General features: G+C 34.6%; 204 protein-coding genes, 1 rRNA gene and 1 riboswitch. Of the genes, 109 read left to right on the top strand and 96 right to left on the bottom strand.

Features of this window, described 5'->3' with window-relative positions:
• Positions 1-92 (top strand): 5S ribosomal RNA (gene rrf / locus BMY39_RS10040); the annotation flags it as partial.
• Positions 93-584: 492 nt separating this feature from the next.
• On the opposite strand, the gene BMY39_RS10035 is transcribed toward rrf, so the two are convergent.
• Entirely contained in the window at positions 585-1,112 is a 528-nt protein-coding gene (locus BMY39_RS10035; RefSeq protein WP_245738236.1) for a hypothetical protein, read from the bottom strand.
• A complete protein-coding gene (locus BMY39_RS10030) occupies positions 1,109-1,618 on the bottom strand; it encodes a hypothetical protein (RefSeq protein WP_092579125.1) in 510 nt (169 codons plus the stop codon). The genes BMY39_RS10035 and BMY39_RS10030 overlap by 4 nt, the downstream gene beginning before the upstream one ends.
• A gap of 191 nt (positions 1,619-1,809) precedes the next feature.
• Between BMY39_RS10030 and BMY39_RS10025 the strand changes: the two genes are divergently transcribed.
• Positions 1,810-3,147: an exonuclease domain-containing protein gene (locus BMY39_RS10025; protein ID WP_092579123.1), complete on the top strand. Its 1,338-nt coding sequence runs from the start codon at positions 1,810-1,812 to the stop codon at positions 3,145-3,147.
• A 237-nt stretch (positions 3,148-3,384) separates the two neighbouring features.
• Here BMY39_RS10025 and BMY39_RS10020 read toward each other — a convergent pair whose 3' ends face one another.
• The 3 genes from BMY39_RS10020 to BMY39_RS10010 form a co-directional block, all read right to left on the bottom strand.
• Positions 3,385-4,476 (bottom strand): Fic family protein, encoded by a 1,092-nt coding sequence (locus tag BMY39_RS10020; RefSeq protein WP_092579120.1) that lies wholly within the window; start codon positions 4,474-4,476, stop codon positions 3,385-3,387.
• A 218-nt stretch (positions 4,477-4,694) separates the two neighbouring features.
• Positions 4,695-5,075: a (deoxy)nucleoside triphosphate pyrophosphohydrolase gene (locus BMY39_RS10015; RefSeq protein WP_092579118.1), complete on the bottom strand. Its 381-nt coding sequence runs from the start codon at positions 5,073-5,075 to the stop codon at positions 4,695-4,697.
• Positions 5,062-5,955: an SRA domain-containing endonuclease gene (locus BMY39_RS10010; RefSeq protein WP_092579116.1), complete on the bottom strand. Its 894-nt coding sequence runs from the start codon at positions 5,953-5,955 to the stop codon at positions 5,062-5,064. Before BMY39_RS10010 ends, BMY39_RS10015 begins: the two co-directional genes overlap by 14 nt.
• 313 nt (positions 5,956-6,268) lie before the next feature.
• On the opposite strand from BMY39_RS10010, the gene BMY39_RS10005 reads away from it, so the two are divergent.
• The 3 genes from BMY39_RS10005 to BMY39_RS09995 all read left to right on the top strand — a co-directional run bounded on the left by BMY39_RS10005 (position 6,269) and on the right by BMY39_RS09995 (position 10,345).
• On the top strand, positions 6,269-8,707 hold the full coding sequence (locus tag BMY39_RS10005) for a helix-turn-helix domain-containing protein (protein ID WP_092579114.1): 2,439 nt from the start codon (positions 6,269-6,271) through the stop codon (positions 8,705-8,707).
• A 59-nt stretch (positions 8,708-8,766) separates the two neighbouring features.
• A complete protein-coding gene (locus tag BMY39_RS10000) occupies positions 8,767-9,741 on the top strand; it encodes a carboxylesterase family protein (RefSeq protein WP_177176582.1) in 975 nt (324 codons plus the stop codon).
• A 103-nt stretch (positions 9,742-9,844) separates the two neighbouring features.
• Positions 9,845-10,345, top strand: coding sequence for a DinB family protein (locus BMY39_RS09995; RefSeq protein ID WP_092579110.1), 501 nt, complete (start codon positions 9,845-9,847; stop codon positions 10,343-10,345).
• Between the two features lie 82 nt (positions 10,346-10,427).
• Here the strand turns inward: BMY39_RS09995 and BMY39_RS09990 are convergent, their stop codons facing one another.
• The 3 genes from BMY39_RS09990 to rplS form a co-directional block, all read right to left on the bottom strand.
• Positions 10,428-10,664: a DUF6095 family protein gene (locus BMY39_RS09990; RefSeq protein ID WP_092579107.1), complete on the bottom strand. Its 237-nt coding sequence runs from the start codon at positions 10,662-10,664 to the stop codon at positions 10,428-10,430.
• Positions 10,648-11,469 carry an N-acetylmuramic acid 6-phosphate etherase gene (gene murQ, locus BMY39_RS09985; protein ID WP_092579105.1) on the bottom strand — a complete coding sequence of 274 codons (822 nt, stop codon included), beginning with the start codon at positions 11,467-11,469 and terminating at the stop codon, positions 10,648-10,650. Before murQ ends, BMY39_RS09990 begins: the two co-directional genes overlap by 17 nt.
• Before the next feature lie 153 nt (positions 11,470-11,622).
• A complete protein-coding gene (gene rplS / locus BMY39_RS09980) occupies positions 11,623-11,973 on the bottom strand; it encodes a 50S ribosomal protein L19 (RefSeq protein WP_092579238.1) in 351 nt (116 codons plus the stop codon).
• Between the two features lie 262 nt (positions 11,974-12,235).
• On the opposite strand from rplS, the gene BMY39_RS09975 reads away from it, so the two are divergent.
• Both BMY39_RS09975 and BMY39_RS09970 read left to right on the top strand, forming a co-directional pair.
• Positions 12,236-14,536, top strand: coding sequence for a type IA DNA topoisomerase (locus tag BMY39_RS09975; protein WP_092579103.1), 2,301 nt, complete (start codon positions 12,236-12,238; stop codon positions 14,534-14,536).
• Entirely contained in the window at positions 14,526-15,101 is a 576-nt protein-coding gene (locus BMY39_RS09970) for a pseudouridine synthase (RefSeq protein ID WP_092579101.1), read from the top strand. The genes BMY39_RS09975 and BMY39_RS09970 overlap by 11 nt, the downstream gene beginning before the upstream one ends.
• Before the next feature lie 85 nt (positions 15,102-15,186).
• Here BMY39_RS09970 and BMY39_RS09965 read toward each other — a convergent pair whose 3' ends face one another.
• Positions 15,187-15,822, bottom strand: coding sequence for a hypothetical protein (locus tag BMY39_RS09965; protein WP_092579099.1), 636 nt, complete (start codon positions 15,820-15,822; stop codon positions 15,187-15,189).
• A 3-nt stretch (positions 15,823-15,825) separates the two neighbouring features.
• Positions 15,826-16,320, bottom strand: a complete 495-nt coding sequence (locus tag BMY39_RS09960; protein ID WP_092579097.1) for an RNA polymerase sigma factor — start codon at positions 16,318-16,320, stop codon at positions 15,826-15,828.
• A gap of 556 nt (positions 16,321-16,876) precedes the next feature.
• Between BMY39_RS09960 and BMY39_RS09955 the strand changes: the two genes are divergently transcribed.
• A complete protein-coding gene (locus tag BMY39_RS09955) occupies positions 16,877-19,030 on the top strand; it encodes a TonB-dependent receptor (RefSeq protein WP_092579095.1) in 2,154 nt (717 codons plus the stop codon).
• Positions 19,031-19,148: 118 nt separating this feature from the next.
• Here BMY39_RS09955 and BMY39_RS09950 read toward each other — a convergent pair whose 3' ends face one another.
• Both BMY39_RS09950 and BMY39_RS09945 read right to left on the bottom strand, forming a co-directional pair.
• Entirely contained in the window at positions 19,149-21,848 is a 2,700-nt protein-coding gene (locus tag BMY39_RS09950) for a phosphoenolpyruvate carboxylase (protein WP_092579093.1), read from the bottom strand.
• 351 nt (positions 21,849-22,199) lie between these two features.
• Entirely contained in the window at positions 22,200-22,973 is a 774-nt protein-coding gene (locus BMY39_RS09945; RefSeq protein ID WP_092579091.1) for an NYN domain-containing protein, read from the bottom strand.
• A gap of 277 nt (positions 22,974-23,250) precedes the next feature.
• Here BMY39_RS09945 and BMY39_RS09940 point away from each other — a divergent pair, with 277 nt between their 5' ends.
• From BMY39_RS09940 to BMY39_RS09905, 8 genes are all read left to right on the top strand, one after another.
• Positions 23,251-23,976 carry an energy transducer TonB gene (locus BMY39_RS09940; RefSeq protein ID WP_092579090.1) on the top strand — a complete coding sequence of 242 codons (726 nt, stop codon included), beginning with the start codon at positions 23,251-23,253 and terminating at the stop codon, positions 23,974-23,976.
• A gap of 235 nt (positions 23,977-24,211) precedes the next feature.
• Complete coding sequence (locus BMY39_RS09935; RefSeq protein WP_092579088.1) at positions 24,212-24,637, top strand: DUF2141 domain-containing protein; 426 nt, start codon at positions 24,212-24,214, stop codon at positions 24,635-24,637.
• Positions 24,638-24,648: 11 nt separating this feature from the next.
• Positions 24,649-25,272, top strand: coding sequence for a hypothetical protein (locus tag BMY39_RS09930; protein WP_092579086.1), 624 nt, complete (start codon positions 24,649-24,651; stop codon positions 25,270-25,272).
• A 22-nt stretch (positions 25,273-25,294) separates the two neighbouring features.
• Positions 25,295-26,635 carry a 2TM domain-containing protein gene (locus BMY39_RS09925; RefSeq protein WP_092579084.1) on the top strand — a complete coding sequence of 447 codons (1,341 nt, stop codon included), beginning with the start codon at positions 25,295-25,297 and terminating at the stop codon, positions 26,633-26,635.
• A 4-nt stretch (positions 26,636-26,639) separates the two neighbouring features.
• Positions 26,640-26,945, top strand: coding sequence for a 2TM domain-containing protein (locus BMY39_RS09920; protein ID WP_092579082.1), 306 nt, complete (start codon positions 26,640-26,642; stop codon positions 26,943-26,945).
• An 11-nt stretch (positions 26,946-26,956) separates the two neighbouring features.
• Positions 26,957-27,295, top strand: coding sequence for a 2TM domain-containing protein (locus tag BMY39_RS09915; protein WP_092579236.1), 339 nt, complete (start codon positions 26,957-26,959; stop codon positions 27,293-27,295).
• A gap of 196 nt (positions 27,296-27,491) precedes the next feature.
• Positions 27,492-27,614 carry a 2TM domain-containing protein gene (locus BMY39_RS15370; RefSeq protein ID WP_092579234.1) on the top strand — a complete coding sequence of 41 codons (123 nt, stop codon included), beginning with the start codon at positions 27,492-27,494 and terminating at the stop codon, positions 27,612-27,614.
• Between the two features lie 229 nt (positions 27,615-27,843).
• A complete protein-coding gene (locus tag BMY39_RS09905; RefSeq protein WP_092579080.1) occupies positions 27,844-28,599 on the top strand; it encodes a LytR/AlgR family response regulator transcription factor in 756 nt (251 codons plus the stop codon).
• Here the strand turns inward: BMY39_RS09905 and purL are convergent.
• Positions 28,591-32,250 (bottom strand): phosphoribosylformylglycinamidine synthase, encoded by a 3,660-nt coding sequence (purL, locus tag BMY39_RS09900; protein WP_092579078.1) that lies wholly within the window; start codon positions 32,248-32,250, stop codon positions 28,591-28,593. The two genes, BMY39_RS09905 and purL, sit on opposite strands and share 9 nt — an antisense overlap.
• Before the next feature lie 76 nt (positions 32,251-32,326).
• Here purL and BMY39_RS15175 point away from each other — a divergent pair, with 76 nt between their 5' ends.
• Positions 32,327-32,494, top strand: a complete 168-nt coding sequence (locus BMY39_RS15175) for a hypothetical protein (RefSeq protein WP_218141000.1) — start codon at positions 32,327-32,329, stop codon at positions 32,492-32,494.
• A 12-nt stretch (positions 32,495-32,506) separates the two neighbouring features.
• Here BMY39_RS15175 and BMY39_RS09895 read toward each other — a convergent pair whose 3' ends face one another.
• Entirely contained in the window at positions 32,507-33,691 is a 1,185-nt protein-coding gene (locus tag BMY39_RS09895; protein WP_177176581.1) for a hypothetical protein, read from the bottom strand.
• 382 nt (positions 33,692-34,073) lie between these two features.
• On the opposite strand from BMY39_RS09895, the gene BMY39_RS09890 reads away from it, so the two are divergent.
• From BMY39_RS09890 to BMY39_RS09850, 9 genes are all read left to right on the top strand, one after another.
• On the top strand, positions 34,074-34,685 hold the full coding sequence (locus BMY39_RS09890; protein ID WP_092579076.1) for a fumarylacetoacetate hydrolase family protein: 612 nt from the start codon (positions 34,074-34,076) through the stop codon (positions 34,683-34,685).
• Position 34,686: 1 nt separating this feature from the next.
• Entirely contained in the window at positions 34,687-35,028 is a 342-nt protein-coding gene (locus BMY39_RS09885; RefSeq protein ID WP_092579074.1) for an Hpt domain-containing protein, read from the top strand.
• 2 nt (positions 35,029-35,030) lie between these two features.
• Positions 35,031-36,281, top strand: a complete 1,251-nt coding sequence (locus BMY39_RS09880) for a competence/damage-inducible protein A (protein ID WP_092579072.1) — start codon at positions 35,031-35,033, stop codon at positions 36,279-36,281.
• A gap of 82 nt (positions 36,282-36,363) precedes the next feature.
• A complete protein-coding gene (gene rpmB, locus BMY39_RS09875; protein WP_092579070.1) occupies positions 36,364-36,600 on the top strand; it encodes a 50S ribosomal protein L28 in 237 nt (78 codons plus the stop codon).
• 25 nt (positions 36,601-36,625) lie between these two features.
• Positions 36,626-36,808, top strand: coding sequence for a 50S ribosomal protein L33 (gene rpmG / locus BMY39_RS09870; RefSeq protein WP_092579068.1), 183 nt, complete (start codon positions 36,626-36,628; stop codon positions 36,806-36,808).
• 35 nt (positions 36,809-36,843) lie between these two features.
• Entirely contained in the window at positions 36,844-36,996 is a 153-nt protein-coding gene (locus BMY39_RS09865; protein WP_092579066.1) for a DUF4295 domain-containing protein, read from the top strand.
• A 175-nt stretch (positions 36,997-37,171) separates the two neighbouring features.
• Positions 37,172-37,351, top strand: coding sequence for a hypothetical protein (locus BMY39_RS09860; protein WP_092579064.1), 180 nt, complete (start codon positions 37,172-37,174; stop codon positions 37,349-37,351).
• Between the two features lie 145 nt (positions 37,352-37,496).
• Positions 37,497-38,450 carry a signal recognition particle-docking protein FtsY gene (ftsY, locus tag BMY39_RS09855; RefSeq protein WP_092579062.1) on the top strand — a complete coding sequence of 318 codons (954 nt, stop codon included), beginning with the start codon at positions 37,497-37,499 and terminating at the stop codon, positions 38,448-38,450.
• Positions 38,451-38,474: 24 nt separating this feature from the next.
• Positions 38,475-39,953 carry a DUF6770 family protein gene (locus BMY39_RS09850; protein ID WP_092579060.1) on the top strand — a complete coding sequence of 493 codons (1,479 nt, stop codon included), beginning with the start codon at positions 38,475-38,477 and terminating at the stop codon, positions 39,951-39,953.
• Here the strand turns inward: BMY39_RS09850 and BMY39_RS09845 are convergent.
• The gene (locus tag BMY39_RS09845; protein ID WP_092579058.1) at positions 39,950-41,266 is read right to left on the bottom strand and encodes a M48 family metalloprotease; all 1,317 of its coding nucleotides are present in this window, start codon (positions 41,264-41,266) and stop codon (positions 39,950-39,952) included. The two genes, BMY39_RS09850 and BMY39_RS09845, sit on opposite strands and share 4 nt — an antisense overlap.
• A 57-nt stretch (positions 41,267-41,323) precedes the next feature.
• Here BMY39_RS09845 and BMY39_RS09840 point away from each other — a divergent pair, with 57 nt between their 5' ends.
• Positions 41,324-41,752 carry an SRPBCC family protein gene (locus tag BMY39_RS09840; protein WP_092579056.1) on the top strand — a complete coding sequence of 143 codons (429 nt, stop codon included), beginning with the start codon at positions 41,324-41,326 and terminating at the stop codon, positions 41,750-41,752.
• Positions 41,753-41,912: 160 nt separating this feature from the next.
• Positions 41,913-43,547 carry an amidase family protein gene (locus tag BMY39_RS09835; RefSeq protein ID WP_092579054.1) on the top strand — a complete coding sequence of 545 codons (1,635 nt, stop codon included), beginning with the start codon at positions 41,913-41,915 and terminating at the stop codon, positions 43,545-43,547.
• Here the strand turns inward: BMY39_RS09835 and BMY39_RS09830 are convergent.
• Positions 43,544-44,617 carry a serine hydrolase domain-containing protein gene (locus tag BMY39_RS09830; RefSeq protein ID WP_092579052.1) on the bottom strand — a complete coding sequence of 358 codons (1,074 nt, stop codon included), beginning with the start codon at positions 44,615-44,617 and terminating at the stop codon, positions 43,544-43,546. The genes BMY39_RS09835 and BMY39_RS09830 overlap by 4 nt on opposite strands.
• Before the next feature lie 83 nt (positions 44,618-44,700).
• Here BMY39_RS09830 and rimO point away from each other — a divergent pair, with 83 nt between their 5' ends.
• On the top strand, positions 44,701-46,005 hold the full coding sequence (gene rimO, locus BMY39_RS09825) for a 30S ribosomal protein S12 methylthiotransferase RimO (RefSeq protein WP_092579050.1): 1,305 nt from the start codon (positions 44,701-44,703) through the stop codon (positions 46,003-46,005).
• A gap of 54 nt (positions 46,006-46,059) precedes the next feature.
• Here rimO and BMY39_RS09820 read toward each other — a convergent pair whose 3' ends face one another.
• On the bottom strand, positions 46,060-47,340 hold the full coding sequence (locus BMY39_RS09820) for a carboxypeptidase-like regulatory domain-containing protein (protein ID WP_092579048.1): 1,281 nt from the start codon (positions 47,338-47,340) through the stop codon (positions 46,060-46,062).
• 427 nt (positions 47,341-47,767) lie between these two features.
• Here BMY39_RS09820 and BMY39_RS09815 point away from each other — a divergent pair, with 427 nt between their 5' ends.
• From BMY39_RS09815 to bshC, 6 genes are all read left to right on the top strand, one after another.
• Positions 47,768-48,412: a hypothetical protein gene (locus tag BMY39_RS09815; RefSeq protein ID WP_143064765.1), complete on the top strand. Its 645-nt coding sequence runs from the start codon at positions 47,768-47,770 to the stop codon at positions 48,410-48,412.
• Positions 48,413-48,480: 68 nt separating this feature from the next.
• Positions 48,481-49,038 (top strand): T9SS type A sorting domain-containing protein, encoded by a 558-nt coding sequence (locus tag BMY39_RS09810; RefSeq protein WP_092579044.1) that lies wholly within the window; start codon positions 48,481-48,483, stop codon positions 49,036-49,038.
• A gap of 23 nt (positions 49,039-49,061) precedes the next feature.
• Complete coding sequence (locus BMY39_RS09805; protein WP_092579042.1) at positions 49,062-51,284, top strand: peptidase G2 autoproteolytic cleavage domain-containing protein; 2,223 nt, start codon at positions 49,062-49,064, stop codon at positions 51,282-51,284.
• A 23-nt stretch (positions 51,285-51,307) separates the two neighbouring features.
• On the top strand, positions 51,308-56,722 hold the full coding sequence (locus tag BMY39_RS09800; RefSeq protein WP_092579041.1) for a T9SS type A sorting domain-containing protein: 5,415 nt from the start codon (positions 51,308-51,310) through the stop codon (positions 56,720-56,722).
• Positions 56,719-57,426, top strand: coding sequence for a hypothetical protein (locus tag BMY39_RS09795; RefSeq protein ID WP_092579039.1), 708 nt, complete (start codon positions 56,719-56,721; stop codon positions 57,424-57,426). Before BMY39_RS09800 ends, BMY39_RS09795 begins: the two co-directional genes overlap by 4 nt.
• Before the next feature lie 71 nt (positions 57,427-57,497).
• Positions 57,498-59,099 carry a bacillithiol biosynthesis cysteine-adding enzyme BshC gene (gene bshC, locus BMY39_RS09790; RefSeq protein ID WP_092579037.1) on the top strand — a complete coding sequence of 534 codons (1,602 nt, stop codon included), beginning with the start codon at positions 57,498-57,500 and terminating at the stop codon, positions 59,097-59,099.
• A gap of 74 nt (positions 59,100-59,173) precedes the next feature.
• Here bshC and BMY39_RS09785 read toward each other — a convergent pair whose 3' ends face one another.
• A complete protein-coding gene (locus BMY39_RS09785; RefSeq protein ID WP_092579035.1) occupies positions 59,174-61,042 on the bottom strand; it encodes a tetratricopeptide repeat protein in 1,869 nt (622 codons plus the stop codon).
• Positions 61,043-61,173: 131 nt separating this feature from the next.
• On the opposite strand from BMY39_RS09785, the gene BMY39_RS09780 reads away from it, so the two are divergent.
• From BMY39_RS09780 to BMY39_RS09760, 5 genes are all read left to right on the top strand, one after another.
• Positions 61,174-62,547: a pyridoxal phosphate-dependent decarboxylase family protein gene (locus BMY39_RS09780; protein ID WP_092579033.1), complete on the top strand. Its 1,374-nt coding sequence runs from the start codon at positions 61,174-61,176 to the stop codon at positions 62,545-62,547.
• Between the two features lie 99 nt (positions 62,548-62,646).
• Positions 62,647-64,182, top strand: coding sequence for a glutamine-hydrolyzing GMP synthase (guaA, locus tag BMY39_RS09775; RefSeq protein ID WP_092579031.1), 1,536 nt, complete (start codon positions 62,647-62,649; stop codon positions 64,180-64,182).
• 332 nt (positions 64,183-64,514) lie between these two features.
• The gene (locus BMY39_RS09770; RefSeq protein ID WP_092579029.1) at positions 64,515-66,452 is read left to right on the top strand and encodes a PBP1 and LysM peptidoglycan-binding domain-containing protein; all 1,938 of its coding nucleotides are present in this window, start codon (positions 64,515-64,517) and stop codon (positions 66,450-66,452) included.
• A 40-nt stretch (positions 66,453-66,492) separates the two neighbouring features.
• Complete coding sequence (locus BMY39_RS09765) at positions 66,493-67,035, top strand: DUF922 domain-containing protein (RefSeq protein WP_245738233.1); 543 nt, start codon at positions 66,493-66,495, stop codon at positions 67,033-67,035.
• The gene (locus tag BMY39_RS09760) at positions 67,035-67,262 is read left to right on the top strand and encodes a DUF3820 family protein (RefSeq protein WP_092579027.1); all 228 of its coding nucleotides are present in this window, start codon (positions 67,035-67,037) and stop codon (positions 67,260-67,262) included. Before BMY39_RS09765 ends, BMY39_RS09760 begins: the two co-directional genes overlap by 1 nt.
• 101 nt (positions 67,263-67,363) lie before the next feature.
• Here the strand turns inward: BMY39_RS09760 and BMY39_RS09755 are convergent, their stop codons facing one another.
• Positions 67,364-67,930 (bottom strand): superoxide dismutase family protein, encoded by a 567-nt coding sequence (locus BMY39_RS09755; RefSeq protein WP_092579025.1) that lies wholly within the window; start codon positions 67,928-67,930, stop codon positions 67,364-67,366.
• 125 nt (positions 67,931-68,055) lie between these two features.
• On the opposite strand from BMY39_RS09755, the gene hemN reads away from it, so the two are divergent.
• Both hemN and BMY39_RS09745 read left to right on the top strand, forming a co-directional pair.
• Positions 68,056-69,420, top strand: a complete 1,365-nt coding sequence (gene hemN / locus BMY39_RS09750; protein WP_092579023.1) for an oxygen-independent coproporphyrinogen III oxidase — start codon at positions 68,056-68,058, stop codon at positions 69,418-69,420.
• A 101-nt stretch (positions 69,421-69,521) separates the two neighbouring features.
• The gene (locus BMY39_RS09745; RefSeq protein WP_092579228.1) at positions 69,522-70,355 is read left to right on the top strand and encodes a universal stress protein; all 834 of its coding nucleotides are present in this window, start codon (positions 69,522-69,524) and stop codon (positions 70,353-70,355) included.
• Positions 70,356-70,364: 9 nt separating this feature from the next.
• On the opposite strand, the gene BMY39_RS09740 is transcribed toward BMY39_RS09745, so the two are convergent.
• From BMY39_RS09740 to ccoS, 11 genes are all read right to left on the bottom strand, one after another.
• Positions 70,365-71,759 carry a TolC family protein gene (locus BMY39_RS09740; protein ID WP_092579021.1) on the bottom strand — a complete coding sequence of 465 codons (1,395 nt, stop codon included), beginning with the start codon at positions 71,757-71,759 and terminating at the stop codon, positions 70,365-70,367.
• Positions 71,756-73,114: an HlyD family secretion protein gene (locus tag BMY39_RS09735; RefSeq protein WP_092579019.1), complete on the bottom strand. Its 1,359-nt coding sequence runs from the start codon at positions 73,112-73,114 to the stop codon at positions 71,756-71,758. The genes BMY39_RS09740 and BMY39_RS09735 overlap by 4 nt, the downstream gene beginning before the upstream one ends.
• Positions 73,115-73,124: 10 nt before the next feature.
• On the bottom strand, positions 73,125-74,783 hold the full coding sequence (locus BMY39_RS09730) for a peptidase domain-containing ABC transporter (RefSeq protein WP_092579017.1): 1,659 nt from the start codon (positions 74,781-74,783) through the stop codon (positions 73,125-73,127).
• Between the two features lie 2 nt (positions 74,784-74,785).
• Entirely contained in the window at positions 74,786-75,457 is a 672-nt protein-coding gene (locus tag BMY39_RS09725; protein WP_092579015.1) for a TetR/AcrR family transcriptional regulator, read from the bottom strand.
• A 346-nt stretch (positions 75,458-75,803) separates the two neighbouring features.
• The gene (locus tag BMY39_RS09720; protein WP_092579013.1) at positions 75,804-76,505 is read right to left on the bottom strand and encodes a sulfite exporter TauE/SafE family protein; all 702 of its coding nucleotides are present in this window, start codon (positions 76,503-76,505) and stop codon (positions 75,804-75,806) included.
• 1 nt (position 76,506) lies between these two features.
• On the bottom strand, positions 76,507-76,953 hold the full coding sequence (locus BMY39_RS09715; protein ID WP_092579011.1) for a FixH family protein: 447 nt from the start codon (positions 76,951-76,953) through the stop codon (positions 76,507-76,509).
• 98 nt (positions 76,954-77,051) lie between these two features.
• Positions 77,052-78,476, bottom strand: a complete 1,425-nt coding sequence (gene ccoG / locus BMY39_RS09710; RefSeq protein ID WP_092579009.1) for a cytochrome c oxidase accessory protein CcoG — start codon at positions 78,474-78,476, stop codon at positions 77,052-77,054.
• A gap of 129 nt (positions 78,477-78,605) precedes the next feature.
• Positions 78,606-79,553, bottom strand: a complete 948-nt coding sequence (locus BMY39_RS09705; protein WP_092579007.1) for a cbb3-type cytochrome c oxidase N-terminal domain-containing protein — start codon at positions 79,551-79,553, stop codon at positions 78,606-78,608.
• Positions 79,550-79,735, bottom strand: coding sequence for a CcoQ/FixQ family Cbb3-type cytochrome c oxidase assembly chaperone (locus tag BMY39_RS15250; protein WP_092579005.1), 186 nt, complete (start codon positions 79,733-79,735; stop codon positions 79,550-79,552). The genes BMY39_RS09705 and BMY39_RS15250 overlap by 4 nt, the downstream gene beginning before the upstream one ends.
• 18 nt (positions 79,736-79,753) lie before the next feature.
• Positions 79,754-81,937, bottom strand: coding sequence for a cytochrome-c oxidase, cbb3-type subunit I (gene ccoN / locus BMY39_RS09695; RefSeq protein WP_092579003.1), 2,184 nt, complete (start codon positions 81,935-81,937; stop codon positions 79,754-79,756).
• A gap of 11 nt (positions 81,938-81,948) precedes the next feature.
• Positions 81,949-82,134 (bottom strand): cbb3-type cytochrome oxidase assembly protein CcoS, encoded by a 186-nt coding sequence (gene ccoS / locus BMY39_RS09690; protein ID WP_092579001.1) that lies wholly within the window; start codon positions 82,132-82,134, stop codon positions 81,949-81,951.
• Between the two features lie 357 nt (positions 82,135-82,491).
• On the opposite strand from ccoS, the gene lpdA reads away from it, so the two are divergent.
• The 6 genes from lpdA (at position 82,492) to BMY39_RS09665 (ending at position 89,049) form a co-directional block, all read left to right on the top strand.
• Positions 82,492-83,892, top strand: a complete 1,401-nt coding sequence (lpdA, locus tag BMY39_RS09685; protein ID WP_092579226.1) for a dihydrolipoyl dehydrogenase — start codon at positions 82,492-82,494, stop codon at positions 83,890-83,892.
• A 125-nt stretch (positions 83,893-84,017) separates the two neighbouring features.
• Positions 84,018-86,396, top strand: coding sequence for a TonB-dependent receptor (locus tag BMY39_RS09680; protein WP_092578999.1), 2,379 nt, complete (start codon positions 84,018-84,020; stop codon positions 86,394-86,396).
• A 3-nt stretch (positions 86,397-86,399) separates the two neighbouring features.
• Complete coding sequence (locus BMY39_RS09675) at positions 86,400-87,245, top strand: DUF4249 domain-containing protein (RefSeq protein ID WP_092578997.1); 846 nt, start codon at positions 86,400-86,402, stop codon at positions 87,243-87,245.
• Positions 87,246-87,459: 214 nt separating this feature from the next.
• On the top strand, positions 87,460-88,029 hold the full coding sequence (locus BMY39_RS09670; RefSeq protein WP_092578995.1) for an RNA polymerase sigma factor: 570 nt from the start codon (positions 87,460-87,462) through the stop codon (positions 88,027-88,029).
• 6 nt (positions 88,030-88,035) lie between these two features.
• Positions 88,036-88,212: a hypothetical protein gene (locus BMY39_RS15090; RefSeq protein WP_177176580.1), complete on the top strand. Its 177-nt coding sequence runs from the start codon at positions 88,036-88,038 to the stop codon at positions 88,210-88,212.
• Between the two features lie 21 nt (positions 88,213-88,233).
• The gene (locus BMY39_RS09665; RefSeq protein WP_092578993.1) at positions 88,234-89,049 is read left to right on the top strand and encodes a mechanosensitive ion channel family protein; all 816 of its coding nucleotides are present in this window, start codon (positions 88,234-88,236) and stop codon (positions 89,047-89,049) included.
• A 286-nt stretch (positions 89,050-89,335) separates the two neighbouring features.
• Here BMY39_RS09665 and BMY39_RS09660 read toward each other — a convergent pair whose 3' ends face one another.
• Together BMY39_RS09660 and BMY39_RS09655 are read right to left on the bottom strand one after the other, a co-directional pair.
• Positions 89,336-90,688, bottom strand: coding sequence for a DEAD/DEAH box helicase (locus BMY39_RS09660; protein WP_092578991.1), 1,353 nt, complete (start codon positions 90,686-90,688; stop codon positions 89,336-89,338).
• A gap of 42 nt (positions 90,689-90,730) precedes the next feature.
• Positions 90,731-91,618 carry an aldose 1-epimerase family protein gene (locus BMY39_RS09655; protein WP_092578989.1) on the bottom strand — a complete coding sequence of 296 codons (888 nt, stop codon included), beginning with the start codon at positions 91,616-91,618 and terminating at the stop codon, positions 90,731-90,733.
• A gap of 77 nt (positions 91,619-91,695) precedes the next feature.
• On the opposite strand from BMY39_RS09655, the gene BMY39_RS09650 reads away from it, so the two are divergent.
• Positions 91,696-92,988 carry an anthranilate synthase component I family protein gene (locus BMY39_RS09650; protein ID WP_092578987.1) on the top strand — a complete coding sequence of 431 codons (1,293 nt, stop codon included), beginning with the start codon at positions 91,696-91,698 and terminating at the stop codon, positions 92,986-92,988.
• Here the strand turns inward: BMY39_RS09650 and BMY39_RS09645 are convergent.
• Positions 92,985-93,677: a hypothetical protein gene (locus BMY39_RS09645; RefSeq protein ID WP_092578985.1), complete on the bottom strand. Its 693-nt coding sequence runs from the start codon at positions 93,675-93,677 to the stop codon at positions 92,985-92,987. The two genes, BMY39_RS09650 and BMY39_RS09645, sit on opposite strands and share 4 nt — an antisense overlap.
• A gap of 394 nt (positions 93,678-94,071) precedes the next feature.
• Between BMY39_RS09645 and BMY39_RS09640 the strand changes: the two genes are divergently transcribed.
• The 5 genes from BMY39_RS09640 to BMY39_RS09620 all read left to right on the top strand — a co-directional run bounded on the left by BMY39_RS09640 (position 94,072) and on the right by BMY39_RS09620 (position 99,430).
• Positions 94,072-94,683 carry a hypothetical protein gene (locus BMY39_RS09640; RefSeq protein ID WP_143064764.1) on the top strand — a complete coding sequence of 204 codons (612 nt, stop codon included), beginning with the start codon at positions 94,072-94,074 and terminating at the stop codon, positions 94,681-94,683.
• A 64-nt stretch (positions 94,684-94,747) separates the two neighbouring features.
• Positions 94,748-96,061 (top strand): tRNA lysidine(34) synthetase TilS, encoded by a 1,314-nt coding sequence (tilS, locus tag BMY39_RS09635; RefSeq protein ID WP_092578981.1) that lies wholly within the window; start codon positions 94,748-94,750, stop codon positions 96,059-96,061.
• 49 nt (positions 96,062-96,110) lie between these two features.
• Positions 96,111-97,730 carry an adenine deaminase gene (ade, locus tag BMY39_RS09630; RefSeq protein WP_092578979.1) on the top strand — a complete coding sequence of 540 codons (1,620 nt, stop codon included), beginning with the start codon at positions 96,111-96,113 and terminating at the stop codon, positions 97,728-97,730.
• 62 nt (positions 97,731-97,792) lie between these two features.
• Complete coding sequence (locus BMY39_RS09625; RefSeq protein ID WP_092578977.1) at positions 97,793-98,440, top strand: TonB-dependent receptor plug domain-containing protein; 648 nt, start codon at positions 97,793-97,795, stop codon at positions 98,438-98,440.
• Positions 98,441-98,470: 30 nt separating this feature from the next.
• Positions 98,471-99,430 (top strand): YheT family hydrolase, encoded by a 960-nt coding sequence (locus tag BMY39_RS09620; protein WP_092578975.1) that lies wholly within the window; start codon positions 98,471-98,473, stop codon positions 99,428-99,430.
• Positions 99,431-99,591: 161 nt separating this feature from the next.
• On the opposite strand, the gene BMY39_RS09615 is transcribed toward BMY39_RS09620, so the two are convergent.
• The gene (locus BMY39_RS09615) at positions 99,592-99,804 is read right to left on the bottom strand and encodes a hypothetical protein (RefSeq protein ID WP_143064763.1); all 213 of its coding nucleotides are present in this window, start codon (positions 99,802-99,804) and stop codon (positions 99,592-99,594) included.
• Positions 99,805-100,002: 198 nt separating this feature from the next.
• Between BMY39_RS09615 and BMY39_RS09610 the strand changes: the two genes are divergently transcribed.
• The 4 genes from BMY39_RS09610 to BMY39_RS09595 are packed head-to-tail and all read left to right on the top strand — an operon-like array spanning position 100,003 to position 104,322.
• Positions 100,003-100,464 carry a (2Fe-2S)-binding protein gene (locus BMY39_RS09610; protein WP_092578971.1) on the top strand — a complete coding sequence of 154 codons (462 nt, stop codon included), beginning with the start codon at positions 100,003-100,005 and terminating at the stop codon, positions 100,462-100,464.
• 19 nt (positions 100,465-100,483) lie between these two features.
• Positions 100,484-102,691 (top strand): xanthine dehydrogenase family protein molybdopterin-binding subunit, encoded by a 2,208-nt coding sequence (locus BMY39_RS09605; protein WP_092578969.1) that lies wholly within the window; start codon positions 100,484-100,486, stop codon positions 102,689-102,691.
• 8 nt (positions 102,692-102,699) lie between these two features.
• Positions 102,700-103,716 carry an XdhC family protein gene (locus BMY39_RS09600; protein ID WP_092578967.1) on the top strand — a complete coding sequence of 339 codons (1,017 nt, stop codon included), beginning with the start codon at positions 102,700-102,702 and terminating at the stop codon, positions 103,714-103,716.
• 3 nt (positions 103,717-103,719) lie between these two features.
• Positions 103,720-104,322 carry a nucleotidyltransferase family protein gene (locus tag BMY39_RS09595; RefSeq protein WP_092578966.1) on the top strand — a complete coding sequence of 201 codons (603 nt, stop codon included), beginning with the start codon at positions 103,720-103,722 and terminating at the stop codon, positions 104,320-104,322.
• A 33-nt stretch (positions 104,323-104,355) separates the two neighbouring features.
• Here the strand turns inward: BMY39_RS09595 and BMY39_RS09590 are convergent, their stop codons facing one another.
• The gene (locus tag BMY39_RS09590) at positions 104,356-105,315 is read right to left on the bottom strand and encodes a hypothetical protein (RefSeq protein WP_218140999.1); all 960 of its coding nucleotides are present in this window, start codon (positions 105,313-105,315) and stop codon (positions 104,356-104,358) included.
• Positions 105,316-105,497: 182 nt separating this feature from the next.
• Between BMY39_RS09590 and BMY39_RS09585 the strand changes: the two genes are divergently transcribed.
• From BMY39_RS09585 to BMY39_RS09540, 10 genes are all read left to right on the top strand, one after another.
• The gene (locus BMY39_RS09585) at positions 105,498-107,792 is read left to right on the top strand and encodes an FdhF/YdeP family oxidoreductase (RefSeq protein ID WP_092578964.1); all 2,295 of its coding nucleotides are present in this window, start codon (positions 105,498-105,500) and stop codon (positions 107,790-107,792) included.
• Positions 107,793-107,949: 157 nt separating this feature from the next.
• Positions 107,950-110,466 carry a nitrite reductase large subunit NirB gene (gene nirB, locus BMY39_RS09580; protein WP_092578962.1) on the top strand — a complete coding sequence of 839 codons (2,517 nt, stop codon included), beginning with the start codon at positions 107,950-107,952 and terminating at the stop codon, positions 110,464-110,466.
• Positions 110,467-110,492: 26 nt separating this feature from the next.
• The gene (gene nirD, locus BMY39_RS09575) at positions 110,493-110,870 is read left to right on the top strand and encodes a nitrite reductase small subunit NirD (RefSeq protein WP_092578960.1); all 378 of its coding nucleotides are present in this window, start codon (positions 110,493-110,495) and stop codon (positions 110,868-110,870) included.
• Between the two features lie 231 nt (positions 110,871-111,101).
• The gene (locus tag BMY39_RS09570; RefSeq protein WP_092579222.1) at positions 111,102-111,686 is read left to right on the top strand and encodes a DUF4202 domain-containing protein; all 585 of its coding nucleotides are present in this window, start codon (positions 111,102-111,104) and stop codon (positions 111,684-111,686) included.
• Positions 111,687-111,698: 12 nt separating this feature from the next.
• On the top strand, positions 111,699-113,513 hold the full coding sequence (locus BMY39_RS09565; RefSeq protein ID WP_092578958.1) for a sensor histidine kinase: 1,815 nt from the start codon (positions 111,699-111,701) through the stop codon (positions 113,511-113,513).
• A gap of 97 nt (positions 113,514-113,610) precedes the next feature.
• Positions 113,611-114,648, top strand: coding sequence for a zinc-binding metallopeptidase family protein (locus BMY39_RS09560; protein ID WP_092578956.1), 1,038 nt, complete (start codon positions 113,611-113,613; stop codon positions 114,646-114,648).
• Positions 114,649-114,680: 32 nt separating this feature from the next.
• Positions 114,681-115,061: a RidA family protein gene (locus BMY39_RS09555; protein ID WP_092578954.1), complete on the top strand. Its 381-nt coding sequence runs from the start codon at positions 114,681-114,683 to the stop codon at positions 115,059-115,061.
• Between the two features lie 51 nt (positions 115,062-115,112).
• A complete protein-coding gene (locus BMY39_RS09550; RefSeq protein ID WP_092578952.1) occupies positions 115,113-115,778 on the top strand; it encodes a response regulator transcription factor in 666 nt (221 codons plus the stop codon).
• A 198-nt stretch (positions 115,779-115,976) separates the two neighbouring features.
• The gene (locus BMY39_RS09545) at positions 115,977-119,498 is read left to right on the top strand and encodes a nitrate reductase (protein WP_092578950.1); all 3,522 of its coding nucleotides are present in this window, start codon (positions 115,977-115,979) and stop codon (positions 119,496-119,498) included.
• Positions 119,498-120,934 (top strand): rubredoxin, encoded by a 1,437-nt coding sequence (locus tag BMY39_RS09540; protein WP_092578948.1) that lies wholly within the window; start codon positions 119,498-119,500, stop codon positions 120,932-120,934. The genes BMY39_RS09545 and BMY39_RS09540 overlap by 1 nt, the downstream gene beginning before the upstream one ends.
• Positions 120,935-120,947: 13 nt before the next feature.
• On the opposite strand, the gene moaA is transcribed toward BMY39_RS09540, so the two are convergent.
• The 11 genes from moaA to BMY39_RS09485 form a co-directional block, all read right to left on the bottom strand.
• Positions 120,948-121,955: a GTP 3',8-cyclase MoaA gene (gene moaA / locus BMY39_RS09535; protein ID WP_092578946.1), complete on the bottom strand. Its 1,008-nt coding sequence runs from the start codon at positions 121,953-121,955 to the stop codon at positions 120,948-120,950.
• 78 nt (positions 121,956-122,033) lie between these two features.
• Positions 122,034-122,945 carry a bifunctional molybdenum cofactor biosynthesis protein MoaC/MoaB gene (gene moaCB, locus BMY39_RS09530; protein WP_092578944.1) on the bottom strand — a complete coding sequence of 304 codons (912 nt, stop codon included), beginning with the start codon at positions 122,943-122,945 and terminating at the stop codon, positions 122,034-122,036.
• 32 nt (positions 122,946-122,977) lie between these two features.
• Positions 122,978-123,325, bottom strand: coding sequence for a four helix bundle protein (locus BMY39_RS09525; protein WP_092578942.1), 348 nt, complete (start codon positions 123,323-123,325; stop codon positions 122,978-122,980).
• Positions 123,326-123,379: 54 nt separating this feature from the next.
• Positions 123,380-123,826 carry a molybdenum cofactor biosynthesis protein MoaE gene (locus BMY39_RS09520; protein WP_245738231.1) on the bottom strand — a complete coding sequence of 149 codons (447 nt, stop codon included), beginning with the start codon at positions 123,824-123,826 and terminating at the stop codon, positions 123,380-123,382.
• Positions 123,816-124,913: a HesA/MoeB/ThiF family protein gene (gene moeB, locus BMY39_RS09515; RefSeq protein WP_092578940.1), complete on the bottom strand. Its 1,098-nt coding sequence runs from the start codon at positions 124,911-124,913 to the stop codon at positions 123,816-123,818. Before moeB ends, BMY39_RS09520 begins: the two co-directional genes overlap by 11 nt.
• A 71-nt stretch (positions 124,914-124,984) precedes the next feature.
• A complete protein-coding gene (locus tag BMY39_RS09510; RefSeq protein WP_092578938.1) occupies positions 124,985-125,218 on the bottom strand; it encodes a MoaD/ThiS family protein in 234 nt (77 codons plus the stop codon).
• Positions 125,202-125,786 (bottom strand): molybdenum cofactor guanylyltransferase, encoded by a 585-nt coding sequence (gene mobA, locus BMY39_RS09505; protein ID WP_092578936.1) that lies wholly within the window; start codon positions 125,784-125,786, stop codon positions 125,202-125,204. Before mobA ends, BMY39_RS09510 begins: the two co-directional genes overlap by 17 nt.
• Entirely contained in the window at positions 125,787-126,527 is a 741-nt protein-coding gene (locus tag BMY39_RS09500; protein ID WP_092578934.1) for a sulfite exporter TauE/SafE family protein, read from the bottom strand.
• A 75-nt stretch (positions 126,528-126,602) separates the two neighbouring features.
• Complete coding sequence (locus BMY39_RS09495) at positions 126,603-126,956, bottom strand: four helix bundle protein (RefSeq protein ID WP_092578932.1); 354 nt, start codon at positions 126,954-126,956, stop codon at positions 126,603-126,605.
• Between the two features lie 77 nt (positions 126,957-127,033).
• Entirely contained in the window at positions 127,034-127,372 is a 339-nt protein-coding gene (locus BMY39_RS09490; protein ID WP_092578930.1) for a winged helix-turn-helix domain-containing protein, read from the bottom strand.
• Positions 127,373-127,381: 9 nt separating this feature from the next.
• Positions 127,382-128,560 carry a molybdopterin molybdotransferase MoeA gene (locus BMY39_RS09485; RefSeq protein WP_092578928.1) on the bottom strand — a complete coding sequence of 393 codons (1,179 nt, stop codon included), beginning with the start codon at positions 128,558-128,560 and terminating at the stop codon, positions 127,382-127,384.
• A gap of 238 nt (positions 128,561-128,798) precedes the next feature.
• Between BMY39_RS09485 and BMY39_RS09480 the strand changes: the two genes are divergently transcribed.
• Positions 128,799-129,533 (top strand): Crp/Fnr family transcriptional regulator, encoded by a 735-nt coding sequence (locus BMY39_RS09480; RefSeq protein ID WP_092578926.1) that lies wholly within the window; start codon positions 128,799-128,801, stop codon positions 129,531-129,533.
• Positions 129,534-129,995: 462 nt separating this feature from the next.
• On the opposite strand, the gene BMY39_RS09475 is transcribed toward BMY39_RS09480, so the two are convergent.
• The gene (locus BMY39_RS09475; RefSeq protein ID WP_143064762.1) at positions 129,996-132,593 is read right to left on the bottom strand and encodes a GmrSD restriction endonuclease domain-containing protein; all 2,598 of its coding nucleotides are present in this window, start codon (positions 132,591-132,593) and stop codon (positions 129,996-129,998) included.
• Between the two features lie 642 nt (positions 132,594-133,235).
• On the opposite strand from BMY39_RS09475, the gene BMY39_RS09470 reads away from it, so the two are divergent.
• The 6 genes from BMY39_RS09470 (at position 133,236) to BMY39_RS15170 (ending at position 139,757) form a co-directional block, all read left to right on the top strand.
• Positions 133,236-134,627, top strand: a complete 1,392-nt coding sequence (locus BMY39_RS09470) for a CmpA/NrtA family ABC transporter substrate-binding protein (RefSeq protein WP_092578922.1) — start codon at positions 133,236-133,238, stop codon at positions 134,625-134,627.
• Positions 134,628-134,802: 175 nt separating this feature from the next.
• On the top strand, positions 134,803-135,909 hold the full coding sequence (locus BMY39_RS09465; RefSeq protein ID WP_092578920.1) for an ABC transporter permease: 1,107 nt from the start codon (positions 134,803-134,805) through the stop codon (positions 135,907-135,909).
• A 327-nt stretch (positions 135,910-136,236) separates the two neighbouring features.
• Positions 136,237-137,085: an ABC transporter ATP-binding protein gene (locus tag BMY39_RS09460; protein WP_092578918.1), complete on the top strand. Its 849-nt coding sequence runs from the start codon at positions 136,237-136,239 to the stop codon at positions 137,083-137,085.
• Between the two features lie 10 nt (positions 137,086-137,095).
• Positions 137,096-137,923, top strand: coding sequence for an ABC transporter ATP-binding protein (locus tag BMY39_RS09455; RefSeq protein WP_092579218.1), 828 nt, complete (start codon positions 137,096-137,098; stop codon positions 137,921-137,923).
• Between the two features lie 147 nt (positions 137,924-138,070).
• A complete protein-coding gene (locus BMY39_RS09450) occupies positions 138,071-139,312 on the top strand; it encodes a hypothetical protein (RefSeq protein WP_092578916.1) in 1,242 nt (413 codons plus the stop codon).
• 232 nt (positions 139,313-139,544) lie between these two features.
• A complete protein-coding gene (locus BMY39_RS15170; protein ID WP_092578914.1) occupies positions 139,545-139,757 on the top strand; it encodes a hypothetical protein in 213 nt (70 codons plus the stop codon).
• A 491-nt stretch (positions 139,758-140,248) separates the two neighbouring features.
• On the opposite strand, the gene BMY39_RS09440 is transcribed toward BMY39_RS15170, so the two are convergent.
• From BMY39_RS09440 to BMY39_RS09390, 11 genes are all read right to left on the bottom strand, one after another.
• Positions 140,249-140,908: a Crp/Fnr family transcriptional regulator gene (locus tag BMY39_RS09440; RefSeq protein WP_092578911.1), complete on the bottom strand. Its 660-nt coding sequence runs from the start codon at positions 140,906-140,908 to the stop codon at positions 140,249-140,251.
• A 121-nt stretch (positions 140,909-141,029) separates the two neighbouring features.
• Positions 141,030-142,082 carry a porin gene (locus tag BMY39_RS09435; protein WP_092578909.1) on the bottom strand — a complete coding sequence of 351 codons (1,053 nt, stop codon included), beginning with the start codon at positions 142,080-142,082 and terminating at the stop codon, positions 141,030-141,032.
• A 20-nt stretch (positions 142,083-142,102) separates the two neighbouring features.
• The gene (locus tag BMY39_RS09430) at positions 142,103-143,119 is read right to left on the bottom strand and encodes a rhodanese-like domain-containing protein (protein WP_092578907.1); all 1,017 of its coding nucleotides are present in this window, start codon (positions 143,117-143,119) and stop codon (positions 142,103-142,105) included.
• 27 nt (positions 143,120-143,146) lie between these two features.
• Positions 143,147-144,133, bottom strand: coding sequence for a rhodanese-like domain-containing protein (locus BMY39_RS09425; RefSeq protein WP_092578905.1), 987 nt, complete (start codon positions 144,131-144,133; stop codon positions 143,147-143,149).
• Positions 144,134-144,443: 310 nt separating this feature from the next.
• A complete protein-coding gene (locus BMY39_RS09420) occupies positions 144,444-145,058 on the bottom strand; it encodes a rhodanese-like domain-containing protein (RefSeq protein ID WP_092578903.1) in 615 nt (204 codons plus the stop codon).
• A gap of 29 nt (positions 145,059-145,087) precedes the next feature.
• Positions 145,088-145,762: a rhodanese-like domain-containing protein gene (locus BMY39_RS09415; protein WP_092578901.1), complete on the bottom strand. Its 675-nt coding sequence runs from the start codon at positions 145,760-145,762 to the stop codon at positions 145,088-145,090.
• Positions 145,763-145,781: 19 nt separating this feature from the next.
• Positions 145,782-146,372 (bottom strand): YeeE/YedE thiosulfate transporter family protein, encoded by a 591-nt coding sequence (locus tag BMY39_RS09410; RefSeq protein WP_092578899.1) that lies wholly within the window; start codon positions 146,370-146,372, stop codon positions 145,782-145,784.
• Positions 146,373-146,390: 18 nt separating this feature from the next.
• A complete protein-coding gene (locus tag BMY39_RS09405; RefSeq protein ID WP_177176579.1) occupies positions 146,391-146,918 on the bottom strand; it encodes a YeeE/YedE thiosulfate transporter family protein in 528 nt (175 codons plus the stop codon).
• 9 nt (positions 146,919-146,927) lie between these two features.
• Complete coding sequence (gene nrfD / locus BMY39_RS09400) at positions 146,928-147,869, bottom strand: NrfD/PsrC family molybdoenzyme membrane anchor subunit (RefSeq protein ID WP_092578895.1); 942 nt, start codon at positions 147,867-147,869, stop codon at positions 146,928-146,930.
• A gap of 10 nt (positions 147,870-147,879) precedes the next feature.
• Entirely contained in the window at positions 147,880-148,413 is a 534-nt protein-coding gene (locus BMY39_RS09395; RefSeq protein ID WP_092578893.1) for a 4Fe-4S dicluster domain-containing protein, read from the bottom strand.
• Entirely contained in the window at positions 148,410-150,653 is a 2,244-nt protein-coding gene (locus tag BMY39_RS09390) for a molybdopterin-containing oxidoreductase family protein (RefSeq protein ID WP_092578891.1), read from the bottom strand. The genes BMY39_RS09395 and BMY39_RS09390 overlap by 4 nt, the downstream gene beginning before the upstream one ends.
• 164 nt (positions 150,654-150,817) lie before the next feature.
• Between BMY39_RS09390 and BMY39_RS09385 the strand changes: the two genes are divergently transcribed.
• The 4 genes from BMY39_RS09385 to BMY39_RS09370 all read left to right on the top strand — a co-directional run bounded on the left by BMY39_RS09385 (position 150,818) and on the right by BMY39_RS09370 (position 156,216).
• Positions 150,818-152,719: a hypothetical protein gene (locus tag BMY39_RS09385; RefSeq protein ID WP_092578889.1), complete on the top strand. Its 1,902-nt coding sequence runs from the start codon at positions 150,818-150,820 to the stop codon at positions 152,717-152,719.
• 213 nt (positions 152,720-152,932) lie between these two features.
• Positions 152,933-153,574: a carboxypeptidase-like regulatory domain-containing protein gene (locus BMY39_RS09380; RefSeq protein ID WP_092578887.1), complete on the top strand. Its 642-nt coding sequence runs from the start codon at positions 152,933-152,935 to the stop codon at positions 153,572-153,574.
• A 16-nt stretch (positions 153,575-153,590) separates the two neighbouring features.
• The gene (locus BMY39_RS09375; protein ID WP_143064761.1) at positions 153,591-154,628 is read left to right on the top strand and encodes a transglutaminase domain-containing protein; all 1,038 of its coding nucleotides are present in this window, start codon (positions 153,591-153,593) and stop codon (positions 154,626-154,628) included.
• Between the two features lie 52 nt (positions 154,629-154,680).
• Positions 154,681-156,216 carry a YifB family Mg chelatase-like AAA ATPase gene (locus BMY39_RS09370; RefSeq protein WP_092578883.1) on the top strand — a complete coding sequence of 512 codons (1,536 nt, stop codon included), beginning with the start codon at positions 154,681-154,683 and terminating at the stop codon, positions 156,214-156,216.
• 68 nt (positions 156,217-156,284) lie between these two features.
• On the opposite strand, the gene deoC (BMY39_RS09365) is transcribed toward BMY39_RS09370, so the two are convergent.
• Positions 156,285-156,950, bottom strand: coding sequence for a deoxyribose-phosphate aldolase (deoC, locus tag BMY39_RS09365; protein ID WP_092578881.1), 666 nt, complete (start codon positions 156,948-156,950; stop codon positions 156,285-156,287).
• A gap of 174 nt (positions 156,951-157,124) precedes the next feature.
• Between deoC (BMY39_RS09365) and BMY39_RS09360 the strand changes: the two genes are divergently transcribed.
• The 6 genes from BMY39_RS09360 to BMY39_RS09335 all read left to right on the top strand — a co-directional run bounded on the left by BMY39_RS09360 (position 157,125) and on the right by BMY39_RS09335 (position 165,148).
• Positions 157,125-158,255, top strand: a complete 1,131-nt coding sequence (locus BMY39_RS09360; protein WP_092579216.1) for a DUF2891 domain-containing protein — start codon at positions 157,125-157,127, stop codon at positions 158,253-158,255.
• An 87-nt stretch (positions 158,256-158,342) separates the two neighbouring features.
• Positions 158,343-161,573 (top strand): S41 family peptidase, encoded by a 3,231-nt coding sequence (locus BMY39_RS09355; RefSeq protein ID WP_092578879.1) that lies wholly within the window; start codon positions 158,343-158,345, stop codon positions 161,571-161,573.
• A gap of 23 nt (positions 161,574-161,596) precedes the next feature.
• Complete coding sequence (locus tag BMY39_RS09350; protein ID WP_092578877.1) at positions 161,597-162,826, top strand: Nramp family divalent metal transporter; 1,230 nt, start codon at positions 161,597-161,599, stop codon at positions 162,824-162,826.
• Positions 162,826-163,566: a 5-oxoprolinase subunit PxpA gene (gene pxpA, locus BMY39_RS09345; RefSeq protein WP_092578875.1), complete on the top strand. Its 741-nt coding sequence runs from the start codon at positions 162,826-162,828 to the stop codon at positions 163,564-163,566. The genes BMY39_RS09350 and pxpA overlap by 1 nt, the downstream gene beginning before the upstream one ends.
• 3 nt (positions 163,567-163,569) lie before the next feature.
• Positions 163,570-164,301 carry a 5-oxoprolinase subunit PxpB gene (gene pxpB / locus BMY39_RS09340; RefSeq protein WP_092578873.1) on the top strand — a complete coding sequence of 244 codons (732 nt, stop codon included), beginning with the start codon at positions 163,570-163,572 and terminating at the stop codon, positions 164,299-164,301.
• Positions 164,294-165,148 (top strand): 5-oxoprolinase subunit C family protein, encoded by an 855-nt coding sequence (locus BMY39_RS09335; protein WP_092578871.1) that lies wholly within the window; start codon positions 164,294-164,296, stop codon positions 165,146-165,148. Before pxpB ends, BMY39_RS09335 begins: the two co-directional genes overlap by 8 nt.
• Here BMY39_RS09335 and deoC (BMY39_RS09330) read toward each other — a convergent pair.
• A complete protein-coding gene (gene deoC / locus BMY39_RS09330) occupies positions 165,132-165,875 on the bottom strand; it encodes a deoxyribose-phosphate aldolase (protein ID WP_092578869.1) in 744 nt (247 codons plus the stop codon). The genes BMY39_RS09335 and deoC (BMY39_RS09330) overlap by 17 nt on opposite strands.
• Before the next feature lie 327 nt (positions 165,876-166,202).
• Entirely contained in the window at positions 166,203-168,806 is a 2,604-nt protein-coding gene (gene clpB, locus BMY39_RS09325) for an ATP-dependent chaperone ClpB (protein ID WP_092578867.1), read from the bottom strand.
• A gap of 363 nt (positions 168,807-169,169) precedes the next feature.
• On the opposite strand from clpB, the gene ytxJ reads away from it, so the two are divergent.
• The 3 genes from ytxJ to BMY39_RS09310 are packed head-to-tail and all read left to right on the top strand — an operon-like array spanning position 169,170 to position 171,656.
• On the top strand, positions 169,170-169,559 hold the full coding sequence (gene ytxJ / locus BMY39_RS09320; RefSeq protein WP_092578865.1) for a bacillithiol system redox-active protein YtxJ: 390 nt from the start codon (positions 169,170-169,172) through the stop codon (positions 169,557-169,559).
• Between the two features lie 17 nt (positions 169,560-169,576).
• Positions 169,577-169,981 (top strand): gamma-glutamylcyclotransferase family protein, encoded by a 405-nt coding sequence (locus BMY39_RS09315; RefSeq protein ID WP_092578863.1) that lies wholly within the window; start codon positions 169,577-169,579, stop codon positions 169,979-169,981.
• Positions 169,968-171,656 (top strand): RluA family pseudouridine synthase, encoded by a 1,689-nt coding sequence (locus tag BMY39_RS09310; protein ID WP_092578861.1) that lies wholly within the window; start codon positions 169,968-169,970, stop codon positions 171,654-171,656. The genes BMY39_RS09315 and BMY39_RS09310 overlap by 14 nt, the downstream gene beginning before the upstream one ends.
• A gap of 49 nt (positions 171,657-171,705) precedes the next feature.
• On the opposite strand, the gene BMY39_RS09305 is transcribed toward BMY39_RS09310, so the two are convergent.
• The 3 genes from BMY39_RS09305 to BMY39_RS09295 are packed head-to-tail and all read right to left on the bottom strand — an operon-like array spanning position 171,706 to position 174,367.
• Positions 171,706-172,566 (bottom strand): fructosamine kinase family protein, encoded by an 861-nt coding sequence (locus BMY39_RS09305; RefSeq protein ID WP_092579214.1) that lies wholly within the window; start codon positions 172,564-172,566, stop codon positions 171,706-171,708.
• The gene (locus BMY39_RS09300; RefSeq protein ID WP_092578859.1) at positions 172,563-173,096 is read right to left on the bottom strand and encodes a dihydrofolate reductase family protein; all 534 of its coding nucleotides are present in this window, start codon (positions 173,094-173,096) and stop codon (positions 172,563-172,565) included. The genes BMY39_RS09305 and BMY39_RS09300 overlap by 4 nt, the downstream gene beginning before the upstream one ends.
• Positions 173,097-173,149: 53 nt before the next feature.
• Positions 173,150-174,367 carry an RsmB/NOP family class I SAM-dependent RNA methyltransferase gene (locus tag BMY39_RS09295; RefSeq protein WP_092578857.1) on the bottom strand — a complete coding sequence of 406 codons (1,218 nt, stop codon included), beginning with the start codon at positions 174,365-174,367 and terminating at the stop codon, positions 173,150-173,152.
• A 161-nt stretch (positions 174,368-174,528) separates the two neighbouring features.
• Here BMY39_RS09295 and BMY39_RS09290 point away from each other — a divergent pair, with 161 nt between their 5' ends.
• Positions 174,529-175,590, top strand: a complete 1,062-nt coding sequence (locus tag BMY39_RS09290) for a WD40/YVTN/BNR-like repeat-containing protein (RefSeq protein ID WP_092578855.1) — start codon at positions 174,529-174,531, stop codon at positions 175,588-175,590.
• 7 nt (positions 175,591-175,597) lie between these two features.
• On the opposite strand, the gene BMY39_RS09285 is transcribed toward BMY39_RS09290, so the two are convergent.
• The 7 genes from BMY39_RS09285 to BMY39_RS09255 form a co-directional block, all read right to left on the bottom strand.
• Positions 175,598-176,041, bottom strand: a complete 444-nt coding sequence (locus BMY39_RS09285) for a sensor of ECF-type sigma factor (RefSeq protein WP_143064760.1) — start codon at positions 176,039-176,041, stop codon at positions 175,598-175,600.
• A 14-nt stretch (positions 176,042-176,055) separates the two neighbouring features.
• Positions 176,056-176,562 (bottom strand): hypothetical protein, encoded by a 507-nt coding sequence (locus BMY39_RS09280; protein ID WP_092578851.1) that lies wholly within the window; start codon positions 176,560-176,562, stop codon positions 176,056-176,058.
• A 42-nt stretch (positions 176,563-176,604) separates the two neighbouring features.
• Entirely contained in the window at positions 176,605-177,147 is a 543-nt protein-coding gene (locus BMY39_RS09275; protein ID WP_092578849.1) for an RNA polymerase sigma factor, read from the bottom strand.
• A gap of 303 nt (positions 177,148-177,450) precedes the next feature.
• Positions 177,451-179,286, bottom strand: a complete 1,836-nt coding sequence (locus BMY39_RS09270; RefSeq protein ID WP_092578847.1) for an ABC transporter ATP-binding protein — start codon at positions 179,284-179,286, stop codon at positions 177,451-177,453.
• Entirely contained in the window at positions 179,286-181,016 is a 1,731-nt protein-coding gene (locus BMY39_RS09265) for a phospho-sugar mutase (protein ID WP_177176578.1), read from the bottom strand. The genes BMY39_RS09270 and BMY39_RS09265 overlap by 1 nt, the downstream gene beginning before the upstream one ends.
• A 106-nt stretch (positions 181,017-181,122) precedes the next feature.
• Positions 181,123-182,070, bottom strand: coding sequence for a glycosyltransferase family 2 protein (locus tag BMY39_RS09260; protein ID WP_092578845.1), 948 nt, complete (start codon positions 182,068-182,070; stop codon positions 181,123-181,125).
• A 39-nt stretch (positions 182,071-182,109) separates the two neighbouring features.
• Positions 182,110-182,643, bottom strand: coding sequence for a DUF4199 domain-containing protein (locus BMY39_RS09255; protein ID WP_092578842.1), 534 nt, complete (start codon positions 182,641-182,643; stop codon positions 182,110-182,112).
• A 155-nt stretch (positions 182,644-182,798) separates the two neighbouring features.
• On the opposite strand from BMY39_RS09255, the gene BMY39_RS09250 reads away from it, so the two are divergent.
• From BMY39_RS09250 to BMY39_RS09240, 3 genes are all read left to right on the top strand, one after another.
• The gene (locus tag BMY39_RS09250) at positions 182,799-183,050 is read left to right on the top strand and encodes a type B 50S ribosomal protein L31 (RefSeq protein WP_092578840.1); all 252 of its coding nucleotides are present in this window, start codon (positions 182,799-182,801) and stop codon (positions 183,048-183,050) included.
• A 145-nt stretch (positions 183,051-183,195) separates the two neighbouring features.
• Positions 183,196-184,371: a GlmU family protein gene (locus tag BMY39_RS09245; protein WP_092578838.1), complete on the top strand. Its 1,176-nt coding sequence runs from the start codon at positions 183,196-183,198 to the stop codon at positions 184,369-184,371.
• 102 nt (positions 184,372-184,473) lie between these two features.
• On the top strand, positions 184,474-185,352 hold the full coding sequence (locus BMY39_RS09240) for a TolB family protein (protein WP_092578836.1): 879 nt from the start codon (positions 184,474-184,476) through the stop codon (positions 185,350-185,352).
• Between the two features lie 2 nt (positions 185,353-185,354).
• Here BMY39_RS09240 and BMY39_RS09235 read toward each other — a convergent pair whose 3' ends face one another.
• The gene (locus BMY39_RS09235; RefSeq protein WP_092578834.1) at positions 185,355-186,980 is read right to left on the bottom strand and encodes an ABC transporter substrate-binding protein; all 1,626 of its coding nucleotides are present in this window, start codon (positions 186,978-186,980) and stop codon (positions 185,355-185,357) included.
• Positions 186,981-187,064: 84 nt separating this feature from the next.
• On the opposite strand from BMY39_RS09235, the gene mtaB reads away from it, so the two are divergent.
• Positions 187,065-188,414, top strand: a complete 1,350-nt coding sequence (gene mtaB, locus BMY39_RS09230; protein WP_092578831.1) for a tRNA (N(6)-L-threonylcarbamoyladenosine(37)-C(2))-methylthiotransferase MtaB — start codon at positions 187,065-187,067, stop codon at positions 188,412-188,414.
• Positions 188,415-188,494: 80 nt separating this feature from the next.
• Here mtaB and BMY39_RS09225 read toward each other — a convergent pair whose 3' ends face one another.
• Positions 188,495-188,794: an N-acetyltransferase gene (locus BMY39_RS09225; protein WP_092578829.1), complete on the bottom strand. Its 300-nt coding sequence runs from the start codon at positions 188,792-188,794 to the stop codon at positions 188,495-188,497.
• Positions 188,795-188,914: 120 nt separating this feature from the next.
• Between BMY39_RS09225 and BMY39_RS09220 the strand changes: the two genes are divergently transcribed.
• Genes BMY39_RS09220 through cls form a run of 3 tightly spaced genes read left to right on the top strand, consistent with a single transcriptional unit; the run spans position 188,915 to position 191,996 of the window.
• A complete protein-coding gene (locus tag BMY39_RS09220) occupies positions 188,915-189,580 on the top strand; it encodes an alpha/beta hydrolase family protein (protein ID WP_092578827.1) in 666 nt (221 codons plus the stop codon).
• Positions 189,581-189,614: 34 nt separating this feature from the next.
• On the top strand, positions 189,615-190,535 hold the full coding sequence (locus BMY39_RS09215; protein WP_092578825.1) for a lytic transglycosylase domain-containing protein: 921 nt from the start codon (positions 189,615-189,617) through the stop codon (positions 190,533-190,535).
• Positions 190,536-190,541: 6 nt separating this feature from the next.
• Positions 190,542-191,996 (top strand): cardiolipin synthase, encoded by a 1,455-nt coding sequence (gene cls / locus BMY39_RS09210; protein WP_092578823.1) that lies wholly within the window; start codon positions 190,542-190,544, stop codon positions 191,994-191,996.
• A gap of 2 nt (positions 191,997-191,998) precedes the next feature.
• Here the strand turns inward: cls and BMY39_RS09205 are convergent, their stop codons facing one another.
• Positions 191,999-192,577, bottom strand: a complete 579-nt coding sequence (locus BMY39_RS09205) for a tetratricopeptide repeat protein (protein WP_092578821.1) — start codon at positions 192,575-192,577, stop codon at positions 191,999-192,001.
• A gap of 214 nt (positions 192,578-192,791) precedes the next feature.
• Between BMY39_RS09205 and rpmH the strand changes: the two genes are divergently transcribed.
• Together rpmH and carB are read left to right on the top strand one after the other, a co-directional pair.
• Positions 192,792-192,953, top strand: coding sequence for a 50S ribosomal protein L34 (rpmH, locus tag BMY39_RS09200; RefSeq protein ID WP_027878648.1), 162 nt, complete (start codon positions 192,792-192,794; stop codon positions 192,951-192,953).
• Positions 192,954-193,070: 117 nt separating this feature from the next.
• Entirely contained in the window at positions 193,071-195,923 is a 2,853-nt protein-coding gene (gene carB / locus BMY39_RS09195) for a carbamoyl-phosphate synthase large subunit (RefSeq protein WP_092578819.1), read from the top strand.
• Between the two features lie 44 nt (positions 195,924-195,967).
• Here carB and BMY39_RS09190 read toward each other — a convergent pair whose 3' ends face one another.
• The 8 genes from BMY39_RS09190 to BMY39_RS09155 all read right to left on the bottom strand — a co-directional run bounded on the left by BMY39_RS09190 (position 195,968) and on the right by BMY39_RS09155 (position 203,128).
• Positions 195,968-196,321: a 6-phosphogluconate dehydrogenase gene (locus BMY39_RS09190; RefSeq protein WP_092578817.1), complete on the bottom strand. Its 354-nt coding sequence runs from the start codon at positions 196,319-196,321 to the stop codon at positions 195,968-195,970.
• A 289-nt stretch (positions 196,322-196,610) separates the two neighbouring features.
• On the bottom strand, positions 196,611-197,147 hold the full coding sequence (locus BMY39_RS09185; RefSeq protein WP_092578815.1) for an acyl-CoA thioesterase: 537 nt from the start codon (positions 197,145-197,147) through the stop codon (positions 196,611-196,613).
• A 3-nt stretch (positions 197,148-197,150) separates the two neighbouring features.
• Positions 197,151-197,852 (bottom strand): DUF3307 domain-containing protein, encoded by a 702-nt coding sequence (locus BMY39_RS09180; protein WP_092578813.1) that lies wholly within the window; start codon positions 197,850-197,852, stop codon positions 197,151-197,153.
• On the bottom strand, positions 197,849-198,463 hold the full coding sequence (locus BMY39_RS09175) for a transcriptional regulator (RefSeq protein ID WP_092578811.1): 615 nt from the start codon (positions 198,461-198,463) through the stop codon (positions 197,849-197,851). The genes BMY39_RS09180 and BMY39_RS09175 overlap by 4 nt, the downstream gene beginning before the upstream one ends.
• Before the next feature lie 127 nt (positions 198,464-198,590).
• Positions 198,591-199,910, bottom strand: a complete 1,320-nt coding sequence (gene rmuC / locus BMY39_RS09170) for a DNA recombination protein RmuC (RefSeq protein ID WP_092578809.1) — start codon at positions 199,908-199,910, stop codon at positions 198,591-198,593.
• Positions 199,911-200,041: 131 nt separating this feature from the next.
• Positions 200,042-200,836 carry an ABC transporter ATP-binding protein gene (locus BMY39_RS09165; protein WP_092578807.1) on the bottom strand — a complete coding sequence of 265 codons (795 nt, stop codon included), beginning with the start codon at positions 200,834-200,836 and terminating at the stop codon, positions 200,042-200,044.
• Positions 200,837-200,950: 114 nt separating this feature from the next.
• Entirely contained in the window at positions 200,951-201,982 is a 1,032-nt protein-coding gene (locus BMY39_RS09160; protein ID WP_092578805.1) for a FecCD family ABC transporter permease, read from the bottom strand.
• Positions 201,983-203,128, bottom strand: coding sequence for an ABC transporter substrate-binding protein (locus BMY39_RS09155; protein WP_092578803.1), 1,146 nt, complete (start codon positions 203,126-203,128; stop codon positions 201,983-201,985).
• Between the two features lie 218 nt (positions 203,129-203,346).
• A riboswitch (cobalamin riboswitch) is annotated at positions 203,347-203,602 on the top strand.
• 67 nt (positions 203,603-203,669) lie between these two features.
• Between BMY39_RS09155 and BMY39_RS09150 the strand changes: the two genes are divergently transcribed.
• Entirely contained in the window at positions 203,670-205,541 is a 1,872-nt protein-coding gene (locus tag BMY39_RS09150; protein WP_092578801.1) for a TonB-dependent receptor plug domain-containing protein, read from the top strand.
• Between the two features lie 55 nt (positions 205,542-205,596).
• On the opposite strand, the gene BMY39_RS09145 is transcribed toward BMY39_RS09150, so the two are convergent.
• Together BMY39_RS09145 and BMY39_RS09140 are read right to left on the bottom strand one after the other, a co-directional pair.
• The gene (locus BMY39_RS09145; protein WP_092579210.1) at positions 205,597-206,313 is read right to left on the bottom strand and encodes a Dph6-related ATP pyrophosphatase; all 717 of its coding nucleotides are present in this window, start codon (positions 206,311-206,313) and stop codon (positions 205,597-205,599) included.
• 7 nt (positions 206,314-206,320) lie between these two features.
• A complete protein-coding gene (locus tag BMY39_RS09140; RefSeq protein ID WP_177176577.1) occupies positions 206,321-207,751 on the bottom strand; it encodes a S41 family peptidase in 1,431 nt (476 codons plus the stop codon).
• A gap of 600 nt (positions 207,752-208,351) precedes the next feature.
• Here BMY39_RS09140 and BMY39_RS09135 point away from each other — a divergent pair.
• The 4 genes from BMY39_RS09135 to BMY39_RS09120 all read left to right on the top strand — a co-directional run bounded on the left by BMY39_RS09135 (position 208,352) and on the right by BMY39_RS09120 (position 210,616).
• Positions 208,352-208,861 (top strand): RNA polymerase sigma factor, encoded by a 510-nt coding sequence (locus tag BMY39_RS09135; RefSeq protein ID WP_092578797.1) that lies wholly within the window; start codon positions 208,352-208,354, stop codon positions 208,859-208,861.
• On the top strand, positions 208,848-209,318 hold the full coding sequence (locus tag BMY39_RS09130) for a hypothetical protein (protein WP_092578795.1): 471 nt from the start codon (positions 208,848-208,850) through the stop codon (positions 209,316-209,318). Before BMY39_RS09135 ends, BMY39_RS09130 begins: the two co-directional genes overlap by 14 nt.
• A gap of 44 nt (positions 209,319-209,362) precedes the next feature.
• Positions 209,363-209,920 (top strand): DUF4252 domain-containing protein, encoded by a 558-nt coding sequence (locus tag BMY39_RS09125; protein WP_092579208.1) that lies wholly within the window; start codon positions 209,363-209,365, stop codon positions 209,918-209,920.
• A 153-nt stretch (positions 209,921-210,073) separates the two neighbouring features.
• Complete coding sequence (locus BMY39_RS09120; protein ID WP_092578793.1) at positions 210,074-210,616, top strand: DUF4252 domain-containing protein; 543 nt, start codon at positions 210,074-210,076, stop codon at positions 210,614-210,616.
• A 65-nt stretch (positions 210,617-210,681) separates the two neighbouring features.
• Here the strand turns inward: BMY39_RS09120 and BMY39_RS09115 are convergent, their stop codons facing one another.
• The 3 genes from BMY39_RS09115 to BMY39_RS09105 form a co-directional block, all read right to left on the bottom strand.
• The gene (locus BMY39_RS09115; protein WP_143064758.1) at positions 210,682-210,867 is read right to left on the bottom strand and encodes a hypothetical protein; all 186 of its coding nucleotides are present in this window, start codon (positions 210,865-210,867) and stop codon (positions 210,682-210,684) included.
• Positions 210,868-210,878: 11 nt separating this feature from the next.
• Positions 210,879-212,222: an adenylosuccinate lyase gene (gene purB, locus BMY39_RS09110; RefSeq protein WP_092578789.1), complete on the bottom strand. Its 1,344-nt coding sequence runs from the start codon at positions 212,220-212,222 to the stop codon at positions 210,879-210,881.
• Positions 212,223-212,322: 100 nt separating this feature from the next.
• The gene (locus BMY39_RS09105; RefSeq protein WP_092578787.1) at positions 212,323-212,898 is read right to left on the bottom strand and encodes an adenylosuccinate lyase; all 576 of its coding nucleotides are present in this window, start codon (positions 212,896-212,898) and stop codon (positions 212,323-212,325) included.
• A 36-nt stretch (positions 212,899-212,934) separates the two neighbouring features.
• On the opposite strand from BMY39_RS09105, the gene BMY39_RS09100 reads away from it, so the two are divergent.
• From BMY39_RS09100 to BMY39_RS09090, 3 genes are all read left to right on the top strand, one after another.
• The gene (locus BMY39_RS09100) at positions 212,935-213,408 is read left to right on the top strand and encodes a heme-binding domain-containing protein (protein ID WP_092578785.1); all 474 of its coding nucleotides are present in this window, start codon (positions 212,935-212,937) and stop codon (positions 213,406-213,408) included.
• Positions 213,409-213,496: 88 nt separating this feature from the next.
• A complete protein-coding gene (locus BMY39_RS09095) occupies positions 213,497-214,741 on the top strand; it encodes a glycosyltransferase (protein WP_092578783.1) in 1,245 nt (414 codons plus the stop codon).
• A 120-nt stretch (positions 214,742-214,861) separates the two neighbouring features.
• On the top strand, positions 214,862-218,152 hold the full coding sequence (locus BMY39_RS09090; protein WP_143064757.1) for an Ig-like domain-containing protein: 3,291 nt from the start codon (positions 214,862-214,864) through the stop codon (positions 218,150-218,152).
• Between the two features lie 2 nt (positions 218,153-218,154).
• Here BMY39_RS09090 and BMY39_RS09085 read toward each other — a convergent pair whose 3' ends face one another.
• Positions 218,155-218,832 carry an SIR2 family NAD-dependent protein deacylase gene (locus BMY39_RS09085; RefSeq protein ID WP_092578779.1) on the bottom strand — a complete coding sequence of 226 codons (678 nt, stop codon included), beginning with the start codon at positions 218,830-218,832 and terminating at the stop codon, positions 218,155-218,157.
• Positions 218,833-218,839: 7 nt separating this feature from the next.
• Positions 218,840-220,066: a tetratricopeptide repeat protein gene (locus BMY39_RS09080; protein ID WP_092578777.1), complete on the bottom strand. Its 1,227-nt coding sequence runs from the start codon at positions 220,064-220,066 to the stop codon at positions 218,840-218,842.
• A 44-nt stretch (positions 220,067-220,110) separates the two neighbouring features.
• Between BMY39_RS09080 and BMY39_RS09075 the strand changes: the two genes are divergently transcribed.
• Entirely contained in the window at positions 220,111-220,770 is a 660-nt protein-coding gene (locus tag BMY39_RS09075; RefSeq protein ID WP_092578775.1) for a TrmH family RNA methyltransferase, read from the top strand.
• Positions 220,771-220,801: 31 nt separating this feature from the next.
• The gene (locus BMY39_RS09070; protein ID WP_092578773.1) at positions 220,802-221,176 is read left to right on the top strand and encodes a VOC family protein; all 375 of its coding nucleotides are present in this window, start codon (positions 220,802-220,804) and stop codon (positions 221,174-221,176) included.
• A gap of 4 nt (positions 221,177-221,180) precedes the next feature.
• Here BMY39_RS09070 and BMY39_RS09065 read toward each other — a convergent pair whose 3' ends face one another.
• The 6 genes from BMY39_RS09065 to BMY39_RS09035 form a co-directional block, all read right to left on the bottom strand.
• Positions 221,181-221,957 carry a carboxypeptidase-like regulatory domain-containing protein gene (locus tag BMY39_RS09065; protein WP_092579206.1) on the bottom strand — a complete coding sequence of 259 codons (777 nt, stop codon included), beginning with the start codon at positions 221,955-221,957 and terminating at the stop codon, positions 221,181-221,183.
• A gap of 209 nt (positions 221,958-222,166) precedes the next feature.
• Complete coding sequence (locus BMY39_RS09060) at positions 222,167-223,936, bottom strand: DEAD/DEAH box helicase (RefSeq protein ID WP_092578771.1); 1,770 nt, start codon at positions 223,934-223,936, stop codon at positions 222,167-222,169.
• 558 nt (positions 223,937-224,494) lie between these two features.
• Positions 224,495-225,250, bottom strand: coding sequence for a DUF6090 family protein (locus BMY39_RS09050; protein WP_092578767.1), 756 nt, complete (start codon positions 225,248-225,250; stop codon positions 224,495-224,497).
• A 142-nt stretch (positions 225,251-225,392) separates the two neighbouring features.
• A complete protein-coding gene (locus BMY39_RS09045) occupies positions 225,393-226,625 on the bottom strand; it encodes a M48 family metallopeptidase (RefSeq protein WP_092578765.1) in 1,233 nt (410 codons plus the stop codon).
• Positions 226,626-226,693: 68 nt separating this feature from the next.
• A complete protein-coding gene (locus BMY39_RS09040) occupies positions 226,694-227,008 on the bottom strand; it encodes a GIY-YIG nuclease family protein (RefSeq protein ID WP_092578763.1) in 315 nt (104 codons plus the stop codon).
• Positions 227,009-227,115: 107 nt separating this feature from the next.
• Complete coding sequence (locus tag BMY39_RS09035; protein WP_092578761.1) at positions 227,116-227,910, bottom strand: TrmH family RNA methyltransferase; 795 nt, start codon at positions 227,908-227,910, stop codon at positions 227,116-227,118.
• An 83-nt stretch (positions 227,911-227,993) separates the two neighbouring features.
• Here BMY39_RS09035 and BMY39_RS09030 point away from each other — a divergent pair, with 83 nt between their 5' ends.
• Positions 227,994-228,782: a DUF6503 family protein gene (locus BMY39_RS09030; protein WP_092578759.1), complete on the top strand. Its 789-nt coding sequence runs from the start codon at positions 227,994-227,996 to the stop codon at positions 228,780-228,782.
• 111 nt (positions 228,783-228,893) lie between these two features.
• On the opposite strand, the gene BMY39_RS09025 is transcribed toward BMY39_RS09030, so the two are convergent.
• Complete coding sequence (locus BMY39_RS09025; RefSeq protein ID WP_092578757.1) at positions 228,894-229,961, bottom strand: DUF3810 domain-containing protein; 1,068 nt, start codon at positions 229,959-229,961, stop codon at positions 228,894-228,896.
• Positions 229,962-230,084: the final 123 nt, after the last annotated feature.

The raw sequence follows: 230,084 nt of genomic DNA, 5'->3' as shown, positions 1-230,084 counted from the left end.
ACGGGGCTCACCTCTTACCATTCCGAACAGAGAAGTTAAGCCCGTTAGCGCCGATGGTACTGCACTTGTGGAAGAGTAGGTCGCCGCCTTTTTTGGAAGAGTCCGATTACATATGTAGTTGGACTCTTTTTTTTGTTCAAAATATAGGGGAGTGCCACGCCTAGGGCGTGATTAATTCCTGCATCTGTTTATACTGCGCCGCTCGTATGCACAGCCAGTCATTGAATAGGTCGCCGCCTTTTTTGAATCCCGATACATATCTTGTATCGGGATTTTTTTTTATCTATACTGAAATATTTGCTGTTGAACGAGGGTAATTTTTACGACTTTTTACGCTCTTAACTATAATTTGAGTAACTATATTGGGTAGAATTAGATAAAAGTTAGTTTTAAAATGAAGATTTCTAATAAATAAGCTGGTTAAATTGCAAAAGCGATTTCTTTTAATTGAGTCATGATATTTTCAAAACGTATGTCTTGTTCCTCATAATATATTTGTGCTAATATGGCTTCTTGCAACAATGAGTCATCTAATATTTTTAAAAAAGCATCTTTTAAATAGGCTTGTACTTCCTTATCCGCGTTTAGAATTTGTTCTTTAAATTGGAGGTGTAATTAAGAATATAGGTAATATCTTCAAAGTCGGTACTAAACCGAGGGTCTTTTCCTCCGCGATCATCAAAGGCTGAAAATTTTGTAGCTAAAAAATATGGTAAGGATAATATTTTTATTAAAGCCCCATCTACGTTTATGGGAATTGCCAATTTAAACCCTGATTCAAACCATGGGTTTGCAGGGGCCCAACCAACAGCCTTTGTAGCCATAACATCTACTTTAATGTCAGCAAATCTAAATCGACAAATCACATCATCTTCATGTGATTGCTTAAACCCTTTTTTTGATAAATCTTCACGCAAGTTTTCGAGCTCAGTTATTGAAGCTATTTCTAAACTAATATCAATATCTTTAGTGGGTCGAATATCTTCGGCTGCTTTATCATCTATGTACAAACTAACAACTGCACCACCTACATAAACTACTTTGTCATTAAGTTCACCAAGGCCGTGGGATATGGTATGTATAACTTTTCTATTAATTTGAGTATTAATCATAAACGCTGTTTAAGAATTTCGATAGCTAGGTTTTTTTCTCTTGCTCTACCAACACGCAGAGCATCACAAAGTGCCATAAATTCGTAGAAAACAGAATCTTTTAGGCAAGCTTCTGCTACATTAGGATATAGAGGTTCTATGGCTTGTCCACGAACGGTACCTCTGGCATATGGCCATACATAAGGTTCGTTACTTTCAATTTTGGAATTAAGTGGTGGTGCAGCATGTGCTGTGGGTAATCCCCTCACTAAAGATCCAGGACGTTGCGGATATACATAACGCAAACCATATTCTAGAAAATCGAGTAGTGCTAACTTCATTAAACGTTTTTTATTACTGGCTATTAGGCCAGCAATAACAGATCTATTAATGCTTTCGCTAATTTCACTTGCACTAATGCCCAATTCAAAAGACAAGTCCTTCATATACCATTTCTGTTCTCCTTTAGCAGCTATTTTCAATAAAACAGCGATGTCTTGAGGGCGCATTCCGCTATGCTTTTTCATAATTAGTTACTTTGTATAAGTACAAATATACTAAAATTAGTTAATTGATTTGCGATTCGCGAATTGCAAATATGTTTTGATGAGCAATTTAGTGCATGATAACAATTTACCTTTTTTGTCGGTGTTATGCCTTATAATTAATATCTTTAATTCTCTAGAATGAGAGAAAAGACTCCAGATTATTTTTTACAATGATATACACCATTATAGATGTTGAAACTACTGGTAAAAGCAATAAGCTTACCGAAATATCTATTTTTAAATATGATGGGACGCAGGTTATTGATGAGTTTACGTCTTTGATTAATCCGCAGATGCTTATTCCAGATTATATTACGGCACTTACGGGTATCGATAATGGCATGGTAGCTAATGCACCAATATTTTCAGAGATTGCACAGGATATTTTTGACTTTACAGATAACTGTATTTTTGTAGCGCATAATGTGAATTTTGATTATAATGCGATTCGGAATGAGTTTAAAGCTGTTGGGATTGATTTTAACAGAAAAAAATTGTGCACCATCCGTCTAGCGCGAAAATTAATTCCTGGGCATAAATCGTATAGTTTAGGGAAATTGTGCAATGCCTTGCATATTCATATTGCAGATCGTCATCGGGCAAGGGGTGATGCCGAAGCTACGGTTATTTTATTTGAACTTTTACTGGCTCAAGAGCACGCAGAAACGGTGTTTCAAGAGTTCTTAAAAAAATCGTCAAAGGAAGCGACATTGCCTTCGCATTTACCAACTACAGTATTTAATAATTTACCCAATACGCCTGGTGTGTATTATTTTAAAAATAAAAAGGGTAAAATTATTTATGTGGGGAAAGCGAAAGATATTAAGAAACGAGTTTTAAGTCATTTTTATAGTAAAACGAAGAAATCTTTGGCGATGTGTAGGGAGACTGCTGATATAGATTTTGCACTCTCTGGTAGCGAATTGATTGCCTTACTTATGGAAGATGCTGCCATAAAACAACATTACCCAGAATATAACCAAGTGGCCAAACGTGCGCCCAAAATGCATGCTATTTTTAGTTATACCGATAGAAAAGGGATTTTACATTTGGCGTATAACACCCTTAAGGCCACACCAAACCCGATATTAGTTTTACATTCTATAACGGAATGCCGCCAAGAGATAGAACAGTTGTGTAGCCAATTTGAACTCTGCCCAAAGTATTGCCATTTACAAGAAAACGTTGGCACTTGTAACCATTTTAAAATACATACTTGTAAAGGGGTTTGTAAAGACCAAGAAGCTGTTGATACGTATAACCAACGGGTGTTACAAGCTATAGACAGCCTTAAAACCAACAAAAAAGATGTTGTTTTAAAACAAAAAGGACGCTATGACTACGAAGATGCTTTTATTATGATTGAAAAAGGCACCTATTTGGGTTATGGTTTTATTGATAAAACCGAACAGATTAACACTACCGAAGATTTGGAAACCTTTTTAATATGGCAACAAGATAATAGTGATATTCAAAAGATTATTAGGAAGGTGTTGGTTGCGTTGTAAATACTTTATTCCGATTCTCCGTTTATGGTTTCCATTATTTCTCTATAGCTATTCAGTCTAGATTCTATGTTTTCAATTAGATAACTCAATAAACTCTTTTAAATGTTGTTGCCGTATCTGACTTTTATTTGGTGTATGATGGACATTTGTTCTAAATAATCTCTATAGCCAACACCATCATCACGTAGTACGTTGGCAAGGTTTCATGTTTTTGATAGTATTGATGAATCAGTCATATTATTGGTTTACAATTTTTAGTAGTCTTCTAAAGGCATATATAGTTGGCCTGCGACCAGAACCCTTTTGAGCAAGTTCTATGATGTTATTTTCAACCATAGTATTTAATAATCTGGCTACGCTAGATCTAGGAATTCCTGAATGTTTTTCAAAATTCTTAGAAGAGAAAATGGGTTGTACAAATAATGAATCTAGGCAATGGATAGAAAATTGAGAATGTGTACTATTTGCTATTTCCAGTTTTACGGCTTCGTATAAGTTGATAATTTCACGCGTTTTTGCAATATTCTTTTCAGCCTGTACAACAATTGCATTAAGAAAAAATCGAATCCAATTAGTCCAATTTCCAGTATCTGTAATTTCTTTTAGAGCATCATAGTATTGTGAGCGGTGACTTTCTAAATAGTCACTTAAATAAAAAACAGGTTCTTGAATAATTTCCTTATGATATAAAAACAAAGGAATTAAAATACGTCCCATTCTGCCATTACCATCTAAAAACGGGTGAATAATTTCAAATTGCGCATGTATTACAGCCAATTGCACCAGTACATCCTTATCATCGTGGTGGATATATTTTTCCCAATTACTTAAAGCCTCTAGCATTATTGGAACTGCTGGCGGAATAAATCTAGCGTTTTCAATATCTGAACCAGGAGAACCAATATAATTTTGAATGCGCCTAAAATTTCCGGGGTCTTTACCATCACCTCTTACACCACGCATTAAAATGGCGTGCATTTCCTTTATTGTATTTAGTGATAACGGACGCGCTTTCATGGTATCACGCCCTTCTTTCAGTGCGATACGATAGTTTAATACTTCCCATATATCGCCTTTTAAGTGGTCGTCTCCAATTTCATTCGCTTCAAAACCTAGTACTTCCTCTAAGGTTGCTTGCGTGCCTTCTATTTTAGAAGAGAGTACAGCTTCTTGAGTTCTTAAAGGTGCTAATAAAACATCAGGGTTAATAACCGATTGCAACAAACCATCATAACGTGCTACATATCTATTTGCTTTACCCAAAAGGTCTATTAGTTTTTCCCATTCAATAGATTTAAGGGGTAATTTTTGGGGTTGGTACGGATTCATGGTTGTGTCTTATGTATACGTTACAAATTATTTTATGTCTCAAATATAGTAAAATATGAGACACAAAATAGTTTTTGTTTCATCTGTGAGACATAAAATTAGATAAAGTACTAACTTGATTTCTCTTTTTTAATACGACAACAAGATAATAGTGATGTGCAGAAGATTATTAGGAAGGTGTTGGTTGAATCTTAAATTAACACACTTTTTAGGATAATTTAAAATAATAGGCTTACAAAAGCAATATCTGCTTCAGTCAAATCATACTCTTTTAGTCTATTAGGAAGCACCCATTCAAATCTATCATGATCAGTAAGTTCATATGTCGCTGATATAAAACGACAGCTATACGCAACAAGATTTATGGTGAAATTATTGTATTCATGAATATTATAACCTAGCTTTTTCTTAATAATAACATTCATACCAAGTTCTTCCTTTAGTTCTCTTAATAAAGCATTTGACTCAGATTCATGTTCTTCAATTTTTCCTCCGGGAAATTCCCATTTGTTGGACAGCACTTTTCCTTTTTTACGACGTGCAATAAAAATTTTATCTAGATCATATATAATGCCGCAAACAACTTTAAGTTCTTTCATAGAAGTGATTCCGGTGTTTATCTAGATATGGCAAATTATATTGATTCAAGCCATTAATTTTTTCATTTCCAGTAACTCCTATTTTTTCATAAGCTTTAAATTCAATGGAATCAGATAAAATAATTTTTCCATTACCTTCAAAACTAATTAAATGTTTATCAAACAAGGCGTCATAGGCGGGTGATAATAATAATCCATTATTAACATCTAATCTTTCATTATCAGTTGAGTCTGCCCAAGGGACAATATGAGAAGCTATTAAAACTTTTAATTTATCAAATCCAGTGACAGCACATTTGTATTCCCAACGATGGATAATTCTTTTTCGGTATGCGCCTTGACCTACTCTAGAAGTTACTAAACCTTTCCTTTCAGTTTCGTTAGGAGGTTTAAGTGCATAATCTCTAAAAGAAGGCTCATCCAAACTTAATTCTTTTATTTTAGAGTGTTGATATTTTAAATTAATCCCAACTCTATTAAAGAAAAATTTGATACCAATTCGTTTGGCTCCTAAAGTATCTGGTGTTTCAAAATAATCGACATCGAAACACTCAACTTCACTTATAAAACGCACAATTCCTTTCGTGTCACTTTCAAATAAGAACACTCGTTTTCCATTATCAATATGATCTCTTAGAGCAAGATTTCCGCGAGTGAATTGCATGTCACCAGATTGACCTTCTCCTGTATAGGTAAAGACGTTAGGGTTATCCCATCCGTCCTCATAACCATGCTGTTTACCAGATTTACCAGAAAAAATAAAGATATATGGATAATTGGCGGAAGGACAGATACCACTTTGCCAATTTCCACCATAAATAGCATGAATATCTTTTCTTCTATTATAAAGTTGGTTTGGTATGAATGGCAATTTTTGCATAAATGTCTTCCTTCTTATAAAAATAAGGCAAACATTTGAAAAATATAATTTTTGTCTTTTTATTTTATAAAATATGTTTAAATATTTAGAAGCGGTTACGCTTTTTCAATGACTTCAGCAAATAGGGAAATACTTTGGTTGGAAAAAGACCTCGGCAGACACGTGCGGGAGCGATAGTAGTGGTTAGCTTTTGGCGAGGCGCGCATCGAGCCAAAACTAGTAACGGATAGCGCGGTTTTTATTTTTTTATAAAAACCCGCCCAAAAAAATAGTCAATATTAGTATCTTCATTTTTTAAATTTTTAGCGTATTAATGGCAGAGAATAGGGAGTTGGAATTGGCGTGGCAATTTGTGAACCACACACACCGATCGATTTTTTTGACGGGTAAGGCGGGGACTGGTAAAACCACGTTTTTGCACCGTTTGAAGATGCATAGTTTAAAGCGTTTGGTGGTGGTGGCGCCTACGGGTGTGGCGGCGATTAATGCGAAGGGTGTGACGATACATTCGTTTTTTCAGATGCCTTTTGGCCCCATTTTACCGGATACGGATTTGAATGCCAGCAAGGGGTTTAACCGTAAGTTTAGCAAGACGAAGATTAATATTATTAAGAGTATGGACCTCTTGGTGATTGACGAGATTAGTATGGTGCGCGCCGATTTGTTGGATGGGATTGATCGTACCTTGCGCCGTTTTAGAAACCGCAACAAGGTGTTTGGAGGTGTGCAGGTGTTGATGATTGGCGATTTGCAACAACTAAGCCCCGTGATTAAGGAACAAGAGTGGGATTTGTTGAAGCATGTGTATGCTAACGGCTTCTTTTTTAGTAGTAAGGCGTTTAGAGATTGTAATGCGATTACTATTGAGTTGCAGCATATTTACCGGCAGGAGAACCCGAAATTTATTGAAATACTTAATGAGATACGCAACAATGCCTTGAGCCAAAGGGCTGCGGATGAGTTGAATAAGCGCTTTGTACCTGATTTTACGCCAGAGCCTGATGCGGGCTACATAAGTTTAACCACACATAACAATAAAGCGGAGGCGACCAATAGGAGTGAGCTGGCGAAATTAACAACGAAACCGTTTACGTATAGGGCGGAAGTGGATGGGAAATTCCCAGAATATGCTTACCCGAATGCGGTGGATTTGGAGTTGAAAGTTGGTGCGCAGGTGATGTTTGTTAAGAATGATAGCGACCCTGCAAAACGGTATTTTAACGGTAGGATTGGGAAAGTGATTTTGTTGGACCGCGATGAAGTGGTGGTGCATTGCCCTGAGGATGATTTTAATATTAACGTGACGCCTGAAACGTGGGAGAATATTAACTATTCGGTAGATACTGAAACAAAGGCGATTACTGAGGAAAAAATAGGATCGTACACCCAAATGCCCTTACGTTTGGCGTGGAGTATTACGATACATAAAAGCCAGGGGTTAACCTTTGAAAAGGCTATTATTGATGCGGCTGGTGCTTTTGCGCATGGGCAAACTTATGTGGCTTTGAGTAGATGTAAATCTTTAGAGGGGTTGGTGTTGAAGAGCAAGATACATGCTAGCCAGATTATTAGCGATGGTAATGTAACGCGTTTTAATGAGGCTGCTGAGGAGAATGCGCCTGATGAAACGGTTTTAGCGGATTCACAGAAACAGTTTCAGTTGGATTTGATTGCTGAGATTTTTGAGTTTTATGGTTTTTTGTATCCGTTGAACAGGATTTTGGATGTGTATTATAAAAATAGAACGGTGGTGGAAGGGCCTGTTGAAGCCACCTTTGTGCCTATAAAAGAGTGTATTACTAACTTTTTGAAAGTTGCTAATGGGTTTAATGTTCAGTTGAAGCAACTTTCGCTTGTTGGTGGTTTGCCTGAAGACAGTGCCTTGATACAAGAGCGTTTTAAAAAGGGGATTGGGTATTTTAAAACAGAGACAGACACCAAGATTTTGGCACCTTTAAAAACCTTTGCGTTTACTACGGATAACCAAGCGGTAGGTGGCGAGATTACCAAACATTTGGATGGGTTTGAGGATTTATTGACCGTAAAAGTATTGTATTTTAAAGGTTTAGAAGCTGGGTTTGAAGCACGTAAATTTTTGGAGTTGCGAGCTAAAGCGGTATTTTCTGGAAAGGAAGCGCCTAAAAAAGCACGAAAGTCTGTTATTGAAGGGACGAGTAATGTGGAACTTTTTGAAAAGTTACGTATGCTTAGAAATGATATTGCGGAGGAGAAGGATTTAATTCATTATCAGATTTTTACCCAAAAGGCGCTTTATGAAATGTGTGAAACGTTGCCTACTAATAAAGTGGAGTTGCTGAATGTAAATGGTATGGGGAAAAGGCGTGTTGAGAAGTATGGCGCTGCTATTTTGAAGGTGATTAAGGCGTATTGTGAGGAAAATGATATTGAAACGGCTGCTGAAGTTGAGATTTTTGATGCACCCAAAAAACCTAAACGGCAAAAGGGTGATACTAAAAAGGAATCGTTAGCCTTGTTTCAATCTGGGAAATCGGTGCAGGAGATTGCAGATTTTAGGGAATTGAATACCAATACGATTATTGGGCATTTGGCGAGTTTTATGGCTACTGGGGAGGTGAAGATTACCGATTTGATGTCTGCCGACCATTATGAGGAGTTGAAGGTTTTAATTCCGAAGACGACTTTTGAGAATTTATCGGATTTGAAACATCAGGTGGATGACAAGTATAGTTATGGGGAGTTACGATTGGTGGTGGATGAGTTGAGTAGTTAACCAGATAATTATTGAATTTTTTAGCTATTTTTAAGTGAAATATAATGTATTTAAAAATTATGAAAGTATTTAAATTATTAATTACCCTAAGTGTATTTATTTCTGTTAGTCCTGTATTTACCCAAGTATGTGCGGATGATAATAGGTTTGAAAGTGTAGACTTTTTTTCAAGTTCTGAAATAGATTCTAAAAAGAATTTGATTTACGGTAGCGCAATTAATGGAAAAGGGACAACCCAAGATTTAGCAATGGATTTGTATTTTCCTAATACATCTGTTGATAAAATGTATCAAAGGCCATTAGTATTATTAATTCATGGTGGAGGATTTCAAAAGGGTAAGCGGCAAGCACTATGGACTCAATGTCAAACTTTTGCTAAAAGAGGTTATGTGGTTGCAACAATAAGTTATCGTTTGGGTTTTGATCCTACTATTCAAGGAGATGTTGTTAAAGCTGTTTATCGCGCTCAACAAGATGCTAATACCGCGTTAAGGTTTTTGGTAGCTCATGCTAAGGATTATAAGATTGATACGTCTTGGATTTTTATTGGAGGTTATAGTGCGGGTTCTATTACAGCATTTCATACGGTTTATGCTAGTCAAGCTGAATGGAACGCATTGTTTCCTAGTTTGGAAACTGAATTGGGGGCTTTGAATTCTTCTGGTAATAATTTGACAGAGACATTTTCAATACGGGGTATATTCAATAACTGGGGTAGTGTAAATGAAGGGTTAATGAAACTTGATGAAATGATACCAACCATTTCATTTCATGGTGAATTAGATAATACAGTAAATATAGATTTGAGTCCAAATGGACAAATGGGGTCTAGAGCTATACATAAGGTATTGGAAAAGAATAATATTTGCAATGATTTTACAATGGCTGCTTCGGGTAAGCATGTTGTTTTTAATACCGATCCAGAAAAGGTTTTTACTGTCAATCGCGCGAGTTGTTTCTTTAAAAGTTTGTTTTGTGATAATTGCACTAATTTCTACTCAAAAGAAATGGTTCCTGCTAGTTGTTCTAATTAATTCCTTTATTGATATAACTAAATATTAGCAAACACATGAAAGTATTTTCGTCTTTTGAGACTAATTGATTAATAATATAGAATAATTATTTATTTTAGTGTCCATGAACTTAATCATCCAATCTACACTTAAAACACTTCAGAAATCTCAGGTATTATTAAATAATTTATCCAATGCGCAGCTATGTGATGCTTCGGTATCGCCTTATTATTCGAGTATTGGCTGTCATATTAGACATATACTAGATTTTTACGATTGTATGTTTAATGTTGATGAGAATGGTAAAGTGGATTTGACTGCAAGAAGTAGAAATAAGGCAGTAGAATGTGATTGTGGATGTGCCCAAGATTATCTTTCTGCTATCGTTGCAAAGTTGAATTCCGTAACTTTCAATATGGAAGATACTGTTTTAGTTACTGATGATTTAGGAATGGGTAAAACGGAGATTCCATATACTTATGGATCGTTGTTAGCGCAGGCCAATAGTCATACCATTCACCATTACGCGATTATCAATTATATTTTTGATAGTCTGGGTATCGTGATTAATGATAGTGAATTTGGATACAATCCTACTACGCCAAAGGAGATTTCTGCGGAGTGATAATTTTGAAAGTTAAAGGTTCTCGATACAATTTTTCGTACCTCAAAATCACTCGAACTGATATTTTGCTAAAGTGTTTTAATTATTTCTTCTTAAACATACTTCCCATAATAGTTCTGATGCCTTTAAACAGCATGATTACTGCCATTGCTGAAATAGCGCAACCAATTACAAGAAGCGGGATGTACAGTTTATCATCAGGTTTACTAAATGCAAAACTTAGCAATATTGGCCCCATAAACAGACTTAATAGCGCAAAAGCCAGCGTTTTTATGCCTTTTAATAATACTTGTTTGTCGGTTCTATTTTCTTCCATCATTATAATGTTTTACAGCGTTACGAACGCTTTTGTGTTGGTTTAATAATTCTAATGCTACTTCTTCTGAAACATTTAGTTCTTTCATTATCATTCTAGTGCCTCGTTCCACAAGCTTGTTATTACTCAATTGCATATCTACCATTTTATTGCCTTTTACATGCCCTAATTGGATCATGGTTGCCGTGGTAATCATATTCAATACTAATTTTTGGGCGGTGCCAGCTTTCATTCTAGAGCTACCAGTGACAAATTCTGGTCCTACCACCACTTCAATAGGATATTTTGAAGCTTGCGATAATGGGCTATTATGATTACAGGTAATACAACCCGTAGTAATGTTATTTTCGTTACATTTCTCCAAAGCTGAAATCACATAAGGCGTAGTACCTGATGCCGCGATACCCACTACAACATCTTTTGAATTGATATCGTATTTTTGTAGATCTTTCCAGCCTTGTGTTGTGGAGTCTTCAGCAAATTCAACAGCTTTTCTAATCGCGGAATCTCCGCCAGCAATCAATCCAATCACCAAATCGTGCGATACACCAAACGTTGGAGGGCATTCAGAAGCATCAAGAATACCAAGTCTGCCACTTGTGCCAGCACCCATATAAAATAAGCGTCCGCCTTCCTTAAGTTTCGCCACAATTTGCTCTACTAAGGCTTCAATTTGCGGTAAGGCTTTTTCAACAGCAAAGGGTACCGTTTTATCCTCGTTATTCATGTTTTTGAGAAGTTCAGAAACACGCATCTTTTCCAGATGATTGTGGTTAGAATCCTGCTCGGTAGTTCTTGTAAAGCTCATGTTTCAAAAATATGAATTAATCCACACTTTCAGTTCTAAAGAATATCTTGAATCTTTATTTTTTAGGATATCAATACTAGTGTTGTCAAATACTAAATAAAAAAGCCTTGAAGGATATCCAAGGCTTTTATAATTTCTTTGCTAAGGTATAAATTAGCGTCTTTCTTCTTTAATTCTAGCTTTCTTACCAGTAAGTCCTCTAAAGTAGTATATACGTGCGCGACGTACTTTACCACGTTTGTTAACTTCAATTTTTTGTAAAGCAGGTAAGTTTACTGGAAAAATACGTTCAACACCAATTGAACCAGACATTTTTCTAATTGTAAACGTCTCAGAAGCTCCAGAGCCTCTACGTTGAATTACTACACCTCTAAAAAACTGGGTACGTGTTTTGTTACCCTCTTTAATTTCGTAGTACACTGTAATTGTATCACCAGCACTAAATTTTGGCAAGTCTTTTTTTGCTACAAATTCGTCTTGAACAAATTTTACTAAAGATTCCATTTCTTTATAATTAAAAATAGTTGATTCGAAACAACATTCACGATTTTCGCCAGAGGTTAACCCGAAATTGGGTGCAAATATAGCCAATAATTCATAATGCACAATTAATAATAATATTTTATTTAGTCTTCTATATGCTGTGGATAGCATCGACATATTGTTGTAGTTTTCGATTTCACTAAAACCGTTAATAACTCCTAACAATTCCCTTTTTAAATAGTTGCTTAAATTTCTATTTTGCGCCTTTAATAGAAGGTGTAAAATGAAAGTATGTATAGCCGAAAAACCTAGTGTTGCACGTGAAATTGCTGCCGTTTTGGGAGCAAACACAAAGCGTGATGGTTATTTTGAAGGTAATGGCTATGCGGTAACCTACACTTTTGGGCATTTATGCACACTTAAAGAACCTGCGGATTATAAAGCGTATTGGAAAAGTTGGGATTTGAATAATTTGCCAATGCTTCCAGAAAAGTTTGAAACCAAAGTGTCTTCGAATTCTGGTATAAAAAAACAGTTCAATATTGTAAAAAGTTTGTTCCAAGACGCCGAGGTGATTATTAACTGCGGTGATGCAGGGCAGGAGGGGGAGCTTATTCAGCGTTGGGTGATGAATGAAGCCAATTATAAAGGTGAGGTTAAACGCCTTTGGATTTCATCTTTAACCACTGAAGCTATAAAAGAAGGTTTCAACAATTTAAAACCAGCTTCAGATTACGATAATTTGTATTATGCGGGTTTTTCCAGAGCCATTGGCGATTGGTTATTAGGTATTAACGCTACACGATTATATACCGTAAAACATGGTGGCTACAAACAAGTGTTGTCTGTGGGCCGTGTGCAAACGCCCACATTGGCCATGGTAGTAAACCGCTTTAAAGAAATTGAAAACTTTAAACCGCAACCGTATTGGGAACTGCAAACCTTATATCGTGATACCTTATTTAGTTATGAAGAAGGTCGGTTTTTGAAAAAAGAGGACGGTGAGGCTTTGGCGCATAAGGTTAAAGCGAGTGATTTTGAAATTAAATCCATCACCAAAAAGAAAGGAAAAGAATATGCACCGAAACTATTCGATTTAACAGGCTTGCAGGTATATTGTAATACCAAATTTGGATTTTCAGCAGACGAAACACTAAAAATTGTTCAGGCATTATATGAACGAAAAGTGGTGACTTATCCAAGGGTGGATACCACGTTTTTACCAACTGATATTTATCCGAAAGTACCGGGTATTCTTAAAAAGTTAACCAATTATTCAAATTTAACGCAGCCGCTTTTAGCAAAAAAAATAAAGAAATCTTCTAAGGTTTTTAACGATAAAAAAGTTACCGACCATCATGCTATTATTCCAACGGGCATGCAAACCACTTTACAATACAATCAGCAACAAGTGTATGATATTATTGTAAAACGATTTATTGCAGTGTTTTATGATGATTGTATTGTGGCAAATACCACGGTGTTGGGGAGCGCTGCGAAAGTGGTTTTTAAAACTACAGGTAAGGAAATATTAGAAAAAGGCTGGCGTGTAGTTTTTGAAAACCCAAATAAAAAAGAAAAGGAATCGGGTATTTTGCCAACGTTTGAAAAAGGCGAAAAGGGGCCGCATGAACCCTCTTTTTTAGAAAAACAGACCAAACCACCAAATCAGTTTACGGAAGCTTCCTTGCTGCGTGCTATGGAAACTGCAGGAAAACAGGTTGATGATGATGAGTTGCGGGACTTAATGAAAGAAAACGGCATTGGTAGGCCGTCAACGCGCGCCAATATTATTGAAACGCTTTTTAAACGAAAATATATAAGGCGTAATAAAAAGCAAGTACTGCCAACAGAAACAGGTATACAGTTAATTGATACCATTCAAAACGATTTATTGAAATCTGCAGAACTTACTGGAAAGTGGGAAAAACAATTAAAAGATATTGAAAAGGGTGAGTATAGTGCTGCGGCATTTATAAAGAATATGAAGCGTATGGTAGATGCGTTAGTTTATGAAGTGCGAAGTGAGACCAAGCGCGCTAACATTTCACACGCAGCTACGGTACAGAAAAAAGCATCGAAAGTAAGGTCTAAAGCTGCTGCCGGAATCACTGCAGCACAATGTCCGAAATGTAAAAACGGACTAATTATCAAAGGGAAATCGGCTTATGGATGTAGTGCTTATAAGTCAGGCTGCGATTTTGTATTGCCTTTTAAGTTTATGGGCAAAAAGATTTCCGAAAAGCAGTTTATGCGATTACTTCAAAAAGGCGCTACAGTTAATCTAAAAGGGTTTAAAGAAGGTTCGCAAACCACTGAAGGGTTGTTGCGTTTTGATGATAATTTTCAACTTAAATTAGAGCCTAAGATCTCTATTGAAAATTCAAAATCCGATATTCTATTATGTCCAAAATGTAATACGGGTAAAGTTGTTAAAGGTAATACAGCTTATGGGTGTTCAAATTATAAATCTGGTTGTGATTTTAAGGTGTCATTTGACGTAGTAAAAGCAAAAATAAACGGACAACAACCAACAAGGGCTTTAGTTTCTGAAATTTTGAAAACATCTTGGAGTGAAGCATAGTCATTTTATCATCTATAAACCCTACGGCTATTTAAGTCAGTTTACAAGCAATGACTCTAAGCAACAATCCAAACGGTTTTTGGGAACGCTTCATGATTTTCCTGAGGGTATGATGGCTATTGGCAGGCTTGATGAAAAGAGTGAGGGTTTATTATTGCTTACTACCGATGGCAAGATGAGCGATTTTATTAATAGTCAAAAAGTAGATAAGGAATACTACGCGTTGGTAGATGGCGCTATAACTGAAGAAGCCATAAATAAACTTAAAAACGGTGTGGAAATTGGTTTTGAAGGTAAGAAATACAAGACCAAACCTTGTAAAGTGGTTAAGTTAAATATTCAACCTGATTTACCAAAACGTTCAAAAAAAATAAGGGATGCACGCCACGGGCCAGTATCTTGGTTGTCTATTACATTAAATGAAGGTAAGTTTAGGCAAGTGCGTAAAATGACTTCAGCTGTTGGTTTTCCTACATTACGATTGGTTAGGGTTCGGGTAGGCGCTATTCAATTGAAAGCAATGACTCCGGGTAGTGTTCTAGAGGTTGAAATGTTTGATGTGTAATTATGTATCTAAAAAACCATAAGCAAGCTGGTGACACGAGTGTTCAGCTTTTAGCGAATTGCCTTTCTGAATAACGCACTCGAAATTAATCTTCATCAAGTTTTTTTAATTCTTTATAGTTTTTGTTAAGGCGCTTTAAAAGTAGTCCATAAATAAGTTTGTAAAACAGCCAAATCATTAATATGAAGACTGCTGTGAACACAATTATTACAGCCAAGGCAACAAGCATTTGTTTGTCGTTTAGGTGCGATAGGTTTTCAGCCATTTCAGAATCGTTGTGAAACGCATAATAAAAGCCTATTACCATTGAAACACCGGCCATAACTAAGTTGTAAAGCACGTAGTACTTAACTACCTTTCGCGTTTTTAGGATGCTTTCCATTAACTTTTTTGCACTGTCGGTAACTGAAATTGATTTGTAAGACTTGTAAAGCAGGAAAATAAAAACCACGATGACTCCATAGCTCAATATTGTTAATATTGTAAACACTTGGTCGTTAGTATAAATAGCTTCAAGCCTTTCCTTGTAACTTTGTGAACAAAAATAAGGAACAGCGTTAATAATAATCCAAAATACAAGCTCTGCAATACTTATATAAAATAAGGTCTTTACAATTGAAGACGATTTTTTATGCAGCATCGTATAAATATCCTTTACTGAAAACTTTTTGTCTTCAGGTTGCTTGTTCCAATCTTTCTTTAGTAAATCTAATCCGTCCATGGGCTAAGGATTTAGTATGTTTCTTAGTTTAGTTTTCGTTCTGTTCATTTTCACTCGTGCATTTACCTCGCTAATACCAAGTGTTTCACTTATTTCTCTATAGTCTTTGTCTTCTAAATACAGAAATACAAGTGCTTTTTCAATATCATTTAGTTGATGTATCGCTTTGTACAATAATTTTAACTGCTCTTCTTCGGTATCATCATATTCTTCGGCTTTCATTTTAAAAGCGACTCCCTCAAAATCCTGAGTATTTACTCTGCGTTTTGATTTTCGGTATAATGTAATCGCTGTATTTAATCCTACCCGATACATCCAAGTACTAAACTTAGCATCGCCACGAAATTTCGGATAAGCCTTCCAAAGTTGAATGGTAATCTCCTGAAATAAATCATTATGCGCATCATAATTATTAGTGTACAGCCTACATACTTTATGTATGATGTTTTGATGTTTTTCTAATAATTCAACAAAGCTATGTTCTAGTTCTGTATTCAAATATTTTGATGGTTTAGTTAATGTATAAGTAGCTTTTAGTTTTGATTTGTTACATCAAAATTCAAATTTTTTTCAATGCCTTTTTAGATGGTTTTCATGAGTTTTTATAGAAGTGTATAGTATTTTGACTTAGAATCTATAATTTGAACGAGTTGTTTATGTGAGTTAATTAAAGTCTTTGGTTAACAATGGTTTAATTGTATGGTATAGATAAAATCTATTATTGTTTTTTAGGTGATTTGGACTAGGTTTAGCTGAAGATCTTACGCTAATATAGCAAAAAAATAATAGTTGATATTTTATAAGAAACTGATGTTGTTTGCACTTCTTTTCTGTTGCCCTCAATTGATAAACTTTAGTGTTTTAAAAAATTTATAATCTTAAAAAACTATCATTTTATAATATGGGATATTTATGAAAAATTTAAGATCCTCCCATTGTGTTTTTCGCGGAATACAATTCGTCTTTAAAAAATTACAGTTCGGTAATTGTAAATTTTAAAATGTAATCTTCTGTCGCAATTTTGTGTCAACAAAAAACACATAAATTAATTCTCATGAAGACTTTGCTAACCATTTTTATCACGTTATTAGTCATCCAAATACAGGGGCAAACTACAATAAGAGGTACTGTGATTAATGCAAAAAAAGAACCGATTATTGGCGCTAATGTTTATTTAGAAGGTACTTATGATGGAGGAACAACTAATGAAAATGGTACGTTTTCGTTTTCAACTTCTGAAACAGGAACGCAAACCTTAATAGTTTCATTTCTGTCTTATGAAACATTTACCATGGTAGGCGATGTGTCTTACATGAGTGATTTAATGATAAAACTAAAGGACGACGTAAATACTTTAGATGCCGTTGTATTATCTGCTGGTACATTTTCAGCTGGCGATAATAGTAAAGTGAATGTATTAAAACCTTTGGATGTGGTAACAACAGCAAGCGCTTTAGGTGATTTTGTAGGTGCGCTACAGACTTTACCTGGAACAACGACGGTTGCAGAAGATGGGCGTTTATTTGTACGCGGTGGCGATGCTAACGAAACCCAAATTTTTATTGACGGTATTCGTGTATTTACACCGTATACACCCACAACTAATAATGCCCCAACGCGCGGACGCTATTCTCCGTTTTTATTTGATGGTATTACCTTTTCAACCGGTGGTTATTCTGCAGAATACGGGCAGGCCCTGTCTAGCGTATTATTGTTAAATACAATTGATGAGCCAGACCAAGAAAAAACAGACATTGGTATTATGAGTGTTGGTGTTACTTTGGGAAATACTCAAAAATGGGAGAAAAGTTCGGTTAGTGTCAATGCGTCTTACGTCAATTTAGCACCATACAACGCCATTTTTCCAAATAGAAACGACTTTATTAAGCCTTTTCAGACGGCTTCAGGAGAAGCGGTATTTAGAAGAAAAACCAATTCAGGACTATTCAAGCTCTACGGTGCTTTTGATACCAGTAGTTTTGAATTGACTCAAGAGGATATTAATCTTCCCGAAGGACAATACATCAAATTAAATAATAACAATTTTTATTTAAATGGATCTTACAGTGGTGTTTTAAGTGATACTTGGAGCATGCAAACAGGGTTTAGTCTCACCAATGCAAAGAATAAAATTAACCTAGGAGATAGAGATATTAAAGATTCTGAAAAATCAATACACTCAAAACTGAAGCTTAAGAACCGTATTAGTAATCGCTTTAAATTATACTTTGGTGCTGAGTATTTTAAAACTGATTTTGAAGAGCGGTATTTTGATGAGTTTGTTGATAATGCTAGATATGGTTTTAACAATAACATTGCAGCTGCATTTGCTGAAGCTGATATATTTATCTCAAAAAACTTAGCTTTTAAAACAGGGTTGAGAGGTGAATATAGTGCGCTATTTGACAGTTTTTCTCTAGCGCCTAGAGCAACAATGGCCTATAAAATTTCTGATAAAAGCCAGTTGTCCATGGCTTATGGTGATTTTTATCAAAATCCAACTAGTAATGTGCTGAAATTTCATCAGGATTTTGAACCTGCAAATGCAAAACATTATATTTTGAACTATCAATATAACGCAGATAGAAAAATTTTTAGAGCTGAAGCATATTACAAAAGCTATAATAATTTGGTGAAGTATGATGGGGATTTTCCAAGTTTTGATAGTAATTTTAGTAACGATGGGTCTGGTTTTGCAAGAGGTATTGACTTTTTTTGGAGAGATAGCAAGAGCATTAAAAATTTAGATTATTGGTTAAGCTATTCGTTTTTGGATACCAAACGAAATGACAGAAACTTTCCCGAGCGTGTGCAACCTAATTTTGCCAATACCCATAACTTCTCAGCAGTTACTAAATATTGGATAGACGATTGGAAAAGTCAGGTAGGGTTTAGTTATGCCTATGCTTCAGGCAGAACATATACCAACCCGAATAAACCTGGTTTCTTAAACGAAAAAACCAAAGCGTTTCAAAGTTTAAGCTTAAACTGGGCGTATTTAATTAGTCCACAAAAAATACTATATGCTTCGGTTAATAATGCATTAGGGTTTAAAAATATCAATGGCTATCAATATGCCAATACGCCAGATATGAATGGTAACTTTAACCGTCGCGCTTTGCGTCCTGCCTTAGATCAGTTCTTTTTTGTTGGGTTCTTTTGGACAATTAGTGAGGATAAAACTAGTAACCAATTGGACAATTTGTAGACCTACAATAGTTGATGGTATAAATGGAAACTATTCATTTCTACTAAGTTGCTTCTCATTTACTTTGTGATGTTTTGTCTCAATGTGCTCGTAAAATCCTTAGATCAAGCTAGTCGTTTTATCCCGTATTTTTCAATCCGCTAGATATAGAGTTGATTATGCTTAGTAATTTGGATAGGATTTTCTCTTTTTCATTGCTATTGTCGTCATTCATTGCCCTCCATTGTTTTAAGTACTTAATGTGTAAATGGTGTAGCACATTTAGTTTTTCGTTTCGCCATTTTATAATGTCGTATTGTCCAAGTCTTCTATCAACGGCAGGCTCCTCAAAAAGCTCTTCAATTAATTGGAAGCTGTTATCATAATCTGTTAAGATTTTAGACATGAACGCCTTCCTTTCATCTGCATCATCATCTAAATTAGCATAGGCGTGCATCATTTCTTTGTTAGAGAGTATAAGATTGGTTTCTGTTTGTATCACTAAAAATCTAAGGAACGGCCATTCTTTTATGCTTTTTTGTAATGTTTTAAACGCCGTTGGTTGCTCTGATTTCAAGGTTTTTAAGGCATGCCCAAGTCCGTACCAACCAGTCAGGGATATGCGTGAAAGATTCCAGCTAAACACCCAAGGAATGGCTCTTAAATCGTTAAGCGTTCTAGTGCCTGTTCTTCTTGCAGGTCTTGAGCCAATTTTACTGCGTTCTAGTACGTCAATGCATGTTGCTTTGCCATAGAAGTTTATAAAACCTTCACTTTCAATTAAATCCCTGTAGTGTTCAAAAGATTTTTGCGATAAGTAATCCATAATTTCAAATGGATACTCATTAGTATCTAAATTATACTTGGCTAAGATAGTCTGTTTTGCTACACCCGACGCTAGTGCGTTAAGGTTGTAAGTGGCTGTAAGTGGGTTTCCAAACAACTGTGCAATTGTTTCGCCTTGAACCGTAATTTTTATTGTGCCGTTCACCGTATTTAGTGGCATACTTTCTAAAAAACGATGGTATTTGCCCCCACCTCGGCTAATAGTACCGCCCGCACCGTGAAAAAAATAGGCTTTAAAATTATTTTTTAGAGCTGTTTCTGAGAGTTTTTCCTCCGCTTTATGCAAATTCCACTTGCTAGCAATTGTGCCCCCGTCTTTATTACTGTCGCTATAACCAAGCATTATTTCTTGTTTATAGGCCGTTTTTTGGGCTCTTTGTAATGTTGTTGGGTGTTGTAAAAATTGCTCTAAAATTTTAGGGCCATTATCTAGGTCTTCAATAGTTTCAAAAAGAGGCACCACTTTAATGCCTGTATTTAGCAATTGTGTTTCTTTCATCAAAAAATAAACTACAAGCAAGTCGCTAAGATTACGGGTCATACTAATAATAAAAGAACCAATACCATCTGCACCATATTGGTTAATGTGATGACGCACTACGCGATAACAATCTAATACATTATCTGCTTCTGTGCCGTAAGATACGGTTATGTCTGTAACAGTAGCATGATTCTCAAGTTGTTTGCTCAAGTAGGCTACCCTTTTTTCTTCGTTCCAATTCGCAAAATCAAAATCTTTTTCACCTGTAGCTTTTAAAATTTGTGAAATGGCTTTGTCGTGAAACGCACTATTTTGTCTTATGTCTAATTTTGCCAGATGAAAACCAAAGCAACTCACCAATCGTTCTAAAGAGAAAAGTAAACTTTCAGCTAAACCTTTCATTCCGTTCTCAACTAGTATATCCCTAAAAAATTTCAGGTCGTCTTGAAGTGCTTTACTGGATTTGTAATAGGATGCAGAGTCTGCAACATTATCAGAAATGGTGTTGTTTAACTTTACAATAAGTAAGTTGATGTATTGTCGCCAAGGTTCGTAAGGATTTCGTTTTACGGCTTTTGTTCCTTGTTCCCCTAGTGCTTGAGATTTCTTTTCAATGGCTTCCAGTAATTGGTAAGGAATTGGATTTGATATCGCAGAAACCGAAAATTTAATAGCAGCATCTATTAATTTATTTTTAATCAATTGAAGGGCTTGTTTTCTGTGTAGTGCTAAAGTTTCCTGAGTGATACTTGGCGTTACAAAAGGATGGCCATCACGATCGCCGCCAACCCAACTTCCAAAATTAATTTTAGGGAAAACATCCGGATTTTTAATCTTTGAAGGTTTAAAGCCTAATTCTATCCAGGAAGCCTTTAGGTTTTCGTCGCTTCGTTCTAAAAGTGCAGGAAAAATTGTGCTAAAATAGTATACAACATTAGCTCGCTCGTCTTCAATTTGTGGCTTTTCAAGATATATTTCCCCAGTTCTCCACCATCTTTCCAAAAGATGTATAATGTTTTCGGTTATTCTGTTTTGTTCAAGTTTACTTAACGAGGTGTTTTTTCTTTTTACTAAAAGTAAATAGAGTTCTCTATGGATTTCAATTACGGTAACACGTTTGGCTTCAGTAGGATGTGCTGTAAGGACAGGAATTACATGAGTATCCGAAACGGCCTTTAGTATTTCGTCTTCATTAATATTGTGGTCTTTCCAAAACTTAAACGCTTCTGCCCAACTACCCCTTATGGAAAAAGATTCATCTTGATTTTCCATTTTCCTGTGGTATTGTGTCGCGGCGTTTTCTTCTACCAAAGACATGAGTTGAAAGTAAATGCTTAGGGATTGAATTATTTTATCGCTGGGGAGTTTTCCAGTGTCTATTTCTGGCAGACTGTTGTTTTTTAGAAGTTCAACAATGTCATTTTCGTTAATTCTAGAAAGCATTTCAACATAACAATCAATAATAAAGCTTCTGTCGTCAACTATTTTTTGAAATGTACTACTGTTACTCATTTTATCCCTTTTTTTATAATGTGATTGAATTTATACCGAAGATTGCTGTTTTAACAAGCAGTATACTTAAAAAACAAGGCAAACTAAAACGTAAAGTTAGCTTTATATTTCTATAAAATCAAGTTGTTTCCTGTGTTGATGTTAAGGTATGTTGCCTTTATGGCTAATTAGTTGTTGTAGTTGTTTTTAAGTACAGCATTAGCATTGTTAAGCTGAGTTGTATATTGTAATAGAGGGGTTTTTTAGTTTTTTCGGAATTGCATAGTAGTGAGGGGTGTGAAAATAGTGCCAAACTAGAGGTACATGTGCGGTGTTAGATTTTTTCTTGAATATTATGTTCTTTTTATCAAATTATTTCTTCCTTCGCCCACCACGCTTGGTTTCTTTATTCTTAATATAAATATGTTTGTATCTACTGTTGTTGGGCGCGTTTCGTTCTTCAATGTCAAACTTGTCCGTAGATTTTATCAAGGGTGTTAATTTTTGGAAGCCGTAGTTCCTCGAATCAAAATTAGGGCGCTTTTTTTGTATTAAGCTACCTACGTCCCCTAAAAATGCCCAACCGCTTTCATCAGAAAGATCTTCAATAGACGATTTTATTAAATTTATTTCTTTGGCCGTAATATTATCAACGGATGATTTCTTATTTATTTTACTGTCATCCTCATCATCACTATCGCTCTTTTCGTTGTCCCTGCTTTTTAGAATTTCAATATAAATAAACTTATCGCAAGCAACAATAAACGGATTTGGCGTTTTCTTTTCACCAATTCCAATCACCTGCATACGCGCTTCCCTTAAACGTGTGGCTAACCGCGTAAAATCACTATCGCTAGAAACCAAGCAAAAGCCCTCTACTTTATTGGAATATAAAATATCCATGGCGTCTATAATCATCGCAGAGTCGGTTGCATTTTTGCCAATGGTGTAACTGTACTGCTGTACAGGGGTTATGGCGTTTTCAAGCAGTACTTTTTTCCATTTGTTAAGGTGTGGTTTGGTCCAGTCTCCATAAATACGTTTTATGGTTGGGTTGCCATATTTTGCGATTTCCTCCATCATTTCTTTAACATTACCCGCGGGTATGTTATCTCCGTCTATCAAAACAGCAAGGTTTAAATTCATAATTACGATTTAAAATTAGCCCGTAAGTTACTCGATAGTTATGCCAGAACCAAACATATATTTGATTTGTTTGAACATCATTTAATAACATAATTATAAACTAAAACGATTTCGTATTTACATATTGTTAAAATGGTGTTCGTTTTCTGAGAATATGATAAAAGTCATAAATATTGTAGCATCTTCTGATTAACTTTAAACTAACAAATTGAAGGTTAAAAGAATGAAATTCATACGATTTCATTCTTAGAAAGTACAAACAATAAAACTGATAAGCATGATACCTAAAAAGAACCCAGAATTAGAGGTTGGCCGAAACAGTAGCCTTTATTTCGCAATAGGACTCAATGTTATGCTATTTTTTTCGTGGCGAGCAATAGAGTATAAAACGTATGAAAAAGACAATGTAGCGATAGATGTTGTAATGGTGGATAGTGAAATTGAAGAGGAAGTTCCTTTAGTAACCATGAATGTGCCCCCTCCACCGCCACCACCTGTGGTAATGCAGGAGTCTGTTCAGATAATTGAAGATACAGAAGATATAGAAGAAACTGTATTTGAAAGTACAGAAGTGAGTCAAGATGATATAATTGCCGAAGTTGTTAGGGTGGAGGATGTAGATGTGGGGGAATTGGAAGAAGATGTAGAAGTGCCATTTGCAATAATAGAAGATGTACCGTTATTTCCTGGTTGTGAAAACGTTAAAAAGTCTGAAAGACGTGATTGTTTCCAACAAAAAATGAATGCACATGTGGTTAAAAATTTTAATTATCCACAAACTGCTTTAGATATGGGCATTAAAGGACGTGTATATGTGATATTTGTAATTGCTCCCGATGGTAGTATTTCAAAAATTAGAACTCGGGGACCAGACAAAATTTTGGAAGACGAAGCACAACGCATCATAAGTTTATTGCCAAAAATGATCCCTGGTAAACAGCGCGGTAAACCTGTAAGCGTACCATTTAGTTTGCCTATAAATTTTGTAATGGCAGAACAATAATAAAAGTAAAACAACAAACATATAACAGACTTTTTAGGGTTAATACCTATTATCATGTTTGTACGGGTTAAAGATGTTTTTTAAATAAGGCATCTTTAACCTTTTTTTTATGCTTTATAGTTTGTGAAACATGAAAAATACAATTCACTCCTTATATTTTACAATTCGGTAAGTTCTATTTTAAAAAGCAGCACTATAGTGGGATATTTGAACCATAATTAAAAAACAAACGGTTATGCAACATCTCATTAAAATTATCTGCTTTTTTATTTTAAGTACATCTATTACTATGGCACAAGAGCCTAAAGGAAACTCTGTAACAGTAACGGTTTCTAATTTAGAAAACAACAATGGTAAGGTTTTTATATCACTATATAATTCTGAAGATAGTTTTTTGGGTAGAGGCTTTAAATCTACCTTTTCTAAAATTGAAAATAACAGTTGTAAAGTGGTATTCAAGAATGTGCCAAACGGCACCTATGCCATTTCCCTATTTCATGATGAAAATGACAACAATAAAATGGATACAGGTATGTTTGGTATTCCTAGGGAGGACTATGGATGCTCTAATAACGCAAAAGGTTTTATGGGGCCACCAAAGTGGGAGGATGCAAAATTCACCCTTACTAACGAATCGATTACACAACACATTAAACTATAAAACTTAAGACTATGAAACTTGTAATTATTATTACTTTATTTTTTATTTCGGCAACAGCAACGGCACAAACTAATTATGAAAAAGGAATGCAAAAAGCGTTTGAACTATGGGGACGAAATAAACCTGGAGAAGCAGCAAATATGTTTGAGCGTATAGCCTCTGCAGAACCAGACAATTGGTTGCCACCATACTGGGCGGCACAAATAAATATAGTAACAAGTTTTGGGGAGCAGGACAAGGAAAAACTTGCAGCAAAACTTAGAAAGGGGCAAGATTTATTAAATGATGCTACGGCTATTTCAAAAAATAATCCCGAAATTATGGTGATGCAGGCATTGTTACATACGGCTTGGATAGCCTCTGACGGTGCCACCTATGGTATGACACTATCTCCCAAAGTTATTGAGCTTTATGCGAAGGCAGAGGTGTTGGCACCAGAGAACCCACGTGTTGTCGCATCAAAAGCCGAGTGGAACATTGGGAGTGCTCAATATTTCGGACAAGATACTGCGCCATTTTGTGAGGATTTGGAACGCGCCTTAGAACTTTTCGCTAAATTTAAGCCAGAAACACCATTTCACCCTAAATGGGGAAAAGAGCGCGTGGAGCAATTATTAGAATCTTGCAAAAAATAATTTTTAAAAATTAGTATTTAAAATGAGAAAATCGGTTAAACAAATATTATTAACTTTTGTAATAGGCTGTATTGTATACCTAATTGGCGAGTTGCTTTCCGATAAGTTTAGCTACGAAAGTGTTCAAGAGTTTTTAATCGATTTTGGTTTCTATCAATTATATGCTTTTGTATTGGGTTACACTAATATGTATTTTTTTGATAGAATGGAAAATTTTAAATGGAAAAGAAAAAGTACGTTAAAGCGCATTATTGTTGGTACTATTGGAGCTACCGTTATTACGCTTATTGGCCTGTTCTTTTTAAGGCTGTTTACTTTTTTTGTTTTTGGAGGCGACTCGGTTGAAGTATTCTTGGAAAGGGAACGGTTTGAATATTATCAATTCGGACTTTGGATTACACTAACTATAGTTGCTGTGTTTCATGTTATTTATTTCTATAATAAATATCAACAAAACAAGCTTAAAGAGCAAAAGGTAATAGCGGGAACAGCAAGTGCGAAATTCGATGCTTTAAAAAACCAATTAGACCCTCATTTTCTGTTCAATAGCTTAAATGTGTTAACTAGTTTAATTGAAGAAAATCCAAACCAAGCACAAAAGTTTACTACATCGCTATCAAAAGTGTACCGTTACGTTTTGGAGCAAAAAAATAAGGAGCTAATTACTGTAGACGAGGAATTGCAATTTGCAAAAACCTATATGTCTCTGTTAAAAATGCGGTTTGAAGATAGTATCGTGTTTACAATGCCTGAGCGTTCTTCAAATCCTGAAAGTAAGGTTGTGCCATTATCATTGCAATTGCTTTTAGAAAACGCTGTAAAACATAATATGGTAACCTCGAGTAAACCGCTACACATCAAAATTTATGAAGACGAAGGGTATTTGGTAGTGGAAAATAATTTACAGCCTAAACAAATAGTAAAAAAGAGTAGCGGGGTAGGGCTGAGTAATATCATGCAACGCTATAAACTACTCACAAATAAAAAAGTAGACATAAACAAACAAGCAACCAGTTTTGCAGTAGCAATACCAATGCTTACAAAACAAATATCAGTTATGAGACCACAAACATCAAATCAAATGGACGACAGTTATTTACGTGCAAGAAACCACGTAGAAGAGCTTAAAAACTTCTATTACAGTTTAATATCGTATTGTTTAGTAATTCCTTTCTTAATCTTTATCAACTACAGGACCTATTGGGGTTTTCAATGGTTTTGGTTTCCAATGATTGGTTGGGGCATAGGTTTAACGATACAAGCTTTTAAAGTTTTTGTAAGCGATAAAACCTTTGGAGGAAACTGGGAAAGACGAAAAATTGAACAGTTCATGAGAGAAGAAGAAGATAACCGTTGGAATTAACACTATGAGATATTCAACTAATAACGAACAAAACGATAGCTTAAAAAGAGCAAGACAACGTGTAAAGGATTTAAAAGGCTTGTACTTTAATATAATCACATATTGCTTGGTAATTCCTTTTTTAATCTATGTTAATTATAAAACCTATTGGGAAATTAAATGGTTTTTGTTTTCTGCTATTGGCTGGGGTATTGGTATTTGCATTCATGCGTACCGTGTTTATGCCCGTAATCCTATATTTGGAAGTAGATGGGAAAAACGTAAAATAGAGCAATTTTTGCGAGAAGAACAAGACAAACAATGGAATTAAACTATACAACAATGGAAAAATTTGATATAGAACCGTACGGTAAAAAAGACTTCAGAAATGAGGAAGCTTACCTAAGGGCTGAAAAACGACTTAAGGAACTTAAAGGTTTCTACTGGCATGCCTTCTGGTACGTGGCTGTAAACATTTTTATCTTAATTATGATAGTTAGCAACGGCGGCAATATAATGCATTTCGGTACGTGGTCCACACCTTTCTTTTGGGGTATTGGGTTGGGGTTTCATGCGTTAAGTGTTTTTGGTAAAAGTCGTCTTTTTGGTAAGGCTTGGGAAGAGCGAAAAATTAGAGAGTTTATGGAAAAAGAAGAACGAGAAAGCCGCAATTACGAATAGTATGAAAACAGATCCCAATAACAGTAAGAAGTACGTTAGAGCAAGGGAAAAGGTGCGACAGCTTAGGGTGATTTATGTTCATGCTGTTGGATATGTTATTGTCGTGGGTTTACTTTTTTGGAACCTCTGTATTGTCTCCGGGCCATACGCGGATTTTTTCACTTGGTTTAATACTATTTTTATTATAGCCTAGACCATATTTATTCTGCTCCACGGGTGGAATGTTTATAAAGGCCGCTTATTTTTTAAGGAAAAGTGGGAAGAAAGAAAAACTCAAGAGTTTATGAAAGAACAAAACGAAACCATTATGTGGGAATAATAATTAGGGTATTACCACAAGGGTTGAGCTTTATTCATCATTTAGTATTTTAAAATAAGGTATTCATGAATATAAGTGTTTTTGCAATCGCTTTCTCCTTCCTTGAAGAGCCTCAACAAACCTGTAGTGAGAGAAGTCGAAGTGCCTTCAGTCCCTAACGCATGCATCAGCAAACATTAAATAGCAACATCCAGTCAGTCAAAAACAAACCAAGCAAATTATTAAAAAAATGAAAGTAATAATTATAGAAGACGAAAAACCATCAGCAAGACGTTTGCAGCGCATGCTTCAAACTGTAAATATAACTGCAGAAGTTATGCTACATTCTGTAGAAGAATCTATAACATGGTTTCAAAATAATATACATCCTGATTTAATATTTTTAGATATTCAGTTAAGTGACGGCTTGTCTTTTGAAATTTTCGAAACTATAGAAATCAAATCTGCCGTAATTTTTACCACAGCCTATGATGAATATGCTTTACAGGCCTTTAAACTTAATAGTATCGACTATTTATTAAAACCAATTGATGAAGATGATTTAGCAACAGCTGTAAAAAAATATAAAGAACGAGCACCGCAAAAACAGGCTGTAACCTTGGATTTTAATGACATCAAGAAGTTGTTGGTAAACCCAATAGATCGTGACTATAAAAAGCGCTTTTCAGTAAAAGTAGGTCAGCATTTAAAGTTGATTAATATAGATGAGATAGAATGTTTTTACAGTGAAAATAAAGGTACTTATTTACATACAACGGATAATAGAAACTACCTTATAGACTCCACTTTAGAGCAGCTGGAAGAAGCGCTAGAACCGCAGACATTTTTCCGAATAAACCGTAAGTTTTATGTAAACATAAATGCCATAAAAGATATGGTGAGCTACACCAATTCTCGTGTGCAAATAAAGTTGAAGTCGTATAACGAACAAGACGTTATTGTGGCCAGGGAACGTGTTAAAGATTTTAAGGAGTGGTTAGAGTGATTCTAACCATAACCTTGCATTAACAAATGCTTCTAGCCAAGGTGATACTTCGTCTTTACGCCCGTTGGGGTAGTTGGCCCAGTTCCATTGGAAAATAGAGCGTTCTATATGTGGCATGGTTACTAAATGACGTCCTGTTTTATCACACATCATAGCGGTATTATAATCGGAACCATTAGGGTTGTGAGGATATGCTTTGTAACCGTATTTAGCAACAATATGGTATTTGTCTTCAGCATAAGGCAGATTAAATTTACCTTCACCATGAGAGATCCACACCCCTAAAGTTGTGCCTGCTAGGGTTGAAAGCATCACGGAATTGTTCTCTTCAACTTTCACAGAGGTGAATGAACTCTCGTGTTTATGAGAGTTATTATGATGCATTTTTCCATGAATTTCATGGTCTGGATTTATTTCTTCTAACTCCATAAACAATTGACATCCGTTGCAAATTCCAACGGACAGTGTGTCTTGTCTGTCAAAGAAATTTTGAATGGCTTTATTTGCTTTTTCGTTGTATTTAATAGCACCTGCCCATCCTTTCGCAGAGCCCAATACATCAGAATTACTAAAACCGCCAACAGCTCCTAAAAATTGAATATCTTCTAAAGTTTCTCTTCCAGATATTAAATCAGTCATATGTACATCTTTAACATCAAAACCAGCTAAATACATGGCATTTGCCATTTCACGTTCAGAATTACTTCCTTTTTCACGAAGAATAGCAGCTTTAGGTCGTTTGTTGCTTCCAACCGCAGGTAATTTACCAGTAAAATGTTTCGGAAAAGAATACTTTAGAGGTTGGTTTTTATAATTGTCAAACCTCTCTTGAGCTAAACCATTAGCAGTTTGTTTTTGGTCTAGCAAGTAAGATGTTTTGTACCATACATCACGTAGCCTAGAAACGGTCATAGTAAATACATCGGCTCCATTAATGATGCTTAGCGTGTCGCTTTCAGTTACGTTTCCAATATTATAAAACTCAATATTAGCTTCGGATAAAACGTTTTCAATAGTCTCATCTTTCGCTTGAATAACGATTCCTGCATTTTCAGCAAATAATATTTTAAAAGAATCTTTTTCGTTTAAGGCAGATAAATCTAGCTCTGCACCTAAGTTATTATCAGCAAAACAAAGTTCTAAAAGCGTTGTGATTAAACCACCTGAGGCGACATCATGACCAGCAACTATTTGTTCATTTCTAATTAACTCTTGAATGGTGTTGAAAACAGTTTTAACATAGGCTGCGTCTTTAACATTTGGCGCTTCATTACCTATTTTGTTTAGTATCTGAGCAAAAGAACTACCTCCTAATTTAAAATCATCTTGAGCTATATTGATGTAGTAGATAGCACCTGCGTTTTTATTTAAAACAGGTTCTACTACCTTCGTGATATCATTACAATTGGCTGCTGCTGAAATGATGACGGTACCAGGGGAAATAACATCTTCATTTGGATATTTCTGTTTCATGGATAAAGAATCTTTACCCGTTGGAACATTAATACCTAAGTTGATAGCAAATTCTGAAACAGCTTCTACCGCTTCGTATAAGCGAGCGTCTTCTCCTTCGTTTTTACATGGCCACATCCAGTTAGCTGAAAGCGACACATTTTTTAATCCGTCCTTTAAAGGCGCCCAAATAATATTAGTTAATGCTTCTGTTATAGAGTTTCTGCTTCCTGCCACTGGATTAATTAATCCAGAAATAGGTGAATGTCCTATTGAAGTCGCAATACCTTCTTTTCCTTTGTAATCAAGGGCCATAACCCCAACGTTGTTTAGAGGTAATTGCAGCGGGCCAGCACATTGTTGTTTTGCAACTTTACCGCCTACACAACGGTCTACCTTATTTGTTAACCAATCTTTACATGCTACAGCTTCTAATTGTAATACTTGGTCTAGGTAAGTGTAGAAATCATTATTGTGATATGCAAGGTCACTGTAGTTACGTTTTACAGTGTTATCTGTCATAATTGTTTTAGGGGAGCTGCCAAACATGTCTTCCATTGCTAAATCCATAGGCGTGTTGCCTTTGGTTTTAGATTGAAACGTAAATCTGTCATCCCCTGTAACGTCACCAACGGTATACATTGGAGAGCGTTCTCTGTCTGCTATTTTATGTAAGGTTTCTAGGTGTTCTTCTCCAATAACCAATCCCATGCGTTCTTGAGATTCGTTACCTATAATTTCCTTGTCAGAAAGCGTTGGGTCTCCAACAGGAAGTGCGTCTAAATCAATTTTTCCACCAGTATCTTCTACTAATTCAGATAGGCAGTTTAAGTGTCCGCCTGCACCATGATCATGGATAGAAACAATATAATTTTCTTCACTTTCTACCATACCACGAACCGCATTCGCAGCACGCTTTTGCATTTCAGGGTTTGAGCGTTGAACGGCATTTAACTCGATACCGGAAGCAAACTCACCAGTATCTGCAGATGATACTGCAGCACCACCCATACCAATACGGTAGTTTTCACCACCAAGGATAACTATTTTGTCACCTGTTTTAGGCGTGTCTTTTAAGGCTTGGTCTTGTTTTCCGTAACCGATACCGCCGGCTTGCATAATAACTTTATCAAACCCCAGTTTTCTTGCATCTTCTTCATGTTCAAACGTAAGTACAGAACCACAAATTAATGGTTGTCCAAATTTATTACCAAAATCTGAAGCACCGTTTGAGGCTTTAATTAAAATGTCCATTGGGGTTTGGTATAACCAATCACGTTCTTCAACGCCTTTTTCCCAAGGTCTATTTTCTTCTAAACGTGAATATGATGTCATGTAAACCGCTGTTCCGGCTAAAGGTATAGAACCTTTTCCTCCGGCCAATCTATCCCTAATCTCACCACCAGAACCCGTAGCAGCACCATTAAAAGGCTCAACGGTAGTAGGGAAATTGTGTGTTTCTGCTTTAAGGGAAATTACTGAATCAAAATCACTCGTAGTGTAAAAGTCAGGAATGTCTGCACGTTTAGGGGCAAACTGTTCTACTTTTGGGCCTTTTATAAAAGCTACATTATCTTTATATGCCGAAACAATGTCGTTAGGATTTTGTTTTGACGTTTCTTTTATTAATTTGAATAATGATGTGGGTTTTTCTTCTCCATCAATAACAAATGTGCCATTGAAGATTTTATGGCGGCAGTGTTCACTATTTACCTGTGAGAAACCAAACACTTCGGAATCCGTTAGTGGTCTGCCAATTTTCTTAGAAACACCTTCCAAATAAGCGACTTCCTCATCACTTAATGATAAGCCTTCTTGCGCATTGTAGGCTGCAATATCTTCAATATTTAAAATTGGCTCGGGCTCTATATCAATGGTAAAGGAGTTTTGGTTTAAACCATCAAACTTCTCAGAAATCATGGGGTCGTAACCTTTGAAATCTTCAGCAACAGCTTCAAATTCTTCAATTCTAATAATATCTTGAACACCCATATTCTGGGTGATTTCTACGGCATTCGTACTCCAAGGCGTAATCATTGCAGCACGCGGTCCAACAAAAAAAGCATCTAACGATGCTTGTTCAATTTTAGGCTGATTTCCAAAAAGCCAAATTAATTTAGAAATAGCCTCTGTAGATAATTCTTTTGTAGATTGAACAGCGAACACTTTGCCGGTTACGTTTCCAAAGAAATGAATCATTGTGTGTAGTTTGATTTAGAAAGTGCAAATTTAGGTCTTTTTCGCGGAAATAAAACCAAAACTTGCTTGGAAAAATATGAGTTATCCACTATGTTTTAACAGACTGAAAAAGAGAGCAACCAAGGATTGGTTTAGGTTGGAAATAATTAAAGTTAAAGGATTAAGAACTAAAGTTGGTGTGAGTACAATAAACTGTAATACAACTATAAAATATGGTATGAAAAAACTCCCAAGAAATTCTTGAGAGTTGTTTTGTTTAAAGCCTTGTTACAGAGTACGAATTTATAATTTGTTTTAGACGTACTTTTAAGTCTTCACCAGTATCAAAAATCATTTGTTCGTTACTGGGAAATGGCAGTTGTCTATTATTTAATAATTGCCTGTCTTCAGGCAGTAAAGCACGTCTATCGCCTCTAAATCTTGCAGAAATATGCTCAAAAATAAAACCGCTATCAATAGTGAAAGTATCTAAAGTTTGTTGGGTGTTGTTATCTAAATACACCACATCTCCAACTACTTGGACAGATTTGGTCTGTATAGTCTCATACAAGCGTGCGCGTACGTTTATAAACTTTTCGTATTTAATGTCATTACCTAGACTATCTTTAAGTACGTTCCCATTTCTGTCTTTTTCGTATTCCCAACCATCTGAAATTTCACGTTCCCTAAGAAACTCTCTTTGGTTAATGCGTTCAGGAGATATGTTTATTTGCCTTAAATTTAAGTGCATTGCAAAATCATACTTACGATTGGGTTGGGCAATAGCATGGTATTCACTCCAAAATTTATTTAGACCATAGGTATTAAAATTCAAAAGCTCTTCTTCAAGACGTGCAGGGATAACTTGCTCTGTGGCATTATTAATAGATACTAAAACATAATCTTTTCCACGCTCGAGTGCCTCATTAAGCAGTTCTCTAGTGTTTTCGTAATTTGGGCTTATACGGTCTAAATAGGCTAGTTCGCTATGTGCATTACGTATTATGTGCTTATCATCACTTTCTAAAAGATCTAAACCTTTTTCATATAAATAATCGGACAACTTGTTTTTAGATACAAGGATGTCATTGCTGTAATTTTTAAATTTAAAAGTGATTTTCTTGCCATTTGCATACAATGGTAACAGTGGTTTTATAGCTTCCTGTCTTGCGTCTAAATCCACATACATCTCAAATATATCCTTAAAAGTTTCAGGGTTATTGTCCTTTTTTAAGTGTTCAATAGTATTTAAATCACGTTCTACAACTTTGTGATAAGCATCATGTAGCACTATTACATAGTCTTGGTTGCGTTTTTTGTCTTTGTTTTTTCTTAATTTACTTAAGGCCGTAGTTATGGCCTGATTGTAATTTCCAGAATTTACAGCTGTTTCAACACGTTTTCTTGTGCTGCACGAAAATAAGATTGAAACAAAAAGTGTATAAAGTAGAGCTTTCTTCATGAGTTATGTCGTTTTGGTTATTGAATCTGTGATTCAATAGTTGTGCCAAAATACTAAATAAATCTATGAAAGGAAAATAATTAGGTTAAAATGCATTTTTATAGGCATAAAAGAAAGTATTTTCTTTCTTATTAAAGTGATTTATAGAGTAAATACAAATCCTGCTTCAGGGTGTATGTTGTCATTATTTAGACAATGAACTTTTCCTTAATTCTGCATCATACGGTTGGAGTTTTTAAAAGTATAAAGCCGTTTAATTCTTTTTTCATTGTAAATTTGCCGAATAATGAAAAATAATATTTCGACTAAAACACTGAGGTCTTGCTTAAGAATATTTTTTACATTACATGTTTTATCGCATGGTAAATCCACGTTTAAATAGATGAAATTAATTTGCATTGGTAGAAATTATACCAAACATATTGAAGAACTGGAAAACGAGAAGCCAAAAGATCCAGTAGTATTCTTAAAGCCGGATACTGCAATCTTGCTGAAAAAGCAACCGTTTTTTATTCCAGATTTTTCAGACGAAGTACATCACGAGGTTGAGGTTTTGGTAAAAATAAATCGTGTTGGTAAGCATATTGACAAGAAATTTGCGCATAAATATTATGATGAAATTGGTTTGGGTATTGATTTTACAGCTCGTGATTTACAAGGTGAATTAAAGGGTAAAGGTTTACCATGGGAAAAGGCAAAGGCTTTTGATGGCGCTGCAGTAATTGGCAAATGGATACCTAAAAGTGAATTTAAAGATATGAATGCTATTGAGTTTTCCTTAAAAAAGAACGATAATATTGTACAAAATGGAAATACAAGCCATATGCTTTGGAAAATTAATGAATTGATAGAATATGTCTCAAAATATTTCACTTTAAAGATTGGAGATATTATATTTACGGGCACACCTGCAGGAGTTGGTAAGGTTGTTGCTAACGATAAGTTAAAAGGTTTTATAGAAGACAAAGAATTATTTTCTATAACAGTAAAATAACATGGAACAACATTATAAATTATTTAGAGTAAGAGAATTAGCCGATAATGATGAAGATTTCGTTATGGCATTAGCTGCAACGTTTTTAGAGGAGGTACCTGAGGATGCTGAACGTTTAAAAAAGGCTGTTGCCGAAAAAGATTACCATACGGCATACCAAGCAGCGCATAAAATGAAACCAACAATAGATTTATTTGAGTTGGGTGTGTTGCAAGATTTAATTGAGTTACAAGATTGGGGCAAGTTCACAAAAACGGATATGGATATTACCGACAAGTTGCACATTGTGCTTACCGCAGTTGATAATGCCGTTGCAGAAATTAAGTCGGACTTTGGATTGTAGGTATGCTGGCAGAAATCATAACTATTGGCGACGAACTTCTTATAGGTCAGGTTATTGATACCAATTCTGCTTTTATAGCACAAACATTAAATAATATAGGTGCTTCTGTGCACCAAATTACTTCGGTACAGGATGAACGAAACCATATTCTTCAGGCGCTCCAAGATGCCGAAGACCGCGTGGATATTGTTATTATAACAGGAGGTTTGGGACCTACAAAAGACGATATTACCAAAAAAACCATTGCAGAGTACTTTAATGATACTTTGGTTCGAGACGCTTCGGTTACCAAAAACATAGAAGACATTTGGGAAAAATATGTACGCCAAACGTTACTCCAAGTAAATAAGGACCAGGCACTGGTGCCATCTAAAGCTACTGTTCTGATGAATAAGCTAGGGACTGCACCTGGAATGTGGCTAGAAAAAAACAACAAAGTTTTTGTATCCTTACCAGGAGTGCCTTTCGAAATGAAAAAACTATTGGTAAACAATGTCATACCGAAACTAAAGGAAAAGTATAAGTTTCCGTTCATACTCCATAAAACATTATTAACCTATGGTTTAGGGGAAAGCACATTGGCCAGTAGAATAGAAGTATGGGAAGATAACCTTCCAGAGCATATAAAATTGGCATATTTACCCAGATTGGGCAGTGTGCGTTTACGTTTATCCTCAAAAGGATTTAATGAGAAAGCAATACGACAAAATATAGAAGCTGAAATTGACAAAGTTTTGCCTTTAATTAAAGATGCATTTGTTGGGTTTGAGGATGAAGCGACATCTATAGAAGCTTTAATAGCACAGAGATTAACTGCATCTGGAAAAACGCTTGCCATTGCCGAAAGTTGCACAGGTGGCGATTTGGCGAAACAGTTTACCCAAAATTCTGGTGCATCTTCTTTTTTTAATGGCGGTGTGGTAACATACGCTACTGAATCTAAAATAAAAGTTCTTGGCGTCCCAGAAGCGCTAATTAACGAGCATTCTGTTGTAAGTACCGAAGTAGTTGAAGCTATGGCTGAAAAAGTACGTATATTATTCAATGCCGATTACGGTGTGGCTACAACAGGAAATGCAGGGCCTTCAAAAGGGGATTCCGATGCAGATGTGGGCAAAGTATTCATTGCTATAGCCTCTAAAAACAAAGTAGTTTCAGAATCTTTTATGTTAGGTTCAGCAAGGAAACGTGTCATCAAAAAAGCAGTAAATAAGGCGCTTGAAATGCTAGAAAAAGAAATTTTAAAAAATTGATAAAATTTTAATTGCCATAATTCAAAATTTGAGTATATTTGCACCTCGTTTTTAAGCAACAACAAATTTAAAGTTAAAAATAATGTCAAGAGTTTGTGAACTTACAGGAAAGAAGGCAATGGTTGGTAACAACGTGTCTCATGCAATGAATAAAACTAAACGCAAGTTTAACGCGAATTTAGTTAAGAAACGTTTTTACATTCCAGAAGAGGACAAATGGGTAACTTTAAAGGTATCTACTTCTGCATTAAAAACGATCAACAAAATTGGAATTTCAGCTGCTCTTAAAGAAGCTAAATTAAAAGGATTTATAAAATAATACGTCATAGTTTAAGTAGTATAAAATGGCAAAGAAAGGTAATAGAATACAAGTTATATTAGAATGTACTGAGCATAAAGAATCTGGACAACCAGGAACTTCAAGATACATTACTACAAAAAATAAAAAGAACACGCCAGACAGAATGGAGTTGAAGAAATTCAATCCAATCCTTAAGCGTATGACAGTTCATAAAGAAATTAAGTAATAAGTTTTACACCGTAAAGCTAAAACGTAAATACCATGGCAAAAAAAGCAGTAGCATCGTTACAAACAGGATCTAAAAGATTAACCAAAGCCATAAAAATGGTGAAGTCTCCAAAAACCGGAGCATACATGTTTGTAGAATCAGTAATGAGTCCAGACTTAGTAAACGATTTCTTAAACAAGAAATAAACGTTTATTACCACAATATATAAAGCTGCTGTCTGAAAAGAGAGCAGCTTTTTTAATGAGATAGGTACGCTATTTTGGCTTACCGTAATCAAATTAATCCCGCTTTTTTGCGGGATTTCTGTTTTAGTACTATTAAAATTTTATCTGCTTTAAGTATCTTTACAGCAGATATTTAATGACAATATTTCATGCTGCTGTAAAAGGCAAGAAAGTTGTTGCTAAATATTTGGGCGTTACCGCAACCCTTCGACAAGCTCAGGGCGAGTGGTCGGGCTTTCCGCTATATCTTTTTAAAGTGTCATTGCGAGAAGCTGGCGATGCGGCAACCTTAAAACAGGAAGTTTCTAAACTATAAATAGTCGCGCTGCTTTCTTTAAAAAGGATGCCGCTACAATCTCTAACGCACTGTTCTGTGAAAGTCAGTTTAAAACTGCCATTTACGGAATATTTACAAACCGTTGTTCGGTTTCACAACTTAACGACAAACAACAAACAAAAACATGAGTTTTTTTAAGAAAATATTCTCTTCAGAAAAAAAAGAAACCTTAGATAAGGGCTTGGAAAAATCGAAATCCAGTTTCTTTGGTAAATTAAGTAAAGCAGTTGCCGGCAAATCAAAGGTAGACGACGAGGTTCTAGATAATCTAGAAGAAGTATTGGTAACTAGCGATGTTGGTGTAAATACGACACTTAAAATTATCGAGCGCATTGAAGAGCGCGTATCTAAAGATAAATATTTAGGTACCGACGAACTTAATCAAATACTTCGAGAAGAGATAGCGGGCTTGTTATCAGAAACTAATTCTGGAGAAGATTCAGATTTTACAATTCCAGAGGGTAAAAAACCTTATGTTATGATGGTGGTTGGCGTAAATGGTGTTGGCAAAACCACGACTATAGGTAAACTGGCAAGTCAGTTTAAAAAGCAAGGCTTAAATGTTGTTTTAGGAGCAGCGGATACCTTTAGAGCAGCAGCGATAGACCAATTGCAAGTATGGGCAGATAGGGTAGATGTGCCTATCGTAAAGCAATCTATGGGCAGCGATCCTGCATCAGTGGCTTTTGATACCTTAAAAAGTGCCGTAACCCAAGATGCAGATGTAGTTATTATAGACACTGCTGGTCGCTTGCATAATAAAGTCAATTTAATGAACGAACTCACCAAGGTAAAACGTGTAATGCAAAAAGTTGTAGACGACGCGCCACACGATGTATTGTTGGTTTTAGATGGTTCTACAGGACAGAACGCTTTTGAACAAGCTAAACAATTTACGGCAGCTACTGAAGTGACCTCTTTGGCAGTTACAAAACTTGACGGTACAGCAAAAGGCGGAGTAGTTATCGGTATTTCAGACCAGTTTCAAATTCCTGTGAAATATATTGGTGTAGGCGAGGGTATTGATGATCTGCAGGTTTTTAACAAGTACGAGTTTGTAGATTCGTTTTTTAAGTAATTGGTCTCACACTATTAAATTCCCATGAGAATAACAGTCACAATTATCTTATTTGTTGTTATAGGCTTAACAAGAGTTGAAGCTCAAATATCAAATCTAGCAAACTTAGCTACTGGAGAAATGCAAATGTTTACTCCAATATATGAAGAGAATAATGATGTATATGGTTATTTTTCTCTTTTCAAGTTGGACAAAATAAGTCAGGATGAGGAGAAGTATGAATACGTGATTCTTGATAAAAACTTAAATAAAGTGGCCAATGGAGAATTTATAGATATTTTATACAAAGGGATATTTTCTAGATACTACAGACCAGATAAAATAGGTGCCAATTTATTACTTACCAAACGTTACGGTAATGCCAGTGGTTCTATTTTATTTACATCCTCTAGATTGCTTCATCTAGATAGTAATGAAATTGACACACCATTTTACATAGAAGAGCAAACTTTAAATACGGGTTTTCGAGAAGGGAAAACCATTAAAAAAGCGCAGAAGCAAAGAAAATATTTAAATCTTCCTATCGGTACTAATAATGGGTATATAGTACTTCAGATCAAAAAGAAAATGGCGAAAGAAAACCCTTTGGCAATTCAATATTATAATTTAAGAAATGAAAAAGAATGGGAGTATAATTTTGGAGGCGACATTAGGAAATCTAGTTACCAGTTCAGTGCTGTTCATGATAATGCTTTATATTTTGAATATAACACAAAGGATTATGATGAAAGTAGTAAAAAGTTAATGCAAATTGATGCTAGTACTGGAGAGCTTAATTTTAGTTATACATTGGAGCATACCAATTCAAAGTATAGCTATAGCTATATTATAAAGAAAATAGAAAATAGAACAATTTTAACTGGAAAAATAAGTCCGTATAGTCTTTCAGGATATGATCGAAATAAGGCAATAGGTCTTTTTAAAATTGTTTTGGATACCTCTGGTAACGAAGTCTTTAAGAAACATTTTTTATGGGAAGAAGCCAATGAATTTATTGAAATGAATAAAAGAGGAAAGCTAGATGAAGGGTATAAATTGTTTGCGCATTCTTACTTTGTATTTAATGATGAACGAATTATAGTGCTTTCAGAAAAATTTAAAATAGCCAATAATATTTTACTTGGACCTCATGTGAAAACGGAAGACTTTATACTGTTGGAGTTTGATGCTAATTTTAATATCATAAAAGCGGAAACTATAGAAAAGGATATGAGTAAATTTTCATCGTCAGATTTTTTATTTGCTCAATATCTGAACAATGAAAACGATGCTGTTTTCTTCTATCAAGATTATCAAAAAGATTCTGAGTCTAAAGAAAAGAATTGGATTTTAGGTATTGTTTCAATAGTTGGCGATGACATTCAGCATGAAACAATTCCCATGTCGTCTGATGATTTTTTCATTCATCCCTACATTGCAAAAGAAGGCTATATTTTACTTCGGGAATTTAATAAGAACTCTGATTTTGATAAAATTAGGCTAGAACGACTTAATTTAAATTAAGGGTTTGAGTAATGGTCTGCAATAGTTTTTATTTCGCTGAGGTTTAAGTTCCATATAAAATTTAAAAACTGTTGGTAACTTTTGCTCTGCTCCTTTGGAACAACCCTAGCCACATACCTATTAAGTTGGTATTTCTTTTTCGCATCATACATAGCGTTAAAATTAATGCCCAACCATTTTTTTAGATAATCATCATCAAAATTATTTTCTAAACGTTTCAATATCAAATAAATACTTAAGCCGTACTCGTTATTATAGAATAGATTCTCCACATAAGCTTCATTTGCAAGATGTTGTAGTGTTATAAATATACTATCTACATTAGTAGTATTAGTAACTGGAGTTTCAACTTGTAATTCTTCGAAACTCTTCTTTAATATTGCAATACGATTTTCAATTTCTGGATGGTTTTTTATGGAATCTGCATCTATTTTATCTTTGTAAAAACCATAATTATATGCCTCGAAATCTTCATTCTCCATCCATTGTTGGCTGAATGGTTGTTCGGGTAAATCAAAAACTTTTTTATAGATGGTAGAGTCTAAGGGAATAGATGGAACTGAATCATATTTTTTTAACGCAATTAATGCGTTTAAGTACTCTCGTTTTGGAGATTTGCTGTTCTTGTAAAGTAAATAACCTAAAGAATCAGCTTCTATTTCATTTTTTCTTTTTGTTTCACCTTCTTCATACAAAAGGTCTTTTAGCTTTTCAAAGGAAAGTGCACCTTTATTGTATTTATTTAATTTTAAACTTCTTGTGAAATCTGAGTTATTTCCTAATTCAGAAACATTTAAGGTTGCCTTATTTACGATACTTTTATGGCTGTGTTTAAGCAATTCGTGAGCCATTTCATGTGCCATAACTGATAATACCTGATATTCGTTTTCTAGAAAAGAAAAAAGTCCTATATTGATAATTACAGTGCCATTACCAATACTAAAGGCGTTCGGAGAGGGCTTTTTTGATAAAAAGACTTCAATATTTTTATCCTTCAATGCTATGTTGTTTACTGCCAGAATATTAAAAAGGCTATCAGTATATGTTTCAAATCGACTGTCGAAGAGCAACTTTTTGTTTTCTAAAATTTCTTCTAATTGTCTTTGATAAGCAGTATAAATTTTCAGTATTTCTTTTCTTAATTTACCTTTGTAATCTTTTTTAATATGCGCATTAAACGTTTCGTTTTTGACCTTAAAATTTGAAATTAAGTGCTTATGCTGTTCATAATCAGTAGTATCGAGTAGTTGATGGTTTTGGGAATGTACCCACGAAAAAGCACAAATTAAGCCTAGCGATATAAGGTATTTCATAAGTAGAATTCAGATTTTAAAAATAGATAATTAATCTAAAAACTTTTATATTTAACTATGAAATTCAATATTTATCATAGTTTATTGATAGAACAAAGCTTATCCAAGGTTTTCAAAGCCATATCCCAACCAAAACATTTAGATAATTGGTGGACACTAAAAAGCTCTGGTGAACCGATGCTTGATGCGACCTACAACTTAAATTTCACAAGTACTTACAATTGGTATTGTAAAGTTTCAACAGTTGAATTGAACAAATCCGTTCATTTTAAAATGACAAAATCTGATGAGGATTGGGGCCCAACAACTTTTGGTTTTGATTTGGAAGAGGTTGAAAATGGAACTTTGGTTAATTTTAGTCATGTAAACTGGCCCAAACAGAACCATCATTTTAAACATTCTTCATTTTGTTGGGCTATGTTGCTCAACGGACTTAAAAATTATTTAGAAAAAGACATTATCATTCCTTTTGAAGCTCGTAGTTAATACAAATACCACCTCGTGGAGTATACGCTTCAGCTTTATTTATCGCTAGTTTCTTTGATGAAAAACCCATTTATTGTCAATACTAATTTTTGAAAAATCACGCTGGCTGAAATAAATTTACTTTACAAAGATTTACGTATTTTTATAAAAAATGCTAACCATGAGAATTTTATTATCCTTCCTTTTAACTATACTTATTTTTAACTGCAAAAACACCAAATCGGAGGAGAAAACAACTACCGCTGATTCAGATTTAAGCGCAATTTCAACCAAAGATTTTAGGGAGTTTAAAGTTTTAGATTCTAAGTATATTGACATCAAAGCGCTTTGGCAACCTTTCGAAAAAGAATTAGAAAGCTTTACGGAAGACACGTATAATAGTTTAAAGCCATTAATTTTAGAACAAAATATTCCTACGATTCAAGGTCATATCGTAGAGGGTAAACTAACTTATGAAAAACTTGTAAAATTCTATTTATACCGCATTAGAAAATATGATAGAGAAAATGAGTTGTCTTTAAATTCTGTGATTTCTTTAAACCCTAATGTAATTAAAAAGGCTCGAGAAGCGGATAATACTAGATTTGAAATAGCTCCTCATGCTATTTTTGGAATGCCAATTCTTTTAAAAGATAACATTAATACAGCCAGCATGCCTACAACTGCTGGCGCGGTAGCATTGCAAAATAATAATACTGAGGATGCTTTTATTTTAGCGCAGTTAAAACAACAAGGGGCTATTATTCTTGGAAAAGCTAATTTAAGCGAGTGGGCATACTTTTTTTGTGGAGATTGCCCTAGTGGCTATAGTGCTATTGGCGGGCAAACACTAAATCCTTATGGTAGACGAATTATGGACACTGGAGGTTCCAGTTCAGGAAGTGGCGTAGCGGTGTCGGCTAATTTTGCGGTTGCAGCTATAGGTAGTGAAACATCGGGTTCTATTTTGTCACCTTCTAGTCAAAATTCCGTAGTCGGTTTAAAACCAACCATTGGTTTGGTGAGTAGAAGTGGTATTGTGCCTATTTCATCAACTTTAGATACGGCGGGCCCTATGGCAAAAAATGTTATTGATACTGCTATTTTATTGGATGCTATTTTTGGATTTGATGAAAAAGATTCTAAATCTATTAATCCTAAATGGCACAACACATACTATTCTGATAATTTAAAAACAGACAACTTAGAAGGCAAACGGTTTGGTGCTCCAAAACGACTTTTGGAAGATTCCTTATATGCTCAGGCGATTAACGATTTAAAATCTAAAGGCGCGATAATTATTGAAATTGAAGAAGAAAAAGTCGGTTTACCTGATTTTCTTCGGTTATTGAACTTAGATATGAAAGTGGATTTACCTACATATTTGTCAAATTATGCAGGCAAAGGTATTACTGTGTCATCAGTTCAAGATGTTATCGATTTCAACGAAAAAGATTCATTAAATACAATGCCATACGGACAAAAATTATTTAAAGGTATTGTTGCCGATAGTGCGACAGAAGAAGAATTTCAAAAGATAAAAAGTACATTAAAAACCAATGGCAAAACCTATTTTGACACGCCTTTTAAAGCACATAATTTAGATGGATTTCTCTCTATAAATAATTACCATGCAGGTTTCGCTGCGGTTGCAGAATATCCGGCAATTACAGTGCCAATGGGGTATTCTGAAGATGGAACTCCAAAAGGATTAACCTTTATAAGCAAGCCACTTTCTGAAAAGAAACTATTACATTGGTCCTATATATACGAACAAGCTACTAAAAGGCGGGTAGCTCCAAAAAATTATGATTAATTTATTAATGCATTAATCTTTTCCCATAAATCATTGTCAAAACTAGAAAGGGCTAAAGCGTCATTATTTGCTTTGTTTCCCATTCTAATTATTACTAATTTTTTACTTGGAACAATATAAATTTTCTGATCATTCTTCCCCAATGCAGCATGGGTGTCCTCGGGAGCGTTAGGAATTAATTCACCATCAAATTCTAATTGGCTTGCTGGTAAATGGTAACTGGTTTGGCCGTTTAGCCACCATAAATAACCGTACGATTTATTGATATTTTGAGATGTATTTCTTGCTTCCTCTAAAAACGGAGCAGGTACAATTTGTGTATCCTTCCATTTGCCTTTTGCATAAATCATTAAACCAAAACGCGCCATACTTCTGGCATTACTCCAATACACATTAAAGTCGGAACTTTTAATCCAAGCACCACTCATGCCAATTTTACTTTTAAGCGTATTATCAAAATAGGTATTCCAAGTATCTCCACTTGCTATAGCAACTACATCTTGCATTTTTTTATATACGTTATGATACGCCCAACGGGTGCCGGCATCAGCTTTGTATTGCAAGTTTTGTTTTGAAACATTATCACCTAAACTGTCATCTAAACCAGAACTCATAGATAACAGGTTTTTACACGTAATTAGGTTTTCTTTTTCTAAAGGGGCACTTGTCCAACCTTCACCTAAATAATCAGATACTTTAGTGTTAATGTTAATAATGCCTTCATGCTGGGCAATTCCAGAAATTGCTGTTGTTAATGTTTTGCCTGCGCTTGCCCAATACCATGGTTTTGTAGCATCATGGCCATTCATATATGCTTCAACTGCTATTTTGCCATCGTGCAAAATGATAAAGCTTTTTGAGCCCTTTTCTTCCAAAAAATTTAAAAGAGGTGGTAATTGATTAGAATTCCAGCCTAAATTTTCAATGGTGGTAATCTCCCAAACATCAGAGTTTAATGGCGGAAAATAAGTAGGTTCATTTGTGTTGGTAGTTTCTTGTGAAGGGGTTTCAGAAGTACAACCAATAGCAATACCTGTGAAAATTAGTAAATAGAAAAACTTGATTTTCATAACAGTAGGATTTCAATTTAGGACTTTCAAATATATAAAAGGTTTAATTAAGTTGTATCTTTGCGCCTTGATTTACAAATATTATGCGCACAAAATCACTTAAGAAAAATAGAATAAATGTTGTTACACTTGGATGTAGTAAGAATGTGTATGACAGTGAAGTGCTAATGGGCCAGCTTAAGGCTAGCGGAAAGGATGTGGTTCATGAGGAAGAAGGCAATATAGTGGTGATCAACACCTGCGGATTTATTAATAACGCCAAAGAAGAGAGTGTAAATACCATTTTGGAATTTATGCAGAAAAAGGAAGCTGGTGACGTGGATAAAGTGTTTGTTACTGGTTGTTTAAGTGAGCGTTATAAGCCAGATTTACAAAAGGAAATACCTAATGTAGATCAATATTTTGGCACTACAGAATTACCTGGGCTTTTAAAGGCTTTAGGTGCAGATTATAAGCATGAATTAATAGGAGAACGTTTAACTACAACTCCTAAAAATTATGCCTATTTAAAGATAGCTGAAGGTTGTGATAGGCCATGTTCGTTTTGTGCCATTCCATTAATGAGAGGTAAGCATAAATCTACACCAATCGCAGATTTGGTTGTTGAAGCTGAAAAGTTAGCTGCCAATGGGGTTAAGGAACTTATTTTGATTGCTCAAGATTTGACGTATTATGGCTTGGATTTATATAAGAAACGAAACTTAGCAGAATTATTAGAAGCTTTGGTTAAAGTTGAAGGTATTGAGTGGATTCGTTTACATTACGCCTTCCCAACAGGATTTCCTCTGGACGTTTTAGAGGTGATGAAACGCGAACCAAAAATCTGTAATTATTTAGATATTCCGTTACAGCATATTTCAGATTCTATTTTAAAAAGTATGCGTCGTGGTACTACAAAAGCAAAAACTACAAAATTATTACAAGATTTTAGGGCTGAAGTTCCTGAAATGACCATAAGAACAACGTTAATTGTTGGCTATCCTGGAGAAACTGAGGAAGATTTTCAAACCTTAAAACAATGGGTACAAGAGATGCGTTTCGAGCGTTTGGGCTGTTTTACCTATTCCCATGAAGAAAACACACATGCCTATAACTTAGAGGATGACGTGCCAGAAGATGTTAAGATTTATAGAGCAAACCAAATCATGGAAATTCAATCCCAAATTTCATGGGAATTGAATCAACAAAAAATAGGGCAAACGTTTAAAGTTGTTATCGATAGAAAAGAAGGGAATTATTTCGTTGGTCGCACCGAATTTGATTCTCCCGATGTGGATAACGAAGTACTAATAAACGCTTCAAATACGTATTTAAAAACTGGTGAATTTGCCACCGTTAGAATTATAGAAGCAGAGGATTTTGATTTATATGCTGAAGTTGTGATATAAAAAAAGCCAATAAATCATTAGCATTTATCGGCTTTTTAACGTCTCAAGGAATCCTTACGATTCTTCTTTTTTTGAACTTTGTTTGTCCAATTGTTTTTTTATCTTTTTAATGGCATTTTCAATCGATTTTTCAGGCTCTATAATATTGTATGCGCCCCAAAATTCAGGATCGGAAAAGCCAGAAGTTTGTTCGGTTAAAATAGTGGTAGGCCTAAGCATATTATTTCGTGATTTGGCAATTTTAGTTTCTGGAATTTCCCAATCAGTTACAGCCATTTCACTATTTAAGGTGTATACGCTATTAAACAATTTTCCTTTCCAGTTAACTTTAAAAGTTAAACCTATGTTACTGTAAGCATAATGCCATTTACCATTTTGTGTTCTATACTTCACCTTGTATGCAGCCTCAGTAGGGTATACGTCTACTTTTCTTGGTTTTTTTCTAACAAATATCCTGCTTGATAATTCTTTATCCTTAACATTTAAACTATACTCTGCATTAGTAAGCGCTAGCGTATTAGCATCTATGTAAAGTTTACCGTAATACATTGGTGATGTAATTCTGGGTTTTTGCTTAAAGTTTACCACATAAACCAAATTCTTGTTAATATTGGTAGAGGTTTCATAATTAAAATCATAAAGATCTATATCTTCTTCATTAAAAATATACTCAGGATATTTCACTAAATCCGTGTATAAATTACTAAAGGGCCCGCCTTGTAGTTTTAAAGCAAGCGTGTCTAACCTGTTGTAATTAGTGTTTTTTCTTGATTTTATTAACTCTATATGGTCATTACGTAAACTGCTGTAAGGTTGTTTGTGGATTTTTACAACAGCTTCAGAGAGCGATGCATTTCTGCGTCTTTTTTTAATAGTTTCTCTATAAAAAGCCGTCATTAGTGCATTTTTATTATTGTAAGCGGCACTTTTATTTTCTAAAGTTTTTACTACAAGAGTCCTAGCATCATAAGGAGGTGCAGCAATATTTATAGCTGCAAGTTCCGTAAAACTAGGTTTCAGCATAATGTTTTCATCAGTACCTAAATCTATAATATTTAAAAGCTTTCTTTCATATCCCAAATGGGTGAAAATCAATTTTTCGTCAAGGTACTTATAGGGTATTTTCAAAAGGAATTCACCATCAGAATTTGTAACTGTACTAATATTTGTGCCATCAACAATGATGTCTGTAAATACCAGTTTATCTTTTGATTCTTCGTCCATTACGGTTCCACTAATTTCTTTAATGGGCTGCGTGTTTTGCGCATGCATTGAAAAAAACGAACACAAAACTATAATGGCGACGCTTAGTTTTAAGGAAATAATATTTTTCATGATTAAATAGGTTAAATTTTTAGTTTTAATTTACGAAAAAAGCGTCTAACATTTTGTTAATCAGGTATGTTTTAACATAAAAATTAACTTTTGAATAGAAATATATTAAAAATATGTTTTTGTAATTTATAATGACATATTTATCATTTTACCTATTATGCTGCTTTATTTTTAATGGACAAAAGGTGGACATGAGCCGATTTATTTTTTTTATCCTGTCTATATAGCTACATTGGATTAAGCAAAATAAAAAATGTAAAAGGCCTTTGACAGGGTTGATTTTGACGTTAATAAGTTAATTTTTGTGTTTCCTCCATTGTCTAGTGTCAAATTATAGCAAGGTGGACACTATGGTTTTACAATAGCTGATTAAATTTTGTTTTTAGGCTGCATTATTCTTTTTCTAATTAAAAGATAAAAGATAAATATGAAAAAGTTGATATTAATTTTAGTTCTAGTCGGTTCTATTCGTTTTGTTAATAGCCAACAACTATATATGGCATATGGGCAAACCATCTCTTCATTTGACTATGAGAATTCTCGAGGACAACGTTTAGATAATTTACTGTCGCAATCAAAATCATATTTTGGTATGGGATATCGACATACGCTTAATAAAGCAAAGACCATATTTCTAAGAGGAGGGCTAACCTATAACAATTATGGTGCTATAGGTAGCGAAAATAGTGTGGATAACTATTTTGAATGGGATGTGAGTTATTTAGGATTTAAGGCAGGTACAGATATAAAATTATTGCAACATAACGATCTGTTGTTTTTTGCAAATGGATCTGTGGCATCAGAATTTATGATACGTGGAAACCAAACTATTAACAATGATGTATTCAATTTAGTTGGCGAAGAAGAGTTTAATAATAACATTTTGTTTTTAAGAGCAGGAATAAGTATGCAATATCCAATTTCAAGAGGTACAGCTTTAGTTGTAGGATATAACTATGGTAGCTCTATACTAATAAATAGCGGTATTAATGCTGAAAAACTAAAGTTAAATGCACACCAATTCGGGATAGGATTTATTGTAAATCTCCCAACGTGTTATTGTGATTTTTAAGAAAAATACGGGGTGGACAAACCATGGACGTCCTATTAAATATGAATTATTTAATCTAGTTTAGGGTAATGCTAGAAACATTTTTTAAAATGATAATCGAAAATTGTTTAAGACATATAGTGCTTTTTATTATTATAGCTTGGTTTGTGCCAACTGTTCAAGCGCAAGATAAATCAAACACTAGCACCTACAGAATAATTCGTTCTAATATTGGTGTTGGCGGTTCATCTAAGACGATTCAAACATCAAAAGGCAAATATACTATAAGCCAAAGCATTGGGCAATCTAGTGTAATAGGTACCTCTAGTAGCAATGGTTATTATTTGCGCCAAGGGTTTCAGCAACCACATAAATCTGTTAAGGTTGTTAAAAGTATCTATAACGCTTTAAAAGCCACAGTATATCCTAACCCTGCTGATTACAATGTTCATATTTCATTTGATGAAGTAACGTCTAAAAATATTACTGTGAAAATTTTTGATATCGCAGGCAAGTTATTGTATTTCAAAGATTTTCCGCCTTCAAAAAAAATACAACTAGACCTTACCAACCTGTCTTCAGGTTCTTATGTATTAAAAGCAATATCAAACGGAAAGCTGTTCAATTCAAAACTGATAAAAATATAGTACCCATTTAAAACCAAACTGTTATGAAACGGATAATTAACTTAATCTTATTTTTATTTATTTCAATATGCACATTTTCGCAAACTGATGGGATTTCTTATCAAGCCGTAATAATTGGTCCAGATGATTTAGAGTTGCCAGGTGTAGATTCTGAAGGGAATTATTTACCAAGTGCTACGATCTCTTTAAGGTTTACAATTTTAACGCCCGGGAGCGATGAGGTACATTACACCGAAATACAGACAACAACAACGGATGATTTTGGCAGAATAAACTTAATAATTGGTTCTGAGAATCACGATGATTTTGAGAAAATAGATTGGAATGGAGTGGCAAAATCTTTAAAAGTAGAGGTTGACTTTCAAAATGGAGACGGTTTTGTGGATATGAGCATAGAAAAATTAACTTACGTGCCTTACGTTGCACACAGGGATATAACAGCCACGGGGACTCTTAAGGTAGATGATGACACGTTTTTAAATAGGGAATTAACAGTTAATGGCCCAACAACTTTAAATAGCACATTGGATGTAACTGATGGAAACCCAGTAAATTTTTCAGGAGATTTAAATGTAGATGGTATTACAAATCTTAATAACACACTAAATGTTACTGGGCAGAGTGCAAGCAATTTATCAGGCGCCCTAAATGTTGGCGACCCTTCAGTCGGACCACCAGATGGAGATCCAAATGCGCCAACTGTATTAAATGGCTCACTAACTGTTGTTGGGGAATCAACTTTTACAGGATTGGTTGCCGAGGATTTAACTATTAACGAGTCTACAGAATTAAATGGTAGCGTTGCTATTAATTCTGATGCACAAATTACAATTACTTCAACATTAAGCGGTGATGATGATACCGATATTAATAATTATCCATTAAAAATAGAAGGCGGTGAACAAGGTATTGCTATAGTAGTTAATGAGAGTAGAACCAATGATAATAATTTTATCTCGTTTTGGGATAATACATCTTCTTCAAGTCCGGCTTTATCTGAAGCAAATGTAACCACTACAAATCCTACGATGTGGGGTAGAATAGAAGGAGAGACACCAGGAGAATTCGAAAATGACGCTGATTATTTATTTGATCAGCGTACATTAAGATATGATATTCTTGATGCCTCTATGGATTTGTTGTTTCAAGCGTGGGATACGGCAGTTGCCATTGGAGAAAATATTGCGGCAGCTACCGCAGTAGCCCCATGTATTGGTCCTATTCCCTGCGTTATGGGGCCGCCTCCGTCTTGGATAGTAAGTACAAAAGCTAAACTAGTTGCAGAAGGTATAAAAACTGCTGCTGCAATAGCAAACGAAGTAGTGGCCATAAACCATAAGGTAATCTATGATAATAACAGGGAACAATTTCAAGGCGTTACGTATGCATCTGGAGCCGGGGATTACGCAGAATATTTGCTTAGGGAAAATATTGGCGAAAAAATGACCTATGGAGACATCGTTGGGGTTAAAGGTGGTAAAATATCAAAAGATTTAACCGGTGCAGAAAGAATAATGGTGGTTTCTTATAAGCCAATAGTTTTGGGCAACATGCCACAAGAACAGATGGAAAACCAATATGAAAAAGTAGCTTTTATGGGACAGGTACCTGTAAAAGTATTTGGTAAGGCAAATATTGGTGATTATATAGTGCCTAGTGGAAAGAACGATGGTATTGGAATTGCAATTTCTCCATCTGATATTAAAGTTAACCAAATTAAAGATATAGTTGGCACTGCTTGGGATGTAAATCTAAGTGGGTTTAATGTAATTAATGTCGCTGTAGGATTAAACAGGAACGACAGCAGTTTAATTCTGGAAAAATTAGAAGATAAGGTAAATGCTCAGGCTCAGGAAATTAGTAATCTAAAACGTCAAATGGACGATATTTTGGCAACACTTTCGAATATTAATGAAAGTGCCGTTGTAGTTAACAAAGGCGTATCTGTAAAAAGTTCTAACGACGGTGTTGATTACCAAAACCACACAAGTAGAAAGGTTTCTGTTGTGAAATCTCCTGAGACGGATATTATTTATTTTGAAATTAATGAGCAGGATTTAGAAGCAGGTTTAGCTCTTGCCAAAAAAATGATGGAGGATTCTGGAGAATTTGAGCGCAGTAGAGAGATTTTTGAAAAATTAGAAAATAACCCTGAATATAAAAAGCGTTTTATTGGTGAATTACAGTCCAAAATAGATAAGCAGCTACATTATCATAAGGAAATAGATAAGAAAGGAAAGTTTTAATACGAATCGTATGATTTAAAAGAATGATGAAAACGCATATTTTACTTTTCCTATATATTTCACTTTCCATATGTTCCTTATTATGGGGGCAAACAACGCCTATTCCAGATGCAAATTTTGAAAATTACCTAGAAACCCATGATGCAAATGGTGTGGAAGTTGATTTGGGAGACGATACGAGTTTGGGAGACGGTATAGCTAATAATGGATTGGTTTTTTCCGATAGAATTAATGTTGTTGCTACGCTTAACCTAAGTAATTTAAATATTAATAACGCCTCAGGTATTGAGGATTTTGATAGCTTGGAGACCTTAATTTGTAATAGCAACAACTTAACTAACCTTAATGTTTCTAATAATGCTAATCTTAAATCTTTGTTATGTGGCTCTAACCAATTAATAAATTTAGACATTAGTGCGAATATTAATTTGGAAGACTTGGACTGTTCTAATAATCAAATTGTCATGCTTGATGTAACGAACAATTCATTGTTAAAAAGTATTAATTGCTCTGATAATAGAATTTCAATTATTGATGTAAGTCAAAATACAGAGTTATTGTCCTTATCTATATCAAACAACAGGGTGAATAACTTAGATATTACAACTAATACGAGTTTAGAAAGTTTGTATTGTGCCTCAAACCAAATGGTTAGTTTAGACGTATTGGCGAATACGTATTTGAAGGTTTTAGATGTTTCAAATAACGCCATTACAACACTTGATTTAACTACAATTAATACCGTTACTTGTCCAAATCCACAAACCGACCCTATAACAATTTGTCAAGGTACATCCTCTATTAACGTCTCAAATAATCAGCTTATGTTTTTAAACATAGCTAATGGTTTTAGCGATTTAATTACGTCGTTTTCTTCTGAAGGAAATCCAGATTTATTCTGTATTCAAGTAGATGCAGGTTTTACGCCACCAAACAATTGGATAAAAGACGATTGGACTTACTATGCTGAGGCTGCTTGTACCGATATTTATACTTATGTGCCAGATGATAACTTTGAGCAAGCTTTAATTAATCAGAATTTAGACGATGTATTAGATAATTTGGTGTTGACTTCAAATATCAATACAATTACAACATTGGACGTATCAAACTCAAATATCGAAAGTTTAGTAGGAATCGAAGATTTTGTAGCACTTCAAATTTTAAACGTTAGTAATAATGTCTTGGAAGATTTGGAGCTTTCAAATCTTACAGCATTATCTAACCTCGACGCTTCAAATAATAATATAAAAAGCATTGATTTTATTAATAATACAAATCTTACTTCGGTAAATTTGACTAATAATAATTTAGAAGCATTAGATTTTAGCACCAACCTTTTTCTAGCAGATTTAGTTTGTTCTAATAATACTATTCGGTCTTTAGATTTAAGCAATAATACAGCTATTACAGGTGTTGATTGTACGGCAAATACTTTGGAGGTTTTAAACTTGAAGAATGGACAAAATGTTAATTTATCAAATTTAAATGCTATAAATAATCCTAATCTTTCTTGTATTGAAACAGACACAGGTGCTGCTCCCGCAGGAGTAACTTGGACAATCGATGCCACAGCAAATTATGCCATAAATTGTGGCACTTATGTACCTGATGATGGTTTTGAACAAGCTATTATCGATGCTGGTTTTGATGTAGGTGTTCCTGATAATTATGTACCAACTGCTAATATAGTAGGGCAAACAAATTTGAACGTTGCTGGATATAATATTACAGATATAACAGGTATTCAAGATTTTTTAGCCTTAGAAATTTTTGATTGTTCTAATAATAATATTATTCATTTAGATTTAACTGCAAATACAGCATTAACAAGTATAGTTTGTAATAATAATACTTTAGAGTTTGTTGATATTAGAAATGGAAATAATACCAATGTGACCAACTTTAATGCTACCAATAATCTAAATTTATTTTGTGTTAATGTTGACGCGGCGGTAATTGGAAACATTCCGGTTGGTTGGACGATTGACCCGATTGCCGACTATAACGCCAATTGTGAAAATAACAGATACACACCCATACCAGACGATAATTTTGAGCAAGCGTTAATTAATTTGGGTATTGATGCTGGAGCGCCTGACAATCAAGTGCTAACGGCTAATATTGAATATCTTACATCGTTAAATGTTAGTGGTGAAAATATTGAAAGTCTAGAAGGTATAAAGGCATTTTTATCTTTAACAGCATTAGATTGTAGCAATAACTTCTTAGACGAACTAGACGTTAGCGGAATGGCTAATCTGCAACAACTTTATTGTGGTTCAAATTATTTTGTATCTAACAATCCTGCAAATGTAAATGGTGTTTTAAACACTACAGCAACGCCCAATTTAACACAGCTATTTTGTACAAATAATAATTTAGCAGATTTGGATATTAGCCAAAATTTCAATTTACAGGAATTGGATTGCTCAAATAATGAATTAACGGTTTTGGATATTAGTAATAACACCAATTTGGTTGAAGTGAATTGTAACAATAATAAAATCTCAATTTTCACAAGCTACAACATTGATAATTTAACATTAACTACTATAAGTTGTAATAATAATGAGTTGTCTGCTTTATTGGTGAATAAATGTTTAGCGTTAACTACCTTAAACTGTAGAAGCAATGTGTTGAATATACTTAATATTACTGCTAATACTAATTTAGAAGTTATTGATTTTTCAGATAATGAATTGACAGACATAGATTTATCGGCAACTACAAATTTAATTGGGCTTTCGGGGTCAGATAATGAGTTGACGGAAATAGACGATTTGTCATCAACAGTTTTGGAGAGTTTAATTTTAGATAACAATCAAATAAATCAATTAACGGCAGTATTAAATAATCTGCCAATACTCAAATACCTATCAGTCAATGGCAATAAATTGACAGCTTTAGACGTAGGTAATAACACTAATTTGATTGAACTCAGTCTAAATAATAATGAATTAACAAACCTGCAATTACCTGCAAATATAAATCAACTTAAAACACTTAATTGTAGTAATAATGAAATAGCAGGAGGTATAGATTTGTCCAGTATGGGTACTGGTGTATGCCCTACTGCAAATGCACGAAATCCTTTGGATTTTTGTCCAGATACCATTACCATTAATGTCGCCGGTAATCAATTGGATTTTGTTAACATACAGAATGGTGTTAATACTAATATCTCAAGTTTTTCTTCAACAAATAATCCCAACTTAACCTGTATTCAAGTAGATGATGTAAATGCTATTGGAGAAAACTGGATTAAGGATGCTGCGACAGCGTATAGCTTAGATTGTAGGTTTAGAGAAACCTATGTGCCTGATGATAATTTTGAACAAGCATTAATTAATTTGGGATACGATACTGGCGCTTTAGATAATTATGTACCAACTGCTAATATTGAAGTTTTAACAGCTTTAGATGTTAATGGAAATGCGATTCAAGACTTTACGGGTATTGAAGATTTTACCGCTTTGGAAAATTTAAATTGTTCAAACAATGCATTAAATTCAATTGATATTAGCAACAACATTAACCTAATCGAGCTAAACTGTTCTAATAACATACTAACAGAATTGGATATTACAGAAAACCCCAATATCATAAATTTAAACATTGCTAATAATGCATTTACAGCATTTAACCCGCGGATAGTTCCAACCCTTCAAATGCTTAATTGTGATGGCAATACCATTATTGAATTGGATTTTACAGGAAATACATCACTTATCAATTTAAGTTGTGCATCAAATACGTTAGAGGTTTTAAATATACAGAACGGACAAAATCCTATTCTAGCAAATTTAAATGCACAAAACAACCCTGATTTAAGTTGTATACAAACGGATGATGGTACAGCTCCTGCGGGTGTTATATGGCTAAAGGATGCAACAACCAATTATGCGATTGATTGTCATTTTGGAGAAACCTACGTACCCGATGATAATTTTGAGCAGGCTTTAATTGATTTGGGTCTTGATGTTGCCCCTCTGAACGATTATGTGCCAACAGCTGGTATTAACAACCGATCTTTTCTCAATATAAGCGCTAAAGAAATTTCAGATCTTACTGGGATTGAGGATTTTGAAGGACTCACAAATTTAAACTTTGAAAATAACACCATTACCACTGCAGATTTAAGCAACAATATACAATTAGTTAGCATTAATGCTTCAGGCAATCAACTTACAGATCTAAATCTGTTAAACCAACCTAATCTAAGGGTTTTAAATATCGCTGAAAATGGTTTTTCTCAGTTAGATTTTACTACTAATTTAGAGTTAAGGGAATTAAATATTTCTGGGAATAGTTTTACCAATTTAGATGTGAGTTTATTACTGGATTTAGAGAAATTAAACTGCGCTTCAAATCAGTTAACCGAGTTAGATGTTACCTTAAATGCTAAGTTAACAGCCTTGTTTTGCGCTTCTAACTTGTTTTTCCAAGACAACTTAAATATCCAAAACGGTGCTAATGAAACACTCTCAGTTTTTAATGCATCAAACAATCCAGATTTAACGTGTATTTTGGTAGATGACCCTATTGCGGTAATCTCTAACGTTGATGGAACGTACGATGATTGGTATAAGGATACCACGGCAAATTATCAATTGGTTTGTGATGATGCTGATAATGATGGAGTTGCAAATGAAGACGATTTGTGCCCTGGAACACCATTTGGTGAAGCAGTAGATTTATTCGGATGCCGTTTTTCGGTATTACCAGAAGATAATTTCACAATTTTGATAACCGATGAAACTTGTTTAAACAATAATAATGGCAAAATTAATATCACCACAAAAGAGTTTTACCAATATACAGCACATTTGGTAGGTGATGATTTTGATAGGAATTATACATTTACAAACAACATAGATATTCTCAACTTGCTCGCCGGAACATATAGATTGTGTTTAACCTCAGAAGAATTACCAAACTTTGAACGCTGTTTTGATATCGTTATAAATCATCCTGCAAATTTAGAGGTCATTACAGGAAAGCGAAAAAAAGGGAAGGAAGTAACATTTAACTTGTCTGGAAGTGCTAATTATAACATTGATTTTAACGGGCTGAAATTTCAAACTTCAGAATCAGAACTTACATTACAATTAGAAAATGGAAAGAATACCATAAAAATTTCTACAGATTTACCGTGTCAAGGTATGCACGAAGAGCGTTTTTTGGTGTCAAATGATATGTTCGTACACCCAAATCCATTTAAAAATAAATTCAATTTATATTTAGGAGAATTGGAAGATGAAAATGTTCAGATAAGTATTTACTCTACAATTGGAGAAAAGGTGTTTTCAAAATTGATTACTACAGAAGATAAAAGGAGCGTCAACATAAATATAGGCTATCTTGATACTGGATTATATACGGTCTCTGTTAAGTCGAAAAATTCGGTCTCTAACTTCAAAATTGTAAAGAAATGAAAAGATTAATTTACTTATTTAGTTTTAGCTTTTTGGTATTTACTTGCAGCAATCCTTCTACCATAGATCCAGACCCAAATAGTTTAGATCCGCAAGACCCAACTCTAATAAATAAACTAACAGTGAGTTTACAGTTTCCACATAAAGATGAACTTTGTAATACTGGTATTAATGTAACTCTAACCCATAGCACGGTTTTTTTTGAGTGGGAAGCGAGCGATATTGCAGAATCCTACACCATATTTGTAACCAATTTGGTTGATGGGAATACCATTCAAGAAGATTATACCGAAGACAAAATAGGAATTGTTCTAGATAGAGCGACGCCATATTCGTGGTATGTTATCTCAAAAGCTGGAACAAAGACTGCTGAAAGTGAAACATGGAAATTCTATAACGCAGGTGATGGTGTAGAAACTTATGCCCCATTTCCTGCTACTATTGATGCTCCAGCTATGGCGGCTTCTGTAAGCCCAGGTACTGTTACTTTAAAGTGGACGGGAAGCGATGTTGATAATGATATTGTTGGTTATGACGTCTATTTGGGCACTACTAACAATCCTGACATTCATGCCAATAATGTTACAACAAGTACGCTGGATGTTTCGGTTTCTTCCGGAACAATTTATTACTGGAAAGTCGTTACCAAAGATGCTATTGGCAATACTTCAGAATCTGGTGTATTCCAATTTAGGGTACTCTAGTTAAGTCTTAACTTAAATTTTAGATTTTAGAAAATTGAATAACTGTATATTTACATGTTTTTAATTGAAATATGCAGCAAGACTATCTTCCGTTTAAAGAAACAGGTTATTTTTCGCAGTTAATTTGTGATTACTTAAATCATAATTCTGATTTAAAAGCTTTTTATAACCGTTTTCCTGATATTGATAACTTTGCAGAACAAATTGAAGAAAAAAAGTCATCATTTGCTGCACGGTCAAGAACTGTGTTAACTAACGTTCTTAGAAAGCAATATAAACATCTTCAAGCTTCAGAATTAACAGCACAAAATATTGAAAGCCTAAACTCAGAAAACACATTTACTGTAACAACAGGACATCAGTTAAATCTGTTTACGGGGCCACTATACTTTCTGTATAAAATTATTGCTGCAATAAATTTATCAACTCAGCTCAAAGCACAATATCCTCAGTATAATTTTGTGCCAGTATATTGGATGGCAACAGAAGACCATGATTTTGATGAAGTTAATTATTTTAATTTTAAAGGAAAGAAGTTTCAATGGAATAGAAAAGCAAGCGGCGCAGTAGGAGAGTTGTCTACAAGGGGATTAGATGAGGTTTTAGAGTTGTTTTTCCAAGATTTAGGTGTAAGTAACAATGCTAGAGATGTAAAAAAACTTTTTGAAAACGCATACCTAAAGCATGATAACCTCGCAGCTGCAACACGATTTTTAGCAAATGAATTGTTTAAAGATTACGGCTTGGTAATCATTGACGCCAATAACCGTGACTTGAAGCGTTTGTTCATACCATATGTTGAAGAAGAGTTAGGCAACCAAACGTCATTCAATGCTGTTAACGAGACCAATAAAAAGTTAATAGATGTTTCAGACGACTATTCCATTCAAGTAAATCCCAGGGAGATAAATCTGTTTTATTTAGATAAGAATTTACGCGAACGTATTGTTCATGACGATGGCATTTACAAGGTATTGAATACCAATTTAAAATGGAGCAAGAGTGAAATGCTAAAACACCTCAATGAGGCGCCAGAACGTTTTTCACCTAATGTAATTATGCGCCCGCTATACCAGGAAGTTATTCTGCCAAATTTGTGCTACATAGGCGGTGGTGGGGAATTAGCCTATTGGATGCAATTGAAACAATATTTTGATGCTGTGGATGTACCATTTCCATTATTATTGTTAAGGAATTCAGTGTTGATTAAAACAGAAAAACAGGCAAAAAAGCTACAAAAACTGAATATTTCGAATCAAGACATTTTTTTGAAACGCGATGCTTTTATAAACCGAAAAGTACGTCAAATTTCAAATATTGATATTGACTTTTCCACTCAGAAACAACACCTTCAAAAACAATTTGAGGACTTATTTAAACTCGCTGAACAAACCGATAAATCTTACATTGGCGCTGTGAGAGCTCAGGAACAAAAACAACTGAAAGGTTTGGAAAAATTGGAGAAACGTTTGCTACAGGCACAAAAAAAGAAATTGTCTGACGAGGTGTCTCGCATGACGGATATTCAAAATGAGTTATTCCCTAACGGTAATTTACAGGAACGTACTACTAATTTTTCTGAATTTTATTTGGAGTATGGTGATCGCTTAATCCAAAATTTAGTAGAGCACTTAAAACCATTACATCAAGAATTTTCTATAATAACTCAATAAACCTGAGTTAATCAATTTGCTTCATGTTGAGACGAACGGTGTTATGTACCAGGTAATAATCTTGTTGATGCTACTTAAAGATTCAATATCAAATCTTGAAGTGAATCCTCGGTAGTAATATCCATTTTTTTTCGAAGACGGTAGCGTGCTTTCTTTACACCTTCGGTAGAAATATTTAAAATACTTGCGATTTCTTTTGAAGAAAGGTTCATTTTCAACAGTGCCATTAATCGCAATTCATTTGGAGTAACTTCAGGAAATTTCTGCTTTACATTTGAACTGAAATTGGTATGTACTTGCTCAAAATAACGCGAAAAATTATCCCAGTTGTTATCATCCTTCAAATCAAAATTAATGGTGCGAATCAACTGATTGAAACCCTTCTGAGAATTTTCAGAAGTCTTAAATGTTTTTGCCTGTTGCTTTAAATTTTCTAAAACCTCATTCTTTTTTGCTAAATGTAATGCATGGGTGGTGAGTTCTTTCTTTTTAAAATCAAGTTCAAGGTTTAATTTTTCTCTTTCGGCTTTACTCCGTTTTAATTTTTGTCGTAATGCATAAAACGCAATTAATGCTAATAACAAACCAAAGCCCAATAAAATGATATATAAAGTGCTTACTTCTCCCTGCTTTTCTAATAAGTCAATTTTGGTTTCTTGTAAAGCTATTTGTTGTTCTTTTTTTTCGGTTTCATAAATTGTTTTTAGTTCCTCAATTTGTTGTGTTTTGGCTATGGAATATAAACTGTCACTAACTTCTTGATATGCATCAAGATAAACTATGGCTTCTTTGTAGTTGTTTTGTGCTTGTAATATTTTAGCACGGTATGGATAAAAACGCTTTAAATAGGCTAGGGCGTTGTTAGGTCTAGCAAGTTGAATAGCTTCATCATTATACTTAAAGGCTGTTTCGTAATCTTTATTTTCATATGCGATTTTAGATAATCCATGAAGTGCATTGGCTAAATTAAGTTTGTAGTTTTCTTTCTCAGCAATAGTTTTAACTTCTAGAAAATGTGTTTTGGCTTTAGCATAGTTTTCGTTTTCCAATTCTAATTCTGCCACACCAATTATCGCATCAGAAAGTGCAAATTTATCTTCAAAATCCTTAGCATATTTGATGGCTAACTGGTAGTGTTTTTTAGCGTTAGGATAGTCATCTAACTTCTTATATGAACTTCCCAAAGAAGTATTAACATAGGTTAGTGACCATTCTTGATGTTCTTGCTCATAAATCTCTGTGGCCTGTTTGTAATATTTTATTGCCTCTTCGTAATTTTTTTGGGTAGATTGAATGATGCCTATTTGCTCTAAAGCACCGGCCCTTCTCGTATCTTTTGCTTGTTCAAAATACGCTAAGGCTTTAAAAGCTTCGGTTAAGGCTATTTTATAGCTACCTTTTTCAGCATAACGTATGGAAAGTGCATCATGATGCGCACCTAAAAATTTTATTTTTGAAGGATCATTATCATCTTCTGTTTCTTCTATTAATTTTAGATTCTCTTTAGTAATGGTAATAGCTTCATCTAAGTCTCCTGAAGTTTCTTTTACTATAGAAATAGCGTGGTTGATAAATATGAGTCCTCTAGTATACGAAATAGCCTCAAAATTCTTTTTTGCAATATCATAATAGTATAATGCAGAATCATTTTCACTTTTATTAAGATAATAATCCCCTATGTGCATGTTCCCAGCAGCGATACCAAACCTATTGTTTATTTTATTGGAGATCTCTATGCTTTGAAGTGCATAAGCTTTTGCTTCTTCCGGTTTAGAATATTTGAGGTTTTTATTGAGATTAATTAAGATACTTACTTTTGTGGAGTCGTCTACCTTCCTTTGTTTAAGTTCATATTTTAAGCTGTCAATAAGTTCTTTGTTTTGCGCCTGTATAATGCAAAGAGGAAAAGAAAAAATAAGAACATAATAAATGAACTTTTTCATTTTAATAGATATTAATTTTATTTAAAAATACCTATTTATTCTTTAAACTAAAACTTGTTATTTAAATCCTAACGAGATAGCAAGATTTATAAGCGTTAGTGGTAAATTTGAATTCTAAAAACAGAACGATAATGCATAAAATAGATATGGATCTGGTGGAAATGACCATGGATGTTATGAAGTACGCCATAGATAGATTGTCATCAACAAAAAATATAATTGGTAAACCTATAAAGGAGGAAGAACTAAAAGTTTTAGTAGGAGAAACCATTACTAATTCAGGTATTGGAGGAGAAAAGGCTTTTAATCTTTGGAAGGAGCATTTAACCAAATCTAATGTACCTATAGATCACCCAAGGCATTTAGCATTTGTACCAGCCTCTCCTACAAGAGCCGCTGTTATGTTTGATCTAGTAACGTCAGCATCTAGTATTCATGGTGCTTACTGGATGGAGGGTGCTGGAGGAATTTTTTGCGAAAACGAAGCTATGCGCTGGATGGTGTCGTTAACTGGATTGCCAAAAGGCGCTTTTGGTGTATTTACCAGTGGTGGTACAGCAGCAAATCTGTCAGCAATTGTTACGGCTCGAGAATATTGGCGAAGTTTAAACGAACAAAATAAAAGAGAAAAAGGATTAATTATTACTTCGGTAGGAGCACATTCATCTGTTAAGGCTATGGCTAAGGTTGCAGATATCGATGTGCTTTTAGTAGATACCGAGGATAGATTGGAAGCCCACGCCCTTAAAGCTAAGATAGAGAATTTAACACAGCATCAACGCAAAAGGTTGTTTGCTGTTGTGGCCACAGGAGGTACAACAAACGCAGGAATTATAGATGATTTGGATGGTATTTCAAAACTATGCAAAAACGAAAAACTTTGGTTTCATGTGGATGCCGCTTATGGTGGGGGAGCGCTATTGGCAGATTCGGTACGTCACCATTTTAAGGGCATAGAAAAAGCTGATAGTATTACTATCGATCCGCATAAATGGATGTTTTCGCCTTACGATTGTGGTGCTATTATTTATAAAAACCCAGAGTTAGCGAAACAAGCACATGCACAAGAAGGCTCTTATTTAGAAATTTTTAAAGATGAAGGTGCGCATGGTTTTAATCCAACAGATTATCAAATTCAATTAACACGTAGGGTCAGGGGCTTGCCATTATGGTTTTCGCTGGCAACCCACGGCACAGATAAGTATAAGGAAGCTGTAGAACGCGGTATTGAACTAGCGCAAATAGCGGGTAAGATGATAGATGAAAAACCACATGTAGCATTGGTGCGCCCACCTAGCTTGTCTTGTGTATTATATAGAAGAAAGGGTTGGAAACCAGACGATTATAAGGAATGGACTTATGAAAACCATAGGAAAGGTTTTGCATTGGTGGCTCCTACAAAATGGAAAACGGGCGAGACTTTTGAAACCGTCTCTCGTTTCTGTTTTATCAATCCAGATACAACAGAAGCAGATATTGAAGCTATTTTAGATTCGATGCAATAGAGTATTAAACATATAATACATCTCATAAGTCGTTAATAACCTATTTAAAAAAAAGGGAAAACCTAAATTGTAATTATAAAATCATTATTATTTTTGCGCATGCAACATGATAAGGTACTCATTTTAGACTTCGGAAGCCAATACACACAACTTATTGGCCGTAGAGTTAGGGAACTCAACATATACTCCGAGATTTATCCATTTAATAAAATTCCAAAAAATTTAGAAGAATACAAGGCTGTAATTTTATCGGGTAGTCCAAATTCCGTTAGGGGCGAGGACGCACTACATCCAGATTTGTCAGAAATAAGAGGTAAAAAACCCATTTTAGCAGTATGCTATGGGGCACAGTATTTGGCACATTTTTCTGGGGGTGAAGTAGCACCTTCAAACACAAGAGAATATGGTCGTGCGAATTTATCGTTTATTAAAGGCAACGAACCTTTTTTAGCACATATTCATACAGGTAGCCAAGTTTGGATGAGTCATAGTGACACCATAAAAAAGTTACCAACAAATGGTGTGCTTATTGCAAGTACTCATGATGTTGAAAATGCAGCGTTTAGAATTGATGGTGAAGAAACCTATGCTATTCAATTCCATCCAGAAGTATACCATTCCACAGATGGAAAGCAAGTCTTAGAAAACTTCTTGGTAAGTATTGCTGGATTACATCAAGATTGGACGCCACAATCTTTCGTTGAGGAAACTGTTGAGGCTATTCAAGAGAAGGTAGGAGATGGCAAGGTGGTTTTAGGGTTGTCTGGAGGGGTAGATTCTACAGTCGCCGCAGTATTGCTAAACAAAGCTATTGGTAAAAACCTGTACTGTATTTTTGTAAACAATGGTTTGCTTCGAAAAAATGAGTTTGAGAACGTTTTACGACAATATGAGGGCATGGGGCTAAACGTAAAAGGCGTTGATGCTTCTGAAAGATTTTTAGCTGCATTAAAAGGTATTGAAGACCCAGAGTTAAAGCGCAAAGCCATTGGAAATTCATTTATTGAGGTTTTTGATGACGAGGCACATAAACTTGAAGATGTTAAATGGTTAGCGCAAGGCACCATTTATCCTGATGTTATTGAAAGTGTTTCGGCCACTGGAGGTCCTTCGGCCACTATTAAAAGTCATCACAACGTTGGCGGGTTGCCTGATTTTATGAAACTTAAAATTGTTGAACCTCTGCGTGCTATCTTTAAAGATGAAGTACGTCGTGTTGGTGCAACTTTAGGGATAGACCCTGAGCTGTTAGGACGTCATCCCTTTCCCGGTCCAGGCTTAGGGATACGTATTTTAGGAGATATCACTGCTGAGAAAGTACGTATGCTTCAAGAGGTTGACCATATTTTTATTAACGGATTAAAAGAATGGGGGCTATATGATAAAGTGTGGCAAGCTGGCGCTATGTTGTTGCCAGTAAATAGTGTGGGTGTAATGGGAGATGAGCGTACCTATGAGAAATGCGTAGCGCTGAGAGCCGTAGAAAGTACGGATGGTATGACGGCCGATTGGGTAAACTTGCCTTATGCTTTTCTTCAAAAAACATCAAACGACATTATTAATAAGGTTAAAGGTGTAAATAGAGTGGTATACGATATTAGTTCTAAACCACCAGCCACGATAGAATGGGAATAATTAGCGTGCAATTTGGTATGTGGTTAGCTTTTGCAGAAAACCGAATACTTAAGATTGTATACTAAAAAGCCAGATAGGTTTGCGCTAGGGATTGCAGAGGAAAGCCCACAGCCCAAATAAGGAGGTGCGAAGACTTGCAATCCTTAGACGGTGCTCAGAATAAACTCAAGCCCAACCCCATTAGTCTGGAGGGACTCGAAGGATGCGGGTAGCGCCCAAATAAACTTTGGCACGTTATATGTAATAATTAATTGAAAGTATTTTAGTCTTTTACACAATAAATATCGTATATAAACTATTTACTAAAGGTTCAGCTATTAAATTACAATACTATGAATAGATTTTTTTTGGTTATAGTCCTCTTACTATGTTTTGGGATGACTTCCATAAATGCCCAAAATTACAGTACCCATCAAGTAAAGAAAGGTGAAACTATAGAGGGGATTGCAAAACGATATTACGTAACACCTTTTGATATTTATAGTTTGAATCCAGATGCTAAAAAAGGATTAAAACCCAATACGATTCTTATTATTCCTATTTCTAAAGCCAAAAAACCTAAAATTACAGAAATTAAAGAATTACAAGGTTTTAAGAGCCACAAGGCTAAACGCAAAGAAACGCTTTATAGCATATCTAAAAAATACGATGTTGAGATTGAAGACATAAAAAAGTACAATACTTTTTTGTATGCCAATAATTTGAAAAAAGGAGATAAGCTTCAGATTCCCGTTTTTAAAATTACTAAAGTTGAAGAAGAGGTGGTTGAAAATAAAACTTATATTGTTCAGCCTAAAGAAGGGAAATGGCGCATCGCCTATAAATTCGGGATAACTGTTGCAGAATTAGAGGCATTAAATCCTAAAATGGGCGAAGTGCTGCAGGAAGGTCAACAAATCTATGTACCAAATATTGACAAAGGAGAGGAGAAGCAAATAGACGATAAATACAGCTACTACAAAGTTTTGCCTAAGGAAGGGTTTTATAGACTTAAGATAAAACTAGATTTAGAAAAGGAAGAATTGGAAGCTTTAAATCCAGAATTGGTAGAAAGCGGCTTAAAAGCAGGTATGATTCTAAAAATTCCATTTTCTGAAACTAAAGGGATTATCTCAGAAGATTTAGTCACAACAAATTTGATAAGTAAAATTAACGATTACGATACGAAGCACTTAGCATTAATGTTGCCCTTTAGATTGAATCGCGTGGAGTTTGATTCTATTGCCGAAACTAAGCGCAGTATTGAAAAAGATCCGTATTTAGATGCGTCCCTAGATTTTTATTCTGGAGTGCTCATGGCTATAGATTCTTTAAAAAAATTAGGACTTTCTATTAAACTAGATGTGTACGACACCAAATATCAACCTACCGCTGTTTCTAGAATTTTAGCAGATAACGATTTTGAAAATGTTGATGCGATTATAGGGCCATTAACCACCAAAAACTTTAATACAGTTGCTAACGAATTAAGAAAATATAATATCCCTGTGGTATCACCTATTGGAACAAAAATTAAGCTGTACGATAATGTGTTTCAAACACGACCTTCTGATGACTTATTAAAAAGTAAGGTGATTAACTACATAAAAAATGACAGCTTGCCTAAAAATATTCTAATTCTTGCAGATTCTAAAAATATGGCTATTGCAAATGAACTTAAACGAGAGTTTAATGAGGCTGTTATTGTTTTTTCAAGGAAAAACAAAGAAGGTAAAGACGAGTATTTTGTAACCAAAGAGGATATTGAAACTGCATTAAAACCAGGGAAGAATATCGTGTTTTTAGAAACTCAAAATGAAAGTTTTATTTCAGGTGCTACAAGTATTTTGGCAGCTTTAAATTTAAAGGAAGACCCTGAAAAACCAGAACAAGAAAAAGCTGAGATACTATTAACTACTACAAGATTTAATGGTGCTTTTGAAGGTGATGAGGTGAACAACACACACCTCTCAAAATTACAGTTTACCTTTGCAACATCGTCGAAAAGCTTAAGTGAAGACGAACAAAATACCTTTATTAAAAACTACCAGAAAGCGTATAATATAACACCTGGCAAAAGAGCGGTGAAAGGTTTTGATTTAACCATGGATGTCGTGTTGCGCATGGTAACTTCTGAAGATTTATTTATGTCTGTCAACCATGCACCTCTAACAGCTTATGTGGAGAATAAGTTTGCCTATAAGAAAAAATTATTTGGTGGCTATTATAATGATGCAGTATATCTCGTAAAGTACGACGACCTTAAGATTATTGAGGTTATGGCGCAATAAGCAAATACTGTTTTGCGTTTTGTGCTAAACTACTAATAGAGTGTATAAGATTATTTTAATGTTGAGTTTGATGTTGTTCTTTCAGAATGATAACGAACCTGTAATCTCGTGGAACGATAACTATCGTTTAAGTTGGCAAGATTTTAAAGCACAACCAATGCGAAATGTAGGGGCGGTCGCTACCACAGCATCTGGCATTACGTTTGGTTTTTCAATTAGGGAAAGTGATAAGCGTGTCATAAGTTTTTCAACCGAGGTGCATGCGCATTTCTATCCAGAACAGTCGTGGTATAAACCAGAACGTACAGATAATCATGTGCTGGGGCACGAACAATTGCATTTTGATATTACTGAATTATTTGCCCGTAAATTCAGAAAACGCATTAGCGTGTTAAAGACCACGAATGATGTTGCCAAAAAATTAAGAGCAACCCATGAGGCTATAAACAAGGAATTGGCAGCATTTCAAAACCAATACGACGCTGAAACAAATTTTTCTAGAAATGTGGAAGCTCAATTACAATGGCAGATTCTTGTAAAAAGAGAATTGCAAAAATTAGAATCCTTTAAATCTAAAAATTAATGTTGCCAGATAAACAATTTTTAATTGACTTGGCGCACACTAAAATGCCTTATGGCAAATATAAAGACCGCTATTTAATAGACTTACCAGAGTATTATGTGGTGTGGTACCATAGCAAAGGATTTCCTAAAGGTAAGTTGGGTGCTATGTTAACCCAAGTTTATGAATTAAAAATTAACGGTTTAGAAAATGTAATTCGAAATATTAGAAAACAATATCCTAAATGATTTTTGATTTTTTCTCTAATGCTTTATAAAAAAGCTGCCTTAAAAGTGATTAGCATTCAAAATGGCACTTTTAAAACAGCCTTTTTCAAATAATTATATTCTTACTCAATAATTCCTGCACAACTTACTCTAGCACCAGCGGCTCCAGAAGGTTGAGATGTAAAATCATCTGCACCAGCGTGTACAATTATTGCTTTCCCTAAAATATCCTTAGTAGTATCGCCACAACCAATACACCATGCATCTGTAGTTATAGAAATAGTACCGTTACCGTTTTCATCAGCAATAAAATTGCCAATATCACCTTTATGAAAACCCGTGTCATTACCCCATTTACCATGTGGTTGTCCTGTAGGATTCCAGTGTCCTCCTGCTGATTTCCCGTCAGGAGAGGAACAATCGGCAGTTTCATGGATATGAATAGCATGCTCCCCTGGTTCTAATCCACTTATAATAGCAGTCATAGTTACGCTGCCACCTTCTTCTTTGAAGACTACATTGCCGCTTGTATCAGTGTTGCTTTTTGAGTTAAGGGCTATTTTTACCTTTTTAATTTTGGCTACCTCGGTAATTACTGTTTCTTCCTCAACTTTAACCTCTTCTTTTTTCTTCTTACAGGCAGTTAATGACAAAGTTATAATTAGTAATACAATTGATATTTTTTTCATGTTTTTGGTGTTTTTTCGTTAACCCGAAGTTAAGGTTTAATTGAACAAAATGCAAGAAACTCTTATGACATATATCATGTTTTTTAGGTTTTCATTACTATAATTTTGAAACATAATTATCAGGTATGTCACAATCACTAGTTAATAAGTATAACATAGCAGGTCCTCGTTATACAAGTTATCCTACTGTACCTTATTGGGATAGCAATACGTTTTCTGTTGAAAAATGGAAAAGGTCGTTATTGCGCTCTTTTGAAGAAAGCAACGCGAAAGAAGGAATAAGCTTGTACATTCATTTACCATTTTGCGAAAGTTTATGTACGTTTTGTGGTTGTAATAAGCGCATTACAAAACAGCATAGTGTAGAGTTGCCGTATATAAATGCCGTAATAAAGGAGTGGCGGTTATATGTACAAATGTTTGATGAAAAACCATTAATAAAGGAACTGCACCTTGGTGGAGGCACGCCTACATTTTTTAGTCCTGAGAATTTAAGGCTTTTAATTTCCGAAATTTTAAAATTCGCCATATTAGCTGAAGATTATGAATTTAGTTTCGAAGGACATCCTAATAACACTACTCGTAAACATTTACAAGCACTTTATGATGTTGGTTTTAGGCGTGTAAGTTACGGTGTACAAGACTATAATGAAACCGTACAAAAAGCAATACATCGCGTACAACCTTTCGAAAATGTTAAGATTGCAACTGAGATGGCTAGAGAGATTGGATATACTTCTGTGGGGCACGATATTATTTTTGGGCTACCTTTTCAAACCCTCGAGCATGTAAAAACTACCATTTTAAAAACCAAATCTTTGTTGCCAGATCGTTTGGCGTTTTACAGTTATGCTCATGTACCTTGGATAAAAGGTAATGGGCAACGTGGTTTTCAGGATTCTGATTTACCGAGCCCAAGTTTAAAACGGGCACAGTATGAGTTAGGTAAGACTTTATTGGCAGAAGTAGGGTATGAGGAAATTGGTATGGACCATTTCTCACTCACATCAGACACCTTGTATCAATCTATGGAAGGCGGAAAGCTCCATAGGAATTTTATGGGGTACACAGCTTCCAAAACACAGGCTATGATTGGTTTAGGGGTTTCTTCTATAAGTGATAGTTGGTATGGTTTTGCTCAAAATGTAAAAGACATCAAATCTTACTATGAACTATTAAAAGCCGATACTTTGCCCGTATATCGTGGACATGTTTTGAGTAATGAAGATTTAATAGTACGTAAGCATATATTAAATTTAATGTGTAGATTTAAAACGTCTTGGAGTAAGGCTGCATTATATTTTGATGCATTACCAGATGCTCTAATTCAATTGAAGGAAATGGAGATGGATAGCTTAATAGAGATCAACCCAAATAATCTAACCATAACAGAAAAAGGAAAGCCTTTTGTACGTAATGTATGTATGGCTTTTGATGTATTATTAAAGCGAAAACAACCCGATACACAGTTGTTTTCAATGACCGTTTAACGAAAAACTCCCTAAATTTAGCGTTATTCTATAAAGGTTTATTTAAATTTAGCCTTAACCTATATTAGGTTTTGCTTGTTCAACTTATAAAAATTAGCATGATGAAAAAAATTATTGTACCCATAGATTTTTCAAATCACTCAGAATATGCCCTTAAAACAGCAGCTAAATTAGCTAAGAAATATGACGCAGAGGTTATGGCATTACATATGCTAGAAATGTCTGATATTATGCTTTCGGCTTCTGATGGTTTGCAAAACGAAAAAGCAGTCTTCTTTTTTAAGTTAGCAGAGAAGAAATTCGAGGAATTTTTACAAAAAGATTTTTTAAAAGACATTAAAGTTACGCCGTTGGTGAAGCACTTTAAAATATTTAGTGAGGTTAATGATGTAGCCATAGAACAAAATGCTGATATAATAGTTATGGGTTCACATGGAACAAGTGGACTCAAAGAATACTTTGTAGGGTCGAACACCGAGCGCGTAGTACGAAATGCAGATGTGCCAGTTTTGGTGGTGAAAAAGGAGTTGGCAAATATTAATTTTGATGTTGTTGCGTTTGCGTGTGATTTTTCGGAAGAAGGTATTTCGGCCTACCTTAAAGCAAAGCAGCTGTTTGATAAAATGAAAGCAAAAATATATTTAGTACATGTGAACCTTCCGAATGATCGTTTTAAAAGTTCTTTAGAGATCGAACGCAGTGTTGTTAGTTTCTTAACAAGAGCAGACCGCAACTTAGAGAAAATGGAAGATATTTGCTACGTAGCAGATTATACTGTTGAAGATGGTTTATTAAATTGCGCCAACAAAATAGGAGCGGATTTAATAGCCATTCCTACCCATGGCAGAAAAGGGCTATCTCACTTCTTCGAAGGTAGTATTGGCGAGGATGTGGCAAATCACTCCACACTTCCTGTAATAACATTTAAGATATAAATGCAATAGTTATTCACTTTCAATCGCCAATACATTAAATAGGTTGGCTTTGGTTGTTAAGAAATCATTTTCAATTTCAATGGCCTTTAATTTAGCATCAATAAGTTTAGATTCTCTTGAATTTACCAAGAACAGCGAGCTTTCACCTAGGAAAAATTTGCGTTCTTCAGCAGAGAGCATGGTAGCATAATCATTAACTATCACTTCTGTAAAATCACTTTGAGTAACATAAGAATCTAATTCTTGATTAATGGCATCAATCTTATTTCTGAGGCTTAAGCGGGTATCTTGCACTTCAAACCTTGTGTCTTGTAATTTCAACTTTGCTAATCTTAAATCACCACGTTCTTTCCGCAAGAATAATGGAAAATTAATATTAACGCCACTTTTATAAGCTGATGTACTAAACGACCGTGCTATTTCTGGAGTTTCTGATAAAAAATTATATTGCAAGTCTATTTGCGGCAAAAGATTGTTCGCTTTTAAGCGTTTTTCAATATTAAGACTTCTAATTTTATAATCTAGAGACTGTAATTTTGGGTGGTTTTCAATATCAAAACTTTCAATATCTAATCCGGACGTGTTAAGGGTTTCATCAATGGTTAAAAATGTATCTATATTTGGAATTACATTATCTTCCAATTCAACAGGTGTATTGTCATTCAACCATAAAAAATTTGATAACTCTAACGAAGCTTTGATAAACTTAATTCTTGATTTTTCAAGGTTTAAGCGTCTATTATTCAGTGTAATTCTGGCCTCTAAGGTATCAATAGCCGGCATATCGCCCACTTCATAACTCTTTTTAATACCATCAAATCGTATGGCTGCGTTTTCTAAAAAGTCCTCATAAACTCTTTTTTCATTATAACGTCGTAACCAATTAAAATAAGTAACCGTTGCTTCGTACAAAATATTGTTTACCAATAGTTGTCTGTCGGCTTGTGCTTGCTTCACGTACAAACGCGATTGCCTTAACATTGCCATTCTTTTATTTGTTAGCAGGCCTCTGGCAACTGGAACGGAAACACCAGCGCTATATAAACCATCCTCTGGTACAAAGGCTTGTGGATTGAGAAAATCTCCAGTGTTTTCCTCGAAATTTCCTTTGAACTCTATCCCAAACCATGTTGGGATTTTAAAGGTGGCATTTAATCGATCAAAATACTCGGTGTTTTTAAATTTTTTCCTGTCGTAATCTACCTCAAGTTTGGGATCGAAAGCACCGCGAGCCTTCATTAATTTGGCTTCACTTTCGTTTATCACTAAGTTGGCTTGCTTTACAATGGGGTGGAAAGATTTAACATAACCCAAATATTCTGCCAACGAGAGAGTTGAAGTTGAATCTTGTGCCGAGGCTAAACCGCTAAATAGCAGTAATATACTAGCGAGGATTACTCTCATTTTTTATCTTTTTTTGAGGCTGTTTTGTCTCCTCCAGGTTGGTAATAATTTGGAGGAAAACTATTAATTTGTCGCCATAACTCAAACCAAATAGGTACATCTTCTAAAAGGGCAATTGTTCTAGCTCCAGAGCCAACCCTTATAGCTTCTGGCCACTCATGGTCGGTTTCATCTGGTGCTAGTAAAATTCTGTACTTACCATTATCGCTAATAAAGTTTTCTATAGCTACTACTTTTGCGCCATAAGTCCCATACGATACATTAGGCCATCCGCTAAATACAATAGCTGGCCAGCCATCGAACTGCACACGAACTTTCTCGCCTATATGAATTAGAGGTAAATCTATGGGTCTTACAAATGTTTCTACAGCTAAATCGTATTGCGCCGGCATAATACCCACTAGCTCTTCGCCTTCTTTAAAAGTAATGCCAATACCTCCAGTTTTAACTTTGTTTATATAACCATTTTGTGGCGCTGTTACATATAATAAGCTATTACGACGCTCATAATTGGTTTTTGCATTTTCTAACTTCGTAACTTGGGCCTTAGTATCAAACTGACTAGATTGGGCGGTGAACATATCGCTCTGGGCCTTTGATATTTTATCTGCATAGGACGCTTCTGTTCTAGATAATTCTAACTCTGCGTTTATTACCTCATTTTGACTTGCCAAATATTTATTTTGTTGAGAGATGAATTTTGCTTGTGTTTCCTGAAGTTTCAAGCGTTTTTCTTCTACATCTTTAACAGCTTTTAACCCTTCCTCTTGCAAAGTAGCAATACGGGTATACTGGGTTTCGGCAATTTTTAAATTGGTTTTGGCTGCTTCTAAATCAATGCTATCACTTTGTACTTTTAGTCGTGCTTGCATTAATTTATTTCTTGTTTGTTCCATTTTTAGCTTTAACTCATTTTTTAAAGCTTCAATTTGTCTGTTAAGCGCACTTACTTTTCCATCATAGGCTACTACTGATGAGGATTTTGCCAAAATTTGATCATTGGTACGTTCCACTAATCTGTCATCAAAATAGTCGCTTTTAACTTCAGAAATTCTCAAAATGGTATCGCCGCTCTTTACATAGTCACCTTCTTGAACAAACCATTCTTCAATACGTCCTGGAATCTGGGATTGAATGTGTTGTGGCCTTTGGTTTGGTTTTAATGTTGTTACAATACCATTTCCAGATATATTCTGCGTCCATGGTAAAAACAACACAATTAGGATTATTATAGCAGCCGCTAATAAAAACCTATTAAAGTATTTATAGTACTTTTTGTGTAGTACATTTTTCCCTGATTTATATATGCCAAGGTCAATGGTTTTATTCAACTGATTATTTGATATATTAAGCATAGCCTATGGTTTAGTTCTTAATTTTTCCTTTTTCTAAAGTAATTACCTCACTACATTTGTTCAACCAAGCATCACTACTGCTCACTACTACAAGCGCCCACGGTCTGTCTTCGTGCGTTAAATAGTCAATAATAGTATTTGTTTCAGAAGGATTAAATCTATCTAAGGCATCCTCTAGAATTAGCACTCTTGGCTGTTTTAAAATAGCTCTTGCCAAAACAATCTTTTTTGAAAGTGTATGAGACATTTGTTTACCATCAGGATATAAAATGGTATTTAGGCCATCAACTTGCTCTCTTATAAAACTCTTTAAACCAGCATTTTCTAATACTTCAAAAATTTGTTCATCTGAAATATTCTCATTTCCAAAGGTGAGGTTTTCTTTTATAGTACCTTCAAAAGGTGTTTCGTCTGATAGGGACAGGCCTAATTGAGACCTGTAAAAATTTAAATGTAAGCTATTAATCGACATGTCATTTACATAAATATTACCAGCCGTTGGTTGAATAACACCGGCGATAAGTCGTAATAATGTAGATTTACCCGAACCGCTTTCACCTCTTACCAAAATGCGGCTTGTAGGATTTATGGTTAAAGAAATGTCTTTAAGTATATGTTTATCTCTATTATCAACCTCATAAGCCACGTGGTCTAGCTCTATTCTAATACCTTTACCAAATTGTGGTTGCTCACCTGTTTGACTTTCTAGCGATTTATCTACAATTTGTCCAATTTTTTCAAGAGAAGTCAAGGTGTCGTAAAACGGTTCTAATCCAAGAATTAATTTTTCTACCGAAGCAATTACCAATAAAATGATGATTTCAGCAGCTACAAACTGACCAATGTTCATTTCTTGATTTAAAACCAACGCGCCACCAATTAACAATAAGCTAGCAGTTACTATAACCTTAAAGCTTATCATTTGAATAAACTGTAGCATTAAAACTTTAAAGTGGCTTTCCCTGGCATTTAAATAGCCATTCACCAAGGTATCATTTTTGCTTAAACCTAAACTTGTGCTTCCGGATAGTTTAAAGCTAATTACTGATCGTGCTATTTCTTGTATCCAATGTGCAACTTTATATTTTTTCTTCGATTCTACTAAGCTCGTTTCTAAACCTTTAATTGCTGTAAATTTGAATACAACGAATATGAGTACTAAAAGCAATAATCCAAATACGATAAAAAACGGATGGTAAAACGATAGTAAAATTAATGCAAATATTATTTGAAGCACTGCTGTAGGAACATCAATTAAAATTTTAGATAAACTCTTTTGGATGGTCAAGGTATCGAAAAAACGATTTGCCAATTCTGGCGGATAATAATTTCGCAGTTCTGACATTTTTATTTTTGGAAAGCGATAAGTCAGTTCAAAAGATGATCGCATGAAAATGCGTTGCTGTATGGTTTCAATTATTCTAAGTTGCATAAGTTGTAACAATCCAGAAAATGCTACACCCACCGTAACCAATATTACAAGAACTATCCAAGATGTTGATACTTGCGCGCCTTGAATTAGGTTAATTATGGCCTGTATTCCTAACGGAAGTGATAAAGCTACTACACCTGCAAAAATCGCATAGTAAAATATTTGTAGTATATCCCTTTTTTCAAGTTGAAGCAACCCAATTAAGCGTTGCCAGGGTGTTTTTATTTGGTTTTCCATAATTAAGATTGTAACGTTTTTAATACTAAATCTTTGTAAAATTGAGTTGGGGTAATATCTGAATCACAATCGGTAATGGATGTGAAATGATGCTTTAAAAAATGTTGATGTAAACTGCCTTCTAGAATGGTGCTAGCTATACTGGATGGATATTTATAATCAGGTTTTAAAGCAATTACTATGTCACGCAGGCGATGCACTATGCGTTTATAAATTATAAAATACCCTTCTTTGTTTTCTTGATCAACCTCTTTAGTGAGAAACGATTTTGAATTCTCATTTATCATGATGCGATTTAATACTACCTCATTAATGTGTGAGAAGTTAGAGTCTTCTTTAGTTGTTCTAGAAACTACCTCTATGGCTTTCTGTAGTTTATCTGATGGATTTAAATTGTGGGTTTCTAATACCAATTGATATTCTATCCAGGCCCAATACCATGACGACAAGTATAATAGAAGTTTGTGTTTACTTTCAAAATAACGATATATTGAACTCTCGTTAGAGCCTATCAAATTTCCAAGTTTTTTAAAGGTAAAACTATCAAAACCAATCTCGTCTATTAAGATAATACTATGTTCTACAATACGTTTTCCAAGAGATGATGACTCAGGATCTTTTATATATATTTTTTCTGGAACAGTTATCTTTACATTTGAAAGTAATGAATCCATAATTAATTATTTTATACGCAAATATAATAGTAAGACTATTAGTTTTGGAAATAAAACTATTGATTTTATAAATGGTATTCATAAACAAATCTTATGAGTGCGGTAATTGGGAACTATGTATTTGAATATTAGTTATTTAAATTGATTTCTATTGTTAAATAGAAACGTAATTAAATTTAAAAACAGGGTTGTAAACACAAAATTCTTATAATTTAGGTGAAATTAGCTTTAACATTCAATAGGTTTAGTCGATGTAGTGTAAATCTCGTGCCAATTTTTAAAGGAAATTTAGCCCTTTTAAGTGGAAAAAGGGAGTTTTTAAAAATTAAGCATTACCAAACAAGGTCTAATGACAATCTATTTTGTTTGATACCAGTTCATGAATTGGGGACGGAGAGAGGTAGGGAATGCCTAAACCTAATCCTCGAATAATAAAAAGCGCACCGATAATAACGATAAACACGGGAATGGCATTTTGAATACGTTGTCTTGCCTTACCTTTTAAAAAATGGCTAAAATAAATTGCTGTTGTCATTAGCGGGATGGTGCCTAAGCCAAAAACGGCCATATAGAAGCTGCCATCTAGGGCATTTCCGAGAGCAATAGCCGCAAACAAAGCTACGTAAACCAAGCCGCAAGGCAGAAAGCCATTTAAGAAACCAATAGTTAAAAATGTATCAATAGTCTTTTTTTGTAGCGCTTTACCCAATGCTGATTTTATTTTGGCAATAACTCTGTAAATAGGTTTAGAAATATTGTATTTGTTTAAAGTTTTTTGTGGAACTATTACTGCCAAAATCATTAAAATTCCAATAGCAATAGAAAGTTGTTGTTGAAATCCAAAAATGTATAGACTTTTTCCAATGAGTCCGAAAACTAAGCCTATTATACTGTATGCTAATAATCTACCAAAATGATAGATAGCAATTTGCGATATTTTTTTAAATGAATTGGAACGGTCTACCGGGAGCATAAAGGCAATTGGGCCACACATGCCAACACAGTGAAAACTACCCAATAGACCCAATATGAAAGCTGAAGCAAGCATGTTAATACACTATTGATTCTTTAAATAAATAAGATTTTCCTTTATATTGCCAATCTATTTTAATGTTCCAACGGCCATCTACCAAACGTTTGTCAGGTATGAGCAAATAAGGATTAGACAATGAAATAGCAGTTTCAAAGTCTAGTTGTTTGTTAGATGGCCTATATAGGAACATTTTTCCTGTAATTTCTTTGTAATCTATATCTTCGGGAAAGTTTATCTTTAAACCGTCCTCGGTACGTTCGTGGCTAATATTTGTAACTAAACTTTTAGCATTTTTAAGCTTATCAATATCTTTTTGATATTTTAATTCTTCACCGTAATAATCTTCACTTACCAAATCATGGTCGTATTTATCATCTACATTCATCGATACAATAAAGTACATAATAAAGGCAATAAACCCTACAAATGCCAACACAATTCCGGTACCCCAACTAATTTTCATAATATTTGAGTTTTATCCTTTTGAACTTATTTCAGGATTTCATTATATTAATTTTTACTATTTTTTGGCTAAAGCGTGCCTGCACTAACTAATACGAACTATCTATAACTTCTGGGGCCTAAGAAGTTAGCCGTAGTAGTTTCAATGAGTTCATCCCCCTTGTAAACGCCTATTTTTATTTTATTTCTATCGCCTGATAAGGCTGCATTATTTATTTCTATAAACAAGGTCCCTTCGGCTATGCCCTGGCTAGGTACTACAAATTTACCACTCGTAGATACAAGTTTAAGTTCGCCTTTGTGAGACATTAGTTTTAAACTTACATCTTCAATATCATTAGAGGTTTTATTTACTAATTTATATGTAAAGACATTACTAATTATGTTATTGTCCTTATGTTCATAAAGTTGCCCAGGTAATCTTAAAACATTGGCCTCAACATCATTTCTTAAAAACAGCATGCCAATTAGTAAACCAATCATAATGGAAAGTACAGCAATGTAGCCTTTTATTCTTGGGGTAAGTCTAAACTTTGCTTTCTTTTCAATATTTTCTTCGCTAGCATAACGAATCAAGCCCTTTGGTAGATTGATGCTTTCCATGATATGGTCGCATTCATCAATACAAGCGGTACAGTTCACACATTCTAGTTGAGTGCCATTTCTAATGTCGATTCCAGTAGGGCAAACATGCACACATTGTAAGCAGTCTATACAATCGCCATGGCCTAAAGCTGCTCTGTCTTCGTTCTTTCTAAACTTTTTTCTCCCGGCTTCACCTTCTCCTCTTTTATGATCGTATGCTACAACTATTGATTTTGTGTCTAATAAAACACCTTGTAATCTTCCGTAAGGACAAGCAATAATACATACCTGTTCTCGAAACCATGCAAATACAAAATAGAAAACGCCAGTAAATATGACCAAAGGAATAAGCGTACTTACATGTTTAAACGGACCATCTGTAACATATTGAATTAACTTATCACTACCGATTAAATATGCCAAAAAAACATTGGCTATTAAGAACGAAATGATGAGGAAAATCAGTAGTTTAAGGCCTCTTTTTTTTATTTTTTCTGCATCCCATTTTTGGCGCGCCAATTTACGTTGCTTATTTCTATCTCCTTCAATCCAATATTCAATACGGCGAAATACCATTTCCATGAAAATAGTTTGCGGACAAATCCATCCGCAAAAAATACGTCCGAATGCAACTGTAAACAGCGTAATAAAAACAACACCAATTAGCATTGAAATCACAAATAAATGAAAGTCTTGAGGCCAAAACGGGAAACCGAAAATATTAAAGCGGCGTTCCAAAATGTTGAACATCAAAAACTGATTCCCATTTACTTTGATAAATGGCGACAAAAATAAAAATGCAAGTAAAAAGTAGCTAACGTATTTTCTATATTCATAAAACTTCCCACTAGGTTTTTTTGGATAAACCCAAGCGCGTTTTCCTTCCTCGGTTATGGTAGCAATAGAATCTCTAAATATTTCGTTCTCTGGGGTTTCCACTTTAGATGTGTTCACTTAAGGTTTTTAAAACCTTAAGATATTCGAGTTATTTATTTCTAAAACCTACAAGTTGTTTAAACTTGTAGGTTAATTTAGAATAGTTTGGTTGAGGTTGAGTTTTCTTTTAAATTAGTTAACAACATCGATAACAGAATCGGTTTTTATTTCCATAGCTTCTGTTGGAATGTCTTCAATAGGTGCATTCTCATCTACCCAGATATCTCCCTCAGCTGCTTTTGGATTTGCAGGTGTAGTGCCTTCAAACGTTAAAACATAGCTCGCTACCTTTGCGATTTGTGATGGTTTTAATTGTGCTTTCCAAGGAATCATACCTTTTCCTGAGCGTCCACCTTCTGATATGGTTTTAAATACATTTTTAATTCCACCCCCTAAAATCCAATGTTTGTCAGTTAGATTCGGGCCAATACCTCCACCACCATCTGCCATATGGCACGCTACACAGTTGGTTTCAAAAATAGATTTTCCCGTGTTCAAATCTTCAGCACTGGTTAATACAGTTACTGTATTAAAGTCAACTAAGTCTTTAGCTGTTTTTTTGTATTCCTCTATTTCAATTCTAGCTTCGGCTAATTCAGTTTCTAGCTCGTCTACTTGTGTTTTGCCATCAAAAATATGGTAGCGCACTAAGTAAATAGCTGCAAATACAATTGAAGCGTAAAAGCCATATAGCCACCAAGGAGGTAAGTTGTTGTCTAATTCCTTAATACCATCATAATTATGATCTAGTATTATTTCTCCCTCTTCTTCAATTGGTTTTTGCCCCAAAAGTTTATTATAGGTTTCTTTAAGCCAGGTAAACTCAAGAGACTTTTCTTTTTCAGCTAAAAATCGTGCTTTTGCAGCTTCGTCCAATTTATGGAGCATTACATTTTCCAATGCGCCAACAATCGCTTCAATAGCAATTAATATTAACAATACTAGTAAGAGAAATAAAAGTACTGCGGGATATTCAATAAATGCAGGTTTTTCACCGGAATCTATAAAGAATTCTACTGCTCCAAAAATAATAAAGAATACTACAGGAACGCGAATCCACGATGGAACTAAATTTCTCATAATGTGTCGTTGTTTTGGTTGTCTAATGGTATATTACTAACTGTTTTTATATAGTCTTTCTTTGCGGTAACAACCCACCAAAAAAGTGCTACAAAAAAGATAAAAAAGATGAGTAGCGAAATGATAGGATATATTTCTATTCCCGCAATACTCTCCATATGGTTTTTTACAAATTTTAACATGATACTTTGTTTGCTAGGTTAGTTTTGAGCTGTTTCTACTTTAATATCGGTGCCTAAACGTTGCAGGTACGCTATTAATGCTACAATCTCTCTATTTTTCATTTCTACGAAGTCTTCACCGCTTTCAGTTGCATACTTTTTATCTGCTTCGTAATTCTTTGCAAAATCAGGGTCGCTGTATAAGTTCTGTTCTATTTGAGCGCCTTGTTCCTCCATACTTTGTTGCGCATTAGCTATCTCTTCATCTGAGTATGGTACTCCAAGGGAAACCATGGTTTGCATTTTAGCTTCCGTTTGCGATTTGTCTAGTTCATTATTGATTAACCATTGATAACGAGGCATAATAGAACCAGATGACGTGCTTTGTGGGTCGTACATGTGGTTAAAGTGCCAGTTATCAGAATACTTGCCACCAACACGGTGTAAATCCGGACCAGTTCGTTTACTTCCCCAAAGGAACGGGTGGTCATACACGAACTCACCGGCTTTTGAATATTCACCGTAGCGCTCAACTTCACTTCTAAAAGGACGTATCATTTGTGAGTGGCAACCCACACAACCTTCACGGATGTAAATGTCCCTACCTTCCAATTCTAGAGGTGTGTAAGGTTTCACGCTAGCAATAGTTGGAATGTTGGATTTCACCATAATTGTTGGAACAATTTGTATAATACCACCAATTAAAATAGCTATTGTAGCTAATAGGGTTAGTTGAATTGGTCGTCTTTCTAACCAAGTATGCCAACCTTCATTCGCTGTACGTTTTTTTGTAACACGTTCTAATGCAGGAGCCTCTGCTAATTCATCTTGTACTTTGCTGCCGCTTCTTACAGTTGCGATAACGTTATACACAAGAATTAACATACCTACAATGTAAAGTGTACCTCCAATTGCGCGCATCCAATACATTGGGATAATTTCCGTAACAGTTTCTAAGAAGTTACCATAAACTAAGGTCCCATCAGGATTAAACTGTTTCCACATACTAGCTTGCGTAAATCCTGCAACGTACATTGGTAGTGCATAAATAATAATACCTAACGTACCTAACCAGAAATGCAAGTTAGCCAAACCTAAAGAGTATAGTTTTGTTTTAAATAATCTTGGAATCAAGTAATAAATAATACCGAACGCCATAAACCCATTCCAAGCTAAAGCGCCAACATGAACGTGTGCAATAATCCAATCGGTAAAGTGCGCAATGGCATTTACATTTTTAAGCGATAGCGTAGGTCCTTCAAAAGTAGCCATACCATAACCGGTAATAGCAACTACCAAGAATTTTAAAACAGGGTCTGTTCTTACCTTATCCCAAGCACCACGCAAGGTTAATAAACCGTTTATCATACCACCCCAAGAAGGCATTAATAGCATAACAGAAAAAGTAACACCTAAGTTTTGTGCCCATTCAGGTAAAGCCGTATATAATAAGTGGTGAGGTCCAGCCCAAATGTATATAAAAATTAATGACCAAAAGTGTACAATAGACAGTCTATAAGAATACACAGGTCTGTTTGCAGCTTTAGGTACAAAATAGTACATCAGCCCCAAAAATGGTGTGGTTAAGAAAAATGCAACTGCATTGTGCCCATACCACCATTGCACCAATGCATCTTGTACTCCAGCGTAAACCGAGTAACTTTTCATTGCGCTTACAGGTAATTCTAAACTATTAAAAATATGTAATACAGCAACAGTAACAAACGTAGCTATGTAAAACCAAACTGCTACGTATAAATGGCGTTGGCGACGTTTTAAAATAGTCCAAATCATATTCACACCAAAAACAACCCAAACTAGTGCAATGGCGATATCAATTGGCCATTCCAACTCAGCGTATTCTTTTGATGTGGTAATGCCCAAAGGCAGTGTAATTGCAGCAGCTACAATAATAAGTTGCCATCCCCAAAAGTTGATGTTACTTAATAAATCGCTCGCCATTCGTGTTTTCAACAAACGTTGTAGGGAATAGTAAACCCCTGCAAACATAGCATTACCTACAAAGGCAAAAATAACCGCATTGGTATGTAAAGGTCTTAAACGACCAAAACTTAACCACGATATACCATCGGTTAAATTCGGGAATAAAAACATAAAGGCAAGTAGTAAGCCTACTACCATTCCCACAACACCGAAAATAATAGTGGCATAAAGGAATTTAGTAACGATTTTATTATCGTAATGAAATTGTTGCATTTCCATAATTTTAATTATTAATCTTTCTTGGTTAGTATCGTTTTATTGGTTTTATCTTTAATTAATTCGTCTTCAAATAGCATGCGTACAGACGGTGTATAACTATCATCAAACTGTCCTTTTTTAACGGCAAAAACAAATGCCACAAAAAAGATTACAGCAACTACTATACTTACTGCTAACAAAATATATATAACACTCATACCTATATTGAAGTTATGGTTCAAAAATACTTTTAAGGTTTTTCCCAAAAGATGACATTTGTCATAATTAATAATTTTTTTGGTACTATCCTAAACTTTATAAAAGCTAAAATAATTAGGGTTTGTAACGCTTTCTTGGTTATTGCTGGTGCTTTTTATTGTTCACTCTCTTTAACTAACACAATTACAACATTCAATCCCTAAAACGGCAGTTCGCTAATGCCATTATTTTCCACACTTTATGAAATATTTTTTTATGGTCTTCCCATAAAACATTTGTACTTTTGAACTTTCCAAATGTACTTTGTGTTGCTAAATGTAATCAAAGTATCTTTATTTAACAATAGATATTTTTATATGAAATCATACGATGTAGCCGTTATTGGCTCTGGACCTGGAGGATATGTTGCCGCCATACGTTGTGCGCAATTGGGCATGAAAACAGCAATTATTGAAAAGTATAGCACACTTGGTGGCACCTGTTTAAATGTGGGCTGTATTCCAAGTAAGGCACTTTTAGATTCATCACACCATTATGAAGATGCCATCAAGCATTTTGAAGAACATGGTATTGAAATCCCTGGTGATGTAAAGGTGAATTTAGAGAAAATGATTGCGCGTAAACAGGCAGTTGTCGACCAAACTACTGGTGGCATCGATTTTCTAATGAAGAAAAATGAAATTGATGTATACCATGGTTTAGGAAGTTTTAAAGATGAAACACATATCGCTATTAAAGGCGAAGAAACTACTGAAATAGAAGCAAAACACACAATTATTGCCACGGGAAGTAAACCATCAACATTGCCTTTTATTAAAGTTGACAAAGAGCGTATTATAACGTCAACAGAGGCTTTAAAACTTAAGGAAATCCCAAAACATCTCATTATTATTGGTGGCGGTGTTATTGGTCTAGAATTGGGGCAGGTGTACAAACGTTTAGGTGCTGAAGTTACGGTAGTTGAATATATGGATAGAATAATTCCAACTATGGATGCTGGCTTATCTAAAGAACTAAATAAAGTCTTTAAAAAGGCAAAATTCAAAATGCAAGTATCACATAAGGTGAAATCTGTAGAGCGAAAAGGTGATGAGGTAATTGTAAAAGCAGACAATAAAAAGGGAGAAGAAGTAGAATTTAAAGGCGATTACTGCTTGGTTTCAGTTGGGCGTAGTCCATATACAAGTGGTTTAAACAGCGAAGCTGCAGGGGTAAAATTAGACGATAGAGGTCGTGTGGAGGTTAACGAACACCTACAAACATCTGTACCAAATATTTATGCTATTGGTGATGTGGTAAAAGGTGCAATGTTAGCTCATAAAGCTGAAGAGGAAGGTGTTTTTGTAGCAGAAACTATAGCTGGACAAAAACCACATATCGATTATAATTTAATTCCAGGTGTAGTTTATACATGGCCAGAAGTTGCTGCTGTAGGTAAAACTGAAGAAGAGTTAAAAGAAGCTGGGATAGAGTATAAAACAGGTCAGTTTCCAATGCGTGCTTTAGGTAGAAGTAGGGCTAGTATGGATTTAGATGGTTTCGTTAAGATTTTAGCCGATAAAACTACCGATGAAATTTTAGGTGTACATATGATTGGTGCGCGTGCTGCCGATATGATTGCCGAGGCTGTTGTAGCTATGGAATATCGCGCAAGTGCAGAGGATGTATCACGTATGTCGCACGCACACCCAACCTTTACAGAGGCCATCAAAGAAGCAGCTTTGGCGGCAACAGAGGATAGAGCATTACATATTTAATAAAAAGAATCAAATAATTAAAGGCGAGCTGTACATTAGCTTGCCTTTTTTTATGTTTAATAAATTAACATTTTTTTTAAACAAAATAAATGAAATTGATTAATTTTGCTATTTAAATATTCTTTATGAAGTACCCAAAACTATTATGTTTTTTACTGATTCTCTTGTTTTCAGCGCTGGTGTCAGCTCAAAATAAATACACAATTAGTGGTACAATTACCGAAGAATCAAATGGTGAGACAGTTTTTGGAGCTTCTGTATTCTTTGAAGGCACAAGCATTGGTGCCGTAACAAACGAATATGGGTTTTACTCTATTACAGCAAATGAAGGTGACTATAAATTAGTGGTATCTTATGTGGGTTATGCGAGTATTACTATGAAAATAACGCTTGATGGTAATCTAAAAAAAGATTTTGAACTCTCAGAATCCACGACTCAATTAGACGAGGTACTTATTATTTCAGAAGAAACAGAAGGCCCTAACATTAAAAGTCCTCAAATGAGTGTTTCTAAATTAAAACTGCAAACCATTAAAAATATGCCTGTTGTTTTAGGAGAAACTGACATTATTAAATCAATTCAATTATTACCAGGGGTTACAAGTGGAGCAGAAGGTTCTGCAGGATTTAATGTACGCGGAGGTGCTGCAGACCAGAATTTAGTGCTTTTAGATGAAGCTATTATTTATAACACGTCGCATTTGTTTGGTTTCTTTTCGGTATTTAATGCTGATGCTATAAAAGATGTAAAACTTTATAAAGGCGGTATTCCGGCACGTTTTGGAGGTAGAGTGTCCTCTGTTTTAGATGTGCGCCAAAAAGATGGTAATAGTAAGAATTTTGAATTGAATGGAGGTATTGGTTTAATTTCCAGTCGATTGTCTGCTGAAGGCCCTATGTTTAAGGATAAAGGTTCCTTTTTAGTGGCTGGTCGTGGTTCTTATGCTCATTTGTTTTTACAGGCATCAGGAGAGGACAATAGTGCTTATTTTTATGACTTAAATTTAAAGACAAATTACAATATCAATAAGAATAACAAATTGTATTTATCTGGTTATTTTGGTCGCGATGAATTTAATTTTGGAGCCAATTTCAATAGTGGTTACGGTAACGCTTCAGGAAATTTAAGATGGAGCCATATCTTTAGTGATCGTGTATTTTCTAACTTGTCTTTTGTGTATAGTGATTACGACTATGTGCTAGATTTTAAATCATTTGATTTCGATTGGATTTCAGAAATTACAAATTATAATATTAAGTACGATTTAAGCTATTATCAAAGTAATAAGCTGCAATTGGATTTTGGGTTTAGTGCAATTTATTATGATTTCAACCCAGGTGAAATTAATCCAACTTCTGAAAACTCATCAATTAACCCTTTGCTTTTAGATCAAAAGCGTGCTTTTGAAAACGGCTTATATGCTAGCGCAGAGTATAAATTATCTGATAAGTTAACCGCTACTGTAGGTCTGCGCTACAGTTATTTTATTAGACGTGGCGGGCAGCCATTAACAGATTACGAAAATGGCTTGCCAATCGTGTACAATCAAACTCTTGGCGTTTATGAAGAAGGAAATGCCATTGGAGAAACAAATTATGAAAAAGGCGAAACCATAAAAACGTATGGCAATTTAGAACCACGTTTGGCATTGGCATTTCAATTAAATGAAGACTCATCAATTAAAGCGGGATACAGTCATACGGCACAATACATCCATTTATTGTCCAATACACTATCGGTAACCCCTTTGGACGTGTGGACACCTAGTGGGAAGTTTATAAAACCCCAATTGTCAGATCAATATGCCGTTGGGTACTTTAAAAATTTCAAAAATAAAACGTATTCATTAGAAATAGAGACCTATTATAAATCCGTTGCCAATAGAATAGACTACGTTGATGGCTCTGATTTAATAGGGCAGAATACCATAGAGACCGAGATTTTAAATGGAGAACTAAGAGCTTACGGGCTAGAATTTTTATTAAGAAAGTCTAAGGGTGATTTCACTGGATGGTTGGCTTATACTATATCAAAGGCGGAGCAACGCACGCCTGGGGGTGCTGCGGGCGGCCCAGGTATTAACAATGGAGAATGGTATTATGCTCCACATGATAGAACACATGATGTATCTGTCACTGGAAGCTATAAATTGAATGAAAAATGGAATTTTGGGGCAAACTTAATATATCAAACAGGACGACCAGTAACTTATCCAGATGGACAATATACCTATGAAGATTTAAATATTGCCAATTTTTCGGATAGAAATGCCAGTAGATTAACGGATTATCACCGTATTGATGTTTCCGCAACCTATGTACCCAATAGAAAGCCAGATAAACGCTGGAAAGGAGAGTGGGTATTTGGTATTTATAATATTTACAACCGCAGAAATGCGGCCTCTATTTCTTTTGGGCAGAATAGAGAAACCGGTGCAAACGAGGCTACACGAACTGCCATTTTTGGTATTGTACCTTCCGTATCATATAATTTTAAATTTTAGACTATGAAGCATCATATATATAAAATCATCATTTTTATTTTGGTACTTTTTACGTCATGTACAGATGTGGTTGATGTTGATGTGCCCGAAGCTGCACCCAGATTAGTGGTTGAAGCCTCTATCGATTGGGAAAAAGGTACTCAAGGCAATACACAATTTATCGAATTGTCTATGTCAACACCTTTTTTTGAAAACTTAAATAATACTACTGTAGCTGGGGCTTCTGTGAAAATCACCAATAATGTTTCAAATGAAGAATTTATTTTTACAGATCAAGGTGAAGGTATTTATGCAACATCTAGTTTTATTCCTGTATTAAATCAATCCTATACCTTGGAAATAAATTACCAAGGAGAAACCTACATTGCAGAAGAGACCATGACGCCTGTTGTTGATATCGATGAAATAAGTCAGGCCACAGTTGGAGGTTTTAATGATGATGCTTTAGAGGTTGATATCTATTTTAACGATCCACCAAACGAAGAAAATTTTTACTTATTTAGATTTGAAGAAGAGGGCGATTTGTTGCCTGAATTATTAGCCATACCAGATGAGTTTACCGACGGTAACAGGATGAAAGTGTTTTTTGAAAAGGAAGATGATGAGGATACAGGACAAGAAGAATTTCAACCGGGCGATATAGCCCATATAAAGTTCCATGGTATTTCAAAACAATATTTTAACTATATAGATTTATTGATTGATCAGTATGAAAATGCCCAAAACCCTTTTGGTACCGTTCCCGCAACGTTAAAAGGAAATGTGGTGAATCCTTCAAACCCAAACAACTATGCTTTTGGATATTTTAGGCTAGTACAGGTTATTGAAGCTACGTACGTCTTCCAGTAATTAAATCCGTTTTATAACTATTTAAGCCGTTCAAGTTTGTATTAAGAGGAACTTGTTGAACGTTATTGCTAACTTGCGTACTAAATGCGTACTTATCTTGACAATTTTTAGTACATCATTACATTTTTTTTACTTTCTTTTGTCAAACATGTGACCTCCTAAAAGATCACGTGTCTTAAAAGCATCAACTATTATCAATATAGCTAAAGGCTACTTGAACACTATAGAAGACATTAAAAGTAAATCAGATGAAGAACTGGTAGGGGCGATCGTTGAAACTAACGACACCTTGCTTTTCGAAGTGCTTTATGATAGGTATGCAACATTAGTGTATAATAAGTGCTATGGCTTTGCAAGGGATGAAGATGAGGCTAAGGATTTAACACAGGATGTATTCTTAAAACTTTTTGTGAAGTTGGCCAGTTTTAAAGGTAAATCTAAATTTTCTACATGGTTGTATGCGTTTACGTATAACCATTGTGTAAATTATGTGACTAGAAATACAGCGAAAAAAATACAGAAACAATCTGTTGACTACAAGGATGTAGAAAATGTTTCTGATAGTGAAATAGAGGATAAGGAGTTTCTCAATATGCGGGTAGATAAGCTAAAAAAAGCTATGGAATTAATTTCACCTGATGAGAAAATGATACTATTGCTAAAGTACCAAGACTATTTAACCATAAAAGAAATAGTCTCGGTTTTAGGAATTGGGGAGAGCGCCGTTAAAATGCGCATTAAAAGGGCAAAAGATAAACTGATACAAGTGTATTCAGAGTACTGATAACCAATGGAGAATCCATTTAAACAAATAAATACACCGCTAAAGGAGGTCCCGCCAGAACTAAAGTCGAAGGTGATGAGCGATATCGCTATGGCGAAGCTTATAATGGATTTGGCTGCATTATTTTCCTATAATATGGGGCATGTTATAGAAACGGTAATTAGTAAAAGAGCTAAAAAGTAAATAAATTATAACCCTAGAAATATGAAATTTATTGATCAACTAAAAGAATCGCTTCAAACCGTTTGGTATGAAATTGCTGCTTCTGCTCCAAAAATACTTGGTGCAATTGGTGCTATTATCATTGCACTTTTAGTTATTAAGCTATTAGTGAATATTATAAAAAAGGCATTAAAAATTGTTAAAGCAGATAAATTAGATGATAAGCTAAATCAAATTGAATTATTTGGTGACAAAAAGTTTGAGTTTAGCGTTATTGATATTATTGTAAAGTTTGTGAAATGGTTGCTCTACATTTTATTGATTTTTATAATTACAGATATTTTAGAGTTAACCATGGTTTCTGAGGGGTTAAAAAGCCTACTAGGTTATCTTCCTAAATTATTTACCGCTTTAGCCATATTTATTCTGGGCTTATTGTTTGCAAACTTTGTTAAAAAATCCTTGAAATCGTTTTTTGAAAGTATGGAAATGTCTGGTGCTAAAATTATAAGTCAAATTGTATTTTTAATGCTTTTGGTTTTTGTGTCTGTTACAGCTTTAAACCAAGCAGGTATTGATACCGAAATAATCACCAGCAATATTACACTTATAATCGGTGCGTTATTGCTGGCTTTTTCTATAGCTTTCGGCTTGGGTGCGCGTAATGTTATAGAAAAACTACTAAGTACGTTTTATACTAGGAAGTTATACGAAGTAGGACAAATTATAGAGTTTAACGATATACGTGGTGAGGTAGAAGCTATTAATAGTATATCGGTTACGTTAAAAACGAAAACAGGTAAATTAATAGTGCCTATAAACGATATTGTAGAGAGTCAAGTAAGCGTGCAGGATTAACCTTAAGTTAGGGTTAAAATTTGGTTGGTTACTTTTCTGTAAGCCCAAACGCTCTCTACATGTTATAATCCCTTTTCATTTGTTTGAGAAGGGATTTTTTTGTTTGTTATAAACAAAGATTTGGCGCAAGAATTAATTATCGAAATATAAATCAAGTATAATAGTTTAGGTAAATCACCATCATCTTTACTTATAACACGCGGACAAAATAATAGTCATTTTAGGCATTTGTATCACGAGAAAATGGTTAAAAAAGATTAATGAAGCAGCAACCAACAACCAATAATTATTTCCGTTTATTCCGCTTATTATAATTCTTATCGCCGCGGGTTTTAGGCTTTTTATATTTTTTAGCAATTTCTCTGCGGTAAGAACCTCCTAAATTTTCCTTTTGGTTTTTAGCTTTCTTTTCATGAAATGCTGGTCCGGGAGTGTCCTCATCACGGCGCTTTGTAGGATTGTTGCGCTCTCGTATTTGCAAACGTTCTTCTTCTATTAATTCTGTAGAAACCTCAACGGCTTGAGGAAGTTCTAAAATAGGGATTTTCATTTGCATTAAAACTTCAATGCTTTCAATAGCGTCCTGTTCTTTTTCTGTAGTAAATACCAAAGCCTCCCCTTCGCGTTCTGCTCGACCCGTTCTACCAATACGGTGCATATAGTTTTCAGGATAAGAAGGTGTGTCAAAATTTATCACATGAGAAATATTATCAATATCCAAGCCACGTGCCATTACATCGGTAGCGATTAAAATTCTATTATGGCCTTCACGAAACTGTTCAATACTGCGTAATCTATAATTCTGTGTTTTGTTAGAATGAATGACACAGAGTTCTTCTTTAAAAAACTCGTCTAGCTTTTCAAACAACCGGTCTGCCATTCTTTTAAATGCTACAAAAATTAGCACTTTGTTAAACTGTTCTTCGTTACGCAATAAATACAACAGTAAATTTACCTTGGTGTGAAAATTTGGCACATTATACCGGTGTTGCGAAATATTATCTAATGGTGTTCCAGAAACAGCAATGGAAACACGTTCTGGGTTTTTAAAAAAATCAGAAATTAAAGCATCTACATCTTCAGTCATGGTTGCAGAAAACATAATGTTTTGCCTGCGCTCTGGAAGTATATCAAAAATATTGATCAGTTGATGGCGAAACCCTAAATCTAACATCACGTCTACTTCATCAATCACTAATTTTTGAATTGATTTTAGTTGCAATACCCTGCTAACGGCCAAATCATACAAACGTCCTGGAGTAGCCACAATAATATCTAAACCTTGTGCTACTGCCTGTTTTTGTGTATTAATATTTGTGCCGCCATAAACACCCAACACACGGTTATTAATATATTTGGAAAGTTTTTCAATGTCGCCAACTACCTGTACTACCAACTCTCTAGTGGGCACTAAAACCAAAACACGAGGATTGTCTTGTGTTGAGAATTTCAAATTCCTTAAAATGGGTAACATATAGGCGAAGGTTTTGCCAGTACCAGTTTGTGCAATACCAATAGTATCTCTTCCTGAAGCTACTACGCTAAAGGCTTCCGCTTGTATGGGGGTTGGTGTGGTAAAGCCTAAATCATCTAAGGCATTATATAAAGGTGTGTTTAAATTTAGGTCTTTAAAGGTCAAAACTATGCTGTTTTGCGGCAAAGTTACGCTTATTTTCCTGTTTTAAAGATGTGCGTTGTGTATTTCTATAAGGTAAGTAGCAGTAAAAGTCTTGTTGGGTTCCAAATCCACAATAGCTTCTTTTTGTTCTATAATTTGATTCGTGTCCTCATGATCAGCAACTCCTAACCAAGGTTCTATACATACAAAATTACCATGAGGTTTTGCCCAAATACCTAAATAATTAAAGTCAGGATAAGAAACCGTCACTATTTTGCCATTTTGCTTACTCATCAACGTTACTTTTCGAGATTTTAAATTTTTAAAAATAAGGGCGTCTTCATTAAACAAACTATGCTCTAATGGCAAGCTGTTTGTATTCTTTAAAACAATCTCAGTGTTATCAGAAACTAATCCATTATCAGGATTTAGTTTGTGGGTAAAAGCAGTCTCATTCGTTTCAAACTCTAAACTATAATCATTATAATTTTCATTTTTAAATACGGGACATTTAAAAGCTGGATGCCCTCCAACCGAGAAATATAGGGTGTTAGTATCTATGTTTTTAATACGATGTGAAACTTCAATTGTATTATCAATTAAAGTGAAAGTTAAGTCAAACTCAAATTTAAACGGATACTGTTCTAACAGTTTTTCATTGTATTTGAATGTAAATGTTAAACTATTTTTAGTCTGTTTAGTGAGTTTAATAGCATCACTATTTCTTACTAAACCATGCTTAGGTAGCTTGTAATGCTTGCCGTTATATATAAAACTATTGTTTTTTAATCCGCCAACAATAGGAAATAAATTAGGCGCAAAACTACCCCAAACATCAGGGTTTCCATTCCACATAAATTGGGTGTTGTGTTTTACAGATGAAATCTCACAAAGTTCAGCACCAGTTGGCTGAACCGAAATTTTTAATTTATCGTTTTGAAGGTGATACATGGCTAAACAATTTAACTGTTACAAAAATCATAAAATTTTAAGGATTCTAACTAACTTTGCGGTTTTATTATTTGCTATTGAGAACAATACAAAATCATAACATAGCGCATGTTTCCGAATTTAAAAATCAATTACTGATTTGGGCGCAACAATACGATGATGTGGTTTGGTTAGATTCTAACGACTATACGCAGAAATTCACAAGCTATGATGCGGTTTTAGCTGTTGATGCGTTTACGAGTATTCAAACAGATTTTAATGATGGATTTGAGAAATTAAAGGAATACCAAACCAATACTAATGATTGGATTTTTGGCTATTTAACTTACGATTTAAAAAACGACACTGAAGATTTAAAGTCGCAAAATGTTGATGGTTTAGGCTTCCCGGATTTGTACTTCTTTCAGCCCAAAAAATTGTTTTTTCTTAAGGGAAATCGTCTAGAAGTTCAATATTTAAAATGCGTGGATGATGAGCTAAAAGAAGATTTAGAAAACATTTATAGTTACAAGGAATTAGAACGAGGCAATCTCTGTAGTGATATTAAAATAAAACTTAGAATCCACAAAGACGAATATTTCCAAAAGGTAAACCGTATTTTAGAACATATACATCGTGGGGATATTTACGAAGCTAATTTTTGTCAGGAGTTTTATGCAGAAAACACATGTATACATCCTTTGGAAACCTACCAAAATTTAAACAACATCTCCAATGCGCCTTTTGCGTCTTTTGTTAAGTTTTTTGATAAATATGTATTGTGCGCTTCACCAGAGCGCTACATAAAAAAAGAGAATGAGACCATTATTTCGCAACCCATAAAGGGAACAGCAAAGCGTTCTAATAACCTTAAAGAAGATTTACAACTAAGAAATGCATTGCAAAATGACGAAAAGGAGCGTAGTGAAAATATCATGATAGTTGATTTGGTGCGTAACGATCTATCTAAAACTGCATTAAAAGGTAGTGTAATAGTTGAGGAACTTTGTAAAATTTACACATTCGACCAAGTGCACCAAATGATTTCTACAGTAACTTCAAAAGTAGACAAATCTACACATCCTGTGGATGTTATAAAAAGCACTTTCCCTATGGGAAGTATGACGGGAGCACCAAAAGTTTCCGCTATGAAAATTATTGAGACTTTAGAGGAAACCAAGCGCGGGGTGTATTCTGGTGGTATAGGTTATTTTTCACCAGATGGTAATTTCGATTTTAATGTAGTAATTAGAAGTATTTTGTACAACGCATCGGCAAAGTACATCTCGTATTCGGTTGGCGGTGCGATTACAGCAAAAAGTGACCCTCTGAAGGAATACGAGGAATGTCTGGTAAAGGCTAAAGCAATGCGCGAAGTTTTAGAGAACTAATCTAGATGTTCTTTAAAATCTTCCATCACTAAGTCCAAAATACGTTCTACGCGTTTTACTTCAATATTCTTAATTTTCGCAATATCTTCAAAACTTAATTTTCCAAAAATGAATAAATCTACCACATCAGAAACTCTTAGTGGTAAATAGGTATAGAATTTCCCCAGTAAATATTTATTGCGTTTAGCGGATATATCAGAGATTTCTAGTGCATTTTCAATAGATGCATTCTTGTCGTCATAAACGAACACGTGCTTTTTTTCCTGGTCTTGATGGTACGAGATATCGCTTAACTCGTCATTCATAATAAAATCAAAGTCTTCATCTACGGTAAATTTTTCGTCCAAACCATCCAATTCATCCGTTAAAATGGAGTGTGTGCTCATAGTGTTTTGGTGGAACGCTTCCTTTTTAAAAAGCTCATCCAAATCGGCATCTACAATTTTAAACAGTTCAATTTTAATAATGGCCGCATCGGCATCAACATTGTATCCTTTTTCGTAAAATTTCGCGATACCTTCGTCTATAATATCATGAGATTTATACATGTTCTTCGGGATAATCTTGGTAGACTCCGCGATATACAGGCGATGTTTTACATAAGCTTGCAAATGTTGTGTGGCAGAAATCACCCTTTTATCAAATTCAGATTTGGTAGCTTTATCCGTTAATTTATCTATCGTACACATGGCTCAACAATTTTAATATTACTGTCTTAAAGTTACAAAAAAACTAAAATGGACATATGATTTTTGTCATACAAAAATTGATTTATGATGCTTATATACATTATGGCGCAACCCTAAAGGGTCGAGCTTTCCGCTAATAGTTTTGGCTCGATGCACGCCTCGCCAAAAGCTGCCGCTGCAATCCCTTGCGCACCTATCTGCAAGCTTAGTTTGCAAAAACTAGATTTATGCTGGTTTGCTTTAATTACTTTCAGGTTTAGCGCAGTTGAAACCTAATGAAGCGTACAACCCTAAAAAGTTTGCGTCTTCACTACTATACAAGAATAAAATAAAATTTAATTCGTTTGTTTTACGCAACCTTTACAAAGAAATGCATCTTAATATAAAAGAACTTATGAAAAAACACTTAAAGTTTATTGTATTGGCGCCACTTTTTATGGCTGTTTTATGTGAAGACGCTACAGACGAATGTGGTTTAGAAGACCCTGAAGTTTATGAAATAAATGTAGAAAACATAGTTGAAACCTATGCTGTAGATCAGACTATTTGGCTTAATGCGCAAATATCATCAATGCTTGTGGATTATTGCACTGAAGCTACTACGCCAGAACTCATAACAGATACTCAAGTATTTTTAGATGGATTATTCGTCTTAAAACTTGTTAATCAAACAGAAGTCAACGCAGAAGTATTTACAGATGCAACGATAAGCTACGATATTGGAGAACCCTTCAGTTTTAATGTATGTTCCGAAGCTATTGATTACCTTCCAGAACTCACAAACGATAATCTTTTTTATGAGTATAGATTAGGTATCTCAATTAACACAACGGGTGATTATTGTATTGTTAATGCAAGAAATAATGTGTTTAGCACTGAGAATCAAAACAATGCAGATATATTTGATAGTTACAATACGTTAGAAAATCAAATAAAATTTAAAAGTTGTAACATTACCTTTACCAGAAATGGAACAGACGGACATTATTTTTTTAGAGTTCAATAATGTGTTGTTGTATTTTATGACTTATAAATTATTGCGTACATCTTAATTTCAATAACTTTGATGTGTGCAACAAGATTTCAAAATACATATTGATAAAAAATTCTCTTTCCTAAAAGAAAGTAAAATTCTAATTGCTATTTCTGGAGGTATTGATAGTGTAGTGTTAACCCATTTATGCCATAAATCAGGTTTAAAAATAGCTCTAGCACATTGCAATTTCAATCTAAGAGGAGATGAAAGTGATGCTGATGAAGATTTTGTTGTAGAACTAGCGGAAAACCTAGATTTAGAGGTTTTTGCGCAACGTTTTGATACAAAGCAATATGCTGAGGATAACAAACGTTCCATTCAGATGTCGGCTCGAGAGTTGCGCTATAATTGGTTTAGCGAATTAGCAGAACAATTACAATTCGATTATATTTTAACGGCACACCACGCTGACGATAATTTAGAAACATTTTTAATCAATTTTACTAGAGGAACAGGGCTAGAAGGTTTAACAGGAATTCCTGAAGTAAATGGTAAATTTGTGCGTCCGTTATTACCATTTTCAAGCGAACAAATTGAAGTGTTTGCTAAAGAAAATAACATCAAATGGCGAGACGATAGCAGTAACAAATCGGTTAAATATTTACGAAATAAATTACGGCATGAAGTGGTGCCGATTCTAAAGGAAATCAATCCAAGTTTATTACAAAGTTTTCAATCTACTTTAGAAAATTTAAGAGATACTGCAGATATTGTTGAGGAAAGCACAAATGCTGTTTTAAAGCGTGCAATTACAACTATGAATAACGATCATATTGCTTTTAAAATTTCAGAATTCAAAAAGGTAAATAATCCCAAAGCGTATTTGTTTGAGGTGTTTAAAAGTTTTGGTTTTACAGAGTGGAATGATATGTTGGATTTATTGGATGCAGAAACGGGTAAGCAAGTACTGTCCAACACGCACCGTCTCATTAAAAATCGAGACCATTTACTGCTAAGTACAATTTCCTTTGAAGAAAGCGAAACAATTTCAATTTCAAAAAACGAAACCAAAAAAGAAACACCTTTTGGAGTTTTATTTTTTAACGAAGCAGATACAATTTCTAGGGACAAACCCAATGCAATTTATGTAGATAAAGATAAATTGAAATATCCACTTCAATTAAGGAAACGTCAAGAAGGCGATGTGTTTTATCCCTTGGGAATGCAAGGGAAAAAGAAGTTGAGTAAGTATTTTAAAGATGAAAAGTTTTCCCTTTTGGATAAAGAAAATACTTGGTTATTATGTTCGGGAGAAGACATTGTTTGGGTTATAAATAGAAGAGCTGATGATAGGTTTAAGGTTACTGAAACAACTAAACAAATTATGAAAATAGAATTGAAAGATTAGTGTTACACCGAGTGCAGTCGAGGTGTTTCGTCAACAAGACCATCTAAATATGAAAATCCAAGGTCAAATAGTAGACATACAAAACAAAAGCATTTACAAAGGTGAAATCACTTTTGAAAATGGTAAAATTGTATCGATTGAAGAAAAAAATCATTATGTACAACATTATATTCTTCCTGGATTTATAGATGCCCATATTCATATAGAAAGTTCCATGTTAGTGCCTTCAGAATTTGCTAAAATAGCAGTAAAACATGGTACAGTCGCCACGGTTTCAGATCCGCACGAAATCGCTAATGTTTTGGGTGTGGCAGGTGTAGAGTTTATGATTGAAAATGGTAAACAAGTCCCTTTTAAATTCAATTTTGGAGCACCGTCTTGTGTACCTGCAACTAATTTTGAATCAGCCGGAGCCGTTATAAATTCCGAAGGAATTAAAAAACTATTAGAACATTCCGATATCAAATACCTAGCGGAAATGATGAATTACCCAGGTGTTTTATATGATGATGAAGAAGTTTTAAAGAAAATAGAATGGGCAAGACATTTTAATAAACCTATTGATGGGCATGCACCAGGAGTAAGAGGGGATGATATTTCAAAGTATATAAATACTGGAATTTCAACAGACCACGAGTGTTTTACGTTCGAAGAAGCCTTAGAAAAGCTTCAAAAAGGTATGAAGATTTTGATACGCGAGGGAAGTGCTGCTAAAAACTTTGAAGCATTAATCGACTTGTTACCAAAGCATTTTGAAAAGATGATGTTCTGTAGTGACGATAAACACCCAGACGATTTACTGGTAGGGCATATTAATCAATTATGTGTCAGATCAGTTTCAAAAGGTATAGATGTTTTTAAAGTATTGCATGCGGCTTGTGTAAATCCTGTAAAACATTATAGTCTCGATGTTGGTTTATTGAAAGCCGGCGACTTAGCTGATTTTATTGTGGTTGAAGATTTGGTGAATTTCAAAACACTTCAAACCTACATCAATGGCGAATTAGTTTTTAAGAATGGAAAATCTTTAATTAAACCAGTATCATTTGAAAATTTAAACAATTTTAATTGCGAAAAGAAGGTGGTTTCAGATTTCAAACTCGAATCGTTTTCAAAAAATATAAGAGTCATTGAAGCTTTAGAAGGACAGTTAGTTACTAATGAATTAATTGCAGAAGCTAGAGTTGAAAAGGGCAATCTAGTTTCAAATACCATAAATGACATACTAAAAATAACCGTAGTCAACCGTTATCAAAACCAAAAACCAGCGATTGCGTTTATAAAAAATTTCGGATTGAAAGAGGGCGCAATAGCATCTTCCGTTGGTCACGACTCCCACAATATTATTGCTGTTGGTGTTTCAGATGAGGTTATTTGTAATGCTGTGAATTTAATTATTAAAAACAAAGGCGGTATCTGTGCGGTTTCTAATGCTAACGAAAAAATTGTACCACTACCTGTTGCAGGAATTATGAGCGATAAAGATGGTGAAACTATTGGAAAATCCTATGCGGAATTAGATAAGTTTGCTAAACAATTGGGGAGTAATTTATATGCGCCTTATATGACGCTTTCCTTTATGGCTTTACTTGTTATTCCATCATTAAAATTAAGTGATAAAGGATTGTTTGATGGTGATAATTTTAAATTTATTAATATAGAATGTTAATTATTTTCAAGGTATTAACCTTTTCGTTATTTTTAGAAAAATTAACCTATTAGAGTATCCAAATGATGATTACAAAAAAGTTAATAAGTTATATTATAGTTGCTGTTTTATTTAGTGTTTCGATAGGGAACGCTCAGAAAAGCTCGAAAACTGTCATTAAAGGAAAAGTAATGGATTCTATAGGACGACCGGTTGTAAATGCTTCAGTCTTTATTGATGATAAAAAAATGGATGTTAAAACTGATGATAAAGGCAGTTTTAAATTGAAATTGAAAAAAGCACCATTAAAGTTAATGTTTTTATCATCTGTTTATGGCGTTAAAGAAGTTGCTTATAATGGTGAAAAGGACTTGGAAGTTATTTACGTTAAGGATAGTATGAATATTAATTTGGCATTAAACCAACCTGTCCAAAAAAAGAAGAGAAAAAAGGAAAGAGCTCCGATGATGTTTAACACCGTTTACGACTATTTTAGAGCTAGGGTAAGTGGGGTTCAAGTTAGTGCAGATAATAGAGTTGTTATAAGGGGTATTACCAGTTTTAATAGCTCAACAGATCCATTGTTCATAGTTAATGGTTCACCTGTTAGTAACATCATTGATATAGATCCGAATCAAATAAAATCGGTAACCATCATAAAAGACTCCAAAGCCGCAGAGTACGGCGTTAGGGGTGCAAATGGAGTTATAATAATAAATTTAATGAAATAATGTATTGGTTAAACTAATATCAATTAGATAATGCCAGTACTAGAGTCAACCTACAAACCACCATTTTATCTCAAAAACGGGTATGTCACCACCGTTTATTCAGGACTATTTAGAAGTATTAGTTTAATACAGGAACGAGAACGCATCACATTAAACGACGGTGATTTTTTAGATTTAGACTGGAGTTTTTCCAAAGTAAAATCTAATAAACTCATTATTCTTTTACATGGACTGGAAGGTCACGGGCAACGACCTTATGTAACCGGTGCAGCTAAATTATTCAACGAAAATGGTATAGATGCTGTTTGCGTAAATTTTAGAGGCTGTAGTGGAGAAGACAATAGGTTTTATTACAGTTATCATTCCGGAGCGACGGGAGATTTAATTGAGGTCATTCAGCATGCCATTTCAAATAAAAACTATTCAGAGATATATTTGAAGGGAATAAGTCTTGGTGCTAATATTATTTTGAAATATTTAGGTGAAAGCAATAGCGTGCCAAAAGAAGTAAAAGCTGGTATAGCTGTATCTGTGCCATGTAATTTATCAGGTGCGGCCAAAGAACTACACGCTATTAAAAATAAGCTGTACCATGATCGGTTTTTAAAACCTTTAGTGAAAAGACTTCAAAAGAAGCAAGAACGTTTTCCAGATGAGATAAAGATTGAGGAGATAACCTCGATTAAAACACTACATGATTTTGATAATGTATACACATCTAAAGCACATGGGTTTAAAGATGCTGAAGATTATTATAAAAAATGTTCTAGCCTACAATTTCTTGATAACATTGAAGTTCCTACGCTAATCATAAATGCATTAAACGATTCGTTTTTATCCCCTGAATGTTACCCTGTGAAAAATGCCAAAGACAATACAAATGTGTTTTTAGAAATGCCTAATTATGGCGGACATTCTGGTTTTATTGATAGAAATAATGTGTACTATAATGAAAGGCGTGCATTTGAGTTTATTCAACAATTTAACTAGCGTTTTAGGCTCTCAGGAAATCCTTCAATAGCAATGTCCCATAATTCTGGAAGTACAAAATATATGAATAGTTTAAGAGTACAATAGAGATAATATTCATCACAATTCCTTTACTTATGATATGTGCAATTCTTAAGTAGCCTTAACCAAAAACGACAGCATTACGTGGAGTTGCTACAGGGAGCATAAAAGCACAATAGGCAATAATGCAGCTGCTGCGTAATAGCTTCAGTGATCCACCAAATAGCAATCCAAACGGTTGAAGCCAAAATACCATTGGCATCATCAGATAGTCCTTCAGGATTAAAGAATAATCTAATGATTATAAATAAAATAGGACCAAATATTTGGCCAATACGTTTTGAATTTATCATCTGTATTTTAAAACATTCAACCATTAAAAATAGGTTTATTTTTTTAGTAGGAACAAATAAAAGGTAGATGCATTAGATGTAAACAGAATAAAATAAGAATAACTTAAGGTGATTTTTAAAAATTAAAGCAATGTTAAAACAGATTTTTAGAGATTTATTGAAAATTATTTTTTCTATATTGAATAAAAATTTAATACTATGCCAACGTTCAACTTAAAAATTAATAACAAGAAACACATTGTTGAGGCTGATGCCGACACACCATTGCTTTGGGTTTTGCGAGATCATATTGGGCTTGTAGGCACTAAATTTGGTTGTGGTATTGGGCAATGCGGCGCATGTACTATTCATTTAGATGGTAGTGCTACAAGAAGCTGTTTGCTTCAAGTATCTCAAGTTGAAGATATGGAGATTACAACCATTGAAGGGCTTTCTGAACATAACGATCACCCTGTACAAAAGGCTTGGAAGGAAATTGATGTCCCGCAATGTGGTTATTGTCAAGCAGGACAAATTATGACGGCTTCTGCATTTCTTGATGAAAATCCAAATCCTTCAAGAGATGAAATTAGAAACGCCATGAACGGTAATATTTGCAGATGTGCGTCTTACAATAGTATCGAGGAAGCTGTAAAATTAGCATCAGAAAAAATAAGTTAATCCAATCATAACGAAGAAAATGAAACATACATTTAGTAGAAGGTCATTCTTAAAAACATCGGCATTAGCAAGTGGCGGTATGTTAATTGGGTTTAACCTGTTTAATGCCTGCAAATCAGATGTAGAGCTACCTGTAGATTTAAGTCAGCTTAATTATAAGGATTTCAACGCATACATTAAAATATCACCGGAAGGAAAAGTGACGATATACTCTGTTAACCCAGAAATTGGACAAGGGGTGAAAACATCTATGCCAATGATAATTGCTGAAGAGTTAGATGTTCCTTGGGAAGACGTTTACGTGGTTCAGGCACCTTTAGATACTGAAAATTTTAGTGGTCAAGTTGCTGGTGGTAGTCAATCTATTCGAAGAAGTTGGCAGCCCTTACGTGAAACAGGGGCTACTGCAAAACAAATGCTGGTAAATGCAGCTGCTGCACGCTGGGGCGTAGATGCCAGTACCTGTACTGCTAGCGCAGGTGTTATTACCAATTCCAACGGAGAAACACTTGGGTACGGCGATGTTGTTGAATCTGCAGCTAATTTAGAAGTTCCAGAAGAAATTACTTTAAAAGATCCAAAGGATTTTAAAATTATAGGTAAAGGAAAACGTAATGTTGATATCGATAAGATTACCACAGGAAAACCTTTATTTGGTTTAGATTATAAAGAAGAAGGCATGGTGTATGCTTCAGTTTTAAGACCTCCAGCTTTTGGGCAGGTTTTAGACTCTTATGATGCTACAAAAGCCAAAGCACTTCCTGGGGTTATAGATGTAATCACAATTGGCGAAAAAGCGCGAATGTTATTAAATGAAGGAAAACCAAATTGGAGTGTAAAATTAAGTACAACAGATAAAGTAGTGGTTATTGGAAATACAACGTGGGATGTTATAAAAGGAAAAAAAGCCATTACTGCCAATTGGAAAACAGATTCTGAATTAGAGAGTTCTGAAGATCATGATGTAAAATTACTAAGTTTATTAGAGGGTGAAACTTTTAAAACACGACGTAAAGACGGTAATGTGAAAAAGGCCTTTGCTGATGCCGATAAAGTTTTAGAACGTGTTTATGAATCTACATTTTTACCACATAATACTTTGGAGCCAATGAATTTCTTTGCCAATGTTACTGCTGATAAAGTGCATTTGGTTGGGCCAACCCAAACACCTGAAGCTGCCGCAAATGCTGTAGCAAGTATGTTAGGGCGACCTGTAGAAGATGTTCATGTAGATCTTACTAGAATGGGCGGTGGTTTTGGCAGACGACTTTACAATGACTATGTTTTAGAAGTAGCAGAAATTTCCGATGCTATAAAGAAACCAGTTAAGATGGTCTCTACCAGAGAAGATGATATGACTACTGGTGTGTATCGTCCTGCTAGTAAATATAAAATCGCGGCTTCTATAAAAGATGGAAAACTTACTGGATACCATCTTAAAGAAGCGTGCGTTAATAGTAATATGTATGGATTAATTCCTAACTTTTTCCCTGCTGGAGCTATTGAAAATTACCAAGTGGATAGTGCCCAATTAAAAAGTAATATTACTGTGGGTGCTTGGAGAGCGCCATATACCAATTTTTTAGCGAGTGCAGAACAAAGTTTTTTTGATGAGTTAGCAGAAGAGTTGGGTGTAGACCGAGTGCAACTACATATGGATTTGTTAGATAATGTAAAAAAGAATCCTGATGCAAAAATAGAGTACAGCCCAGAGCGATTGCAGGGTGTTTTAAAAATGGTGGTAGACAAATCCAACTGGGGTAAAACTGCAGATGGTGTTTATCAAGGCTTATCAGTTTACTATTGTCACAATACGCATGTAGCTGAGGTTGCAGATGTCACTATGGAAAATGGTATTCCAGTAGTAAAAAAAGTGACCTGTGCTATAGATTGTGGTATTGTAGTAAATCCGTTAGGTGCTATGAATCAAGCTAAGGGTGGTGTTTTAGATGGTATTGGTCACGCTTTGTATGCCGATTTTGGTTTTAAAAACGGTGTACCAACTGCCAATAACTTTAATTCCTATCAATTAATCAGAATAGGACAAACTCCTAAGGTAGACGTGCATTTTGTTGAAAGCGATATTGCGCCAACAGGATTAGGTGAGCCAACGCTGCCACCTGTAGGTGCTGCGGTTGCAAATGCGATTTACAAGGCCACAGGTAAGCGTTTAACGAAATTCCCCTATATGAATAATATGAATTCAAAATCCAGCATAGTAGGGTAACATTCACGATGACGCACGAATTTAAGAATATCATAGAAGAAGCTGTAAATGCTAAAAACAGAGGCTTAAAATCTGTTTTAGCCTCGGTAGTGGATTTAGATGGTTCTTCATATCGAAGACCTGGAGTACGTATGTTGATTATGGAAGACAACACAATGATAGGCGCCGTAAGCGGTGGCTGTGTAGAAAAAGAAGTGTTGTTACAGGCGCAGTCTGTTTTTAAAACGGGACAATCTAAAATGATGACTTATGATGGTAGATACCGTTTAGGATGTGAAGGTGTACTTTATATTTTATTAGAGCAAGTTAGTTTAGAGCCAACTTTTGAATCTTCTTTTTTTAAATGTTTGAATGACAGAAAACCATTTGATCTCATTTCGTATTATGAAAAGAAAGAAGGTGTTTTTGAAGGTGCAGGTTCTGAATTAAAAATAGGAAAGGATAAATTTAATATTTCTGAAAGATATTCAAAAAAAGAAGACAGCTTGGTTTTTCGTCAAGCGATGCCACCATGTTATAAGTTGATGATTATTGGCGCAGAACATGATGCCGTACAATTATGTCAATACGCTGCGATAACTGGTTGGGAAGTAGCAATTGTTGCAGGAGTTTCAGAATCAAAGTCGATAGATAACTTTCCTGGAGCAAAAACCTTAATCCCAACTACGCCTGAAAATTTAGATGTTTCATCTATTGATGATCAGACAGCTATCGTTTTAATGACGCATAATTTTGCTTATGATTTACGTCATTTAGTGGCCTTAAAAAACACAAACCCCAGTTATATTGGGCTTCTTGGACCAACGAAACGACGAGAAGATTTACTCTCTCAATTTATAGAATACTGCCCGGAAGTTTCAGATGGATTTTTGGATGTTATTCATGGTCCTGCAGGTTTGAATATTGGTTCAGAGACCCCACAGGAAATTGCTATTTCCATTATTTCAGAGATTTTATCTTTCACCAGAAAACGTAACCCCATATCACTCAGTAAAAAATTGGGAAGTATTCATTCGAAACGTTAGCCTTTGTCTAAATATTCAAATATCACCATAGCCATTTTAGCCGCAGGTGCATCGACTAGAATAGGAAGTTCTAAGCAGCTTTTAAAATGGGAGGACAAAACGTTACTTCAGCATGCAATTCACACAGCAAAACAAACTACAGTAAACAAAGTTATTGTAGTTTTAGGTGCCAACGCTGAGGTTATAGCTTCAGGAATTAAGGATTCATCTGTTTCAACTCTTATTAATAATGAATGGCAGCAGGGTTTAGGTAAATCTATTGCTTGTGTTTCTAATTTTATAATGAATTCAGAAGATAAAAGTGATGGTCTTTTGGTTCTGCTTGCAGATCAACCTTTTGTTACCACGGAACATTTAGATAAAATGATACTTCAGTTTGTTAAACATGAAAACGGTATTATAGCTACAGCCTACAACCCAAAACAAAAAGGGGTGCCTGTTCTATTTGATAAGTCATATTTTAAGGAATTATCTGAAATCACAGGTGATGACGGCGCAAAATCAGTACTAAAAAAGTATAGTGGGCAATTAGAGACAATTATACCAAATTTTGAAAATTATGATATAGATACAATGTCAGATTACAACCGTTTAAAAAAAACATGAGTATTGCATTTTTAACTATTCCGAGTGGATTGGTTAAATGTTATCACCCAAAAATTCCTGAAATTTTGAAGGATTTCCGTCTTCGTCACCAGTCAACAAATAATACACCATGCCAGCATCAGAGATGTCGGCTCTAAATTCCTTATGTTTTTTCATGCAGGTCCAAATCCAAGCAATATCAGGATTTTCATGATTTTTTAACCAATCCCAAACGCTCCAATCGTGTAATGAACTCCAGCCTTCATTAGAGTTGTTTTTATTATTCTGATCCTTAATCCTTTTGAATTTTATTTTATTATCACTTAGCTTCAAAACATCGTCAATGGTGTGATGATCTGGTCTTCTTAAATGGTTGTCATTATAGTTGCTGTGAGAAATAATATAAACATGAGACAAGGCTTCTATTTTTCCTTCATCTACAACCAATTTTACAGCGCGGTATAAAAATTCTGAAGGGCCCATATTTATGAAATATAAGGGGTCCTCTTTAGTAGATTTTTCTATTTCTTCTTTTAAATCTTTGATAGCCTCTTTTTTATGGGTTCCGACATCGAAGAATACATCTTCATTAAAGTTCCATTTTTCAATAGAACCGTCAACGCCCTCGTTCATGTAATTTCGCACAGTTGTATGCGCAGGCGACGGCATAAAATTATTATATGAAAAATGAACCAACTGGTCTTGAAGTTTCAGTTTTGCCAATATGGCAAGAGAAGCAGGTGTTGCACCCCAGTCATCAGGATCGGCGTAGTTATACTTTCCAGTATACTCTAGGTCAGGTTGGGCATTGCCATCTGCACTACATGCAATTCTATTAGCGTTGTAGCCTAGTGCTTGTGCTGCGGTAATATGAGGTAAAATCAATATAAATGTAAATACCAGCTTAAAAATGTGATTACTCAGTCTATCTTTTTTAAGCCAATATGTTTTTAATATTAAAATTTTGTGTTTCATCATTCTGCGTTTTTTGTGCAATAATCTCCAGTCACTCATTTCATAAGAATTTGTCTGGTTAATCAAATATATAGTAAAACCTATATTTTGATTTGTCCATGGGTAATTTGTAATACATTTTTAACCATTTAGTTTACAGATTAGTCAAAATTGAATAAACCTTCCACATCCTTCTCAAGTATTTTTGTGACCTTCAAACATTAATTGCTATATTTAGAATTATGAGTAAGTCGTCAATTGATAAAGCATTAACACCTGAGAAGTTCGAGAATTTAAAAACCAAAACCCCACCAATTAATAGTGCGGGATTAGGAGGTTTAAAGGCGGCAACAACTCACGCCATAAAATATATTAAACCAAGTAATATTCTTAAAATATCTAAAAACCTTAATCAAAAAGGTGGTTTTGATTGCCCTGGTTGCGCATGGCCAGATCCGGATGATGACCGTTCTTCTTTAGGTGAATATTGTGAAAATGGCTTGAAAGCCATGGCTGAGGAAATGCAAAACAAACTCATCAATCGAGAATTTTTTGCAAACAACTCCGTTGACTCGTTAGCTGAATTATCTGATTTTGAAATTGGTAAATCAGGCAGGTTGTCAGAACCAATGTTTTTGCCTGAAGGCGCCACACATTACCAGCCGATTTCTTGGGATGATGCTTTTGCTAAAGTAGCTGAGCATTTAAACGCGTTAAATAACCCTGATGAAGCGGTGTTCTACACGTCTGGTAGAACTACCAACGAGGCTGCATTTTTATACCAATTGTTTGTTAGGGAATACGGTACATCAAATTTACCCGATTGTTCTAACATGTGTCATGAAGCTAGCGGAAGTGCACTGTCTGAAACATTAGGTATAGGCAAAGGATCTGTAACTTTGGATGATTTATATAAGGCAGAATTGGTTATAGTTGTTGGTCAGAATCCTGGAACTAATCATCCGAGGATGTTGTCTGCTCTAGAAAAAACAAAGAAAAATGGAGGTAAAATTATAACGATAAACCCTTTACCAGAAGCTGGACTAATAAAATTTACCGACCCACAAAACCCCATTAAAATGTTAACAGGTGGGACAAAACTATCAGATGTTTTTGTACCTATAACGATTAATGGTGATGTGGCATTTTTTAAAGCACTACTATTAAAGCTTTTAGAAAAAGAGGAAGACACTGAAAATGTATTTGATAGAGCATTCATCGAAGAGTACACAAATGGTTTAGAAGATTTTATTTCAGATTTAAAAACTTTTAATTTTAATGATTGTTTAGCTGCATCAGGTGTTTCAAGAGAAACATTTGATGAAGTTTTTGACTTAGTTTTAAATAAAAACAAGATTATTATTTGTTGGGCTATGGGCTTAACACAGCATGAGAACGCAGTTGATAATATTCGCGAATTAGTGAATCTCTTATTGTTAAAAGGAAGTATTGGGAAGGAAGGCGCAGGTACCTGTCCCGTGCGCGGACATTCTAACGTGCAAGGGGATAGAACGGTTGGCATATGGGAGTCTGCACCACAGGCTTTTTTAGATAAAATTGAAGCTAAATACGGGTTTAAACCTTCACCAAAGCATGGATATAGTGTTATTGATGCGATTAAAGCAATGTATGAGAAGAAAGCTAAGGTGTTTTTCGGTTTAGGAGGCAATTTCATTTCTGCAGTACCAGATACGGCATATTCAGCACAGGCTATGGCGAATTGTAATTTAACCGTTCATGTAAGTACAAAATTGAATCGTTCGCATGTAGTAACGGGTAAAGAAGCTTTAATTTTACCCTGTTTAGGGAGGGCTGAAAAAGATTATCAAAAAACAGGCGTTCAAACTCAAAGTGTTGAAAACTCTATGGGTGTGGTGTCATCTACAAAAGGTGTTTTAGAACCATGTTCTGATACTTTAATGAGCGAAGTTGCTGTTGTTTGTGGTATAGCCGAAGCTACGTTAAAAGGGCGCTCTAAAATTAATTGGTTAGCTTACAGAGACGATTATAATTTGGTAAGAGACGATATTGCTGAAGTTGTTGCAGGGTTCGAAAACTTCAACACTAAAATAAAGCAGCCTTCAGGTTTTTACTTACCTAATGGTGCACGAGTACGAGATTTTAAAACTAAAACAGGAAAAGCAAACTTCAGCATTAATAAATTGCCAGATTGGAAATTAAAAGAAGGCGAATTGGTAATGATGACAATTCGAAGTCACGATCAATTTAATACAACTATTTATGGTCTAGATGATCGTTATCGTGGTGTTTTTAATGAAAGACGCATTATTTTTATGAATCGTGAAGATATGAAACTACGTAGTTTAGAGGAACATGAAGTTGTACATCTAAAATCAGAACATAACGGTGTGATTCGTAAAGCCAATAACTTTAAAGTAGTTGGTTACGATATTCCTAAAAATTGTTGCGCTACGTATTTTCCAGAAACTAATGTCTTGGTGCCTTTGGATAGTTTTGCTCATACAGCCAAAACACCTGCCTCAAAGAGTGTTAGGATAACGGTTGAGAAATGTTAATATTTCATCAAAAACACAAGCCTTAATTTTCTTATTAAATAATAATCTCTATACCAATTTGAGAATTATGTAATAATCATACATCTACGTAAATTTCTTAGTAAATTATCTTAAAAAATAAGTATAAATACTTAGTTTTGTTTCTAAATACGTAATTATGCAGCATATAATTGTAGTTGGAAACGGCATGGTGGGTTATAAGTTTTGTGAAAAATTTGTGGCCCAAGAAGCGTTTAAAGACTTTAAAATTACTGTTTTTGGGGAAGAACCAAGACCAGCATATGATAGGGTTCATCTTAGTGAGTTCTTTGAAAGTCAAAATGCCAAAGCTCTAGAGATGGCACCTGTTGAATGGTATACTGATAATAATATCGATTTAATTACAGGAGAACGTGTTGCGGATATCAATAGAAGTTCGAAAACCATAACTACAGCAAAAGACCGTGAGTTTTCATATGACTATTTGGTGCTCGCCACTGGATCTTCACCTTTTGTGCCACCAATTAAGGGTGTTGAAAAGGAAGGGGTGTTCGTATACAGAACTATTGAAGATTTAGAAGGAATGCTTGCTTATGCTGCTAAACTAAAGGCTGAAAAGCCCAATGCTAAGGCGGCAGTTTTAGGTGGGGGATTGCTAGGTCTAGAAGCTGGTAAAGCTGTAATGGATATGGGATTGGAACCTCATATTGTTGAATTTGCACCAAAATTAATGCCGAGGCAATTGGATTCTAGAAGTTCTCAAGTATTACAATTGAAATTAGAGTCTATCGGATTAAATATTCATTTAAGTAAGGCAACAAATCAGATTTTAGGAAACGGTCGTATTACGGGTATGGAATTTGGAGAAGACGATATGTTAGATGTTGATATGCTTATCGTTTCTGCAGGAATAAGACCAAGAGATGAGTTGGCTAGAGCATGTGGGTTGGAAGTTGGTGTTCGTGGTGGTGTAATTGTTGATAATAGGATGAAAACTTCAGATGATGCGATTTATGCTATTGGTGAAATCGCCCTATACAATCAAATGATTTATGGTCTAGTAGCCCCAGGTTACGATATGGCAGATATTGCGGTTCAGCAGATATTAGGGAATGCAGATAAAGTGATGCCGGCAGATATTGATATGTCTACCAAATTAAAATTAATTGGTGTTGATGTGGCGAGTTTTGGTGAGCCGTTTATGCCTGCAACAAAAGGGCATTCCATCATTTTTGAAAATAAAACACAGCATTTATATAAGCGAATTAACGTTAGTCATGATGGTAAAAAGCTACTAGGCGGAATTCTAGTGGGTGATGCAGCAGATTATAGTATGTTGCATCAAGTATACCTAAATGGTATGGCTATACCAGAAGATCCTGCAAAGTTAATTTTACCTACAAATGAAGGGGGTGCATTACTTGGTGACGTAATGGATTTGCCAAATGAGGCACAGATATGTTCTTGCGAAAGTGTTACCAAAGGTCAGATTTGTGGTGTAATTGAAAATGGAGATGCCAAAGATTTAGGGGATGTGGTAAGTTGTACAAAAGCTGGAACAGGTTGTGGTGGTTGTAAACCTATGGTTGCAGATTTAACTAATGCCACGCTTAAATCTTTAGGTATTGAGGTTAAGGATTCTATTTGTGAGCATTTTGACTATAACAGACAAGATTTATATAAAATAATCCAAGTAAAAGGATACCAAAAGTTTAATGAAGTGCTAGATAATTATGGTAATGGTGGTCATGGTTGCGAATTGTGTAAGCCGCTAGTTGCTTCCTTAATGGCAACAATTCATGCTGATACCGCCAATAAGGAATACGCCATACAAGATTCAAATGACAGGTTTTTAGCTAATATTCAGCGAAACGGAACATATTCGGTTGTGCCAAGGGTTCCAGGAGGAGAGATTACTCCAGATAAACTCATTGCTCTTGGTGAAATAGCTAAGAAATATGACCTCTATACTAAAATCACTGGAGGTGTCCGTATCGATTTATTTGGAGCTACTTTAAATCAGCTACCTTTGATTTGGAAAGAATTAATCAGTCACGGTTTTGAAAGTGGTCACGCTTATGGTAAATCTTTAAGAACTGTAAAAACCTGTGTGGGTTCTACTTGGTGTCGTTATGGTATGGATGAAAGTGTGAGTTTTGGAATTGAATTAGAAAATCGATACCGAGGCATACGCGCCCCTCACAAAATTAAAGGTGGCGTTTCTGGTTGTATCCGAGAATGCGCCGAAGCACGCGGAAAAGATTTTGGTTTAATTGCTGTTGAAGGAGGCTGGAATTTATATGTTGGAGGCAATGGTGGTGCAAACCCAAGACATGCCGAATTATTTGCCGAACAAATAGATAACGAAACGGTAATTAAATATTTAGACAGATACCTAATGTTTTATATGCGAACTGCTAAACCTCTACAACGAACTGCCGCGTGGCAAGAAAAGTTGGAAGGAGGATTAGAGTATTTGAAAGAAGTAATTATTGATGACAAATTGGGAATAGCTGAGGACTTAGAAAAAGAAATGCAAACTTTGGTGAATAAGTTTGAATGTGAGTGGACACAAGCTGTAAACGATCCTGAAATGATGAAACGTTTCAATCATTTTGTGAATAGCGAAGAGGATGACGATAACATTGTTTTTGTCCCAATGAGAGATCAGAAAATGCCAGAACCTTGGGTTTAATCAAAAGTTTTAAAACTTAAATGATAATGGAAGAAATTCTAGAAAAATACGAAGCTACCAAATTAGAGGATGTAAAAGTTTGGTTTAAAGCAGCAAATGTAAATGACTTTCCTAAAGATGGTGGTGCCTGTATAAAGTATAAGGATAAACAAGTTGCTGTATTTAATTTTGAAAGATTGGGCAAGTGGTATGCATGTCAAAATTTATGTCCGCATAAAATGGAAATGGTGTTAAGTAGGGGAATGATTGGTGACGATAAGGGCATCCCCAAAGTGGCTTGTCCTTTACATAAAAAAACCTTTTCATTAGAAAATGGTGAAAACTTAAATGGAGATTTAAAAGCCATTGCAACTTACCCAGTTATGATTAAAGAAGATTATGTTTATGTTGGCTTTTCTGAATAAATCATTAAATAAATACGCCAAAGCAAGCAGTAATTATAAGTATGCTTTACAAGGTTATTAAATTACTAAGGCAAAATTGTAATCATTCCATGCTTTTACTGCAAGTGCTTTGGTGAATTTATTTAATACGATGGGAACCTAGATTGCAAATTAAAAATACATACTGTAATATTTAATTAAAAAAATGAATTATGTATCTTGGCTATCACAGAATATAATTCAAAAAGATATATGAAACCCACACGTTTTGAAACTGCTATTGCACTTATAGATAAGGCGAATTCTGAGGATATTAATACTTATGATATTGCAGGGATAAAATATCCTAAAGAATTGTTGTATTCCCAACGTATGACGCGAAAATTACTCCAGTTTAAACCCAATGCGTCTAAAGCTTTACAAATTGCGGCGAGGGCGCAGCATATATGTCGATGGAAGATTCCCAGAGATGAATATCCTATGGATCGGGTTGGCTACTTAAAATGGCGAGAGACCTTAAAAAAAATGCATGCTGATTTAACTTCTGATATTTTGAAAAAAGTTGGGTATGACGATGAATTTGACTCTAGAATTAGAAAAATTATCCTGAAAAAACTCATAAAAAAAAATGAGGAGTCACAGGCTCTAGAGGATACTATTTGTTTGGTGTTCCTAGATTATTATTTCGAAGAGTTTGCTGAAAAACATCCAGATGAAAAAGTAATTGATATTCTGCAAAAGACTTGGGTAAAAATGAGTGATGAAGGTCGACAAGAAGCCTTAAAACTTAATTTCTCAGAAAAATCTTTGACTTTGGTGAAACAAGCAATCTCTTAAAGCTTCTCTTGTATGGCAAACAATGGCAATTCATTAGACCAAAGGACTTTTGATAAATTACGCCGTTTGTATATTATCGGTTTTAGTACCATTGCACTTTCTGTGATTTTAAGTCAGATTTTAATTCGTAAGCATTTAAGTGCTCAAGAAAGTGACTCAACTGTTATAAATATTGCGGGTAGACAACGAATGCTGAGCCAAAAATTAGCCAAAGATGCGGTTTCTCTTTTAACTTTAAAGAGACATGAAGATAGATTCATTATTAAAGAAGATTTAAAACAAACTTTAAAACTTTGGGGGCTTTCACACGATGCACTTCAAAATGGTAATGATAGCTTAGGTTTGCCAAAGCAAAATTCAAAAGAAGTTAATGCTAAATTTAAAGTGCTCAATCCTATTTTTGATTCTATAAAAGATGCTTCAAAATCTATAATTACTAAAATTGAAAATGTACCGTCAATACCTGTAGATAGTTATATTTTAGATATTGAAAAAATTAGAAATCATGAAGGTGAGTTTTTGGTACAAATGGATGCCATAGTTAACCAATACGATAAGGAGGCGGAAGAAAAAGTGGCATGGTTAGGTAAGCTGGAGCTATGGTTAATGGCATTAACATTACTTATTTTATTAGGTGAGTTTATATATATATTTTGGCCCGCTGCAAAATCGGTACGTATAACACTTAAAGAATTGTTGTCTGCCGAAAGTAAAGCTAAAAAGATGGCTTTTGATGCCGATGAATTAAGTAAGGAAAAAGAAAAATCTATCCAAGAGTTAAGTGGGCTAACGCGTGCTATGGATGACACCTTGTTTTTTGCGAGAATAGCCCCTAATGGTACGTTAATTCATATGGGTAATAAATTTTCCAGATTATTTAAATTCTCTAAAGTTACTAATAATGCCTTATTTTGGAATGTGTTATCCTCAGTTGAAACCGAGCGAGAAACAATTGAAAATATTATTACCAACAATAAAAAAACAGGATGGCAAGGTGAGGTAAAGGCAACTTGTAAAAATGGAAAAGATGTATGGTTGGAAATGGCAGTAATCCCATTTAGTTCGCTTGAAGAAAAATCGGAATTGTTGATAATAGCCTCTGAAATAACAGAACGAAAAGCTGCTCAACTAGAAATTGACCGATTGACAAAAAAGAGTTTTGAGGAAAAGATGAGTCAACAAAAAATTATCTCTAGTAAGATAATTGAAAACCAAGAGAAAGAGCAAAACCGAATTGCTAAAGATGTACATGACGGTATAGGGCAAATGCTAACGGGTTTAAAATATAATCTAGAAAGTATCGATACTAAAGATGTTGAAAAAGCAACAACTAAAATCGAGCATTTAAAAGAGCTGACTTCAAATATTATTAAGGGCGTTCGTACGGCAACATTTAATTTAACACCTCCAGAATTAACAGATCATGGTATTGTTCCAGCCCTAACAAAGTTAACACAAGAGTTGGCACGATTAACTGGTAAGGAAATTGTGTTTTTTAATAAAACCGATTTCAATCAGCGAATGGAATCGCTAGCTGAAATAAATGTATACCGTATTGTACAAGAAGCGGTTAATAATGCCATTAAATATGCAGAATCTTCACATATAATTGTATCGCTGTCGCACAGTGCTAAAATGCTTAGTATTGTTGTAGATGATAATGGTAAAGGGTTTAATCCTGATAAAATAAAACGTGTAAAAACGGGAGATGGTGGTATGGGAATGACGTTTATGAAAGAACGTATTAAATATATTGACGGACGCTTGTTTGTAACCTCTGAAGAAGGCAAAGGTACTAGAGTTACTTTAAATATACCCTTATTGTAAATGTGTAATGTGTTAGAAGGAGCTAATTCTTTTATCAATTATACTATTGGTAGTTACTAACCAATACTATATATTATAATATATCAAATGTTTTAACATGAAGATTTTTAATTGTCCTAATTGTAATGTCACAGTGTATTTTGAAAATTCAAAGTGCATAAATTGTAACTACGCTTTGGGATATAATTGGTATTCAGATAGTTTTGTAATTCCTCAAAGTTTTAACTCACAATCTAATAACCAACTAAAGTTTTGTAAAAATTTTGAACATTCGGTATGTAACTGGTTAATTCCTCAATCTTCTCAAGATCTGTTTTGTAAAGCTTGTATGCTCAACAGAAAAGTGCCAAACGTTGCAGATGTTGATAACTATAAAAAATGGCAAAAACTAGAAATTGCAAAACACAGATTGATATATCAATTAATTAAATTGAAGTTACCTATAGCGTCTAAACTCACAAGTGATACTGGTATTGCTTTTGATTTTCTTTCTGCAAATAATAAGGAAAATAAACTTACAGGTCATTCAGATGGGGTAATTACAATTCTCCTTTCCGAGGCAGATTCTGTCCATAGAGAACAGCTCAAAGCACAGATGGGTGAATGTTATAGAACTTTACTAGGCCATTTTAGACATGAGATAGGACATTATTATTGGTTGCAATTATTTGATGAATCCAATATAATTGATTTTAGAAATCTATTTGGTGATGAGCGTCAGGACTACGGAGTAGCTTTAGACAATTATTATAAAAATGGAGCGCCGCAAAACTGGAATTTAAACTTTATTAGTAAGTATGCTAGCGCCCATTCATGGGAAGATTGGGCTGAAACTTGGGCGCATTATCTGCATATCATGGATACACTGGAAACAGCTCATGCTTTGGGTATTTCTTTTAAATGTAATCCCATTTCTAGCGATGTTAATGCAAGAGGATTTATAAACCCTTATTTAGAAACTGATTTTAAGGTTATTTTCGATGCGAGTATTGTGTTAACGTCTGCAGGAAATAGTATAAACAGGTCTATGGGTTTACCTGATATTTACCCATTTGTAATTCCTTCATCCGTTTATGAAAAATTGAAGTTTATTCATGATGTATTGCAGAATAGAAGCTATCATTTAGCTAACTGAAATGAATTAACAAATTTAAACTTTAGTGCATAATGAAAAGAAAACTAATTAGTTCCGGTTCCACATTCGAAGAAAAAATCGGTTATTCCAGAGCAATTGTTCAAGGTGATTGGGTTTTTATGTCAGGAACCACGGGGTATGATTATAAAACTATGACAATTAGTGATGACATTGTTGAACAGACAGAGCAATGTTTAAAAAACATAAAGAATACTTTAGAAGAGGCTGGTGCCCATATGTCGGATATTGTAAGAGTCACCTATATTCTGCCAAAGGTTGATGAGTTCGAGAAATGTTGGCCTATACTTAAAAAGTACTTCGGGCACATAAAACCAGCTGCAACTATGTTTTCTGCTGATCTTGCCAATGAAAAAATGAAAATTGAAATACAAGTTACAGCTTTAAAAGCTTAAAATTACGTAATGTTACTTAATTTCTTAAATTTGTAAGACTAATGCTTTTTTATGGATAAAATTAATGTTGTTCTTGCTGATGATCATATTTTGGTAAGGGATGGAATTCGCGCACTTTTAGAAGACCAAGTAGGTATTGACGTAATTGATGAAGCCTCAAATGGTATTGAGGCTTTAGAGGTGCTACAAAGAAATCAACCTCACATATTGATTGTTGACATTCGAATGCCTGAAATGAATGGTATTGAAGTTGTTGGCGAGGTAAAAAAGTCATTTCCAGAGGTAAAAACATTAGTGTTATCAATGCACGATTCAGAGGAGTATGTGGTTCAGGCTATTAGATCCGGAGCGGATGGGTATTTACTTAAGGGGGCAAGTAAAGAGGAGTTTTTAAAAGCATTAACCAAAGTAGCATCTGGCGGAAAATATTTTACAGGTGATGTGTCTGCCATTATCATGAATAATTTTGTAAATGGTGAATCTTCTTCGATGTCGTCTTCCAAAATTGAAGTCAAAGTAGACCCATTTAAACTAACTAAACGAGAAAAACAGATATTAGAGCTTGTATTGCAACTTAAAAACAACAAGGATATTGCCGAGGAACTTCAAATTAGTAAGCGTACTGCTGAAGTACACCGTTTCAATCTTATGAAAAAAATGGAAGTAAAGAATCTTATGGAATTAAGCAATAAAGCCAAGGATTTTGGGTTGGTTTGATACTTTACTATTTATTAGGGATTTCTGTTTCTAATTTTAATAAATTTTCAAAATCAACATTCTTAAATTAACAACTTCACATAAATTTTATATTACTTAATTTTTAACACATAAATTAAGTATAAATACGTAGTTTTGATGTATTGAGAAGTGTGCCTAAATAAAAATTACACTTTTATCACTAAAAGAAGGCTCTAAATGATACAAAGCAAAGTAAAAACTACCTGTTCCTACTGCGGTGTTGGTTGCGGTATTGTTGTTAAAAAAGATAATAACAATAAAGTATTTGTGGAAGGAGATAAAGATCATCCCGTAAATAAAGGCATGCTCTGTTCTAAAGGTATGAATTTGCATTACGTAGCTAACGATACTTCAGATAGAATTATGTATCCTGAAATGCGTTGGAGTCGTTCGCATCCAAGAGAGCGTGTAAGTTGGGATGATGCATTGGACAGAGCTGCGAGTGTTTTTAAATCTATTATAAAAAAATATGGTCCAGACAGTGTTGGGTTTTATGTGTCTGGGCAAAGTTTAACCGAAGAATATTACATCGCCAATAAGCTTACTAAAGGATTTTTAGGCACTAATAATATTGATACTAACTCTCGCTTATGTATGAGTTCTGCTGTGGTGGGATACAAAAAAACATTTGGGGAGGATAGCGTGCCTATTTCTTACGCAGATATTGAATTAGCGGATACATTTTTGATAACGGGAGCCAATCCTGCTTGGTGCCATCCAATATTATTTAGAAGATTAGAAAAACATAAAGAGGAAAACCCAAATGTAAAAATCATTGTAGTTGATCCCCGAAAAACTGATACTGCAAATTTTGCTGATTTACATCTTAAATTAGTTCCAGGTACCGATGTTCTGCTTTATAATGCTATTGGAAGATGCTTGTATAAAAGTGGTCTTATTGATGAGGTTTTCATAAAGAACTTTACAGAAGGCTTCGAAGATTATAAGGATGTCATATTATCAACATCATTAAAAGAGGCGTCTAAAATATGCGGTGTAACAGAAGGTGATATTAAAAAAGCTGCAAATTATATTGGTTTATCCAAGGGGTTCATTAGCATGTGGGCTATGGGGCTTAATCAAAGCGTCGTGGGTACTGATAAAAATGTATCGCTTTTAAACTTGTCATTAATTACTGGTCAAGTTGGAAAACCTGGTTCAGGACCATTTTCACTTACCGGGCAACCCAATGCTATGGGTGGTAGGGAAGTTGGTGGAATGGCAAATCTTTTGGCAGTGCATAAAGATTTAGCGAATGAAGAACACAGACGGGAAGTTGCCCAGTTTTGGGGTGTAGATGAAATAAACCCAAAGCCCGGACTCACAGCTACTGAAATGTTTGATGCTTTAGAAAATGGGCAAATGAAAGCTATTTGGATTGCCTGTACAAATCCATTAGTTAGTTTGCCTAATCTAAATCGTATTGAAAGCGCAATGAAGAACGCGAAATTTGTAGTTGTTCAGGATATTTCGTTTAAATCTGATACCGTTGAATTTGCAGATTTAGTGCTGCCTGCTGCGGCATGGTTGGAAAAGGAAGGTACAATGACAAATTCTGAAAGACGAATTTCATATTTACCAAAAGAAATTGACGCTCCAGGAGAGGCACGACCAGACGTTGAAATTTTTTGTGATTTCGCACAACGAATGGGCTTTAGGGGTTTTAACTTTAATAATTCCAGCGAAATATATGACGAATATGCGGCAATGACAAAAGGCACTAATATTGATGTATCTTTTTTAAATTATGATAGACTAAAAAACGAAGGTACATTTCAGTGGCCGGTACCAGAGCATAAACCTGAAGGAACCCCGCGCTTATTTCTCGATAAAAAATTTTACACGGCTTCGCAGAAAGCAATTTTTAATATTCCTAGCAAAACCTATAATACGTCGGTACAACCAAATGCCAATTATCCTTTAATTTTAACAACGGGACGTGTACGCGATCAATGGCATACTATGACCAAAACTGGTAAGGTATCAAGGTTAAAAACACATTACCCAAAACCTGTTTTGGAAATTAATCCAGTAGATGCTTATTTGTATAAGATAAAAGATGGTGACGTAACCGAAATACGTGGAGAAAATGGGGTAGTACGAGTGCGGGCTAAGGTTACAGATACCATTAAGAAAGGGGTTGTTTTTTTACCCATGCATTGGGGCAAACAATTGAGTAATGACCTGAATAGAGCAAATAATTTAACCAACACTCTTGTAGATCCAATATCCAAAGAACCTGATTTTAAGTTTACCCGTGTTGCTGTGTTAAAATATAAAAAGCCAGTAGAAAAAATAATAATTGCCGGCGCTGGAGCTGCGGCTTTTAGGTTTGTTCAAAACTATCGAGAGCAAAATGAAAGAGATGAAATTCATGTGTTTTCAAAAGAGCCAAATTTATTCTATAATAGAGTTCTGCTGCCAGAATATGTCACTGAAGAATTGACTTGGGAACAACTTTTAAAAATTAAAAAACTAGAACTTAATAAACTTAATATCCATCTGCATCCTGAGACTACAATTTCACAAATTGACAAGGAAAAGAAAATTGTAAAAGATAGCAATGGTGAAACTCATGCGTTTGATAAACTCATTTTAGCAACAGGAAGTCGCGCATTCGTACCAAAAGATGTTCAGATTAATTTACCTGGACGTTTTACCATGCGAAATAAAATTGATGCAGATCAATTTAAGGCGCATTTAGAAGCAACAGGATTGCCGCCAGAGGAGCAACATGTGGTTATTGTTGGCGGTGGATTGCTTGGACTTGAGCTGGCAGCTGCCATGAAACACAAAAACGCTAAAATCACTATTGTACAAAGAGGATCTCGTTTAATGGAACGTCAATTGGACAAGGTGTCAAGTAAACTTTTAGCCTTGGATGTGCAGGAACGGGGCATTCAAATTTATTTTGATAATGAAGTAAGTACCGTCTTTGATGATGAAGATACGGGAGAGTTAAATATCACATTAAAAAGTGGAAAGTTCATTACTGCAAATGCTATTGTTTACGCCATAGGAACCATTCCAAATATTGAAATTGCAAGAGAAAATGGCATTAAATGCAGAAGAGGTGTAATTGTAAATCAGTACTTACAATCATCTCACCCAGATATATTTGCTATTGGCGAAATAGCTGAATTTAATAATCAATTGTTTGGTATAACTTCAGCTGCCGAAGAACAAGCAACTATTCTAGCTAATTTTATTGCTGGAGATATAAGCGGTGTATATAATGGTTCGGTATTGATGAATATATTGAAGTTCAATGATTTGAATTTGTGTAGTATTGGAGAGATAAATGTTCCTGAAAATGATGATAGTTTTGAGGAAATTATTTTTACCGACATAAAGAAACGTTATTATAAAAAGTGTATTGTAAAAGATGATTTGTTGGTTGGGGCAGTTTTAATGGGTGATAAAAATGAATTTGCTGAATTTAAAACCATGATAGAGAGCAAAATTGAAATGGCCGATAAACGCGATACCTTATTAAGAGGTTCATCTAATAACGAACCTGTTCTTGGAAAATTAGTTTGTTCCTGCAGTCAAGTTGGTTCAGGAAATATTGAAGATACTATTGCAAAAGGCTGTACAGATTTTACAGAGCTATGCAATAAAACTGGAGCTGGTTTAGGGTGTGGTAGTTGCAAAAGCGAAGTTCGTGAAATACTTATGAGTTCTAAAAATTTAGTGTAATGGAAGAGCGCTATAGATTAATGGTTAACGGGGGTGTATTATCTCCAGGAGAGTTAAAATACATCTGTGAAGCTGCTGAAGGTTTAGGTTTAGATGCTATTTCTTTTGGCTCGCGACAAGATATTATTTTTCCCGAGAAAATAGATGAAAGTAAATTTGTTCAGTTTGATAAAATTCAATTTGTAAAACCGAAACGAGATGGTGTAGAAAACATTGCTTCATCTTATGTTTCAGCAGAAATTTTACCTAGTACGTCATGGCTAACAAGCGACCGTTATTTATATGTTTTAGAACAGTTTAAACATAAGCCTAAATTAAGGATAAATGTTATTGACCCCAAACAGCGTTTGGTGCCTCTATTTACTGGTAATGTAAATTTTATAGCTTCGGAACATGATGACTATTGGTACTTATACTTAAGACTTCCTGGATGGACAAAAACGGAAATGTATCCCGCATTAATTTACAGTTGGGATATGGATAAAATTGAACTGGCGATAGAGCATATTTTAATAGAAGAACCAGAAACAATTGATACTGTTTTTGAGCTTGTAAATGATGCCGTAGATGCTAATAATAGAACGGTTGATAAACCTTTGGAAGTACCGTTTTATCCATTTCCTTACTATGAAGGTATGAATAGAATAGGTACCGACCGTTATTGGTTAGGATTGTATTGGAGGAATAACCGTTACGATTTACCTTTTTTAAAGGCCATGTGCGATATGTGTTCTGAAAATAAGATTGGTAAAATTTCAATCACACCTTGGAAATCTTTTATAATTAAAGGAATTCCTCAAAGTGCCAAACTACACTGGGAGAAGCTTTTGGGTAAGTTTGGTATTAATGTGCGTCATTCTATGCTAGAGATGAATTGGCATGTACCAGTAAACAATCAAGAAGCACTAAACCTTAAGAGATATTTGGTTTCTAATTTCGATCAGAATGATATAAGTACGTATGGACTAACATTTGGTATCACAAGTCATGATAGTGATACCTATAATTTTACTTCGATAGTTATTGAAAAAAATAAACAGCCAGAGTCTGTAAGGAATTTCAAAATAAGAGATACGTACAATCTATTATATGCTAAGAATTTCGACCCGAATACACGAGAATATATTATGCATGTACAAGACATAGATAAAGTAGAACTTCCTGGGTTATTGATGGAACTGAGTCAGTTGTATTTTGAACAATTAGGATCTGAAAATGGAGAAGATGACAAGGCTTCTGTCAAAAAAGAAACTATAGAGGAAGATGTTTACCAATGTTCTGAATGTATGACTGTGTATAGCGAAGTATATGGGGATGTAACACAAGGTGTTGCCCCAAACACAACTTTTGAAAAATTACCTAAAACTTACCAATGTTCACTTTGCGAAGCTCCTAAAAGTAGCTTTGAGAAGAAGGTTTTGGTAAAGCAGAATTAATATTTAAAAAGTTTTATCCACCAATGGTAATCATACTTCTATTATTGTTGTGAAGTTTGGGTTCTTGGAGTTTCTCGAGCGTATCCATGCCTCCTCGAACTTTAAATTTTGCTTGTACTGCTTTTTGAATTATAGGTTCAATAGGATTGCCTGCACGAAGTGTGGTGAGCAAATCAGATTCACCAGATGAAAATAAACAGTTTTTTAATTGACCATTAGCAGTTAAGCGCAGTCTGTTGCAAGAATCACAAAACGGATTCGTTACCGAACTGATAATTGCAAAACTCCCTTTAAATCCTTTTATTTTATAATTTTTAGAGGTGTCATTTGGCGCATCTTTTAAACGTAAAATGTCATCTTCAGAAAAAGTTTTATTTACATAGTTCATGACTTCTGCATACGATACCATTTTACTCATATCCCATTTGTTGCCATCAAAAGGCATAAATTCTATAAAGCGAACTGAGATTGGTAAATCTTTAGTGAAATTAATGAAATCGATAATTTCATTATCATTAAATCCTTTTATTAAAACGGCATTTACTTTAACCGTAAATCCTTCTTTAACTAGTAATAAAATATTGTCGTAAACTTTTTGAAATTCATGACGACGCGTAATATGTTTAAATTTTGAAGGGTCTAAAGAATCTAAACTCACATTTATTTTATTTACGCCGTTTGCTTTAAGTACATCAATAAATTTGTCAATGATAACAGCGTTTGAAGTGATAGATAATTCCACAGGAAGCGTAGCGAGCTTCTCTAAAATTACAGGAATATCTTTTCTAATTAAAGGCTCTCCACCAGTTAACCTGATTTTGGTAACACCATGATCTACAAAAGTTTTAGCGATTTCATAAATTTCCTCATAAGTCATTAAATGACTTTTAGAGGACAACTTTACACCTTCTTCGGGCATGCAATATGTGCAACGTAAATTACAACGCTCTATCAACGAAATACGGAGGTAAGCATGGTCTCTACCATGTGAATCTTTTAATATGTTTTTATTCTTACTCATACCTTCGCTCTGTTTAATTGTTGAATCGTTGATAGGTGTAATCGCCTAAACAATTTAACAACTCCACGAATAAACATTTTAGTCATGTCTAGCACCTTTTAAAATTCTAAAACTATGTAGTATGGCTGGAAATATAGCATCCATTGATTCTTTTGCACCATTCGTTGAACCTGGTAAGGCCAAAACTAAAGTGTCACCAATAGTACCCGCTATGCTTCTTGATAACATGGCAAATGGCATGCGCTCTTGTCCATAACTTCTAATAGCTTCCTCAATGCCTGGAATGCGTCTATCTAAAATGGGAAGAAGCGCTTCTGGAGTAACATCTCTTCCTGATAATCCTGTGCCTCCTGTATAAATTACCATATCAATACCTTGTTCTTGATAGTATTTTGCTTTTTGTTGAATGACTTCTTTCTCATCAGGAATAATGATATATTCATTAACCTTCACATCGCAACTTTCAAGTTTGCTAATTATAGCTTTTCCTGCTCTGTCTTCTTTATGACCAGCAGAAATAGTATCGCTACACACTACAACAGCAGCGTTTAAATCTTTTCTGAAGGAGTCTTTAAAATCAGATTTCCCACCTTTTTTAGTCAAAAGTTTAATAGCGTGAATTTCTATGCCTTTATCTATAGGTTTTAGCATGTCGTACATATTTAAAGCTACAACACTAGCACCATGCATCGCTTCAACTTCAACACCTGTTTTGTAAATGGTTTTTACGGTAAATAAAACCGTAATTTCTAATCCATCAATTTTATATTCCACCCCAGTAAACTCAATAGGTAAGGGGTGGCAATCGGGTAATATATCTGGTGTGCGCTTTACACCCAAAAGTCCAGCTGCTTTGCTCATAGCAAATACGTTTCCTTTTGGAACGGTATCGTTTTTAATAGCCTCGATTGTTTCAGGTTTACTGACTTTGACGATTGCTTGTGCAACTGCAGTTCTTAGTGTTGTTACTTTGTGTGTTATATCGACCATTTTGGGATTTGTTATTTATTATTGAAAATTGATTATTTCCTGCTTGCTGTCTTTCTGGATGCCATAAAGATTGCTGTTAATTCACTAGATTCTTTTAAAAGGAAATCTATTTTGTCTTTTTGAATTAAATTTTCATCTAAAGCAAACTCTAACCAAAAATTCGATTCATCAACTTCTTCAATCACAATGCTAATTTTCGCAACAAAACTTGCTTTTGATTGCGCTATACAAGTAGCTCTGTAATTTGCTGCAACAGATGTAGAACACCTAATAAGCTGACCTTTGATATGATTTGCTAAATATTCATTCGGCAATAGTTTTGTTAACTTCACGCAGTTATGGGCAAATAATTTAGTTCGTTTTTTTAAAGCCTCTTTCATAAAAAATGAATTATAGGGTATGAGTAATAATAATCAATTATAATTAGTCAATAATCAATTATTAACCTTCCATTGATGACTTTCATCTTCAAAAATCTCTTTTCCAAACACAGGAACATCAGCTTTAATGGCTTCAACTATATATTCTAAAGCTTCAAAAACTACTTTTCGTCTTGGTGATGATACAAAAACAAAAAGACAAATTTCACCTGCTTTTACGGTACCTAAACTATGATAAATGTGCATACACGTTAAGTCGAATTTTTCAAAAGCTGATTCTCGTATCTCATGGAATTTTTGATTTGCCATATCTTCATAAGCAGTATATTCAATAGCGGAAACCGTTTTACCATCAATCTCATCTGCACGTACTTGTCCGAGGAAAATATTGTGCGCGCCAATACTTGTCTTGGTTTGGTGTTTATAAATAGAATTCCCTATAAACTCTGAAGTTATCGCACCTTCTTTGAAAACGCTTTTCATTGGTTTTTTATCTTTCATTAGATAGTAATTTATTATGTTCTTTTAAATAATTGTTTATTTCTGAAGCACCTTGAGGTATACTAAAACAATTATTAATATTTAATCCTTGCAATACTTTTACGGCATGTTTACTGCGCATTCCAGATTTACAAAAAAGGGCTTTCTTTTGTGATAAATCAATTTTATGCAAACTAGTTTCTAATTCACTTAATGGAATATAGGTAACGTCTAAATTGTCTACTTTAGGTTGTTCGTGTAATTCTCTAACATCAATAAACTGAACGTTTTTTTCTGAAATCATCGCGGATATTGAAACTTCTATGACTTCGATTTCACAGCCTATATTGATTTGCTTATTCTCAAAACTATCTTGCTCATCTAAAACGGATTGAATGCTAGTTTCGTTTCTGTTTATTTTTAAAGTTGACGTTTGGGATGTCAAAGCATTATAGCAAAGCAATTTCCCTGAAAGTACATTACCAATACCTAAAATGATTTTTAAAACTTCGTTGGCTTGCATACTACCAATTATTCCAGGAAGCACCCCTAAAACACCAATATCAGAGCAATTAGGAACAGCATCTTTTTGTGGTGGGTTGGGGAAGAGGCATCGGTAACTCGGTCCGTTTTGAAAATTGAAAACAGAAACCTGCCCTTCAAATTTATAAATGGCGCCAAAGACTAGAGGTTTGTTTGTAATGATGCAGGCATCATTTACCAAATAACGTGTTTCAAAATTATCAGAGCCATCAACAATGATATCATATTGGGTAAACAATTCAATAGCATTTTGATAGGTAAGCGGTTCTGGGTAAGGAATTATTGAAATGTCATTATTTAAATCCTGTAACCGTTCTTTGGCTGCAATGGCTTTATTTTTTCCTAGAGATGAAGTTCCAAAGAGTACCTGACGTTGTAAATTTGAAAGTTCAACCACATCAAAATCTATAACTCCAATAGCACCAACACCAGCAGCGGTAAGGTATTGCAGCACAGGGCATCCTAAACCACCAGCACCAATAACCAAAACTCTGGCATTGGAAATCTTGTCTTGACCTTCTTGACCAATTTCTGATAGAATAATATGTCTGTTGTATCTATTCACTCGTTGTTTAATTGTTTATTCGATGAGTTGTTTAAACGATTTACCGATTCAACAAATCAACATTTTTAAAATCATCCTCCTGCAAATGGTGGCAATAAAGCGATTTCCGCTCCAGTTAATTCCGTATCTAAATCCACTAACTCTTGATTTTGCGCTATTTGAAAATCTTTGTTTTTTAAATCTGAATATTTAGTGATCAGTGTACTTAAAAGTTCTGAAATTGAACCTCCAGATATCTCGATTTGCTCCTCGTTTTTTTGAGTCACTTCTGCTATTTGTCCGAAATATTTAATCGTAATAAGCATCTTCAATTTGTTTAAATTCTTCTTTAGTGTTTACATTTAATGTTGCATTTTGAAAGGCTTCATCTAAAACAACATTTTTATAGTTACAGCTTTTTATAGCGACTCTCAACCGCCGTTCGTCCTGTTCTAAAAAGCTTTTGAATGTGTTCTTAATGCACTTTTTGTAAAGCGCAATCAAAGGCATGGATTTACCATTACTTTCAGCCTGTATAATTTCTGAAGTATCATCGATGGCATCAATCAATTGCTGTAACACTTCAGAAGTTATCAGTGGGATATCACAACTCAGAATCAAATTTAGTTCAGTTTTAGACGCCTCTAACCCTGAATAAATTCCAGATACAGGACCAGCATCTTTGGTAATATCTGTTATGCGTTTTAATCCAAAAGCATCATATTCTGGGGTGTCTGAAACAATAATGATTTCAGAAACTAAAGGTTTTAAAGCATCAATACTATATTGAATAAATGGCTTATCATTCAACATTAATAACCCTTTATCAGAACCCATTCTGGAACTTTTTCCTCCAGCTAAAATAATGCCTGTTATGTTGGTTTTATCTATCATTTAGGTGAAAAATAATTTAGCACAAGCTATAATTAATACAAAAGCTAATATGTATCTAAGACGCTGATTATTGATTTTTTTACTGCCATAATACCCGCCTAAAACACCACCAACCAATGCAATAGCAACAAGAATAAAAGCGCCTTTTTCTATTGAAACACCACTACTCAATTGTCCAATTAAAGCGGCTGCTGAATTCACCCAAATAAACAACGCAGAAACCGCTGCCGCTTCTTTCATCTTACCCCAATGCAATAGCAGAATTACTGGTGTTAAAATGATGCCGCCACCAATACCAATAAGTCCAGAAAAGAAACCGATGATGCCGCCAACAATTAATCCTTGCCACAGTTTAACTTGCTTTGTATTATCACTTTCTTTTCCAAACACATTTAGCATTTTAAGAATAGCGAAGATTAATAAAACAGCTAAAATTTTTTTATAAATAGAAGCATCAACTTCAATAGTACCCCCTAAATAAGCCAACGGAATAGAAGCTATGGCGAATGAGATAAATAGTTTTTTATTAAAATGTCCTGCTTTAAAATAGTAGTAGAACGAGATTCCAGCAACAAAGATATTGAGTAATAACGCCGTAGGTTTCATGCTTTCTGGAGCAAATGAAAACAAAGCCATTAAAGCCAAATACCCACTGGCGCCTCCGTGTCCTACGCTTGAGTATAAAAATGATACTACAGGTAGAATGATTAAAAAAAGATATATGTTTTCGGTTTGAAGCATAAAAGTTAAAAGTGCTTAAAGTGCCTAAAGTGCCTAAAGTGCCTAAAGTGTTTAAAGTTATAAGTTACCACGGTTTTAAAGTTTATTAGATATAGAAGTGAAAAGTGCTAAAAGTTCTTTTGTTTCCTTAATAATTGCCTTTAATTCGACTTGTTTCACCCAATTCAAATCTTTTATTAATTCTAACCAATATTCTGTTTCGCTAGCTTCACTTTCGCTAATCTTGATTTTATTTTTAAAATCTCGTTTACTTCTTGAGCGATTTGCCTCACGATAATTAGCTCCAACACTCGTTCCTGATTTAGTAATTTGATTTCGAATTACCTTACCCTCAATTGAATTCGGTAAATCACTCGACAATCTGATGATAGCTATTCCAAATTGTCTTGTTCTTAATTCCAATTGTTTTGCAAAATCTTTGTTGGTCATACTTTGTTTCAAATTTTTCTTAAGATGCCTTTACTCTCAACTTGAAGTACTTTAAGTATTTATAACTTTAGGCATTTTTATAATCGTTCAATTTTCGCTAATTCTTTATCCAAAAACGCCCAACAATTTTTATTAATTTCATCAAATGCGTTTATCAAGGATTTTCCATATTCTGTAAGTTCCGCACCACCACCTCCTTTGCCACCAATACTATTAATAGTTACTGGTTTTTTAGCCGATTTGTTCACCGAATCCAATAATTGCCACGCTTTTTTATACGAGATATTTAAAGATTTTGCAGCCTTAGAAAGCGATCCGGTGTCGTCAATAGCTTTAAGCAAATGCACACGACCTTCACCAAGAAGCACATTGTCTTCCGATTCAATCCAAATGCGACTTTTTATTTTATAACCCATAATACTTAATTATTGTGGTAATACTATCACTTCTAAGGCATCACCAATAGTAATAGTGCTCACATCCTCAGGTGCAAAAACTAAGGCGTTGGATAGCGCAAAAGTTTGTAACATTGATGAGTTTTGTCCATCCAAAATTTCAACTTCACCATCTTCATAAATACCTTTTAAAAATTGTGGCCTATCACCTTTCTTTACAAAGCCATTTATAGCTTTGGCTTTTATTCTTGGTAATTCTAAATCTTTACGATCCATCATTTGTTGCAAAGCGATATATACATACACGTAAAAACAAGATAAAGCTGCGGCAGGATTCCCAGGAAGCGCAAATACCTGGGTGTTTTCTTTTTTGCCATAAAACAGGGGCTTTCCGGGTTTTTGTTTCACTTTATAAAAGAGTTCTTCAACTTGTAATTCGCTTAACGCTTTACCAACAAAATCATAATCTCCAACAGAAATTCCGCCTGTGATTAACACCAAATCATTGTTATCCAAAGCATCTTTAAGCGTCTCAACAGTTTTAGTATAATCGTCTTCAACTTTATAAAGTCTCACATCGTAAAACTTTAAATTATAAAGCGCGCTCAATAACATTTTTGAGTTGCTTTCGTAGATTTTCCCATAAGGCAACTCTTGTCCAGCTGCTATCAATTCATTTCCTGTAGTAACAATCGCGATATTTGGCTTTTTAAACACGGAAACCTCCGTAATACCCAGAGAAATTAAGTAACCAATCGCGGCAGGAGTCAACTTAGTGCCTTTTTTTAAAGCAATAGCTCCAGATTTTACCTGTTCACCTAAAGGGCGAATATTATGCTCTAATGGAATCTGTTCAGAAATCGTAATGGTTTCACCGTGAACCACCACTTTTTCTTGCATCATAACGGCATTTGCGGTTTTAGGAACTGGCGCACCCGTAAATATTCTAACAGCTTCTCCTTTTTTCAGTTGAGGTTCATGTCCATCACCAGCTTTAACTTCTCCTATTAGTTGATAAGATAAGTTATCATGCAAATTTAAAGCATACCCATCCATGGCCGATTGCCTAAAAGGCGGCATGTTTATCGGTGATACAATATCCTCAAACAGCTCGTATCCACCAGCTTTTTCAACCTTTTTAATAGTCGATTGTAGTAAAGGCTTACCGTTTTGTTTTACAATAGAAATAGCTTCAGAAATGGAAATCATTATAAATTTTCGTTATATCCTAACAAATATAACGATTTCATGATTTTTAGCAGAAATGAAACTGCGATATTTTATAAATTAATATGAAAACAAAAATATTAAGATTAAAAAATTCAGATATTCAAACTTATACAACATAGATTTTATCAACCTCATAAAAATACGTAAAAGCATCAAAAAGCTAAGTATTATTACTTATTTTTGAAGTGTAACCCTGAACAACATGCCCGCAGTCGCCATGTCTACACATACAAAGTTTCGCTCCTTAAAAGATACGTCGTGTGCGTCATGCGATAACTCAAATTGTATTGTAAATAGAAACCTTCCCATTCTAGAAAATTCCACGTTAGTAGACAACAAAAGCACGTTGCGTTGTAAAAAAGGGCAACAGTTTATTATGGAAGGCGCGCCGGTAAACGGACTCTTTTTCATTCTAGAAGGTACCGTTAAGGTCATTCGCACTGGAATTAACGGACGCGAACAAATCGTGCGTTTCGCTAAAGAAGGCGAAATTATCGGGCACCGCGGTTTCGGTACAGAAGAGTACTATTCCATTGGTGCTATAGCGCTTCAAGATGCTGTGTTGTGTTATTTTTCTAAGGAAAACCTGCAAGAAACCCTGTTAGACAACCCTAAGTTTGCCTTCGATATGATGTTGTTTTATGCCAACGAACTTAACCGTAGCGAAAACAAAGTAAAGTCTATTTCGCAAATGACGGTTCGCGAGCGTGTCATCGATTCCCTATTATACATACACCGAAAGTTTGGCGATTTAAATGGCTTTCTAAACCTTCCTTTAAGTAGAAGAGAATATGCCGATTATGCTGGTACAACAGAAGAGCAAGTCATTCGCGTGTTTTCAGCTTTAAAAAAAGAAAAACTAATTAGTGCTAAAGGCAAGAAAATCGGTATTAACGATATCCAATCGCTTAAAAAAGAAATAAACGACCATAACTATTTCTTAGATAGTTAATGCTGTGTTTTGGGCGTTACCCACAAGGGGTCGAGCTTTCCGCTATATCTTTTTTGCATGTCACCTTGAGCGCAGTCGAAAGGTCATTTCATAGAGCAAAAAAGGATGAAGTCTATCCTGAGCGAAGTAGAAGGGCTGTGGTTGCTGAGGTGGTCACTGAGTTTATCGAAGTGCTCTCGAAGCACAATCCCTAACGCGGGTTTGCTCGCCAGCGTCATTGCGAGGAGTTTACCACGTGGCAATCTAGGATTTCTCTTTTTATTGCCTAAGATTACCTCGTAACTCGTACTTCACTTTTTGTAATGCCATTATTGTTGAAAACTACGTATAAGTATGTATTGATTTTATCGTAGGAAAAGTCAAACTTTGTTCATCGAACGATATAGTTCATTAAAAACGGAACCATTTCTAACCGTTGTAATACATTTAACTTAATAGAGTGAATACTAACACTTGAAATATTTAGTTCAATTTTGATCCTTTCTGCCGATTTTCTTTCTTATGTGCTATTCCTAAATTTTCCATTTTATCATCACCACCTATTGAGAGAGGCTCAATATGATCAACTTCAATTTCGTCTCCTAAAAAAATTGGAGCTTCGCTTAAAGAACTTTGATTTCTTTGTGTTTTAATTAATTTTAACTTCTCTTCTTCATTTAACTTTATCGTTCTTTTAGCTTTCTTGTATTTTTTATGAAAAGAATTAACTGCATTTAAATACTGCTTATAACCCAAATTATTTTCTTGTAATTCTTCTGGTATATTTTTTATAAATCTAATAATTTCTATTACCTCTTTTTTAATTGCTAAGCGATGAAATTTTACCATTTCAAAATTTAATTTTTCTAAAAGAATCCATAAAAAATAGAAGTCTTGAATTCTTCTTCTAAATCCTTTATGAACATTACCACCACTAAATACATAATCCAACTCACTCTTAAGAAAATCTGCTAAATCTTCTTTCTTAACATCTCTATCAATTAAAACGAATTTTATTTTTTTAATGTTGTTTTTTACATCTTTAATTGCCTTTTTAAACTTCTTCCTCGCGTCTTCATCTTCCGTAATATTCAACATTAAAGCACTTATACGACCTTTTGTACTGATTCTTGAATTCATTCTGTCAGTTTTCTGGTAAACATCAATTGTCTTGGGAAATGATGATGAATCACGATAATATTCTATATATGAAAGTGATGTTAATAGTTCTTCGTTTTCCATTCGGTCTCTGTCATTAGCCTTCTTTATTTGTTTAATAAAAAACCACTCATCAACTGATTTTTTTAACTGTTTTATTTCGGAGATTATCTCAACATTTGCCCAAGAATTCCACATTTCAAAAGAATTTTCACGAATTGGATAAGGCTTATCATTCAGTCTTATAAATAGGTCTACAGGATCAAAATATGGATTTTGAATCGCATCAATTTCAACAACATATATTTGAAAATCTAAAATTTTATCTCTTTCTTCTTCAGTTAAATCAGTAAATGAACTTCCATTTAATTCTTTTAAAATCCGAAGCTTTCTTAATTTAAATTTATGATTTTTAGAGGAAGATAGCTTATTGTTCTCATCTAGATAATCCTCACCAATAAACCCTAATAATGTTAGCAAACGCTGTTGTCCATCTATTACTTCATTTATACCATCTGTTCTTTTGAAAACAAAAATCGGAGGTAATTTAATACCTAATAAAATACTCTCAATAATCGCAGAAGCCTTATTAATATTAATAACCTCTTTTCTCTGATAAGACGGCCTTATCATATATCTTCTGCGAGTCATTACCCTAATTATATCATCAATTGAATTATTAACCGGTTCAGGTTTTGATAATCGCAATGATTCCAATTCAGCTAATCGTGTAGAACTTTCTTCTGGCTTGCTGAATTCTTTTATTTTCTTTTTAGTTTCCTCGTCAGCAGTAATATATTTATCGAAAGAGATTTGAAATCTTTTCGACAGAAACTCTGAAGTACTTAGAAATCTAGTCATTATTTCTGACGAAAAATTGTAATCAACCAGAGTATAATAACTAATATTTTCATGTATGTGACTTGCTATTTCTGAAATAAACTCATCAGAATCTACGTATTCAATATCTTCTAAATCTAGAATATGAAGTCCCCATAAAAAGCATTCAAGCGCAAGACGATTATTATCGAAATCTTTTTCTTTAGAATAAATTCTAACCTTATTAAGAAATTCTATTTTTTCGAAATATTTATTAAGTACTGTTTGCTGATTTTCAACATTGGTATCTGAAAAGTACTCGTAAAGTTTGGAAAGTATATTAGTTCTGCCAGTTCCTCTGACATAATAATTTATTGGATATAATGCTAAAACCAACGACCTTCTTGTGAATGACATTATTTTTGCAATTGGATAGTCTACAACTGGATTAACTGGCTGTTTAAAAAAGTTTTTAAAAACAAGTTCTTTATCTCTTGGGTTATCCTGATAATGTTGTTTAAAAAAGTTGGACAAATCGTCATTGTCATATATTGCGTTATCGATCTCATCCTTTTTTAAAGGTGTAATTCCAGAATTATATCTAGAAAAAATTTCTTTTTTTACTTTATCCTGTAATAAAACATCTAAAGGAGGTGTATTAACTAATCGAAATTCTATTATTCTAATTTTAGCATCAGAAAAAACATCAATTATATCACGATGTTTTTTACTCAAGCTATCCCAAGTAAACCCTTTTAATTGCTTAAGTACATTTAAACCTTTATTAGTTAGTGAAAACTCACCATTCATAAATCTTAAAATGGTTTCATACCTCTGTCTTCCGTCGATAACTTCAATTGAATCTTTACTATTAAAGAAAATTAACGGTGGAATTTCAGTTCCCATTAATATACTTTCTATAAAATAAGTAGCCTTGTGAGAATCCCAAACATAGTTCCTTTGGTAATATGGTGCAAAATCAATTTTACTCTTTGATCTAATGCTAAAAAGACTTTCAATAGACTTTGAATAAGTCTCTACTTTCATATGCTCTTTGAAAATCTTCTCAAACATCTCTTGTTTGTTCAATTCATTTATATTCATAAAATTAAATTTAAGCTGGTTCACTATATAATTCTATTGTATTGTAAACAAATCTAATAAAATCTAGACAGTAATTATTTAAAACTAAATGATATTTTCCTACATCACAGTTTGTAAATATAAGATGAGTATAATTCATTACTAGTAAAGGTTTACATACGAATACCGATAGCTATCGGGACCGCTGGAATTTTCTATCCTTGATTATTTGCTAACTTTAGTGCTTAAGCACGCAACGAAATCATACACAAAACCAATAAGCGTACCACCAAATAATATAAATTCAAGCTTAGTCCAGCAAAAGGCTTGTATTATATTTAGTAGTTAAGAAAACTACGTAGTTTTTACTCTCAAAACCCCCAATCTTCAATTCAATATTTCCCGTTCTAAGTAAAACACAGGTAAAATGTTATCAACAACAACATGTTTATACGTAGTGTATTACGTAAATTTTATCGTGCTTAAATTTATTTTAAAACACTTGTAATCAAATACATAAAATAAAAACCTGTGTTTTAATAGGTTTGCTTATGTGTAAAAAGAGGTGTGTTTATGGGGATTAGCATGGGTAAAATCTAAGTGTACTTATATATTTGTCAAAAAAATAAGTATTTATACTTAGTTAATTAAAAAACACGTAACATGAAATCTCTATTAAAACGCACCTCTTGGATTTTACCCGTAGCAGTTCTACTATTTGCTTGTGGTGGAGAAAAGAAAAAAGAAACTGTTGTAGCTGAAGCTACTCCAGCAAGTACTACAAAAACATTAGACATTGAAAAGCCACAGTTAACTTTTGGGTTTATCAAATTAACAGATATGGCGCCTTTAGCGATTGCTAAAGAAAAAGGATTCTTCGAAGATGAAGGCTTATTTGTTTCTGTTGAAGCACAATCTAACTGGAAAAACGTATTGGACCGTGTCATTGATGGTCAGTTAGACGGATCGCACATGTTAGCGGGTCAACCCATTGCTGCAGGTGCAGGTTTTGGTCGTCAAGCAGAATTGGTAACACCATTTTCAATGGACCTTAACGGTAACGGTATTACAGTTTCAAACGATGTTTGGAGCAAAATGAAGCCAAATGTACCAAAAGGTGCTGATGGTAAGCCAATTCACCCTATTAAAGCTGAGGCTTTAAAGCCTGTAATTGATGAGTACAAAAACTCTGGTAAAGCCTTTAAAATGGGTATGGTATTCCCCGTATCTACACACAACTACGAAATAAGATATTGGTTAGCAGCTGCTGGCATCCACCCAGGAATGTATACTGCTGATAACGTACAAGGACAAATTGATGCTGAGGTTTTATTATCTGTAACGCCTCCGCCACAAATGCCTGCAACACTAGAAGCTGGTACTATTTATGGGTACTGCGTGGGTGAGCCTTGGAACCAACAAGCGGTATTTAAAGGTATTGGTGTACCTGTAACAACAAACTACGACATCTGGAAGAATAACCCAGAGAAAGTATTTGTAATGACTAAGAAATTTGTGGATGAAAACCCTAATACTGCTATTGCTGTAACTAAAGCATTAATTAGAGCTGGTAAATGGTTAGACGAACCAGGAAACAGAGCAGAGGCTGTAAAAATATTATCTATGTCGCAATACGTAGGTGCTGACGAAGCTGTATTGGCAAACTCTATGACAGGAACGTTTGAATTTGAGAAAGGTGATAAGAGAGAAATGCCAGACTTTAACGTATTCTACAAGTACAATGCTACGTATCCGTTCTACTCTGATGGTATTTGGTTTTTAACGCAAATGAGACGATGGGGACAAATTCCTGAGTCTAAGCCAGCAGATTGGTATGCATCAACTATCAAAGATATTTACAGACCAGATATCTGGACAAAAGCAGCAAAGATATTGGTTGAGGAAGGTAAAATTCCTGCAAGCGATATTCCTGCAACTGATGGTTACAAGCCTGCAACGGCCGACTTTATTGACGGTACAACCTATGATGCAAAAGACCCTATTGGATACATCAACAGTTTTAAAATTGGTAACAAAGAGAAGGCTGTACAGTAAGACACATATATAATGTCAGTTCGAGTGATTTTGAAGCATGAAAAATCGTATCGAGAACATTTAGGAAGAGCATAGTTCTCGATACAAATTTCACTCATTATCAATCGCGAAATCCACTCGAACTGACAGTATTATCAAAATACAAAACACTAAACGACAATAAAACAAAAGAATCATGAAGCAGAGTTTAACATTAGGAAGGGTAACCAAATTTATGGGCTTAGGTTTTTTAAGCTCTTTTAAAGACCTATTCACTGGGAAGCTAGAAAAGGAAGACTATAAAGCCTTTTTACGTAAAGTCATTGTGCCTATTGCTTCCGTTCTATTATTTATTGCCCTTTGGCACATGGGTGCAAAAGCGCTTTACAATGTTGAAGCTGAATTTAGAATAGAAAAAGCACTAAACGAACAAGGGCAAGCCGCTGCTGATGAAATGGCTGCTTGTATTGCTTCTGGAGATGTGAGTTGTCAACCCAATACATTGCCATCACCTTCTCAGGTTTGGGCATCGTTTCAATCGTTGTTAAAAGACCATGCGTTGATTAGCGCTGATAAAGCTGCTTTTATTGAAAAAACAGCAGCCTTAAATGAAAAGCGAATTGCTGAAGGTAAAGATGCTATTGTGTACACAGGTAGACCATCGTTTGTAGATCAAATCTTTAGAAGTTTAAAAACGGTATTCGCGGGATTCTTTTTAGCTTTATTAATAGCTGTACCTCTTGGTATTTTTATTGGATTGAGTCCAACACTTAAAAGTGCGTTTAACTGGTTTATTCAAATTTTTAAGCCTGTATCGCCAGTGGTTTGGTACTTGTTAGTGTTTATGATTGTAAAAACATTATTGATAGATTCTAGTGAAGATAGTTCGTTTTCAATTTCGTTTATCGCTGTTGGTTTATGTTCTATGTGGGCCACATTGGTAAACACGTCAATGGGTGTGTCGTCGGTAGATAAAGACTACATCAACGTTGCTAAGGTGTTGAAGCTTGGGAATTTCCAAAAAGTATTTAAGGTGGTATTGCCATCGTCTTTACCTTTAATCTTTACAGGTTTAAAAATAACCTTATCTGTAGCGTGGATGGTGTTGATTGCTATTGAACTTTTAGCACAGAGTCCTGGTTTAGGATTGTTTGTTTGGGAGGAATTCCAAAATGGTGCCAACGACTCGAATGCAAAAATTATAGTTGCCATGTTTGTTATTGGTATCATAGGGTTCTTATTAGATCGCCTGATGCTAGCGATACAAAACTGGGTGTCTTTTGAAAAAACAGATGCGATATAAAAATGAGTTTAAAGTTTCAAGTTCAAAGTTTAAAGTTGCGCAAGTTTGCGGATACACTGAGACTTAGAGTTGAAACACAAAATTGGCGGATAGACCCGCGTTAGGGATTGCAGAGGAAAGCCCACAGCGGAGCCCAAAGGCGAAGCGAGGACTTGCAACGGAAAGCCCGACCGGAGTGACTCCTGCAAGGTTTCTAAAAAACCTTGTAGGTATGGAAACGGAGGGAACGCCCTAAAAAAGTGGATTTGTTTATACGTTGATTCGTTTAGAATAGCTGAACGAGTAAGTGTAAACAGTTAAACAGATAAACAAATAAACATTAAGAAGATGGCATACTTAGAGTTAAAAAATATTTATAAAACCTACGGAAATGACGAGAACGCTACCGAGGTGCTATCTAACATTAATTTGGAGATAGAAGAGGGTGAGTTTGTAGCGATTGTTGGGTTTACGGGAAGTGGAAAAACGACATTGGTGAACTTGATAAACGGGTTGCTGGAACCTACAAAAGGTGAGGTGTTGTTTAAAGGTGAACCGGTTGTTGGAACGAGTCATGAACGCGGGGTGATTTTTCAGAATTACTCCTTATTACCATGGTTAACTGTGGGACAAAATGTGTATATGGCGGTGAAAGAAGCTTTCCCGAAAAAGCCCAAAAAAGAGTTGAATGAGATTGTTGCAGATTATGTAGATATGGTAGGTTTAACGCCTGCGATTAATAAAAGACCGAAAGAATTATCGGGTGGTATGCGCCAGCGTGTGTCTGTAGCGAGAGCTTTATCGATGAAACCAGAGATGATTATTATGGATGAGCCTTTAGGAGCGCTAGATGCTTTAACACGTGGTACTTTACAAGATGAAATTTTAAACATCTGGGGGAAAGATAAGCGTACCGCTTTATTGATTACCAATGATGTGGATGAAGGAATTTATATGGCAGATCGTATCATTCCGTTGCGTCCGGGACCAAATGCAACCTTAGGGCCTGAGTTTAAGATTGATATTGAGCGTCCGCGTGATAAAACTGAAATGAACGACAACCCAAACTATAAGAAAACCAGAAATGCCATTATTGAGTATTTGATGGATATTGGGGAAGAGCGTAAGTCGCAAGCTTCGGAAGAATTTGTACTTCCAGATTTAGCGCCAAAAGATTTTGTTAACCAATTTAGATAAGCATCAAGTTATGAGTACTATTATTACAGACACAGCTAAAACAACAGCACATAATGGCATTTTTCCATCGCATGAAGTGATGCTTGATTTAAAAGACTTAAAGAAAGTGTACCCGACACCAAAAGGAGACTATGTGGTTTTGGAACATTTAAATCTTCAAATTAGAAAAGAGGAATTCGTTACTATTATCGGGCATTCTGGGTGTGGAAAAACGACGATGCTTTCTATGATTGCAGGATTGAATCCGATTTCTGGAGGAAACATTTCCGTATTAGGGAAACATATTAAAGGCCCGGGACCAGATAGAGGTGTGATATTTCAAGCACCAAGTTTAATGCCTTGGATGACCGCTTTACAGAACGTGATGTTGGGTGTAAATCAAGTATTCCCACATGCTACAAAAGGACAACGCAATGATATTGCAAAATACTATTTACAGAAAGTAGGTTTAGAAGATGCGTTTAATAAACGTGCCTCTGATTTATCACAAGGAATGCAACAGCGTGTAGGTATCGCCAGAGCATTTGCTATTAAACCAAAAGTATTGTTACTAGACGAGCCTTTCGGGATGCTAGATTCTTTAACTCGTGGCGAATTACAGGACATTTTAATAGAGATTTGGAATAAAGAAAAAATTACTGCGGTAATGATTACCCATGATGTGGATGAGGCGATATTTTTAGCAGACCGCGTGGTAATGATGACCAGCGGCCCCAGAGCAAAAATTGGTGATGTTTTGGATATTGAATTTGAAAGACCAAGAACAAGAAAAGCCGTGTTAGAGCACGACGATTATTATAAATACAGAAAACATTTAATAGACTTTTTAGAGCACTAGAAAAGTAAACCAATAAGCAAATTAAATAGTAAACAAAAAAGTTTGTGGAATCTAACACGTTCCATGAGCCTAGGAAAAGTACAACCCAAAACGAAAACAATTAATTAAAAACTCAAACACGAATTAAACGTTAAAAACAAGTAAAAAATGAGAAAGCAATATGTTTTAATAGGCTTGATGGCATTGATGGTTCAATTAGCGCAAGCACAGTTTACCTTAGAAGGGGAATTTAGACCACGTAGCGAATATTTTGGAAACGGCGGAAATTTTACAGGAGGCACTTTTCCTGCACAAACAGCTACAGATGCCGATGAAGGTTTTTTAAGAACCACGGTAAGAGCAGCTTTAATAGCTAAATATAAAGCCGAAACCTATACAGTATACACTAGTTTTCAAGAAGTGTTTGCCTTTGGTGATAGACCACAAATAGCAACAAATGGAAATGGAAATTTTAGAGTACAAGAGGCTTGGGCCAATTTAAAGTTGGGCACATCTTCTAGCTTAAAATTAGGGCGTCAGCCACTATCTTATGATGATCAAAGAATTCTTGGTGGTTTAGGATGGGCACAACAAGCACGCACGCACGATGCGGCTGTATATAAGTACAAGAAAAATAAATTGAGTTTAGATATTGGTGGTGCTTTAAATACTACACTAGACGAAGTTTACAATACTTCAGCCTTATTCTCTTATAGAGATATGGTTTTTGTAAGAGCCAATAGCAACGGTGAAAAGCTTAATGTGTCCTTCTTAGGATTGGTAAATACCTTTCAAGATTCTAACGTAGATGGATCTAATAAATCTAGCTTAATTACGGCAGGTATACATGCAGATTATAAATTAGGCGCTTTAACGTTAACCTCTAACTTGTTTATTCAAGAAGGAGAGCGACTAGGCGGTGTAGATGTTAAAGGTGCATACTTAGCCAGTTTAGCTGCTGCCTACAAACTAAGTGATAAAAGTGCTCTTATTGCAACCGTAGAGCGTATTTCAGGAAGAAATAGTGAGTCTGCTGCATTCTTCCCACTATACGGAACAAACCATGCATTTAATGGCTTAATTGATAGATTTTATGTTGGTAATCATGGCAATGCGGGTGGTTTAAATGATTTTCAGTTATCCTATAAAACTAAAATCTCAGGTGTAGCACTTACAGTTGCAGGACATTACTTTACTGAACAATCAGACCTTGATGGTATGGGGAACGATTTAGGATCTGAAATTGATATTGTGTTAGCTAAGAAATTTAAGGAATTTACATTAGTAGGTGGTTATTCTCATTTCTTTGAGCCAAGTGATGTGGCGGACATTCCAGGAGTAAAGGACACTCAAAACTGGGCTTGGGCAATGTTAGTGATTAAGCCTAAATTTTTAAATACAGCAAAGTAAATAGATAATATTATGAAAATGAATTGGAAATAATTTTCATAATACAAAGTGTTAATTAGTTTGATATTCCAATTTTTGAATCCCGCTTTTGGCGGGATTCTTTTTTTGTCCAAAAAAACTTAAACTAATCCAAAAGCATACGTAGCTCATTCAAATGTCAACCAGAATATATCTAAATAGTCTGCAGTATTTCTTATTTCTAGATTCGAGATAACCATAAAATTTAAACATTATGAAAACAAATTCTATTATCTTGATTAGTAACCCGTGCTCAGAGCAATTCAGTACCTTTGAACAAACAACAGCTGGAGGATTCAGTAACTTATGTGAAAAAGAAGTGATTGATTTCAGGCACATACCTGACAAAGCATTGTTAGATTATTTACAAAGCAAAAAAGAAAATTCCTGTGGCATTTTAAATCATCTCGATTACATACTACTATGAAATCTCAAAAATTTAAGTAGATCATGACTTAATGTGAGAAGTTGAAGATAATGAAGTTTTTACTCTAAAAAGTCTTAATACAACTTAATTTTCAGTGAAGCGATTGTTGCCAATACTATTGTTGCGGGTGTTTTCCCGAGAAATGCTCAAAAATTTTATTTTACACAACTAGAGGAATTTAATTACTGTTGATTTTCCAAATCATTAATGGAATATTCTAAAGCTTAACAAAAAATTGTATTTCGTAGATTCCACTCAGGCCAGTGGTTTCTACAATTTAGCGAAGAACAATTCATCAAAGATTGTATTGAGGGCTATTTTTTGGCATCGCCAGAACTCTTTGCCAAAAATCATTTTCCACGTCATAAAAAATACCCAATTTTTGATGCAAAACCTGCATCTACAACGTGTTATGCTTTGTTAAATATAACGATTTTGACTCAAATTAAATGGGGTTATGAAGGCGTGTTGTGAAGGAAAAGAAGGTGAAATTAATCAAGTAACTCTAAGACTCTAATTTTATTTCTAGTTGAATAGATTTTTTTTTCATCGTGTAATTGTTTCAGTATTCTTGTAATTACAACTCTAGACGTATTTAAATCATCGGCAATTTCTTGATGTGTTATTTTTAAATCAGCATTATTGTTAATTTTTACTTTGTCGGACAAGAATTTTAATGTTCTTTCATCCATTTTCATAAATGCTAAACCGTCAATAGATTCTACCATTTCTAATAATCTAAAATGGTAACTATCAATAATAAAATGGCGCCATGATTTATATTTTACCAACCATTCATCTATATATTCCACTGGTAAAAAAATAGCTTTCATTGTAGTTTCCACAACACCCTTAAAAATACTTTTTCTACGGTTAATACAATTAGCAAATGATATGGCACAGGTGCTGCCGCGTTCCAAAAAATGAAGCACTATTTCCTCACCATTTTTTTCTCTTCTTATAATTTTTACTACACCTTTTAGTATTAGGGGGATATGCGTTAGCTCACTACCAATATCAATTAAAAGTTCGCCATCTTTGATAGTGTTAAAATAACCTACTTTAACGATTTCATCTATTAATTCATTTTCGAAAATTTCAGAATAACAATCGAGGATTTGCTGCCTAAGTATGGATTCTTGACTATTCATTTTTAGTGGTAGGATTGTTATATACAAAGATAATCAATTATCCACGAAAAACCCCTCTAACAGAAGTTAAAGGGGTGTTTTAAAAGGACTTAAATCAAATGTTATGAAAATTAATAACTAACTAAAACTTAATTTGTACTTGAGCTAATAATTGGTCGTTGTTTACATTAGCAACCGTTTCAATATTGGCAAGATAGTTTAATTGAAATCTTACTTTGTTATTCACAAAGTAGTTAAATCCTACAGTCATCCTTTCCAAATAACCAATATTGTTCTTCATGTCTATATCTGGATCAAAATATTCATATTTTAAAACGGGTTCGAATTTTTCATTTACGGCGTATGTAGCCAACATATAGGCTCCATCTCGCTTTTCACCTAATGCTATTGGTGTAGTACCGCAGCCACCTGCTGCACCTGCGAAATAGGCACCTTCATCATAAATATATTCAGCCTGAACTCTCAATTTGTCCAATTCTAACAATAATTCACCACCATAAGATGATCGATGATCCTCATTGTTATTTGGTATTGGGTGACCAAATCTAAAACTACCTCCCACAGTTAGATATTTAGTAATTTTATAGGTAGCTCTACCCATAATATCTTTCTTGGTATTGTTATCACCTTGGTTAAGGCCTGTACCATTCATAATAGCAACTGAATAATTTAGCTTATTGAATTTGTTACCACCGAAGACTGCTAAACCAAAGTCCCGCTGAGGTGCCACCAATTGATCGGCTACCACAGAACGTTCTATGGTCCTGATCATGTGACAAGGTGTAGCAACATCTAAACTAAAGGGCTGCTTGAATGTACCAACGGAGATACGAGCCCAGTTATCGGCCTCATAGGTTACAAAGGCATCCATTAAGTACGTATCTGCAGTGCCACCTATAAACGGACTTGCTTCAAACATAAAGTAGTAAGAAAAGTCATTTAGCACTTTACCTCTTACACCTAAACGGGCGCGCCTGAATCTTATGGTATTGTCCTGATCGCCATCTGTAAAATTATAATTATATTCTGGTTGCAGATAACCAAATAATTTAATATTTGGTGTATTGCCTTCAGCATCACTGCTTGTAGGATCATCTATATCGCAACCTTGAGAGAGCACTGCATTTGTATTAAATAACAGGGCTAAAATGAGCAATTTATAAATGCTTTTCATATCTTTTATGTTAGGGCCTATTAATTGGTAATAACTGGTAAATTTTTAGGATTTGAATCGCCTCCCCATTGGTTTGTTTTCCATGAAGGATTGGTGTTGAAAATACCATTCATACCGAATGTCATGGTGTACGCATCGTAACCTAAAACTCTTAAGCAAGCGGTCATTACTGCGGAAGTTTGACCGGTATAACAATAGGTAACAACCTTAGCATTAGGATCTGGGTCTAGGCCTAAATAAGAATCATCTCCTAGGGTTAATGGAAGTATTCTGTAGGCGCCATTAATATGTCCGAAACCTGAATAATCTGCTTCGCTAAAATAATTATTGATAAAGTACTGAGATGGATTGTTTAGCACATCAGATCCGCTTACTGTAACCGAACCAAATCCTGCAGCAACTAAAGCTTCTACGCGTTGCTTAAGGATTGCTTCACCATCTGTTAATGTTGTTGAAATTGTTGGATTATCAAATACTAATGTTGCTGGAGCACCCTGATGTGTCCAATTATTATGTCCATCTGCAAGTTTTGAACCTATCTTACCGTTCCATGGTCCTGCAGTTAAAGCGTTCCACCCAGACATCCCCCATTTAAGAGATCTTGTACTAGGGTAGCCATAAAGTCGTAACAAGGCTGTAGCATAACAAGCTGTTTGACCAGTATAGCAAACAACCAAAATTGGTTTGCTAGTGGTTGCAGCAGTAGTGAGAATATCAGAGAACGCTACATTATTCGCACCTTCAATATGTGCATTTAAAAAGTCTGCATTACTTCGTATATCCATGATGTAATATGTGTCAAGGAAGGTTTGAAGATCTGCCGCTGCTGGAGCACCGACCACAAATTTTTGATTATTTGTGTTTGTAAGAACATTGCCTATATCTAAGTTGTTTTGAGTCATGTACTCTTTTAAAAGTGTAAATGCTGGTGTGGCAACTGAACCGTTGTCATCAAGATCGTCTCCTCTGTCACATGAAGTTAGAAATAGAGCAGGAACTAATAATAATCCGATTAATAATAATGCTAATTTTTTCATGATTATATGTTTTATGGTATTGGGTTGTTATTCTATTACGGGGAACATGTTAATTTCTTTTTCAGAAAATGCGTCCCAACCTTTGGTTTTAAGGATTTCGTTCATAAATCCATTTTCGCCATAAGCTATGTTACCCATATCATACCCTAAAACACTTAGATATGCTACTAGGTAAGCTGCTTCCTGTCCTGTAGAGGTGTATAGGGCAATCTTCTTGTTGATAGGTAGTGAGGTGAGATCTGTGTCAACGAGTAAGGAAGATCCTGGTTTGTAATGAATAGCTCCAGGAATATGTCCGTTATTATATACTTCTTCATTATTATAATTTACAATGAAGTAATCGCTAGGAGTTGTAAATACAGCGTCTGGTTTTAATATAAAATCTTTATAAGGTTTAGCAAATAGTTCTTCTAATCGGGTTTTAAGAATCGCTTTAGCTTCTGTTTTTCCAGTAGCTAAAACAGGATGATTACCTGTTGCAGGTTTTGTATGTACTGTTGTTTCAAGTTGTTCTGCAAATGAGTTTTTTGTATTCTTGGTCCATGCATTATTTGCGAAATCTTCTCTCCAAGAGCTCATTCCCCATTTCAGACTGTACACATTATCAAATCCGGCTAGTCGCAATAAAGCAGAATAGTATGCAGCCGATTGACCAGAATAGCATATTAAAACTATTTTATCAAAATCTGCTGGGTTTATGCTAGTTTCAAAATAATTTAGGAGTTCGCCAGCAGGAACGTTAGCGGCATTTTTAATATGCCCATATTCGAACCAACTGTCGGTCCTTATATCAACAATTTGGTATTTAGGGTTTTTAAAATTTTTCCTAAGCTCATCGGCAGTAATTAATGGGAATTCACCTTTAATAAATTGAGTATTACTTTCCAGATAGTTTACCAAAGTATTAAATTCATCTGGAGTACTGGTAGCAAGATTATCCTCTTGTGAAAAACCGCTTGCAATAGCAGCTAACATTGTGAATAATGTCGCTAAAAATAGAACTGACTTTTTCATGTTATAATTATTTAAAATTAATTATCTTGATTAATGTAAAATTATATTCAGGGGTAACATTTTTTTATGACTTTTGTCAACTTTTGCTTATAAATACTCAGTAAGTTCTGTAACATTTGTTACCTATTAAATATGTGTTTATCAGTATTTTATACTTAAATATGCGTATGCGGTACGAAGTTCTTTTTATTATGAAAATTAAAATTTATAAGAAGCCGTTTTAGAATGGCAAAAATGGATTATTGCGTTTGTTTTCTAAATAAAAAAAAGCTACTTAATTTTTATTAAATAGCTTTTTTGAATGTGTTTTTTAACAACCTCCCTCGGGGATTTTTTTCTTCTTTTTTTGAACGGGAATAATTTTTTTTGGTGGCTGAATAATTTGTTTTGGGATCACTTTTACTTCTGATTTTTTTACAGATTCATCTATAAAAGACCTAATATCTGTTTTTAGTTTTTCAACTTCAGAATTTTGAGAGACAAGTTTGTTTTGAGAATAACTATTTTCAATGGCCAAAAGTTTTAAATTATCATAACCTAATTGAAACAAAAACATAAAAGCTACATTTGCTTCTTGTGGGTTGTTGCCGTAAAGTAAGACTGTTTTGTTTGATGCTTTTAGCTCTTTAAATAAAGCTGAATTCTGTTCATTTAAAATTTCGGGAGTATGAATATTGATAGCATTTGCTAGATGGCCTTTTTCAAACTCGATAGGACTTCTTACATCTACTATAACATGATTAGGATTTTTTATAGCCTCTAATGTTACAAGAACATCAGTATTAGTAATATTTTCTAATGTTTTTTGAGTATTTATCGCATATATGTGTTTTGGACGTTTATAGGTTAAAAGACCGATTAAAATAGCTAATATAAATAGTGTTGACGCTATTGAGATACGCTTTGTTTTTTCTAATTCTTTCATGCTTAAATAGTTTTATAATGATAAACACCTTAACAACCACCCTCAATAGGCATTTTTTTCTTTTTTTTCTTCGGAATTATTGTTTTTACCACATTTGTGGTCTTTTTTGTCTTAGAGGTAACAGGTTGTTTTTGAATTATCTTTGGATATGCCACACCAAAATACATACTTGCAGCTTTACGAAACGCGTATGTTTCAAACGAGTTAGAAGCCATGTTTTCTGTTGGTTCTTTTGGATTTATTATGGTGTTGAACCAATTATTAATTCCACCTTTTAATACGTGAAGGTTTTTGTAATTTTTTCTACTGCACAACAACCATGCTTGGTCTGAGTAGAAATTGTCATTAGAAAATAGGATGACATCAAATTGGTCTTGATCTAAATAAGGTTCTGAATCTGCGTTAAAAATATTTTTTAAAGGTATATTCACCGCATTTGGTAAGCTATACGTTTTAAAGTCTTTTTCGTCTCTAACATCAATTAATAATAAAGAAGGGTCTTGGTTAATTATTCTATCAGCAAGCTCATCAGTGGTTATATAGCGTTCAGGGCTAATTACATGCTTTAACAATTGTTCGGGGCTAATGCCTTCTTGCTTTTCGTATTTAGGTAACAATACTAAACCACCCGCCAACACCAATAGTATGGACGCAAGAATTATATACCTAAAAGACAAAAATTTAACTAATTTTCTATTTACCATAATTGTGTAATTTTAGTTATTAGTAAAAGACTTTTTTCACACGTTTACGAATCATGTCTGTTACCACAAACATTATAATAGCCACTATTGTTAAAAGGAATACAAACCAATAGGGGTTTATTCCCAAAGAATCGATTAAGGTAATATTTCCTTGAAAGTAGCCATTGTATATGGGTTCAAAAAGTGGATATAATTCTGAAAATATAAAGACTCCAACCATAATGCCAATAACGTTAACTATAGCATCTATTTTGCCAATAGCTACTGCCGACAAACTAGTTCCCGGACAAAATCCTCCAGCTACAAATCCTATGCCCATTATAGCGCCTCCAATAATAGCGCCCCATAAATATGTAGGATGAACATATAAACTATTCATATCTATATAACCTAAATAATCCATATATAAGAGCCCAATTAACGATACTACCGCAGCTGTAAAAAACACTTTTAATACAGCGAAATCATAACCATAAAACGTACCAGCTAATTTTCTAGAAGATGAGAAGCCCGAAGATTCTAATATAAATCCAAATAGTATTCCTATAATAATGGCTATTATACCGCTCCATTCAAATGAAATTAAATCGTTAGGAATTAATGGTCCCATAAGTTTGTTTTTTAAATTTTAAATCCAGTTTTTTCTAAAGAAATATGCAAACAAGAATGCAGTGCCAAAAATGGAAAGCATGGTAATAAAACCACCGGTTGACAATACAGCCATACCACTTAAAGCAGCACCACTGGTGCAACCTCTTGCTATTTGGGCTCCAATTCCAAAAAGAATGCCACCACTTAAGGCAAAAATTAATCTACGTCTTTTGGTAATTTTTGGAGAGTGTTGTACGCGCCATCCAATTCTTCCAGATAAAGATCCAGAAATAAATGCGCCTATTAAAACGCCTATGGTTTCGAATACCAACCAGTTATTCATGGGAGATTCACCATCGTTTACAAACCTGCTGTAGTATGAATTGTTCTCTACATGTGTGGGGGATGTTGCATTTACTATGGTAACTACACCGCTTTTCATGGCGCCACTTGCTCCTAAGCCTCTGCCAGTTATAAAAAATGTGAGAATGATTAATATTCCGAGAAGAAACCCTCCAAAATATGGATTCCAATAGACGTGTTTGTTTTGTTTTTTTTCTTTCATAATCTTTATCTAATAAAGGTATCTTGTTATTTGTCCTGCTTCTACCATTACAAATCTGAATATTAATCCGCCAATTAGAATGAGTATAGCTGGTATTGCAACCGGTACTTTAAACCCTTTTATTTCTAAGGCTTCGAGTATGCCAGGAACAATCAAACCAAGTATAACAACAAAACCAAAAAACATTAATGTAAACTCGCCACCTATTAATAGATGCATAGCATCTAATTGTACTTCAGAACCTGCGTACATGCCCATGATCATATGAACAATAAGCCCTAATTCTATTATTACTAATGCTAAGTCTATCTTACTAAACAAGTGTCTTTCTTTTGTGGTTTTAGCTAAGAGAATAATGGTAGCAGCTCCAGTTGATAGGCCTGAGGTTAAGAACAGTGGCCCTAAAATGGCGTTATTCCATAAAGGTCTTGCATTAAAGGCAGACAGTAAAATTCCAGTATAAACACCTAAAATTATTGATAAGGGTACCAATGCATAGGCCATATTCTTGCGATTTGTCTTCAAGAATTTTTCAAATTTCTTAAGAAACTTAAACTTTAGTTTCCATTTCGGAAATAATTCGGAATAATAGCTAAACACCCACATAAAAGATAATGGTGTAGTAATTAGTAGTACCCACGCACCCCACGACATTGGCGATTCTAAACGAATTGTTGTGTACAATTGCCAAGTATATAATGGGTGTGTTAAATCGTAGACCAAAGCTAATAGTCCCAATGTTAACGCTATTGGGGGCACTAAAGACGCATATTTAACTGTTGTAGGGTAGTCTTTCTCTTTGCCTAAGATGGTAACTACACCTGCAAAGAATAATATACCTGCGGCTAGCCCACCTAAGAAAAGATAAAGGGAAATGGGCCAATGCCAAATTTCTAGTGAAGGATCTATATTAGGAATATTTCTTCCGCTAACGAAAATTTCTTCTTGCATAATCTTAATATTAAATTAAATAGTATACCTGCGGTTTAGTTCCAGCTTCTGGCGCTAGGGTTTTCCACTTTCTGTTTTTTAATAATCTTGATACGTCACTGTTTGGGTTGTCTAAATCTCCAAAATACATACACTTCGTAGGACAAACTGCTACACATGCTGGTAGCTGGCCTTTTTCTAATCTGTGGTGGCAAAAGGTACACTTATCTACATACCCATCTGGATGCTGGTATCTTGCATCGTAAGGACAGGATTCTATACAGGCACCACAACCTATACATTCATTTGCGGTTACTAAAACAATACCACCTTTAACAATATGGCTTGCGCCAGTAGGGCAGCACCTTACACAAGGAGCGTTTTCACAATGGTTGCAACGTTCTGATTTTAGCTCCAACTCAATATTGGGATAGGCGCCGCTTACAGTTTCTGTAATCCAGTCTCTACAATATCCAATAGGAACATCGTTTTCTGTTTGACACGCAACCACACAATCACTACATCCAACACATTTTAATGTGTCTATAACCATGGCATATCTCATATTTCTATAGTTTTATGTGGATCTTGGGTTAAAATCTCAACAAAGTTGCCTCTCATTCCTGTTCCTCCCATAATGGGATCAATAGCAACTTTGCTTATCATTTGAGTATCGTTTATGCCTTTGCCAAAAGCTCTTGTTAACTTTTTATTATCATGTCCAAAACCATGAACCATATAAACAGAATCCCAACGAATACGTTCGGTAACTCTAACTTTTATAGAGAAAGTAGAGGTGATTTTATCTTGATTTCTTAACCAAACAGATTGTCCTGTTTTTAAACCCATAATTCTTGCAACTTTTGGGTTTACCCAAAGATTATTTTCACTTTTTAAATCGTTTAAATTAGGATTGTTAGCTGTTCTACTAAAAGTGTGCATAGGTGCTCTACCGTAATTTAATCTATAAAACCCTTGAGGGGGTTCTGGATGCTTGGTATAAACAGGCAGCGGATCGAATCCTAAACTTTTTAATTCTTTGGAGTACAATTCAATTTTGCCACTTTCAGTTGGAAACTCGTAGGTTTTATTTTCGTCTAAATATAACGGTCCAGAGGTACGGGGGAAATGCTTCACTCCAATCTTTTTCATTTCTTCTAACGAAGTTCCCATTTTATTCAATTGCCATTCAATTACTTCTTCGTAATCATCATATTTAAAATACTCGCCTAAACCGATGCGTTCACCAATTTGTTTGGCAACCCACCAACCAGGTTTAGAATCATATTTTGGTGGTACAGCAGGAACTCTCACGGCAATAGAAGGAGTTCTGTTCGTTGCAGAACGAATACCATCATAACGTTCTAAATAAGTACATTCGGGCAACACAACATCTGCATAACCAGTAACATCCATAGGCATGGTATCCATAACTACTACGAACTCAAGATTATCCATAGCCTCTTCTAAGAGTTTTTTATTTGGAATAGATTTTGTAATGTTTGTACCCGCAATCATCATAGCTTTTACGGGATATTTATTACCATCACTTGGGATGGCACATTTAATAACTTCAGTTGTTATTCCCATTTGCGCGAGCGGATATTTTTCACCAATATCTTTCCAATCCCATTTTGGGTGTGGATATTCTGGATGCGGAAATTTAGGTACCTTAATGCTTTCTTTAAAGTAGAAGCCGCCTCGTCGTCCCCAAGAGCCTAATAACCCATTTAAAATTGCCACAGCTCTTGCTCGCTGTGTGTCATCTCCATACCAACTTACATGGCGTCCAGGATGAATAATAACAGCAGGAGCTGCATATGCCATTTCTCTTGCAGTTTTTCTAATCATTTCTGGTTTAATAGTTGTTATGCCATAGGCCCATTCTGGGGTGAAGTTTAAGACGTGATCTTTTAACTCATTAAATCCGGTAGTATATTTTTTTACATAGTCCTTGTCGTATAAACCTTCTTTAATTATTACATGCATCCAAGCCAACATTAGGGCAATATCTGTAGCTGGTTTAATAGCTAACCAATGTTGAGATTTGCTTGCTGCTGTTGAAAATCTTGGATCTACAGTAATTATTGTTGCTCCATTATCAATAGCATCAGACATTTCTTGTACTTGAGTATTGTGCATATTTTCACCAATATGAGAACCAATGAGTACAAGACATTTAGTATCACGAATATCTGTAGGTTCTGGAGAGCCCACCCACGAACCATAAGTTAAAGCAAAACCAGCCTCTCTTGGGCCTCTGCATTGCGCATAAGCAGGTTCAGCAATGGTATCAGACCCATAGGCTTTAAATAAATGTTCTAAATGTTTTCCTGGAGAACCATGTTTTAATAAAGCAAAAGATTCTGCTCCATAAGCATCTTTAATATGTTTGAATTTTGAAGCAATTACATCTAATGCTTCATCCCAACTTGCCTCTCTAAAGGTTTCTTCGCCATCAACAACTGTTCTAATTAATGGTTTTTTAAGTCTATCTTCATCAGAATACATTCCAACACCGCCAGTTCCCCTAGGGCATAGTCGCCCATAACAATGTGGGTCTGTATCATTTCCAATAATCTTCTTTATATCACCACTTGTATCCGTATATGCCCAAGCTGCGCATTTCCAGAAACATACCTCACAATATGTAGCAGATCTAACAAGTTTTCTGGCTACATTTTCTTTAATGGCGGCATCTAATAAAGGGTTTGATGAAAATAGTTGATATACTGTTGAAGTTGTTGCTAAACCTCCTAAACCTAATGCAGAAATCTTTATAAATTTTCGTCTGGAAGAGACCATAATCCTATTTATTTTTCAGGCTTAAATATATTTTTAAATCTGCTATATAATTATGATAAATGTCATAAAATCAAGTATTTATATGTTACTTTTGTTACATAAGCTTTGTGTGTATTAAAGTATTTAATGCTAGAAATATTGTAAATTTGGGCAATTACTTGATAATGAATAAAAAAGTATATTCCAGATGGGTTTTTGCTATTGCTATTTTACTATTTGCAATGCTTTTTTTAATTAGAAATAAAGTATTTTTAAAATCTCCTGTTTTTAAAGATGCTGTTTATTCCAATGTTGAATTAGTGGTAGGCGAATCTTGTTTAGAATGTCATCAAAATACCAAAGGCTATTCAAAGTATCATAATCCAGAATTTATAGGTTGTGCGAGTTGTCATTTAGGAAATAAAGCATCATTCGATAAAACCAGTGCACATAAAGGCATGGTTTTGGTGCCTGGTAATTTATTAGATGCCAAAGAAACTTGCGGTAAATGTCATCCAAATGAGTTACATAAAATTAAAAAATCATTGATGACTACAAATAGTGGTATTGTTGCTGTTAATAAATTTATTTTTGGTGAAGCCGATAGTTTAAATTATCACTATCATATAAAGGATTTACAATATTCTGCTGCCGATAAGCACCTGAGAGATTTATGTGCCAATTGCCATTTGGGGGCACAAAAAACATCATATGGTGAAATAAATCAACTAAGTAGAGGGGGAGGATGCAATGCGTGCCATCTTAACTATTCTAATGATGCTAAAAAAGACCTTAAACAATATTTGGTTTCAAATAAAACCGAATTACCACAATTTCATCCTTCAACAGATATTTTTGTTAATGACACGCATTGTTTTGGTTGCCATAGTCGTTCTAGTAGAATTTCTACTAATTATTTAGGTTTACAAGAAACCTTATTAGAAGAAGATGAGGTAATTAATAGGTCAGACTACTCTGTATTGGAAGATAAAAGAGTTTATAAACATTTAGAGGAAGATGTGCATCATGCAAAAGGTTTGTTGTGTATAGATTGTCATTCATCTCATGAAGTTATGGGTAACGGTTTAAGTTATGCTCATGAAGAAGAAGCTGTTACTTTGCAATGCAGTGATTGCCATTTTAAGGAAAAACCAAATACAATTCCTTATGATTCATTAGATAGAGAAAGTATGTTGGTGTTTTTACATCGTGATTACACACATACCGATAAGCAAATAATAGCTGTTGAAAAAGATGGACATCCGTTGGTAAATACATTTGTAGACTCAACTGGTAACGCTTTTTTAATTGGAAAAAACGATAATAATTTACATAAGTTGAAACCACAGTCCGATGTTTGCTCTAGAGACTATGCGCATAAAAATGTGAGTTGTAGTGCGTGCCATTCGTCTTGGACTTCTCGTTGTATAGGTTGCCATAATCAATTTGATAGTAAGGAGCCCAATGGTTACGATTTGTTAGAAAAAAAATATGTAAAAGGGGCATGGAAGGAATACGTAGCAGAATTTTCGTCTTCACAACCAGCTCTAGGGGTAAGAGTGTATAAAGAAAAAAACGTTATTGAACCAGCTATACCAGGCATGATTTTAACTATTGACAAAGGAAGTTATGTTGGTAAGCCAGATAGTGATGTTTCTTTTCATAGATTGTATGCGCCAAATTCGCCTCATACAACTACTAAGACCGTGCGCGACTGTAAATCGTGTCATGCCAATTCAGCTACTTTAGGTTATGGTAATGGTACATTGGTTTATAAAATTAGTAATGGTAAAGGCACATGGGTATTTACTCCAGAATATGCCTTAAATCCAAATGATAACTTACCAGAAGATGCTTGGGTACCGTTTTTAAAAAATGTAGATAAAAATGTTGTTAATTCTACTAGAGAAAATTTTAGGCCATTTACGGTAGAAGAGCAAAAAAAGATCCTTCTTATTGGCGCTTGTTTACAATGTCATAAAGATAATTCTAAAGTTATGCAGCGAACTATAGAACTTGGTATAATTCCTGTTCTAAAAGAGGTTGGCGAATCTTGTGTATTGCCAAATAACAAATTCTACTTTTAATTTATTTACATATGAAGATTTCATATTCATTTCTCTAGACATTAACTTAGAGCATAAAATGGAGCCGTTATTCTTAGTGGTTTAATACCGTTTTACGGATTAAGGACTAATTAAAAACATAGTTTACTCATTCATACATGTAGTTCCCTAAAACTTGATAGGTTTAATCTCTCGTTATATATAGTTTCGAGATATCTTAAACATATACATATCATGAAACAACATTTAAACATTTCAATTAGTAAACCTTGTTCGGGAAATTTTAGTAAATTCGAAAAGACAGATGGAGGCGCATTCTGTAACTTATGCCAAAAAGAAGTGATTGATTTCAGGCACATGCCTGACAAAGCATTGTTAGATTATTTACAAAGCAAAAAAGAAAATACCTGTGGCGTATTTAAATCATCTCAACTAAAAAGAACTACGAAATCTCAAAAATTGAAAGGAAGTAAATTCACATTTTTAAGAGTTGCTGCTCTTGCGGTTTTTTCATTAGTGTCATTGCACACGTTTCATGCTCAAGAAAATTCTTCAAATAAAGCTGTTCAGAAAGAAGTGGTGCAAGATAATTTGTTAAGCGGTGTTGTTTTAGATGAATCTGGTCCGCTTGCAGGCGCAAATATTCTATTGAAAGGTACACGAATTGGTGCAACAGCAGATTTTGATGGTAAGTTTAAATTTCCGAAAGTATTAAAAGAAGGTGATGTACTCTTGGTGAGTTATATTGGTTATGAAACGCAAAAATTTGTCATTAAAAAAGGACAAAAATTTTTAAAGGTTGAGTTGACTGGTGATGACATCGATTTGATGGGTGAAGTTGAAGTTAATGAAGTATATAGCTCAAAAAAAAGCTAAATAACTACTTGTTTTGATGAAGCGATTATTCCCAATACTACTCTCGCTTTTATGCTTTCATGTGAATGCACAAAAATCTAATTTTAAGCATATAGATTTCACAAAAGCAGATAGTATCGCAAAGTCTTATAGTAAAGCTTCATTACGCAACATGCCGTTATTGGTACACAATCTTACGCATAATTTAAACACCCAAGTGGAGCAATTTAGGGCAATTCATACTTGGGTGTGTTTTAATATTGAAAGCGACCATTATTTTAGTGAAGCTACACTTAAAAAGCGCAGACAATTATACAATAATGTTTCTGCTCTCGAAAAATGGAACACCAAACAACAAGCTAAAGTATTTAATAGGTTGGTAAGGGATAAAAAATCGATTTGTTCAGGGTATGCTTATATTTTGAAAGCATTAACCAATCTTGCTGATATTGAATGTGAAATTGTAGATGGGTATGCGCGTACTGTGAGAACGAATGTAAATACTGTTGATTTCCCAAATCATTCATGGAATGTGGTAAAACTTAATGATAAATGGTACTTCGCCGACACCACCCAAGCTAGTGGTTTTTATAATTTAGATGAAGAAGAATTCGTTAAAGATTATATTGAAGGCTATTTTTTGGCGTCGCCGGAACTCTTTAGTAAAAATCATTTTCCACTAAAGAAAGAATGGCAGCTTTTAGATGAAAAACCTACATTAGAAGCATTTATAAAAGCACCAATAATATACCGTGATACTTATAAACATAGTTTAATTCCTATTATGCCCAATACTTTAGTAACAGATATAGAGGTTGGGGATACTGTGATGTTTGAGTTTGAGATTTTAAATGAAGCACCAATAAAAGATATTACGCTAGTGTTTAGTGGTGGTTTACGTTATAAGACCATAACCCCAACAAAGAAAAATTATAAAAATGGTAATTTAGAAATAGCGTATCAATTTAATAAAAAAGGACATTATGATGTGCATGCAAAAGTGAGAAAAGACGTAGTGTTGTCTTATACCATTAAGGTGTCAAAACCTAGAACTTTTGTTGCGGAGAATTTCTAAATCATTTCTAAATTCAAATACATTTCTTACATTTAGGCTGTAAAGAAAGAATATGCTTAAAAAAGTTTTTGCTAGCGCTGTATTTGGTGTAGAAGCTTCTACCGTAACTGTAGAAGTAAATGTAGATAAAGGTGTGGGTTATCATTTAGTCGGGCTTCCAGATAATGCCATAAAAGAAAGTAATTTTAGAATAGCTGCTGCACTTCAGAATAACGGCTATAGAATACCAGGAAAGAAAATAATTATCAATATGTCGCCTGCTGATTTACGTAAAGAGGGCAGCGCTTACGATTTAACTTTGGCTATTGGTATTTTGGCATCTTCTAGTCAAATAAAAGCTGAAAATTTAGAGCAATATTTAATAATGGGTGAGTTGTCTCTCGATGGTACATTGCAACCCATAAAAGGGGCATTGCCCATTGCTGTAAAAGCTAGGGCAGAAGGTTTTAAAGGGTTTATTTTACCATCAGCAAATGCGAAAGAAGCGGCCATTGTGAATGACTTAGAAGTATATGGCGTTGATAATATAAAGCAGGTCATCAACTATTTTGATAAAGGCGAACCTTTAGAGCAAACCATTATAGATACCCGAAAAGAGTTTGAAAAAAACTTGAATTATCCAGAGTTTGATTTTTCTGATGTAAAAGGGCAAGAAGGTATTAAGCGCTGTATGGAAATTGCTGCAGCTGGAGGTCATAATATCATTTTAATCGGACCACCAGGGGCAGGAAAAACCATGTTGGCGAAACGCTTACCCAGTATTTTACCTCCTATGACGTTACATGAAGCTTTGGAAACTACAAAAATACATTCTGTAGTGGGGCGGGTAAAAGATACCGGATTGATGGCGCAACGCCCGTTTCGAAGTCCTCATCATACTATATCTAATGTAGCACTTGTTGGTGGTGGAAGTTATCCGCAACCGGGAGAAATCTCTCTATCGCATAATGGTGTGTTGTTTTTAGATGAATTACCAGAATTTAAGCGTGAAGTTTTGGAAGTGATGCGTCAACCGTTAGAAGATAGGGAAGTAACGATTTCCAGAGCGAAATTTACAGTAACCTATCCATCATCGTTTATGTTGGTGGCGAGTATGAACCCAAGTCCAGGAGGCTATTTTAACGATCCAGATGCGCCAGTTACCTCAAGTCCAGCTGAAATGCAACGCTATTTAGGAAAGATTTCTGGTCCGTTATTAGATAGAATCGATATTCATATAGAAGTAACACCTGTGCCATTCGATAAATTGAGTGATGATAGAAAAGGGGAAACCTCAGTAGATATTAGAAATCGAGTAACTGCAGCAAGGGACATACAGAGTAAACGCTTTGCAGATTCTGAAACGGTACATTATAATGCACAAATGAATGTGAAGCAAATTCGAAAACATTGTGTTTTGGATAATGCTTCAAAAGAGCTTTTAAAAACAGCTATGGAGCGATTGAATTTATCCGCTAGAGCCTATGATAGGATTTTGAAAGTTTCAAGAACGATTGCTGATTTGGAAGGTTCTGAAAACGTTAATGGATCACATATTAGTGAGGCGATTCAGTATCGTAGTTTGGATCGTGAGGGGTGGTTGGGGTAAATCTCTTTTTGAATAGGTTTTTTCACCTGATAGCGACTGACAAGTGCTATGTCGAAACGCATCCGTTTTTAATACTCCGAATCAGATGTTCCACCTTTAACAATAGCAATCCCAGATGACGTACCCAAACGGTCTACTCCTAAATTAATATATTCTAATGCGGTTTTGGTGTCTCTTATACCTCCCGAAGCTTTAATTTTCACACAACCTTTGCATACGCTTTTCATAAGTTTTACATCGTGCACTGATGCGCCTCTTGTTCCAAATCCAGTTGATGTTTTTATAAAATCTGCACCACTTTGTATGGCTAATTCACTGGCTTTAATAATTTCAATGTCCTCTAAATAGCAAGTTTCTAGTATAACTTTTAAGGTGGTATTAGGTAATTGTTTTTTTACAGCTTCAATATCTTTCCAAACACTATCAAAATCTTTACTTTTTAAGAGTCCGATGTTCATTACCATATCAATTTCATCTGCGCCTTCTTCAACGGCTGTTTTAGCTTCAAAAACTTTTGTTTTGGTACTTGTGGCTCCTAAAGGGAATCCTACTACAGCGCAAACTTTTACAGTAGTGTCTTTTAATTGATTTTGTGCTAATGGCACATAAGCACTATTAACACATACCGAAAAAAAGTTATGTGCTTTTGCCTCTTCGCAAAGGTTTATAATTTCTTGCGTTGTAGCATTGGCTTTAAGAAGTGTGTGGTCTATATAACGGTTTAATGGTTTCATAAAAATGTGTTTGCTTTTTACAAAGTTATCTATTTAGTTGTATTGAAGTTTATCGTTAGAAGAGATATTCAATACAAAAACAGCGAAGTTCAAAAAAAAGGTTATTGTATAATAATTTGCTAAATATCAATAGGTAAGGTACATTTGGCATGTTTAAAACTTTAGGGTATGGCTATGAAATACTATTTTTATATTGTCTTAGTTGCATTTTTGTGTGGTTGTAATTCCTCAAATAAGAGCGAAAAAGAGAATAAACTGGATAATATGTATCTCAATATAAATTCTGAACTAAGTACAGAAACCCCAAAATTAGATTTAGAACAGGCTCAAAAGCTTGCGGAATTACCGTTGCACTGTATAAATATTGAGTATCCAAACCGTTTATCACAAACATTGGGTGGTGATGAAGATTTAAAATCACCTACACAATTACATCCTGCATTTTACGGCTGTTTCGACTGGCATTCATCGGTGCACGGGCACTGGAGTTTAGTAAGTTTGTTAAAATCGTTTCCAAATCTGGTTAATGCAGATGAGATAAAACAACGTTTGCTTTATAATATTTCAAAAGAAAACATTCAAGCAGAGGTGGGGTATTTCCATGGAAAACACAACAAATCTTACGAACGCACGTATGGTTGGGCTTGGTTGCTTAAACTAGCAGAAGAACTGCATGCTTGGGATGATGAAACAGCGCGGATTTTAGAAGCAAGTTTACAACCGTTAACGGATTTAATTGTTGAAAAATACATTGAATTTTTACCGAAATTAAATTACCCGCAGCGTGTAGGAACCCATACCAATACTGCGTTTGGCTTATCATTTGCCTATGATTATGCGGAAACGTTAAATGATGAGGCTCTAAAGAATGCGATTAAGGATAGGGCTCTATATTTCTATGAAACAGATGAAAATTGTCCGATTACTTGGGAACCAAGCGGAAGTGATTTTTTATCGCCATGTCTTGAAGAAGCGGCCTTAATAAAACGTTTAATACCATTGGAAGATTATAAAGTCTGGTTAAATAATTTTTTACCTCAATTAAAAAATAAAGATTTTAATATTGAAGTAGGCGTAGTTTCAGATAGAACCGATGGGCATTTGGTACATTTAGACGGTGTTAATTTTTCACGTGCTTGGAACTTATATAAAATTGCCGATGGTTTACCTGAATACGGACATTTAAAAACAGTGGCAAATCAACATATTAATTATTCGCTTCCTAGTATTTTTGGTGATGATTACATGGGCGGACACTGGTTGGGTAGTTTTGCTATTTATGCTCTAAATAGTTCTAAATTGTAATAATATTTTGTTAAACAGTATTAATCTGTTGTTCATATAGGTAATGAAGTTTTATTTTTATGGTTTTAATTTAAATAGCCTATAAAAATGAAATTAAACTCTACGTTTTTAGCATTTTCAATTTTTGCATGTGTAAGTTTAGGTTTTTCTCAAAACCCTTTAATCAATTATCCAGCTGTAAGTCCGGACGGACAAACCATTGCCTTCAATTATCAAGGCGATATTTGGACGGCAACCATTAATGGACAAAATCCCAAACGACTAACAGTTCATGAAGCTTACGATACCAAGCCGGTTTGGAGTGCCGATGGTAAGTCTATTGCATTCATCAGTGAGCGATTTGGAAATAACGATGTTTTTGTAATGCCGGCTATTGGTGGCGCACCAAAACGATTAACATACCATTCTACTTCGGATATTGTAACTGATTACACCTCTAATGGAGATATTGTTTTTTCAACACGCAGAAATTTTGTGCAAGTAGAGCGCGAGTACGAAACACATATTGTAAATGAAAAAGGAGGTACGCCAAAACGATATTTAGATGCTACAGGTTTTGATGCTGCACTTTCGCCTAATGGCAAGTTTGTAGTATTTGTAAAGGGAAGTTGTAGGCTGGAACGGGAAGCCTACAGGGGGCCGGCAAACAGGGATATTTGGTTATATAATATTAAAAATGATAGTTATACGAAACTAACAGATTACGATGGTAACGATTTTTACCCGCAATGGGGAGACAATAATACCATTTACTTTCAATCGTCTAGAAGCGGAAAATACAACGTTCATAAATTGAATATAAATGATAGTGGTGCTTTAAAAGGTGAGATTTCACAAGTTACTAGCTTTTCCGACATGGGTATGTTTTCATTTCAAATTAGTAGGAATGGAAAAGATATTATAGCTGTAAAAGGTAATAAGGTGTTCTTGATTAATGCTGCTACAGCAAATCAAAAAGAGATAAATATCAACATTGCTTCAGATTATAGATTTAATCCCGTTGTACATAAAACGTATAGTAGCGATGTTGATGATATTGCCATTTCGCCTAACGGAAATTATGCCGCAATTACTATAAGAGGTGAAATTTTTATCCGTGAAACTTCAAAAGATAAAAAACGAACTGTAAACCTAACAAGATCTTCTTTTAGAGATACGAATGCCACCTGGTTGAACGATAGCACACTCCTTTTCGTTTCGGATAGGGATGGACAAAAAGATGTCTACATGGTAACATCTGATAATGAAAATGAATCAGATTTATTTAAAACCCTGAAGCATAAAATCGAGAGGATTACTAAGACCGAAGCGGATGAGGACAACTTGGTGATGTCTCCCGACGGTAAAGCAATAGCATACAATTTAGGAAGAGGGCAATTGGTAGTTGCGAATATTGATAATAAAGGAAAGCTTTCCAATAAAAAAACACTGTTAGATGGTTGGGCAACGGCAAACGGTGTGGCTTGGTCTCCAGATTCTAAATGGCTAGCCTATAGTTTAAGTGATTTGGATTTTAATTCTGAAATTTATATTCATAAAGCTGATAATAGCCAAAAACCAGTAAATATTTCAATGCACCCAAAACAAGACAGAAGTCCTGTTTGGAGTCCAGATGGTAAAAAACTGATGTTTTCTTCAAATAGAAACAATAGTGATTACGATGTTTGGTTTACATGGTTAACAAAAGCTGATTGGGAAAAGACTTCTCAAGATTGGGAGGAAGATACCGATGATAGCAAGGACAAAAAAGAAGATAAAAAAGAAGACAAAGACAAAAAGGATAAAACACCAAAAGTAAAGGATGTTGTTATTGATTTTGATGATATTCACGAGCGCCAAGTTCAGGTAACTTCTTTTGTAGGAGGTGAGTTTGGTTTGTTATTTTCAAAAGATTCTAAAACTATTTATTATTATACCGGAAATGGGAGTAGAGGAGATGCTGAAGTAGAGTCTGATTTATTCAAAGTAAAATGGGACGGAAAAGATAAAAAGGCGCTTACTACGAATAGTACAAGACCTTCAAATGTCACATCAGATAAAAAACTATCTAAAATTTATCTAACAAAAAGAGGCGGTAGTTTATCAAGTATCAATATGTCTAACGATAAAATGGAGTCTTTATCATTTTCTGCTAAACTAGATATTGATTACAATGTAGAGTCTCAGCAAATATTTAATGAAGCTTGGAAAGCTATAAATGATGGCTTTTACGATCCGGATTTTCATGGACAGGACTGGGATAAGCTAAGAAGAACCTATGAGCCGTTGGCATTAAGCGCTTCCACCCGAAGTGATTTTCAGACTATTTTTAATTGGATGCTTGGGCAAATTAATGCGAGCCACATGGGCTTGTATCGTGTTGAAACACGAGAAGATTTACAACCCGAAAGGACAGGGTTATTGGGTGTAGAACTGGAGCCAACCTCAAATGGAAAGTTGAAAGTAGTTTCTGTAGTACCCGGAATGCCTGCAGATAGGGTTGCTAGCCAAATACAATTAGGTGATATTATAATGTCTGTTAATGGAAATGATTTAACTGCATCCTCAAACATATATGAATTTTTACAAGGTACGGCGAACGAAAAAATCTATTTAGAGATAACTCGTGGAGGCACTTCAAAAGAAATTGTAATACGACCACAATATAGTAATCGCAGTGAAAATTATAATGCTTGGGTAAAAGAGCGCAAGCGTTTAACCGATAAATACTCCAACGGTAGATTGGGCTATATTCATATTCAAGGGATGAATTGGACAAGTTTTGAGCGTTTTGAACGTGAATTGACAGCTGCAGGGCTTGGTAAGGATGGTCTTGTTATTGATGTGAGATTTAATGGTGGTGGCTGGACTACTGATTATTTAATGGCAGTATTAAATGTAAAGCAACACGCATACACTGTTCCAAGAGGTGCGGCTAAAAACCTAGAGTCTGAACATACAAAATTTATCAACCATTACCCTTATAGTGAGCGTTTGCCACTGGCATCTTGGACAAAGCCATCGATTGCTCTATGTAATCAAAATAGTTATTCAAATGCAGAAATTTTTTCACATGCTTATAAAACTCTAGATATTGGAACTTTAGTTGGAGTACCCACTTTTGGTGCGGTAATATCAACAGGTAGCGCAGGACTAATTGATGGGTCTTATGTAAGAATGCCATTTAGAGGTTGGTATGTTAAGGAGACAAAATCTAACATGGAATTGGGGCCAGCAGTTCCAGATATTATAGTGTATAATAATCCAGATGACAAGGCGAAAAATTCAGATACTCAACTTAAAAAAGCAGTTGAGGAATTATTGAGCCAGTTAAAATAGTATATTTAAGAAACCATTTTAGCTTGAAAAACTTTTTTAAAAATATTGGACCTGGGCCATTGCTAGCAGCAGCTTTCATTGGCCCAGGAACAGTTACGGTCTGTACGCTTTCGGGTGTGCAGTTTGGTTATGTATTGCTATGGGCCATGGTGCTGTCGGTTATCGCTACCATTGTACTTCAAGAGATGACAGCAAGATTGGGGTTGGTAACTCAAAAAGGCTTATCTGAGGTTCTTCGTCAAGAAATTAAAACACCATTTCTAAAATTTTTATCAATTGCCTTAGTACTTTCAGCCATAGTTATTGGAAATGCGGCTTATGAAGGAGGTAACATTGGTGGAGGCGTTTTGGGGTTAGAAACTATATTTGGAACGTCAAATATACGCTTAGGTGCTTTTCAATTAAACGGTTTTAGCTTTCTCATTGGAATTATTGCTTTCATATTATTGTATTTAGGCAATTACAAAGTATTAGAACGTGCCCTAATAGCTTTAGTAATATTGATGAGTTTAGCATTTATAGTTACGGCAATCTTAACTAAACCAGATATTTCTCAATTATTTAAAGGCGCGCTACTACCGCAATTCCCTAACGGGAGTACATTGTTAATTATAGCTTTAATTGGCACAACAGTAGTACCTTATAACCTCTTTTTGCATGCCTCGCTAGTAAAAGAGAAATGGAGAAGCATTGAGGATTTAGGGTATGCAAGAAAAGATACATTCATAGCTATTATTTTAGGAGGGTTAGTATCTATGAGTGTTATCGTGTCCGCTACATCAATCTCAAATGGGCAAATTAATAACGCAGCAGACTTAGCTTTAGGTTTAGAACCGTTATTTGGTAGTTTTTCAAAATATTTTTTAGCTATTGGATTATTTGCTGCAGGCATCACCAGCGCTATTACCGCACCTTTGGCGGCTGCATATGTTGCTACAGGGTGTTTAGGTTGGGATTCCAACCTTAAATCGATACGCTTTAGGTTGGTTTGGGGGTTTATTCTGGTTTTAGGAGTTTGTATATCCTCGTCAGGGTTCAAACCCATAGAAATTATTAAATTCGCACAAATAGCAAATGGTATATTGCTTCCAATAATTACTGGTTTTCTTTTATGGGTGATGAATAGAAGCGAATTATTAGGCAAATACAAAAACAGTAATTTGACTAATAGCTTCGGCGTACTTATTTTTGTAATAAGTATGCTTTTGGCCATAGCAGCTATAAACAAAGTATTTGATTTGAACCTATTTTAATGCCACAGTTTTCCATAGATATAAATGCCGATTTAGGAGAGGGCATAGGCAACGACGCACAATTGATGCCCTTTATTTCCTCATGTAACATCGCTTGTGGCGGACATGCAGGAGATGAAAACACTATGCGAACTGCAGTGCGGTTAGCGAAGCGTTATAATGTTAAAATTGGTGCACACCCGTCGTTTCCTGATGTTGAAAATTTTGGACGAATTCCTATGGAAATGCCTTGTGCAGCATTGTTTAAAACCATAGAAGATCAATTAAATAACTTAAAAGCAATTATAGAAGAAGAGCATGCTGCTTTACATCATGTGAAACCACACGGCGCGCTTTACAATATGGCAATGAAGGACAAAAATATTGCAACCGTTATAGTTGAAGTGATGAAGAGCATGCACTTACCAGTATATCTTTATGTGCCCTATAAATCTGTAATTGCAGACGTTGCCGTGCAAAATAAAATCCCCATAATCTATGAGGCCTTCGCTGATAGAAATTATAACGACGATTTAACTTTGGTTTCTAGACAAAAAGAAAATGCAGTTTTAAACGATGAAAATGAAGTATTTGAACATGTGTTTCGGATGATTTCTGAAGGAAAAGTAAAAACTGCATCGGGTAAGAAGATTGAAATAAAGGCACATACATTTTGTATTCATGGTGATAACCCCAAAGCAATTGGATTGGTCAATAGATTAGTGCATAGTTTAGAATCAAAAGATATTCTCATTCAATAATTGATGACGTTTGAGTTAATATATAAACAATTTGGAGCGTCTTCAATTCTTATGGAGTGGCCTCAGTATATTGATAAAGCTATCTTAAATGATATACTAAGGTTTAAATCAAAAATAGCGCAAAGTGATTTCTCCAATATTATGACTTTAAATCATGCCTATGCATCACTTTTAATTACTTATGATGTTTCAAACTTTGATGTTTCTTCTGAAATATTAAAGTTGAGTGATTTGTATCAATCGGCAGATGAGGTTTATGAGTCGAAACATACCCTATGGAAAATCCCTGTGTGCTATGATCAAAGTTTTGGAATTGATTTGGAATTGCTTTCAAAAGAAAAGCGCATAGACGTAGATGATGTTATTAAGATGCATTCACAAAGCGTCTACACGATTTATTTTATCGGATTTTTACCAGGCTTTTTATACCTAGGAGGTTTAGATGAGCAGCTATTTACACCAAGAAGAGCGACTCCACGATTGAAAATTGAAAAAGGCGCTGTAGCTATTGGTGGCAAACAAACAGGTGTTTATCCTAGTGAAAGCCCTGGAGGATGGAATATTATCGGAAACAGTCCAGTCCATTTTTTTGATGTTTCAAAAGCAGAACCATGTTTTGCGAAAGCTGGTGATAGTCTCCAATTTTATCCAGTAACCTTAAAAGTGTATCAGGACATTCAAACCTTAGTTGATGCTGGTATATATCAAATAGAAAGTGAGGTGCTAGATGGTTAAGGTGTTAAGCGCGGGACTTTATACAACTATTCAAGATAATGGCAGAATGGGCTATCAGCATTATGGTGTGCCAGTTTCTGGTGTAATGGATTCAAGAGCAGCAGCGATAGCAAATGCTTTGGTTGGAAACAATCAGGATGCTGCGGTTTTAGAAATTACCATGAGCGGGCCCAAATTAGTATTTGAAATTGACGCGGCTATAGCTATTACTGGAGCCAATATGAAGGCTTCAATTAATAAAAATAGGATTGAAAACAATCGCATCATTTCTATTAAGAAAGGTGATGTTTTGCGTTATGGAACCCTAGTCTCTGGGTTCAGAACTTATTTGGCAGTTTCAGGTGGTTTTAAGACTAAAGAAGTTTTAGGTAGTAAAAGCATGTATCAGGGCATAACTGAATACAGAAATTTAAAAAAGGGTGATGTATTGAATATTAATAAATCACTTACTGCTAGCCAAAAACACTTTGCAGGATTAAAAATTGATGATTCATATCTTACATCATCAACATTGGAAGTTTATCAAGGACTTGAGTTTGATAGACTGAGTGAAATTCAAAAGAAACAATTATTTAAGACTATATTTACGGTTTCAAAAGATAATAATCGGATGGCATATCAGCTTAAAGAGCCCTTTGAGAATAATCTAGAACCAATCCTTACATCATCTGTATTACCAGGAACGGTACAATTAACACCTTCTGGAAAACTAATTGTATTAATGCGGGATTGTCAAACTACAGGTGGCTATCCGAGAGTTTTACAACTTTCTGAAATGGCAATTAATACTTTAGCACAAAAGTTTACAGGCGATAAAATCAACTTTAATCTTAAAGCTCTACTTTAATATCCTTTAAGACTTCTAGGGAAACTTCACTTTTTTGAGAGGTTTCCATATAGCGTCTGTATATTTTAGAATTTCGTTTTTGCAGTGTGTCTTTCTCTGGTTTAAGAACTGAAGAAGTGCCAATTCTATCCGCACCAGCTTCTAAATATTTTACAGCAGTTTCAAAATCGCTAATACCACCAGATGCCTTGATTTTGGCACTGTCTTTAACAGTTTTTTTCATGATTTTCACTGCAGTAAACGTAGCACCTCCAGAAGCAAAACCTGTAGATGTTTTTACAAAATCGGCATTGGCATCTACTGCAATTTCACAAGCTTTAACAATTTCATTTTTGTTTAGCTCAGAAATTTCAATAATCACTTTTAACGTAGTATTGCCTATTGCCCTTTTAACGTCTGAAATATCTCTTAAAACAGAGACGTAATTACTACTTTTAAGATATCCAAGATTTATTACCATATCTATCTCTTCGGCTCCATCTGCAACAGCATTTATGGCTTCAGAAATTTTACTTTGTGTGGACATGGCGCCAAAAGGGAAACCTATAACGGTACATACTTTTACCTCGGTATCTTTTAATAATTCTTGCGCTAATTTTACGTAGCTACCATTTACGCATACCGAAAAATACTTATTTGCCTTTGCTATTTTACACACATTTATAATATCTCTTTCCGTAGCAGTTGGCTTTAAAAATGTGTAATCTATAAAGTTGGATAAATTCATAAATAAAAGTAGGTTTCCTTTAAATATTATAACTTTTTATTCTTCTTATTGGGGCGATAAGATTTGTGTGAAATTAAAAATTTAAGACAAGACAATGGGATGCCTTTATAGATTTTTATCAACAGAATAATAAACATTTAAAAGTAATAATTATTATGAACCAAGCCCTTTTATTATTTCCTTTTTCGATGAATGGATTCGTTTTTCAGTCTTAATATGTGATATACAAACGGTTATGAATACAGTGATTGTATAAAGAAAAAGCAACGTTTGCCAAAGAAAGGAGCCCGTTGCTTTTCAAACTAACCAACCAAACTAAACTATTTTTTATATGTTTTCTACTAAGTCGCTTTGATTTCTAAAAACCAACATGTCATCAAAAGCGTCCAAGAGGATAACGCTATCTGTTGTTACTTTTCCAGCTAAAATCTCTTTACTTAGAGCGTTGAGCACTTCTTTTTGAATCACTCTTTTCACGGGTCTAGCACCGTATTCTGGGTTATAACCTTTTTCTGCTAAATAAGCCACTGCTTCTTGTGTGGCATCAAATGTAATATTTTGATGCGCTAACATCTTAGTCACATTTTTTAGTTGAAGCCCCACAATATCGGTGATATTTTCCTTGGTTAAAGGCGTAAACATTACCGTATCGTCAATTCTGTTTAAGAATTCCGGTCTTACACTTTGTTTTAATAGGGCTAACACATCAATTTTTGCAGCTTCTATTGCTGAATCGATATCCTTGGTAGCCTCAAAACGTTCTTGTATAATCTGACTGCCCATGTTGGATGTCATAATTATGATAGTGTTTTTGAAATTTGCTACACGCCCTTTGTTATCAGTTAAATGCCCTTCATCCAAAACTTGTAATAAAATATTGAACGTATCAGGGTGTGCTTTTTCGATTTCATCTAATAGTACTACTGAATACGGCTTTCTCCTAACGGCTTCAGTTAATTGTCCACCTTCATCATAACCTACATATCCTGGAGGTGCACCAACCAATCTACTTACGGCATGACGTTCTTGATATTCACTCATATCTATTCTGGTCATTGCGTTTTCATCATCAAACAAGTATTCAGCTAAAGCCTTAGCTAATTCGGTTTTACCAACACCAGTTGTTCCTAGGAATAAAAATGTTCCAATAGGTTTTTGTGGATTTTGTAAACCTGCACGACTTCTACGAACCGCATCACTCACAGCTTCAATGGCTTCTTCTTGCCCAACTACACGTTTGTGTAACTCGTCTTCCAACTTCAATAACTTTTCACGCTCACTTTGCAGCATTTTGGTTACTGGAATACCTGTCCATTTTGCTACAACTTCAGCAATATCATCATAGGTTACTTCCTCTTTTATCAAAGAGTTTTCAGATTGTTCTTGTAATTGCTTTTGTAAGTTTTCAAGTTGCTCTTGGGCTTCTTTTATCTTGCCATAGCGTAACTCTGCTACTTTTCCGTAATCACCCTCGCGTTCTGCTTTTTCAGCTTCAAGTTTGAAGTTTTCAATATCAGATTTTGTATTCTGAATATTATCTACCACTTCTTTTTCACTTTTCCATTTCGCGAAAATCTCATTGCGTTGTTCTTTAAGGTTTGCCAAATCAGAACTTAATGATTTTAATTTAGTTTCATCTTTCTCGCGCTTTATCGCTTCAATTTCAATTTCCAATTGCATGATTTTTCTATCCAAAACATCGAGTTCCTCTGGTTTAGAATTGATTTCCATACGCATTTTAGATGCTGCTTCATCCATTAAATCGATAGCCTTATCTGGTAAAAAACGGTTTGTAATATAGCGTTGAGACAATTCCACTGCGCCAATAATAGCATCGTCTTTTATACGTACTTTATGATGTGTTTCGTACTTTTCCTTAATTCCTCTTAAAATTGAAATAGCACTTTCGGTATCTGGCTCATCTACCATTACTTTTTGAAAACGACGCTCTAGGGCTTTGTCTTTTTCAAAGTATTTTTGATATTCATCTAATGTAGTTGCACCTATGGCTCTCAATTCACCACGGGCTAATGCTGGCTTTAAAATGTTAGCCGCATCCATCGCACCTTGGCCGCCACCTGCACCTACAAGTGTGTGTATTTCGTCTATAAATAGTACGATATCGCCATCACTAGTTGTAACTTCTTTGATGACTGCTTTTAAACGCTCTTCAAACTCACCTTTATATTTTGCTCCCGCGATAAGCGCTCCCATATCTAAAGCAAAAATTTGTTTTTCCTTTAGATTTTCAGGGATGTCGCCATCAATAATTCTATGTGCCAAACCTTCAGCAATTGCGGTTTTACCAGTTCCTGGTTCTCCAACCAAAATTGGATTGTTTTTGGTACGACGTGATAATATTTGAAGAATTCTACGAATCTCTTCATCACGACCAATAACAGGATCTAATTTTCCGTCTTTTGCAAGCTGGTTTAGGTTTTTTGCATATTTATTTAAAGCGTTGTACGTTTCCTCCTGACTTTGAGACGTAACGTTTTCGCCCTTACGCAGTTCTTCAATAGCTGCTTTTAGGCCTTTTTCGGTAACACCTTGGTCTTTTAGCATTTGTGCAATTTTGCTATTTGATTTAAAAACTGCTAGAATTAAATGTTCTATAGACACAAAGTCGTCTTTCATTTTTTTGGCAATGATTGACGCTTCGTTTAAGGTTTTTCCCCCTTCTCGAGAAAGCATAATGTCTGCACCTGAAACTTTAGAGAAACTTTCCAGTTGCTTGTTTAGTGCTTGCTCTAAGATTGAAACATTTACATTTAACTTTTTTAAGATAAATGGTAATACATTTTCATCAACTTCGAAAATGCCCTTAAAAATATGCTCATTTTCTATTTGTTGATGCCCGAAGCTTTGCGCTATTTGTTGCGCCTGTTGTATGGCTTCTTGTGATTTTATGGTATAATTATTAAAATTCATCGTTTATATTTTATGGTGTGTTTTTCTAACTCTATTTTTGCAATGTATAAGTCAATTACCTTACCAATTTTGAAAGTGTTATAATTTAAGACAAAATGTCTTGATTTTTCCTAAGAATAATGACTTTTAGTCAGTTGTAAGGTTAAGCTTAATAAGCGACTTAAGGTTTGAGTAAGCACATAACAGTGGCGCGTTAGGGATTGCAGTGGAAAGCCCACAGGGAGGTACGACCGAGGACTTGGAACGTAAAGCCCGACCCCGCTTCGGGAGCCATAGCGACCAAAGGGGTAACGCCCAAAATAGTGAACACTAAATGTGCAGACTTTACGTTTGAATATTATAACGTATAATTAATAGCAATTTATGGGATTATTAAATAAATTATTTGGAGGAGAAAAAGTAGCGAAAGCGGAGAAGATGTTGCCGTGGATTCCTTTAAACGATTTGAAGCAGATTGACTACATAAAACAAAAATCTAGCATAAAAACTCAGGTTATTTTTAAACATTCTACGCGATGTGGTATTAGTAGTATGGTACAACGACAGTTTATTGAGGACTATAATTTTAGCGAAAAGGAGTTGGATTTGTATTACTTAGATATTTTGAATTACCGCCAAATTTCGGATGAAGTGGGTTATGCGTTTCAGTTGATCCACGAATCGCCGCAACTTTTGGTGATTAAAAATGGCGAGTTGGTAGCGCATGCTTCTCATGGGCAGATTAATCAGGTGGATTTGAATAGGTTTGTTTAACTCCTAGTTATTTTTTGATGTCTAAATACCTATTTGTATACGGCACATTACAACAGGCATCGGATAATGATATGTCGCGATTTCTTTCTAAGAATTCAGAACTAGTAGGGAAAGGTCATATATTAGGAATCCTCTACAGGATTTCTTGGTTTCCAGGGGTTGTTTTAAGTGACAGCTCTTCAAACAAGGTTTTTGGGACAGTTTTTAAGCTACAAAATATTGATAACGTTTTTAGTGTTCTTGACGACTATGAAGGATTTGATGAGGATAATCTAAAAGAAAGTCTTTTTACAAGAGTACAAACCAGTGTTTTTTTGGAAAATGGCGAACCCTTAATTTCATGGGTGTATCTTTACAACCAGAATATTGAGAATAGCCAACAGATTATTTCTGGGGATTTTTTAAAAGATGCAACACCCTAATTTTACAGATACGTTTTTTCATAAGTTTACTTTTGAAGCTGATATCGTCTTACCAAAACAATTCACCTTTCCATTCTATTATGAGCCGCACGAATTGAGTGTTTTGGCGGCTGAAGATTTGCAACGCTATTTAGAATCCCAAACTGATTTTAAACATAATTTTGGATTGCATCCTGATACTGAAGGCTTAGTTATAGGGAAAATGTTTGGGGTAATGGTAGTACAGCAATATAATGGTGATTTAGGATATTTAGCAGCGTTTTCGGGTAAGTTGGCTGAAAGTAATTATCATAAAGGTTTTGTACCTACAGTTTACAATACATTGGATGAAACTGGATTTTACAAAAAGGGAGAAGCAGAATTAAATAGGCTAAATGCTGAAATTGAAACGTTAGAAAATGCATCAGAACTTAAACAAGCAAGGTTGACTTTAGATGAGTTTCAAAAACTTTATAATAAAGAACTTGCAGCGTTTAAAGCTGATATAAAAACTAAAAAGAAAACGCGAAATCTAAAGCGTGAATCTGCTAAAACCACCTTGTCTTCTGAAGCGTTTGAAGTTTTACTTGAAGGTTTAAAAAGCGAAAGTATTTACTATCATTTCCGTTTAAAGGATTTAAAAAAGGATTGGGAAGCCAAAATTGAAGCTGCAAAGCATCATTTAGATGGCTTACTAAAACCTATTGAAGCTTTAAAAGAAAAGCGCGCTACGCTCTCAGCATCCTTACAGAAACGTTTGCATGAGCAATACAGATTTTTGAATGCTGAAGGAAATACTAAAGATTTACTAGATATTTTTAAGGATGCTATGGTACCACCGCCTGCCGGCTCTGGAGAATGTGCTGCACCAAAGTTGTTTCAATATGCATATGAAAACAATTTAAAACCGATTGCTATGGCAGAATTTTGGTGGGGGGCATCGCCAAAATCTGAAGTTAGAAAGCACAAACAGTTTTATCCGTCGTGTCGCAGTAAATGCGAACCTATTTTAGGGCACATGATGCAAGGTTTAGATGTAGAGGACAATCCTATTCAAACAGTATCAGAATACAATGCTCCATTAGACATTGTTTATGAAGACGACTATCTGTTGTTAGTGAATAAACCACATGAGTTTTTATCGGTACCTGGGAAACATATTCAAGAATCAGTTCTCACTAGAATGAAACGTTATTTACCAAAAGCGAAAGGGCCGCTGTTAGTGCATCGGTTGGATATGTCTACTTCTGGGTTGTTATTAGTAGCCAAAAATGAAAAAACTCATAAAAACCTTCAAAAACAGTTTATAGAACGAGCCATAAAAAAACGTTATGTTGCATTGCTTGATGGTGAAGTTTCAACGAAATCGGGCACTATCGATTTACCGCTAAGGGTAGATTTAGATAACCGTCCGCAACAATTGGTATGTTACCAACATGGTAAACCTGCCAAAACCAAATACGAAGTTGTTGGTGTTGAAAACGGAAAAACACGCATCTATTTTTATCCAATTACAGGGCGCACCCATCAATTACGCGTGCATGCGGCACACTCAGGAGGTCTAAATATGGCAATAATTGGCGATGATTTGTATGGTGTAAAAGGCGAAAGGTTATGTTTACATGCAGAACGACTTACGTTTATACATCCTGTAACGCAACAAGTTTTGGATATATTTAGTGAGGTGCCGTTTTAATAATGGCGTTACCTTCAAAATTCAATGATGCGATGTTGGTTTTCTAGATTTAAAAATACTTCCTCAAAATAGAACTCACAGAACCGTAGTAAGACCTCCCAAACATATTTAAATGCACTAATAAAAAGTACAATTGATATATCTCAATTCTTGCGGAAGAATGTTCACTAGATGGTATACGGGAAAAATAGCGCTCATAAAAAGCATCGCCAAAACCACCAAAGAGTTTGCTCATGGCAATATCCACTTCGTGATGGCCATAATATACGGCAGGATCTATCAAATAGGGTTCGCCATTTTTTGAAATTAGGTAATTGCCACTCCATAAATCACCGTGAAGCAGGCTAGGTTTAATGTCTTCAAAAAGCGGTTTTAGTTGAGTTTTTATGTGTGTTACACTTGGACATTCAGAGCTTAGAAGTAACCTTTGTTGTTTGGCTAACTCTAGTTGCGGTAATAAGCGTTCGTATGTGTAAAAATCGACCCAAGCGCTATGTTCGGTATTGCTTTGCGGTAAGCGGCCAATAAAATTATCATGGTCTAAGCCATACGTATCACAAGTGCTTTCATGTAATTTTGCTAATTGTTCACCAAGGTTTATAAAATCTTTAGTTGATGGTGATTTGCTTTCAATAAATTCCATGAACAAAAACGCTGAATCTTTAAAACTATCGCAAGCTAAGACAGTTGGTGTTTTTATAGTGTTGGTCTTAGCGATAGTCTCTAACCCATAAGTCTCAGTTTGAAACATGGTTAACGCATTGGTAGCGTTATTTAGTTTTAAAAAATAACTATTGGTTGCGGTTTCAATACGGTAGGCTTGTGAGATGTCGCCGCCTGAGACCCTAGAAATTTTTTTGATGGGTTGCTGTAAAAGACTATTGAGATATGATTTTAGACTGTCAGTCATCGTTTTCTTTTGTAACAACTCTGCACAATCTGGTTACAAAACACTTCGGTTTTAACATGCTCAAACTCTAAGGATTTAGGTAACACATCAAAAAGCGGAATGCCATCACCTAGAATGATGGGAACTGTGGTTAATCTAAGTTCATCAATTAAATCCTGCTTTAAAAAGTTTTGAACTACGTTACCACCATCAATATATAAGGTTTTATAACCTTGGTTCTGAATAGTATCTAAGACATCTCTTTCCTTTCCTTGAATTAAGGTAACCTTATCCTCTAGATTCACAGGAATTTCTTTTATGGAACGACTTAACACAAAAACGGGTTTGGTGTAAGGCCAATCTATACCAAAACCCAAAACAGTTTTAAAAGAGGCGCTTCCCATGACAATGGCATCAATGGCGTTCATCAAATCGTTGTAACCCATATCTAATTGGTCAGGGTTTGGAATCATATCCAACCAATCCAGTTCCCCGTTTTTTCCAGCGATATAGTTATCAATACTTTTGCCTAGGAAGACTATGTTTTTCATATAGGCAAGATAAGCAAGAAGAAATTCCGAAACAAGTTCAGAATGTTACTAGGCTAAGATTTTCGTTCCAACAACGCCATGTAAAATCCATCATAACCATTTTCATGGGCTAATATTTTTTTATCTTTTAGCAATTCAAAATTAGCTCCTCCTTCAGAGTTTAAAAAGGCCTCTACTTGATTTTGATTTTCAGATGGTAATACCGAACAAGTAGCATATACTAATTTACCACCTTCTTTTACCATTCTGGAGTATTGTTGTAGGACATCTTGTTGTACACCTCTAATTCTATCTAAAAACTCAGGTTCTAATTTCCATTTCGCATCTGGATTTCTGCGCAGTACACCCAAACCAGAACATGGAGCATCAATTAAAACCCTATCAGCTTTATTGTACAGTTTTTTAATGGGTTTTGTAGAGTCAATCACTTTTAAATCTACATTATGCACGCCATTTCTTCGCGCTCTTATTTTTAGCTTTTTAAGTTTACTTTCGTAAATGTCCATCGCCACAATTTGTCCTTTGTTTTGCATTAAAGAAGCGATGTGTAAGGTTTTTCCGCCTGCCCCTGCACAGGTGTCTACTACTTTCATGCCTGGTTGTACATCTAAGAATTCTGCCACCAATTGAGATGAGGCATCTTGTACTTCAAAGAGTCCATTTTTAAAGGCATCGGTTACAAATACATTAGCACGCTCCGTTAGTTTTAAAGCAGATGGATACCTTTCGATAAATACAGTTTCTATGTTGTTTTCATCAAAAAGTATGTTTTGTAGTTTTTCTTTTGTTGTTTTTAATGTGTTAACTCTAAGAATAACTTCAGCTTGTTCATTTTGCATCGCGATTTCCTTGGTCCATTTAGCCTCTCCCAATTCGGCTAAACCAACCTCGTCCATCCAATCTGGAATAGATTCTCGTAACTTTCTAACTTTAGAAAGTTCATCAAAGCGTCCTTTTATTTTTCGTGTTGGTGTATTTTCAAAGTATTTCCAATCGGGTAATTTTATACCTTTTAAAGTTGCCCATACAGCAAACATGCGCCAAAGGTTGTCGCGATCGAACGGTTCTTTTACTTCGGCGATTTCTGCATACAGACGTTTCCAACGTACAATATCATACGTTGTTTCGGCCACAAATCCACGGTCTCGTGCACCCCAGCGTTTATCTCGCTTTAATAGCTGTTGAATCACTTTATCGGCATATTGCTCCTCATTAAAAATTTGGGTTAAACCGTCTATTACGGCGAAGCAAAGGTTTCTGTGTAAGCGCATTTTTTAGTTCTAAGTATCCAGTATTCAATTTACAGTTTTAATTGCTATGAACTTTGAATGTTTTAATTAAATATGGGCACAAAGTTACGTTAATAACTACGAATAGACGAATGTTTTATTTTTTGAATGTTAAGACTTATCTTTCTTAAAAATTAGTAATTATGAAACGTTTGTCTCTATTTTTTTTATGTTTTTCAGTTTTGGTTTCCTGTGGAAAAAAAGAAGCGTTTAAACCAAAGGATTTTTCTAAGATTGAAATAGAGACACTTTTAAATGACACGCTATTGAATGTTAGGGCAATAGAGATACAGCATAATACTTTGTATTTTGCTGCGAGTGATGGGAGAACAGGATTTTATGAATTTAATGAACATGATAGAATTATAACTAATTCGAAAGATGTATCATTTTTAAGGTTTAAAGAAAACTTCAGGTCTTTAGCTGTAACGGATAGGGGTTATTTAGTTTTATCAATTGAGAGCCCAGCGATTTTATATAAAATTGACTTAAATAATTATAGTTCACCTTTTATGATTGCATACCAAGAAACCCACCCCAAAGCTTTTTACGATTCGATGGCATTCTGGAACGACCAAGAAGGTATTGCTATTGGCGATAGTATAGAAGGTTGTTTATCCATTATAATTACACGAGATGGTGGCCATACATGGACAAAATTATCTTGTGCAGATTTACCAAAAGCTGAGGAAGGTGAAGGCGCTTTTGCGGCAAGCGACACCAATATTGCCATTGTTGGCGACAAGACCTGGATAGGAACTACCCATGGTAACATTTATTATTCACCAGATAAAGGTTACACTTGGGAGACTGTGAAAACACCCATAATTCAAGCAAAAGAAACAGAGGGGATATATTCTGTAGCTTTTTATGATGAATTAAACGGATTTGCTATTGGTGGCGATTATACCCAGCCTGACGCAAATTCAGCAAACAAAATAAGAACCAAAGATGGAGGGAAAACTTGGGAATTAGTGGCACAAAACCAAAACCCCAGTTATAAAAGTTGTGTACAGTATATACCAAACCGAAAAGCGAAAGCATTGGTAGCTGTTGGATTTAATGGTGTTGATTATAGTAACGACTCCGGGTCTACATGGAAACATTTGAGTGACGAGGGCTTTTATACCATTAGATTCTTGAACGATTCTGTAGCTTATGCCGCAGGCAATGGTAGAATATCTAAGCTTATATTTAGGGAATAGTTGATATTTATTTTTTTTCTGAGCCTCTTCGTTTCTTAAACTCATCTAACATTTTTCGTTTAAAATCGTCTTCAGCTATTCTAAGTTGAATTATTTTTTTGGCAGAAATAATTTTAGATAATTTTTCTGAAAATGTGTTTTTTAAATCATACATTTCACGTTCAGCCTTTCTAAAACGTTGAACAAGGGCGGAGGCGTCTTCCTCTGTCATGGTATCTAGGTCTTCACGAATATCTTTTCTTATACTTCTCATTTCCTTGTACCTTATTGTGTTCATTTTTTGCTCAAAAGCATTGTAAATAGGCCAAAATTCTTGAGCCTCTTTTTCTGTAAGGCTTAAACGCTCCGTAATAAAAGAGATTTTTAAGGCTTTTATGCGTTCTCTATTGCCTCTTTGGGCTATAGCGCTTACGGATACAAAAAACAGGATAATAAATAGTATTTTTTTCATTGTATTTTGCATTATTATTCAACCATCAAGCTTTCAATATCTGCATTGTTTAGCAGGTATTCTTCAAGATTTTCTTCATTCAAATTATAGTTGATCATACTATCTTCCGTAGGTAGTTCATCACTGAATAAAGAAGCAATTTCGTATGAACTGATATCTTCATCTAAAATATAATTTTCAACCGTGCCTACCTCCAGGTCTTCAATGGAAATATTGTTGTTAAAAATTGACAGATTAAAAAGTACTAAAGCTGCTGCTGCAACACTAGAAACATAAACTATTGTTTTTCTGTTTAGAAGGGAAATAACTTTAGTCTCTTTTTCCTCTGAAACGATATTAATAATACGGTCTTCCAAAGTGTTAAAGTATCCTTCAGGTGCTTTAAAACCTGTAGATTTCGTACTTATAATGCTTTCTTCAGCATTAATTCTATCTAGTAGCCTGTCTTCAAAAGCATCAAAGTAGTCTTTTGGGACATTAAATCCAGGAGATTTTATATGTTTAAAATTTTTGTTGTTCATGTTGTTAATCTTACGCTTATGACTAATTTTTTTTCAAAAGGTTTAATTATCAGTTAAATAAGCTTCAATTTTTTTTACTGCAATATGATAGGAGGCTTTAAGAGCACCTTCACTTGTTTCTAGAATTTCAGACATATCCTTGTATTTTATATCTTCAAAATACTTCATGTTAAACACTAGTTGTTGTTTTTCGGGAAGCGTAGCGATCGCTTTTTGTAATTTTAGTTGAATGACATTACCTTCAAAATACACATCTGATATTAAGTTGTTAATGGCAAGTTGCTGCACTTCTTCACTTGTAATTTGTAATCGCTTCGCGTTTTTATTAATCAAGGTTATAGACTCGTTGGTAGCAATGCGGTACATCCAAGAAAACAGTTTGCTATCTCCTTTAAAGTTATGAATGTTTTTGTAAACTTTAATAAATGTATTTTGAAGCACATCATCTGCGTCATCATGAGATTTTACAATGTTTCGGATATGCCAATATAAACGCTCCTTGTAAAGCGACATGAGCGCTCTAAAGGCTTTTTCTTTTTCTTTATCAGATTGTAATTGTTCTACTAATTGTGCTTCGTCTATCACAAAAGTGGTTTGGTAGTTTAGACTGATAAATATACTGAAAGTTTAATTTGAGATTTATGATGAGATTTTAAGAATATATAACTATTTAATAATCATATAATTATGAAAATTAATATCGATTAAAAGTAAAAAAATACGATAAAATGCATTTTTTCCTTGGTTGGTATGTATTTTTGATATAGATTTGTATCAGAAACCTACTTATATATGTTAGCCGTCCCCAAGTCTAACATGAACAAAAAAAGGATAGTTACCCAAATCACTATCCTTTTTTACTTTTTTAAGTCTAATCTATCTAAAATTCTAAGCAATACTTTGCATTTCAACAAGTTTTTGATAGGTGCCTTTTTTAGCAATAAGCTCATTGTGTCTACCCTGTTCAACAATCTCACCTTTATTTAATACTACGATTTCATCGGCATTTTGAATGGTAGATAAGCGGTGTGCAATTACAATCGATGTTCTGTTCTTCATCATATTTTCTAAAGCTACCTGCACCAATCTTTCACTTTCGGTGTCAAGAGCAGATGTAGCTTCGTCTAAAATCATAATTGGCGGACTCTTTAAAACAGCTCTCGCAATACTTAAACGTTGTTTTTGCCCTCCAGAAAGTTTACCGCCAGCATCTCCAATATTATATTCAAGTACACCATCCAAATCTTTTACAAATTCCCAAGCATTAGCAACCTTAAGCGCTTCTATAATATCTTCGTCTGTAGCAGATTGGTTGCCTAACTTTAAGTTGTTTTTTATACTATCGTTAAATAAAATAGCATCTTGGGTTACTATTCCCAGTTGCTTGCGTAAAGAGCTTGTAGTTAAATCTTGTATGTTTACCGCATCTATTAAAATTTCACCTTCATTTACATCATAAAAGCGAGTGATGAGGTTTGCAACAGTTGATTTTCCACTTCCTGATTGTCCAACCAAGGCTACTGTTTTTCCTTTTGGAATAGATAAGCTAAAATTTTTAAGCACGTATTCGTCCTGGTATTTAAAGGAAATATTTTTAAATTCTATTTTAGATTCAAACCCATCTTTTACTATCGCATCAGGTTTGTCTTTTAGTGGATTTGGTGTATCGATAATCTCTTGAATGCGTTCTGCTGCAGCACCTCCCTTCTTGATGTTGTAAAGTCCACGGGAAATGGCTTTGGCAGGCGTAAGTATATTATAGGCAAGCCCCATATAAATTAAAAACTTACTACCGTCTAGTGCTAAGTTGGTATCATTACTTAATACGAGTTTTCCACCATACCATAAAATTACTGAAATCATGCAAATTCCTAAAAACTCGCTTGCAGGAGATGCTAAATTTTGCCTGTTCATCAATTTATTTGAAAATCTGTAAAAGCGCGATGTAGACTCTTGAAATTTCTCATTAAACTTTCCTTCAGCACTAAAACCCTTAATAATTCTTAATCCAGTAAGCGTCTCTTCTAAGGTTGATAAAAACATACCTTGCTCTTTTTGAACCCTGTCTGATTTACGTTTTAAACTTTTACCTATTCTGGATATTACGAATCCCATCACGGGAATAAAAATAAACACGAAAAGGGTGAGCTGTGGACTTATATATACCATTGCGATTATGGTAAATATAATTGTTAGCGGTTCTCTAACTATAAGCTCTAAAACCGATAAAAATGAATATTGTAAATCTTGAACATCCCCAGTCACTCTAGCCAAAATATCTCCCTTTCTTTGGTCTGATAAAAACGATAGCGGTAATTCCATAGTTTTCTTATACACCCTATTGCGTATATCGCGAATTACGCCATTTCTTAAAAATACGAGAAAGTAATTGGCCAAATAACCAAATAGATTCTTTAATAAAAACATTACCACTATTAATCCAATAGTGAACATTAAGGCTTTACCTTTGTCCCCTCCGGTAAATTGATGCATTTCATAATTTAAATAATCTCCTGCAAAATCACCTAGTTTTTCAATGCTTGTATAAACTGGTTTTTCAGTTGGAATACTTTTTTCCTTATCAAAAATTACATCCAACATTGGCTTTAATGCAATAAAAGATAGCGTGCCAAATAACGCAAAAAACACATTAGAAATAATGTGTCCTACGGCATAACTTCGATAAGGCTTTGCGTACCTTAAAATATTTGTAAAATGACTCATTAAATCAAGTTCATATCCTTCAGAATCGTTTCTGCTTTAGTGTCTAATTGAGCTTCAGTGTTTTTAAAGTTTTCAGTACTATCTAATTCTGAATTTACACTAACATAAAACTTAATTTTTGGTTCTGTACCGCTTGGTCTTAAGGCTACCTGACTGCCATCTTCAGTATAATAAATGATTACATTTGATTTTGGTATATCAAGCGAAGATGTTTCACCTGTACTTAGATTTTTTGATGTGGCAGATTCGTAATCTTCAATTTTAACTACTTTCGAACCGTTAACGACCGTTAAGGGGTTTTCTCGTGCATCTGCCATCATTTGTTTTATTTCTTCTGCACCTTCAATTCCTTTTTTAGTAAGCGATACTAATTTCTCTTTGTAAAAACCATGTTCTACATAAAGCTTAATTAATTCTTCGAAGAAAGAACTACCATTAGCCTTAGTGATTGCTGCTATTTCACAAGCTAAAAGGGTAGAGGTAACAGCATCTTTATCACGAACAAAATCGCCTACCATAAAACCAAAACTTTCTTCACCACCACCAATAAAATCTAGCTCAGGATGGTCTTTAATTAGTTTTGCAATCCATTTAAAACCTGTTAACACTATTTTATTATCCACGCCGTAAGCATCGGCTAATTTATTGAGCATTGGGGTAGAGACTATGGTAGTAGCTATAAACTCCTTTCCTTTTATTTTGCCTTCAGATTTCCACTTTTTCAAAAGAAAATCAACCATCATTACCATAGTTTGATTACCATTTAGCAATTGTAATTTATTTTCAGAATTTCTAACTGCAACGCCTAATCTATCACAGTCAGGATCAGTTCCAATCACTATGTCGGCTCCAACTTCATTAGCAAGTTCTAAAGCCATCTTTAGAGCTGCTGGTTCTTCTGGGTTTGGTGATTTTACCGTTGGGAATCCACCATCTGGTTTGCGTTGCTCTTCAACAATATGTACATTTTTATAACCTGCACGCTTTAAGGTTTCAGGAACTGCTGTAATAGAGGTACCGTGCAGTGATGTGAATACAATATTTAAATTGTCTTTAGCATCTTGGGTAGCGCCTACTTTTCCGTTTTCAACAGAAGCATCAATAAATACATCGTCTACATCTTTTCCTACATAATGAATTAACTCATTGTTAGCCTCGAATTTTATATCAGCATAGTTTAAATCGTTTATCATATTAATAACCGCGCTGTCATGAGGAGGTACAAGTTGACCGCCATCTTGCCAATATACTTTATATCCGTTGTATTCTGGAGGGTTGTGAGATGCCGTAAGCACAATGCCGCAATGGCAGTTTAAATGCTTTACAGCAAAGGATAATTCTGGTGTAGGCCTTAAATCTTCAAACAAAAACACTTCGATGCCGTTTGCAGAAAACACGTTAGCCACTACTTTAGCCAAGGTTTGGCTATTGTGCCTACAATCGTAAGCAATTACCGCTTTCGGCGTTTCGTTTGGAAATTGCTTATGTAGATAGTTACTTAAACCTTGAGTGCTTTTTCCTAGGGTATATTTATTGATACGATTAGTGCCTACCCCCATTATGCCACGCATACCACCCGTGCCAAATTCCAGATCTTTATAGAAACTTTCTTGAATATCCTTTGGGTTGTTTGCGATGCTATCTTTAATGGTTTGCTGTGTTTCAGCATCAAAAGATGGTGTTAGCCATGTGTTTATTCTTTCTAAAATTTTTGGCTCAATGTAAATCATAATTATCTTGGTTTGTAATGGTAAACAAAAGTAAACATTGTGATTAAAAATACAGTTTTAAAGCAGTGTTTTTTAAGTAATTATTTACCGAAAGGTGATAGTGGTATTATAAATTTAACTGATTTTTTATTAGATAACGACGCTTATCTGGTCTGTTTCTTAAAATTAACTCACCTAAAAAGCCTGCAACAAAAAACTGGGTACCAATAACCATTGTAACTAAGGCGATGTAAAATTGAGGCCGTTGCGTAATCAATCTTCCAGAGGTGTTTATAAATAGCTTATCAATACCTAAATACAGTGCAAACGCAAAACCAATAGCAAACATAAGCACACCTAAAGAACCAAATAAATGCATTGGGCGCTTACCAAAACGAGATAAAAACCATATCGTTATTAAGTCCAGAAAACCATGAATAAATCTATCTATGCCAAATTTGGTTTCGCCATATTTTCTGGCTTGATGCTTAACCACTTTTTCGGTAATATTGTTATAACCGGCATTTTTGGCCAAAACTGGAATATAGCGGTGCATTTCACCATTAACATCAATGTTTTTTACTACTGCTTTTCTGTAAGACTTAAGTCCGCAATTAAAATCATGTAATTTTACACCAGAAGTTTTTCTCGCTGCCCAATTAAAAAGTTTGGATGGCAGGTTTTTGCTAAGAACAGCGTCGTAACGTTTCTTTTTCCATCCTGATACCAAATCGTAACCATCTTTAGTTATCAAATCATACAATTCTGGGATCTCCTCTGGATTATCCTGTAAATCGGCATCCATGGTAATTACCACATCACCCTGAGCTTTTTCAAAACCAGCATGAAGCGCTTGGGATTTCCCAAAGTTCCTTAAAAAACGAATGCCTTTAACATCAGCATTTTTTTTTGATAATTCTGAAATAATTTCCCAAGAACCATCCGTACTGCCGTCATCAATAAAAATAATTTCATATGAAAAATCATTAGATTGCATAACTTGTACAATCCAGTCATATAATTCTTTTAATGATTCTTCTTCGTTAAGTAGTGGTATAACTACGGATATATTCATTCGTTTTTTGCCCTAAATTACAGCTCAAAAATAATGAATTTATTCTGTGTCTTGATTTCTTTTTTTGAGGGTAGCAGAAACTAATAGGCCAATTATGCTTAAAGGCAGTATATATCTGATAAGTAATGTGGAAAAAGAATTTTTGAACGAAAAAAGATTGTCAGCTTCCATTTGTAAAAGCATTTCGTTTATTTTTTCTTTTGAAACGTTTAAATTATTATAAACTTCTACAAGTTTTTCTTTAGATAGCTCTTTTAATGCGGCAGCTGCTTCGACGTCAATAAAATTAAATAAAATATAAGATAATAAAGTCATAAAAAGCAACCCTATGAATATTGTTATAAAATAGGATGTAAAACAATCTTTAAAACTTAAATAACCATTATAATATTGTTTAACTTTTGCTACGGCAACGATACCAAAAATAACACAAATGATATAAAGGGAAATGCCAAATGTAGAATTTACGAATAAGTTTAAATTTATAAAATATACAAGAATGTAAATTATTGACAATAAAACACCAAGATACACCCCGTAATTTCTAGCTAATGTTTTTACAGATTTCCCCATTTTTTTGCTTAAATTTCTTTTTGAAATTGTGATTTCAAAGATAGTAAAACGTTACATTTATAATCTTAAAGAAAAAATATTAAAAAGTAATTGTGGATTTGTAAAAATTACTTAAATTTGCACCTCTAAAAAAATATGATTTAAAGCGTAAAGCGATGAAAAAAGGTATACATCCAGAAAATTATAGAATAGTAGCATTCAAAGATATGTCTAACGACGATGTGTTTTTAACGAAATCTACTGCTGCAACAAATGAAACGATTGAAGTTGACGGTGTTGAATACCCACTCGTAAAGATGGAAATTTCTAGAACATCGCACCCTTACTACACAGGTAAGTCTAAATTGGTGGATACTGCTGGTCGTATTGATAAGTTTAAGAACAAATACGCTAAGTTTAAGAAATAAACTTGCACAAAAATATATTTACTAAAAGCCTTTCTACTGTAGAGAGGCTTTTTTATTTTTACTTCCCAGAACTTAGTACAATAATTTTTGGTTGATGGCTGAGGTGAAAACTTCAAACCTCAAACTCTAAACTTTAATTTTAGCTATGAACTACATTCTTTTTGACGGACCTTCTAGAAATAATTTATTGCCATTTACATTCACTAGGCCAGTGGCTGACATACGTGTTGGTATTTTAACCATTAGGGAAAAGTGGGAATCGTATTTAGATACTACTACAACCACAGTAACAGAAGATTACTTGTCTGAAAAGTATCCTATGGTTGAAATGGAAGAAAATATTATGGTGAATGCCTCTTACCTACCAAATTTTCAGCTTGTTGAAATGATAAAGGATTTAAACGAAAACCAAGCTATTTTTAAAGAGGAAGATGTTATAGCGTTTTATGCTAAGGAGGGGCAAGAAAATATTGATTTTGATGCTTATGAAGCTATTGAGTTCAGTAGTGATTGTATTAAAATTGAAAACACATGGGATATTTTTTCGAAAAATGAAGATGCCATTCAGGAAGATTTCACACTACTAACAAAAGGAAAAACGTCTCAACCAATTCCAGCCAGCAATAATGTAATAGCTCCTGAAAATATTTTTATAGAAGAAGGCGCTTCGTTAGAGTTTACGACCTTAAACGCAAGTAGCGGCCCCATTTATATTGGTAAGAACTCCGAAATTATGGAAGGGTCATTAATTAGAGGGCCATTAGGACTATGTGAAAATGCTCATGTAAAAATGGGAGCAAAAATTTATGGGGCTACCACAATTGGTCCTAATTGTAGAGTTGGAGGAGAAGTAAAAAATGCGGTATTATTTGCTAACTCCAATAAAGGGCATGAAGGATATTTGGGTAATTCTGTTTTAGGCGAGTGGTGTAATCTTGGTGCGGACACTAACAATTCAAATTTAAAGAATAATTATGCCGAGGTGCGTTTATGGGATTATCAAACCGAAAGTTTTGCAAAAACAGGGTTGCAATTTTGTGGTTTAATGATGGGCGACCATAGTAAGTGCGGTATCAATACGATGTTTAATACAGGTACTGTTGTAGGTGTTAGCTCAAATATTTTTGGTAGTGGTTTTCCAAGAAATTTTGTCCCAAGTTTTAGTTGGGGAGGCAATAGTGGATTTACCACATACTTAACCAAAAAAGCCTTTGAGGTCGCTAAGGTAGTTATGTCTAGACGTAACTTAGAATTCTCGGAGCAAGATAAAGCAATTTTAGAGCATGTTTTTAACGAAACTAAAAAATACCGTAGGGATTAATTTAAGGCTAAGACCTTAATTATTAAAGATTTGTATATTTGTAATACAAATCGTTCTATCTTGAAATCTCTTTATTGCTTTCTAATATTTTTTTATGGTCTTTTGGGGTATCCACAAGATTCCGAAATTGTTGTAAATAATTTAGATGTCAACTCCGAGTTTCCCCATTTTGGGATTGTGCCTTTTGGTAATAATCAGATTATATTCACAACATATCAGTTAAAAAAAAATGGAAAGCCCAAAGTTGCATTTAGCGGTGAAGGGGTTTTGTCGGTTTACAAAGGGCGCATTTTATCAGATGGAAATATTGATGCTATAGAAGAGCTAAAAATTGATCCTGAGGCAAGTTTGGGGTCAATCACTAGTGCAGTTCTAAATAGTGATGGTAGTCGTATTTACATTATGACAACTTATACCAACAAAAACATGCCTAAGGGTAGTTTCAATAAAGCCAACTTCCATTTAGAAGTGGGAGAGTTTAAAGAAGGTATTGGCTATACAAATTTCAAGGTCTTACCGTTTTGTAAACTTAAGTACTCTTATGCGCATCCATCTTTGAGTGCTGATGGGAGAACGTTATATTTTATATCAAATTTTAGAGGTGGTAGGCAATCTACAAAAGGAGGTTCAGATATATTTAGCGTTGAAATCCTAGAAGATGGTACATTTGGAGCGCCTAAGAATCTTGGATCTAGAATTAATTCTTATAGCCGCGAAATGTTTCCAGTAATGAGCAAAAATAACACGCTCTATTTTTCATCTAACAAATCTAACGGATTCGGAGGTTTCGATATTTATAAAAGTAAAATGAACCAAGACGGTACCTTTGCCAAAGCAGAAAAATTGCCAAAACCGTTTAATAGTGCAGATGATGATTTTTCACTGGTGATGCTTGCTAATGGAAATTCAGGTTATTTTGTTTCTAAACGAGATAAAGGTAAGGGTGATGACGATATTTATTATTTCACCATAGAAAAATAGTCTTATTCGACAGATTTCGTAACGCGCCTCAAATCCAACATGTTAATTGGATTAATTCCTAACCCTTTCACATTCTTTCTTGTAAATCGAACAACTTCATCATAGAAAAGAGGAACCATAATGGCATTTTCCATGGCAAGGGAATCAATGGTAGTGTATAAATATTTTCGTTTTTCAATATCAGAAATAGTAAATGCTTTATTATACAAACTATCTACGGTTTTGTGCTTAAAATGAAAATAATTAGAACCCTTTGGTGTGAAATTTTTACTGTAAAAAATAGAGAGGTAGTTTTCTGCATCCATATAATCGGCTACCCATGAGCTTCTAAACATATCTACTTTTCCTTCAGTTCGTGCAGATCTCAATGTGGCTTCGGGCATTACATCAACATTTATTTTTAAACCTGCTTTTTCTAATTCACGTTGAATAAATTCACAAAAACTTAAGTAATTACTAGACGTTACTAAGGTAATTTCTGGATTAGTGATGCCACTTTCTTCCTTAAATTGATTAATGAGTGCTTTTGCTTTTCCAGGTTGATACGTAAATCCGATTGACGCATCATACCCTTGAAGCCCAATAGGTATAAACCCACCATGAGCAGGATTGCCAATACCGTTGCGCAGGTATATCATCATTTTCTTTCTATCAAAACCATAATTAATGGCTTTTCTAATAAGTTTAGATTGTATTTCTGGAGTTTCAGAATCTAGGTAGAAACCTAAATATTCAGTATTCAAATAGGGGCCTGTGGTCATATTCACAGATTTCGCATACGATTCTCTTAATTTGCCATCAGCCGTTAATAATTCGTCTTTATATGAAGCGTCCAATCCTGATAAATAGTCGATATTACCTTGTGCAAATTGTAGAAATTCACTTTGTTTATCTGGGAGAAAGGTAAGGGCTACAGCTTCTAAGTACGGAAGCTTATGTCCTTGCTCATCGGTTTCAAAATAATTTTCATTGCGCCTAAATACTAATTTTATATTTTCTTCCCAACGCTTAAATTTAAAAGGACCGGTACCTATAGGGTGGGAGCGAAACGCTGTTCCATAATGTTCCACAACTTCCTTGGGAACTACCGAACAATATTTCATTGTTAATAAGCCAATAAATGCCGGAAAGGGTTGTTTTAGTGAAATCTCAAAAATAGTATCATTAATAGCCCTGAAATTTGCAACCTTATTTAATACCCAACTACCCGGAGCGGCTAATTTTTCGTCTTTAAGTCTATTTAAGCTATAGGAAAAATCTTTTGCCACAACAACTCTGGTAGAGTCTTTTCCAAACAACTCGTGCTTATGGAAATACACATCATTTCTAAGATTAAATGTATAGGTTTTTCCATCTTCAGAAACGTTCCAATCCTTTGCAATACAAGGTAAAATATTCAATTTGTCATCCAACTGTACCAAACCATTAAACAGTTGGTTACAAACGGAATTATCTTGTAATGTTCGGGAAAATGCAGGGTCTAAGGTGTTGATGTTTGCAAATTCGTTATAACGAAAAACAAGATGGTCCTTGTTTAAGTTGGAATCTTTTCCGCATGAAAAAAGACTAATACAAATACAACTAATTGATAAATAGCTAATTATTTGATGCCAAATACGTTTTATCATATAATTTATTAGTTGTAAATTTGCACACTTTCAGCCGTAAAGATAAATTTTAAAATTCCCTGAAACAAGTTTGGGTTCATTAAAGTGAATAACAAAAAGGTAGCATTTTACACATTAGGTTGCAAGTTGAATTTTTCAGAGACCTCTACTATTGCTAGAAACTTTGTAAATGAAGGTTTTGATCGTGTAGATTTTTCTGAAAAAGCAGATATTTACGTTATAAATACGTGTTCCGTAACCGAAAATGCCGACAAGCGCTTTAAAACTATTGTTAAGCAAGCCCAAAAATCGAATCCTGAGGCTTTTGTAGCAGCAGTAGGTTGTTATGCACAATTAAAACCTCAAGAATTAGCCGATGTAAGTGGTGTGGATTTAGTGTTAGGAGCTACGGAAAAATTTAAGATTACTGATTACCTAAACGATTTAACCAAAAACGATTTTGGTGAAGTGCATTCCTGTGAAATTGAAGATGCTGATTTTTACGTAGGGTCTTATTCCATAGGGGACAGAACTAGGGCATTCTTAAAAGTTCAGGACGGGTGCGATTATAAGTGTACCTATTGTACCATCCCTTTAGCGCGTGGCATTTCGCGTAGTGATACTATGGAAAACGTATTGAGAAATGCTCGTGAAATTTCAGAGCAAAATATTAAGGAAATTGTTCTAACGGGCGTGAATATTGGCGATTACGGTAAAGGTGAATTTGGTAATAAAAAACACGAACACACGTTTTTAGATTTGGTTACTGAATTAGACAAAGTTGAAGGTATAGAGCGCCTACGAATTTCATCTATAGAGCCTAACTTGCTTAAAAATGAAACTATAGATTTAGTATCAAAGTCTAGAGCTTTTGTGCCGCATTTTCATGTGCCTTTGCAATCTGGAAGCAACGAAATACTTAAAAAAATGAAACGTCGCTACATGAGAGAGTTATATGTAGATCGCGTAATAAAAATAAAAGAAGTAATGCCGCATGCTTGTATTGGTGTGGACGTTATTGTTGGATTTCCTGGAGAAACTGATGATCATTTCTTAGAAACATACAACTTTCTAAATGAATTAGATATTTCATATTTACATGTGTTTACTTATTCTGAAAGAGATAATACTGAAGCTACTGAAATGGATGGTGTTGTACCTAATAACGTTAGAAGTAAGCGCAGTAAAATGTTACGTGGATTATCGGTAAAGAAGCGACGTGCATTTTATGAAAGTCATTTAGGAACCACAAGAACTGTACTTTTTGAAAGTGAAAATAAAGAAGGCTACATCCATGGATTTACCGAAAATTACGTTAAAGTAAAAGCACCTTGGAATCCTGATTTGATAAACACCTTACATGATGTAGAACTTACTAAAATTGATGATGATGGTTTGGTACGTTTTAAGTTTGTATATCACCCTGAAGTTCTTTCATCATCTCATCAAGAATAAAGGTGTATTGTTAAACTGTCATAAAAAAATCCGAAGGTTTTAGCTTCGGATTTATTTTTTAATATAACATTTTATTTTGCTTATATTCTAACCCCAACAGGTAACATTCTTTTATATTTCCTGTTGCTTCTTACAAATTTTGCAATGGCAGGACACGTAGGCATCACACTTAAATTTCGATCTTGAATTTGTTCGAAAACCGCAGCTATAAACTCTTTTTTAAACCCTTCATCATTTATTTCCTCAGGAATAATCAACTTGGTTAAAAAAATCTTTCGTTCCTGTAAAGAGTATTCAATTTTTGCTAAATGCCCATTCATCTTAATTTCGAATTGACGTAGAAAATCATTGTCAACCAATTGTTCAGCAGTTTCAACCATATGTGTTTTTATTTAATTTAAAAGAAGTAAAGTCATAAATAGTGCACACTATTTCTATAACTTTGTGCAAAAGTACGAAAAAAAATCCACAGAATAAAGTAATAACAAGGTTAAAACCTTATGAGTCAAGAGTTAATACATGTGTATTTAATGCCGGGAATGGCTGCAAGTCCGTTAATTTTCGAACATATAAAATTACCGAAAGATCAGTTCAAACTGCATTATTTAGAATGGTTTCTGCCCGAAAAAAATGAAGAATTAAGTGCGTATGCTTTAAGAATGGTAAAAGAAATAAAACATGACAAGCCTGTGTTAATTGGCGTGTCCTTTGGTGGTGTTTTAGTGCAAGAAATGTGTAAGCACGTTGCTTTAAGAAAGCTTATTATAATTTCAAGTGTGAAAACAAGAGAAGAATTACCTCGCCGTATGCATATTGCTAAATCAACAAAAGCCTATAAATTGTTGCCTACTGGAATAGCAAGTAGAATAGACTTATTGGCTAAATATGCTTACGGTGATAAGGTAAAAAAACGTCTTAACCTATATAAAATGTATCTTTCAGTAAGTGATAAACAGTATCTTGATTGGGCCATTGATAAGATGCTAAATTGGAGTCAATCCATTTGTCCATCGCATATTGTTCACATTCATGGCGACAAAGACCCTGTTTTTCCTATCAAAAATATATCCAACTGTATAACGATAAAAAATGGTACGCACGCCATGGTAATCTATAAATACAAATGGTTTAACGAGAATTTACCACGTATAATTTTAGAAAACTAAAAAATATTTTACCTTTAGTAAAAACTTATTAATGATGAAGACCATTGAACGAATTCTTGCACTTGTAGGATTATTAAGTTTATGTTTATTATTCACTTATGCCCTCCAAGACGCACCTACCGATGAAAATTTCGAAAAGAAAATTATTAACGACTACAACGTGTATGCCTTACAGGTACCCGAAGATTTAACTTTTGCTGGTGAGCGTATGCCTTTAGAAAACCCGGATATTTTAGAGCGTATGGATAGAGAACTGCTAGTGAACACCTATTGGCAATCTAACGGTTTATTGATGTTTAAGCGTGCGCAAAAGTATTTTCCGATTATTGAACCTATTTTGAAGAAAAACGGAGTGCCAGATGATTTTAAATATTTGGCAGTGATAGAAAGTGGATTAACAAATGCCGTTTCTCCTGCCGGAGCCAGAGGGGTTTGGCAAATTATGAAAGCTACCGGTCGTGAAAATGGTTTGGAAGTAAACACAAATGTAGATGAACGTTACCATCTTGAAAAAGCTACTGAAGTGGCCTGCAAATACTTATTGAAAGCCAAAGAACAATTAGGGTCTTGGACCTTGGCTGCTGCTGCTTACAACGCAGGAAATGCAGGAATAGCAAGGCGTTTAAAAGAACAGAATGTCGCAGACTATTACGACTTGTTATTAGGTGAAGAAACGGGCCGTTACCTTTTTCGAATAGTAGCATTAAAAGAAATTTTATCTAATCCTAGTAAATATGGGTTTAATTTTAGGGAGAAAGATCTGTATTCAAACGTACCAACATTTAAGGTTGAAGTAGATACCGCCGTAACCGATTTTACAAAATTTGCGGAACGCTTTGGGATTAATTACAAGATTTTAAAAATACATAACCCATGGTTGCGCGAGCCTCATCTAAATAATAAATCAAGAAAACAATATGTTATAGAAATTCCAAAAGAAGGCTACTACAACTAATAACTAATGTTAGCGTATCTTAAAGAAAACTACTGGAGCATTTTAATTGTACTTAATTATGTTCTATCTATATCTGCGGTTATTACTGTTTTACTTAAAAACATAAATCCCACTAAAACGCTATCGTATATCATCGTTTTGGTGTTTTTTCCTTTTTTTGGTTTAGTGGTGTATTATCTTTTTGGTCAAGAATATCGAAAAGATAAAATCTTCACAAGAAAACACGTACTTAACCAATCTACCATAAAAAGAATTGAAGAAGATTTGGAGCTTGATGGTAAAGAGATTGAGGCTGTGGATGATTTTTTAGATTCTAAAGTTAAGCTCGTGCAATTGCTTTATGAGAACAAAAGTTCCCCACTAACCCTTTGTAATGATATTACTATTATAAAAAATGGTGAAAACAAGTTTGAGCGCTTGCTAGAGGATTTGTCTAATGCAAAAAACCACATCCATTTAGAATATTATATTTTAAAGGATGATAGGATTGGTACAAAAGTTCTTGATGTTTTATGTGAAAAGGCTGAAAATGGTTTAATAGTGCGGCTTACTTATGATGATGTGGGGAGCAAGATTTCATCTAAAATGAAACGAAGGCTAAGTGATAGTGGGGTAAAACACTTTCCATTTATGCCGGTTTTACTCCCCAGATTTACCGGTAAGATGAATTATAGAAACCATCGAAAAATTGCCATTATTGATGGCGAAATTGCTTATGTTGGAGGTATTAATATTTCAGATACTTACGTAAATTATGGAGATGATGATTTGTATTGGCGAGACACGCATTTGCGAATTATCGGTGAATCTGTAAAATCTTTGCAAATCAGTTTTTTTACAACTTGGGACTTCGTGTCAAATGAAAAAATAAAAATTGATGGTTCTTATTTCCCAAAAATAACATGTAACAACGATGTGGCAATACAGATTGCTAACAGCGGACCTGATACCGATTGGCCTTATATTATGGAAGCCATGTTTACAGCAATTAATACCGCCGAGGATTATATTTATATCACCACGCCTTACTTTGTGCCTAACGATCAAATTATAACAGCGCTTCAAGTAGCGGCTAAAAGTGGAGTAGATGTTAAGATCATCATTCCAAAGACATCAGATTCTTGGGTGGTGAAGTATGCTACGAACTCTTATTTAGAAAGGCTATTGGACGCTAATATTAAAGTATATCGTTATACCAAAGGTTTTGTTCATGCTAAAACCATGGTGGTAGATGATATTTTTTCAACTGTAGGTACTTCAAATATGGACTACAGGAGTTTTAACATTAATTTTGAAGTCAATGCATTTATCTATGATGTTGAAAACAGCAAAGTTTTAAAGCAACATTTTTTAGAAGATTTGCAATATTCTGAAAAAATAGAAATGGAGACTTGGCAAAAAAGACCAAAAATTGAGAAGCTAAAAGAATCTTATAGTAGATTGTGGTCCCCGCTGATATAAAATTATCTTCCTCGTCTCTTTTGAGATCTAACTGAACCACCTGCGCCAAAGTGCTGGTTAGGGCCCACCGCTTGCTTCATATTTTGTTTCATCATTTTAATTTGATCGGTAAGCATACCATGTTTATCTAGCTTTTGGGCCTCGGTTAATAATTGTTGCGCTTCTCGTTTTCTACGTTTTGAAAAAGCAATACCCGCCAGGTTTAACTTTGCCATGGCCAAATCATGCTTCATTGATAAACCTAAAGAAATGGCCTTTTTAAAATGTTTTTCAGATTCATTCATATTATCCTGCATTGTCATTATACCATGCAGATAACTGTAATAACCCTGTTGTTTTTTTACAAGTGCGCCTTCAGGGTTTTTAATTTTGTCCAACCATTTCTTTGCCCCTTCAAAATCTTGTTTTCGCAATCTCAAAAAAGCCAAAAGAATAAACTCATTCTTAAAATAAAGAAAAACAAAAACACCAGCTAATAGAATAAGGGAAATACCATTACCAATGTTTCCCTCTGTAAATTGATATATGGCATAAGCTAAAATTCCTGCGGCTAATATTAGTTTTATAATTTTATTGAACATTAAAGTAGAATTTTATAGAAATTTAAGGTGTTTTATTTCGCGCAAACACCAGGTTTTATTTTAAAATGCAAAGAAAGTAATTTTTTATGGAAAAAATATTATTAAAATAGGTTTGTGAAATAAAAAAGCTTTGTATATTTGCCCCCAGTTTTGGCGAAGGGTCAAAAAGATTATTTTAGAAAATATACAATTCAGATTTTAAAGATATAAGACGATGAGTAAAAGAACGTTTCAGCCTTCTAAAAGAAAAAGAAGAAACAAGCACGGTTTTAGAGAAAGAATGGCTTCTGCTAATGGCAGAAAAGTGCTTGCTAGAAGAAGAGCAAAAGGAAGAAAAAAATTGTCTGTATCATCTGAAACAAGACATAAAAAATAATGATTAACAATTGTTGATATTTTAAAGGTGTTGCTTAAGTGTAGCGCCTTTTTTTATGTTTTGTAATTACTAATTTAGCAAACCGAAAATTATTTACAATTAGAATACTTTAAAAAAATGCCAAAAAATCCTAAATTAAAATCGATCCTTATTATTGGTTCAGGACCCATTGTTATCGGGCAAGCGTGTGAGTTTGACTATTCAGGTTCTCAGGCCCTACGTTCGTTAAGAGAAGATGGAATTGAAACTATTTTAATTAATTCTAACCCTGCAACTATCATGACTGATCCTTCAATGGCAGATCATGTGTACTTGTTGCCTTTAAATACAAAATCAATCGTAAAGATTTTGAAAGAGCACCCTCAAATAGATGCTGTATTGCCAACAATGGGAGGACAGACCGCACTAAATTTAGCTATTGAGGCAGATGAAAAAGGCATTTGGAAAGATTTTGGGGTTGAGTTAATAGGTGTGAATATCGACGCGATTAACATTACCGAGGATAGAGAACAGTTTAGGGAATTGATGGAAAAAATTGGAGTTGGTATGGCGCCACAAGCCACGGCTTCTTCATTTTTAAAAGGAAAAGAAATCGCTCAGGAATTTGGTTTTCCTCTGTGTATCCGTTCTTCCTTTACACTTGGTGGTGCCGGTGCTGCAATTGTTTATGATGAAAAGGATTTTGATAAGTTATTGCGACATGGATTGGAGATTTCCCCTATACATGAAGTAATGATAGATAAAGCATTGTTAGGCTGGAAAGAATACGAATTAGAGCTGCTTAGGGATTCTAATGGTAACGTAGTTATTATTTGTTCTATAGAAAATATGGATCCTATGGGAATCCATACGGGAGATTCTATTACCGTAGCCCCAGCAATGACATTAAGTGATAGAACGTATCAAAAAATGCGTGATATGGCTATCCATATGATGCGTAGTATTGGGGATTTTGCAGGTGGATGTAACGTACAATTCGCTGTAAGTCCAGATGATAAAGAGGAAATTATTGCTATTGAAATTAACCCACGTGTATCACGTTCTTCTGCATTAGCAAGTAAAGCTACGGGATATCCTATTGCCAAAATTGCTGCGAAATTAGCTCTAGGTTATAGTTTAGATGAATTAAGCAATCAAATTACAAAGTCAACATCAGCTTTATTTGAGCCTACTTTAGATTATGTGATTGTAAAAATACCACGTTGGAATTTTGATAAGTTTGAAGGTTCTGATAGAACATTGGGCTTACAAATGAAAGCTGTAGGAGAAGTAATGGGTATTGGGCGTTCTTTCCAAGAGGCATTACATAAAGCTACCCAATCGTTAGAAATTAAACGTAACGGACTAGGAGCAGACGGCAAAGAAAACACCAACTACGATGAGGTGATTGAAAAGTTAAAGTTTGCTTCATGGGATCGCGTATTCATTATTTACGATGCCATTAAGATGGGGATTCCTTTAAGTAGAATTTTTGAAATCACTAAAATCGATATGTGGTTCTTAAAACAATACGAAGAACTCTATTTCTTAGAAAAAGAGATTTCAAAGTATAATATTGATTCTATTGATAAAGAATTGTTACTGGAAGCGAAGCAAAAAGGCTACGGAGACAGACAAATAGCGCACATGTTAGGATGTTTGGAAAGTCAAGTATACAACAAGCGTGAAGAATTAGGCATCAATCGTGTTTATAAATTGGTAGATACATGTGCTGCTGAATTTGAAGCAAAAACGCCGTACTACTATTCAACTTTCGAAAGTGATATGCAAACGGCTGATGGTGAGCGATACTCAGACAATGAAAGTATAGTTACTGATAAAAAGAAAATAATTGTTCTCGGATCAGGGCCAAATAGAATTGGACAAGGTATAGAGTTTGATTATTGTTGTGTGCATGGTGTGTATGCAGCTCAAGAGTGTGGTTACGAAACCATTATGATAAACTGTAATCCTGAGACGGTTTCAACGGATTTTGATACTGCTGACAAATTATATTTTGAGCCTGTATTTTGGGAACACATTTACGACATCATCAAGCATGAAAAACCAGAAGGAGTTATTGTACAGTTAGGAGGACAGACTGCTTTAAAATTAGCTGAAAAACTATCGCGCTATGGTATAAAAATTATCGGTACAAGCTTTGAATCTTTAGATTTAGCTGAAGATAGAGGAAGCTTCTCAACGTTATTGAAAGAAAACAATATCCCTTACCCAGAGTTTGATACAGCCGAAACCGCTGATGAAGCATTAGCCGTAGCTAAAAAATTAGATTTCCCAATATTGGTGAGACCATCTTACGTGCTTGGAGGTCAGGGTATGAAAATCGTTATTAACGAAAAAGAGTTAGAAGAGCATGTGATAGACCTTTTAAATAAAATTCCAAATAACAAGCTGTTATTAGACCATTATCTAGAAGGGGCGATTGAAGCGGAAGCCGATGCTATTTGCGATGGAGAGGAAGTATATATCATAGGAATTATGGAACACATTGAACCTTGTGGTATTCACTCTGGAGATAGTAACTCTACATTGCCTCCTTTCAACTTAGGAGAGTTTGTAATGCAACAAATCAAGGATCACACAAAAAAGATAGCTTTAGCTTTAAATACAGTGGGATTAATTAATATTCAATTTGCTATAAAAGATGATAAGGTATATATTATAGAAGCTAATCCAAGGGCTTCTAGAACGGTACCATTTATTGCAAAAGCTTATGGTGAGCCTTATGTGAATTACGCCACTAAATTGATGTTGAGGGAGAAAAAGATTAAGGATTTTAAATTCAATCCACAGCTAGAAGGTTACGCCATAAAACAACCTGTGTTCTCCTTTAATAAATTTCCGAATGTAGATAAAACATTAGGGCCAGAAATGAAGAGTACAGGAGAAAGTATCTTGTTTATTGATAGTCTTAAGGATGACGAGTTTTACGATTTATACTCACGAAGGAAAATGTACTTAAGTAAATAGAAATAACTGATAAAAAAAAGCCGCTTTAAGCGGCTTTTTTTAGTTTATGGTCTTTCGGCTTTTTCAACCTTTTTTATAAAGTATTTGGTGTCTCCTAGCCAAAAAAAAGTTTGGTAGCGCTCAATGTAGGTGAGTTTCACAAAAGACCCTTGTAGGTTTTGTAAGTCCTCAATAACATCTTTATCACCTTTTTCAACTGAAAAATTAAATTGTAATTCTTCTGATACCCCTTGGCTTAATTTGCCTTCCCAAGTTTTGAAAATAACACCTCTATGACTAAATTTAACTAGGTCGCCAGAGCGTACACCCTCACTATAATCAACAAAGTAAATGAATGCGAAATAGGCTAAACCTAGAGCTGCTATTAATAAAAGTGTTTTAATTAAAAATTTCTTCATGTTTAATTCTATGATAATTTAATGTATAAATATAGTGAAATGAATGCTTTAATATTCCAAATTATGTGATAAAGTCAGAGCTCGCTAAAAGTTAAATCTTCACAATTACTACTGTTTTTGAGGTATTTTGAGAGTGTAGTTTTGGATTAAAAAAAGAAGTAAATTAAAAAGGAGTAAAGGTTGGGGTGTTTTCAGAGCTAAGGGTTTTTAGTTAGTATTATTAATATAAAGAATATCAAAAAAGTAAGCTAAAGGAGGTGACCTTTGTAATTTAAACTAATCGAAAGAACTACAGTTTAACCTTAGCATTTTGATTTTTTAATACATCTAGATGCGCTTCAATTTTAAATTCTGAAGCATTAAATGTTGTAGAGCGATGCTTGGCTTGTTGTTGTCTTGCGATACTTCTGGCAAAGCGTCTTGCAGCTTGCTCAGAATCTAAAATCAAACCAGGTACTGCTACATTTTTGCCATTTTCATCTTTTGCTACCATGGTAAAATATGAGGAATTGCAGTGCTTAATTTCGCCAGTTTGGATGTTTTCAGACTCTACACGTAAGCCAATGACCATCGATGTTCTCCCAGTATAATTAACCGATGCTTTTAAAGTTACCAATTCGCCAACTTCTATTGGGTTTAAAAAATCCACACGATTCACCGAAGCGGTTACACAATAATGCTGTGAATGCCTTGAGGCACAAGCAAATGCTATTTGGTCCATTAAATTTAAAATATGCCCACCGTGTATTTTCCCGCTAAAGTTAGAGTGGGATGGCAGCATCAATTCTGTGATAGAAACTTGGGATTCTTTAGGATGTTTAAACATATTCTACGTTAATAAAGTATAGGTTATACCGGTTAATATTGCAATACCAAAACTAATTAAAGTACCAATTAAAATGTACTCAGTAAGCTGCCTGCTCTTAGATTCTTTTAAATCGCCAAAACGGAATACCGATTTTGCAGTGATAAGAAAGCCAACAGCTTCCCAATGATTCGTAATAATAAAAATAAATACTAAAATACGCTCTAAAATACCGATGTATTTACCAGCATCTTTTAGTGATTTGTTGTTTATGGTAAGCTCTGAAATATCCCATTTTAAAAAAATGGTTTTCATAATTATTGAAACAGGAATGGTTAAAAACAGGAGGCAGGTTATAAGCCTCAATTGGTTTGCAGTAAATCTAAAATCAAAATCTGAAACACTATTAAATGTAAAATAATAGCATAAAAGGAGTACTAAAACATGAAGTAATTGGTCAACAAAAAACAACCTACGTTTTGTCTTTTTCTTTTGAACTAGAAGTTTTAATCCATCAATGATGAGGTGTGATATACCAATAATTAATACAATTGGCCAAAGCGACACATCCCAAAGCAGTACGGCTGTAACGGCGATATGAATTAGCACATGAAAATACAGTTTTGGCGACTTTAACTTTTCCTTTTCCTTTTCTCTTACCCACTTTTGGGGCTGAAGAAAAAAATCGCCAATAAGATGCGCCAGTAAAAGTTTGATTAAAATCATAACAATGATGCTATTTTTTGTTGGAACATCTGGTTTAGCTCTAATATTTCTTCAAGATGAGCACGTTTTTGTCGTTTACTTACGGCATCTTGTTTTGTACCTATAATATGCGCTAGGTCTTGTTGTAGGGCGTTGGGTTGCTCTATACTTAGTTTTACAATTTCAGCAGAACTTACGGTCCAACCATCCATAAATGTTAGTGCCAACTTAAAGTATAGGTTTAATTCCTCGTTTAATCTGTTGTTCGAAGTTTTAATTCTTAAATTAAGTTTTTCTTTTTTTAAAGACTCTAAAGTTGCGCCAGAAAATATAAAAGCCTCACCGTTAGATTCGCTTATTTTATCGCCTTGGTACGTTTTTTTACCAATGCCAATGGCCAGCCTTACATCAATATGATTTAACATTTTAATACAGGCTTTTAAATAAACTGCACTAATAAAACTCTCTTTAATATCCTTTATTTCAATTTGAAAACTATCGCCACGATATATTTCCCATTGAGAGCTATCAGGGTTAAGATATGATAATGCCGATTTTAAGCCTATCATCCAGATCTCCGGATTTTTTACGGTACGGGATTTTATGATATCGCCAGTAATAACTCCAATCATGCTATTGCTATTTTGGTTATTCCTTTTTTAAAGCATAAATTAAAATATTCCTTTTTAAAGGCATAAATTAAAATATTCCTTATTTAAGGCATATTCAAATATATCGTGTTTTCATGAAAAAACCAAATTACTCATCCTCTTCAGCACGTTTAAGAATGGCTTCAGGAAGTGATTTCTTAGCTTTAGCTCCCATTTTCTTGAGCTTTTCTACACTTGTAATGAGGTTGCCTCGGCCTTCAACCAGTTTGTTCATAGCTGCAGAATAATCACTTTTTGCTGCATCAATCTTTTTGCCTACACCAGTTAAATCGCTCACTAAGCCTTCAAATTTATCGTAAAGCGCACCTGCTTGTCTCGCAATTTCAATAGCATTACGCTGCTGTTTTTCATTATTCCACATGGTATCGATAGTGCGCAGCGTGGCAAGAAGGGTAGAAGGTGTAACAATAACAATGTTTTTTTCAAAAGCCTTATTATAAATGGTATTATCTTCATTTACTACAACCGCAAAAGCAGGCTCAATCGGAATAAAAAGCAGTACAAAATCTGGTGATTCTATATCGTATAAATCTTGATAATTCTTTGCAGAAAGTTGCTCTACATGCTTTCTAATGGAATTTACATGGGCTTTTAAAAACTGTGGTCTGTCATCTTCATCGGCATTCACCATACGTTCATAGTCGGTTAAGGACACCTTGGAGTCTATAATCATTTTTTTACCGTCAGGTAAATGTATAACTACATCGGGCATAACACGCGAGTTATCATTACGTGTAAAACTTTGTTGTACAAAATACTCCCTATCTTTTTCTAAACCAGATTTTTCCAGAACACGTTCTAAAACCAGTTCCCCCCAATTTCCTTGCATTTTACTGTCGCCTTTTAGCGCTCGCGTTAAATTAGTGGCTTCCTTCGTCATTTGCTGGTTAAGGTCTTTTAAACCTAGCAATTGCTCTTTTAGGGCAGAATGCATACTAATGCTTTCTTTTTGGGATGCTTCTACCTTTTTTTCAAAACCTTGTATTTTTTCTTGCAGCGGGTTAAGAATGTTTTTGATGTTTTCTTTATTCTGCTCTGTGAATTTATTCGATTTTTCTTCCAGAATTTTGTTGGCCAACAACTCAAAATCTTTACGTAGTTGTTCTTGGCGCTCTTCTAGTTCCTTATCGCGTTTTAGGTTTTGTTCCTGAAGGTTTTCATATTCTGAATTTTTTCTAGCCAATTCTGTATTTAAAAATTCTTTTTCACTTCGGATATCTTCGCGCTCAGTTTCAATTTTAGATAAATTTTGTTTTAATTCATCAATAGTAAGCCGCATTTGGTTCTGGCGCTCCTCTAAGGTGCTCTGTTCGCTTTTCGTCTTTAATTTTGAAAAGTAATTCCCTAAGAAAAAGCCAATAACTGCGAAAATAAGTGCAGTTAGAATAATGATTAAATTGTCGTTCATTTTTTTGAAAAGAAGTTTAACCAAATATAATTGATTTATTACCTCTTGCAAAAGTGAGAAGACCTAAAGTGTCAACATTATCGGTTTTGTTGGCATTGATGTTTACGGAAACCTGTGATTGAAACGGGATATTATTTTTTTACTCTAAAACTTCCTGTAGTTTCATCAAAAGCAATTAAATCTTTTGGAAATAAAGTTTCAAAAGTACCATTAGAAATCAGGTTACAGGGTTCATCGGCAACCACTTCATTGGTGTTCATTACAATAAGATTGTCACAAAGTTGAATGGCCAAATCTATTTCATGAGATGAGAACAGAATGGTTTTCTGGGTTTCTTTCGCTAATTTTTGGAGCAGTTTTAAAATATAGGCCTTGTGGTACATGTCTAAATGCGTGGTGGGCTCGTCTAGTATAATTAGATCGGTGTCTTGAGCCAAAGCTCTTGCTATCATTACGTTTTGTAATTGGCCATCGCTCAACTCAAAGCACTTTTTATCCCTTAAATGGTCAATATTCATTTGTGAAATAGCACTATTTGTGATTTCAATATCTTCTTTTGAAAGGTTGCCAATCCAGTTGGTGTAAGGCTGCCTGCCCAAGGCAATAAGTTCATAAACCGATAAATTTTTAGAGGCAACAGGTTCGGTTAACACTAAGCTTAATACCTTAGCCAAATCAATTGACGAATACACTTTTAGGTTTGTATTATTGATAAGAACTTCACCTTTCAATGGATTTTGAACTCTAGTTAATGTGCGCAATAACGTAGATTTTCCTATCCCATTAGCACCAATTAACCCTACCAGTTGACCTTTCTGTAATTCTATATTAATATCCGAAGCAACAACGGTTTTATGAGTTCTGGATTTATAACCTATGGAAAGGTTATGTGTTTTTAAAATGATATGTTTGTTGTTATTAGCCACTAAAAATTGTTAAAAGACATCAAATTCCAAGAACTAAATTCCAATGACTTACTCACAAGTAGTAAAGCCAAATTTTGGAATTTTGATTTTGCTATTTTGGAATTTATATTCATATTAAAATATCATTTTTCGTTTTCTAACCAACAACCAAATAACAACAGGCGCACCAACTAATGATGTTATGGCATTAATCGGTAAGGTAACATCACTATTAGGCAATTGTGAAATGCTATCGCATATTAACATAATTATTGCCCCAAACAAAAATACTGCTGGCAATAACACTTTATGATTGGATGTATTAAACACTTGTCTAGTAATATGCGGAATGGCTAAACCAATAAACGCAATAGGTCCTGTAAATGCAGTTATTGTTCCTGCAAGCAGGCTTGTTGCGATGATGATGGTAAATCTACTTAGTTTGATATTCAAACCTAAGCTTTTTGCATAATTTTCGCCCAAAAGTAAGGTGTTTAAAGGTTTTGTTGATGTAATAGCTAGTAGGATGCCCAAGATGTAAATAATTAAAAGTATGGTTACATCTTCCCAAGAGAGGCTTCCTAAACTGCCAAAACCCCAAAATATGTATTGTTGCAATTGTTCTGCAGAACCGAAATAAGAGAGCACGCTCACCATTGCTGCCGTAATGCTAGCAAACATAAGTCCGATAATTAAAATAGCCATGGTATCCCTTACTTTAAGAGATACTGCCACAACTGCCATAAGCACTAAAAAGCTGCCTAAACTTGCTGCAATTACAACACCCCATTTTGATATTAAAAGTATTGCTAGTACACCACCAAAAATACTTGACCCCATTATTACCAGCGCAACACCTAAACTAGCACCAGAGCTTATGCCTAAAACAAAAGGACCAGCTAGTGGATTTCTAAATAGAGTTTGCATTAACAAGCCAGAAATACCTAAGCCAGATCCAACGATAATGGCAGTTAAGGCTTTGGGCAACCTGTAATTCTGAATTATGTTTTGCCATGTTTCCTGTTCGGTTGGGTTTCCGACTAAGCTATTGAAAATAGTTTTTAGAGGAATAGACACAGAGCCTAAACTGATGTTTACGAAAAAGCATATGAATAGAACAACTATAAGTATAGCAAACGAAACTTTATATGTGTTTGAATTTGACAATTATTCTAAAGGTTTCAGGAAAAAAGGTTCATAATCACTTAATAATTCTGGGTGGCAAACTTTTATAATATCTTTCAAAACCAAATCTGGGCGGGTCATTCCCATTTCATAGTATAAAACACCACCAGTTGCACCTGTAGTATTTGTAAATGTATAAATGTTTTTATTTTGGAACGCATCGAACAAACTATGGTTTTCATTACCGTTTTTAAGATTTTCTAAACTTGAATAATTCGATGGATTTAACCAAATATCAGCACTTTTTGCTTTCACATAGACTGATTCAAAACTTAATTTTAAACTACCAACACCTTTCGTATCGCTCCAAAGGTATTTTACATTGGCGTCTTTAAGTAATTGTGCCTCAGTACTGGTGCCATTTGGTAAAAACCAAATATCGTTGTGCATTGCTCCGGCTAGAACCGTAGGTTTTGATGTTGCGTTTTGTGCTAGTTTCTTTGCTTCTAGGTAATTTTCTTCAATTTTATTAAAAATAGAATCTGTTTCTTTTTCTTTGTTACTAAGCACGCCAAAAAGTTTTATCCATTCTGCTTTAGCAAGTGGGGAATTTTCTACCCAGTCGCCATTAAATATTACTGGAATACCTGAACGTTTAATAGTTTCTAAAGAACGGTTTCCACCATCAATACCAAAACCTACTACAACGTTAGGGTTAAGTTCTAATACTACTTCAGTATTCAGTGCTTCATTTTTACCGAGCTCTCTAACATTACCATTATCAATTTGTTCTCTAATCGTTTTAGAAGACACATAATCTGTTCCAGGAAATCCAACTAGGGCCTTTTCTATATTTAAGAGTTCTAAAGCTGGAAGATGGGTTGTAGAAGTTGCTACAATTTTTTCTATAGGAGTAATAACGATACCATCAAATTCATCTTTTACAAACGACGTTTTTGCAGCATTCTCTTTATCAATCAAAACATACCTAAAGCTGTGCTCCGCTTTGGGCCAAGGTTGGTTGATTTCTAAGATAGAATAAGTTCTATACTTGGAAATTTTGAATCCTTTGGCATATTTTAAACCTGTTGTTTCGCTTTTACTTACCGCATTTAACGCACGTTTTGGTTGTTCTTTACAATATAAAAGGCATGTACAGATAAAAATTAAAAAAACGTTATGCTTCATTAAATAAAGTGATTTTTGTCATATTTAGTTTTATACGTCATAGTTAATTTTGAAAAAAACATAAACCATGCGAGACGGTTCAAATTTAACAATATATATAGTAGCTGGAGTTATAATAGCTCATTTTCTTGTTGGGTTTATTTATCTTATTTATAAGCTAAATAAGAAAAAGTAGTTTTTATAGGCTTATACGTCTATTAAAAAATTACATTTGCAACGAAATTTGGTTCTAGTTTGGTTTTTACTAAACGGATTAAAAGGGAATCAAGTGAAAAGTTTGACGATAAACGATTGGTGATTAACGAATTAAGAATTCATAGATCAAAAATCGATATTCGTTACGCTTCATTCTTGAACTGTTCCCGCAACTGTAAGCTATAAAGCTTCATGTTAACTTCAATGTCACTGTCATTTTGATGGGAAGACCAACATGAAGACGCAAGTCAGGAGACCTGCCATTTTCAAAACAAATAAGTTAAACTTTCGGGATAAAAGTTTGCGTATGATAATCCATGCGGTTCTCGAGTAATTATTCATTTAAATGAAAAAAAAACATGTTTTTGGTATCCTATATTTAGGATTGTCAATGGTTGGTTTTGCACAAGAAAAACAAGCAGATTCAACAAAAGTTCAGCAACTTGATGAAGTTGTAATTTCGGATTCACGATTCGAATTAAAACGCGAAAATTCTGGTAAAACAGTGATTAAAATTTCACAACAGGAAATTGAGCAAAACCAAGGTAGAACGGTTGCAGATGTAATTAATACCAAAAGTGGTATTGAAGTTAATGGTAGCAGAAGTGTTGCAGGACAAAACATATCTAGTTTTGTACGTGGTGGTAACAACAGGCAGGTTTTGGTGCTTGTTGATGGGGTTCAAATTAACGACCCTTCTTTAGTAAATAACGAGTTTGATTTACGATTAATGGATTTAAACACTATAGCATCTATAGAAATTGTAAAAGGTGCTGCAAGTACGCTTTATGGAAATGCTGCGGCAACGGCTGTTATAAATATTACAACGAAAAAAGCTTCAAAAGATAAAGTTTCAGGAAGTTTTTTAACTGTGGTGGGTACAAATCAAACCCAAGATGATTTAAACTATAATGGTGCAAGTTTTACCAATAATGTTTCAATAAATGGTACTTTAAACAAGTTTACATATTTAGCTAGTTTTGGGAATAGATTTGTAGATGGTTTATCTGCCTCAAAAGCAGAAAATGCGGAAAAAGACCCCTTTTCCAGATATAATACCAATTTAAAGTTAGGGTATGAGTTTTCAAATACATTTGAGATAACTGCTTATGCCAGTCTAGATAAGTTTAAAACTGATATTGATGGATTTCCACCACCAACATTTGCTTTTGCTGATACCGATGATGAGTTTATTTCTCAACAAAAGCGAGTAGGTGTATCTCCAAAAATAAATTATAAAAACGGAAGTTTCCAAGTAAATGCAGCATATACCAAAATTGATAGAGAAACTATTTCGGAATTTGGGTCAACAAACGAAGCCAATAGTTATGTAATTGATGCTTTTAATAAATATAATTTTAATGATGAACTTTATACCATTGTTGGCTTAAATTATGGGGACTATAAAAGTGTATTTGTTGAAGATGAGAGTTTTACAAATACCGATCCTTATTTAAATGTAGTATATGTTTCAGATTTTGGTTTAAATCTTAATGCGGGAGGTAGGTTAAATAACCATAGCCAATACGGATCTCATTTTGTATATAGTTTAAATCCGTCGTATAATATTACCGTTGGTGAAGGCTATACCAAAGTTTTTGGCTCTTACGCCACATCTTTTATTGCACCAAATTTATCTCAACTGTTTGGCTTTTTTGGAGCCAATCCAGATTTAGAACCAGAGGAAAACGTAACTGTTGAAGGAGGACTTGAGTATAATACAAAAAACGGATTTCGAGTAAGTGGTGTATATTTTAATAGAAATGAGGAAAATACAATTATTTATACTTCAGCTTATGAAAACGCAACAACTGATGCTACTGTAAATGGTTTTGAAATTGAAGCACAAGTTGATGTGATAAAAAACCTATCAATAGCTGCAAATTATACATTTACCGAAGTTAAAGACGGCGAACGCTTAAGAATACCTAAGCACAAGGCCAATGCTAGCTTGGGTTATAATATCTGTAAAAATACTTTTGCATCGTTGAATTATCAATTTGTCGGGAGTAGAACAGATACTAATTTTTCAACATTTACAAATGAAGAATTAAATGCTTTTTCTTTAGTCGATTTGTATTTTAGTCATAAACTCATCAAAAACAAACTAAAACTTTTTGTTGATGTTGCCAATGTATTTAATGAAGATTATTTTGAAATCTTGGGTTATACTACTAGAGGAAGAAATGTGAGTTTAGGTTTGAATTTGAATTTATAACATTTACCAAAATATTTTTAGATCTCATAAGTTTTCAAACACCTATGAGGTTTTTTTATTTCGGAATTAAATCACAATACCAAACACCATATGTGTCTGATGTACAAACTGAATCATTAGTTTTTGGTGTGTTGTATTCCCGATATACTTTTTCTCCTACAGTAAAATCAATTGGGTTCTTAAAAATGGGACCATCAAAACAAAAGGTATGAAATTCACCATTTTCACCACAAGGATCTACATCTTTAGGTAAATTGTTTATAAAGTCCTTATCGATAACAGTTCCCACAAAATGATCATCAAAATATTTTGAATTGGCGCAAACGATTATGGTTTTAAAACCTAAATCGAGAAACGCATTCAATAAATCCTTTGTATTTCTTTTCCATAATGGATAAACCGAAGTTAAGTTTGCTTTTGCCAACTGTTTATCTCTATAATCTCGTAAATCTTCCAAAAAAATATCGCCAAATGCGGAATGTGTGAAACCATCGTTTTTTAATCTTGAAACAGTTTCATTCATTTTTTGCTCATAAATAGCCATACTTGGCATTTCAGGAAGTTCAATTAAGCTAGCAGGAATGCCAAGCGCATTTGTTTGGGTAATCAGTAGTTCTTTTCTTAAACCATGCATGGAAACACGGTTGTAATATGTGTTTACTGTTGTAATGAGTTCGTCTACAGTATATTGCTCGTTTTGTAGCAAATAGTATAGCGCTAATGCAGAATCCTTCCCAGAACTCCAATTAAAATAAGTTTTGTGTTTTTTCAAAGTCGTTCTAATCTGCAATCATGCCTCCTTTTTCGAAAGGTAGAAAATCAAAACTATCCATAGTCTTATCAAAAATTAACTGAGGCTGGTCTTTAATACTTCTTTTCTTAGATGTTGAATTTTCTATATCGGCCAGAGCCAAAGCCAGTAAAGGTTCGTTTACATCACCTAAAACACCAAGGTTTAACGGTCGTTCTTCATATTCAAAACCAATTGATGGTGGTAAGCCTGTTCCTGGAACGGCTTCATTGTTTTTATTAATACCGTTTGCTATTAGTGGTTGTATAGCATACGTATGCGCAGGGTTAGCCCCTTGTCTTCCAAAATCTTCAGAATCATAAAACACTCTTGAAGCCTGTGTTTTTCCAGTAGTTTCTGTTCCGATTTGTATGACTTCTATATATGGCAATAAACCGTTGATAAGTCCTTCACTAGCAGATGCAGATCTATCTGTAGTTAATACATATACTTTATTTAGATTTAAGCTATTAATTGCCGCACCATTAATTGAATTTGCGAATAAATAATCGAAATTTAGTTCTTGTAAATTTTCATTATATATTAACTTTTCGAATACTTGTCCTGTAAATTGCCCTGTAATCATACTGGCAAGAAAAGTTGTTGTGGCAACAGAACCTCCTGGGTTATAACGTAAATCTAAAACTAGTTGCTGTACATTACTAGTTTTAAAATTCGCGAAAACATCATTTAGAGTGTTTTCTGAACCTCCAATAAAACCGTTATACATTAAATAACCTACATTTTCACCACCTACTTCAAGCACTGAACTTATATGAACTGGATTTTCTGTGAATTGAAATTTTTCTAAGGCTATATTCGTTCCATTGGGTTCAATACTATCGTCTGTAGTATCTGTTGTGCCTTTATCATCATAAGTGCCAAGATTGATGGTATAAGTATCTTGGTTTAATAGTTGCCCAACATTTGTTCTGGTTATTGTAGTATTATTAACCTGCCCGAACAAATCGCCTCTCTTTACACCCTTAGAATCCGCGTCACTTCCATTAAGTACTAATCTAACAACGCCCACAAGCTCTGTTTCGCTATTAGGAGCAGCATAAAGAACGAACTCCATGCCATTAGTTTTAAAAATACCTTGTTGACTTTGTTCTAAGGCAATATAATCATCAACTATGATACTAAACCTATCTACGGTTTCTCTTTGGTATATTAAGCTTTCGAATAATGCTTCGGGAGAGGTAAATCCGTCTAGGTATTCTGAGTATTCTGCATTGCTACCAAATCTGTCATCAGCTAAATTAGGTATTTCGCTTTTATAAAGATAGACCACATTCATGGCTTTCCAAACAAAGTCTTTTATACTGCTGGATTGAACGATATTGTCGTCTCTATCCTCAAAACAGCTTGTTAAAACTAGGGCAGCTAATATTAGGACTAGGGCTTTTATTCTTTTCATGTGATAGCTTTTATTTTTATTATTGACACATGTAATCTCAGAAAAGTGATAAACCATCTAAAATTCTAAGTTTAACATGTTTCCTCAATTTCATTTTTCGGGAATTTTATATAGTAGTCTAATAAACCCTAAATTTACTTACATTATTGTATAATAAAAAATTTATGTTTGGCTATTGGCTATTGGCTATTGGCTATTGGCTATTGGCTATTGGCTATTGGCTATTGGCTATTGGTAAAGCTTATCTTTTATTTATTCTTGCTAAAGGCTAAAGGCTAAAGGCTAAAGGCTAAAGGCTAAAGGCTAAAGGCTAAAGGCTAAAGGCTGTTATTGCATTCGATAATAAAAATAAAGTGTTTATTGAGAAACTATGCTCGCAAATAGCCCCGCGCAAGGGATTGAGGCATTAGTTGAAGCTCTTTTTGTGTTGTTGCACCTATGCAACACAAAAAAGCAACTGCCGAAAGCCCGACCCCCTGTGGGTTGCGCCCAAATTTTAATTTTTTTTTGAATACCCTTGTAACAAAATAAATACTGGGTCGTCGTAATTACAAATAGCACAGATAACGTTATTTTAACCAAACATTAACCACAACCAAAATGACTCAGAACGAGTTTTTAAACTTAGTGATGCCTTTTAAGGATAAAGTGTTTCGTTTAGCAAAACGATTGCTTGTATCTACGGAAGAAGCTGAAGATGCCACTCAAGAGGTATTGCTGAAACTGTGGAAGAATAAAGGTAAGATTGGTGAGTATAAAAATGTTGAGGCCTTTTCTATGACAATGACTAAGAATTTTTGTTTTGATAAGTTAAAATCGAAACAGGCACAAAACTTAAAAATTGTACATAGTAATTATGAAGAGAAAAGTACACCACTACAGAAACAAGTTGAACTTAATGATAGCGTAAGTTGGGTAGAACGCATAATAGAAGAGTTGCCAGAACAACAGCGCATGATAATTCAACTAAGAGATATAGAAGAATATGATTTTGATGAGATTGCTAAAATGCTGGATATGAACAATACAGCGGTAAGAGTAACCTTATCGAGAGCAAGAAAAACAATAAGAGAACGATTAACTAATACTCATAATTATGGTATTAAATAGCATAGATAAATTACTTGAAAAGTACGAAAACGGGGAAACTAGCCTTAAGGAAGAGCAAGTGTTAAAAAACTATTTTTCTGGAGACAACGTTGCACCGCACTTAGAGCACTACAAACCCATGTTTGTGTATTTTTTGGGAAACCAACAGGAACAGTATACGAAAGCCCTACCATTAAAAACTAAAAGGACATTTAATTATAGGTGGTTATCGGTTGCAGCAGTTGCGGTCATCATGTTTGGGGTTTATTTTAGTCGTCCTGTCGATTATGGCACGATTGACGACCCAGAGCTAGCGTTTAACGAAGTATCAAAACAGTTAGCTATGATTTCAAATCATTTTAATAAAGGTACGGCTACCGTTAACTATCTCGATGAGATCAACAAAGGCACGTCAACTCTAAATTATTTGAATGAGATTGAAAACTCAACTAGTATAATTTTTAAAACTAAAAATTAAAACAGAAAAAAATGAAAACTTTAAATACACTTAACACAAATAAAATGAGAACAAAATTAATAGTATTTGTAATGGCAATTATGTTGTTGCCACTTACTGGAATGGCACAAAAGGATGTATTTGATAAATACAGTGATGATCCCAACGTAACCTTTGTAAACATTAAACCTAAAATGTTTCAAATGTTAGCTAAAATAAATATTGATGTTGATGACCCAGAGGCACAAGCTTACATGGATATGGTGAAAAGCATCACTAGTTTTAAAACCATTGTTACCGATAATTCTGCAATTTCAGCTGATATTTCTAAATGGGTTAAAGGGCGTTCTAGCAAGTTGGAAGAATTAATGGAGGTGAAGGATGACGGTACCGAAGTAAAGTTCTTTGTACAGGAAGGGCGCGATGCGGACCACGTAAAGGAACTACTTATCTTCGTGACGGGGATTGATAAGAAAATGGATGACAAGATAGAAATAAACGGAAAGGAGCGTAAGATAGAAACTGTAGTAGTATCTATGACCGGGGATATTGATTTAAATGAAATCTCAAAACTTACTCAAAAAATGAATATCCCTGGAGGAGAACATTTAGAGAAAGAGTAAGAATAGCAATAAATTTCATCAATCAATAATAGATCAATCATAAAATGAACAACAATTTTCTTCATTCTAAATTTAAAACTGGAGTGAAGAAAATTTGTGTAATTTTCTAAATACTTTTTTAGTATTTAAAAATTCAATGTTAAACATCAAAACATGAAACGAACATTTAAAATAATTTGTCTTTTAACTATACTAAGCACTGTATTGGTAAGCTGTAATAACGAACAAAGTTTACAGCGCTATTTTGTAGACCATCAAGAGCAGCCTAATTTTATATCACAGGATTTGCCAATATCTATGGTGAAAATAGATAAAACTAATTTTACCGAAGCTCAAAATGAGGCATTTGAATCTGTACGAAGATTAAACTTTTTAGGGTTTAATGTAAACGATACCAATAAAGACGTTTATGCTACCGAACTAGATAATGTAAAGTCTATCTTGAAGCAGCAGAAGTATGAAGACTTAATGGAGTTTAGCGATAAAGGCAGAAAGATTTTAGTAAAGTATATTGGTGATGATAATGAGGCTGATGAAGTAGTAGTATTTGGAAGTGCTGAAGATATGGGATTTGCAGTAGTAAGGATTTTGGGAAGTGATATGAGCCCTGAAAAAATGATGACTTTAGCCGAGGCACTCAATAGTGCTAATGTTGATGAATCACAAATACAGGATATGCTGAATTTTTTCAAATAGTTCGTGAATTATGTTACTATAAATGAAAAACTCCGATAATTTTTTATCGGAGTTTTGTTTTATCATTATTCGTTTGAATTATCGTCCTTCTGCTTAAAATTTGCGTAAAACAAATTTGTTATTACTGCAAAAAATACAAGCGTTAAAAAGGTGAGTACAATAAAATTCTCTAAAATATCTAGTACGCCAAACACAAAAATACCAGCTACCATTAAACCAGTTAGTATCAAAGATTGTTTATTGCTTAACATACGATAAATCATTAAATACCCGTGTAGTTTCCTGGGGTAATTTGTTTCAATTCTTTTTTAATGTCTTCAGAAACCTCTAAAGTATCAATAAAATTTGAAATAGAGCTTTGATTGATTTTTTCGTTAGTTCTCGTTAAACCTTTTAATGCTTCGTAAGGATTTGGATAGCCTTCTCTTCTTAGTATGGTTTGGATAGCCTCTGCCACTACGGCCCAATTATTCTCTAAATCTTCGGCAAATTTACTTTCGTTCAACAATAATTTATTCAACCCTTTTAGGGTGGCTTTAAAAGCAATAATGGTATGCCCAAATGGTACACCAACGTTTCTTAAAACTGTACTATCAGTTAAATCGCGCTGTAATCTAGAGATTGGTAATTTAGCGGAAAGATGTTCAAAAACAGCATTAGCAATACCCAGATTTCCTTCAGAATTTTCGAAATCTATCGGGTTTACTTTATGTGGCATCGCAGAACTACCAACTTCGCCTTTTTTGATTTTTTGTTTAAAATAATCCATAGAAACATATGTCCATACATCTCTATCTAAATCAATCAGAATAGTATTAATACGTTTTAAAGTATCAAACAATGCAGCCATATGGTCGTAATGCTCAATTTGAGTTGTAGGGAAGGAGTGCTGCAACCCTAGTTTTTCCTGTACAAATGCATCACCAAAAGCTTTCCAGTCAATATTTGGATATGCTACATGGTGCGCATTAAAATTACCTGTGGCACCACCAAATTTGGCCGTACTAGGAATATCGTTTAATAAATTAAACTGTTCTTCTAAACGTACAACAAACACATTGATTTCTTTACCTAATCGTGTTGGTGATGCTGGTTGCCCGTGCGTTCTTGCCAACATAGAAACCTGTGCCCATTCGGTAACAAGTTCTTTTAGTTTATTTAAAACGGTAAAATATTCAGGAACGTAAACATCATTCATGGCTTCTTTTATGCTTAAAGGAATAGCCGTGTTATTAATGTCCTGGGATGTTAAACCAAAATGGATAAATTCTTTAAACTCAGATAAACCTAAAGCATCAAATTTTTCTTTAATAAAATACTCTACTGCTTTAACATCATGGTTGGTAACACTTTCAATATCTTTTATGGCAATGGCATCTTCCGAAGAAAAATTCTTGTAAATCGTCCTTAAATCATCAAAAATATCATGATTTACCTTTTCTAATTGCGGTAAGGGAATTTCACACAAAGCAATAAAATATTCTATTTCAACTAAAACACGATATTTTATCAATGCTTCTTCTGAAAAATATGCGCCCAAGGCCTCAACTTTATTTCGGTAGCGACCATCAATTGGAGAGATGGCGTTAAGTGGTGATAATGACATTTTGTTTGATTTTTTTGAAAGACGCAAAGATAGTTTATTTAGGTAGAAGACCGAAGCTGGAAGAGTGAAGTTTTTGCATGAATTAATTTATTACTAAAGCTTATAATTTGCTGTTTTTCTTTATCTTTTTTAAGATATGTCTAGCTCTAGCTTTAAAGGCAGCACTTTGTGAATGAAAATCGCGCTCTAATATAGAAACCAGTTCAGGATATACCCAGTCAAATTCCTTTCCCAAAAGCAGTAAAGTACTCATAGAATATGCTTTGGGCGCTACTTTTTCATCGTTAATTAAATAATCAAAACTCGTTTCTATAATACGCTCTTTATGTGTGTTATTAAGAGCATACTTCACCTTATTATCGTCTTTTGAGGTGTAAGCAATAGCCAAAAGTTCACAAATTTTTGCAACAGGGCGCACCGCAGAATCTAAATGAATTAGATTTAATTTTTCGGTAAACGTATCTAAAAACGGAATTATAGAATAGATATTTTTACTGCACATAAACTCCAGTACCCAAGCTGCTTTTGGGGAAATTTTATCATTTACCATAAATAAAATATCAAGGAGTTTGGGTATCAATTTTGGATTGTCGATTACTAAATTTGCGTAATACAAACGCTTTTCACGGGAGTGATTCACATAATTTAATTCTTTATAAAGTTCTGCTGTAGTCAAAAGCTTTTCTTATTTTTAAACTCTAAAATTACATGTATGAAAATAATAAAAAAAATAGCTTTGGTACTGCTTATAGTTTTAGTAATTGCTCAATTTTTTGGTCCTGAAAAAAATTCTGGAGATATTGCCTCTGTAGCAGCTTTTGAGGCTGAAACAAATCCACCTGATAATGTAAAACTCATTTTAAAAAACGCATGTTACGATTGCCATAGCGATTTTACCAGATACCCTTGGTATAATAGTATCACACCTGTTAACTATTGGCTGGCAGGACACGTTAAAGATGGAAAAAAGCATTTTAATGTGTCTAAATGGGAAGGAAATTCTGTAAAGCGAAAAGACCATAAGTTTGAAGAATTGATTGAAGAAGTCGAGGAAGGGGAGATGCCGTTAAATTCTTACACATGGACTCACGGTGATGCAAAATTAACCGATGCTGAAATTAAAGCAGTTGTTGATTGGGCAAAACAGGTACGCGTCATGTATGGGCTTCAGCCTAAGCCTGAATAAATTTAAAAGTCAAAAAAAAATAGAAATTCCAAATTTTAATGGCTGTTGTCTGAAAATTTGGAATTTTTTTTGAGATTCATGAATTTTTATGAAGAAAAAGTTACTTGTTGTAGGTTATGTATGGCCAGAGCCCAGGAGTTCTGCAGCTGGTAGCAGAATGTTGCAACTTATTGATGTTTTTCTTTCCGAAAATTACGATATTACCTTTGCCAGTCCTTGTGCAAAAACTGAAAACGCTTTTGATTTAAGTAGTATAGGTGTCGCTCAAAAAACTATTGAGCTGAATAACGTAAGTTTTGATGCATATGTTAAAGCTTTGAATCCTAATGTGGTGCTATTTGATCGTTTTATGATGGAAGAGCAATTTGGATGGCGTGTTGCCGAACAATGTCCAAATGCAGTGCGTGTTTTAGACACTGAAGATCTTCATTTTTTGCGAAAAGGCAGGCAACAAGCATTTAAGGATGGTAAATCTTTTGACAAAACTTATTTGTATAGTGATATAGCCAAACGTGAAATTGCAAGTATTTACAGATGCGATTTAAGTTTGATAATTTCTAAAGCTGAAATGAAGTTACTGCAACATGATTTTAGGATTGAGGAATCACTCTTGCTGTATTTGCCCTTTATGCTTAATGAAATATCAGAAGCAGAATTTTCTAAACTTCCAAAGTTTGAAGAAAGAGAACATTTTGTAACTGTTGGTAATTTTCTACATGAGCCAAATTATAACGCTGTTCTATATTTAAAGGAAACTATATGGCCTTTGGTTCGAAAAGAATTGCCAGATGCTGAATTGCATGTGTATGGTGCTTATGCTTCAGAAAAAGTGAATCAATTACACAATGAAAAGCAGCGTTTTTTAATAAAAGGTTTCACCAAAGATGTCAATACGGTAATGCAGCAAGCTAGAGTGTGTTTAGCACCTATTAGATTTGGAGCTGGCCTAAAAGGTAAACTAATTGATGCTATGAAAAATGGCACACCTTCTATTACCACTTCAATTGGAGCTGAAGGAATGGAAGATTTAATTCAAGCATGTGGACGTATTTCTGATACGCCTGAAACATTTTCAGTGAAAGCAGTAGATATATATGAAAATGAATCGCAATGGAATGAAAAGTCAGCTAATACATTTCAAGTTTTAAATCAATTTTTCAACAAAAATATATATCATAAGATTTTGATGGAAGCAATTCAGAACATATCAAATCATATTAACGAGAAAAGACAGAACAATTTTATCGGACAATTGCTTATGCACCATTCGCTTCAAAGTACAAAGTATTTAAGTAAGTGGATTGAAGAGAAGAATGGGGGAGTCAAACCTTAAAGCTCAATTTAAATACACTAATCGAATGTTGCTATAGTGATTTATCTGTTATTTAAGTGTCGTAACAATATCTTTCTGCTATATAATTGATAATGGTTAACTTTATAAAAAAATAATGCTTTGAAATTTGTTTTAAATTCTTCAATACTCATTTTGTTTACGTTACATGTTTGTTCTGGGTGGTCTCAAAACATACCTCCAACACTTAATGCCGTTGGAGATCAGAGCTATTGTCCAGGAACACAAATAAATATTGCGACAAGCTTTGATATCATAGACCCCGATGACACCCAAATTGATGCTTTTTTTATTCAGATTTCTGAAGGCTACACTTTTGGCGAAGATATTTTAATGCTAACAGGAACACATCCAAATATTATTTCAAGTTGGAACGCAACCCAAGGAAAACTTAGTTTATCAGGTCTAGGTGGCGTTGCAATGCAATATCCCGATTTGATCGCTGCAGTGAATGATGTTGTATACCAAGGTACTGTTAATACAAATTCAGGCGATAAGTTTTTTTCTTTTACTATTGGGAGTGCTAATTATTTGCCCTCTACAGACCATTACTATGAGTATGTTTCTGCTCCAGGTATAACATGGACAAACGCTAGGGTAGCGGCAGATGCCAGAACATATTTTGGTTTAAAAGGATATTTGGCAACCATAACTTCTGTTGAGGAAGCACAGCTTTCTGGAGAACAAGCAGCAGGTGCCGGATGGATAGGAGGTAGCGATGTGGAAACAGAAGGCGTTTGGAAATGGATGACCGGTCCTGAAGCGGGTACAGTATTTTGGAACGGTTTAGCTAACGGGACAACACCTAATTTTGCTAATTGGAATGTAGGAGAGCCCAATCAATTTGGCGATGAAGACTATGCGCACGTAACCAGCCCTAATGTAGGTAATAGAGGGTCTTGGAACGATTTACCCAATACCGGAGATTTAAATCCTTCAAGCGACTATCATCCACAAGGCTATATTGTAGAATATGGTGGTACTCCTGGAGATCCTGTTGTTGATATTTCAGCCAGTACAAAAATTAATATCCCTTCAATTACTAATGCTGTAGTATCTGCTGCTGTTTGCGATTCGGGAACATTCACTTTAGGAGCTACCACTTCTAATGGAGACGCTGTTTGGTTTGATAGTTTAACGGCAACAACACCCGTATTTACGGGTAATACTTTTATAACGCCAACTTTAACGGCAACAACCAACTATTTCGTTATGGCTTCTGTAAATGGGTGTTTTATTGGAGAACGTACACAGGTTACAGCCATTGTAAACAGTACACCGAGCATAGATAGTATTTCAGAAGCTACTATTTGCATTGGTGAATCTGCAACCATAAGTGCTACATCCACAGCTGGCTTTATAAGTTGGTATAGTGTTCCTGTTGGTGGAACGCCAATTGCCAGCTCATCAAGTTTTACTACACCTATACTTACAAGTACTTCTGTGTATTATGTTAGTGTAGCCAATAATGGATGTACTTCAGGTAGAACCCAAGTAACAGTAACTGTTTTGCAAACACCAACACCAACCGGCGATAATGTTCAAGAGTTTTGTGATATAGATAATGCTACACTTGCAGATTTAGTAATTGTGGGCGATAATATTAAATGGTATGCAGATATTGCGGGTACAATGCTTTTAGATAATACTACGGCCCTCGAAACCAAAACGTATTATGCAACACAGACTGTAAATGGTTGTGAAAGCGAAGGAAAATTAGAAATAGATGTTTTTATATTTGAAACTGTAACGCCATTATTACCTAATACTATATTGCCAATTGAAATATGTGATACCATGGCCGATGGCGATGATACTAACGGTTTTGCGGAGTTTGATTTAACATCTGTAGAAACACTTTTATTAAACGGTAGTGATGCCACCGATTTCCAGGTGCTTTATTATGATGATCCTGCAACAACAGTGCCGATAGCTTCACCTGAAGCTTTTCAGAATACTGTTGTGAATGAACAGACTATTTATGTAAGCATAGAAAATATTTTAAACGCAAACTGTGTCACTAGTGCAGAATTTACCATAAAAGTTAATGTGCTCCCTCAAGTAGAGCCCGCAGTTATTTTTAAAAATTGTGATGAAGATGGACTTGCGGATGGTTTTACGGATTTCAACCTGAATGAATTAAACGAAATTATAACAACCGAAAACCAGAATGATTTTTCTGTTTCTTATCATGTGTCTCTAAATGATGCTAATACAGGTGCAAATCCCTTAATCCCTTTACCTTTTAATAATCAAACGGCCAGTGAAATTTACGGACGTGTAGAAAATAATACAACAGGATGTTTTGATGTTTCTACAATAAATTTAGAGGTGTCTACAACGGTATTATCTCCTACATTTATTCAAGAAATAGAGACTTGTGATGACGATACGGATCCAGACGGTTTTTCTGTGTTTGATTTAACTTCCGTTTCAAATAATTTTATAAATCAATTTCCAACAGGACAGAATTTGACCGTACATTATTTTAAAACCCTGAGTGATGCGCAATTGGAAGAAAATGAAATAACCACACCAGCCAGTTATACTAATGAAAATCCATTTTCAGAAACACTTTATGTTCGTATTGAAAGTGAAGATAACGGTGAGTGTTTTGGTATAGGGCCAAATTTAGTGCTAACGGTTCATCCAAGGCCAGAATTTCAAGTAGATCAATCAGAAACCTTTTGTTTAAATGGAGGTTCTATAACTCTAAACACCTTTAATCCAAATGGCATATACACTTATGTGTGGACCGATTCTAACAATGCTGTAATTAGTACTTCGGAATTTGCAACAGTTGCAACAGAAGATGTTTATACCGTAGTAGCAACCTCGGCAGAAGGCTGTGTATCGTTTCCTATCACCTTTCAGGTTAAAGCGTCCGGCAGCTCTACGATTACTGAAGATGATATTACAATTGAAGATTTGTCAAACAATAATAGCATAATAATTGATGACTCAAATATTGGCATTGGCGATTATGAGTTTGCATTAGATAACGAATTTGGCCCTTTTCAAGATGCACCGATATTTCGAAATGTACTAGCGGGCGCACATAAAGTTTATGTGAGAGATATAAATGGTTGCGGAACTGTTGTGTTGGATGTATTTGTTATGGGCTTTCCTAAGTTTTTTACGCCTAATGGCGATGGCACGAATGATACATGGAATATTAAAGGCTTAAGTGCCGATTATTCCCAAAATTCTACCGTTTATATTTACGATAGATATGGTAAACTTATTAAGCAATTTAAAGCCTTCGGTAATGGCTGGAACGGAACTTTTAATGGCCAACAGCTCAACACTAATGACTATTGGTACGTTATAAATCTCATAGATAATGATGGGAATGTTAAGGTTTTTCGTGGACACTTTAGTTTGATACGATAAACTCAAACACCTAACATTTTAAATAAGCGCTTCATACCGATGGTAGCAGTTTCAGCGATTACAGTCACTCGTTTGCTACTAGCGACATTTGGTTTAGGGTCGATAAAGTAAATGGGTATGTCAGAAGGTGTGTAATGCATCAATCCTGCTGCTGGATATACTTGCATAGAAGTTCCAATAATCAATAAAATATCCGCCGTTGCACAAATTTGTGCTGCTTTTTCAATTAGGGGAACATCTTCTCCAAACCACACAATATGAGGACGTAATTGATGCCCTTTTTTGCAAACATCACCTAAAACTAAATCGGTATTCCAATCTTGTATATCAGTATCATCATAAGTGCTTCTTGCCTTTAAAAGTTCACCGTGTAAGTGTATAATGTTCGTACTGCCGCCACGTTCGTGCAAATCATCAATGTTTTGTGTAACTACGGTAACTTTAAAATGATCTTCTAATTTCGCTATATCTTTATGTGCCGCGTTGGGTTCTACTTCAAACAATTGTCTTCTACGTTGGTTGTAGAAATCTAAAACCAATTCAGGATTTTTAGCAAAGCCTCGTGGAGAGGCTACTTCCATAACATCATGGCCTTCCCATAAACCACCGGCATCTCTAAAGGTTTTTACACCACTTTCGGCACTCATACCAGCTCCAGTAAGTACTACAATATGCTTCATAGTTATGCTATAGTTTTTTCCAGTTTTTAAAAGTCTCAGATGCTGCCAAATCTTTCAGAATGTTTACATTGTATACATCAATTTCTTCCACAAAACCCATAATATCAGTTTTAGCATAACCATCTTTAACCAAAAAATCTAATACACCTATGCATTCATCAAATTCCTGCATTAATGAAAGACAAGACAATTTGGAGGAATAACCATCAAAAAAATCTGGGAATTCTTGTGTTATAATCTCGAAATAAGAAAGTGCTTTTTCGTATCTCTCTCTTTGAAACTCTACATTACCCATCATTAAATTTAAAAAACTATCATCGGTATCCTGTTTTAGTTTTTCAAACAACAACAACGCCATATCATAGTCTTCAGTTAAGATATGGTAATCTATTTGACTTAAATACAGCGTAGCATCATCAGGGTAGTTATCCATAATGTTTTTTATGGAATTCTTATACAGTGCGTCGTTAATATTTGAAGCACAGACAGATTTGATAACCAAAACAAATTTATCATCCTTTAAATCGCCTTTTAAACCGTCTATTTTATCGTATGCATTTTTAAAATCACCTTTATTGTAATAATCAACACCTTGTGCAAGTTTAATGAATTCATCAGCGTTACTTTCACCAAAAAAATCAAACAAACTTTTTTTAGGTAGCGCGTATAAATAAAAGCGTTCTAGAGTTTTACTCAGCGCTTCTCCAGTAAGGTAAACGTAAATATCATTGAATGAAAAGTTGTTATTTACGATAGAAACTCTATAAAAATGATAGTTTATACCTGTTTCCGCAGAATAAATTCTAAATAACATATAATAGGTATCCATGCTATTATCATAGCTGTAGTTTACAAAATCGTAGTAGCTACCTGTCTCTACCTCGTTAATAATTTTTTTTGGAAATGCGGTTATATTAGAGTCAAAGCCTTTTAAAAAATTAGCCCTGTAGTTGTTTAATGATTTATCGTTTTTGGTACTTGCGGTGACTAATTCCCCAAAACCTTTGGTATCAAACAATTGCATAAATGCCTCTGTGTTACTCTCTATAATGGCATTTTGCAACTGTTGTCCTAGTTTTGCAACTTTCACGTCATTAGTCTCATTTTCAGTGATATAAAAACTACTATTTTTAGTGTCTTGGGCTTTTCTGGACCGTGCCTTGTTTTGAGAAAATCCAGCGCTAAAAAAAACTAATAAAATTAGGCTGCAGAGAGCTCCTTTAAGATGAATCATAGTCAGTGATTTGTATCTTTATGTTTTAAATATAAGTTAATTAAATGAGGGAGCAAGATTTATTAGACCATTTGAAATCTTATCTAACCGATAAACGCATAGCGAAGTTTGAAACCGTTTTATCACAGCGCACCACCCATTTTACTGTGGCTACAGAAGATGTTTACCAATTACATAATACAAGTGCCGTAATTCGCAGTTGTGATGTTTTTGGGATTCAAGAAGTAAGTATTGTGGAAGAGCAAAATACCAAACGGATTGATAGGGAAATTGCTATGGGTGCACAAAAATGGGTAGATTTAAACCGATACCATTCTGTAAAAACATGTATAAGTACTTTAAAGGAACGAGGTTATCAAATAGTAGCAACAACGCCTCATAAAAATGATTGCGATTTACAAGACTTTGACATCTCTAAAAAATCCTGTTTTTTCTTTGGAAGGGAAACGGAAGGGTTATCGGATGAGGTTTTAAATTCGGCAGATTGTTTTTTAAAAATCCCCATGGTTGGATTTACGGAAAGTTTAAATATCTCGGTATCTGCGGCTATTATATTGCAATATGTAACATATAAGTTAAGGCGTAGTAATATTGATTGGAAACTTTCAGAACATGAAAAGCTTAAGAAACAATTAGATTGGTGCAGGAAAACAATAAAAAGTTATGATGAGATTGTGGAACGGTTTTATCAAGTTGAGAATTAATTATCTTTAACTGCAAATAAAATAAACAATTATGAAACGAAATATGGTAGGCTGGTTTGAAATTCCAGTAGCCGATATGGAAAGAGCCAAGGCGTTTTACGAATCTGTGTTTCAAGTTAAAATTGATGTTCAAAATTTTGGTGGTATTTTAATGGGATGGTTTCCTTTTGCTGAAGGAAAAGAAGGAGCTGCCGGTACTTTGATAAAACAGGAGTCTTATATTCCTAGTCAAGAAGGAACTTTAGTGTATTTTATGTGTGATGATGTAAAAAATGAATTAGATAGGGTAGAAGCTGCTGGAGGCCAAATATACCAACCAAAAACACAGATATCTCTAGAACATGGATTTATGGGTGTTTTTATAGATACTGAGGGCAATAGGGTAGCGTTACATTCCCAAACGTAAAATGTTAAATTCGGTCTTTTCGACGATTACTGAGTAGCTTGTATTCTTCATAACATTCACTAATGGCATCAAGAATTTGTAAATCGTTTGCTGTTTGAATAAAACCTTTGGAATAGTTGCACTGACTTACGATTTCATCTAAATCCACACGATCAACTTTCAATAAAGCAGTCAGTGTTTCGCGGTCGTATCTAGAAGCTAAAAGATTCCTTATTTCATCATCCTTCTTCATTTGCTTTAACTTGCGCAGTTCGTTAGGTTTTTTACCAAACATACGATGTAAAAAGTCCGCAGGATTAAAAATAGAGCCTATAACCTTTGTTAATCCAGATTTATTTCCAGCTTCATATCCTTTAGATAATCCAGCAATTTGGTAACGATAATTGTCATTAACCTGAGGTACTTGCTTAATATCTACTTCAAGGTATCCTGTAAGTTTCAATTGGTTGACTACAACTTCTTCGAGTGCCAAAGCTAATTCTGTCAATTCAATTTTAGAACTCCCAAATTTTAACCAGTCGTTGGTTACCCTAACTTTTATAGATTTAAATCCAATGTAAGAGAAATGTAAGGTGTCATTCACTTTAGCTGTGATAGCAAATTCACCATTATTATTGGTGGTAGTACCTTTAACCTGATTTAGGTTTACAATGTTCACGCTTTCTAAAGGTATATCATTAGCAGCATTTACAACCGTTCCAATAGCTTTGGTAATATCTTCTTGCGCCATAGCAGAAGCAGAGGCGATAAGGATAAAAAAGATACTTAAAAAGCGTTTCATAGCGGAATACATCACAATAATTAGGTTATAAAAGTACTAAACAAAACACTAACATGTTGGGGTTATTGTTCTAATTTGACTTAAAATTAACAAAAAGCATACCTAAATTGTAGATAATGTGGTAATCTGAACCTATTTTAGAATCTATTTAGAATAACCTTAGATACTTAAACAAGTTCAGTTACACAAAAGAATATTATTAATTTATTTTAACGTCTTGAACGTCTCGGTCTAGAGCTTGCAAAATCTCCCGATTTATTGGAACGCCTTGATTTTGATTTGTTGTCGCTTCTACGTCCGCCCTTGTTTCCTGAACCAGAACCAGAACCACTTCTTCGGTCATCACGTCGTTTACCTCCGCGATTTCTATCTCGTCGTCCACCACCTCTTCTGTTTTCAGAAACTTCTACGTTTACAAAACGCCCGTTATATTTAAAGTCGGTAAAGAATCCAAGTACTTTTTCTTGCAGCTCTTTTTCAGTGTTAAAGAATGAAAACGTGTCTTTGGCTTCCACTTTAAACACATCGTCTTGACCGAGTTCTAACACTTCTTTTAGGAAGTCTTTTAAACTCATCCAGTCAAAGCCATCCTTCTTTCCAACGTTTATAAAATAACGTACAGAATTTCCAGAATCTTTATGGTCGTCATTAGAAGTTGAAATATTTAAATCCAACGCCTTCTGATAGTAATTATAAAATCTCGTAAACTCTACTGAAAAGAACTTCTTAATCAATTCTTCCTTGCTCGTATCGTCAAATAAGGCATTAATATCACCCAAATACGCATCAATATCATGATTTACTTCAGTATTATGCACTTTATTAGCTAAAGACATTAATTGCACCTCACAAATCTCCATACCATTAGGTATTTCTTTCTTGTCAAACTGTTTCTTGATAATACGCTCAATACTTTTAATCTTGCGCACTTCACTTTTAGAAACAATCACCATAGAAACCCCGGTTTTACCTGCACGACCAGTTCTACCAGAACGGTGCGTATAAGTTTCAATTTCGTCTGGTAATTGGTAGTTTATTACGTGGGTAATATCATCAACATCAATACCACGGGCAGCAACATCAGTAGCCACAAGCATTTGTATTTGCTTGTTTCTAAACGATTTCATTACCAAATCACGTTGGTTCTGACTCAAATCACCATGTAATGCACCAGCACTATACCCATCTTCTATTAAACGTTCCGCCACTTTTTGAGTATCGCGCTTCGTTCTACAAAAGATTACTGAAAAAATATCAGGATTAGCATCCGCTAAACGTTTCAACGCTTGGTAGCGGTCTCTGGCATTCACCAAATAATATTCGTGGGATACCTGATTGGTACTCTCGTTTTTATTCCCAACAGTAATTTCCTGAGGGTTATGCATAAAGTGTTTAGCAATAGAAGCCACTTCACGAGGCATAGTGGCCGAAAACAACCATGTGTTTTTATCTTGTGGTGTGTGCGATAAAATATCGGTAATATCCTCTTTAAAGCCCATATTCAGCATCTCGTCAGCTTCATCTAAAACCGAATATTCAATTTTAGAAATATCAACCAAACGTCTGCTAATCATATCCTTCATACGCCCAGGCGTAGCTACAATAATTTGTGCACCGCGTTTAATTTCTCGTGCCTGATCTGTAATACTGGCGCCACCGTAAACAGCCACAACGTTTAAACCATTGCAGTATTTACCGTAAAGTTTCATTTCGTTTGTAATCTGTAAACAAAGCTCTCTGGTAGGCGACAAAATCAACCCTTGCGTGGTGCGACTATTTACATCAATTTTCTGTAACATGGGAAAACCAAATGCGGCCGTTTTTCCCGTTCCTGTTTGTGCCAAAGCCACCAAATCGGTCTCAGAATTTAATAAAATAGGAATTGCTTTGTCTTGGACTTCACTAGGTTTTGTAAACCCTAAATCTGTAATAGCTTGTAATAGGTCGTCATTAAGACCTAAATCTTGGAATGTGTTCATTCGTGTTATGTATGCGATTATGTTATGTGGTGTTACATAAAGAAGTGAATCGACATACTTAACCTAAACTTCTAGTAACACATCCTCACCCTGAGGAATAATTTCAAGGCGCAAAGATACATTATTATTTTGGATTAGCTATTAACGATTAACGATTAATGATTAACGATGAATGATGAATGATGAATGACTAACAATTAACGATTTAGGATTGCTGAATAGTAGTATGGCATTTAGATTTTGGAATTTGAAATTTAATGCTTTAGGGCGTTACCCCACCCTTCGACAAGCTCAGGGCAAGCAGGGTCGGGCTTTACGTTGCAAGTCCTCGCTCGTGCCTCGCTGTGGGCTTTCCACTGCAATCCCTAACGCGGGTGTATTTGCTTGCTCATGGTTAGAGAGGTGTTTTTAGTTTTTTTGGGAGGTTCGTTTAACGTGTTTGTATAAGATTAGTTGCGTTGTTTAGCACTTAACTTTGCAAGTACGTACCAAACTGAAAATCCGAAAGGATTTTCAGAAGTAGGCGAGAACAAGCAATTACTTATGCCATTGTTGTGCTTAGTGTTTTTGTTTCAATTCAGTATTAATTTTATTGATAAGTTCAATAATACTTTTTTCAACTCTATGACCTCGTGATTGAGTGGCGCTATTCTCAAAAGCAATGGCCTTTAAAAGCTTCAAAAATTTTGAATCATTTCTCAATCTCTGATAGTCTTCTTTACTTATCTCAAAAAACAACCCTCTGAAACTTAAAGATTGATTTGAATCATAGTTCATTGAAAAATATTCTATTAGTTGTGGTTCGCTATGTAAGGCATGAAACCGTCCACGTTCATCCTCATAAGTTTTATAATAAGGATATAGCATGTCGTATTGGTATAAAATGGCATCTCTTAAGTTATCGTTTTTAATGATTCCAACATTTTTATTTTGTAATAAATTATAACCACTTGTTATAGGGCTAAAATGTGGTGTAACTCTTAAAATAGCTGCACTTACTGATAAAGAATCGGTTGGTTGCTCAAGATTTAGCAAATGGCTTCTGACGTCTAAACAGGCTTTATTAATGATGCCCATTAACTCTAAATCCTCTCTTATTTCAATCAGGTCCGTTTGTAAATTGGTCCGGATTTCCTTTAATATGCCAACTTCAAAATTATTTTCTTTTCGTTGTTCGTTAAGGTTATTTACCTGAAGCGCAATCAAAATTCCAATGACAACCAGCACAATCTCTCCGAGTGCATAAATCAGGTACTTACTGAATTTGCTTTCAGATAGCAGTTTTTTTCTAATTTTTCTAAAGAATTTTATCATTGGTTAGCGTTTTGTCATAATGAAGTACAATGGGTTGACGGATATGCGCCGTTATGCAATACTTCGACAAGCTCAACACAAGGGCTTATATCCGCTGTTAAACGAAGTTAGTTGAAAATTTTTACAAAGTCAAATATGTGTACTACTTCCTCAAATTCTTAATCCGTTCCAAAAGCGTTGGATGCGAATAATGCATAAAGACATATGCCGGATGCGGTGTTAAATTACTTAAACTGTTTTTGGAGAGTTTTTTAAGCGAGGTAATTAAAGGTTCGCCTTTATAAGTGTTTTTGGCATAATCATCTGCTTGGTATTCAAATTTTCTGGAAAATACATTCATTATTAATCCCGTAACTTCAGAAATAGGAGAGTAGAGTAACCCAAAGGCAATCAACCCAATATGGAAACTCGGTATTTCAACGCCTAAAGCTTGCGATAATAATGGGTTAGAAATAAATAAGGACAAAATATAAAGCGTTAATCCTGTTAATAAAATAGACGCAAACAAATTAAAAATAATGTGCTTCTTTTTGTAATGCCCCACCTCATGTGCTAATACGGCAACAATCTCATCATCATCTAAATCATTAATCAAGGTGTCGTAAAGTGTCACGCGTTTTTCACTCCCAAAACCAGAAAAGTAGGCATTGGCTTTTGTACTACGTTTTGAGCCATCAATTACAAAAATTTTATCTAACTTAAAACCAACTGTTTTTGCATAAGCTGAAATTTTATTACGTAATTCTCCAGCTTCTAAAGGGGCTTGTTTATTAAAAAGTGGTACAATAAGTTTAGAATAAAACATATTCATAAATAGTGTGAATACCGCAACCAATCCCCAAGCGTAAAGCCAAAAGTGACTTCCTGTGGCTTGATAAAACCAAATAATAAGTGCTAATATACCACCGCCAATTATAGCCATCATGAGCCAACCTTTAATTTTATCTAAGAAAAACGTTTTAACCGTAGTTTTGTTAAACCCAAATTTTTCTTCAATCACAAATGTGCTGTAATAACTAAAAGGTATAGTTAAAATATCACTACCAATCATGATTATTCCAAAGAAAATCAAAGCAATGAGTATTGGGTTGTCGCTATAACCTCGCGCTATGACATCTACAAATTCAAAGCCATCAAAAAATAAAAACCCTAGTGTAAGCACTAAAGAAAAAACGGAGGTAATGATGCCGAATCTATGCTTGGTAGCTTTATATTGCTGTGACTTTTTATATTCTTCGTCGTCATAAACATCTTTAAGTTCATTCGGTAATTCATCATTAAAATGTTTGGCGTTTAAAGCGTCTAAAACTTTATCAACTATAAAATTGATGATGATTATTGCTATGATAATGTAGAATAAACTCTGTGAGTTCATAAATTCTAATTTTTAAATTCCAAATAAAAAAATATGTTCTAGTGTCACACTGAGCGCAGTCGAAGTGCTTATTTACCCGAATATTTATAATGTGTAGCATTTCTGCACTCTGCTAATATTTGTAACATGTCAAAATTACCATTAATTAGGGCTTCTTTTTTGGCTCTCGTCCACTTTTTTATTTTCTTTTCAAAATAAATAGCCTGAAGCACATCATTGAATGTTTCATATAACTTCACTTCAACAGGTCTTCTTTTATAGGTATAGCAATCTCTAAATTTCCCATGCTCATGTTCATTGAAACGTTTGTCTAAATTATTTGTTATCCCTGTATAATAAGAGTTATCAGAACATTTTAAAATATAAACATAATAGGAATTCATTTTATAAAAATTATAATTAAAAATGTCACACTAAGAGCAGTCGCAGTGCATTACAGCTTCAGCGTTTTAAGGTCTTCGACTGCGCTCAGACTAACATTTTCGGGGTGTTATTTAAAATCTCGCTGTCTTTTCGCTTCAAAAATAAGGATTCCTGCAGCAACAGAAACATTCATAGAATCTATTTCACCTTGCATAGGGATTATAATATTTTGAGTTGAACTTTCTAACCATAAATCACTTAAACCTGTAGCTTCAGTGCCAACAACAATAGCTGTTGGTTTTGTGTAATCTTGCGTATGATAATCTACAGAAGCTTGTAATGCGGCACAATAAATAGTGATGCTTTGTGCTTTTAAAAAGCTGATAATTTCTTCAGTAGTTCCCGTGGCGATACTGTTGGTGAATACACAGCCTACACTAGAGCGAATAATATTAGGGTTGTACAAATCCGTTTTAGGGTTGGCGATGATAACAGCATCTACATTGGCAGCATCGGCTGTTCTTAAAATAGCGCCTATGTTTCCGGGTTTTTCTGGGGCTTCGGCTACTAAAATTAATGGATGATCTGTATCAAGCTTTAAATCAGTTAAACTATTTGGTTTTGATTTTGCTACAGCCAAAACACCCTCTGTAGTAGCTCTGTAGGCCAATTTTTGATAAACCTCTTTTGAAATTTCTATTGTATTTGTAGGTTGAGTTGCTAAGTTATTTAGCTGTTCGATTGGAAATAACTCAGAATAAAATAAAATGGTTTCCAGTTGATATCCACCTTTTAAAGCCAAAGAAATTTCACGTTGGCCTTCAATCAAAAATAACCCTGTTTTTCGACGTTCGCGCGACTTGTCTTTTAGCTGAACAAGTTCTTTTATATAGGTGTTTTGTGAACTGGTAATCGTTTTCATATGCGTTGAACAAAAGTAATTGTTTTTATGTAATTATATTCCGTTAACTTCGTCAAAGCTCATAATTTTAAAAATCATCAACCATGAAAAAGCTATTAATTGTAGCGCTTATAATTTCACTTTTTAATTGTAAAAATAAGTCTACTCCAACCGAGCAATATACAGATGAACAGCTAGATATTACAACATCAGTATATCCAGAAAATATTACCAAGGTATTCGATGCGCACGGTGGTATAGATACGTGGAGTGATATGCAATCCTTAGTGTTCACCATGAAAAAGCCAAATGGAGATGAAATAACTACCACAGATTTAAAAAACAGAACATCTTTAATAGAAATGCCAAAACACACTATTGGCTTTAATGGTGAAGCCGTTTGGTTAAAACTTAAGGATACAATACCCTATAAAGGGAATGCAAAGTTCTATTATAACTTAATGTTCTATTTCTATGCAATGCCATTTGTACTGGCAGACGACGGTATTATGTACGAAGACGTAAAACCTTTGGAGTTTGATGGTGTATCATATCCAGGAATTAAAATCGCTTACGAACGTGGTGTAGGCGAGTCTCCCGAAGATGAATATATTTTGTATTACAACCCCGAAACCTATAAAATGGAATGGTTGGGTTATACGGTAACCTATTTTTCAAAAGAAAAAAGCAAGGAATTTCATTTTATAAAATATAGCAATTGGCAAACGGTTAACGGATTAGTTTTACCCGAGACGTTAACATGGTACAACTACGAAAACAATCTACCCACCACAAAGCGCAACGATTTAAAGTTTACTGATATTAAACTTTCAAAAGAAAAACCAGAACCACAAATTTTTGAAGCTCCAGTGGGTGCAACGATTGTTGAGTAACTAATACAGTTCGAGTGTTTTTGTGGCAAAAAAAATAGTATCGAAAACCATTATAAACCTTAAGTTCATTTAGGCTTATAGATTTTATTGAACCATTTAAATTCAAATAGACTACAAGTCCTTCGTCTCCAAATAATTAACCAAAAGCGCTACAACATAGCTATAGCTTTCCATACCTTTTGTTTGGTTGTTAACTTTTAGGAAATTACCGTAAAACACCTTAAAATAAGGCTCAAAAGGGTTTTCGTGTGCCTCCCAAAACTTACGGGATTCCTCGTAGTTTTTTCTAATTCCCAGATTAACATCTGCCAAAATATCTTCAAATAAACATTCATCACGCCTGTAAATCTCAGCCAAACAAAAACGGAGTCCGAAGGTGTAACCACAGTATTTAATAAAGTCGTCCTCATTATAAGATGCCGCCATAAACCCAATAAAATTAGCCTCATTTTCGGCAGCATAACCCAATTGATGTGCAATTTCATGAGCTGTCGTTGTTGGGAATTTATACATAGGAATGCGCCCATTAACATGCGCTTCGTTAGTTAACGGATTCAAATATCCACTAAAGCCCATATAGGTTAATGGATAACTAAATAAAGACTGTTTTTTGCTCTCAGGATGGTATTCCAAATTCGGAAAAACACTTTTCAAATTATCATATCCCTTCGGAATCATTTCAAAAACTTCAGCTTTATCATAAGGCAAATTCACTTTTAAAGAATCATTGGGCACAAGTTTCGCGTGTAACCTATTGGAAGCTATAATTAATTTTTCGGTCACTTCCACCAGTTGCTCAGTGGTGTAATCAGCATTCAAATCTAAATTCTTGTGCAGCGGCAACCGGTAATAATTTATACCCCAAAATAAATGAAATGCAAAATATATAATTGATATTGCAGCACATACATCGGTTGTCCAATGCTTAAAATCTGTTCGTATACGCAATCTATTTTTAACAAACCACCAAATTATATATACACCACCTAGGCCATACACCATATCGCCAAACGAAAATGGTAGCCAACCCAAAACAAACCGAAACATTTTAGATAGCCATTGGTACAACCCTTCACTGTAGTACCGCTCCACAAATTCAGGGTAACGCGAAAGTAATTGCATCAGTAATACTTGCGGAATTAGCCCTAAGGCAAGTAATAACTTTTTCTTCTTCAGCATGTATCAAAAATACTAAAAATTTGTACCGCAGCCCTTCTACTTATTTGCTAAAGTTTCTTCCTGCTTTCCACTATATCTTTTTCTCGTGCCTCAAAAAAGGATGCCGTTGCAATCAGGAGTAGC

Source organism: Hyunsoonleella jejuensis (assembly GCF_900111025.1).
GTDB classification, from domain to species: domain Bacteria; phylum Bacteroidota; class Bacteroidia; order Flavobacteriales; family Flavobacteriaceae; genus Jejuia; species Jejuia jejuensis.
This window is presented reverse-complemented; position numbering and strand designations above follow the sequence as displayed.

Excerpts from the sequence above, each read along its gene's own strand:
- BMY39_RS10035 (WP_245738236.1), bottom strand. The coding sequence starts at position 1,112 with ATGATTAATACTCAAATTAATAGAAAAGTTATACATACCATATCCCAC.
- BMY39_RS10030 (WP_092579125.1), bottom strand. The coding sequence starts at position 1,618 with ATGAAAAAGCATAGCGGAATGCGCCCTCAAGACATCGCTGTTTTATTG.
- BMY39_RS10025 (WP_092579123.1), top strand. The coding sequence starts at position 1,810 with ATGATATACACCATTATAGATGTTGAAACTACTGGTAAAAGCAATAAG.
- BMY39_RS10020 (WP_092579120.1), bottom strand. The coding sequence starts at position 4,476 with ATGAATCCGTACCAACCCCAAAAATTACCCCTTAAATCTATTGAATGG.
- BMY39_RS10015 (WP_092579118.1), bottom strand. The coding sequence starts at position 5,075 with ATGAAAGAACTTAAAGTTGTTTGCGGCATTATATATGATCTAGATAAA.
- BMY39_RS10010 (WP_092579116.1), bottom strand. The coding sequence starts at position 5,955 with ATGCAAAAATTGCCATTCATACCAAACCAACTTTATAATAGAAGAAAA.
- BMY39_RS10005 (WP_092579114.1), top strand. The coding sequence starts at position 6,269 with ATGGCAGAGAATAGGGAGTTGGAATTGGCGTGGCAATTTGTGAACCAC.
- BMY39_RS10000 (WP_177176582.1), top strand. The coding sequence starts at position 8,767 with ATGAAAGTATTTAAATTATTAATTACCCTAAGTGTATTTATTTCTGTT.
- BMY39_RS09995 (WP_092579110.1), top strand. The coding sequence starts at position 9,845 with ATGAACTTAATCATCCAATCTACACTTAAAACACTTCAGAAATCTCAG.
- BMY39_RS09990 (WP_092579107.1), bottom strand. The coding sequence starts at position 10,664 with ATGATGGAAGAAAATAGAACCGACAAACAAGTATTATTAAAAGGCATA.
- murQ (WP_092579105.1), bottom strand. The coding sequence starts at position 11,469 with ATGAGCTTTACAAGAACTACCGAGCAGGATTCTAACCACAATCATCTG.
- rplS (WP_092579238.1), bottom strand. The coding sequence starts at position 11,973 with ATGGAATCTTTAGTAAAATTTGTTCAAGACGAATTTGTAGCAAAAAAA.
- BMY39_RS09975 (WP_092579103.1), top strand. The coding sequence starts at position 12,236 with ATGAAAGTATGTATAGCCGAAAAACCTAGTGTTGCACGTGAAATTGCT.
- BMY39_RS09965 (WP_092579099.1), bottom strand. The coding sequence starts at position 15,822 with ATGGACGGATTAGATTTACTAAAGAAAGATTGGAACAAGCAACCTGAA.
- BMY39_RS09955 (WP_092579095.1), top strand. The coding sequence starts at position 16,877 with ATGAAGACTTTGCTAACCATTTTTATCACGTTATTAGTCATCCAAATA.
- BMY39_RS09950 (WP_092579093.1), bottom strand. The coding sequence starts at position 21,848 with ATGAGTAACAGTAGTACATTTCAAAAAATAGTTGACGACAGAAGCTTT.
- BMY39_RS09945 (WP_092579091.1), bottom strand. The coding sequence starts at position 22,973 with ATGAATTTAAACCTTGCTGTTTTGATAGACGGAGATAACATACCCGCG.
- BMY39_RS09940 (WP_092579090.1), top strand. The coding sequence starts at position 23,251 with ATGATACCTAAAAAGAACCCAGAATTAGAGGTTGGCCGAAACAGTAGC.
- BMY39_RS09935 (WP_092579088.1), top strand. The coding sequence starts at position 24,212 with ATGCAACATCTCATTAAAATTATCTGCTTTTTTATTTTAAGTACATCT.
- BMY39_RS09930 (WP_092579086.1), top strand. The coding sequence starts at position 24,649 with ATGAAACTTGTAATTATTATTACTTTATTTTTTATTTCGGCAACAGCA.
- BMY39_RS09925 (WP_092579084.1), top strand. The coding sequence starts at position 25,295 with ATGAGAAAATCGGTTAAACAAATATTATTAACTTTTGTAATAGGCTGT.
- BMY39_RS09920 (WP_092579082.1), top strand. The coding sequence starts at position 26,640 with ATGAGATATTCAACTAATAACGAACAAAACGATAGCTTAAAAAGAGCA.
- BMY39_RS09915 (WP_092579236.1), top strand. The coding sequence starts at position 26,957 with ATGGAAAAATTTGATATAGAACCGTACGGTAAAAAAGACTTCAGAAAT.
- BMY39_RS09905 (WP_092579080.1), top strand. The coding sequence starts at position 27,844 with ATGAAAGTAATAATTATAGAAGACGAAAAACCATCAGCAAGACGTTTG.
- purL (WP_092579078.1), bottom strand. The coding sequence starts at position 32,250 with ATGATTCATTTCTTTGGAAACGTAACCGGCAAAGTGTTCGCTGTTCAA.
- BMY39_RS15175 (WP_218141000.1), top strand. The coding sequence starts at position 32,327 with ATGAGTTATCCACTATGTTTTAACAGACTGAAAAAGAGAGCAACCAAG.
- BMY39_RS09895 (WP_177176581.1), bottom strand. The coding sequence starts at position 33,691 with ATGAAGAAAGCTCTACTTTATACACTTTTTGTTTCAATCTTATTTTCG.
- BMY39_RS09890 (WP_092579076.1), top strand. The coding sequence starts at position 34,074 with ATGAAATTAATTTGCATTGGTAGAAATTATACCAAACATATTGAAGAA.
- BMY39_RS09885 (WP_092579074.1), top strand. The coding sequence starts at position 34,687 with ATGGAACAACATTATAAATTATTTAGAGTAAGAGAATTAGCCGATAAT.
- BMY39_RS09880 (WP_092579072.1), top strand. The coding sequence starts at position 35,031 with ATGCTGGCAGAAATCATAACTATTGGCGACGAACTTCTTATAGGTCAG.
- rpmB (WP_092579070.1), top strand. The coding sequence starts at position 36,364 with ATGTCAAGAGTTTGTGAACTTACAGGAAAGAAGGCAATGGTTGGTAAC.
- rpmG (WP_092579068.1), top strand. The coding sequence starts at position 36,626 with ATGGCAAAGAAAGGTAATAGAATACAAGTTATATTAGAATGTACTGAG.
- BMY39_RS09865 (WP_092579066.1), top strand. The coding sequence starts at position 36,844 with ATGGCAAAAAAAGCAGTAGCATCGTTACAAACAGGATCTAAAAGATTA.
- BMY39_RS09860 (WP_092579064.1), top strand. The coding sequence starts at position 37,172 with ATGACAATATTTCATGCTGCTGTAAAAGGCAAGAAAGTTGTTGCTAAA.
- ftsY (WP_092579062.1), top strand. The coding sequence starts at position 37,497 with ATGAGTTTTTTTAAGAAAATATTCTCTTCAGAAAAAAAAGAAACCTTA.
- BMY39_RS09850 (WP_092579060.1), top strand. The coding sequence starts at position 38,475 with ATGAGAATAACAGTCACAATTATCTTATTTGTTGTTATAGGCTTAACA.
- BMY39_RS09845 (WP_092579058.1), bottom strand. The coding sequence starts at position 41,266 with ATGAAATACCTTATATCGCTAGGCTTAATTTGTGCTTTTTCGTGGGTA.
- BMY39_RS09840 (WP_092579056.1), top strand. The coding sequence starts at position 41,324 with ATGAAATTCAATATTTATCATAGTTTATTGATAGAACAAAGCTTATCC.
- BMY39_RS09835 (WP_092579054.1), top strand. The coding sequence starts at position 41,913 with ATGAGAATTTTATTATCCTTCCTTTTAACTATACTTATTTTTAACTGC.
- BMY39_RS09830 (WP_092579052.1), bottom strand. The coding sequence starts at position 44,617 with ATGAAAATCAAGTTTTTCTATTTACTAATTTTCACAGGTATTGCTATT.
- rimO (WP_092579050.1), top strand. The coding sequence starts at position 44,701 with ATGCGCACAAAATCACTTAAGAAAAATAGAATAAATGTTGTTACACTT.
- BMY39_RS09820 (WP_092579048.1), bottom strand. The coding sequence starts at position 47,340 with ATGAAAAATATTATTTCCTTAAAACTAAGCGTCGCCATTATAGTTTTG.
- BMY39_RS09815 (WP_143064765.1), top strand. The coding sequence starts at position 47,768 with ATGAAAAAGTTGATATTAATTTTAGTTCTAGTCGGTTCTATTCGTTTT.
- BMY39_RS09810 (WP_092579044.1), top strand. The coding sequence starts at position 48,481 with ATGCTAGAAACATTTTTTAAAATGATAATCGAAAATTGTTTAAGACAT.
- BMY39_RS09805 (WP_092579042.1), top strand. The coding sequence starts at position 49,062 with ATGAAACGGATAATTAACTTAATCTTATTTTTATTTATTTCAATATGC.
- BMY39_RS09800 (WP_092579041.1), top strand. The coding sequence starts at position 51,308 with ATGATGAAAACGCATATTTTACTTTTCCTATATATTTCACTTTCCATA.
- BMY39_RS09795 (WP_092579039.1), top strand. The coding sequence starts at position 56,719 with ATGAAAAGATTAATTTACTTATTTAGTTTTAGCTTTTTGGTATTTACT.
- bshC (WP_092579037.1), top strand. The coding sequence starts at position 57,498 with ATGCAGCAAGACTATCTTCCGTTTAAAGAAACAGGTTATTTTTCGCAG.
- BMY39_RS09785 (WP_092579035.1), bottom strand. The coding sequence starts at position 61,042 with ATGAAAAAGTTCATTTATTATGTTCTTATTTTTTCTTTTCCTCTTTGC.
- BMY39_RS09780 (WP_092579033.1), top strand. The coding sequence starts at position 61,174 with ATGCATAAAATAGATATGGATCTGGTGGAAATGACCATGGATGTTATG.
- guaA (WP_092579031.1), top strand. The coding sequence starts at position 62,647 with ATGCAACATGATAAGGTACTCATTTTAGACTTCGGAAGCCAATACACA.
- BMY39_RS09770 (WP_092579029.1), top strand. The coding sequence starts at position 64,515 with ATGAATAGATTTTTTTTGGTTATAGTCCTCTTACTATGTTTTGGGATG.
- BMY39_RS09760 (WP_092579027.1), top strand. The coding sequence starts at position 67,035 with ATGTTGCCAGATAAACAATTTTTAATTGACTTGGCGCACACTAAAATG.
- BMY39_RS09755 (WP_092579025.1), bottom strand. The coding sequence starts at position 67,930 with ATGAAAAAAATATCAATTGTATTACTAATTATAACTTTGTCATTAACT.
- hemN (WP_092579023.1), top strand. The coding sequence starts at position 68,056 with ATGTCACAATCACTAGTTAATAAGTATAACATAGCAGGTCCTCGTTAT.
- BMY39_RS09745 (WP_092579228.1), top strand. The coding sequence starts at position 69,522 with ATGAAAAAAATTATTGTACCCATAGATTTTTCAAATCACTCAGAATAT.
- BMY39_RS09740 (WP_092579021.1), bottom strand. The coding sequence starts at position 71,759 with ATGAGAGTAATCCTCGCTAGTATATTACTGCTATTTAGCGGTTTAGCC.
- BMY39_RS09735 (WP_092579019.1), bottom strand. The coding sequence starts at position 73,114 with ATGCTTAATATATCAAATAATCAGTTGAATAAAACCATTGACCTTGGC.
- BMY39_RS09730 (WP_092579017.1), bottom strand. The coding sequence starts at position 74,783 with ATGGAAAACCAAATAAAAACACCCTGGCAACGCTTAATTGGGTTGCTT.
- BMY39_RS09725 (WP_092579015.1), bottom strand. The coding sequence starts at position 75,457 with ATGGATTCATTACTTTCAAATGTAAAGATAACTGTTCCAGAAAAAATA.
- BMY39_RS09720 (WP_092579013.1), bottom strand. The coding sequence starts at position 76,505 with ATGCTTGCTTCAGCTTTCATATTGGGTCTATTGGGTAGTTTTCACTGT.
- BMY39_RS09715 (WP_092579011.1), bottom strand. The coding sequence starts at position 76,953 with ATGAAAATTAGTTGGGGTACCGGAATTGTGTTGGCATTTGTAGGGTTT.
- BMY39_RS09705 (WP_092579007.1), bottom strand. The coding sequence starts at position 79,553 with ATGAGAAATTTAGTTCCATCGTGGATTCGCGTTCCTGTAGTATTCTTT.
- BMY39_RS15250 (WP_092579005.1), bottom strand. The coding sequence starts at position 79,735 with ATGTTAAAATTTGTAAAAAACCATATGGAGAGTATTGCGGGAATAGAA.
- ccoN (WP_092579003.1), bottom strand. The coding sequence starts at position 81,937 with ATGGAAATGCAACAATTTCATTACGATAATAAAATCGTTACTAAATTC.
- ccoS (WP_092579001.1), bottom strand. The coding sequence starts at position 82,134 with ATGAGTGTTATATATATTTTGTTAGCAGTAAGTATAGTAGTTGCTGTA.
- lpdA (WP_092579226.1), top strand. The coding sequence starts at position 82,492 with ATGAAATCATACGATGTAGCCGTTATTGGCTCTGGACCTGGAGGATAT.
- BMY39_RS09680 (WP_092578999.1), top strand. The coding sequence starts at position 84,018 with ATGAAGTACCCAAAACTATTATGTTTTTTACTGATTCTCTTGTTTTCA.
- BMY39_RS09675 (WP_092578997.1), top strand. The coding sequence starts at position 86,400 with ATGAAGCATCATATATATAAAATCATCATTTTTATTTTGGTACTTTTT.
- BMY39_RS15090 (WP_177176580.1), top strand. The coding sequence starts at position 88,036 with ATGGAGAATCCATTTAAACAAATAAATACACCGCTAAAGGAGGTCCCG.
- BMY39_RS09665 (WP_092578993.1), top strand. The coding sequence starts at position 88,234 with ATGAAATTTATTGATCAACTAAAAGAATCGCTTCAAACCGTTTGGTAT.
- BMY39_RS09655 (WP_092578989.1), bottom strand. The coding sequence starts at position 91,618 with ATGTATCACCTTCAAAACGATAAATTAAAAATTTCGGTTCAGCCAACT.
- BMY39_RS09645 (WP_092578985.1), bottom strand. The coding sequence starts at position 93,677 with ATGTGTACGATAGATAAATTAACGGATAAAGCTACCAAATCTGAATTT.
- BMY39_RS09640 (WP_143064764.1), top strand. The coding sequence starts at position 94,072 with ATGAAAAAACACTTAAAGTTTATTGTATTGGCGCCACTTTTTATGGCT.
- ade (WP_092578979.1), top strand. The coding sequence starts at position 96,111 with ATGAAAATCCAAGGTCAAATAGTAGACATACAAAACAAAAGCATTTAC.
- BMY39_RS09625 (WP_092578977.1), top strand. The coding sequence starts at position 97,793 with ATGATGATTACAAAAAAGTTAATAAGTTATATTATAGTTGCTGTTTTA.
- BMY39_RS09620 (WP_092578975.1), top strand. The coding sequence starts at position 98,471 with ATGCCAGTACTAGAGTCAACCTACAAACCACCATTTTATCTCAAAAAC.
- BMY39_RS09615 (WP_143064763.1), bottom strand. The coding sequence starts at position 99,804 with ATGATAAATTCAAAACGTATTGGCCAAATATTTGGTCCTATTTTATTT.
- BMY39_RS09610 (WP_092578971.1), top strand. The coding sequence starts at position 100,003 with ATGCCAACGTTCAACTTAAAAATTAATAACAAGAAACACATTGTTGAG.
- BMY39_RS09605 (WP_092578969.1), top strand. The coding sequence starts at position 100,484 with ATGAAACATACATTTAGTAGAAGGTCATTCTTAAAAACATCGGCATTA.
- BMY39_RS09600 (WP_092578967.1), top strand. The coding sequence starts at position 102,700 with ATGACGCACGAATTTAAGAATATCATAGAAGAAGCTGTAAATGCTAAA.
- BMY39_RS09590 (WP_218140999.1), bottom strand. The coding sequence starts at position 105,315 with ATGAGTGACTGGAGATTATTGCACAAAAAACGCAGAATGATGAAACAC.
- BMY39_RS09585 (WP_092578964.1), top strand. The coding sequence starts at position 105,498 with ATGAGTAAGTCGTCAATTGATAAAGCATTAACACCTGAGAAGTTCGAG.
- nirB (WP_092578962.1), top strand. The coding sequence starts at position 107,950 with ATGCAGCATATAATTGTAGTTGGAAACGGCATGGTGGGTTATAAGTTT.
- nirD (WP_092578960.1), top strand. The coding sequence starts at position 110,493 with ATGGAAGAAATTCTAGAAAAATACGAAGCTACCAAATTAGAGGATGTA.
- BMY39_RS09570 (WP_092579222.1), top strand. The coding sequence starts at position 111,102 with ATGAAACCCACACGTTTTGAAACTGCTATTGCACTTATAGATAAGGCG.
- BMY39_RS09565 (WP_092578958.1), top strand. The coding sequence starts at position 111,699 with ATGGCAAACAATGGCAATTCATTAGACCAAAGGACTTTTGATAAATTA.
- BMY39_RS09560 (WP_092578956.1), top strand. The coding sequence starts at position 113,611 with ATGAAGATTTTTAATTGTCCTAATTGTAATGTCACAGTGTATTTTGAA.
- BMY39_RS09555 (WP_092578954.1), top strand. The coding sequence starts at position 114,681 with ATGAAAAGAAAACTAATTAGTTCCGGTTCCACATTCGAAGAAAAAATC.
- BMY39_RS09550 (WP_092578952.1), top strand. The coding sequence starts at position 115,113 with ATGGATAAAATTAATGTTGTTCTTGCTGATGATCATATTTTGGTAAGG.
- BMY39_RS09545 (WP_092578950.1), top strand. The coding sequence starts at position 115,977 with ATGATACAAAGCAAAGTAAAAACTACCTGTTCCTACTGCGGTGTTGGT.
- BMY39_RS09540 (WP_092578948.1), top strand. The coding sequence starts at position 119,498 with ATGGAAGAGCGCTATAGATTAATGGTTAACGGGGGTGTATTATCTCCA.
- moaA (WP_092578946.1), bottom strand. The coding sequence starts at position 121,955 with ATGAGTAAGAATAAAAACATATTAAAAGATTCACATGGTAGAGACCAT.
- moaCB (WP_092578944.1), bottom strand. The coding sequence starts at position 122,945 with ATGGTCGATATAACACACAAAGTAACAACACTAAGAACTGCAGTTGCA.
- BMY39_RS09525 (WP_092578942.1), bottom strand. The coding sequence starts at position 123,325 with ATGAAAGAGGCTTTAAAAAAACGAACTAAATTATTTGCCCATAACTGC.
- BMY39_RS09520 (WP_245738231.1), bottom strand. The coding sequence starts at position 123,826 with ATGAAAGATAAAAAACCAATGAAAAGCGTTTTCAAAGAAGGTGCGATA.
- BMY39_RS09510 (WP_092578938.1), bottom strand. The coding sequence starts at position 125,218 with ATGCTTATTACGATTAAATATTTCGGACAAATAGCAGAAGTGACTCAA.
- mobA (WP_092578936.1), bottom strand. The coding sequence starts at position 125,786 with ATGATAGATAAAACCAACATAACAGGCATTATTTTAGCTGGAGGAAAA.
- BMY39_RS09500 (WP_092578934.1), bottom strand. The coding sequence starts at position 126,527 with ATGCTTCAAACCGAAAACATATATCTTTTTTTAATCATTCTACCTGTA.
- BMY39_RS09495 (WP_092578932.1), bottom strand. The coding sequence starts at position 126,956 with ATGACCAACAAAGATTTTGCAAAACAATTGGAATTAAGAACAAGACAA.
- BMY39_RS09490 (WP_092578930.1), bottom strand. The coding sequence starts at position 127,372 with ATGGGTTATAAAATAAAAAGTCGCATTTGGATTGAATCGGAAGACAAT.
- BMY39_RS09485 (WP_092578928.1), bottom strand. The coding sequence starts at position 128,560 with ATGATTTCCATTTCTGAAGCTATTTCTATTGTAAAACAAAACGGTAAG.
- BMY39_RS09480 (WP_092578926.1), top strand. The coding sequence starts at position 128,799 with ATGTCTACACATACAAAGTTTCGCTCCTTAAAAGATACGTCGTGTGCG.
- BMY39_RS09475 (WP_143064762.1), bottom strand. The coding sequence starts at position 132,593 with ATGAATATAAATGAATTGAACAAACAAGAGATGTTTGAGAAGATTTTC.
- BMY39_RS09470 (WP_092578922.1), top strand. The coding sequence starts at position 133,236 with ATGAAATCTCTATTAAAACGCACCTCTTGGATTTTACCCGTAGCAGTT.
- BMY39_RS09465 (WP_092578920.1), top strand. The coding sequence starts at position 134,803 with ATGAAGCAGAGTTTAACATTAGGAAGGGTAACCAAATTTATGGGCTTA.
- BMY39_RS09460 (WP_092578918.1), top strand. The coding sequence starts at position 136,237 with ATGGCATACTTAGAGTTAAAAAATATTTATAAAACCTACGGAAATGAC.
- BMY39_RS09455 (WP_092579218.1), top strand. The coding sequence starts at position 137,096 with ATGAGTACTATTATTACAGACACAGCTAAAACAACAGCACATAATGGC.
- BMY39_RS09450 (WP_092578916.1), top strand. The coding sequence starts at position 138,071 with ATGAGAAAGCAATATGTTTTAATAGGCTTGATGGCATTGATGGTTCAA.
- BMY39_RS15170 (WP_092578914.1), top strand. The coding sequence starts at position 139,545 with ATGAAAACAAATTCTATTATCTTGATTAGTAACCCGTGCTCAGAGCAA.
- BMY39_RS09440 (WP_092578911.1), bottom strand. The coding sequence starts at position 140,908 with ATGAATAGTCAAGAATCCATACTTAGGCAGCAAATCCTCGATTGTTAT.
- BMY39_RS09435 (WP_092578909.1), bottom strand. The coding sequence starts at position 142,082 with ATGAAAAGCATTTATAAATTGCTCATTTTAGCCCTGTTATTTAATACA.
- BMY39_RS09430 (WP_092578907.1), bottom strand. The coding sequence starts at position 143,119 with ATGAAAAAATTAGCATTATTATTAATCGGATTATTATTAGTTCCTGCT.
- BMY39_RS09425 (WP_092578905.1), bottom strand. The coding sequence starts at position 144,133 with ATGAAAAAGTCAGTTCTATTTTTAGCGACATTATTCACAATGTTAGCT.
- BMY39_RS09420 (WP_092578903.1), bottom strand. The coding sequence starts at position 145,058 with ATGAAAGAATTAGAAAAAACAAAGCGTATCTCAATAGCGTCAACACTA.
- BMY39_RS09415 (WP_092578901.1), bottom strand. The coding sequence starts at position 145,762 with ATGGTAAATAGAAAATTAGTTAAATTTTTGTCTTTTAGGTATATAATT.
- BMY39_RS09410 (WP_092578899.1), bottom strand. The coding sequence starts at position 146,372 with ATGGGACCATTAATTCCTAACGATTTAATTTCATTTGAATGGAGCGGT.
- BMY39_RS09405 (WP_177176579.1), bottom strand. The coding sequence starts at position 146,918 with ATGAAAGAAAAAAAACAAAACAAACACGTCTATTGGAATCCATATTTT.
- nrfD (WP_092578895.1), bottom strand. The coding sequence starts at position 147,869 with ATGCAAGAAGAAATTTTCGTTAGCGGAAGAAATATTCCTAATATAGAT.
- BMY39_RS09395 (WP_092578893.1), bottom strand. The coding sequence starts at position 148,413 with ATGAGATATGCCATGGTTATAGACACATTAAAATGTGTTGGATGTAGT.
- BMY39_RS09390 (WP_092578891.1), bottom strand. The coding sequence starts at position 150,653 with ATGGTCTCTTCCAGACGAAAATTTATAAAGATTTCTGCATTAGGTTTA.
- BMY39_RS09385 (WP_092578889.1), top strand. The coding sequence starts at position 150,818 with ATGAATAAAAAAGTATATTCCAGATGGGTTTTTGCTATTGCTATTTTA.
- BMY39_RS09380 (WP_092578887.1), top strand. The coding sequence starts at position 152,933 with ATGAAACAACATTTAAACATTTCAATTAGTAAACCTTGTTCGGGAAAT.
- BMY39_RS09375 (WP_143064761.1), top strand. The coding sequence starts at position 153,591 with ATGAAGCGATTATTCCCAATACTACTCTCGCTTTTATGCTTTCATGTG.
- BMY39_RS09370 (WP_092578883.1), top strand. The coding sequence starts at position 154,681 with ATGCTTAAAAAAGTTTTTGCTAGCGCTGTATTTGGTGTAGAAGCTTCT.
- deoC (WP_092578881.1), bottom strand. The coding sequence starts at position 156,950 with ATGAAACCATTAAACCGTTATATAGACCACACACTTCTTAAAGCCAAT.
- BMY39_RS09360 (WP_092579216.1), top strand. The coding sequence starts at position 157,125 with ATGAAATACTATTTTTATATTGTCTTAGTTGCATTTTTGTGTGGTTGT.
- BMY39_RS09355 (WP_092578879.1), top strand. The coding sequence starts at position 158,343 with ATGAAATTAAACTCTACGTTTTTAGCATTTTCAATTTTTGCATGTGTA.
- pxpA (WP_092578875.1), top strand. The coding sequence starts at position 162,826 with ATGCCACAGTTTTCCATAGATATAAATGCCGATTTAGGAGAGGGCATA.
- pxpB (WP_092578873.1), top strand. The coding sequence starts at position 163,570 with ATGACGTTTGAGTTAATATATAAACAATTTGGAGCGTCTTCAATTCTT.
- BMY39_RS09335 (WP_092578871.1), top strand. The coding sequence starts at position 164,294 with ATGGTTAAGGTGTTAAGCGCGGGACTTTATACAACTATTCAAGATAAT.
- deoC (WP_092578869.1), bottom strand. The coding sequence starts at position 165,875 with ATGAATTTATCCAACTTTATAGATTACACATTTTTAAAGCCAACTGCT.
- clpB (WP_092578867.1), bottom strand. The coding sequence starts at position 168,806 with ATGAATTTTAATAATTATACCATAAAATCACAAGAAGCCATACAACAG.
- ytxJ (WP_092578865.1), top strand. The coding sequence starts at position 169,170 with ATGGGATTATTAAATAAATTATTTGGAGGAGAAAAAGTAGCGAAAGCG.
- BMY39_RS09315 (WP_092578863.1), top strand. The coding sequence starts at position 169,577 with ATGTCTAAATACCTATTTGTATACGGCACATTACAACAGGCATCGGAT.
- BMY39_RS09310 (WP_092578861.1), top strand. The coding sequence starts at position 169,968 with ATGCAACACCCTAATTTTACAGATACGTTTTTTCATAAGTTTACTTTT.
- BMY39_RS09305 (WP_092579214.1), bottom strand. The coding sequence starts at position 172,566 with ATGACTGACAGTCTAAAATCATATCTCAATAGTCTTTTACAGCAACCC.
- BMY39_RS09300 (WP_092578859.1), bottom strand. The coding sequence starts at position 173,096 with ATGAAAAACATAGTCTTCCTAGGCAAAAGTATTGATAACTATATCGCT.
- BMY39_RS09295 (WP_092578857.1), bottom strand. The coding sequence starts at position 174,367 with ATGCGCTTACACAGAAACCTTTGCTTCGCCGTAATAGACGGTTTAACC.
- BMY39_RS09290 (WP_092578855.1), top strand. The coding sequence starts at position 174,529 with ATGAAACGTTTGTCTCTATTTTTTTTATGTTTTTCAGTTTTGGTTTCC.
- BMY39_RS09285 (WP_143064760.1), bottom strand. The coding sequence starts at position 176,041 with ATGAAAAAAATACTATTTATTATCCTGTTTTTTGTATCCGTAAGCGCT.
- BMY39_RS09280 (WP_092578851.1), bottom strand. The coding sequence starts at position 176,562 with ATGAACAACAAAAATTTTAAACATATAAAATCTCCTGGATTTAATGTC.
- BMY39_RS09270 (WP_092578847.1), bottom strand. The coding sequence starts at position 179,286 with ATGAGTCATTTTACAAATATTTTAAGGTACGCAAAGCCTTATCGAAGT.
- BMY39_RS09265 (WP_177176578.1), bottom strand. The coding sequence starts at position 181,016 with ATGATTTACATTGAGCCAAAAATTTTAGAAAGAATAAACACATGGCTA.
- BMY39_RS09260 (WP_092578845.1), bottom strand. The coding sequence starts at position 182,070 with ATGAATATATCCGTAGTTATACCACTACTTAACGAAGAAGAATCATTA.
- BMY39_RS09255 (WP_092578842.1), bottom strand. The coding sequence starts at position 182,643 with ATGGGGAAATCTGTAAAAACATTAGCTAGAAATTACGGGGTGTATCTT.
- BMY39_RS09250 (WP_092578840.1), top strand. The coding sequence starts at position 182,799 with ATGAAAAAAGGTATACATCCAGAAAATTATAGAATAGTAGCATTCAAA.
- BMY39_RS09245 (WP_092578838.1), top strand. The coding sequence starts at position 183,196 with ATGAACTACATTCTTTTTGACGGACCTTCTAGAAATAATTTATTGCCA.
- BMY39_RS09235 (WP_092578834.1), bottom strand. The coding sequence starts at position 186,980 with ATGATAAAACGTATTTGGCATCAAATAATTAGCTATTTATCAATTAGT.
- BMY39_RS09225 (WP_092578829.1), bottom strand. The coding sequence starts at position 188,794 with ATGGTTGAAACTGCTGAACAATTGGTTGACAATGATTTTCTACGTCAA.
- BMY39_RS09220 (WP_092578827.1), top strand. The coding sequence starts at position 188,915 with ATGAGTCAAGAGTTAATACATGTGTATTTAATGCCGGGAATGGCTGCA.
- BMY39_RS09215 (WP_092578825.1), top strand. The coding sequence starts at position 189,615 with ATGAAGACCATTGAACGAATTCTTGCACTTGTAGGATTATTAAGTTTA.
- cls (WP_092578823.1), top strand. The coding sequence starts at position 190,542 with ATGTTAGCGTATCTTAAAGAAAACTACTGGAGCATTTTAATTGTACTT.
- BMY39_RS09205 (WP_092578821.1), bottom strand. The coding sequence starts at position 192,577 with ATGTTCAATAAAATTATAAAACTAATATTAGCCGCAGGAATTTTAGCT.
- rpmH (WP_027878648.1), top strand. The coding sequence starts at position 192,792 with ATGAGTAAAAGAACGTTTCAGCCTTCTAAAAGAAAAAGAAGAAACAAG.
- carB (WP_092578819.1), top strand. The coding sequence starts at position 193,071 with ATGCCAAAAAATCCTAAATTAAAATCGATCCTTATTATTGGTTCAGGA.
- BMY39_RS09190 (WP_092578817.1), bottom strand. The coding sequence starts at position 196,321 with ATGAAGAAATTTTTAATTAAAACACTTTTATTAATAGCAGCTCTAGGT.
- BMY39_RS09185 (WP_092578815.1), bottom strand. The coding sequence starts at position 197,147 with ATGTTTAAACATCCTAAAGAATCCCAAGTTTCTATCACAGAATTGATG.
- BMY39_RS09180 (WP_092578813.1), bottom strand. The coding sequence starts at position 197,852 with ATGATTTTAATCAAACTTTTACTGGCGCATCTTATTGGCGATTTTTTT.
- BMY39_RS09175 (WP_092578811.1), bottom strand. The coding sequence starts at position 198,463 with ATGATTGGAGTTATTACTGGCGATATCATAAAATCCCGTACCGTAAAA.
- rmuC (WP_092578809.1), bottom strand. The coding sequence starts at position 199,910 with ATGAACGACAATTTAATCATTATTCTAACTGCACTTATTTTCGCAGTT.
- BMY39_RS09155 (WP_092578803.1), bottom strand. The coding sequence starts at position 203,128 with ATGAAGCATAACGTTTTTTTAATTTTTATCTGTACATGCCTTTTATAT.
- BMY39_RS09150 (WP_092578801.1), top strand. The coding sequence starts at position 203,670 with ATGAAAAAAAAACATGTTTTTGGTATCCTATATTTAGGATTGTCAATG.
- BMY39_RS09140 (WP_177176577.1), bottom strand. The coding sequence starts at position 207,751 with ATGAAAAGAATAAAAGCCCTAGTCCTAATATTAGCTGCCCTAGTTTTA.
- BMY39_RS09135 (WP_092578797.1), top strand. The coding sequence starts at position 208,352 with ATGACTCAGAACGAGTTTTTAAACTTAGTGATGCCTTTTAAGGATAAA.
- BMY39_RS09130 (WP_092578795.1), top strand. The coding sequence starts at position 208,848 with ATGGTATTAAATAGCATAGATAAATTACTTGAAAAGTACGAAAACGGG.
- BMY39_RS09125 (WP_092579208.1), top strand. The coding sequence starts at position 209,363 with ATGAGAACAAAATTAATAGTATTTGTAATGGCAATTATGTTGTTGCCA.
- BMY39_RS09120 (WP_092578793.1), top strand. The coding sequence starts at position 210,074 with ATGAAACGAACATTTAAAATAATTTGTCTTTTAACTATACTAAGCACT.
- BMY39_RS09115 (WP_143064758.1), bottom strand. The coding sequence starts at position 210,867 with ATGTTAAGCAATAAACAATCTTTGATACTAACTGGTTTAATGGTAGCT.
- purB (WP_092578789.1), bottom strand. The coding sequence starts at position 212,222 with ATGTCATTATCACCACTTAACGCCATCTCTCCAATTGATGGTCGCTAC.
- BMY39_RS09100 (WP_092578785.1), top strand. The coding sequence starts at position 212,935 with ATGAAAATAATAAAAAAAATAGCTTTGGTACTGCTTATAGTTTTAGTA.
- BMY39_RS09095 (WP_092578783.1), top strand. The coding sequence starts at position 213,497 with ATGAAGAAAAAGTTACTTGTTGTAGGTTATGTATGGCCAGAGCCCAGG.
- BMY39_RS09085 (WP_092578779.1), bottom strand. The coding sequence starts at position 218,832 with ATGAAGCATATTGTAGTACTTACTGGAGCTGGTATGAGTGCCGAAAGT.
- BMY39_RS09080 (WP_092578777.1), bottom strand. The coding sequence starts at position 220,066 with ATGATTCATCTTAAAGGAGCTCTCTGCAGCCTAATTTTATTAGTTTTT.
- BMY39_RS09075 (WP_092578775.1), top strand. The coding sequence starts at position 220,111 with ATGAGGGAGCAAGATTTATTAGACCATTTGAAATCTTATCTAACCGAT.
- BMY39_RS09070 (WP_092578773.1), top strand. The coding sequence starts at position 220,802 with ATGAAACGAAATATGGTAGGCTGGTTTGAAATTCCAGTAGCCGATATG.
- BMY39_RS09065 (WP_092579206.1), bottom strand. The coding sequence starts at position 221,957 with ATGAAACGCTTTTTAAGTATCTTTTTTATCCTTATCGCCTCTGCTTCT.
- BMY39_RS09060 (WP_092578771.1), bottom strand. The coding sequence starts at position 223,936 with ATGAACACATTCCAAGATTTAGGTCTTAATGACGACCTATTACAAGCT.
- BMY39_RS09050 (WP_092578767.1), bottom strand. The coding sequence starts at position 225,250 with ATGATAAAATTCTTTAGAAAAATTAGAAAAAAACTGCTATCTGAAAGC.
- BMY39_RS09045 (WP_092578765.1), bottom strand. The coding sequence starts at position 226,625 with ATGAACTCACAGAGTTTATTCTACATTATCATAGCAATAATCATCATC.
- BMY39_RS09040 (WP_092578763.1), bottom strand. The coding sequence starts at position 227,008 with ATGAATTCCTATTATGTTTATATTTTAAAATGTTCTGATAACTCTTAT.
- BMY39_RS09035 (WP_092578761.1), bottom strand. The coding sequence starts at position 227,910 with ATGAAAACGATTACCAGTTCACAAAACACCTATATAAAAGAACTTGTT.
- BMY39_RS09030 (WP_092578759.1), top strand. The coding sequence starts at position 227,994 with ATGAAAAAGCTATTAATTGTAGCGCTTATAATTTCACTTTTTAATTGT.
- BMY39_RS09025 (WP_092578757.1), bottom strand. The coding sequence starts at position 229,961 with ATGCTGAAGAAGAAAAAGTTATTACTTGCCTTAGGGCTAATTCCGCAA.